Annotated in this window: 162 protein-coding genes, 6 tRNA genes, 1 other RNA gene, 1 riboswitch and 1 other annotated feature (1 of these 171 running past the window's edge); of the genes, 98 read left to right on the top strand and 71 right to left on the bottom strand. The window is 53.8% G+C overall.

Annotated elements, in window-relative coordinates; genetic code table 11:
- Positions 1-121: 121 nt before the first annotated feature.
- Together pgm and seqA are read right to left on the bottom strand one after the other, a co-directional pair.
- Positions 122-1,765 carry a phosphoglucomutase (alpha-D-glucose-1,6-bisphosphate-dependent) gene (pgm, locus tag FDP13_RS03480; protein ID WP_012770608.1) on the bottom strand — a complete coding sequence of 548 codons (1,644 nt, stop codon included), beginning with the start codon at positions 1,763-1,765 and terminating at the stop codon, positions 122-124.
- A 25-nt stretch (positions 1,766-1,790) separates the two neighbouring features.
- Positions 1,791-2,330 carry a replication initiation negative regulator SeqA gene (gene seqA, locus FDP13_RS03475; protein ID WP_033575933.1) on the bottom strand — a complete coding sequence of 180 codons (540 nt, stop codon included), beginning with the start codon at positions 2,328-2,330 and terminating at the stop codon, positions 1,791-1,793.
- Positions 2,331-2,584: 254 nt separating this feature from the next.
- Between seqA and ybfF the strand changes: the two genes are divergently transcribed.
- Entirely contained in the window at positions 2,585-3,355 is a 771-nt protein-coding gene (ybfF, locus tag FDP13_RS03470) for an esterase (RefSeq protein ID WP_143838604.1), read from the top strand.
- 265 nt (positions 3,356-3,620) lie between these two features.
- Positions 3,621-3,902, top strand: a complete 282-nt coding sequence (ybfE, locus tag FDP13_RS03465; protein WP_012770611.1) for a LexA regulated protein — start codon at positions 3,621-3,623, stop codon at positions 3,900-3,902.
- Positions 3,903-3,944: 42 nt separating this feature from the next.
- Here ybfE and FDP13_RS03460 read toward each other — a convergent pair whose 3' ends face one another.
- The gene (locus FDP13_RS03460) at positions 3,945-5,639 is read right to left on the bottom strand and encodes a methyl-accepting chemotaxis protein (RefSeq protein ID WP_143838602.1); all 1,695 of its coding nucleotides are present in this window, start codon (positions 5,637-5,639) and stop codon (positions 3,945-3,947) included.
- Positions 5,640-6,059: 420 nt separating this feature from the next.
- Between FDP13_RS03460 and fldA the strand changes: the two genes are divergently transcribed.
- Together fldA and fur are read left to right on the top strand one after the other, a co-directional pair.
- Positions 6,060-6,587, top strand: a complete 528-nt coding sequence (gene fldA, locus FDP13_RS03455; protein ID WP_012770613.1) for a flavodoxin FldA — start codon at positions 6,060-6,062, stop codon at positions 6,585-6,587.
- 342 nt (positions 6,588-6,929) lie between these two features.
- Positions 6,930-7,376, top strand: a complete 447-nt coding sequence (fur, locus tag FDP13_RS03450) for a ferric iron uptake transcriptional regulator (RefSeq protein ID WP_012770614.1) — start codon at positions 6,930-6,932, stop codon at positions 7,374-7,376.
- 73 nt (positions 7,377-7,449) lie between these two features.
- Here fur and glnS read toward each other — a convergent pair whose 3' ends face one another.
- Together glnS and nagE are read right to left on the bottom strand one after the other, a co-directional pair.
- Positions 7,450-9,108: a glutamine--tRNA ligase gene (gene glnS / locus FDP13_RS03445; RefSeq protein ID WP_012770615.1), complete on the bottom strand. Its 1,659-nt coding sequence runs from the start codon at positions 9,106-9,108 to the stop codon at positions 7,450-7,452.
- A 164-nt stretch (positions 9,109-9,272) separates the two neighbouring features.
- Entirely contained in the window at positions 9,273-10,745 is a 1,473-nt protein-coding gene (nagE, locus tag FDP13_RS03440; RefSeq protein WP_143838600.1) for an N-acetylglucosamine-specific PTS transporter subunit IIBC, read from the bottom strand.
- A gap of 338 nt (positions 10,746-11,083) precedes the next feature.
- Between nagE and nagB the strand changes: the two genes are divergently transcribed.
- The 10 genes from nagB to FDP13_RS03390 all read left to right on the top strand — a co-directional run bounded on the left by nagB (position 11,084) and on the right by FDP13_RS03390 (position 17,119).
- Complete coding sequence (nagB, locus tag FDP13_RS03435; RefSeq protein ID WP_027712740.1) at positions 11,084-11,884, top strand: glucosamine-6-phosphate deaminase; 801 nt, start codon at positions 11,084-11,086, stop codon at positions 11,882-11,884.
- A 25-nt stretch (positions 11,885-11,909) separates the two neighbouring features.
- Positions 11,910-13,061 (top strand): N-acetylglucosamine-6-phosphate deacetylase, encoded by a 1,152-nt coding sequence (gene nagA, locus FDP13_RS03430; protein WP_143838598.1) that lies wholly within the window; start codon positions 11,910-11,912, stop codon positions 13,059-13,061.
- A 30-nt stretch (positions 13,062-13,091) separates the two neighbouring features.
- Positions 13,092-14,315: an ROK family protein gene (locus tag FDP13_RS03425; protein WP_012770619.1), complete on the top strand. Its 1,224-nt coding sequence runs from the start codon at positions 13,092-13,094 to the stop codon at positions 14,313-14,315.
- Positions 14,316-14,622: 307 nt separating this feature from the next.
- The gene (gene asnB, locus FDP13_RS03420; protein WP_012770620.1) at positions 14,623-16,287 is read left to right on the top strand and encodes an asparagine synthase B; all 1,665 of its coding nucleotides are present in this window, start codon (positions 14,623-14,625) and stop codon (positions 16,285-16,287) included.
- Between the two features lie 218 nt (positions 16,288-16,505).
- A tRNA-Met gene (locus tag FDP13_RS03415) sits at positions 16,506-16,582 on the top strand.
- Positions 16,583-16,592: 10 nt separating this feature from the next.
- Positions 16,593-16,677 (top strand) — tRNA-Leu (locus FDP13_RS03410).
- A gap of 54 nt (positions 16,678-16,731) precedes the next feature.
- Positions 16,732-16,806: transfer RNA gene (locus tag FDP13_RS03405), tRNA-Gln, on the top strand.
- A 36-nt stretch (positions 16,807-16,842) separates the two neighbouring features.
- A tRNA-Gln gene (locus FDP13_RS03400) sits at positions 16,843-16,917 on the top strand.
- Between the two features lie 42 nt (positions 16,918-16,959).
- Positions 16,960-17,036, top strand: a tRNA-Met gene (locus FDP13_RS03395).
- An 8-nt stretch (positions 17,037-17,044) separates the two neighbouring features.
- Positions 17,045-17,119: transfer RNA gene (locus FDP13_RS03390), tRNA-Gln, on the top strand.
- A gap of 123 nt (positions 17,120-17,242) precedes the next feature.
- On the opposite strand, the gene FDP13_RS03385 is transcribed toward FDP13_RS03390, so the two are convergent.
- Both FDP13_RS03385 and ubiF read right to left on the bottom strand, forming a co-directional pair.
- Positions 17,243-17,572, bottom strand: a complete 330-nt coding sequence (locus FDP13_RS03385; RefSeq protein WP_027712744.1) for a multidrug efflux SMR transporter — start codon at positions 17,570-17,572, stop codon at positions 17,243-17,245.
- A 178-nt stretch (positions 17,573-17,750) separates the two neighbouring features.
- Entirely contained in the window at positions 17,751-18,917 is a 1,167-nt protein-coding gene (ubiF, locus tag FDP13_RS03380) for a 3-demethoxyubiquinol 3-hydroxylase (RefSeq protein WP_143838596.1), read from the bottom strand.
- Between the two features lie 244 nt (positions 18,918-19,161).
- Here ubiF and miaB point away from each other — a divergent pair, with 244 nt between their 5' ends.
- The 9 genes from miaB (at position 19,162) to FDP13_RS03335 (ending at position 28,431) form a co-directional block, all read left to right on the top strand.
- Positions 19,162-20,586: a tRNA (N6-isopentenyl adenosine(37)-C2)-methylthiotransferase MiaB gene (miaB, locus tag FDP13_RS03375; RefSeq protein WP_027712746.1), complete on the top strand. Its 1,425-nt coding sequence runs from the start codon at positions 19,162-19,164 to the stop codon at positions 20,584-20,586.
- A 235-nt stretch (positions 20,587-20,821) separates the two neighbouring features.
- Positions 20,822-21,874: a PhoH family protein gene (locus FDP13_RS03370; RefSeq protein WP_033575938.1), complete on the top strand. Its 1,053-nt coding sequence runs from the start codon at positions 20,822-20,824 to the stop codon at positions 21,872-21,874.
- Positions 21,871-22,356 carry an rRNA maturation RNase YbeY gene (gene ybeY, locus FDP13_RS03365; protein WP_012770625.1) on the top strand — a complete coding sequence of 162 codons (486 nt, stop codon included), beginning with the start codon at positions 21,871-21,873 and terminating at the stop codon, positions 22,354-22,356. Before FDP13_RS03370 ends, ybeY begins: the two co-directional genes overlap by 4 nt.
- Positions 22,357-22,450: 94 nt before the next feature.
- Positions 22,451-23,320, top strand: a complete 870-nt coding sequence (gene corC, locus FDP13_RS03360; RefSeq protein WP_012770626.1) for a CNNM family magnesium/cobalt transport protein CorC — start codon at positions 22,451-22,453, stop codon at positions 23,318-23,320.
- Between the two features lie 7 nt (positions 23,321-23,327).
- Positions 23,328-24,857, top strand: a complete 1,530-nt coding sequence (gene lnt / locus FDP13_RS03355) for an apolipoprotein N-acyltransferase (RefSeq protein WP_143838594.1) — start codon at positions 23,328-23,330, stop codon at positions 24,855-24,857.
- A 376-nt stretch (positions 24,858-25,233) separates the two neighbouring features.
- The gene (locus FDP13_RS03350; protein ID WP_027712750.1) at positions 25,234-26,127 is read left to right on the top strand and encodes a glutamate/aspartate ABC transporter substrate-binding protein; all 894 of its coding nucleotides are present in this window, start codon (positions 25,234-25,236) and stop codon (positions 26,125-26,127) included.
- 163 nt (positions 26,128-26,290) lie between these two features.
- Entirely contained in the window at positions 26,291-27,031 is a 741-nt protein-coding gene (locus tag FDP13_RS03345) for an amino acid ABC transporter permease (protein ID WP_012770629.1), read from the top strand.
- Positions 27,032-27,706 carry a glutamate/aspartate ABC transporter permease GltK gene (gltK, locus tag FDP13_RS03340; RefSeq protein WP_012770630.1) on the top strand — a complete coding sequence of 225 codons (675 nt, stop codon included), beginning with the start codon at positions 27,032-27,034 and terminating at the stop codon, positions 27,704-27,706.
- Positions 27,706-28,431 carry an amino acid ABC transporter ATP-binding protein gene (locus FDP13_RS03335; RefSeq protein ID WP_012770631.1) on the top strand — a complete coding sequence of 242 codons (726 nt, stop codon included), beginning with the start codon at positions 27,706-27,708 and terminating at the stop codon, positions 28,429-28,431. The genes gltK and FDP13_RS03335 overlap by 1 nt, the downstream gene beginning before the upstream one ends.
- Before the next feature lie 62 nt (positions 28,432-28,493).
- Here the strand turns inward: FDP13_RS03335 and FDP13_RS03330 are convergent, their stop codons facing one another.
- Positions 28,494-28,973 (bottom strand): zinc ribbon-containing protein, encoded by a 480-nt coding sequence (locus FDP13_RS03330; protein WP_012770632.1) that lies wholly within the window; start codon positions 28,971-28,973, stop codon positions 28,494-28,496.
- Between the two features lie 270 nt (positions 28,974-29,243).
- On the opposite strand from FDP13_RS03330, the gene leuS reads away from it, so the two are divergent.
- The 13 genes from leuS (at position 29,244) to lipA (ending at position 43,046) form a co-directional block, all read left to right on the top strand.
- Positions 29,244-31,826, top strand: a complete 2,583-nt coding sequence (gene leuS / locus FDP13_RS03325; protein ID WP_143838592.1) for a leucine--tRNA ligase — start codon at positions 29,244-29,246, stop codon at positions 31,824-31,826.
- A gap of 14 nt (positions 31,827-31,840) precedes the next feature.
- The gene (gene lptE / locus FDP13_RS03320) at positions 31,841-32,395 is read left to right on the top strand and encodes an LPS assembly lipoprotein LptE (protein ID WP_143838590.1); all 555 of its coding nucleotides are present in this window, start codon (positions 31,841-31,843) and stop codon (positions 32,393-32,395) included.
- The gene (holA, locus tag FDP13_RS03315; RefSeq protein ID WP_143838588.1) at positions 32,392-33,423 is read left to right on the top strand and encodes a DNA polymerase III subunit delta; all 1,032 of its coding nucleotides are present in this window, start codon (positions 32,392-32,394) and stop codon (positions 33,421-33,423) included. Before lptE ends, holA begins: the two co-directional genes overlap by 4 nt.
- Positions 33,404-34,087, top strand: coding sequence for a nicotinate-nucleotide adenylyltransferase (nadD, locus tag FDP13_RS03310; RefSeq protein ID WP_143838586.1), 684 nt, complete (start codon positions 33,404-33,406; stop codon positions 34,085-34,087). Before holA ends, nadD begins: the two co-directional genes overlap by 20 nt.
- Before the next feature lie 177 nt (positions 34,088-34,264).
- Complete coding sequence (gene rsfS, locus FDP13_RS03305; protein WP_012770637.1) at positions 34,265-34,582, top strand: ribosome silencing factor; 318 nt, start codon at positions 34,265-34,267, stop codon at positions 34,580-34,582.
- Position 34,583: 1 nt separating this feature from the next.
- Positions 34,584-35,054 carry a 23S rRNA (pseudouridine(1915)-N(3))-methyltransferase RlmH gene (rlmH, locus tag FDP13_RS03300; RefSeq protein ID WP_012770638.1) on the top strand — a complete coding sequence of 157 codons (471 nt, stop codon included), beginning with the start codon at positions 34,584-34,586 and terminating at the stop codon, positions 35,052-35,054.
- Between the two features lie 36 nt (positions 35,055-35,090).
- On the top strand, positions 35,091-37,001 hold the full coding sequence (gene mrdA / locus FDP13_RS03295; RefSeq protein ID WP_012770639.1) for a peptidoglycan DD-transpeptidase MrdA: 1,911 nt from the start codon (positions 35,091-35,093) through the stop codon (positions 36,999-37,001).
- A gap of 7 nt (positions 37,002-37,008) precedes the next feature.
- Entirely contained in the window at positions 37,009-38,121 is a 1,113-nt protein-coding gene (gene mrdB / locus FDP13_RS03290; protein WP_012770640.1) for a peptidoglycan glycosyltransferase MrdB, read from the top strand.
- Between the two features lie 9 nt (positions 38,122-38,130).
- Entirely contained in the window at positions 38,131-39,276 is a 1,146-nt protein-coding gene (rlpA, locus tag FDP13_RS03285) for an endolytic peptidoglycan transglycosylase RlpA (RefSeq protein ID WP_143838584.1), read from the top strand.
- Between the two features lie 182 nt (positions 39,277-39,458).
- Entirely contained in the window at positions 39,459-40,670 is a 1,212-nt protein-coding gene (dacA, locus tag FDP13_RS03280) for a D-alanyl-D-alanine carboxypeptidase DacA (protein ID WP_012770642.1), read from the top strand.
- A gap of 135 nt (positions 40,671-40,805) precedes the next feature.
- Complete coding sequence (gene ybeD, locus FDP13_RS03275) at positions 40,806-41,069, top strand: DUF493 family protein YbeD (protein WP_012770643.1); 264 nt, start codon at positions 40,806-40,808, stop codon at positions 41,067-41,069.
- A gap of 108 nt (positions 41,070-41,177) precedes the next feature.
- Entirely contained in the window at positions 41,178-41,909 is a 732-nt protein-coding gene (lipB, locus tag FDP13_RS03270) for a lipoyl(octanoyl) transferase LipB (protein WP_193745583.1), read from the top strand.
- 171 nt (positions 41,910-42,080) lie between these two features.
- Positions 42,081-43,046, top strand: coding sequence for a lipoyl synthase (gene lipA / locus FDP13_RS03265; protein ID WP_012770645.1), 966 nt, complete (start codon positions 42,081-42,083; stop codon positions 43,044-43,046).
- A gap of 104 nt (positions 43,047-43,150) precedes the next feature.
- Here the strand turns inward: lipA and tatE are convergent, their stop codons facing one another.
- Positions 43,151-43,360, bottom strand: a complete 210-nt coding sequence (gene tatE / locus FDP13_RS03260) for a twin-arginine translocase subunit TatE (RefSeq protein WP_012770646.1) — start codon at positions 43,358-43,360, stop codon at positions 43,151-43,153.
- Between the two features lie 152 nt (positions 43,361-43,512).
- Positions 43,513-44,301: a deaminated glutathione amidase gene (locus FDP13_RS03255; RefSeq protein WP_012770647.1), complete on the bottom strand. Its 789-nt coding sequence runs from the start codon at positions 44,299-44,301 to the stop codon at positions 43,513-43,515.
- Between the two features lie 84 nt (positions 44,302-44,385).
- A riboswitch (Fluoride riboswitch) is annotated at positions 44,386-44,447 on the top strand.
- Positions 44,448-44,512: 65 nt separating this feature from the next.
- Here FDP13_RS03255 and crcB point away from each other — a divergent pair.
- Complete coding sequence (gene crcB, locus FDP13_RS03250; protein WP_012770648.1) at positions 44,513-44,896, top strand: fluoride efflux transporter CrcB; 384 nt, start codon at positions 44,513-44,515, stop codon at positions 44,894-44,896.
- A gap of 65 nt (positions 44,897-44,961) precedes the next feature.
- On the opposite strand, the gene cspE is transcribed toward crcB, so the two are convergent.
- The gene (cspE, locus tag FDP13_RS03245; protein ID WP_009113827.1) at positions 44,962-45,171 is read right to left on the bottom strand and encodes a transcription antiterminator/RNA stability regulator CspE; all 210 of its coding nucleotides are present in this window, start codon (positions 45,169-45,171) and stop codon (positions 44,962-44,964) included.
- Between the two features lie 705 nt (positions 45,172-45,876).
- A complete protein-coding gene (gene ypfM, locus FDP13_RS21955) occupies positions 45,877-45,936 on the bottom strand; it encodes a protein YpfM (protein ID WP_101377563.1) in 60 nt (19 codons plus the stop codon).
- Between the two features lie 230 nt (positions 45,937-46,166).
- Between ypfM and FDP13_RS03235 the strand changes: the two genes are divergently transcribed.
- Genes FDP13_RS03235 through FDP13_RS03220 form a run of 4 tightly spaced genes read left to right on the top strand, consistent with a single transcriptional unit; the run spans position 46,167 to position 48,556 of the window.
- Positions 46,167-46,550: an ArsC family reductase gene (locus FDP13_RS03235; RefSeq protein ID WP_012770649.1), complete on the top strand. Its 384-nt coding sequence runs from the start codon at positions 46,167-46,169 to the stop codon at positions 46,548-46,550.
- A complete protein-coding gene (gene dapE, locus FDP13_RS03230; protein ID WP_012770650.1) occupies positions 46,531-47,658 on the top strand; it encodes a succinyl-diaminopimelate desuccinylase in 1,128 nt (375 codons plus the stop codon). Before FDP13_RS03235 ends, dapE begins: the two co-directional genes overlap by 20 nt.
- On the top strand, positions 47,655-48,329 hold the full coding sequence (locus FDP13_RS03225; RefSeq protein WP_143838582.1) for a M15 family metallopeptidase: 675 nt from the start codon (positions 47,655-47,657) through the stop codon (positions 48,327-48,329). Before dapE ends, FDP13_RS03225 begins: the two co-directional genes overlap by 4 nt.
- A 38-nt stretch (positions 48,330-48,367) precedes the next feature.
- Entirely contained in the window at positions 48,368-48,556 is a 189-nt protein-coding gene (locus FDP13_RS03220; protein ID WP_012770652.1) for a YpfN family protein, read from the top strand.
- Between the two features lie 115 nt (positions 48,557-48,671).
- Here FDP13_RS03220 and ypfH read toward each other — a convergent pair whose 3' ends face one another.
- From ypfH to dapA, 6 genes are all read right to left on the bottom strand, one after another.
- Entirely contained in the window at positions 48,672-49,358 is a 687-nt protein-coding gene (ypfH, locus tag FDP13_RS03215) for an esterase (RefSeq protein WP_033575949.1), read from the bottom strand.
- Positions 49,359-49,590: 232 nt separating this feature from the next.
- Complete coding sequence (locus tag FDP13_RS03210) at positions 49,591-51,621, bottom strand: tRNA(Met) cytidine acetyltransferase TmcA (RefSeq protein ID WP_143838580.1); 2,031 nt, start codon at positions 51,619-51,621, stop codon at positions 49,591-49,593.
- 19 nt (positions 51,622-51,640) lie between these two features.
- The gene (locus FDP13_RS03205; RefSeq protein WP_012770655.1) at positions 51,641-52,093 is read right to left on the bottom strand and encodes a DUF441 domain-containing protein; all 453 of its coding nucleotides are present in this window, start codon (positions 52,091-52,093) and stop codon (positions 51,641-51,643) included.
- 212 nt (positions 52,094-52,305) lie between these two features.
- A complete protein-coding gene (gene purC / locus FDP13_RS03200; protein WP_012770656.1) occupies positions 52,306-53,019 on the bottom strand; it encodes a phosphoribosylaminoimidazolesuccinocarboxamide synthase in 714 nt (237 codons plus the stop codon).
- A 346-nt stretch (positions 53,020-53,365) separates the two neighbouring features.
- A complete protein-coding gene (bamC, locus tag FDP13_RS03195; protein WP_143838578.1) occupies positions 53,366-54,406 on the bottom strand; it encodes an outer membrane protein assembly factor BamC in 1,041 nt (346 codons plus the stop codon).
- Positions 54,407-54,422: 16 nt separating this feature from the next.
- A complete protein-coding gene (gene dapA / locus FDP13_RS03190) occupies positions 54,423-55,301 on the bottom strand; it encodes a 4-hydroxy-tetrahydrodipicolinate synthase (RefSeq protein WP_012770658.1) in 879 nt (292 codons plus the stop codon).
- A 147-nt stretch (positions 55,302-55,448) separates the two neighbouring features.
- Between dapA and FDP13_RS03185 the strand changes: the two genes are divergently transcribed.
- The 4 genes from FDP13_RS03185 (at position 55,449) to arsC (ending at position 58,499) form a co-directional block, all read left to right on the top strand.
- Positions 55,449-56,018, top strand: coding sequence for a glycine cleavage system transcriptional repressor (locus tag FDP13_RS03185; RefSeq protein WP_033575952.1), 570 nt, complete (start codon positions 55,449-55,451; stop codon positions 56,016-56,018).
- A gap of 2 nt (positions 56,019-56,020) precedes the next feature.
- Positions 56,021-56,488, top strand: coding sequence for a thioredoxin-dependent thiol peroxidase (bcp, locus tag FDP13_RS03180; RefSeq protein ID WP_012770660.1), 468 nt, complete (start codon positions 56,021-56,023; stop codon positions 56,486-56,488).
- A gap of 176 nt (positions 56,489-56,664) precedes the next feature.
- The gene (locus FDP13_RS03175; protein WP_143838576.1) at positions 56,665-58,128 is read left to right on the top strand and encodes a M48 family metallopeptidase; all 1,464 of its coding nucleotides are present in this window, start codon (positions 56,665-56,667) and stop codon (positions 58,126-58,128) included.
- 14 nt (positions 58,129-58,142) lie between these two features.
- Positions 58,143-58,499, top strand: a complete 357-nt coding sequence (gene arsC, locus FDP13_RS03170) for an arsenate reductase (glutaredoxin) (RefSeq protein WP_012770662.1) — start codon at positions 58,143-58,145, stop codon at positions 58,497-58,499.
- A gap of 9 nt (positions 58,500-58,508) precedes the next feature.
- Here arsC and hda read toward each other — a convergent pair whose 3' ends face one another.
- From hda to upp, 3 genes are all read right to left on the bottom strand, one after another.
- Complete coding sequence (gene hda, locus FDP13_RS03165) at positions 58,509-59,216, bottom strand: DnaA inactivator Hda (RefSeq protein WP_012770663.1); 708 nt, start codon at positions 59,214-59,216, stop codon at positions 58,509-58,511.
- A 115-nt stretch (positions 59,217-59,331) separates the two neighbouring features.
- Positions 59,332-60,621 carry a uracil permease gene (gene uraA, locus FDP13_RS03160; RefSeq protein ID WP_012770664.1) on the bottom strand — a complete coding sequence of 430 codons (1,290 nt, stop codon included), beginning with the start codon at positions 60,619-60,621 and terminating at the stop codon, positions 59,332-59,334.
- A 180-nt stretch (positions 60,622-60,801) separates the two neighbouring features.
- Positions 60,802-61,428, bottom strand: a complete 627-nt coding sequence (gene upp, locus FDP13_RS03155; RefSeq protein ID WP_012770665.1) for a uracil phosphoribosyltransferase — start codon at positions 61,426-61,428, stop codon at positions 60,802-60,804.
- A gap of 274 nt (positions 61,429-61,702) precedes the next feature.
- Between upp and purM the strand changes: the two genes are divergently transcribed.
- The 11 genes from purM to speG all read left to right on the top strand — a co-directional run bounded on the left by purM (position 61,703) and on the right by speG (position 74,770).
- Positions 61,703-62,740 carry a phosphoribosylformylglycinamidine cyclo-ligase gene (gene purM / locus FDP13_RS03150; protein WP_143838574.1) on the top strand — a complete coding sequence of 346 codons (1,038 nt, stop codon included), beginning with the start codon at positions 61,703-61,705 and terminating at the stop codon, positions 62,738-62,740.
- Positions 62,740-63,378 (top strand): phosphoribosylglycinamide formyltransferase, encoded by a 639-nt coding sequence (gene purN, locus FDP13_RS03145; protein WP_143838572.1) that lies wholly within the window; start codon positions 62,740-62,742, stop codon positions 63,376-63,378. The genes purM and purN overlap by 1 nt, the downstream gene beginning before the upstream one ends.
- A gap of 251 nt (positions 63,379-63,629) precedes the next feature.
- On the top strand, positions 63,630-64,628 hold the full coding sequence (gene galS, locus FDP13_RS03140; RefSeq protein WP_012770668.1) for an HTH-type transcriptional regulator GalS: 999 nt from the start codon (positions 63,630-63,632) through the stop codon (positions 64,626-64,628).
- A 417-nt stretch (positions 64,629-65,045) separates the two neighbouring features.
- On the top strand, positions 65,046-66,041 hold the full coding sequence (gene mglB, locus FDP13_RS03130; protein WP_012770669.1) for a galactose/glucose ABC transporter substrate-binding protein MglB: 996 nt from the start codon (positions 65,046-65,048) through the stop codon (positions 66,039-66,041).
- A 121-nt stretch (positions 66,042-66,162) separates the two neighbouring features.
- The gene (gene mglA / locus FDP13_RS03125; RefSeq protein ID WP_012770670.1) at positions 66,163-67,683 is read left to right on the top strand and encodes a galactose/methyl galactoside ABC transporter ATP-binding protein MglA; all 1,521 of its coding nucleotides are present in this window, start codon (positions 66,163-66,165) and stop codon (positions 67,681-67,683) included.
- Positions 67,684-67,702: 19 nt separating this feature from the next.
- The gene (gene mglC, locus FDP13_RS03120) at positions 67,703-68,713 is read left to right on the top strand and encodes a galactose/methyl galactoside ABC transporter permease MglC (RefSeq protein WP_012770671.1); all 1,011 of its coding nucleotides are present in this window, start codon (positions 67,703-67,705) and stop codon (positions 68,711-68,713) included.
- 248 nt (positions 68,714-68,961) lie between these two features.
- Complete coding sequence (locus tag FDP13_RS03115; RefSeq protein ID WP_027712775.1) at positions 68,962-69,783, top strand: ABC transporter substrate-binding protein; 822 nt, start codon at positions 68,962-68,964, stop codon at positions 69,781-69,783.
- Positions 69,783-70,628 (top strand): amino acid ABC transporter permease, encoded by an 846-nt coding sequence (locus FDP13_RS03110; RefSeq protein ID WP_081979766.1) that lies wholly within the window; start codon positions 69,783-69,785, stop codon positions 70,626-70,628. The genes FDP13_RS03115 and FDP13_RS03110 overlap by 1 nt, the downstream gene beginning before the upstream one ends.
- A gap of 181 nt (positions 70,629-70,809) precedes the next feature.
- A complete protein-coding gene (locus FDP13_RS03105; protein WP_143838570.1) occupies positions 70,810-71,919 on the top strand; it encodes an ABC transporter substrate-binding protein in 1,110 nt (369 codons plus the stop codon).
- Positions 71,912-74,077, top strand: a complete 2,166-nt coding sequence (locus FDP13_RS03100; protein ID WP_143838568.1) for a TonB-dependent siderophore receptor — start codon at positions 71,912-71,914, stop codon at positions 74,075-74,077. The genes FDP13_RS03105 and FDP13_RS03100 overlap by 8 nt, the downstream gene beginning before the upstream one ends.
- 132 nt (positions 74,078-74,209) lie before the next feature.
- A complete protein-coding gene (speG, locus tag FDP13_RS03095; protein ID WP_012770676.1) occupies positions 74,210-74,770 on the top strand; it encodes a spermidine N1-acetyltransferase in 561 nt (186 codons plus the stop codon).
- 40 nt (positions 74,771-74,810) lie between these two features.
- Here speG and ybbP read toward each other — a convergent pair whose 3' ends face one another.
- Both ybbP and ybbA read right to left on the bottom strand, forming a co-directional pair.
- Positions 74,811-77,243, bottom strand: a complete 2,433-nt coding sequence (ybbP, locus tag FDP13_RS03090; protein WP_143838566.1) for a putative ABC transporter permease subunit YbbP — start codon at positions 77,241-77,243, stop codon at positions 74,811-74,813.
- The gene (gene ybbA, locus FDP13_RS03085; protein WP_012770678.1) at positions 77,240-77,926 is read right to left on the bottom strand and encodes a putative ABC transporter ATP-binding protein YbbA; all 687 of its coding nucleotides are present in this window, start codon (positions 77,924-77,926) and stop codon (positions 77,240-77,242) included. Before ybbA ends, ybbP begins: the two co-directional genes overlap by 4 nt.
- On the opposite strand from ybbA, the gene tesA reads away from it, so the two are divergent.
- The 3 genes from tesA to FDP13_RS03070 all read left to right on the top strand — a co-directional run bounded on the left by tesA (position 77,897) and on the right by FDP13_RS03070 (position 80,297).
- Positions 77,897-78,535 (top strand): multifunctional acyl-CoA thioesterase I/protease I/lysophospholipase L1, encoded by a 639-nt coding sequence (tesA, locus tag FDP13_RS03080; protein ID WP_199886293.1) that lies wholly within the window; start codon positions 77,897-77,899, stop codon positions 78,533-78,535. The two genes, ybbA and tesA, sit on opposite strands and share 30 nt — an antisense overlap.
- A gap of 63 nt (positions 78,536-78,598) precedes the next feature.
- Positions 78,599-79,375: an SDR family oxidoreductase gene (locus tag FDP13_RS03075; RefSeq protein ID WP_143838561.1), complete on the top strand. Its 777-nt coding sequence runs from the start codon at positions 78,599-78,601 to the stop codon at positions 79,373-79,375.
- Positions 79,376-79,436: 61 nt separating this feature from the next.
- Positions 79,437-80,297 (top strand): co-chaperone YbbN, encoded by an 861-nt coding sequence (locus tag FDP13_RS03070; protein ID WP_143838559.1) that lies wholly within the window; start codon positions 79,437-79,439, stop codon positions 80,295-80,297.
- 56 nt (positions 80,298-80,353) lie between these two features.
- Here the strand turns inward: FDP13_RS03070 and FDP13_RS03065 are convergent, their stop codons facing one another.
- From FDP13_RS03065 to FDP13_RS03025, 9 genes are all read right to left on the bottom strand, one after another.
- On the bottom strand, positions 80,354-81,547 hold the full coding sequence (locus FDP13_RS03065) for a nicotinamide mononucleotide deamidase-related protein YfaY (RefSeq protein ID WP_143838557.1): 1,194 nt from the start codon (positions 81,545-81,547) through the stop codon (positions 80,354-80,356).
- Between the two features lie 132 nt (positions 81,548-81,679).
- The gene (locus FDP13_RS03060; protein WP_012770683.1) at positions 81,680-82,225 is read right to left on the bottom strand and encodes a YfaZ family outer membrane protein; all 546 of its coding nucleotides are present in this window, start codon (positions 82,223-82,225) and stop codon (positions 81,680-81,682) included.
- Positions 82,226-82,410: 185 nt separating this feature from the next.
- A complete protein-coding gene (gene menE / locus FDP13_RS03055; RefSeq protein WP_012770684.1) occupies positions 82,411-83,799 on the bottom strand; it encodes an o-succinylbenzoate--CoA ligase in 1,389 nt (462 codons plus the stop codon).
- Positions 83,787-84,755 carry an o-succinylbenzoate synthase gene (gene menC, locus FDP13_RS03050; protein WP_143838555.1) on the bottom strand — a complete coding sequence of 323 codons (969 nt, stop codon included), beginning with the start codon at positions 84,753-84,755 and terminating at the stop codon, positions 83,787-83,789. Before menC ends, menE begins: the two co-directional genes overlap by 13 nt.
- A complete protein-coding gene (gene menB / locus FDP13_RS03045; protein ID WP_012770686.1) occupies positions 84,755-85,612 on the bottom strand; it encodes a 1,4-dihydroxy-2-naphthoyl-CoA synthase in 858 nt (285 codons plus the stop codon). Before menB ends, menC begins: the two co-directional genes overlap by 1 nt.
- Complete coding sequence (gene menH / locus FDP13_RS03040; RefSeq protein WP_143838613.1) at positions 85,596-86,387, bottom strand: 2-succinyl-6-hydroxy-2,4-cyclohexadiene-1-carboxylate synthase; 792 nt, start codon at positions 86,385-86,387, stop codon at positions 85,596-85,598. Before menH ends, menB begins: the two co-directional genes overlap by 17 nt.
- On the bottom strand, positions 86,387-88,063 hold the full coding sequence (menD, locus tag FDP13_RS03035; RefSeq protein WP_143838553.1) for a 2-succinyl-5-enolpyruvyl-6-hydroxy-3-cyclohexene-1-carboxylic-acid synthase: 1,677 nt from the start codon (positions 88,061-88,063) through the stop codon (positions 86,387-86,389). Before menD ends, menH begins: the two co-directional genes overlap by 1 nt.
- 98 nt (positions 88,064-88,161) lie before the next feature.
- Entirely contained in the window at positions 88,162-89,487 is a 1,326-nt protein-coding gene (menF, locus tag FDP13_RS03030) for an isochorismate synthase MenF (RefSeq protein WP_143838551.1), read from the bottom strand.
- Positions 89,488-89,800: 313 nt separating this feature from the next.
- On the bottom strand, positions 89,801-90,016 hold the full coding sequence (locus tag FDP13_RS03025) for a hypothetical protein (protein ID WP_143838550.1): 216 nt from the start codon (positions 90,014-90,016) through the stop codon (positions 89,801-89,803).
- 454 nt (positions 90,017-90,470) lie between these two features.
- Between FDP13_RS03025 and FDP13_RS03020 the strand changes: the two genes are divergently transcribed.
- The 3 genes from FDP13_RS03020 to rcsB are packed head-to-tail and all read left to right on the top strand — an operon-like array spanning position 90,471 to position 93,995.
- Positions 90,471-90,665 (top strand): hypothetical protein, encoded by a 195-nt coding sequence (locus tag FDP13_RS03020; RefSeq protein ID WP_143838548.1) that lies wholly within the window; start codon positions 90,471-90,473, stop codon positions 90,663-90,665.
- Positions 90,666-90,669: 4 nt separating this feature from the next.
- Positions 90,670-93,339 carry a phosphotransferase RcsD gene (rcsD, locus tag FDP13_RS03015; protein ID WP_143838546.1) on the top strand — a complete coding sequence of 890 codons (2,670 nt, stop codon included), beginning with the start codon at positions 90,670-90,672 and terminating at the stop codon, positions 93,337-93,339.
- 5 nt (positions 93,340-93,344) lie between these two features.
- Positions 93,345-93,995, top strand: a complete 651-nt coding sequence (rcsB, locus tag FDP13_RS03010) for a response regulator transcription factor RcsB (protein WP_143838544.1) — start codon at positions 93,345-93,347, stop codon at positions 93,993-93,995.
- Positions 93,996-94,055: 60 nt separating this feature from the next.
- On the opposite strand, the gene rcsC is transcribed toward rcsB, so the two are convergent.
- Positions 94,056-96,923: a two-component system sensor histidine kinase RcsC gene (rcsC, locus tag FDP13_RS03005; RefSeq protein WP_143838611.1), complete on the bottom strand. Its 2,868-nt coding sequence runs from the start codon at positions 96,921-96,923 to the stop codon at positions 94,056-94,058.
- A gap of 122 nt (positions 96,924-97,045) precedes the next feature.
- A complete protein-coding gene (gene gyrA, locus FDP13_RS03000; RefSeq protein WP_012770693.1) occupies positions 97,046-99,679 on the bottom strand; it encodes a DNA topoisomerase (ATP-hydrolyzing) subunit A in 2,634 nt (877 codons plus the stop codon).
- Positions 99,680-99,933: 254 nt separating this feature from the next.
- Here gyrA and ubiG point away from each other — a divergent pair, with 254 nt between their 5' ends.
- From ubiG to FDP13_RS02970, 6 genes are all read left to right on the top strand, one after another.
- Positions 99,934-100,683 (top strand): bifunctional 2-polyprenyl-6-hydroxyphenol methylase/3-demethylubiquinol 3-O-methyltransferase UbiG, encoded by a 750-nt coding sequence (gene ubiG, locus FDP13_RS02995; protein WP_143838543.1) that lies wholly within the window; start codon positions 99,934-99,936, stop codon positions 100,681-100,683.
- 508 nt (positions 100,684-101,191) lie between these two features.
- Positions 101,192-103,480 (top strand): class 1a ribonucleoside-diphosphate reductase subunit alpha, encoded by a 2,289-nt coding sequence (gene nrdA / locus FDP13_RS02990; RefSeq protein ID WP_143838541.1) that lies wholly within the window; start codon positions 101,192-101,194, stop codon positions 103,478-103,480.
- A 166-nt stretch (positions 103,481-103,646) separates the two neighbouring features.
- Positions 103,647-104,777, top strand: coding sequence for a class Ia ribonucleoside-diphosphate reductase subunit beta (nrdB, locus tag FDP13_RS02985; RefSeq protein WP_012770696.1), 1,131 nt, complete (start codon positions 103,647-103,649; stop codon positions 104,775-104,777).
- Positions 104,778-104,782: 5 nt separating this feature from the next.
- Positions 104,783-105,043 carry a class I ribonucleotide reductase maintenance protein YfaE gene (gene yfaE / locus FDP13_RS02980; RefSeq protein ID WP_012770697.1) on the top strand — a complete coding sequence of 87 codons (261 nt, stop codon included), beginning with the start codon at positions 104,783-104,785 and terminating at the stop codon, positions 105,041-105,043.
- Positions 105,044-105,177: 134 nt separating this feature from the next.
- Complete coding sequence (locus FDP13_RS02975) at positions 105,178-106,092, top strand: SPFH domain-containing protein (RefSeq protein ID WP_012770698.1); 915 nt, start codon at positions 105,178-105,180, stop codon at positions 106,090-106,092.
- Positions 106,093-106,094: 2 nt separating this feature from the next.
- Positions 106,095-106,550: an NfeD family protein gene (locus FDP13_RS02970; protein ID WP_012770699.1), complete on the top strand. Its 456-nt coding sequence runs from the start codon at positions 106,095-106,097 to the stop codon at positions 106,548-106,550.
- Positions 106,551-106,673: 123 nt separating this feature from the next.
- Here the strand turns inward: FDP13_RS02970 and cueR are convergent, their stop codons facing one another.
- On the bottom strand, positions 106,674-107,087 hold the full coding sequence (cueR, locus tag FDP13_RS02965) for a Cu(I)-responsive transcriptional regulator (RefSeq protein ID WP_143838539.1): 414 nt from the start codon (positions 107,085-107,087) through the stop codon (positions 106,674-106,676).
- Positions 107,088-107,210: 123 nt separating this feature from the next.
- Here cueR and copA point away from each other — a divergent pair, with 123 nt between their 5' ends.
- From copA to ybaK, 3 genes are all read left to right on the top strand, one after another.
- Positions 107,211-110,069 (top strand): copper-exporting P-type ATPase CopA, encoded by a 2,859-nt coding sequence (gene copA / locus FDP13_RS02960; protein ID WP_143838538.1) that lies wholly within the window; start codon positions 107,211-107,213, stop codon positions 110,067-110,069.
- Positions 110,070-110,247: 178 nt separating this feature from the next.
- Positions 110,248-111,060: a TraB/GumN family protein gene (locus FDP13_RS02955; RefSeq protein ID WP_027712799.1), complete on the top strand. Its 813-nt coding sequence runs from the start codon at positions 110,248-110,250 to the stop codon at positions 111,058-111,060.
- A gap of 17 nt (positions 111,061-111,077) precedes the next feature.
- Positions 111,078-111,557, top strand: coding sequence for a Cys-tRNA(Pro)/Cys-tRNA(Cys) deacylase YbaK (gene ybaK / locus FDP13_RS02950; RefSeq protein WP_033575975.1), 480 nt, complete (start codon positions 111,078-111,080; stop codon positions 111,555-111,557).
- 99 nt (positions 111,558-111,656) lie between these two features.
- Here the strand turns inward: ybaK and FDP13_RS02945 are convergent, their stop codons facing one another.
- The 3 genes from FDP13_RS02945 to ushA form a co-directional block, all read right to left on the bottom strand.
- On the bottom strand, positions 111,657-113,030 hold the full coding sequence (locus FDP13_RS02945; protein ID WP_033575976.1) for a glycoside hydrolase family 28 protein: 1,374 nt from the start codon (positions 113,028-113,030) through the stop codon (positions 111,657-111,659).
- Between the two features lie 309 nt (positions 113,031-113,339).
- A complete protein-coding gene (locus FDP13_RS02940; RefSeq protein ID WP_033575977.1) occupies positions 113,340-114,929 on the bottom strand; it encodes a methyl-accepting chemotaxis protein in 1,590 nt (529 codons plus the stop codon).
- Positions 114,930-115,737: 808 nt separating this feature from the next.
- Positions 115,738-117,390: a bifunctional UDP-sugar hydrolase/5'-nucleotidase UshA gene (gene ushA, locus FDP13_RS02935; RefSeq protein WP_143838536.1), complete on the bottom strand. Its 1,653-nt coding sequence runs from the start codon at positions 117,388-117,390 to the stop codon at positions 115,738-115,740.
- A 492-nt stretch (positions 117,391-117,882) separates the two neighbouring features.
- Here ushA and ybaL point away from each other — a divergent pair, with 492 nt between their 5' ends.
- The gene (gene ybaL, locus FDP13_RS02930) at positions 117,883-119,568 is read left to right on the top strand and encodes a YbaL family putative K(+) efflux transporter (protein ID WP_012770707.1); all 1,686 of its coding nucleotides are present in this window, start codon (positions 117,883-117,885) and stop codon (positions 119,566-119,568) included.
- Positions 119,569-119,622: 54 nt separating this feature from the next.
- On the opposite strand, the gene hemH is transcribed toward ybaL, so the two are convergent.
- From hemH to FDP13_RS02890, 8 genes are all read right to left on the bottom strand, one after another.
- Positions 119,623-120,585, bottom strand: a complete 963-nt coding sequence (gene hemH, locus FDP13_RS02925) for a ferrochelatase (RefSeq protein ID WP_143838534.1) — start codon at positions 120,583-120,585, stop codon at positions 119,623-119,625.
- Positions 120,586-120,792: 207 nt separating this feature from the next.
- A complete protein-coding gene (gene adk / locus FDP13_RS02920; RefSeq protein ID WP_027712805.1) occupies positions 120,793-121,437 on the bottom strand; it encodes an adenylate kinase in 645 nt (214 codons plus the stop codon).
- 283 nt (positions 121,438-121,720) lie between these two features.
- Complete coding sequence (htpG, locus tag FDP13_RS02915) at positions 121,721-123,604, bottom strand: molecular chaperone HtpG (RefSeq protein ID WP_199886292.1); 1,884 nt, start codon at positions 123,602-123,604, stop codon at positions 121,721-121,723.
- Between the two features lie 188 nt (positions 123,605-123,792).
- Positions 123,793-124,398: a recombination mediator RecR gene (recR, locus tag FDP13_RS02910; RefSeq protein WP_027712807.1), complete on the bottom strand. Its 606-nt coding sequence runs from the start codon at positions 124,396-124,398 to the stop codon at positions 123,793-123,795.
- A complete protein-coding gene (locus tag FDP13_RS02905) occupies positions 124,398-124,727 on the bottom strand; it encodes a YbaB/EbfC family nucleoid-associated protein (protein WP_012770712.1) in 330 nt (109 codons plus the stop codon). The genes recR and FDP13_RS02905 overlap by 1 nt, the downstream gene beginning before the upstream one ends.
- Before the next feature lie 43 nt (positions 124,728-124,770).
- Positions 124,771-126,789, bottom strand: a complete 2,019-nt coding sequence (gene dnaX, locus FDP13_RS02900) for a DNA polymerase III subunit gamma/tau (protein WP_143838530.1) — start codon at positions 126,787-126,789, stop codon at positions 124,771-124,773.
- Positions 125,380-125,444, bottom strand: a sequence feature (DnaX frameshifting element). Its footprint overlaps the gene before it by 65 nt.
- 74 nt (positions 126,790-126,863) lie before the next feature.
- Positions 126,864-127,412, bottom strand: a complete 549-nt coding sequence (apt, locus tag FDP13_RS02895) for an adenine phosphoribosyltransferase (RefSeq protein WP_012770714.1) — start codon at positions 127,410-127,412, stop codon at positions 126,864-126,866.
- A 178-nt stretch (positions 127,413-127,590) separates the two neighbouring features.
- Positions 127,591-127,959, bottom strand: coding sequence for a DUF454 family protein (locus FDP13_RS02890; protein ID WP_027712810.1), 369 nt, complete (start codon positions 127,957-127,959; stop codon positions 127,591-127,593).
- A 127-nt stretch (positions 127,960-128,086) separates the two neighbouring features.
- Between FDP13_RS02890 and miaE the strand changes: the two genes are divergently transcribed.
- From miaE to rsmS, 3 genes are all read left to right on the top strand, one after another.
- Positions 128,087-128,857 (top strand): tRNA isopentenyl-2-thiomethyl-A-37 hydroxylase MiaE, encoded by a 771-nt coding sequence (miaE, locus tag FDP13_RS02885; RefSeq protein ID WP_033575983.1) that lies wholly within the window; start codon positions 128,087-128,089, stop codon positions 128,855-128,857.
- A 64-nt stretch (positions 128,858-128,921) separates the two neighbouring features.
- Complete coding sequence (priC, locus tag FDP13_RS02880; protein ID WP_033575984.1) at positions 128,922-129,455, top strand: primosomal replication protein PriC; 534 nt, start codon at positions 128,922-128,924, stop codon at positions 129,453-129,455.
- Positions 129,456-129,533: 78 nt separating this feature from the next.
- On the top strand, positions 129,534-129,701 hold the full coding sequence (gene rsmS / locus FDP13_RS02875) for a pleiotropic regulatory protein RsmS (RefSeq protein WP_072033788.1): 168 nt from the start codon (positions 129,534-129,536) through the stop codon (positions 129,699-129,701).
- 69 nt (positions 129,702-129,770) lie between these two features.
- Here the strand turns inward: rsmS and mscK are convergent, their stop codons facing one another.
- Positions 129,771-133,172: a mechanosensitive channel MscK gene (mscK, locus tag FDP13_RS02870; RefSeq protein ID WP_143838529.1), complete on the bottom strand. Its 3,402-nt coding sequence runs from the start codon at positions 133,170-133,172 to the stop codon at positions 129,771-129,773.
- Positions 133,173-133,326: 154 nt separating this feature from the next.
- Positions 133,327-133,977: a multidrug efflux transporter transcriptional repressor AcrR gene (gene acrR / locus FDP13_RS02865; protein ID WP_033575986.1), complete on the bottom strand. Its 651-nt coding sequence runs from the start codon at positions 133,975-133,977 to the stop codon at positions 133,327-133,329.
- 142 nt (positions 133,978-134,119) lie between these two features.
- On the opposite strand from acrR, the gene FDP13_RS02860 reads away from it, so the two are divergent.
- The 6 genes from FDP13_RS02860 to FDP13_RS02835 all read left to right on the top strand — a co-directional run bounded on the left by FDP13_RS02860 (position 134,120) and on the right by FDP13_RS02835 (position 140,181).
- Positions 134,120-135,310: an efflux RND transporter periplasmic adaptor subunit gene (locus FDP13_RS02860; protein WP_012770721.1), complete on the top strand. Its 1,191-nt coding sequence runs from the start codon at positions 134,120-134,122 to the stop codon at positions 135,308-135,310.
- Between the two features lie 16 nt (positions 135,311-135,326).
- Entirely contained in the window at positions 135,327-138,470 is a 3,144-nt protein-coding gene (locus FDP13_RS02855) for an efflux RND transporter permease subunit (RefSeq protein ID WP_033575987.1), read from the top strand.
- A 166-nt stretch (positions 138,471-138,636) separates the two neighbouring features.
- Entirely contained in the window at positions 138,637-138,888 is a 252-nt protein-coding gene (locus FDP13_RS02850; RefSeq protein ID WP_012770723.1) for a type B 50S ribosomal protein L31, read from the top strand.
- Between the two features lie 15 nt (positions 138,889-138,903).
- The gene (gene ykgO / locus FDP13_RS02845; RefSeq protein WP_012770724.1) at positions 138,904-139,047 is read left to right on the top strand and encodes a type B 50S ribosomal protein L36; all 144 of its coding nucleotides are present in this window, start codon (positions 138,904-138,906) and stop codon (positions 139,045-139,047) included.
- 508 nt (positions 139,048-139,555) lie between these two features.
- Positions 139,556-139,924, top strand: coding sequence for an Hha toxicity modulator TomB (gene tomB, locus FDP13_RS02840; protein WP_012770725.1), 369 nt, complete (start codon positions 139,556-139,558; stop codon positions 139,922-139,924).
- Between the two features lie 53 nt (positions 139,925-139,977).
- A complete protein-coding gene (locus FDP13_RS02835; protein ID WP_009114000.1) occupies positions 139,978-140,181 on the top strand; it encodes an HHA domain-containing protein in 204 nt (67 codons plus the stop codon).
- 296 nt (positions 140,182-140,477) lie between these two features.
- Here the strand turns inward: FDP13_RS02835 and ffs are convergent.
- Positions 140,478-140,574, bottom strand: an RNA gene (gene ffs / locus FDP13_RS02830) — signal recognition particle sRNA small type.
- Between the two features lie 185 nt (positions 140,575-140,759).
- Between ffs and FDP13_RS02825 the strand changes: the two genes are divergently transcribed.
- Positions 140,760-141,086: an MGMT family protein gene (locus FDP13_RS02825; RefSeq protein WP_012770726.1), complete on the top strand. Its 327-nt coding sequence runs from the start codon at positions 140,760-140,762 to the stop codon at positions 141,084-141,086.
- A 29-nt stretch (positions 141,087-141,115) separates the two neighbouring features.
- On the opposite strand, the gene FDP13_RS02820 is transcribed toward FDP13_RS02825, so the two are convergent.
- Complete coding sequence (locus FDP13_RS02820; protein WP_012770727.1) at positions 141,116-141,673, bottom strand: YbaY family lipoprotein; 558 nt, start codon at positions 141,671-141,673, stop codon at positions 141,116-141,118.
- 218 nt (positions 141,674-141,891) lie between these two features.
- On the opposite strand from FDP13_RS02820, the gene tesB reads away from it, so the two are divergent.
- Positions 141,892-142,755: an acyl-CoA thioesterase II gene (tesB, locus tag FDP13_RS02815; protein ID WP_143838527.1), complete on the top strand. Its 864-nt coding sequence runs from the start codon at positions 141,892-141,894 to the stop codon at positions 142,753-142,755.
- Between the two features lie 113 nt (positions 142,756-142,868).
- Here tesB and amtB read toward each other — a convergent pair whose 3' ends face one another.
- The 5 genes from amtB to FDP13_RS02790 all read right to left on the bottom strand — a co-directional run bounded on the left by amtB (position 142,869) and on the right by FDP13_RS02790 (position 148,932).
- On the bottom strand, positions 142,869-144,161 hold the full coding sequence (amtB, locus tag FDP13_RS02810) for an ammonium transporter AmtB (RefSeq protein ID WP_012770729.1): 1,293 nt from the start codon (positions 144,159-144,161) through the stop codon (positions 142,869-142,871).
- Between the two features lie 43 nt (positions 144,162-144,204).
- Positions 144,205-144,543: a P-II family nitrogen regulator gene (gene glnK, locus FDP13_RS02805; RefSeq protein WP_002208627.1), complete on the bottom strand. Its 339-nt coding sequence runs from the start codon at positions 144,541-144,543 to the stop codon at positions 144,205-144,207.
- Between the two features lie 293 nt (positions 144,544-144,836).
- Positions 144,837-146,630, bottom strand: coding sequence for a SmdB family multidrug efflux ABC transporter permease/ATP-binding protein (locus FDP13_RS02800; protein ID WP_143838525.1), 1,794 nt, complete (start codon positions 146,628-146,630; stop codon positions 144,837-144,839).
- Positions 146,623-148,389 carry a SmdA family multidrug ABC transporter permease/ATP-binding protein gene (locus FDP13_RS02795; protein WP_143838523.1) on the bottom strand — a complete coding sequence of 589 codons (1,767 nt, stop codon included), beginning with the start codon at positions 148,387-148,389 and terminating at the stop codon, positions 146,623-146,625. Before FDP13_RS02795 ends, FDP13_RS02800 begins: the two co-directional genes overlap by 8 nt.
- 81 nt (positions 148,390-148,470) lie before the next feature.
- Positions 148,471-148,932 carry an Lrp/AsnC family transcriptional regulator gene (locus FDP13_RS02790; RefSeq protein WP_012770732.1) on the bottom strand — a complete coding sequence of 154 codons (462 nt, stop codon included), beginning with the start codon at positions 148,930-148,932 and terminating at the stop codon, positions 148,471-148,473.
- A 178-nt stretch (positions 148,933-149,110) separates the two neighbouring features.
- Between FDP13_RS02790 and FDP13_RS02785 the strand changes: the two genes are divergently transcribed.
- Positions 149,111-150,160 carry a PLP-dependent cysteine synthase family protein gene (locus FDP13_RS02785; protein WP_143838521.1) on the top strand — a complete coding sequence of 350 codons (1,050 nt, stop codon included), beginning with the start codon at positions 149,111-149,113 and terminating at the stop codon, positions 150,158-150,160.
- A gap of 114 nt (positions 150,161-150,274) precedes the next feature.
- Positions 150,275-150,970: a 7-cyano-7-deazaguanine synthase QueC gene (gene queC / locus FDP13_RS02780; protein WP_012770734.1), complete on the top strand. Its 696-nt coding sequence runs from the start codon at positions 150,275-150,277 to the stop codon at positions 150,968-150,970.
- Positions 150,971-151,070: 100 nt separating this feature from the next.
- On the opposite strand, the gene FDP13_RS02775 is transcribed toward queC, so the two are convergent.
- From FDP13_RS02775 to bolA, 8 genes are all read right to left on the bottom strand, one after another.
- On the bottom strand, positions 151,071-151,451 hold the full coding sequence (locus FDP13_RS02775) for a helix-hairpin-helix domain-containing protein (protein WP_143838519.1): 381 nt from the start codon (positions 151,449-151,451) through the stop codon (positions 151,071-151,073).
- 138 nt (positions 151,452-151,589) lie between these two features.
- The gene (ppiD, locus tag FDP13_RS02770) at positions 151,590-153,470 is read right to left on the bottom strand and encodes a peptidylprolyl isomerase (RefSeq protein WP_143838517.1); all 1,881 of its coding nucleotides are present in this window, start codon (positions 153,468-153,470) and stop codon (positions 151,590-151,592) included.
- A gap of 254 nt (positions 153,471-153,724) precedes the next feature.
- The gene (gene hupB, locus FDP13_RS02765) at positions 153,725-153,997 is read right to left on the bottom strand and encodes a nucleoid-associated protein HU-beta (protein ID WP_012770737.1); all 273 of its coding nucleotides are present in this window, start codon (positions 153,995-153,997) and stop codon (positions 153,725-153,727) included.
- A gap of 194 nt (positions 153,998-154,191) precedes the next feature.
- Positions 154,192-156,555 (bottom strand): endopeptidase La, encoded by a 2,364-nt coding sequence (gene lon / locus FDP13_RS02760; protein WP_143838516.1) that lies wholly within the window; start codon positions 156,553-156,555, stop codon positions 154,192-154,194.
- 189 nt (positions 156,556-156,744) lie between these two features.
- Positions 156,745-158,019, bottom strand: coding sequence for an ATP-dependent protease ATP-binding subunit ClpX (clpX, locus tag FDP13_RS02755; RefSeq protein ID WP_012770739.1), 1,275 nt, complete (start codon positions 158,017-158,019; stop codon positions 156,745-156,747).
- A 127-nt stretch (positions 158,020-158,146) separates the two neighbouring features.
- Entirely contained in the window at positions 158,147-158,770 is a 624-nt protein-coding gene (clpP, locus tag FDP13_RS02750; RefSeq protein WP_012770740.1) for an ATP-dependent Clp endopeptidase proteolytic subunit ClpP, read from the bottom strand.
- Between the two features lie 388 nt (positions 158,771-159,158).
- On the bottom strand, positions 159,159-160,463 hold the full coding sequence (gene tig / locus FDP13_RS02745; RefSeq protein ID WP_143838514.1) for a trigger factor: 1,305 nt from the start codon (positions 160,461-160,463) through the stop codon (positions 159,159-159,161).
- Between the two features lie 310 nt (positions 160,464-160,773).
- On the bottom strand, positions 160,774-161,088 hold the full coding sequence (bolA, locus tag FDP13_RS02740) for a transcriptional regulator BolA (RefSeq protein WP_012770742.1): 315 nt from the start codon (positions 161,086-161,088) through the stop codon (positions 160,774-160,776).
- A 317-nt stretch (positions 161,089-161,405) separates the two neighbouring features.
- On the opposite strand from bolA, the gene FDP13_RS02735 reads away from it, so the two are divergent.
- From FDP13_RS02735 to FDP13_RS02700, 8 genes are all read left to right on the top strand, one after another.
- Positions 161,406-161,984, top strand: coding sequence for a lipoprotein (locus tag FDP13_RS02735; protein WP_012770743.1), 579 nt, complete (start codon positions 161,406-161,408; stop codon positions 161,982-161,984).
- A gap of 58 nt (positions 161,985-162,042) precedes the next feature.
- Positions 162,043-163,512: a muropeptide MFS transporter AmpG gene (ampG, locus tag FDP13_RS02730; protein WP_143838512.1), complete on the top strand. Its 1,470-nt coding sequence runs from the start codon at positions 162,043-162,045 to the stop codon at positions 163,510-163,512.
- A 535-nt stretch (positions 163,513-164,047) separates the two neighbouring features.
- Positions 164,048-165,001, top strand: coding sequence for a cytochrome o ubiquinol oxidase subunit II (gene cyoA, locus FDP13_RS02725; protein ID WP_027712833.1), 954 nt, complete (start codon positions 164,048-164,050; stop codon positions 164,999-165,001).
- A gap of 20 nt (positions 165,002-165,021) precedes the next feature.
- Positions 165,022-167,013: a cytochrome o ubiquinol oxidase subunit I gene (gene cyoB, locus FDP13_RS02720; protein ID WP_012770746.1), complete on the top strand. Its 1,992-nt coding sequence runs from the start codon at positions 165,022-165,024 to the stop codon at positions 167,011-167,013.
- Positions 167,003-167,617 carry a cytochrome o ubiquinol oxidase subunit III gene (locus FDP13_RS02715; protein WP_012770747.1) on the top strand — a complete coding sequence of 205 codons (615 nt, stop codon included), beginning with the start codon at positions 167,003-167,005 and terminating at the stop codon, positions 167,615-167,617. The genes cyoB and FDP13_RS02715 overlap by 11 nt, the downstream gene beginning before the upstream one ends.
- A complete protein-coding gene (locus tag FDP13_RS02710) occupies positions 167,617-167,949 on the top strand; it encodes a cytochrome o ubiquinol oxidase subunit IV (protein ID WP_012770748.1) in 333 nt (110 codons plus the stop codon). The genes FDP13_RS02715 and FDP13_RS02710 overlap by 1 nt, the downstream gene beginning before the upstream one ends.
- 16 nt (positions 167,950-167,965) lie before the next feature.
- The gene (cyoE, locus tag FDP13_RS02705; protein ID WP_027712834.1) at positions 167,966-168,856 is read left to right on the top strand and encodes a heme o synthase; all 891 of its coding nucleotides are present in this window, start codon (positions 167,966-167,968) and stop codon (positions 168,854-168,856) included.
- Between the two features lie 149 nt (positions 168,857-169,005).
- Positions 169,006-170,379, top strand: coding sequence for an MFS transporter (locus FDP13_RS02700; RefSeq protein WP_143838511.1), 1,374 nt, complete (start codon positions 169,006-169,008; stop codon positions 170,377-170,379).
- A 154-nt stretch (positions 170,380-170,533) separates the two neighbouring features.
- On the opposite strand, the gene FDP13_RS02695 is transcribed toward FDP13_RS02700, so the two are convergent.
- The gene (locus FDP13_RS02695) at positions 170,534-171,025 is read right to left on the bottom strand and encodes a YajQ family cyclic di-GMP-binding protein (RefSeq protein WP_012770751.1); all 492 of its coding nucleotides are present in this window, start codon (positions 171,023-171,025) and stop codon (positions 170,534-170,536) included.
- Positions 171,026-171,192: 167 nt separating this feature from the next.
- On the opposite strand from FDP13_RS02695, the gene panE reads away from it, so the two are divergent.
- Entirely contained in the window at positions 171,193-172,113 is a 921-nt protein-coding gene (panE, locus tag FDP13_RS02690) for a 2-dehydropantoate 2-reductase (protein ID WP_143838509.1), read from the top strand.
- Positions 172,076-172,672: a protein deglycase YajL gene (yajL, locus tag FDP13_RS02685; RefSeq protein ID WP_143838507.1), complete on the top strand. Its 597-nt coding sequence runs from the start codon at positions 172,076-172,078 to the stop codon at positions 172,670-172,672. Before panE ends, yajL begins: the two co-directional genes overlap by 38 nt.
- A 69-nt stretch (positions 172,673-172,741) precedes the next feature.
- Here the strand turns inward: yajL and thiI are convergent, their stop codons facing one another.
- Positions 172,742-174,190, bottom strand: coding sequence for a tRNA uracil 4-sulfurtransferase ThiI (thiI, locus tag FDP13_RS02680; protein ID WP_012770754.1), 1,449 nt, complete (start codon positions 174,188-174,190; stop codon positions 172,742-172,744).
- Between the two features lie 264 nt (positions 174,191-174,454).
- Between thiI and xseB the strand changes: the two genes are divergently transcribed.
- The 3 genes from xseB to dxs are packed head-to-tail and all read left to right on the top strand — an operon-like array spanning position 174,455 to position 177,500.
- Entirely contained in the window at positions 174,455-174,703 is a 249-nt protein-coding gene (xseB, locus tag FDP13_RS02675) for an exodeoxyribonuclease VII small subunit (RefSeq protein WP_012770755.1), read from the top strand.
- Positions 174,700-175,611, top strand: a complete 912-nt coding sequence (gene ispA / locus FDP13_RS02670) for a (2E,6E)-farnesyl diphosphate synthase (protein WP_143838505.1) — start codon at positions 174,700-174,702, stop codon at positions 175,609-175,611. Before xseB ends, ispA begins: the two co-directional genes overlap by 4 nt.
- Before the next feature lie 26 nt (positions 175,612-175,637).
- Positions 175,638-177,500, top strand: coding sequence for a 1-deoxy-D-xylulose-5-phosphate synthase (gene dxs, locus FDP13_RS02665; protein WP_143838503.1), 1,863 nt, complete (start codon positions 175,638-175,640; stop codon positions 177,498-177,500).
- 100 nt (positions 177,501-177,600) lie between these two features.
- Here dxs and pgpA read toward each other — a convergent pair whose 3' ends face one another.
- From pgpA to nrdR, 6 genes are all read right to left on the bottom strand, one after another.
- Positions 177,601-178,113 (bottom strand): phosphatidylglycerophosphatase A, encoded by a 513-nt coding sequence (pgpA, locus tag FDP13_RS02660; protein WP_012770758.1) that lies wholly within the window; start codon positions 178,111-178,113, stop codon positions 177,601-177,603.
- Positions 178,094-179,068 carry a thiamine-phosphate kinase gene (gene thiL / locus FDP13_RS02655; RefSeq protein ID WP_143838500.1) on the bottom strand — a complete coding sequence of 325 codons (975 nt, stop codon included), beginning with the start codon at positions 179,066-179,068 and terminating at the stop codon, positions 178,094-178,096. Before thiL ends, pgpA begins: the two co-directional genes overlap by 20 nt.
- 61 nt (positions 179,069-179,129) lie before the next feature.
- A complete protein-coding gene (nusB, locus tag FDP13_RS02650; protein WP_012770760.1) occupies positions 179,130-179,549 on the bottom strand; it encodes a transcription antitermination factor NusB in 420 nt (139 codons plus the stop codon).
- 22 nt (positions 179,550-179,571) lie between these two features.
- Positions 179,572-180,045: a 6,7-dimethyl-8-ribityllumazine synthase gene (gene ribE, locus FDP13_RS02645; protein ID WP_012770761.1), complete on the bottom strand. Its 474-nt coding sequence runs from the start codon at positions 180,043-180,045 to the stop codon at positions 179,572-179,574.
- A 121-nt stretch (positions 180,046-180,166) separates the two neighbouring features.
- The gene (gene ribD, locus FDP13_RS02640) at positions 180,167-181,279 is read right to left on the bottom strand and encodes a bifunctional diaminohydroxyphosphoribosylaminopyrimidine deaminase/5-amino-6-(5-phosphoribosylamino)uracil reductase RibD (protein WP_143838498.1); all 1,113 of its coding nucleotides are present in this window, start codon (positions 181,277-181,279) and stop codon (positions 180,167-180,169) included.
- Between the two features lie 65 nt (positions 181,280-181,344).
- Positions 181,345-181,428: the final stretch of a transcriptional regulator NrdR gene (gene nrdR, locus FDP13_RS02635; protein ID WP_012770763.1), read on the bottom strand. Its footprint extends 366 nt past the window's final position; only the last 84 of its 450 coding nucleotides appear in the window; the start codon falls outside the window, past its right edge; its stop codon occupies positions 181,345-181,347.

Below are 181,428 nucleotides of genomic sequence, written 5' to 3'. Positions count from 1 at the left end.
AGCCGCTGGCCTCAGCACAGTTTTTGACGCCGGAAAGATGCTTCATCCTGTAGTTAATGCGTTTGTCAGCAGTCTGAGGCGCTGTCTGCACAGCGCCCTGATTGTCAGCCGGGTTGACTCGTTATTTCGCGTTGCTCAGCACTGCGCTGACGATTTCCACCGCTTCTTTCTCGATTTTTTCACGGTGTTCAGCGCCGAGGAAACTTTCACAATAAATCTTGTAGGCTTCTTCGGTGCCGGATGGCCGCGCGGCAAACCAGCCGTTGTCGGTCATCACTTTCAGGCCGCCAATCGATGCGCCATTACCGGGCGCGGCGGTCAGGCGAGCGGTGATCGGGTCACCCGCCAGCGTGTTGGCCGACACCATTTCCGGCGACAGCTTGGACAACGCGGCTTTCTGCGCATGGGTCGCCGACGCTTGCAAACGGTTGTAACTCGGCGCGCCAAAACGGGCCGCCAATTCATCATAATGTTGCTGTGGGTTCTTACCGGTTACCGCGGTGATTTCGGCGGCCAGCAGGCACAGAATGATGCCGTCTTTATCCGTCGACCAGGGTGTGCCGTCAAACCGCAGGAACGACGCGCCGGCGCTCTCTTCGCCGCCGAAGCCCAACGTCCCGTCGAACAGGCCGTCGACAAACCATTTGAACCCCACCGGCACTTCCACCAGCTTGCGGCCAAGATCCGCCACTACGCGATCGATCATCGCGCTGGAGACCAGCGTTTTACCCACCGCAACCGACTCGCTCCACTGCGGGCGGTGGCGGAACAGGTAGTTGATGGCGACCGCCAGATAGTGGTTCGGATTCATCAACCCAGCCGGCGTCACGATGCCGTGACGGTCATAATCCGGGTCATTGGCGAAGGCCAGATCGAACTTGTCACGCAGCGACAACAGGCCCGCCATCGCCGAAACAGACGAGCAGTCCATACGAATGACGCCATCGTGATCCAGCGTCATAAACCGGAACGTCTGATCGACCGCGTCGTTGACCAGCGTCAGGTCCAGTTGGTAGCGCTCGGCAATACGCTGCCAGTAAGCAATGCCGGAACCACCGAGCGGATCTACGCCAAGCTTCAGACCGGCACGCTGGATAGCCGCCATGTCCACCACCTCGCCCAGCGCCTCGACATACGCCTCGACCAGATCACGCTCGTGCAGGTGACCGCTCTGACGCGCTTTATCCAGCGACTGACGCTTCACCTCACGCAGGTTATCCGCCAACAGCGCGTTGGCGCGTTTTTCAATCACGCTGGTAAGGTTAGTGTCTGCCGGGCCGCCGTTGGGCGGATTGTATTTAATACCGCCGTCTTCCGGTGGGTTATGGGATGGCGTAATCACGATACCGTCCGCCAGCGCACCGCCCTGACGGTTGTGAACCAGAATCGCGTTCGATACCGCCGGCGTGGGGGTAAAACCGTTATCCTGCTGGATAATCACATCAACGCCGTTTGCCGTCAGCACTTCCAGCACGGAAATAAACGCCGGCTCGGACAACGCGTGCGTATCTTTCCCTACGTAGCATGGGCCGGTGATACCCTGGCGGCTACGCTCTTCGGCAATGGCCTGGGCAATCGCCAAAATATGGGCTTCGTTGAAGCTGTGGCGGGCGGCGCTGCCGCGATGGCCGGAAGTACCGAATTTAACCGACTGGGCCGGATTGGCGACATCCGGGCTCAACACATAATACTGGGACGTCAACTGTGCGACATTAATCAGGTCGCTTTGCCGGGTAGGTTGTCCGGCTCTCGGGTGATTAGCCATTGGCGTTTCTTCCTGACGCAGTGATTTAAATGGTGCCGCAAACTTTCTCAGTCAGTTCCGGCGGGAACTGCATCGCCAGCATGATGTACTCGATCATGCTGCGTTTGCGACCGGTATTGGTATTGGTGATAACCCAGTAAGGCGTGCCTTCAATGTGCCGGGGTTTGGTCTGCGCGCCGTGCAACAGCAGCGTCTGCTCGTCGGCGGCAAAATAGATGCGGGTACGGCCATGCAACGATTCGGTAGCGGCGGCAAACTCTTGCGGCGATAAACGATGCAGGGTAGACAGTACCATCAGAAAACGATTGACCGCTCTGTTCTGCTCGGCATATTCATCCGACAGCAGTAACTCACGCACGGTTCTTACCCGGTCGCGCGGCGGTTGCACAGCAACAGGCTGGGCACTTGTCGACGCCGCCGCCGATGGGGCCGTCGCTACCGACGCGGGCTGCGCGCTGCTGAATTTCAACATGCGCCGTAAAATATCCGATGCACTCTCGCCGATATGCTGAGTGTGGCTGGCGATATAACGGTAAAGCTCGTCGTCGACCTCAATAGTTTTCATCTTTATCCAGTACTGTTTTATGTCTTTAATCAATCATCAGGAATTATACAGGCTACACTCAACCCGCGAACAGCGGCAGACGGCCCGTGACGGCACATTCAGGATTATGCTGAACTTGCCGTACAAATCCCATACATGAGCGCGGTTGACTTCCCTGCCCTCGTTGACGCCGCCCGACAGAGTTTAGCCTGTGGCGGAGCACCATGGTAAAGTCATGATACCCTAAGCCACTGTCTCTCTGAATGAACTTCACCATGAAATTGAATTATCGCTGGCAAAACGCACAACACCCGCAAAACCGATTACCCGTCATTCTTATTCACGGCCTGTTCGGCAATCTGGACAACCTTGGCGTACTGGCGCGCGATCTGCAAAAGCATCACGATACCTTGCAGATTGATCTACGCAATCATGGATTATCGCCTCGTTCGCCGGAGATGAATTACGCGGCGATGGCGCAGGATGTACGTGAACTGATCGATGAACTGGCGCTGGAGCGGGTGATCTTGATCGGCCATTCCATGGGGGGAAAGGTGTCGATGGCGCTGACCGAGCAGATTGCCGCACGCATCGACCGTATTGTCGCGATTGATATCGCGCCGGTGGATTATCAGGTTCGTCGTCACGACAAGGTATTCGCTGCCGTTCGCGCCGTGAGCGAAGCCGGTGTGGAACAACGTGCGAAAGCGGCGGAAATCATGCGTGACGACCTGCCGGGCGAAGAAGGCGTGGTACAGTTTTTACTGAAATCATTTCAACAGGGCGAGTGGCGTTTTAACGTGCCGGTGCTGTGGGACCAGTACGAGCATATTGTCGGCTGGAGCGAGGTGCCCGCCTGGCCCGGGCCCATCCTGTTTATCCGCGGCGGCGAGTCGCCTTATCTCGACGACCGCTATCGCGATACGCTGCTACGCCAGTTTCCCGCCGCCAAAGCACATGTGGTAAGCGGCGCCGGGCACTGGGTCCATGCGGAAAAACCGGAAGCGGTGCTGCGCGCCATTCATCGTTTTCTGAATGCTAACTAGGTATTGCCGACCTCTCCACGGCCAGGTTCGTCATCTCAAGCTACGGTTTAATTGAGTATTGTCCCTCAGTAAACGTTGTCGCCACCGTAACGGCTGGGGTATTATGGCGCGCTCTGTATGAGGGACGGCTGTCTGGCCACTTGCATCGTTAACCACATTTCATCCAAACGCGGCCTGAACGGCTGAACGCAACGGTTACCCACGGTGTTCGCATTCCGGTAATCAAAGCGGCGATTTGGCCGAATTTCTTGCAGTACCATGAGTTATGGCAAAAGAACAAACGGATCGCACCACGCTGGATCTGTTCGCGAACGAGCGTCGCCCGGGTCGCCCGAAAACCAGCCCGCTCTCTCGTGACGAACAATTACGGATCAACAAGCGCAATCAGTTGCGGCGTGACAAGGTGCGGGGGCTGCGTCGTGTCGAGCTGAAAATCAATAGTGAAGCGGTAGACATTCTGAATGCATTGGCTGAACAGAAAAACATCAGCCGCAGTGAGCTGATCGAACAAATACTGCTGGCGCAGTTGGCTGAACAAAAAAACTAAACGTGACTGGCGTCGTCCATGACGCCGGTTGTCCTCAATAGCTTAGAACGTTTCCCAGTTATCGTTGCTCTTCTTACCGCTGCTTGCCGGAGCAGCCGGCAAGGCTTTGGCTGCCGGGGCTGATACGGCTTTGACCGCAGCCTGACGTTCACGTCTTGGCGACAGACCGGCCATTTGTTCCTCCGTCAGTCGGAATACCGATACCGCCTCGGTCAACACCATCGCCTGCTCTTCCAGCGAGCGGGTAGCCGCAGACGCTTCCTGCACCAGCGCGGCGTTTTGCTGAGTGACGCCGTCCATTTCCGTAATCGCCTGTCCTGCCTGAGCGATGCCTTTACTTTGCTCATCCGATGCCGTCGCAATTTCCGACATGATATCAGTGACGTTCGTCACGGCCTTAACGATCTCGCTCATGGTGCTGCCGGCATCGGCCACCAGCGCAGAGCCGTTATCCACGCAACGCACCGACTCGGCAATCAGGTTTTCGATCTCTTTAGCCGCTTGCGCACTACGCTGCGCCAGGCTTCTTACTTCACCGGCTACGACGGCGAACCCGCGCCCTTGCTCACCGGCCCGAGCGGCTTCAACCGCTGCGTTCAGCGCCAGAATATTGGTCTGGAAAGCAATGCCATTAATCACACTGGTAATCTCGGCAATTTTCTTCGAACTGCCGGAGATTTCGGCCATGGTTTTCACCACATTGTCCACCAGTTCGCCACCTTTACTGGCGGTGGTAGAAGCCTGACGAGCCAATTGACTGGCATGGCTGGCGTTTTCTGCGTTCTGTTTCACCGTCGAGGTCAGTTGTTCCATACTGGCTGCGCTTTCTTCCAGCGCAGCGGCCTGCGACTCCGTACGGGCTGCAAGGTCGTTGTTGCCGGAGGCGATTTCCGATACCCCCTGATAGATAGAATCGGCACTACTGCGGATCGTACTGACGGTATTCGCAAGACTGGTTTGCATATCACGCAGCAACGGGAACAGCTTGCCCACGCAGTTGTTGCCGAAGTCCAGAATCGGTTTTCCCAGGCGGCCAGCGGCAATCGCCTGGAAATGTTCACGCAGATCGTTAAGCGGGCGGGTCAAACAGGCGACCAAATAGCGATCAGTCAGGAACAACATCAACAAACCGGCGATAAGCCCCGCCAGCAAAATGTTTTGCCCAACGCCGGTAATGGTTTCCAGTCGTTCGCCGGCATCAACGAACATCGTTGATCCCGCCTTGTTGAAGTTAGTGAACGAGACGTTGAACTGCCGGCTAAAGACAGGCACGACGTCTTTGGCATATTTGTCATACTCATCGAATTTTTTATCCACCGCACGCTGGAACATGGGTTCAACCCCTTGAGTAATCAGGTTGCTCCAGTCACGCGTCACCGCTTCGACCAATTCCGGCGACATGCCGGCATGATCGATCTTCTTGAAGGCTTCCAGGTTGGATTTCAGTAAATCCAGCGCGGCTTGTGATGATTTTTGCTGTTCGTCCGCTTTCTGGTTATCACCGCTCTGCCGATAGTCAATCGCACGAGCCAGTCGGGTCACCATGCGGAAATACTGGTCGTTGCCGGTATTGACTAAATTCATATTGTTAACCAGCAACGCACTGGTTTTAGATGTCTCATTCATGGTTTTGAACGAGTACATGGTGTAAACCGAAACCGCAATCCATAACGCACAGAAAATGCCAAGTACCCACAGCATCGCTGTGCGAATGGCAATATTTTTTAGGAATTGCATAATTGACTCCATAAATGGGCTATTGATCGAGGAGGAGGTAAGGTTTGTTTTGATTTATGCGATGAGAAAATCTCTCGTTTTGTAAGAAACATTGCTGCACATTTACATTCAATAAAGCACCATGTTCTGTCATCGTCAAAACCACAGGAATATTTAGTTTTTTCTGTTGTTTAAAAGCTAATAAAAATTAGGTAATTAACGGATTATCCATATTTTCAGTTATCTGTGCGAAGATCGTATTTTAAAAAAATTAAAAAATCATTAAGACGATGTTCGAAAAATAACCAGTTAATCGTTTCGATACCATTTCCACCCCCGGCGACAGATACACGTTTATCCATCAGACAGTGTCTGCTATCATTAGCGGATCGTGGGTGACGCAAGCACCATACCCTTAAGAATCAAGAGGTTATTTTATCTATGGCTCTCATAGGCATTTTTTTTGGCAGTGACACCGGCAATACCGAAAACATTGCCAAGACTATCCAGCAGCAACTGGGCAGCGACGTCGCCGAACTGCACGACATTGCCAAAAGCAGCAAAGAGGATCTTGAGCGTTTTGACATCCTGTTGCTGGGTATTCCGACCTGGTATTACGGTGAAGCGCAATGTGACTGGGATGATTTCTTCCCGACACTGGAAGAGATCGACTTTGCCGGTAAGCTGGTTGCGCTCTTCGGTTGCGGCGATCAGGAAGATTATGCCGAGTACTTCTGCGACGCCATGGGTACGATCCGCGATATCATCGAACCCCGCGGGGCGACCATTGTGGGTCACTGGCCGATTGAAGGTTACTACTTCGAAGCTTCAAAAGGTCTGGCGGACGACACCCACTTTATCGGCCTGGCCATTGATGAAGATCGCCAGCCTGAACTCACCGGCGAGCGAGTATCCAACTGGGTCAAACAGATCAGCGAAGAGCTGAATCTGAAAGCATTACTGGCCTGATTCACCTGTGGCTCTGAGGCAAATGCACTCAGAGCCTATCTATACAGATAGGTAAAACCTATCACAATCAGTGATACATTTTTTTAACTTTTCACGCCGACAAGGTACAATGTCCATCCGGCTAGCCAGATTATGTTTAATGATAAATCCTGGCATACAATTTGTTTCTCATAGATAACCAGCCTGAATACAGCAAGTTAACGAGAATCATATTGTAAAAGTTCCGTGGTTTTCATTTCGATGGCGCGGTTCTATAATTGAGACACGTGACCTTTTTTACGCCGCCCGATGATACTAGGCTAGTAACTTCCCAGATAAAGCAAGTAACAGGACTAAATCCGCATGACTGACAACAACACCGCATTAAAGAAGGCAGGCCTGAAAGTCACACTTCCTCGACTGAAAATTCTGGAAGTCCTTCAGGATCCTCAATGCCACCACGTCAGCGCGGAAGACTTATACAAAAAGCTGATTGATATGGGCGAAGAGATTGGCCTGGCCACCGTTTACCGCGTGCTCAACCAGTTTGACGATGCAGGTATCGTCACCCGTCACAATTTTGAAGGCGGTAAATCTGTTTTCGAACTGACACAGCAACACCATCATGATCATTTGATCTGTCTGGATTGCGGTCGGGTGATTGAATTCAGCGATGAGTCTATCGAAGCGCGCCAGCGTGAGATTTCAGAAAAACACGGCATCAAGCTGACTAACCACAGCCTGTATCTGTACGGCCATTGCAGTAGCGGCGACTGCCGTGAAGACGACAACGCCCACGACGAACGCTAAACACGTCGATTGAGCAAAAAATAAAACCGCCGCGGCGGTTTTATTTTTATCTCACATTCTGACCGGGCGGCGATTAGCCTGCCCAGCTGTCGCGTAATCCCACCGTCCGGTTAAATACCAGATTGTCGGCGCTGGAATAAACGCGATCGGCGCAAAAATAACCTTCACGCTCAAACTGATACGCTTTCTCGACCTCGGCATTGGCCAGACTGGCTTCCACAACCCCTTGCACAACCTGCAATGAGTCAGGATTAATGGTAGCGAGAAAATCATCGGCCGCACCTGGGTTAGCGACGCTAAACAGGCGGTCATACAAACGGAACTGAGCCGGCAACGCATGAGCAGCCGATACCCAGTGAATCACCCCTTTAACTTTACGGCCGTCAGCCGGATCCTTACTCAGGGTATCCGTGTCACAGCTACAGTAAATCGTGGTAATCACGCCTTGCTCATCTTTATCAATGCGTTCAGCTTTAATGACATAAGCATTGCGCAAGCGCACTTCTTTACCCAGTACCAAACGTTTGTACTGCTTGTTGGCTTCTTCGCGGAAATCTGCGCGATCGATATAAACCTCACGGCTGAATGCTACCTGCCGCGTTCCCATTTCCGGATTATTGGGATGATTAGGCATACTGAGCCATTCTTCATGACTTTCCGGCAGGTTTTCAATCACGACTTTCACCGGGTTCAACACGGCCATAGCTCGCGGGGCATTGTCGTTCAGGTCATCACGAATACATGACTCTAGCGCCGCCATTTCTACCGTGTTGTCCTGCTTGGTGACGCCAATACGGCGACAGAATTCACGGATAGAGGCCGCCGTGTAGCCACGACGACGTAAACCGGAGATGGTCGGCATACGCGGGTCATTCCACCCTTCGACGATCTTCTCATTCACCAATTGGTTCAGTTTACGCTTGGACATCACCGCATATTCCAGATTCAGGCGAGAGAACTCATACTGACGCGGATGAGCGGGGATAGTAATGTTGTCCAGCACCCAGTCATATAACCGGCGGTTATCCTGAAACTCCAGCGTACACAGCGAGTGCGTAATGCCTTCCAGCGCATCGGAAATACAGTGGGTGAAGTCATACATCGGGTAGATGCACCATTTGTTGCCGGTCTGATGATGCTCGGCAAATTTGATGCGATACAACACCGGGTCGCGCATGACGATAAACGGCGATGCCATATCGATTTTAGCACGCAAACACGCGGCACCCTCGGCAAAACCGCCATTGCGCATTTTCTCAAACAGCGACAGATTCTCTTCAACGCTGCGATCGCGGTGCGGGCTATTTTTGCCCGGAGAGGTCAGCGTGCCGCGATATTCGCGGATCTGATCCGGCGTCAGCTCATCGACATAGGCCAGCCCTTTATTGATCAGTTCAACGGCATACATATGCAACTGATCAAAATAATCCGACGAATAGCGAACATTCCCGCTCCAGGAAAAACCCAGCCACTGAACGTCATGTTTGATGGATTCAACGTACTCGATGTCTTCTTTTACCGGGTTGGTATCATCAAAGCGCAGGTTGCACTTACCGTTGTAATCCTCAGCGATACCGAAGTTCAGGCAGATAGATTTAGCGTGACCGATATGAAGATAACCATTCGGTTCCGGTGGAAAACGCGTCTGGATATTGTCGTGTTTACCGGTAGCCAGATCTTCATCAATGATCTGACGAATAAAGTTGGTTGGGCGGGCTTCAGCCTCACTCATGCTTGGTTCCTCAAATGCGAAAAAACAACCCATAACCGCTAATGATCCAACAAGCCACGCCGGGAAACAACCGTTTGTTTCATGAAAGTTCAAGATAAAAAAACGGAGCGTACGTCTTGCGCACGCTCCGTTTGTCGATATTGACGGCAATCACGCCGGCCGACTTATTCCTGCGAAACGTCTCGCAACGCCGCTGCGATATTTTCCGCCTGAGTGCCGACGACAATCTGCACGCTTTGTTTGTTGAGACGAATCACCCCTGCCGCCCCCAACTGACGTGCAGCCGGTTCATCTACCAGCGCGGAATCCTTCACGCTCAGGCGCAAACGGGTAATACAGGCATCAATCCCGGTCAGATTATCCTTGCCGCCGATAGCCTGCAGATAGCCTCTCGCCACCGACTGACTATTACCTTGAGACGCAGCCGCGTTTTCTGATGAGGTTTGCGCTACAGCAGCTTCGCGTCCCGGCGTCATCAGGTTAAAACGGGTGATGGTAAAGCGGAACACCACATAATAGATGATGAAGAAGGCTACGCCCTGAAGCAGCAACATATACCAATTCGTCGCCAGCGGGTTACGTGTAGACAACACCAGGTCCACCAAACCGGCGCTGAAACCAAAACCGGCAATCCAGTGCAGGCTGGCGGCGATGAATACCGAAATGCCGGTCAACACGGCATGTAGCACATACAGCACCGGCGCCACAAACATGAAGGAGAATTCCAGCGGTTCGGTGATGCCGGTGAAAAAGGCTGCAAACGCCGCCGCCACCATAATCCCCGCCACCCGACTGCGATTTTCAGGACGCGCACAGTGATAAATCGCCAGCGCCGCGCCCGGCAAGCCAAACATCATGATCGGGAAGAAACCGGCCTGATAACGCCCGGTAATACCCGGAATGGCTTTACCGGCATCAATCGCCTGCTGTCCGCTCAGGAAATTAGGAATATCGTTAATGCCGGCCACATCAAACCAGAACACCGAGTTCAGCGCATGATGTAATCCAACAGGAATCAGCAGGCGGTTGAAGAATGCATAGATACCGGCACCGACCGACCCCAGTTGCTGAATATGTTCGCCAAAGGAAACCAGCACGTTATAAATCACCGGCCAGACGTACATCAGCACAAACGCCACCGCAATCATCAGCACAGATACCAGAATCGGCACCAGACGGCGACCATTGAAAAAAGAGAGCGCTTTAGGTAACTCAACCTGACTATAGCGGTTATACAGCTCGGCGGAAATCACGCCGACCAGAATACCGATGAACTGGTTTTCAATTTTACCGAATGCCTTCGGCACCTCCGCCAGCGGGATGTGCTGAATCATGGAAACCGCTGCGGGCGAACACAGCGTAGTCAGCACCAGATAACCGACAAAGCCGGACAATGCCGCCGCGCCGTCTTTATCTTTCGACATACCGTAGGCGACGCCGACCGCAAATAACACCGCCATATGCTCGATAATCGCCGCGCCTGACTTGATCAGCAATGCCGCCAGCGCACTTTCACTACCCCAACCGACGGGATCTATCCAATACCCGACGCCCATCAGGATGGCGGCTGCGGGTAACGTCGCGACCGGCACCATCAGCGCACGGCCTACTTTTTGTAAATAACCGAGTATACTCACCTTCCCCTCTCTTTCCCTTACGGGCAATAAAATTGTCTGTCAGCCTTATTACCAAATCACCCGCCAGCCATGTGGGCCTGAGCAGAGTGCCAAAAAAATAATTCGTCACGCAAATTAATAACGGTAATTATGTGATAATTATCACCACAAAAGCACATACAAAAAGTTTATGGCGTAGCGTTAACACAACTTATTTCAAGACTAAAAAAAACGAGCTACACTAACGCCAAATGAATACCAAAGCGTCGTACAGGCATATTAACTGACGCCGAGTCTATCTGATTGCGCTTATACGATGAATAATTGCCTTCGCTAACCGATTTTCTGAGGAGAGCCCCATGAGACTGATCCCATTAACGACCCCGGCCGACGTTGGCAAATGGGCCGCCCGTTATATTGCCGAGCGCATCAATGCGTTTAACCCGACGGCGGAGCGCCCGTTCGTGCTCGGTCTGCCGACCGGCAGCTCGCCGCTGGAGGCCTATAAATCCCTGATTGCGCTATACAACGCCGGCCAGGTCAGTTTCAAATATGTCGTTACTTTCAATATGGACGAATACGTCGGCCTGCCGGCGGACCATCCGGAAAGTTACCGGACCTTCATGTACCAGAATTTTTTCAACCACGTTGATATTCCGGAAGGAAACATTAACCTGTTGAACGGCAACGCAGAAGATATCACTGCCGAATGTCAGCGTTATGAAGAAAAAATCAAATCTTACGGTAAGATTCACCTCTTTATGGGCGGCGTCGGCAATGACGGTCACATCGCTTTTAATGAACCTGCATCCTCTTTGGTATCCCGCACGCGTATCAAAACGTTGACGGAAGAAACACGTATCGCCAATTCCCGTTTCTTTGGCGGCGATGTCGGTCAGGTGCCTAAATATGCGCTGACCGTGGGCGTGGGTACGCTGCTGGATGCAGAAGAAGTGATGATTCTGGTCAGCGGCCGCCATAAAGCACTGGCGCTTCAGGCCGCAGTGGAAGGCAACGTGAATCACATGTGGACGATCAGTTGCCTACAGTTGCACGCCAAGGCGCTGATGGTGTGCGACGAGCCTTCCACAATGGAATTAAAAGTGAAGACCGTGAAGTATTTCCGCGAGCTGGAAGCTGAAAATCTCAAAAATCTGTAATCGGTGAGCCAGGAGCTTTATAAAAATGTACGCTTTAACCAACGGTCGTATTTTTACCGGCCACCAGACTCTTGACGGCTATGCCGTCGTCATCGCCGACGGACTGATCGATGCCGTGTGCCCGGTACACGAACTGCCTGATACGCTACCCCGGCGCGATCTTGCCGGCGCATTATTAACTCCTGGCTTTATCGACCTGCAACTGAACGGCTGTGGCGGCGTTCAGTTTAACGACGCGCTGAGCAGCCTTTGCGTCAAAACGCTGGAAACCATGCAGAAAGCCAACGAAAAATCCGGCTGTACCAGCTTTTTGCCGACGCTCATCACCTCCTCCGATGAATTCATGCGCCGCAGCATCGACGTCATGCGTGCCTGGCTTGCCCAACATCGCCACCAGGCGCTGGGGTTACATCTGGAAGGCCCCTGGCTCAACCCAGCGAAAAAAGGCACCCACGACGCCGCTTTTATCCGCCAGCCGGACGAGCAACTGGTCGCCTATCTGTGTGACAATGCCGATGTGATCAGCAAAATCACGCTGGCGCCGGAAAGGGTGCCCGATAAAGTGATCAAACAATTGAGCGATGCCGGCATTGTGGTCTCCGCCGGCCACTCCCACGCCACCTGGGAGCAGGCCAAACAGGGTTTTGCCGCCGGGATCCGCTTTGCCACCCATCTGTTCAATGCCATGCCTCCGATTGCCGGCCGCGAACCGGGTTTGGTCGGTGCCGTCTATGATGCGCCGGAAATCTACTGCGGCATCATTGCCGACGGCCACCATGTCAGTTGGGCCAACATCCGCAATAGCAAACGTATCAAAGGCGATAAGCTGGTGCTGGTTACCGACGCCACGGCACCGGCCGGCTCTGATATCGACCAGTTCACATTTGCCGGTAAAACCATATACTACCGCGACGGCATCTGTGTGGATGAGAACGGCACCTTGAGCGGCTCGGCACTCACCATGATCGATGCGGTGCGCAATTGCGTAGAACACGCGGGTATCGCTCTGGATGAAGCACTGAGAATGGCGACGCTCTACCCGGCAATGGCCATCGGCGAAGCACACCGACTGGGAAGCATTGAAACAGGAAAAGTAGCGAACCTGACGGTATTTACCCGCGATTTTGACATCCTCAATACGTTTGTGAACGGTGAAGAAGTCTTTCATAAACACTAAATCGTATTGCCTCGACACGAGTAACGCGTCATGACCACAGGCGGACAAACCCAGATAGGGAACATTGATCTGGTCAAACAACTCAACAGTGCGGTCGTGTACCGCCTGATTGACCAGCAAGGCCCTATCTCCCGGATTCAGATTTCAGAACAGAGCCAGTTAGCTCCCGCCAGCGTCACCAAAATTACCCGCCAGTTGTTGGAACGCGGTTTGATCAAAGAAGTGGACCAGCAGGCATCAACCGGCGGGCGTCGCGCTATCTCCATCATTTCAGAAACACGGCCATTTCATACCGTAGCGGTGCGGCTTGGCCGCCACGACGCGACCCTCGCCTTATACGACCTGCAGGGAAAACGGCTGGAAGAAGAGCACTGTAACCTGCCGGAAAACACGCAGGACTCACTGGAAAACGCATTGTTCAGCGTTATTGAGCAATTCATCGCCCGCCATCAGCGCCGAATCCGTGAATTAATCGCCATTTCAGTGGTATTGCCGGGACTGGTCGACCCCACGGCCGGCGTGGTGCGTTATATGCCGCACATCAGCGTGGATAACTGGCCGCTGGTGGAGAATCTCGAACGACGCTTCAACATCCATAGTTTCGTCGGTCATGATATCCGCAGCCTGGCGCTGGCCGAACATTACTTCGGCGCCACCCGGGATTGCCAGGACTCACTGCTGGTGCGAGTCCATCGCGGCGTGGGCGCCGGCATCCTGGTCAACGGCAAAATTTTCCTCGGCAGCAACAGCAATGTCGGGGAGATAGGTCATATCCAGATTGACCCGCTGGGCGACCGCTGCCACTGCGGCAATTTTGGTTGTCTGGAGACGGTAGTATCTAACGGCGCACTGGAGCAGCGGGCACGTCATCTGCTGCAACAGGGATTTCCCAGCAAGCTCACGCCGGATGCCTGCCAGATAGACGCTATCTGCAAAGCCGCGGGAAAAGGCGATCTCCTCGCAAGAGAACTGATCGAAGCGGCTGGGCTGCAACTGGGTAAAGCAATCTCCATTGCCGTCAACCTGTTCAACCCGCAACGAGTGGTGATTGCCGGTGAAATTACCGCGGCAGACAAACTCCTGTTGCCCGCAATTCAGCGCTGCATCAACACGCAGGTGCTCAAAGATTTCCGGCAAAATCTGCCGGTTGTGGTTTCCGGGTTACAGCATTTATCCGCCATCGGGGCTTTCGCCCTGGTAAAACGAGCGATGCTCAACGGCGTATTGCTGCAACGTCTGCTTGAAAATCAGTAGTTTTCCACTTTCTGCTATAAGGCCGGATTATGAAATCGCTAAAAATCCGGCATATTCTCGTCATCATTGTGAATAAAACACAATAAAACACACTGTGAATTACATATTCACCAGCACAATGGCTTTTTTCATTAAAGGATATTGAATTGACATCCCCTTTTGATGCTAAATCAGTGTTACCGATACGGCGGCGAGTCACCCTCAGTGGTAAAAACACGGCAAGGAAAACCGCTGATTACCGCCATACACTTTGACTGTTTTCACGCTGCAATGCGTGAATAATGCGTGAATAAAGGGAGCCTTCTGTATGTGTTCTATTTTTGGTGTGCTTGATCTGAAAACCGACCCGGTTGAACTGCGCAAGAAAGCGCTGGAGTTATCCCGTCTGATGCGCCACCGCGGCCCGGACTGGTCCGGCGTTTATGCCAGCGACAAAGCCATTCTAGCACACGAGCGTTTGTCCATCGTCGACGTCAACACCGGTGCTCAGCCTCTCTATAACCAGGCACATACCCACGTTCTGGCCGTGAACGGTGAAATTTATAACCATCAGGCTCTGCGTCAACAGTACGGCGACCGCTATCAATTCCAGACCGGCTCGGATTGTGAAGTCATTCTGGCGCTGTATCAGGAAAAAGGCCCGGAATTCCTGGACGATCTGCGCGGTATGTTCGCCTTCGCATTGTATGACAGCGAAAAAGACGCTTATTTGATCGGCCGTGATCACCTGGGCATCATCCCGCTGTATATGGGTTACGACGAACACGGTAACTTCTATGTTGCCTCTGAAATGAAAGCGCTGGTGCCGGTATGCCGCACCATCAAAGAATTCCCGGCCGGTAGTTATCTGTGGAGTAAAGACGGCGAAATTCGCGAGTACTATCGCCGCGACTGGTTCGATTACGACAACGTGAAAGATAACGTCACCGATGCCGAAGAACTGCGTGAAGCATTGGAAGAGTCGGTGAAAAGCCACCTGATGTCCGATGTACCTTATGGCGTATTGCTGTCCGGCGGGCTGGACTCCTCCGTCATTTCCGCCATCACCAAAAAATTCGCCGCCCGCCGAGTGGAAGATGACGAGCGCAGCGAAGCCTGGTGGCCACAGCTTCACTCGTTCGCCGTTGGCCTGGAAGGCGCGCCTGACCTGAAAGCCGCACGCGATGTTGCAGACCACCTCGGCACCGTGCACCACGAAATCCATTTCACGGTACAAGAAGGTCTGGACGCTATTCGCGACGTGATTTATCACATCGAAACTTACGATGTCACCACCATCCGCGCCTCAACGCCAATGTACCTGATGTCGCGTAAAATCAAGGCGATGGGTATCAAAATGGTGCTGTCGGGCGAAGGTTCCGATGAAGTATTCGGCGGCTATCTCTACTTCCACAAAGCGCCGAACGCGAAAGAACTCCATGAAGAGACCGTGCGTAAATTGCTGGCGCTGCACCAGTACGATTGCGCCCGCGCCAACAAAGCGATGTCGGCCTGGGGCGTTGAAGCGCGCGTACCGTTCCTGGACAAAAAATTCCTGGATGTGGCAATGCGCATCAACCCGAAAGACAAAATGTGCGGCAACGGCAAAATGGAAAAACACATTCTGCGTGAATGCTTCGAATCCTATTTGCCGCACAGCGTGGCCTGGCGCCAGAAAGAGCAGTTCTCCGACGGTGTGGGTTACAGTTGGATCGATACGTTGAAAGAAGTAGCCGCCAAACAGATTTCCGATCAGCAACTGGAAACGGCGCACTTCCGCTTTCCGTACAACACGCCGACCACCAAAGAAGGCTATCTGTACCGCGAAATTTTTGAAGAACTGTTCCCGGTTCCCAGTGCGGCTGAATGCGTCCCTGGCGGCCCGTCCGTCGCGTGTTCGTCCGCTAAAGCGATTGAGTGGGATGAATCCTTCAAAAAGATGGATGACCCATCAGGTCGCGCCGTCGGCGTACATCAGTCCGCCTATCAATAAGCCACTTTATTTTACTGTTTCAAACGGGCCAATCGCGGCCCGTTTTTCTTATGGAATACAGTTAAAAGCCTGCTTTCTGACGTTTTTCTCACCATACTGTTCATAACCCAAACAAACAGCACGAATACGTCGTTTTTAGGGAAAAAATGTGTTGACGCCAAAAAGCCAACTTAGCATAATGCGCCCCGCAACGCCGATGAAGGTGACGCGGAAAAGATGGCTACGTAGCTCAGCTGGTTAGAGCACAGCACTCATAATGCTGGGGTCACAGGTTCGATTCCCGTCGTAGCCACCATTTTTTCCCTGCGGGAGTGGCGAAATTGGTAGACGCACCAGATTTAGGTTCTGGCGCCGCAAGGTGTGCGAGTTCAAGTCTCGCCTCCCGCACCATTATCTTCATCAGTGTGAAGACCGGAAGCGTCACGTCGGTTTGAAAGGTTTTATTGGGGTATCGCCAAGCGGTAAGGCAGCGGGTTTTGATCCCGCCACTCCCAGGTTCGAATCCTGGTACCCCAGCCATATATTGTGAGACACATCATTCGATGTGCACCCTGTTGGGGTATCGCCAAGCGGTAAGGCAGCGGATTCTGATTCCGCCATCCCGAGGTTCGAATCCTCGTACCCCAGCCATTTTCAGTCGTAAAACTTACAGTTTTCGGCAGACAGTAATTTGGCTACGTAGCTCAGCTGGTTAGAGCACAGCACTCATAATGCTGGGGTCACAGGTTCGATTCCCGTCGTAGCCACCACTTTAAATTGGGGTATCGCCAAGCGGTAAGGCAGCGGATTCTGATTCCGCCATCCCGAGGTTCGAATCCTCGTACCCCAGCCATATAGAAAAGCCCGTTTTGCGGGCTTTTCTTTTTTCACTACTCGCCAATTCATCAGTTGTTTATCTAATCACCTTTCCGAATCAATAACCGGTGCTAACTTGGTGCCAACACCGGATTGGTAATCAATGTGCCACAGAATTGGAAAACAGGTTAATGACAGCAACCCCGGCGATGATTAACGCCATTCCCAGCACGGCCGGCCAGTCCAACCGCTGACCGTAAAAAATCCAGCTTATCGCTGCGATCAACACAATTCCCGCACCCGACCAGATAGCGTAAATCACGCCGGTCGGCAGCACCCGCATGGAAAGGGTCAGGCAGTAAAATGCGATGATATAAAAAACCACCGTCACCACGCTCGGCAATGGCCGGGTAAAGCTCTCCGATAATTTCAGCGCCGTAGTCGCCACCACTTCCGACACAATCGCCAGACAAAGAAATAAATAAGTCATCAGTTTCACTGCTCAGAAATAAGGAATTCACCACATGCCGCCAGGATAATGCGTGATGTCGATTGTCTCCTGGCAGATGCAGAGATAGCGGTATCAGTGTAACAACATCGCATGAAAGCGGCATGACGGCGAACAAACGATGAAAAAACAGCATAACAGCTATAGGCTGCCACGCTGTTTATAACCCCAACGCATAACGCAATGCTTGCTGTTTTAGTTTTCCGGCGCGTTGTGCCGCCATCAATGCCAGATTTCGCACCAGCTCAAGCGGCGGTAAACGGTTACTGAAAGCGCCGTAGAACAGATCCATACCACTTTGCATCAGCAGGTTATCTGGTTTGCGCTGCTGCTGATAACGCTGCAGCACGGCATCGCTATACCAGACATTGCCCTCATCACGCGCCCGAATTATCACGTCAAGCAGCGCGGATACATCACGATACCCTAGATTCACGCCCTGCCCCGCCAGTGGATTAATGGTATGCGCGGCATCGCCAATCAACGCCAGCCCCGGCAACACATATTGCTGCGCATGACGGCGCACCAACGGAAATGCCCCCGCTGCGACGGCATTGACTGCCCCCAGCCGTTCAGGGAAGGTTTCAGCGATAGCTTTATTCAGTTGAGGCAGCGACATCGCCTGTAACTGGCGGATGCGCGACGGGCTGTCATACCACACCAACGAGCACCAGCCTTCAAACAACGGCAAAAACGCTCGCGGCCCGGACGGCGTAAAGCGCTGCCAGGTCGCATCCTGTTGCGGGCCGGGCATTTCGGCGCTAATCAACATGCAAGACTGGCGATATTGCCAACCAGTGACGCCAATTCCCGCCCACTGACGAATTCTCGAATTAGCGCCATCCGCACCAATCACCAACGACGTCGACAGGTTATCGCCCTGCTCGCTGGTCAGCAGCCATTGGTCGTTCTCGCGCTGCAACCTTTGTAATTGCCACGGGCACAACAGCGTTACGTCTGGCGTCTTCTCCAGTATCTGCCACAGCGCCAACTGCAACACCCGGTTTTCCACCATGAATCCCAGTTCAGATAACCCGAGATCTGCGGCGTCAAAGACCACATGCGCCTTGTCCCATTCCCAGGTTTCGAGACGTCGATAAGGCGCACTACGCATCTGCTCAACCCCTTGCCACGCGCCCAGCCGTTCCAGCAATCTGACCGATGCCTGACCGATCGCCGACACGCGCACATCCGGCGCACTGCCTGCAACAAACGGCGGCGGCGTTTCCTGCTCTAGCACCGCTACCCGAAAACCGTTTTGCGCCAAGCCTAATGCGGCGGCGGCACCGACCATGCCTCCGCCCACAATCACTGCATCATAGTGCATACCTGTCCCACCGTTTCCACGGCGCAAAGTTCAACAAACATCTGCGCCAGAAAGACAAAAGATGCCGATAGTTTACTGGATTTCACCATGCGTTTTCAGAAAAGCGATGCACATCATCACTCAATGCCGCCTCACGCTTGATCTGGTCACAACGGCGGCAAAAGATTACAATACGCGCCCGCATGTACGCGCCCCACGAAGGACAGCGTGTTTACCCGCACTGAGTAATGGCTAGTCGATGACGATGACAAAGAAACTGCATATCAAAACCTGGGGCTGTCAGATGAATGAGTATGATTCATCGAAGATAGCCGATCTCCTGGAAAGTACGCACGGTTACCAGCTGACCGACGTCGCTGAAGAAGCCGACCTTCTGCTGCTGAATACCTGTTCGATCCGTGAAAAGGCGCAGGAAAAAGTGTTTCATCAGCTCGGCCGCTGGAAAACGCTCAAAGACGTCAATCCGAATCTGATTATCGGTGTGGGCGGTTGTGTGGCGTCGCAGGAAGGCGAACATATTCGTGATCGCGCCCATTATGTCGACGTGATCTTCGGGCCGCAAACGCTGCATCGTTTACCGGAAATGATTAATCATGTACAGGGCACCCGTAGCCCTATCGTGGACATCAGCTTCCCGGAAGTAGAGAAATTCGATCGCTTGCCGGAACCGCGCGCCGAAGGTCCGACGGCCTTTGTTTCCATCATGGAAGGTTGCAACAAATACTGTACATTCTGCGTCGTGCCTTATACCCGCGGCGAAGAAGTCAGCCGCCCGGCGGACGACGTCTTGTTTGAAATCGCCCAACTGGCGGCGCAGGGCGTACGCGAAGTCAACCTGCTGGGCCAGAACGTGAACGCTTACCGCGGCGCCACGCATGATGGCGATATTTGCAGCTTTGCCGAATTACTGCGTCTGGTGGCGGCGATCGACGGTATTGACCGTATTCGTTTTATTACCAGCCATCCGATTGAATTCACCGACGACATCATCAGCGTATACGAAGATACGCCGGAGCTGGTGAGCTTCCTGCATCTGCCGGTTCAAAGCGGTTCAGACCGCATTCTGACGATGATGAAACGCCGCCATACCGCACTGGAATACAAAGCGATCATCCGCAAACTGCGCAAGGCACGCCCGTCTATCCAGATCAGCTCCGATTTTATCATCGGCTTCCCGGGCGAAACCCAGGAAGATTTCGAACAAACCATGCAATTAATCGCCGATGTCGATTTCGACATCAGCTTTAGCTTTATCTACTCCCCTCGCCCCGGTACTCCGGCCGCCGACATGGTGGACGATGTGACCGAAGAGGAGAAAAAGCAACGCCTGTACATTCTGCAAGAGCGCATTAATCAACAAGCCATGCAGTACAGCCGCCGGATGATGGGCACCGTGCAGCGTATTCTGGTTGAAGGCACCTCGCGCAAGAACGTGATGGAGCTGTCCGGCCGCACCGAAAATAACCGCGTGGTGAACTTCGAAGGCACTCCCGACATGATCGGCAAGTTTGTCGACGTAGAAATCGTCGATGTTTACCCGAACTCATTGCGTGGCGTGGTGGTGCTTACCGAAGACCAGATGGATTTACGCGTCAGCGAATCACCGACATCGGTCATCGCCCGGACCCGTAAAGAAGACGAGCTCGGCGTCGGTATCTATCAGCCGTAATACGCTGATGATGATTCTCAAGCGGGCCGTTAAACGGCCCGCTTTTCTTTTCCGCCCTCTATTATGTGCGACACGAATCCACCGCCCCGGTTGCTTTTATGCCGAATCTGACTTGCGCCCTGCCGGCTTCACGATAAATAATCAGGGTAATCTCTGCGCCACATCCGGGCAGAAGCCCTTGTCTGTGGCACAGCGTCAGTGATTACTCATTCTGCTTAAACCCAAGAGGAATAGTTTGAACGTAACGATAAAAGAAATTGCCCTCGAACCCGCGGACAACAAACGCCTGCTCAGTCTGTGCGGCCCGTTTGACGACAACATCAAACAGTTGGAACGCCGTCTCGGCATAGAGATCAATCATCGCGACAATCATTTCAAGCTGGTAGGGAAAGACCTCTGCATCGACGCCGCCGCCGATATTCTGCGCCATCTTTATGTCGATACCGCACCGGTTCGCGGCGAGATTCCAGACATTGATCCGGAGCAGATTCATCTGGCCATCAAGGAATCCCGGGTGTTGGAACAAACCGCCGACAGCGTGCCGGAATACGGCAAAGCGGTGAACATCCGTACCAAACGCGGCGTCATTAAGCCCCGTACGCCCAATCAGGCGCAGTACATCGCCCATATCCTTGATCACGACATCACTTTTGGTATCGGGCCGGCCGGTACCGGGAAAACCTATCTGGCGGTAGCCGCTGCCGTGGATGCACTGGAACGGCAGGATATTCGCCGCATTCTGCTGACCCGCCCGGCCGTAGAGGCCGGTGAAAAGTTAGGCTTTCTGCCGGGCGACTTGAGTCAAAAAGTGGATCCGTATCTGCGCCCGCTCTACGACGCACTGTTTGAAATGTTGGGCTTCGAGCGGGTGGAGAAACTTATCGAGCGCAATGTGATTGAAGTCGCCCCCTTGGCTTATATGCGCGGCCGCACGCTGAACGACGCCTTCATCATTCTGGATGAAAGCCAGAACACCACTATCGAACAGATGAAGATGTTCCTGACCCGTATCGGCTTTAACTCGAAAGCGGTCATCACCGGCGACGTCACCCAGATAGACCTGCCGCGCAATCAAAAATCCGGGTTGCGTCATGCTATTGAAGTGCTGTCTGGCGTTGAGGAGATCAGTTTCAACTTTTTCCACAGTGAAGACGTTGTGCGCCACCCGGTGGTCGCTCGTATTGTTAATGCCTATGAGGCCTGGGAAAACGCCGATCAAAAACGCCGGGACGAACTGGCGGAACAGCGTAAACGTGACGCGCAAGCCGCCCCGCAGGAGCAAAAATGAGCCAGGTCATCCTTGATTTGCAAATCGCCAGTGAACAGAGCCTTGGGCTGCCGTCTGAAGCCGACTTCCAGCGCTGGCTGGAAGCGGTGCTGCCGCAATTTCAGGAGGTGGCGGAAGTCACCATCAGAGTGGTGGATGAAGAGGAAAGCCACCACCTGAACCTGACTTACCGGGGTAAAGACAAACCGACCAATGTGCTGTCGTTTCCGTTCGAAGCGCCGCCGGAAGTGGAACTGCCGTTACTCGGCGATCTCATCATCTGCCGGCAGGTCGTCGAGCAGGAAGCGGTCGAACAGGGGAAAAGTACCGAGGAACATTGGGCGCACATGGTTGTCCATGGCAGTCTGCATCTGTTAGGTTATGATCATATCGAAGACAGTGAAGCCGAAGAAATGGAAGCACTGGAAACGGAAATCATGCAGAGTATGGGTTATGCCGACCCGTATCTGGCAGAAAAAGAAGATATTACGGATAAGCCTTAAATTCGATATTTTAAGGACTAAACGCCAGCGGCGATGTTTAACCTGATTCACCGCTGGTCATCATTTCTTAACAAGAGTGATATTAACTGACGCCATGAGCGACGACCATTCTCCCAACAGCGATACCCCCAGTCCCAAAAAGGGATTCTTTTCTCTTTTTCTTAATCAGATTTTTCACGGTGAATCCAAAGATCATGACGATCTGCTGGCGTTGATCCGCGATTCGGAACAAATTGATCCGGAAATTCGCGACATGCTGGAAGGCGTGATGGACATCGCCGAACAGCGCGTGCGCGACATCATGATCCCGCGTTCGCAAATGATTACTCTCAAGCATAACCAGACGCTGGAAGAGTGTCTGGATGTGATCATCGAATCGGCTCATTCCCGCTTTCCCGTCATCAGTGAAGATAAAGACCACATTGAAGGTATCCTGATGGCCAAGGATCTGCTGCCGTTCATGCGCAGCAACTCCGAACCATTCAGCATGGATAAAGTGCTGCGGCCCGCCGTGGTGGTGCCGGAAAGCAAGCGGGTGGATCGTATGCTTAATGAATTCCGCTCTCTGCGCTACCACATGGCCATCGTCATTGATGAATTCGGCGGCGTCTCCGGGCTGGTGACGATTGAAGATATTCTGGAGCTGATCGTCGGCGAAATCGAGGACGAGTACGATGACGAAGAAGATCGCGATATTCGTCAACTCAACCGCCAGACCTACACGGTACGCGCACTCACGCCTATCGAGGACTTCAACAAGATTTTCGCCACCCGGTTCAGTGACGAAGAAGTGGATACTATCGGCGGTCTGGTGATGCAATCATTCGGTCACCTGCCGGCACGCGGGGAAACCATCGACATAGACGGTTACCTGTTCAAAGTTGCCATGGCAGACAGCCGCCGTATTATTCAGGTTCATGTCAGAATCCCTGACGACGTTCCGCAACCGCAACTGGAAGACTAATTCATTCATGGCAGTCGCCTCATTATTGCAACGCCAGCAGGTTCGCCTCCTGCTGGCGCTTTTATTCGGTGCCTGCGGCACACTGGCGTTTTCTCCTTACGATTTCTGGCCTGCCGCTATTATTTCCCTGATGGGCCTGCTGAGCATGACGCTAAATCGTCCGGCGCGTCAGGCCGCCGCCATTGGTTTTAGCTGGGGGTTCGGCCTGTTTGGCACCGGCATTCACTGGGTTTACTACAGCATCGCCGACTTTGGCGGTATGCCCGGTCCGGTCAATATCGGCCTGGTGGTGTTGCTGGCGCTCTACCTGTCGCTCTATCCCATGCTGTTTGCCGGATTGCTTGCGCGTCTGTGGCCGCAAGCTACCGTCTGGCGGCTAGTGCTGGCGCCGCCGGTGCTGTGGCAGTTGACCGAATTACTACGCGGTTGGGTGTTGACCGGGTTTCCCTGGTTGCAATTCGGCTATAGCCAGCTTGAGGGGCCGCTGAAAGGTATCGCGCCGATCGCAGGGGTCGATACCCTGACCTTCTTGCTGATGATAATCAGCGGCTTGCTGGTGCTGGCTCTGACGCAACGCCGTTGGCAACCGGCGTTGGTTGCCGCTCTGGTGTTAATGCTGCCATGGCCGTTACGTTTGATCGAATGGTATAAGCTACAACCAGAGCGAGCGGTTAACGTTGCCATGGTGCAAGGTAATATCCCACAGGCGCTAAAATGGGACCCGAACGAGCTGCTCAACACCTTAAAAATCTATTTCGACAACACTCAATCGGTGATGGAAAAAGCACCGCTGGTGATTTGGCCTGAATCGGCCATTCCGGATGTCGAAATCCGCCAGCAGGACTACCTGACGCAACTGGACGCCATCCTGCGCGAACATCACAGCAGCCTGATTACCGGCATCGTCGATGCCCGCCGGGAAAACAATCGCACTGATTTTTATAACAGCATTATTGTTCTGGGCGATCAGCAGCCGTATCGCTACCCCACCGCCAACCGTTACAACAAGCATCACCTGGTGCCGTTTGGCGAATTTGTGCCGCTGGAAACCCTGTTGCGTCCGCTGGCGCCGTTTTTTGATCTGCCGATGTCCGCTTTCAGCCGCGGCGGCTATCGCCAGCCGCAGCTGATCGTCAACGGTTACCGCCTCACCGCCACTATCTGCTACGAAGTGATCCTGGGGCAGCAAGTACGCGACAATTTCCGTGCGGATACCGACATGCTGCTGACTATTTCCAACGATGCCTGGTTCGGCAATTCGATCGGTCCCTGGCAACATTTCCAGATGGCGCGGATGCGTGCGCTGGAGCTGGGCCGACCGCTACTGCGCGCCACCAACAACGGCGTAACCGCCGCTATTGCGCCTGACGGCAGTATTAGCGCCAGTCTTCCACAGTTCACTCGTACCGTATTGGAAACCCGCGTCACGCCGACGACCGGTCTTACGCCTTATGCCCGCTTCGGCTCCTGGCCGCTATGGTTGCTGGAAACCGTGCTCGGCTTCGCAGCGCTGGCGTCTCGTTTCCGTTCGCGCTGATAACTCTCTTCACCTTCTTATCGCCAGAAACAAGACATGTTCAGACATGTCTTGTTTCATTTTTGGCACACTCCTTGCTACTACTGATACGAAACGTCTTGCTTTGCACGTTTGCAGCCATCGCCACTCTGATACGGCACAACATCAGGGCATGGCTTGCACCAAATTAGTGCCATAAGTTTTTTATTGCAGCAGTTTGGTGCGGGGCACCTCGCAAAAAACAAACATTCTCGTTTCAATATGTTTACAATCCGCTATTTTTAAACATGACAGCGTTTTATTCGCTCTTTAGCGGTGCACAACGTGACATGGCCTGAATCCAAAGGTCACATCACCCATGAATAGGCATCGATCACAACAGCAAAGGAGTTAGAACATGCAATTGCGCAAACTGGCACTGTCATTACTGTTGATTTCGGCAACCGGCAGTCTGGCCCATGCAGAAGAACTCACTGGCACCCTTAAAAAAGTGAAAGACAATGGTGTTATCGTTATCGGTCATCGTGAATCGTCAGTGCCATTCTCCTACTACGACAACCAGCAGAAAGTAGTAGGTTACTCTCAGGCATACTCCGACAAGATTGTTGAGGCTGTCAGAAAAAAACTTGATGCGCCGAACCTGCAGGTAAAATTAATTCCCATTACCTCACAAAACCGTATCCCGTTGCTGCAAAACGGCACCTATGACCTGGAGTGCGGCTCAACCACCAACAATCTGGAACGCCAGCAGCAGGTCGCTTTCTCCGATACTATTTTTATCATCGGCACTCGTCTGCTGACCAAAAAAGACTCTGGCCTTAAAGATTTCAGCGAACTGGCAGGCAAAGCCGTCGTCGTGACCTCCGGTACGACGTCTGAAGTGTTGCTGAACAAGATGAATGAAGAGAAAAAACTCAACCTGCGCATCATCAGCGCCAAAGACCACGGTGATTCGTTCCGTACGTTGGAAAGCGGCCGCGCAGTCGCCTTCATGATGGATGACGCCTTGCTGGCCGGCGAACGCGCCAAAGCCAAAACGCCGGATGAGTGGGTTATCACCGGCACCCCGCAATCCCGCGAGGCCTATGGCTGTATGTTGCGTAAAGACGATCCGCAATTCAAACAACTGGTTGATGCGACCATAAGCCAGCTTCAAACCTCCGGCGAAGCCGAAAAATGGTTCGATACCTGGTTCAAACAACCGATTCCGCCGAAAAACCTGAATATGAACTTTGAGCTGTCTGACGACATGAAAGCCTTATTCAAAGCTCCGAACGATAAGGCGCTTTAACCGAATTAATAATGACAATAAAGGGCAGTAATTCTGCCTTCCGATTGCTGATTCGTGGCAAGACAGACAGGTGCAGGGTGGCCGTTCCCCATCCTGCAAATCCATGAGCCACTCATCAATCTTCGGGGTAGCGTTCGCTACCCCTTTTTTACCGGAGTTCGTTATGTCAATAGATTGGAACTGGGGTATATTCCTGCAACCGGCCCCGTTCGGAAATACGACCTATCTGGGGTGGATTATTTCCGGCCTGCAGGTCACCGTGTCACTTTCCTTGTGTGCCTGGATCATCGCTTTCCTGCTGGGCTCACTGCTGGGTATTCTACGTACCGTTCCCCATCGCCTGTTGTCTGGTATCGGCACCTGCTATGTGGAAATGTTCCGTAATGTACCGTTAATTGTTCAGTTCTTTAGCTGGTATTTGGTGATACCGGAACTTCTGCCGGCCAAACTAGGTATGTGGTTTAAAGCGGAACTGGACCCGAATATTCAATTTTTCCTGTCGTCCATGTTTTGTCTGGGTATGTTCACCGCCGCACGCGTCTGCGAACAGGTTCGGGCTGGTATTCAGTCGCTGCCGCGCGGCCAGAAAGCGGCGGGTCTGGCGATTGGTCTGACGCTTCCTCAAACTTACCGTTATGTTCTGCTGCCCAACGCCTATCGAGTCATTGTGCCGCCGTTGACCTCTGAAATGCTCAATCTGGTGAAAAACTCCGCGATCGCCTCCACCATCGGCCTGATGGACATGGCGGCGCAAGCCGGCAAACTGCTGGATTACTCTGCCCATGCCTACGAGTCTTTCAGCGCGATAACGCTGGCTTATGTGGGTATCAACGCCATCATCATGCTGTTGATGCAGATAGTAGAGCGAAAAACTCGCCTGCCGGGCAACCTGGGGAGCAAATAAATGTATAACTTTGACTGGAGTTCGATTCCGCCCAGCCTGCCTTATCTGATTAAAGGCATGGGAGTGACGCTGGAGATCACCCTGACGGCCGTGGTGGTGGGTATTGTCTGGGGAACCGTACTGGCCGTCATGCGCCTGTCGCCCATCAAGCCCATCAGTTGGTTTGCCAAACTGTACGTCAACCTGTTCCGCTCCGTGCCGCTGGTCATGGTGCTGCTGTGGTTCTACCTGATCGTCCCAAGCTTATTACAAAATGTGCTTGGCCTTTCTCCGAAAAGCGATATTCGGTTGGTATCCGCTATGGTAGCCTTTTCGCTGTTTGAAGCGGCCTATTATTCCGAGATTATTCGCGCAGGCATTCAGAGTATTTCCCGTGGGCAAGCCTCTGCCGCACTGGCGCTGGGTATGACCCACTGGCAATCCATGCAACTGGTGATTCTGCCTCAAGCATTCCGCGCTATGGTCCCCCTGCTGCTGACTCAGGGGATTGTACTGTTTCAGGATACCTCGCTGGTGTACGTGCTCAGTCTGGCGGACTTTTTCCGTACCGCATCCACCATTGGCGAACGCGACGGTACTCAGGTAGAAATGATCCTGTTCGCCGGATTTGTGTATTTTGTTATCAGCCTCTCGGCATCGATGCTGGTCAATTATTTGAAGAGAAGGACGGTTTGATGATTTTCCTGAAAAATGTTTCTAAATGGTATGGTCAATTTCAGGTGCTGACCGACTGCTCCACTGAAGTGAAAAAAGGTGAAGTCGTTGTGGTATGCGGACCTTCCGGCTCCGGAAAATCGACCTTAATCAAAACCGTTAACGGCCTGGAACCTATCCAGCAAGGCCAGATCGAAGTTAACGGCATCCTTGTTAATGATAAGCGTACCAATTTGGCGCAACTGCGTTCCAAAGTGGGTATGGTGTTCCAGCATTTTGAACTCTTCCCTCACCTGTCGATTGTCGACAACCTGACGCTGGCGCAGGTCAAGGTGCTCAAGCGCGACAAAGAAGCCGCACGTGAAAAGGGATTGAAACTGCTAAAGCGCGTTGGTTTGTCCGCTCATGCCAACAAATTCCCTGGCCAGTTATCCGGCGGCCAGCAACAGCGTGTGGCGATCGCCCGCGCGTTGTGCATGGACCCGGTGGCAATGCTGTTTGACGAGCCGACCTCGGCGCTCGACCCGGAAATGATCAACGAAGTCTTGGACGTGATGGTGGAGCTGGCGCAGGAAGGCATGACCATGATGGTGGTGACCCACGAGATGGGATTCGCCCGCAAAGTGGCGCATCGCGTCATCTTCATGGATGAAGGCAAAATCATTGAAGACACCCGCAAAGAGGATTTCTTCGGTAATCCACGTTCCGATCGCGCCAAAGATTTTCTGGCAAAAATTCTGCATTAATCGACACGATCCTACCTTATCGCAAGGGTGCCCCGGCACCCTTGTTTTGTCTACCCGTCAGATCAGGGCGAGAACGGCTGCCGATGGAACTGGTCATGGCTGCATTTCGGACATAACGGCAGCACTTCCGGCGTATAGAAGGCAATGTGATGGTGGCACTGTTCGCACACCAGATTGCCGAGTCCGACCACCTCACCGCTGTGATACACGCCATGGTGGCTAACGTCCTTAAAGACTTCGCGCCACTCCAGTTGCGTTTTATCGGTAATATCCGCCAGGTTCTGCCATAGGCTTTCGCGGATCACACGCATGAATACGCTATCGGAAAAAGCATCCTGCCCCTCATAGCTGAGGGAGAATGCCTGCAGATCGCGCTGAAGCGCCAGTATTACCTGTTCAATCTCCTTTTGTGTCAGCTCATTGGTTTCCTGCAACTGACGTCGGGCATCCGACATCAACTTATCTATGTCTCGCTCACCACGGCTTAACCACTCAGTGACGGCGGACATCAGTTCCCGATAATACTGGACCACTTTGCTCATCGTGACTCCTTAGCGTGAAAGTGCTTATCGACGGGCCTGCATAGCCTAGTGTAGATGATTTTCGCAGCACAACCGGGAGGCGCTTCCCAATACCTCACCTTACATCACCGTCCTGCTCTGTTCTTCGCTACCGATACCGCATAAATCAGCCGCCGAGCGCCTCAAGCGGTTGTTGAGCCAGTCGCTTATCAGCTATGCTATGCGGATCTTTTGAAATGAAACAGAACATGCTACCGAAGTAGCAATTTTCACTAAGGACCACTGGCAGCCATGCAAGAGCAATACCGCCCAGAAGATATCGAAGCGCACGTCCAGCTTCACTGGCAAGAAAAACAGACTTTCAAAGTGACCGAAGAACCCGGCAAGGAAAAATACTACTGCCTTTCCATGCTGCCTTATCCTTCTGGCCGTCTACACATGGGTCATGTCCGCAACTACACCATCGGTGACGTGATCTCCCGCTACCAACGCATGTTGGGCAAGAACGTGCTGCAGCCGATCGGCTGGGACGCCTTCGGCCTGCCGGCGGAAGGCGCGGCGGTGAAAAACAATACCGCACCGGCGCCCTGGACTTACGCCAATATCGAATACATGAAAAACCAGCTGAAATTGCTGGGTTTCGGCTACGATTGGGATCGCGAAGTCGCGACTTGCAAACCGGATTACTATCGCTGGGAACAGTGGTTTTTCACCAAGCTGTACGAAAAAGGTCTGGTTTACAAAAAAACCTCGGCGGTTAACTGGTGCCCGAACGATCAGACCGTGCTGGCTAACGAACAGGTGATCGACGGTTGCTGCTGGCGCTGCGACACCAAAGTAGAACGCAAGGAAATTCCGCAGTGGTTCATAAAAATCACCGCCTATGCCGATGAACTGCTCAATGATCTTGATACGCTGGAAAGCTGGCCGGAACAAGTCAAAACCATGCAGCGTAACTGGATCGGCCGTTCCGAAGGGGTGGAAATCACCTTCCGTATCGCCGACGCCGACGATACGCTGACCGTTTACACGACCCGCCCGGATACCTTCATGGGCGTGACTTACGTCGCGGTGGCAGCCGGTCACCCGCTGGCGCAGAAAGCGGCGGAAAACAACCCAGCGTTGCAAGACTTTATCGTCGAATGCCGCAACACCAAAGTGGCGGAAGCCGACATGGCGACCATGGAGAAAAAAGGCGTCGCCACCGGCCTGTTCGCCATCCACCCGCTGACCGGCGAAAACGTGCCGGTATGGGCGGCCAACTTTGTGCTGATGGAATACGGCACCGGTGCGGTGATGGCTGTCCCGGGCCACGACCAGCGCGACTGGGAGTTTGCCCACAAATATAACCTGCCGGTAAAACCGGTTATTCTGTTGGCAGACGGTAGCGAACCGGATCTGTCCGCTCAGGCGCAAACGGAAAAAGGCTGCCTGTTTAACTCCGGCGAATTCGACGGGTTGAATTTCGATGCCGCGTTCAACGCCATTGCCGACAAACTGGTGTCACAAGGCGTCGGTCAACGCAAAGTAAACTACCGCCTGCGCGACTGGGGTGTCTCCCGCCAGCGTTACTGGGGTGCACCAATCCCGATGGCAACGTTGGAAGACGGCACCGTTGTTCCGATGCCGGAAGATCAGTTGCCGGTGGTCTTGCCGGAAGACGTAGTGATGGATGGCATCACCAGCCCGATCAAAGCCGATCCCGAGTGGGCTAAAACCACAATCAACGGCCAGCCGGCGCTGCGTGAGACCGATACCTTCGATACCTTTATGGAGTCGTCCTGGTACTACGCGCGTTATACCTGTCCGCAGTACGATCAGAGGATGCTCGATCCAGCGGCCGCCAACTACTGGCTGCCGGTCGATCAGTATATCGGCGGCATCGAACATGCCATTCTGCACCTGATGTACTTCCGCTTCTTTCACAAACTGATGCGTGACGCCGGTTTGGTGAACTCTAACGAACCGGCCAAACGCCTGTTGTGTCAGGGAATGGTGCTGGCCGATGCCTTCTATCATCTCGGCAATAACGGCGAGCGTATCTGGGTATCGCCAAGCGACGTAACGCTGGAACGCGATGATAAAGGTCGTATTACCAAAGCGTTTGACAACGAAGGTCGCGAGCTGGTGTATGCCGGCATGAGCAAGATGTCGAAATCGAAAAACAACGGTATCGACCCACAAGTGATGGTAGAACGCTATGGTGCCGATACCGTCCGTCTGTTCATGATGTTTGCATCTCCGGCGGAAATGACGCTGGAATGGCAGGAATCCGGCGTGGAAGGTGCTAACCGCTTCCTGAAACGTGTGTGGAAACAGGTTTATGACCACACCGGAAAAGGCGCTACCCAGCCACTGGACACCGCAGCCCTGACGGAAGACCAGAAAGCGCTGCGTCGCGATCTACATAAAACCATCGCCAAAGTCACTGACGATATCGGTCGTCGCCAGACCTTCAATACCGCTATCGCGGCTATCATGGAGTTGATGAATAAACTGGCGAAAGCACCGCAAGACGCTGAGCAGGATCGTGCGTTGACGCAAGAAACGTTGCTGGCCGTGGTACGGATGCTCTACCCATTCACTCCACATGCCTGCTTTGTGTTGTGGAATGAGCTCAAAGGCGAAGGCGATATCGATCAGGCGCCGTGGCCGGTAGCTGATGAGCAGGCGATGGTGGAAGACTCGCGTCTGGTGGTGGTGCAAGTCAACGGTAAAGTCCGCGGCAAGATTACCGTAGCGGCTGATGCCACCGAGCAGCAGGTTCGTGAACGTGCGGCGCAGGAACCGCTGGTAGCAAAATATCTGGATGGCGTGACCGTCCGCAAGGTGATTTTCGTTCCGGGCAAACTGCTTAACCTGGTTGTGGGTTAAGGCAAGGAGGTACTGTGCGACACCCGTTTTTAACGCTGGTGCTGGGGCTGGTGGTCTTAATGACCGCCGGCTGCGGCTTTCATCTGCGCGGCACCACCCAAATACCGGCGCAATTGCATAATCTGATTCTGGATAGCGGCGATCCCTATGGTCCTATGACCAGAGCTATCCGCGAGCAGTTGCGGCTCAACAACGTTAACATTGTGGAGAACAGCACCCGCAAGGATTTGCCATCGCTGCGCTTTATGGGAGACCACCTCACCCGCAATACCGTCTCTATTTTCCAGGACGGTAAAGCGGCGGAATATCAGCTGGTATTGGAAGTGAAAACCCAGGTTCTGATCCCAGGGGATGACATTTATCCACTGAACGTGACGATTTTCCGTTCGTTCTTTGATAACCCGCTTACAGCGTTGGCTAAAGAGGCCGAACAGGACATTATCCTGCAGGAAATGCGTCAACAGGCAGCCCAGCAGTTGGTACGTAAGCTGTTAACCATCAAAGCCAGCCAGAACACGAAGAGTGATCAGAAAGCGACCGCTGCCACTGTGACACCGGCAACCCCATGATTCGGCTCTATCCTGAACAACTGACCGCGCAGCTCCACGAGGGGCTGCGCGGCTGTTATCTGTTGTTTGGCAATGAACCGTTATTGCTGCAGGAAAGTCAGGATCACATCCGCACTATCGCCCGTCAGCAGGATTTTCTGGAGCATTTTAGTTTCACGCTGGATAACAACACCGACTGGGAAGCGATTTTTTCTACTTGCCAGGCACTCAGTCTGTTCGCCTCTCGCCAGACGTTGTTGCTGATTCTGCCGGACGCCGGCCCCGGCGCTCCCGCCGCTGAGCAGTTGATTAAACTCGCCACGTTACTGCACTCTGACATTTTATTGATAGTCAGAGGTAACAAACTGACCAAAGCGCAGGAAAACAGCGCTTGGTTCAAGGCGCTGTCGCAACATGGCGTGTACGTTCCCTGTATGACGCCAGAACAGGAACAACTTCCTCGTTGGGTGGCACAGCGCGCTAAAAGCATGAAGCTGGAACTGGATGAAGCGTCCAGCCAGTTAGTTTGCTATTGCTATGAAGGCAATATGCTGGCATTAGTGCAGGCGCTGGAGCGACTATCCTTACTATATCCGGACGGCAAACTGACGCTGCCGCGAGTCGAACAGGCCGTCAACGATGCCGCTCACTTTACGCCGTACCATTGGCTTGATGCGTTGCTCGGCGGCAAAAGTAAGCGAGCCTGGCACATCCTGCAGCAATTACGTCTGGAAGACTGCGAACCCGTCATTCTGCTGCGCACCGTACAGCGTGAATTGCTGTTGTTGCTACAGTTAAAACGGCGCATGGCAACCACGCCGCTGCGTACGCTGCTGGATCAGCATAAGATTTGGCAAAATCGTCGGCCATTACTGACGCAAGCATTACAGCGCCTGTCTGCGGTGCAATTACAACAGGCGATTACTCTGCTGAGCCGACTGGAAATCACCCTGAAACAGAATTATGGGCAGCCTGTCTGGGCCGAACTGGAAACGTTGTCGATGATTCTGTGCGGCAAAGCATTGCCCGATGGCCTGCTCGAGGTATAGCGACTTGTCGACATCCCCACTTACTTCCCCTCTTATCGCCTATTTTGGCGGTACGTTCGACCCAATTCATTACGGGCATCTCCGTCCTGCCGCCGCCCTGGCGCAGGAAATCGGCCTTCAGCATGTCATATTGTTGCCCAATAACGTACCGCCGCATCGTGAGCAACCGGAAGCCAGCGCTGACCAGCGCAAGGCCATGGCTGAATTGGCGGTACAGGATAACCCGCTGTTTCAGGTGGACGGTCGCGAATTGCAACGTGCCACACCGTCTTACACCATTGACACGCTGGAAGCGTTACGCGCAGAAAAAGGCGCCGACACACCACTGGCCTTTATTATCGGCCAAGACTCGCTGCTGACATTGCATCGCTGGCATCGCTGGCAGGAAATACTGGATTATTGTCATCTGCTGGTCTGCGCTCGTCCCGGCTATCGCCGGCAATTAGATGCTGCCGAGCTGGAGAGTTGGCTGGCTGCGCATCACACCCATGAGGCGGCGCGATTGCACAGCCAAAGTCACGGGTTGATTTATCTCGCTCATACGCCGCTGCTATCTATTTCAGCCACCGAAATTCGCCATCGTCGGCAGCAGGGGATCGACTGCCATGACCTGCTCCCCGACAGCGTGCTGAAGTATATTGACACACACGGGCTCTATCGATAGCCACGCGTCGATACCACTCATTATAAGGCCGTGATATACTCCGCCGCTGGTTTCAGCCGCGGGAAAATATCCTGCCGCCGTCCCTTATTATCTATTATCGCGGCGGCCCGGCTACTATCACCGACGCCATTGTGCCAGCTCAGCTGGCTGACTAACCACGCATCAAAGGGGGAACCTTTGCAAGGCCAAGCACTCCAAGATTTCGTTATTGATAAACTCGACGATTTGAAAGGTCAGGATATCGTGACGCTCGATGTAAAAGGGAAATCCAGTATCACTGACTGCATGATTATTTGTACCGGCACCTCCAGCCGCCATGTTATTTCCATCGCTGATCACGTTGTGCAGGAATCCCGTGCCGCCGGCATGTTGCCATTGGGCGTTGAAGGTGAAAACGACGCCGACTGGGTCGTGGTTGACCTTGGTGATGTTATCGTCCATGTGATGCAGCAAGAGAGCCGTCATCTGTACGAACTGGAAAAGCTCTGGGGCTGATATGAGGCTGCAACTGGTCGCCGTCGGCACCAAAATGCCCGACTGGGTGCAGACAGGTTTTACCGATTACCTTCGCCGATTTCCCAAAGATATGCCGTTTGAACTGGTAGAAATTCCGGCTGGCAAACGCGGTAAGAATGCGGATATCAAACGGATTCTGGAACGGGAAGGTGAACTGATGCTGGCTGCCGTAGGTAAAGGCAACCGCATCGTGACGCTGGATATCCCCGGTTCACGCTGGGAAACGCCGCAACTGGCGCAACAACTGGAACGCTGGAAACAAGACGGGCGCGATGTCAGCCTGCTGATCGGCGGTCCTGAAGGATTAGCGCCGCAATGCAAAGCAGCGGCGGAACAAAGCTGGTCGTTGTCACCGCTGACGTTGCCGCATCCGCTAGTGCGGGTACTGGTCGCAGAAAGTCTGTACCGGGCATGGAGCATTACCACCAATCATCCTTACCATCGGGAGTAAGGCGAACGATGAACCCTGTGAAGTAGCAATCGCCGGATGAATATAGAACGTAAACCCTTTCGTGACTATACGGCTGAGGCAGCCCTGTTCGTGCGCCGGGCGCTGGTCGCATTTCTGGGCATTTTGCTGCTGAGCGGTATTCTGGTCGCCAATCTATACCATCTGCAGGTTTTACGTTTTGACGATTATCGTACCCGCTCGAATGAAAACCGTATCAAACTGGTTCCGATAGCACCCAGCCGCGGCATCATCTATGACCGTAACGGCACCCCGCTGGCGCTCAATCGTACTATTTACCAGTTGGAGCTGATCCCCGAAAAAGTCAACAACCTGGAAGAGACGTTACAGGCGCTAAAGTCGATCATTGATCTGACTGATGAAGACATCGAGAACTTCAGAAAAGAGCGGAAGCGCTCGCGTCGCTTTACGTCGATTCCCGTTAAAACCGGGTTGAGCGAAGTACAGGTAGCGAGTTTCGCCGTCAATCAGTACCGTTTTCCCGGCATAGAAGTCAAAGGCTACCAACGCCGCTATTACCCGTATGGTTCGGCACTGACTCATGCCATCGGCTACGTTTCCAAAATCAACGATAAAGATTTGGAACGATTAGATCAGGAAGACAAACTGGCCGACTACGCAGCAACCCACGATATCGGCAAGCTCGGTATTGAGCGTTACTACGAAGATGTGCTGCACGGCAAACCGGGCTACGAGGAAGTGGAAGTGAATAACCGCGGCCGCGTTATCCGTCAGTTGCACGAACAACCGCCGCAGGCCGGTAAGGATATCTACCTGACGCTGGATCTCAATCTCCAGCTTTATATTGGAAAGTTGCTGGAAGGCAGCCGCGCCGCCGTGGTAGTCACCGACCCGAAAGATGCCTCTATTCTGGCAATGGTCTCGACCCCCAGCTATGACCCGAATCTGTTTGTAGACGGCATACCCAGTAAAACGTATGACGCGTTGTTGAAAGACCCGAACCGCCCCTTGATCAACCGCGCCACACAAGGGGTTTACCCCCCGGCGTCTACCGTCAAACCTTATATTGCGGTTTCTGCGCTGAGTGCGAATGTCATTACCCCGTATACGTCACTGTTTGACCCCGGCTGGTGGCAACTGCCCGGCTCGGAAAAACGGTTTCGTGACTGGAAAAAATGGGGGCATGGCCGCCTGAATTTGACCAAATCCCTTGAAGAGTCGGCAGATACCTTCTTCTATCAGGTTGCTTATGACATGGGGATTGACCGCCTGTCGGAGTGGATGACCAAATTTGGTTACGGGCAACGCACAGGGATCGACTTGTCCGATAAAGAAGAAAGCCCGGGCATCATGCCGACGCGCGAATGGAAAATGAAGCGCTATAAAAAGCCGTGGTATCAAGGGGATACGATTCCGGTTGGTATCGGCCAGGGTTACTGGACCGCCACGCCGGTTCAAATGTTGAAGGCGCTGACGACGCTGATCAATGACGGTCAGGTGAAAACACCGCATTTGCTCAGCAGTACGCAGGAAAATAATACTCAGATACCGTACCGACAGCAGCAGCACCAGCAAATCGGTGATATTCGCTCCGGTTATTGGGAGATCGTTAAAGACGGCATGTACGGTGTAGCTAACCGCCAGAACGGCACCGCACATAAATTCTTTGCCGATGCGCCGTATAAAATTGCAGCGAAATCAGGGACGGCACAGGTATTCGGCCTGAAGGAGAACGAAACCTATAACGCCAACCGAATTGCCGAGCGGCTGCGTGACCATAAACTAATGGTTGCCTTCGCGCCTTACAGCAATCCGAAAGTCGCTATGTCCATCATTCTGGAAAACGGCGGCGCCGGGCCAGCCGTCGGGACCATTGTGCGTCAGATCCTCGACCACATCATGCTGGGCGACAACAATACCAACCTGCCGGATGCGCCGCCGTCGCCGCCGGGCAGTGAAACCGAGTAAAGACACCATGACAGACAGTCAACAAAAAGGCTCAATCTGGACCAAAATGCACATTGACCTGCCTTTCCTTCTGTGTGTAATGGCGCTACTGGGCTATAGCCTGTTCGTCATGTGGAGCGCCAGTGGTCAGGACATGGGTATGATGGAACGAAAAGCCGCCCAATGCGTACTGGGATTAATAGTGATGATCGGCATGGCGCAGATTCCACCACGCGTTTATGAAGGCTGGGCGCCGTATCTGTACATTTTCTGCTTTATTTTACTGGTCATGGTGGATGTATTCGGCCAAATCAGTAAAGGCGCACAGCGCTGGCTCGATCTCGGTATCGTGCGTTTCCAGCCATCGGAAATCGCCAAAATCGCCGTACCGTTGATGGTGGCTCGCTATATCAATCGCGATATGTGCCCGCCGTCGTTAAAAAATACCGGTATTGCGCTGGTGTTAACTTTCGCACCGACCTTGCTGGTCGCCGCCCAGCCTGACCTGGGTACCGCCATCCTGATTTGCGCATCCGGGTTGTTCGTGCTGTTTCTCGCCGGTATGAGCTGGCGGTTGATTGCCGTCGCCGCTGTTTTGTTGGCCGCGTTCATTCCCGTACTATGGTTTTTCCTGATGCATGATTATCAACGCGACAGGGTCATGATGCTGCTCGATCCGGAAACCGATCCCCTCGGTGCCGGTTACCATATTATTCAGTCGAAAATCGCGATTGGCTCCGGTGGATTGACCGGCAAAGGCTGGTTACAGGGTACTCAGTCTCAGTTGGAATTCCTGCCGGAACGTCATACCGACTTCATCTTCGCGGTACTGGCGGAAGAGCTGGGGTTAATCGGCGTGCTCACCCTCCTGGCGTTGTACCTGTTTCTCATCATGCGTGGTTTGGTGATTGCCGCCAATGCGCAGACCTCGTTCGGCCGGGTGATGGTCGGCGGGCTGATGCTAATCTTTTTCGTATATGTGTTTGTAAACATCGGCATGGTGAGTGGTATTCTGCCGGTGGTCGGGGTGCCGCTGCCGTTAGTCAGCTATGGCGGTTCGGCACTGGTCGTCTTGATGGCGGGATTCGGTATCGTGATGTCGATACACACTCATCGCAAAATGTTGTCCAAGAATCTATAGGGGTGAGCAATGCGTAAGGATTGGGTTTGGATTGGTGCGTTCAGCCTGGCTCTGGCTGGTTGTGCTGTCACGGAACAGCCGCAGTCTTCCTCACCGCAGGCTTCGACATACAATGGCCCGGTAGAAGAAATCGGCGGTGCAGAACCGCGCTATGAACCGTACAACCCTGCCAACATGCAAGATTACAGCATGAACGGCAAGTCGTACCGTATCGTCAAAAACCCGGAAAACTTCAGTGAGAGCGGGTTTGCCGCCTGGCATGATCGCAAGTCGGTTGGCAACCGCACCGCAACCGGCGAAGAGTTCGACGCCAATGCGATGGACGCAGCCCACCCTACCCTGCCGATCCCGAGCTATGTGCGTGTCACCAACCTCAGCAACGGCCGACGTGTCGTCGTACGTATCAATGATCGCGGCCCTTATACGCCGGGCAGAATTATTGATCTGACCAAAGGCGCAGCCGACCGCCTCAATCTTTCCAACAATACCAAGGTGAAGGTGGACTTCATCAATGTAGCGCCGGACGGCACGCTATCCGGCCCGGGGACTATCGGCACTCGCGTCGCCAAACAGAGTTTTGCCTTGCCGTCACGCCCTACTCTGGGCTCCAGCGGCATGGGGACACCGATAATGGAAAGCGCGCCGCCGAGCGCCGCCGCCGTGCGGCCCATCAGTAATGCCACGCTGGCGCCGGCTATGGGCAATAGTACCAGTATGACTGGCGGCAATATATCGACCGGTACTGCCGGAATAACCACCGGAGGTGGGTTCCTTGGCGCCCCTAAACCGCTGCCCAGCGGCGTGTTGGAAGGTTCCGAACCAGCGGCTTCCGCCATCGCGCCCACCCACTCGGCGCCGGTTGCCGTGGCGTCTGTGACTGCGCCACCACGCGCCGCGGCTCAATCGGCTATGCCCGCCGGCTCCGGCAACATCGTAGTGCAGGTCGGTGCGCTGAGCGATCAACAACGGGCGCAAACCTGGCTGAAGAGTCTGAGCGAGCGTTTCCGCGTGCCGGGCAAAGTCAGCCTAAATAACGGCTTGTATCGTATTCAGTTAGGCCCGTTCCAGAGCCGCCAGCAGGCCATCGACCTGCAACAGCGCCTGTCCAGCGAAGCGCAACAGCCATCATTCGTCACCACCGTATCCGGTATGTAGTCACGTATTGATGACGGAAAGAGGGGGAAATCCCCTCTTTTCTTACCCACACTAGCGATAACGAGACCACCTCTGGCGATCGGCAAAATCGCGTAACGTATTGTCTGGTGCCGCCCCGATTTTCATCTGCTATAGTGTGGCTCGTTTTTTAACTTATACCCACGGATGTTGTTGTTCCAATCATGAAAACAGTAATCACGTCTTGTTTTACCAAACGTATTGCGCTCGGCACGTTGCTCGCCATCAGTGCATCCACTTTCGCCTACGCAGACGACATTAATCTGAAAACCATGATTCCTGCCGTCCCGGATATTGATGCCGAAGCGTACATCCTGATTGATTACAACTCGGGTAAGGTACTGGCGGAAAAGAACGCCGACACTCGTCGCAACCCAGCCAGCCTGACCAAGATGATGACCAGCTATGTTATCGGCCAGGCGATTAAAGCCGGAAAAATTACCCCGAACGATGTTGTGACCATCGGCAAAGATGCCTGGGCTACCGGCAACCCTGATTTTCAGGGCTCCTCGCTGATGTTCCTCAAACCAGGCGATCGCGTGCCGGTTTATTTGCTGAACAAAGGGATTATTCTGCAGTCCGGCAACGATGCCTGTGTGGCGATGGCGGACTACGTGGCAGGCAGTCAGGATGCGTTCGTTAACCTGATGAACGGCTACGTCAAGGCTCTGGGATTACAGAATACCAACTTCAAAACCGTTCACGGCCTGGATGCTGAAGGGCAGTTCAGTTCAGCCCGCGATATGGCGCTGATCGGTCAGGCGTTGATCCGTGACGTGCCGGATGAATACGCGACCTATAAAGAAAAAGAATTTACCTTCAACAATATCCGCCAAATGAACCGCAACGGCCTGTTGTGGGATAGCAGCCTGGCGGTGGACGGTATCAAAACCGGCCATACTGCATCCGCCGGCTATAACCTGGTCGCCTCTGCGACCGAAGGCCAGGTGCGCCTGATCTCCGCCGTTATGGGCGGACGCACGTTCAAAGGGCGCGAAGCGGAAAGTAAGAAACTGCTGACCTGGGGTTTCCGCTTCTTTGAAACCGTGGCTCCGCTGAAAACCGGTAAAGAGTTCGCATCCGAGCCGGTATGGTTTGGCGATAGCGACCGGGTATCATTGGGTGTCGATAAAGATGCTTACATCACCATCCCACGTGGGCGCATGAAAGATCTGAAGGCTAGCTATGTGCTCACCAATACAGAGTTACATGCTCCGCTGGCTAAAAATCAGGTGGTGGGCACCATCAACTTCCAGTTGGACGGCAAAGTCGTTGAACAACGCCCGCTGGTGGTGATGAACGAAGTCAAAGAAGGCGGTATTTTCGGGCGTCTGTTCGATTACATCAAACTGATGTTCCACCGCTGGTTTAGTTGATCCCCCTTGAATCCTGAGCAACTGCCCTTATGTTGCTTGTTAAAGGATCGATCGGCCGTATTTCAGCCATACTTAAACACTCCCGCTTCGGCGGGAGTGATGATTTTTGCACTAATGAATAACTCTGGAGTCGCCATGAAAACCAAACTCAACGAATTGCTTGAATTTCCATGCTCATTTACCTACAAGGTCATGGGGCTGGCAAAACCGGAGCTGGTGGATCTGGTCGTGGAAGTTGTTCAACGCCATGCTCCCGGCGACTACAATCCGCAAGTGAAACCCAGCACCAAAGGTAATTACCATTCGGTATCGATTACCATCACGGCAACCCACATTGAACAGGTTGAAACGCTGTACGAAGAACTGGGCAACATCGATATCGTACGCGTCGTGCTGTAATAGGTATGACTCTGAACTTGTCTCCTTCATCCGGAGACAAGCGAGGAAACCGCTATTCGCTCCAGTCTCCCCTCGTTATAATTGCGGTCATTCCTTCTTCACCTGATGATGACTATCTTGCAACAGGATACGATCATAGTGCGTAACACGATCATCGTACGCCAACTGGGCGTACAGCCTTATGAACCGGTGTCGCAAGCGATGCACGCCTTTACCGAACAACGCGATGACAGCAGTCTTGACGAGCTATGGCTGGTGCAGCACGAACCTGTGTTTACTCAGGGTCAGGCGGGCAAAGCCGAACATGTCCTGATGCCCGGTGATATCCCGGTCATTCAGAGTGATCGCGGGGGACAGGTCACTTATCACGGCCCTGGTCAGCAAGTGATGTATGTGCTGGTCGATATCAAACGCCGTAAAGTGGGGGTACGCCAGTTAGTGACGGCGATCGAGAATACCGTCATCAACACGCTAGCGCATTATGCGGTTGATGCCCACGCTCGTGCCGATGCTCCCGGCGTCTATGTCGGCGAGAGCAAAATCTGCTCGCTGGGCCTGCGTATCCGCCATGGCTGCTCGTTTCACGGCCTGGCGTTGAATGTTGCCATGGATCTGTCTCCGTTCTTGCGAATCAACCCTTGCGGTTATGCAGGCATGGCGATGACACAGCTGAGTGAATTCGCCCCTGATGCAACCGTCACGACTACCGCACCGATCATGGTAAAAGCATTCATGGAACTGCTGGATTATCCACAACATGAATGGTTAGAGTGGAACTGGCGGCAACAAGGGGAGCCGCGTCCGTTGAGCGCTATGCATCACGCCGCCCAGGAAACCTAAATTACATTCTATTTACAATATTTCTGCGTTTTGTTGTTCTATGGCTGCTCGTCAGCGTACAAAGATGATATAATTTTGTGAGTTTTTTAAAAAAAATTTTAATAACTTACGTAATCCCATGAATTTTAGATAAATTCATAACAGCGATTCAGAACTGGAAATTACGCAATTATGAGTAAACCGATTCAGATCGAACGTGGCGTCAAATACCGCGATGCAGACAAAATGGCCCTGATCCCGGTGCGCACCGTTGCTACCGAGCGTCAGGAAATGCTCCGCAAACCAGAATGGATGAAGATAAAATTACCTGCGGACTCCAGCCGGATTCAGGGCATCAAGGACGCCATGCGCCGTAATGGTCTGCACTCGGTTTGCGAAGAAGCATCCTGCCCTAATCTGGCGGAGTGTTTTAACCACGGTACCGCTACGTTCATGATCCTTGGCGCCATCTGTACTCGTCGTTGTCCGTTCTGCGATGTCGCCCATGGCCGCCCGCTGACGCCAGATGCCAATGAACCGGAAAAACTGGCTCAGACTATCCATGATATGGGGCTGCGCTATGTCGTGATTACCTCTGTTGACCGTGACGACTTGCGGGATGGCGGCGCGCAGCATTTTGCCGACTGTATCAGTGCCATACGCCGCAAAAGCCCAAACATCCGAATTGAAACGCTGGTGCCGGATTTTCGTGGCCGTATGGATCGGGCGTTGGATATTCTGACCGTCACGCCGCCGGACGTGTTCAACCATAATCTGGAAAACGTGCCGCGTCTATATCGCCAAGTCCGTCCTGGCGCCGATTATGAATGGTCATTAAAGTTATTGGAAAAATTCAAATCAGTTCATCCGAACATACCGACTAAATCCGGTTTGATGGTGGGACTGGGCGAAACCAATGACGAAATACTGGACGTTATGCGTGATCTGCGTCGCCACGGCGTCACCATGTTGACCTTGGGGCAATATTTGCAGCCAAGCCGTCACCACCTGCCGGTTCAGCGTTATGTCCCGCCGGAAGAGTTCGAAGAAATGAAGGCAGAAGCATTGGCAATGGGCTTTACCCATGCGGCCTGCGGTCCGTTCGTTCGCTCTTCCTATCATGCAGACCTACAAGCCAAAGGGATTGAAGTGAAATAGCAGGTTATTACCTGCAATACTTCCTTACCAAAAACACAAGTAACACAAAAAGCGGACGGGTCACCCCCTCCGCTTTTTAGTTTGAGTACCGCCAGCCGTTACGCTTATTCTTTCGGACGCGTCTCGCTGATAGCAGCAGGATGTTCATCCTGGGCAGAAGATTTCGCCGCTGGCTGATCGTCATTCATCGCTTTCTTGAAGCCTTTGATCGCCGCCCCCAGATCGCCGCCCAGACTACGCAGTTTATTGGTGCCGAACAGCAGTACAATCAAGGCGCCAATGACTAAAAGTTTGGCAATACTGATACCTTCCATACATAACCTACCTGATGATGTGAGCTGGAAAAGCCAGCGTGCTTTACTATCGCTCTTTTTAAATCGATATATTGAATAAGGCAATGCTCATCTGTAACAAAGTAAGACGCCTTCGCCAGACGCTGTTTTACCCGAGAGTGATAGCCTTGTCATTATCGTAATACAGGCGGCTTAAAGCGATTGTGATGTAGAACAGGTAACTGGCGACGAACGGTTTGAATTCGCTCCAGCTTAAGTTCCGCCAGCAGCAACTCAGGCTGTTCAGCGGCCTGGGCGATAACCACGCCCATCGGGTCCACGACCATACTATTACCGATATTCCTGTCGCTGCATTCTCCTGTTGCAACCAAATAACAGGTGTTCTCCAGAGCACGGGTTCGTGCCAGTAATTCCCAGTGCGCCTCTTTCTGCGGGCCTTTCACCCAGGCAGCCGGCACGACCAGTACATCGGCGCCATTCATCGCAAGCTGTCTCGCCATCTCGGCAAAACGGATGTCATAACACACCATCAGCCCGATACGCATACCGGCAATCTCCACCAGCGGCGGCAACGCTGTGCCCGGGGTTACGCGACGGGATTCCTGCACGGCAAAAGCATCGTATAGGTGCAGCTTATGGTAGTGCGCCAGTACTTCTCCTCGCCGGATAACCAACAACGTATTATGTACCCGGCCATCTGCTGCCGGCGTGTGCAAGGTAAATACTACGCTCAGCTCCAGCGACTGGCTGGCCGTCAATAACTGGCTGACAAAAGGACCGGTGATCGGCTGGGCACAGCCGACACCCCATTCTGGATCCGCATTATCACGGGCCAGCACGGCTTCCGGCAGCACCAGCAAGTCAGCGCCGGCAGATGCGGCCTGACCCATTAATGCTATGCAGATCTGAGCATTGTCCTGCCATAGCCGCTGCACAGCAAACTGACCCAGCGCCACTTTCATATCAGGCTCCTTCATAGCACGCGGATACATTTGGTAAAACTACCATAGCTATAAAAAATATCGGCATGTAGGTAAACTTTATCAGACAGTAACGGAGATGACATTCCTCCATAACCGCCCTTTCGGCTGATGATGTCTGCAAGAGCCTCTATCGGCATCATGTATACCCTTTCGAGAGTAGCCTAACTTACCCCTGAATGAAAAGGTGACTATGTACAGTACGTTACTTGCTGTTTTTCTTGGCGGCGGGATTGGCAGCGTTGCACGCTGGCAACTGAGTGTTCGTTTCAATAGCCTGTTCCCTCAGATCCCGGCGGGGACACTGCTGGCAAACCTGCTCGGCGCTTTTATTATTGGCGCGGGCATGAGCTATTTCATGCGCCAGCCCGACTTGCCGCCACACTGGAAGCTATTGATCACAACCGGCTTTTGCGGCGGCCTGACGACATTTTCAACGTTTTCTTACGAAATGGTCGCCTTATTGCAAAGTGGCGAATGGGCCGCAGCGTTATTCAATCTACTGCTTAATTTACTTGGTTCGCTGCTGATGACAGCGCTGGCATTTGCGCTGGTGGGGTGGCTAAGCACCCACTAGAAGAGAAACTGACGATACAAAATAAAAACCCGCCATTAGGCGGGTTTTTCAGGAAATCGGTATAATTAAATAGCGATAACGTTAGCAGCAGAAGGTCCTTTAGCGCCGCTGGTGATTTCAAACTCTACGCGCTGACCTTCAGCCAGGGTTTTGAAACCGTTGCTCTGGATAGCAGAGAAGTGAACGAATACGTCCTTGCTGCCATCTTCCGGAGTAATGAAACCGAATCCTTTGGACTCATTAAACCACTTAACGCTACCTTTAATCTTAGACATCAAACTTACCTTTACATGAATGAACGACACAAAATCTGTGTCAAATACAGTACAGCAAGTAGCGGCGCATTTGTCCAGCCGAACATCACCAAAAAGTGATAAAACATGATAAAAAAGCGAACTGGCTCCATTCACTTCACAGATTTACCCGTCGCAACGGCAGCATTTGGCATCTTATGCGTGGGTGGCTAATCTCTTTTTATTAGCACCTCTTATTAGCACATCGGTTATCCCAGACTCCGGGTCGATACACTGAGATGCCGATAGCCCGAACCGGGAATCCCATTTACTGCTCTATCGTCACGCATCCTATTTGTCTTTGCCAATGTATGTCTTTGCCAGCTTATCCTCGCTCGACGTGGCGCACCGACACGGGTAACGACAAATGCAAATAATAGCCTCTTTTATTTACTCAGGTTTCCTCATTTATCTCGTAGCCTTTCGGGCGTGACCTAAAAACCATGAGTAAAAAATAGAGATCTTCATCACAAAAATGAAAAGAGAAAAATGACGTAAAAGGAGGGAATTTATGGATAGCACAACCACCTTAAGCGAAAATTAATTTTTATAAATCAGATGATTAAAATTCGGCTTGCGGCATAAAAAAAGCGGCAATCCGTAGATTGCCGCTTTGGTGATACTCAATAAGGGACCTGGTAACTAATGACAGTAAATAAAATTGTACTAGTCTAAATACAGCAGCAATTACTTACGCAGCATTGCTTCGATGAAGCTTTTCCAGTTGTTGAGTTCGATTTCGATCATGATGGTAGCTCCTTAGGGCTTTGTGGTCTTACGGGGTTATTATACGCTTCTTTTTTGACCAAGATAAAGACTTTGGGGCGCAGAAATGTGCTCTCCTTCGCGTTTCCGCAACATTTACCCAAAACCCAACCCTATGATTTCTTAAGATAATTTTAATATTCTGCCGTCTTTCGTCGTTATACGGTATGCTTTTTTCCCTTATAACATGAAAAATAACGGGTTTTAAACATATGGCTATCACCCTGTACGGTATTAAGAATTGCGACACCATAAAAAAGGCCCGTCGCTGGCTGGAAGACCATCACATCGACTATCGCTTTCATGATTACCGCGTAGACGGATTAACCGCCGAACGCCTGCAATCTTTTATCGATAACATCGGCTGGCAACCTTTACTCAATACCCGAGGCACCACCTGGCGGAAGCTGGAAGACGCGTATCGTAACACCATCAACAGCGAAGCAGCGGCAAAAGCTGTTATGCTGGAACACCCCGCGTTGATCAAACGCCCGTTGCTGGTCAGCGATGATGGAAAAACCCTGCTCGCTTTCAGCGACGATAGCTATAGGCACTTTTTTACGGAGAACACCTCACATGTCTTGCCCGGTAATTGAACTGGCTCAGCAACTTATTAAATGCCCGTCTCTCAGCCCGGATGACGCCGGCTGTCAGGCGCTGATGATCGAACGTCTGCAAGCCATCGGTTTTGTCATCGAAACGATGGATTTCGGCGATACCCAGAATTTCTGGGCCTGGCGCGGTCAAGGCAAAACACTGGCGTTTGCCGGGCATACCGATGTCGTCCCTGCAGGTAACCCAAGCCAGTGGCAAACGCCGCCGTTCGAACCGACTATCCGTGACGGCGTGTTGTACGGCCGTGGCGCTGCCGATATGAAAGGCTCGCTGGCGGCAATGGTCGTGGCGGCAGAACGTTTCGTCGCGGCGCATCCCAATCACCAGGGGCGCCTGGCATTTCTCATCACCTCTGACGAAGAAGCCAGTGCCGTCAACGGTACCGTCAAGGTTGTAGAAGCACTGATGGCGCGTCAGGAAAGGCTGGACTATTGCCTGGTCGGCGAGCCTTCCAGTACCGAACGGGTCGGCGATGTGGTGAAAAACGGCCGACGCGGCTCTATTACCGCTAATTTGCGGATTCATGGCGTGCAGGGCCATGTGGCTTATCCACATCTGGCGGATAACCCTGTACACCGGGTAATCCCCGCCTTGCATCAACTGGTGGATACCGTCTGGGATCAGGGCAACGAGTTCTTTCCCCCAACCAGTATGCAAATAGCCAATATCAATGCCGGCACCGGCAGTAATAACGTGATCCCCGGCGAACTTAGCGTTCAGTTCAATTTCCGTTTTAGTACTGAACTGACTGATGAGCTGATTAAACAACAAGTCAAGGCGTTGCTTGATAGTCACCAGTTAAATTACACGCTGGAGTGGCAGTTATCCGGTCACCCGTTCCTGACCGGTCGCGGCGAGCTGGTGGATGCCGTCGTCAACGCCGTTGAACACTACAGTGAAATCACGCCGCAGCTCCTGACGACCGGCGGCACCTCGGACGGACGCTTCATTGCCCGCATGGGCGCACAGGTCGTCGAATTGGGGCCTGTCAACGCCACTATTCATAAAGTAGACGAGTGTGTGAGTGCAGCCGACCTGCAACTGCTTAGCCGTATGTACCAACGTATTATGGAGCAATTGATCGCATGATCTCCCCCGCCTGCCTGACCGGCAAAAGCGATAGCCATCTGGTTACGCTAAGCGGCGCTCACCGCCTGCAACCGGAAGCGGTCGCTGCGTTTACCGCCATGCAGCAGGCAGCGCGGCAAGAGGGTTTCAATCTGCAGCCCGCCAGTACGTTTCGGGATTTTGCTCGTCAGCGCCATATCTGGAACGGCAAATTTACCGGTCTTCGTCCATTGTTGGATCAGCACAGCCGGCTGATAGATGCTCTCTCGCTGGCCGAGGGCGCACGGTGTGAGGCAATTTTACGCTGGTCGGCATTGCCGGGCGGCAGCCGCCATCACTGGGGTTGCGATCTGGATATTTACGACCCGGATCAACTGCCTGCCGGCCGTAAACTGCAGTTGGAACCCTGGGAATACCAACCCGGCGGCTATTTCGCCGATCTTAGCGACTGGCTGACCGAACACATGGCCGGCTTTGGCTTTTACCGGCCGTTTACCCATGATGCCGGTGGCGTGGCTATTGAACCCTGGCACCTCAGCTACGCGCCGCTGGCCCGACTCGCTATGGCTCAGCTAACGCCAGAACACATTCTGCAAGCCTGGAAGGGCGAAGACATCGCCGGCCGGAGCTGGCTGGAGCCAAATATGTCGATGTTGTTCCAACGCTTTATACTGTCTGTTGAGGCACAATAACCCCGTTGACACGGGACATTTATATATGAGGAATAACCATGGGATGGCTGGCTGATTACTGGTGGGTAATACTGCTGGTGTTGCTGGGAATGTTGATCAACGGCATCAAGGAACTGAGCCGCCTTGACCATAAACGTTTTCTGCATGACAAACCGCCGTTGCCGCCGCACCGCGATAATAATGCGCAATGGGACGAAGAAGACGACTGGCCGCAGAAAAAACCCTGACCCGGTTGGTAAAAGCATAAGGCCGGGCACGTTATAGTGACCCGGCCTGCTTGTTTATGGCGATGGTTTTGTTTAGCACGGTCAGCGCGCTATCAGTCAGTTAACGGACAGTCCGTTAACGGAATGCCACCAGTTCACCGCGTGCGCCCATCACGGCCTCATCCCAGAAGCGTTTCGGGATGTAATAATGTAGCCGGTCCAACGCATTTTCCATCATACGATCGTCAATGGAATGCCCCAGTTGCGGTATCAGGTCTAATGTGAAATCTGATCCCTGGGTACGCAGACTCTGTGCCGCCTGCCGTGCATGATCGACGGTAATTACCGGGTCTTCCTCGCCATGAACCAGATGAACCACCACATCGTACATCGGCTGTTCAGGCAGCGTGGCAAAACGGCCACTGAATGCCACAACCCGCCCAGCCAGATTTTTCTCTGCTTTCAGTGCTTCCAGGATCATGATTGAGCCCTGAGAAAAACCAATCAACGCCGTGTGGGAATAATCGATTCCCGTGGTTTCCTGCCAGTGTCGTACGGTATCGATAAAACGCGGCATAACGGCATTCACGCGGCGGGCACGGTTATCTTCCGTTACGCCCTGAACCGAAAACCACTGGCGTCCTTCGCCCAATCCGATCGCTTCCGGACCGCCAACACTAATAATCTGCGCCGAGGGAAATGCATTAGCAAAATAGCGGCCAATCTTCCCCATCGAAACCGGATTATCGCCTACGCCATGAAAGAGTAAAAACAACTGCTTAGGTGAATGTGGCTGTTGCACCACAAAATAGTCATGCTTCATATCGCCTCTCCTGCGGTCGCCTCTATTGGGGAACCGACTGGTCAAACATGTTCGGTTGTCACTATACGCCCCTCGGTAGCGGGTCAATATTGAGGTTTATTGAACAGGTCATTCCATTATCCTGTATCAGGATCAGTGTATATGAAGGTGGAAAATGGGTAGGTCAAATCACAGTCAGAGTTACAAAATTGTGATCGCTACCACTTGAAATAAATTTTGGAAAGAAAACCACTTATTTCGCTATAGCGATAATGTCATACCAGTGTTGCCATTGTGCGGCATCCAACTGCTGCAACGCCTGAGCCGTTTCGGTGCGCCAGCGCTGAACCAACGCCTTTTTGCCCGCCAGTTGCAGTTGTTGAACACACTCCGCCGCGCTTTTACCTTGTTCAAGCCACAACCTTAAGGCTGCTAATGGCATTGGCGAGTGGAATACCAAACGTGACAACACCCCCTGACAAGCTTCCGGTGGACGGTGAGCCAGAGCAAACCCAGCCAGATTGCGCCAGTCATCAGCCGTGAGCATCTGCTCCTCCATCAGCGGCAAATCCAACGTCAACGGAATATCACGCTGCAACCAGTACCCGTCGCGCAGCAATTCATGGTGTGCTGAAGCGGTCAGCGCGCGGCCTTCCTCACTAAGGGGGAATAACGCCATCGCACTGTAGCAGCCACTACTGGCTTCGATGTGGCTGCCGATACGCACCAACTGAAACCCGCAACGCTGCCAGAACCGCCACAGATCCGGTTGAAAGCCGAAGCTCACCGACAGAAAATCCAGTTGTTGCCGGCGTGCGTGTTGTTGTTGTTCCCGCACCAGCGCCAGCCCAATTCCCTCACCTCGATGCGCCGCCAACACCGCAATGCGGCTGATACGACGCGATCGCAATACCGGCGCCTGCCATTGATTGCCGTGTGCCGCCAATGACTGTGCCACCAAACTCCCCCTTGGTCGACGCCGCCCAGCCCAGACATCCTGCGCCAGCGACACGGGTAGCCCGCCTTCATCCACCAGCCAGATAACGCCGCCAATCTTTGTTCCGACACCAGCGCTGGCGACATGTATGCCGGGAGCATCCATCAAACGGCGTAAATCCAGCGGCGAGGTTCGGTAGTGAGCACTGCAAAGCAATCCATAGCAGCCTTCAAGGCGCGCAGGAAGGCCGGACCAGTCGTCTCGTCGCTCCGGTTGTATCGTCAGTGAACCATGAAGTTGCTCCGGCACCTGTTTTTCGGCGTCAAATAACATCAGCCGATCAACGATGTTCTCCAGCGGATCTTGTTGCGCCCAGCGCAGCGGCTCCGTGAGCTCAATGACATGCCAGTCAGGCAGAGCCGCACAAAACTTTAGCAGAAAGCCACGCCCGGTCCCTTCATATCCTTGTACCGTGGTCGTCATCACTACCCGACGGAAAAACGGCAACAATGCCTGCAATATCGGCGCAGGAATCGATGCGGCTTCATCTATTAGCAACCAGTCCACTGGCGGTTTACCGTATTGCCGGCAAAAGGCCAGCAGCGCATCCGGTGCCCAAAATGTTGCCGAATCACCGGCTTGTCGCAGCAGAATCTCGCCGGCGGCACGCGACGGCGCGCTGACCCAGCAACCGCCCTGACATTGGCGCGCCAGCATACCGGCCAGCGTCGATTTGCCGCGCCCACGCGGCGCGGTAATCACCGATACGGCATGGGTAGTATGCAGTAGTTGCTGTACAACGGAGTATTGACAGGCGGTAGGGTTGCCGTCGGCAGGCAACCAATCGGCACGCCCATTCGGACGTGTGATGACCGGTTCGGTATCCTGCCGGCGCCACAGTACAACGCGGCTATCCGCCAGCAGTTGGCGCTGTACATGCCGAATAAAACGGGGCGTAGCGATCGGCTCCGGCTGTTCACTCCAGCGCAGGCTGTCATTATCAGGATAATTCGGCCAGCTCTCCCAGTCAGGCGCCAACAGGAGCAGCCAACTGCCGGCCCTGAGCGCACCGGCCAACATGGCCAACGCTTCTGCATCCAGCCCCTCGTGAGCATCGAATACCGCATGTAGGAATTCCCGCCCCAACACACTACGCACACGCGAAGAGGGTAGCGCGTTAATATTTTCAGGTGCAGATGTGCTGACCCACAGCCAGTCCCCCGGCAGCAAACCGCTCAGCCGCAAAGCCTGAGCGCGGCACCAGTCAGGCTGGCCGCTAAGCACCAGCAGACGACGAATACCATAACGCTGCTGATATTGCTGGCTGACAACGAACGACGAGTCCACCGCTATCCTCAAAGCAAACTTAGCCTTTACCGATCAGCAGCGACAGCAATCCCGCCGCTATCAACGGCCCTACCGGCACACCACGGAATAACGCGACCCCCATGACCGTACCAACCAACAAACCGGCCACCACCGATGGCTGATTGCTCATCAGCACGACGCCGCGCCCGCCCAACCAGGAAACGGCGACGCCGATCGCCACCGCCATTAACGATTTCCAGTGCAGAAAAGAGGATAGCACGTCGCCGGCGGAGATCTTGCCGCTGGCAATCGGCGCCATGACGCCGATCGTCAGCACCAACACTCCAAAAGACAGACCGTATTTTTCCACCCACGGAAAATAGTGATTCAACGGCGTAATACGCACCGCAACCAGAAACAGGATAGCCAGGGTCACGGTCATGTTCTGGCTGATGATACCGAGGGCGGCCAGCGCCAGTAAGATAAGCAACGTCGGGTCAAAAACGCCCATAAAACATATCCTTGCCGAAATCAGTCGATGCACAGGCGGGGAATAATAGCACTCATTGGACAGAGAACAGCAGCAAGACTGCTACGCAGACGGGAACCGACCGGTGATAAACATCAGGTGAAACCCACTATTCGATTTCATCAGACGAATGAAAACATCGTTCTGGCAACCGGAAACCGTCGCCGCCTGCCAGAACGTAAACGATTGCGCCGTTAGTCCAGCTTAACGCCCAGACGGTGTGCGACTTCTTCGTAGGCTTCAATCAGGCCGCCCAGGCTCTGACGGAAACGGTCTTTATCCATCTTGTTCAGGGTTTCTTTATCCCACAGACGGCTGCCGTCCGGCGAGAACTCGTCGCCCAGCACCACTTCGCCCTTGAACAAACCGAACTCCAGCTTAAAGTCCACCAGAATCAGGCCGGCATCGCCAAACAGCTTGCTCAGCACCTCATTGGCTTTGTAGCTCAGTTCCTTCATCCGCGCCAGATTCTCTTCGCTTACCCAGCCGAAGGTCTTGCAGTAGGACTCGTTCACCATCGGGTCGTGCATTGCGTCGTTTTTCAGGAACAGGTCGAACAACGGCGGATTAAGCACTTCCCCTTCCGTAATGCCCAGACGTTTGACCAACGATCCCGCCGCGCGGTTACGCACCACGCACTCAACCGGCACCATCTCCAGCTTCTTCACCAGCACTTCCGTATCCGACAGCAGGCTCACCATCTGGGTTGGGATCCCGGCTTCTTCCAGCTTGGTCATGATGAAGTGGTTGAACTTGTTGTTCACCATCCCTTTACGATCAAACTGCTCAATGCGAGCACCATCCCCTGCTGACGTATCATTGCGGAACTCCAGCACCAGCAGATCCGGATCTTCCGTGGTGTAGACCGTTTTCGCTTTTCCGCGATACAACTCAGCTAGCTTTTGCATCTTTCATTACTCCACACAAGTAAGGGCCACCCGCACCGGGCCCGTTAATTGAACGTGTTGATAAATCCATCACGTTATAAATCCATCACGTTAATGACTAAATGAAGAAGGGCCGGAGAACCCGACCCTTATACCCGTCATACTTCAAGTTGCATGTGCGTTGGCTTTCCTCGCTCACCCCAGTCACTTACTTAAGTAAGCTCCTGGGGATTCGCTGCGTCGCCGCGTTACAAGACTCATAATGAGTCTTGCCCTGAAGGGCCAACGCTTTGCGTTGTTCAAAACGCAACGCGTTTTGTCCTGCAACTCGAATTATTTAGGGTATATATTCTTGCGTTTTACGCTTTTACGACTCGCTGAACGCAGCCTGCAATACGGCGACCAGCGCGTCATTTTGCGACTGACTTAGCGTATGTCCTTTTGAGTCGATGAATTGCAGCGTACTGCGGTTACCCAAATCACCGACCTGCAGTTTGTAATCGCCGTTCGGCAATTGTGGATCGCGCGCGCCCAGCTCATTCCAGGTGCTGCTGCCCGGTGCCTTATAGTTGACAGACACCGACCCTTGCGGGCGACTGCGATCGCTAATAGTCATGCCAACCTTCTCCAGCGCCTTCGGCAGACGGTCCCATACCTGATTGTAGGAACCGCGAACCACCAACAACGGCAGGCCGGAGTCATCAGCGCCGCTCTGAACATTCAGTTGCTGACTGTTGCGGTTAGCTTGCGCGCTGTCATTATCGTTCAGGCGTTTATCCAGCTCGTCCGACAAGGTATTGAGCATCAACGCGGTATAACGCTGAATCTCGCCGCGCTCCGTAACCACAGACGTATTCTGCTGGAGATCCAGCAGCTTCACGCTCAGCGCCAATTGATACCCTTGCGTCTGCAAAGTCACCTGATAACGTGCCTGATGCGCCACATCCTCATCTTCACGCTTCCAGTTGATCCAATCGGTCGTCAGCGTCCGGCTGGCATCCTGACGGCTGGCAATCGTATAGCCTTTCGACTGCATAACCTGCGTCAACACTGCCCACAAACTGCTGTTGCGTGCATTATTTTCCAGTAACAGCGTAGCGGTATTACCCGATACCTGACCGCGGGAACCATTCAACAAAGCCAATGGCTGCATCGGCGGACGAATATCCAACGCTTTGCCTACCGGCCCATTCTGGTTGACCGGAGGAATATCGAAATCCCCATTCTGCAACGGCAGAATCAAACCGGGCGGTACATCCAGCGCCCGGTGATCAGGAGTTTTCAGATAGGATTCATCGCCGTTGACCTGACGCTTGTAGCGTTGATCGCTGGTACAGGCGGCCAGCAACATGATCAGCGAAACACCGACAACCTTTGCCACCATCGACTTTTGCAATGAAGAACTCATCAAATCTCCCTAACGGTTACAGCAGACCCGCCTGCTTCATAGCCTGCTCCATCACGTCGCGACCGGCATCGGTCAGCGGCGTCATCGGCAGACGAAGCGTATCGGTCGCCATCAATCCCAATGCCTTACAGGCCCATTTCACCGGAATCGGATTGGGTTCAACAAACAGCTTCTGATGCAACGGCATCAAGCGCTGATTCAGACGGCGGGCTTCGACGAAATTCCCTTGTGCCGCCAGCTCGCACAGCGAGGCCATTTCACGGGCCGCGATGTTGGCCGTCACGGAAATCACGCCGTTGCCGCCCAGTTGCATAAAGTCCAGCGAGCTGGCGTCATCGCCGCTCAGCAAAATGAAATCTTCATGAACCAGCTCTTGGATCTGGCTAACCCGGCTTAAGTTCCCGGTTGCTTCCTTGATGGCGACAATATTTTTGATTTCCGACAGACGGGCGACGGTTTCCGGCAACATGTCGCAACCGGTACGAGACGGCACGTTGTAGAGGATCTGCGGCAGGTCGGTATGTTCGGCAATCGCCTTAAAGTGCAGGAACAAACCGTGCTGAGTCGGTTTGTTGTAATACGGCGTCACGGTCAGACAGCCGGCTACGCCGGTATCGTTGAAACGCTGGGTAAGGGAAATCGCTTCAGCAGTCGAATTAGCGCCGGTACCGGCGATCACCGGAATACGGCCATCGCTTAATTCCAGCGTCAGCATCACCACATCGCCATGCTCATCGTGGCTCAAGGTGGCGGATTCGCCGGTGGTGCCCACCGACACAATTGCGGACGTGCCGCTAGCGACATGATAATCAATCAGTTTTTTCAGGCTTGCACGATCAACGGCACCTTTATCGTCCATCGGCGTAACCAGAGCAACAATACTACCCGTAAACATTGGCCATCCCCTCCACAAACAAGTGCTTCATGGTACTTTTGACTTCTATGCAAAAGCAAGCTTACAACCGCGGTTGTCAGCGCTTGGCAGGTGGTTTTTTTTATGTTTACCATGTTACTCCCAACATTTTGTACAGGAAGCACTATTTTGCCTCGCCCACAAGAACACTATCTGGTCATTACCGCGTTGGGGACCGATCGTCCCGGTATCGTCAATACGATCACCCGCCACGTCAGTAGCTGTGGTTGCAACATCGAAGATAGCCGACTTGCAATGCTGGGCACGGAGTTCACCTTTATCATGCTGCTCTCCGGCAGTTGGAACGCGATTACGCTCATCGAGTCTACTCTGCCGCAGAAAGGCGCCGAACTGGATTTGCTGATTGTGATGAAACGTACCGAATCGCAGTCCCGTCCGCCGATGCCGGCTACCGTGTGGGTCAAAGTGGATGTTGCCGACTCACCACACATCATCGAACGCTTTACTGATCTGTTCGATTCCCATCAAATGAACATCGCTGAGCTGGTCTCCAAAACCCGCCCCGCCGATGGCGATATGCCGCCGCAACTGTACATCCAGATTACGGCGCACAGCCCGGCGGCGTTGGCGGGTTCAATTATTGAGCCGGCCTTTCATCAGCTATGTACAGAACTGCACGCACAAGGCAGTATTAGCGTTGTGAACTATCCACAGCACGAAGAGAAAGATGGAGAGTAGTGATGACCACACTGAAAGCCGGTGATATTGCACCGAAATTTAGCTTGCCCGACCAGGACGGCGAACAAGTTAATTTGGCCGACTTCCAGGGACAACGGGTGTTGGTGTATTTCTATCCCAAGGCCATGACGCCAGGTTGCACCGTGCAAGCCTGTGGGCTTCGCGATAACATGGACGAGCTGAAGAAATTCGGCGTTGAGGTTCTGGGGATCAGCACCGATAAGCCGGAAAAACTGTCCCGTTTTGCGGAAAAAGAACTGCTGAACTTTACCCTGCTGGCCGACGAAGATCACCAGGTAGCGGAACAGTTCGGCGTTTGGGGTGAAAAAACCTTTATGGGAAAAACCTATGACGGCATTCACCGCATTAGTTTTCTGATCAATGCTGAAGGTCACATCGAAAAAGTCTTCGATGATTTCAAAACCAGTAATCACCACGATATCGTGCTGAATTACCTGAAGGACGCCTGACGTTTTCCCACACCTGATTAATTGCCGACGCGTTATTCGATGCGTCGGCAAACCGTTTTTCATACCGCATTTTCCGTTGTTAAGTCGCCTTTTTCCCCTGTTCGTGTTTCATTGTGTGCCGCCGCTGGCTAAGATGATGACCATTCTTTCAGGCTGTTCGAAAGGTTGTATTCGTTATGTCCTCTCGGTTCAAACAGACGGTCATCGCCATGCTGGCAGGCGTGCTGCTAAGCACAAGTCCTCAGGGATTCCCGGCCACGACCCAGGACACGCTGCCGGATATCGGCACCACCGCCGGCGGCACGCTCAGTATTAATCAGGAATTGGTGATGGGAGATTTTTACCTGCGCCAGTTGCGCGCAGGCGCGCCGTTGATTAATGACCCGCTGCTGTTGCAATACATCAATCAGTTGGGGGGACGGTTGGTCAAATCCGCCGACTCCGTGCGTACGCCGTTCCATTTCTTCCTGGTTAATAACGACGAAATCAACGCCTTTGCCTTCTTCGGCGGCAATGTGGTGCTACATTCCGGGCTATTCCGTTATGTAGAAAATGAAAGCGAGCTGTCCTCAATACTGGCGCACGAAATATCTCACGTCACTCAGCGCCATCTGGCTCGTGCGATGGAAGCGCAGAAAGCCAGCGCGCCTCTGGCCTGGGCCGGCGCATTCGGCTCATTGCTACTGGCGATGGCCAACCCACAGGCGGGTTTTGCCGCACTCAGCGGGACGCTGGCAGGGGCGCAGCAAAGCATCATCAGTTTTACCCAATCCAATGAACAGGAAGCGGATCGCATCGGGATTCAGGTACTGCAACGCGCCGGGTTCGACCCGCAGGCAATGCCTAATTTCCTGCAACGGCTGGCAGACACTTCGCGTTACGCCACCAAACCACCGGAAATGCTGCTGACGCACCCGTTGCCGGAAAGCCGGCTGTCGGACGCCCGCAATCGCGCCAACCAGATGAAATCGACGCCGGTACACTCTTCACAAGATTTTTTGTTCGCCAAGGCGCGCGTATTGGGGATGTATGGTTCACAAGACAACCCGTACGGCGCCGCGCTGCTGGATAATTGGGCTAAAGGCAACGCGCGCGAGCAACAGGCGGCGCAATATGGGCGCGCCATTCGCGCTTATCAGGCCAAGAAATACGATGACGCACGCGCCACGCTCCAGCCGTTACTGGATAAGTCGCCGTCAAACCCCTGGTTTCTTGATTTGATGACCGATATCGATATCGGTCAACAGCGCGCCGACCAGGCCGTCGCCCGCTTGCAGAAAGTGCCGGATGTGCAAGACAACCCGGTGTTGCAGCTCAATCTGGCGAATGCGATGGTGGAAAGCCGCAAGTCGGCCGATGCTATCCGCATTCTGCGTAAATACACATACGCCCATCCCGACGATTCAAACGGTTGGGATTTACTGGCGCAGGCTTGTGCCGCACAGAATATGCGCAGCGAAGAACTGGCGTCACGGGCGGAAAGCCTGGCGCTGACCGGGAAGCTGGATCAAGCCATTCGCTTGCTGAGCAACGCCAGCTCGCAAAGTAAGCTCGGCAGTCTTGATCAGGCCCGCTACGATGCCCGCATCGATCAGCTTCGTGCGCTACAGCAACGTTTCCATCCTTATGAAAAATCTTGAAAAAGGTGAAAGGAATGAGTCAATCGGTAACCATTTATCATAATCCGCGCTGTTCCAAGAGCCGTGAAACGCTGGCCTTGCTGCAGCAACAAGGCATAGAACCGCAAGTGGTGTTGTATCTGGACACGCCGCCGGATGCCGCTACGCTCAGCCAGTTGATAACACAGTTGGGGTTTGCCGGCGCGCGCGAACTGATGCGCCGCAAAGATGATCTGTACCGGGAATTGAATCTGGACGACGACAGTCTGAGCGAGGCTCAATTGATCGACGCGATGGTCACCCACCCGAAACTGATTGAGCGCCCGATTGTGATTGCCAACGGCCGCGCGAAACTCGGTCGCCCGCCGGAGCAAGTGCTGGATATTCTGTGACGGGCCGGATTACAGCCCGAGGATCTCTTTGACGAAAGGAATCGTCAGTTTACGCTGTGCGGTAATCGAGGCGTGGTCCAGTTGGTCCAGCGTCATAAACAGGGTGCGCATTTCCCGATCCAGCCGTTTCAGCAGAAAACGGCTAACGTCTTCCGGCAATTCAAAACCGCGCAACCGGGCGCGTAGCTGTAGCGCTTCGCCTTTTTCTTGATCCGACAGCGGCTGCAGCCGGTAGATCTGCCCCCAATCAAGACGCGAGGCCAAATCAGCCAGTTGCAGATTGATCTGACGCGGCGGACGATCGCCGGTGATCAGCAGCCGGGTGCGCCCGCCTTCCTGAATACGGTTGTAGAGATTAAACAGCGCCATTTCCCACACCTCATCGCCAGCTATCGACTCAATATTATCGATGCACACCAACGCCAGCTGTTCCATGCCTTCCAACACATCCGGAACGAAATAGGCGCGTTTATCCAGCGGAACATAACCGACCGCACGGCCGAGACGCGATAACTCTGCACAGGCGGCATGTAACAAGTGGCTACGCCCCCCGCCTTCGCGTGACCAAAAATAGATGTAGCTGCCGTGTTCCTGATCCAGCGTCGTGTGAATGGCAGCCAGCAGAGACGTGTTTTCTCCCGGATAGAAACTGGCGAAAGTTTCGTCATCGGGTAAGTAGAGTGGCAATGATAACTGTGCCGGTGTGTTCAGAAGCACCTCAAACCAAACAGGCAGGAAAACGAGACAAGTTTAGCATAGAAACCTTTCGCGATTGAACCGGCAGACCGCCGGTTCGCCGCATTGCCCGCCAACATGCCGACGGGCCGGTAAATTATTGTGCGGAAGTTCGCTCATCCGCCGCATCAATCACCTCTTCTTCCTTGTTGAACAGGCTGATAACACGGAACACCACACTCAGAATGACCCCAACCACGGTGGCCAGCGCCATCCCTTTCAGCTCGACTGCGCCCAGGTGGATCTTCGCGCCGCTGACGCCGATGATCAGGATCACCGATGTCAGGATCAGATTCTGCGCCTTGTTGTAATCCACTTTGGATTCAATCAACACCCGAATACCGGATGCGGCGATAACGCCGTACAGCAGCAGCGACACGCCGCCCATCACCGGAACCGGCACAGCCTGGATTGCCGCCGCCAGCTTACCGACGCAGGACAGCAGAATCGCAATGATCGCCGCCCCGCCAATAACCCAGGTACTGTAAACCTTGGTGATCGCCAGCACGCCGATATTCTCGCCATATGTCGTGTTCGGGGTGGAACCAAAGAAACCGGACAGCATGGTAGAGACGCCGTTAGCGAACAACGAACGGTGCAGACCTGGTTCGCGCATCAAATCCTTTTTCACGATATTAGCGGTCACCACTAGGTGACCAATGTGCTCGGCCACCACCACCAGTGCGGCCGGCAACACCGTCAACATCGCCACCCACTCAAAGCGCGGCGTATAAAAGGTCGGCAAGGCGAACCAGTGCGCCTGAACGATCGGCGTCAAATCCACCATGCCCATCGCGAAAGAGAGCGCATACCCCACCAGAACCCCGATCAGGATCGGAATAATCGCCAGAAAACCACGGAACAAGACGGAACCCAGCACCGTGACCACCAACGTCACCAGCGAGACGGTGACGGTTTTACCGTCCATCTCCGTCCCCGTAGCCGGCAGCAGCCCCGCCATGTTGGCCGCCACGCCCGCCAGTTCCAGCCCGATCACCGCCACAATCGCGCCCATCGCCGCCGGCGGGAAAATCACGTTCAGCCAGCCGGTTCCGACTTTTTTCACCAGCAACGCCACCAGGCAAAACAGCGCGCCACACAGAATAAAACCGCCCAGCGCCACTTCATATCCCTGCGGCAACAGCAAAAATACCGGCGAAAGAAACGCAAAACTGGACCCCAGATACGCCGGGATTTTTCCTTTACAGATAAACAGATAAAGCAGCGTACCAATACCGTTGAACAGCAGTACCGTCGCCGGATTGATCTTAAATAGGATCGGCACCAGTACGGTGGCGCCGAACATCGCGAACAGATGCTGGAAACTCAGCGGTATCGTTTGCAAAAGCGGGGGGCGTTCACTGACGCCGATGGCGCGACGAGTCATCGTGTTTTCCTCTGTGTCTCAGACTGAAAAATACCGGGAACCCCGGCAGAAAGTTCAGCGTCGGCACGCCGCCGGCGCTGAAAAAATCTCGCCATCCGTGGAATGCGCAGGAACAATCCGTTAAGTCAGAAACGGGCGGTTCATACGCAAAAAAAAGCCGACTCTACAGTCGGCTGGATATCATTTCGTACCAAACAGCTTGTCGCCCGCATCGCCCAGGCCCGGCATAATGTAACCGTGTTCGTTGAGGCCCTTGTCGATCGACGCGGTATACAGCTCCACATCCGGGTGCACCTTTTCCAGCGCGGCGATACCTTCCGGCGCCGCCACCAGTACCAGCACCTTGATGCTGCGGCAACCCGCTTTCTTCAGCAGATCGATAGTGGCAATCATCGACCCGCCGGTCGCCAGCATCGGGTCAACGACCAGCGCCATACGCTCATCAATATTGGAAGCCAGCTTCTGGAAATAGGGCACCGGCTCCAGCGTTTGTTCGTCGCGGTACATCCCCACGACGCTGATGCGCGCACTCGGTACGTTTTCCAGCACCCCTTCCATCATGCCGAGGCCGGCACGCAGAATCGGTACGACGGTAATTTTTTTACCTTTGATTTGGTCGACTTCAACCGCACCGCACCAGCCTTCGATGGTCACTTTTTCCGTCGCCAGATCGGCGGTGGCTTCGTATGTCAGCAGACTGCCGACTTCAGACGCCAGTTCACGGAAACGCTTGGTACTGATATCGTGCTCGCGCATCAGACCCAGTTTATGTTTGACGAGCGGGTGTTTTACCTCGACGATTTTCATTACTTTTTTACTCCCCATCGGCAGTGGACGGCCAAAAAAATCGCGGGATTATACCGCTTTTTCAAATGTACGCCATAGATTCCAGTCTGATCCAAATCAAGCAAAAACGGAAATTATCGCCGTCAATCCGCCAACCCGCCGACGACGGCCGCCGCCCTGTGCCGACGAAACCGCCACACGGCGAAAGACACCGCTCGCAAACGTTTGCTTACGCTGCTAGAATTAGCGCGCTCCATTTTTTAAACCAATCGTAACCTCCGTGGGGACTTCCGCAGTGACCGATAAAACCTCTCTCAGCTATAAAGACGCAGGCGTGGATATTGATGCTGGCAATGCATTGGTAGACCGTATCAAAGGTGTAGTGAAACAGACCCGTCGCCCGGAAGTTATGGGTGGATTGGGCGGTTTCGGTGCCCTGTGCGCCTTACCGCAAAAATACCGCGAACCGGTACTGGTTTCCGGTACCGATGGGGTGGGTACTAAACTGCGTCTGGCGATGGACCTGCAACGTCACGATACGATTGGTATCGACCTGGTGGCGATGTGCGTCAACGACCTGGTGGTACAAGGCGCCGAGCCGTTGTTCTTCCTGGATTATTACGCCACCGGCAAGCTGGACGTAGACACCGCCGCCCGCGTTATCACCGGTATCGCCGAAGGCTGCAAACAATCCGGCTGTGCGCTGGTCGGCGGCGAAACCGCTGAAATGCCCGGCATGTACCACGGCGACGATTACGACGTAGCCGGTTTCTGCGTCGGCGTGGTTGAAAAAGCCGAGATCATCGACGGCAGCAAAGTACGCGAAGGCGACGCGTTGATCGCACTGGCCTCCAGCGGACCGCACTCCAACGGTTACTCGCTGATTCGCAAAATCCTTGAAGTGAGTGGTGCTAATCCGGAACAGACTCAACTGGATGGCAAACCGCTGGCTGACCATCTGCTGGCCCCGACTAAAATCTACGTTAAATCCGTGCTGTCGCTGATCGAAACTGTAGACGTACACGCCATTTCCCACCTGACCGGCGGCGGCTTCTGGGAAAACATTCCGCGCGTACTGCCGGAAGGTATGCAGGCGACTATTGATGAATCCAGTTGGCAGTGGCCACCGGTATTCCAATGGTTGCAGCAAAACGGCAACGTCAGCCGCCACGAAATGTACCGCACGTTTAACTGCGGCGTAGGCATGATCATTGCCCTGCCGGCCGACCAGGCGGATAAAGCCATCGAACACCTCAACGGCAACGGTGAAACCGCCTGGAAAATCGGTGTCATTACCCGCACCGACGGCGGAGAAACCGTGGTTATTCAGTGATGAAAAGCATCGTCGTCCTGATTTCTGGTCAGGGGAGTAATCTGCAGGCGTTGATTGACGCCTGCCAGCATGGACGTCTTGCCGGGCGAATCACTGCGGTGCTGAGTAACAATCCCGATGCATTCGGGTTGGAACGCGCCCGTGACGCCGGCATCGCTACCCATGCGTTGCTACCCGGCGATTACGCCAGCCGTGCCGATTTTGATGAGGCGCTGGCAATCGAAATCGAGAAATATCAACCCGATGTGGTGGTACTGGCCGGATACATGCGTATCCTCAGCGCCGGATTCGTCGCTCGTTTTCTCGGCAAAATGCTGAATATCCACCCGTCGCTGCTGCCGAAATATCCCGGTCTGCACACCCATCGCAAGGCGCTGGAAAACGGCGACGGCGAGCACGGCACGTCGGTACACTTCGTGACCGAAGAGCTGGACGGCGGCCCGGTTATCTTGCAAGCCAGAGTGCCGATTTTCCCCGGTGATACCGAGCAGGATATTCAGGAACGGGTGCAAACGCAGGAGCACAGCATCTATCCGCTGGTCGTCGGTTGGTTTCTGGCCGGACGTTTGGCGTTGCGCGACCATCAAGCCTGGATCGACGGCGAGGTTGTTCCTCCCGGCGGTTACGCCGCCGAATAAAGGCCGCCCTCTCGCCCCGACGCATTGCCGGGGCGTTATTCCGCTCATCTGTTCATAACGCGTCCATCCCGGGCCGATCTCTTTTTTTCTGGATAATGACCTTCGTCACAAAGGTTACGGAATTGTATGTAACCGCTTTCATCACTGTGACCTGACTCACGCAGTCTCTCCATAACGCCTGACAGAATAGGCCCGAACAGCTTGAGTGTCAGAGGGCGCCCCGTGAACTTTTTCTTCTGTGGTGAGTATGCATGATTACCATCCGTGATGTCGCGCGTCAGGCGGGCGTTTCCATTGCCACGGTTTCCCGTGTGCTCAATAACAACAGTGCGGTCACCCAGCAAACGCGCGAGCTGGTGTTGCAAACGGTCGAGCAATTGGGTTATCGCCCGAATGCCAATGCACAAGCGCTGGCATCGCAGGTCAGCGACACTATCGGCGTAGTGGTGATGGACGTGTCGGACCCGTTCTTCGGCGCGATGGTCAAAGCGGTGGATACGGTGGCGCAGCGGCTGCAAAAGCATGTACTGATTAACAATTCCTATCACCAGGAAGAAAAGGAACGTCATGCTATTGAAGTGCTGATACGCCAGCGCTGCAACGCGCTGATCGTACATGCCAAAGCCTTATCCGACGAGGAACTGGCGGCGTTTATGGATCAAGTCCCCGGCATGGTGCTGATCAACCGGCTGCTGCCGGATTACCCGCACCGCTGCGTCTGTCTGGACAACGTCAGCGGCGCCATGATGGCGACCCGCATGTTGTTGCAGCAAGGGCATCAGCGCATTGGTTATCTCCGCTCCAGCCACCCGATAGAAGACGTAACGGAACGACTCACCGGCTGGCGACAGGCATTGCAGGAACACGGTATCGAAGCCCCCGATGAGTGGATAGCCGGCGGCGAGCCCGACTTGCAAGGCGGTGAAGCGGCGATGGTGGAACTGCTGGGGCGTAACCAGCAGTTGACCGCCGTGTTCGCCTACAACGACGGCATGGCGGCCGGCGCGCTGATGGCGCTAAAAGATAATGGCATTCCGGTGCCGGAGCGGTTTTCGGTGATCGGTTTCGACGATATCCCTATTTCCCGTTACACCGATCCACGCCTGACCACCATCCGCTACCCTATTATTTCCATGGCGAAAATCGCTACGGAGCTGGCGTTGAAAGGGGCGGCCGGCCTGCTGGACCCAACGGCAAGGCACTGTTTCATGCCGACGCTGGTACGGCGGCATTCGGTGGCCACGCGCTAAAATGTGGAAGCGGTCACTAATTCTTTCAAATCATCCATGTAACCGCTTTCAATTTGTGAGTAAATTCACAGTTAATTAACATTGCGCTCTCTATGATGAGGGCGTACTGCGTAGGCCGGACGCCTTGTAATACGGCAACTAACCAGCCAATTAACTGGGCGGCCGCCGCGGCGAAAACGTTCACAATATCGGTTTCAGGATGTTGTTTGTTTCAGGATGTATTACCAGGCAACGCCGCCGAACCGGCGAACATTGTCTGAACACAGGGAAGTCAGGCTTTAAGCGGGCCATGCCTGCAAACTCCGTCCACACAGCGTTATCACGCCATGCGGACGATGACTAACCGACTGCCGTACAACGTCTACCTTGCGTCGTGCGGCCGGACTGAGAACTACCCTGCATAAACCCGGAGATATCATGAATAAGAAGGTTTTCACTCTCACCGCCCTGGTTGCCAGCATGATGTTCGGAGCTACCGCCCATGCCGCGGATATCCGTATCGGCGTCACTATCTACAAATACGACGACAACTTCATGTCGATGGTGCGCAAGGATATTGAAAAAGAAGCCAAGGCCCTGGGTGGCGTTGAACTGCTGATGAACGACTCGCAGAACGACCAATCCAAACAGAACGATCAGGTAGACGTGCTGCTGGCTAAAGGTGTGAAAGCGCTGGCCATCAACCTGGTTGACCCGGCCGCCGCCGCCATCGTGGTGCAGAAAGCGAAAGCCGCCGACGTGCCGGTGGTGTTCTTCAACAAAGAACCGAATGCGAAAGTTCTGGCCAGCTACGATAAAGCTTACTACGTCGGTACCGATTCCAAAGAGTCCGGCATCATTCAGGGCCAGTTGATCGCCAAACACTGGAAAGCGAACGCCTCCTGGGATCTGAATAAAGACGGCACTATTCAGTACGCGCTGTTGAAAGGCGAGCCGGGTCATCCGGATGCCGAAGCCCGTACCAAATATGTGGTAGACACCCTGACTAAAGAAGGGGCGAAAGTCCAGCAGTTGCAGATGGACACCGCCATGTGGGATACCGCAATGGCCAAAGACAAGGTTGACGCCTGGATGTCCGGCCCTAACGCCAACAAGATTGAAGTGCTGATCGCCAACAATGACGCAATGGCGATGGGTGCAGTCGAAGCGCTGAAAGCCCACAACAAGAGCAGTATTCCGGTATTCGGCGTTGACGCCCTGCCGGAAGCGCTGTCGCTGGTTAAATCCGGCGCACTGGCCGGTACTGTGCTGAATGACGCCGACAACCAAGCCAAGGCCACGATTGACCTGGCGAAGAACCTGGCGCTGGGCAAACCGGCGGGTGAAGGCACCAACTTCAAAATTGAAAACAAGGTGGTTCGCGTGCCTTACGTGCCGGTTGATAAAGACAACCTGGCGCAATTCACGAAGTAATCTCATCGGGGCGCAGCAACCGCTGCGCCCTCTACTGTTTGAGCGAATGATTTTCTCAGCCAGACAGCCATGTTCGGCTCGGCAACGTTTCAGCCAGGTACTTATTTCGGCCAGGTAAAATATGACCAGTGACACTCTAACCACTCAGCGCGAATTCCTGCTGGAGATGACCAATATCAGTAAGTCGTTTCCCGGTGTAAAGGCATTGGATAATGTCAACCTGAAGGTGCGCCCTCACTCCATCCATGCCCTGATGGGAGAAAACGGTGCAGGGAAATCGACTCTACTGAAATGTCTGTTCGGCATTTATCAGAAAGATTCAGGCAGCATTCAATTCCAGGGACAGGAAGTCGATTTCAAAAGCGCGAAAGAAGCGCTGGAGAATGGTGTATCCATGGTGCATCAGGAATTGAACCTGGTCTTGCAACGTTCGGTTATGGATAACATGTGGCTCGGCCGCTATCCGAAAAAAGGATTGTTCGTCGACCAGGAAAAAATGTATCGCGATACCAAGGCGATTTTTGATGAACTGGATATCGATATCGACCCGCGCGATAAAGTCGCGGCGTTGTCGGTATCGCAAATGCAGATGATCGAAATTGCCAAAGCATTCTCCTACAATGCCAAAATCGTCATCATGGACGAGCCCACCTCGTCTCTGACGGAAAAAGAAGTCAACCACCTGTTTACCATCATCCGTAAACTGAAAGACCGTGGTTGCGGCATTGTTTACATCTCCCACAAAATGGAAGAGATCTTCCAACTGTGTGATGAAATCACCGTATTGCGTGATGGTCAGTGGGTTGCCACCCAACCGTTGGATGGCCTGAATATGGACCAGATCATCGCCATGATGGTCGGCCGCTCCCTCAATCAACGCTTTCCGGACAAAACCAACACCCCCGGCGACGTCATGCTGGAAGTACGCGGTTTGACCTCAATGCGCCAGCCCTCGATCCGCGACGTGTCGTTTGACCTGCGCGAGGGGGAAATTCTGGGTATTGCCGGTCTGGTCGGCGCCAAACGCACCGATATCGTCGAAACCTTGTTCGGTATCCGTGAAAAACTCAGCGGCACCATCAAACTGCATGGCAAAGACATTAACAACCATACCGCCAACGAGGCTATTAACAACGGTTTTGCGCTGGTCACCGAAGAACGTCGCTCCACCGGTATCTATGCCTATCTGGATGTCGGCTTCAACTCGCTGATTTCCAATATCCACAAATACAAGAACAGTCTCGGCCTGCTGGATAACAAGCGCATGAAAAGCGATGTGCAGTGGGTCATTGATTCCATGCGGGTAAAAACCCCAGGGCATCACACCGCCATCGGCTCGTTATCCGGCGGTAACCAGCAGAAAGTCATCATCGGACGCTGGCTGCTGACCCAGCCGGAAATTCTGATGTTGGATGAGCCGACCCGCGGCATCGACGTGGGCGCCAAATTCGAGATTTATCAGCTGATTTCAGAACTGGCGAAAAAAGGCAAAGGAATCATCATCATTTCATCTGAAATGCCGGAATTGCTGGGCATCACCGACCGCATTCTGGTGATGAGTAATGGCCTCGTCGCAGGCATTGTCGAAACCAAGAACACCACGCAGAACGAAATTCTCCGTTTAGCGTCGTTACACCTTTAATGATGTAAGGGCTGTTACCATGAAAGCTACAACAACAAAAAGTGCGCTCACCTGGCTGAAAGACAGCGGCATTTACGCCGTACTGCTGGTATTGCTGGTGATTATTATTATCCAGGACCCCACCTTCCTCAGCCTCACTAACCTGAGTAACATTCTTACCCAGTCTTCCGTGCGCGTCATTATCGCTCTCGGCGTGGCCGGGCTTATCGTCACCCAGGGGACGGACCTGTCGGCGGGGCGTCAGGTCGGCCTCGCCGCCGTGGTCGCGGCCACACTGCTGCAGGCGATGGACAACAGCAACAAAGTGTTCCCGCATCTGGAAACCATGCCGATTCCGCTGGTCATCCTGATCGTCTGCGCTATCGGCGCGCTGATCGGTCTGGTCAACGGTATTATCATCGCCTACCTGAAAGTGACGCCGTTCATCACCACATTGGGTACGATGATCATCGTTTACGGTATCAACTCCCTGTATTACGACATCGTCGGCGCATCGCCGATCGCCGGCTTTGACGACCGTTTCTCTACCTTCACGCAGGGCTTTGTGCGCCTCGGCGATTTCAAACTGTCCTACATCACGTTCTATGCCGCGATTGCGTCACTGTTCGTGTGGATTTTGTGGAATAAAACCCGTTTTGGTAAAAACATTTTCGCTATCGGCGGCAACCCGGAAGCGGCCAAAGTGTCCGGCGTCAACGTATCGCTGAACCTGATTCTGGTGTACATGTTGTCCGGTGTGTTCTATGCCTTCGGCGGTATGCTGGAAGCCGGCCGTATCGGCAGTGCTACCAACAACCTGGGCTTTATGTACGAACTCGACGCCATCGCCGCGTGCGTGGTCGGCGGCGTGTCCTTTGCCGGCGGCGTGGGTACGGTGGCCGGCGTCGTGACCGGGGTTATCATCTTCACCCTCATCAACTACGGCCTGACCTACATCGGCGTCAGCCCTTACTGGCAGTACATCATCAAAGGCGGCATCATTATTTTCGCCGTTGCGCTGGACTCCCTGAAATACGCCCGCAAAAAATAACGCGTGCGTGCATCACCTTCTCTACCTGCCACCCCGGTGGCAGGTTTTTCTTTTTTACCGCACAGTAATAGGTGGCGAAACCCGGCTTATCGACGGGCTTATACTCCGCCGCCGGATAACCCGACGAAGACCTTATTTTGCACACGCGCCCGGCTGCTATAAAATAGCGCTTTTGTAGATTTCCACACGGTACGCGGCTGCCTTTTCCCCGCGTTGTCCGTTATGACGCTAGCTTGTAGGGAAAATAAATGAAAAAACTTCTCGCACTGACGGCGCTCGCCCTGAGCGCCTGTTTTATGCTCAGCGCCGCGCAGGCCGGCAGCACGCTGGACCGGGTTAAGCAAACCGGTGTCGTTCGCAACGTTCTGTTCAATGACTACCCGCCATTCAGTTATCTGGACGATAAAAATCAGTTGGTCGGTTTCGATGTCGACGTCGCCAACGCCGTTGCAAAGAAACTGGGAACCAGGCTGGAACTGGCAACCCCCGGCTGGGAAACCATTGTCGGCGGGAAATGGCAAGGCCGTTGGGACATGTGCATCTGCTCGATGACCCCCAATGCGGAGCGCGCCAAAGTACTCGATTTCAGCACGCCCTATTACAGCACCTTTGCCGTCCTGATCGTCCATAAGGATGAGAAGAACATCCAATCCGCCGCCGACCTGAGCAACAAGAAAGTCGGGTTGGGGCTGGGGTCCAGCTATGAGAATTACCTCAATAAAAGTCTGGCGATCCCCGGCGGTAAGCCGATCGACTTCCCGTTTAACCACGTGCAAGCGGTGCCCACCGACGAAGACATGGCGTTCCGTAATCTGGCGCTCGGCCCGGGTAAACGGCTGGATGCGGTAATTTCCGATCGCATCACCGCCAAACCGCGTATCGAGAAACTGCCGCAGTTGCGTATTTTGCAGCAACTGTATGCCGAACCGAACTGGATTGCCGTCGACAAAGGCGACCCGGAATGGAGCAAAACGCTGGCCGACGCCATCTCCGCGCTGCGCGCCGACGGCACGCTGAAAGCTATCTCGATGAAATGGTTTGGTGAAGACATCACCGGGGTCACCCCGTAATGTCGCGATCGTCTGCTGAAAACTCGTCACACATGCCGCCGGCGCCTGAGCGCGCCGGATTGGGTTTTCGTCTGCGCGCCGGCCTGACCTGGCTGGTGCTGCTCAGCCTGCTGCTGTGGCTGTTTTCGTTTATGGATCTGGATACCGGTCTGATCCGGCAAAAATTGCCGTCCATGTTGGGGATGCATCTCTCGCCGGATGGTTTCATTCAGGGAGCGGTACTGAGCGTCGTCATCACGGTGATTTCCATGCTGTTTTGCATCCTGCTGGCGGTCATCACCGCGGCAGGCCGGCTCTCGTCCAGTGCCATTGCATTCGGCTGCGCGACGTTTTACGTCTCATTGTTTCGCGGCACACCGCTGCTGGTACAGGTGTTGATCATCTACCTTGCGCTGCCGCAGGTCGGTATCGTCATGAGCGCCTTTACGTCCGGTATCATCGCGTTGTCGTTAAATTACGGCGCCTACCTGGCGGAAACTATCCGCAGCGGCGTGCTCGCGGTGCCTCGTGGTCAGAAAGAGGCGGCGATGGCGCTGGGACTGTCACGCTGGGTCATTACCACCCACGTGGTGGCGCCGCAGGCGCTGCGTATCATTATTCCGCCCGCCGGTTCGCAGTTCATTTCGATGATCAAAGATTCGTCGCTGGTGTCGCTGATGGGGTTATGGGAACTGAACTTTCTGGCGCAGTCTTACGGCCGCAGTACCTATCACTACATGGAAATGCTCACCACCGCCGCGGTAATTTATTGGTTGCTGTCCATCGGGTTGGAATTGCTGCAAGGCCGGCTGGAACGCCGTTTTGGCCGCGGCTACGAGCACCACGAGAGTAAAATCTCGTCCTGAACATCCCTTAGTACCACGCTCACTATGCCGTAACGGCGACTTTAATTATTTACATAATCCGCGTCAGCCCTGTGAAATATCAGGGCTTTTTCTTTTTCGCCTCCCTTTTTCACCGCTTTTTCGTTGCAAACAAAAATAATTATTATTATTTTTTCTGCCTTAATTTTACGAGAAAAGAATAATGCGCATCGTTTTTCTCCTCTTCGCCATGCTGTGCCTTACCCCACTGGCGCAGGCCAAAACCGTTACCGACATTACCGGCCGCCAGGTCGTCATTCCGGATAATCCGCAACGTATTGTGCTGGGCGAAAGCCGTATGCTGTATACGCTGGCTTTGCTGGAACCGGACAACCCGGCACAGCGCGTGGTGGGATGGCCGGGCGACCTGGCACGCTACGATGCACAAAGCTGGGGTCGTTATACCGCCAAATTCCCCGATATTGCCCGTATTCCGCAGTTAGGTAACGGCAATCTCAATAGCGTCAACGCGGAAACGCTGCTGCCGCTAAAACCGGATTTGGTCATTCTGCCTCGCCTGGCCAAAGGCGCCGACAACGAGCAGAGTATCCAGCAAGCATTAACGCAGGCGGGTATTCCTTATCTCTATGTCGATCTGCGCATCGAACTGCTGAAAAATACCCTGCCCAGCCTGCGCCTGCTCGGCGATGTGCTCAACCGACAGTCACGCGCCGATGCCTTCATCGCGTTTTACCAACGCCATATGGACGTTGTCAAAACGCGGATAGCCCAGTATCAGGGCCACAAAACCACGGTGATGCTGCATCTGCACCTTGGGCGTCGGGATACCTGCTGTACCACCGCCGTCAACGGTAATCTCGGCGAATTGCTGGCCTTCGCCGGCGGTGAGAACATCGCCGCCGGCAAAGTGAAAGGCGTCTATGGCGAGTTAAGCCCGGAACAGGCTCTGGCGGCCAGACCGGATGTCTACATCGCCACCGGGATGGCCGGGCCAGACGGCAAACGCCTGTCCGATCTGATGCTCGGCCCGGACGTAACGCCTCGTCAGGCCGGCGACAGCTTACGTACCTTGCTAACGCAAGAACCGCTACTCTCCCACCTGAGCGCCGTCGGCAGCGGCCGTGCCTGGAGTATGTGGCACAACTTTTATCTCAGCCCTTATCACGTGGTGATGGTGGAAATGTTCGCCAAAGCCCTTTATCCAACGCTGTTTAGCGATATCGACCCGCAGCAAACCTTACAACAACTCTATCAACAGTTTTTACCGATTGATTTTTCAGGGACCTATTGGAGTCAGTTAACACATGAATAACCGTCACCGGCAAAAAGGCTGGCCGCTACTGGCTTTGCTGCCGTTCAGCCTTCAGGCTGCCGCCGCATCCACCGAGAGCAACGCCACCCCAAATACCAACAAGCAGGAAGATACCCTGGTGGTGAACGCCAGCACGTCCGCCGGCAGCACCAGAGAAACCGGCTACCAACCGCACAGCGCCGTAACCGGCACCCGAACCGATAGCCGCCTGCTGGATATCCCGCAAGCCGTCAATGTGGTGCCGCAGCAGGTACTGGAAGATCAAGCGGTAAGAAGTCTTGACGACGCGTTATACAACGTCAGCGGCATCACCCAGGCCAACACGTTGGGGGGAACGCAGGATGCGGTGATGAAGCGCGGTTTCGGCGATAACCGCGACGGGTCGATCCTGCGTGACGGCGTGCGCTCGATTCAGGCGCGCAACGTTACGCCGACCACCGAACGGGTAGAAGTATTGAAAGGCCCGGCGTCCATGCTGTATGGCTGGGGCGAACCCGGCGGTATGATCAACATCATCAGCAAAAAGCCGGAACTGGTGCAGAAAACTCATATCGAAGGCTGGAACAGCAGCTTTAACGGCGGCGGCGGCCAGTTAGATATCACCGGCCCGCTCAGCACCTCCGGTCTGGCTTATCGCATGATCGTCGATCACGATGAAACCGACTACTGGCGCAACTTCGGCCGTAATCGCCAGACGACGATTGCGCCGTCGCTGATGTGGTATGGCGACAGCACCACGGTGCGCGTTGCTTACGAGCATATGGAATACCTGACGCCGTTCGATCGCGGCACGGTAATCGATAGCCGCACCGGCAAGCCGGTCGCCACACCGCGTGAACGCCGGTTTGACGAAGCCTACAACGCCACCCGCGGCGATCAGGACACGCTGACGTTCCAGATGGAAAACGCCATCAACGATCGCTGGAAAACCAAACTGAATTACGCCTACAGCCGCAATACCTATAACGACAATCAGGCTCGCGCCATGTCGCTCAACCCCAATACCGGATTCCTGACGCGCCGGGCCGATGCGACCCAGGACGCGCACAGTCAATCGCAGAACGTGCAACTGACGCTGAATGGCGATACCGACTGGGGCGGCGTCAACCACCAGTTGCTGTTCGGTTTCGACCACGAGGCTGACCGTACCCATCGCGGTAATATGATCCGCGGCAGAACCAACAGCAGTTTCAACATTTATAATCCGGTATATGGCCTTTTCCCGGCTTCCAACTCTGTTCTTGCCACCGAGAGCGACCAGAAAGAAGACGTCGATAGCACCGGCATTTTCATGCAAGACGCCATACGGCTGGATGAACATTGGATGCTGTTGGGCGGCGTACGCTATGACCGCTTTGATGTGATGTCGGGCAAAGGGCGCCCCTTCGTGACCAATACCGACAGGTCCGACAGCCGGGTGGTGCCGCGCGCAGGCGTCGTGTACAACCTCACCTCTTACGCCTCGTTGTACACCAGCTACAGTGAATCCTTCAAGCCTAACTCCGCCATCAATAAACCGATAGGGGAAGCGATGGAGCCGGAAGTCGGACGCTCCTACGAGGTCGGCGCCAAACTGGATCTCCCCAATCGCATTACCGCCAATCTGGCGTTGTTCGATATTCAAAAACGTAACGTGATGGTGGATGAACTTCAGACCATCAACGGCGTGAGCGAAACCATCACCCGCACTGCCGGCAAGGTACGTTCGCAAGGGGTGGAAGTGGATGTGGCCGGTAAGCTAACCGACAGCCTGAGCCTGATCGGTTCCTATGCCTTTACCGATGCTCGCGTTACCAAAGACCCGACGAACCAGGGCAACGAAATGGCCAATGTGGCGCGCCATACCGCCTCATTGTTCCTGACCAATGACTTCGGCACGATGGGCCTGCACGCCGGCGATGACCTGCGCGCAGGTATCGGCGCTCGTTATGTCGGCCGTCGCCCCGGCGATGCCGCCAACAGTTTCTTCCTTGACGACTACACCGTAGCGGATGCCTTTATCGCCTATAACGTGCCGATCAACGGTTACAAAGTGAAGTGGCAACTGAACATCAAAAACCTGTTCGACAAGACCTACTACCCTTCCAGCGGCAGTAGCCAATATGTTTCGATTGGCGACCCGCGTGAAGTGGTGTTGCGCGCCAGCGTCGACTTTTAGTCATCACGTCTCATATCAAAAGCGCGCCGCCATCTTACGGCGGTGCGCTTTGCTACATTTTCGCCGCCAGCCGATTGACCCGACCAGCCCTGCTGGTTAAGGTCACGTCATCACCCACTACCAGGATGCTTTATGCCGGAGATCCATGAAGTCGTACGATTGCGCCCACTGGAGCGCGACGATCTCACTTTCGTTCATCAACTGGATAACAACGCCAGCGTCATGCGTTACTGGTTTGAAGAACCTTACGAAGCGTTTGTCGAACTGAGCGACCTGTACGACAAACACATCCACGACCAGAGCGAACGCCGCTTTATCATTGAACACGACACCACCAAGGTCGGTCTGGTGGAACTGGTGGATATCAACCACATCCATCGCCGCGCCGAATTTCAGATAATCATCGATCCGGCGCATCAAGGACACGGCTATGCCAGCGCCGCCGCCCGGCTGGCAATGGATTACGGCTTTTCGACTCTCAACCTCTACAAGCTGTACCTGATCGTAGACAAAGAGAACCAGAAAGCCATCCACATCTACACCAAGCTGGGGTTTGAAGTGGAAGGCGAATTAATCCACGAGTTTTTCATCAATGGCGAATACCGCAACACCATTCGGATGTGTATCTTCCAGCATCAGTATCTGGCGAAATACAAAAACCCCGGCGGCAAAAACGGCGAAAACACGCTATAACGTGCCGACTCGCCGGCAGTAAACAGCGCCTGAGGTTAACTCAGGCGTGATAACGCCGAAACAACGCATTGCCGCGCAACAGACGCAAGCCCAGCCAACTGCCGTACAGCGACAACAGCAACGCCGCCATGACCGGCAACCCGCCCCACAGCCACAAGTTCGGCTGCCACGGGAAATCAAACACCTTGCGTTGCAACAGCCACAGCGCCGCCTCCGCGCCCAGCGCCGCCGCTATGCCGGCCGATAACCCCAGTACCGCGAATTCCCACCATAACGTGGCGCGCAACAACCGGCGGCTTGCCCCCAATGTGCGATACACCATCAGTTCCTGGCGGCGTTGACGCATACCGACCTGAATCTGCGCCAGCAACAACAGCGCGCCGCAGAACAACACCAGCACCACCATCACCTCCAGCGCTAACCCCACCTGCTGCAACACCGTGCCGATCTGCTTCAAAATGGCGCCGACATCCAGCACCGTCAACGTTGGGAATTGTCGGTTTAATTGGGTTACCAACGTATCGCCGCCGTCATAGCGGAAACTGGTTAGCCACGATTGCGGCTGGCTATCCAGCGAACCCGGTGGAAAAATAAAAAAGAAATTCGGCCGCAAGCTTTCCCAATCCACCTGTCGCAAGCTGCTGACCGTCGCCTGAAACGGTTGGGTATCGCCGGTAAACGTCAACGTATCGCCGATTTTCACCCCGAGGCGCTGCGCCACCCCTTGCTCTATCGACACTTCGCCCGCTTTCGGCGGCCATTGCCCCGCCACCAACGGATTATGCTCCGGCCGCTGAGCCAGCCAGGTCAGATTCAGTTCCCGGTTGACGGTTTCGCCGCCGGGATCATCTTCACGAATCAGATCGGTGGCACGCAGCCCATTAATTTCCGTCAGACGGGCACGAATAATCGGGTAAAAAGTTTCCGGTTTGACCTGATGTTGCGCCAGAAAGTCCGTGACCTGCGGCACCTGGTCGGCATTGATATTCAGTACAAAGTAATTAGGGCTACCCGGCGGTAACTGCTGCTGCCAGCGATCCAGCAAATCGCCGCGCAACAACAGCAATAACGCCAGCAACATGAAAGACAGCGAAAATGCCGCCAGTTGGCCCAAGGTGACCCACGGCTGGCGTAACAAGCGGTTAATCGCAAGACGCAATGCCAATGTTTTCAGCGTCAGACGGCGCAGTAATAACAAGCCGCCCCAACCAATGCCGCCCAACAGCAACGACAACGCCAACATCCCCCCCAACAGCGACCATAACAACGCGCCGCCGCCGGACATCACCACCAGTAAACCGATCACCACCGTCGCCACCACCGGCAGGTAGTAACGCAACGGCCAGACATTCGCCACCACATCCTGACGCAACACCCGCAACGGCTGAGTCGCCAGCAGTTGCCGGTAAGGACGTATCCCGACCAGCAGCGAAATCAACACCAGCGTTCCCAGCGCCCATGCCCACGGCCATAATCCGGCAACAGGTAATTCACCGGGCAGCACCGGAGCAAGAGCCCGTATCAGCAACGCCTCAAAGCCAGTCCCCAGCAGGCTGCCGCACAATGCCGACAACGCCAGCACCGATACCCACTGCCCGATAATCAACCGGCGCAGCGCCTGACGCCCGGCCCCCAGCGTTTTGAGCACCGCCACCAGATCGTAGCGACTGCGGCAGTAATGCCCCATCGCTACCGCTACCGCCGCCACCGACAGCAACAGCGTCAGCAACGCCGACAGCAATAAAAATTGTTGCGAGCGCTGCAATGATTTACCCAACGCGCTTTGCGAATCCGCCATGCCGTACCAGCGTTGATCCGGCTTTAACTGCGGGGTGATCACCTCGCTAAAGCGGTCGATTTGCGACGGCGTGCCGGCAAACATATAGCGCCAGGTAATACGCCCGCCGGGTTGAATCGCGCCGGTTTTCTCCACATCCGCCAGGTTCATCAGCACCCGCGGCGCCGTCTCGAACGGGTTAAATCCGGCATCCGGCTCCTGCACCAGTTCCCCGGCGATGGTCAACGTGGTATCACCGACATCCAGCCGATCGCCGACCTTCAACCCCAGCAAAGCCAGCAGCCGCGGCGCTGCCAGTACGGAACCCGGCGCAACCCGTAATCCTGCTGGCTGGGTTTTCAACTCGCCATACAGCGGATAACGCTCGTCGGTGGCTTTGACCTGCGCCAGTTGCGCGTTGTCGCCCGCGTAGGTCATGGTCATGAATGACACCTGCCGGCTCTGCGTCAGCCCTAATTGCTGCGCCTGCTGCAACCACTGATCATCTATCGGGCGGGAAGCCCGCAGCACACGATCGCCGGCCAGAAAATCGCGACTCTGCTGGCTTAGCCCTTTGTCCATGCGATCGCTGATAGAGCCGAGCGCCAGTACGCAGGCGACCGACAACGTTAACGCCAGCCAGACAATCAGCAGCGACGGCGAGCGCCATTCCCGCCAAAACCAACGCCAGATCATGCATCCTCCCACAATTTACCGTCGCGCAGCCGCAGACAACGCTCACAACGCGCCGCCAGTTGCTCATCATGCGTCACCAGAATCAGGGTAGTGGCAAAATCGCGATTAAGGGAAAACAGCAGGTTAGCAATGCGCTCACCGGTCTGCCGGTCGAGATTACCGGTCGGCTCATCGGCAAACAGCACCCGTGGACGCCCGCTGAATGCGCGCGCCAGCGCCACACGTTGCTGCTCGCCGCCGGAAAGTTGGGCGGGTAAATGGTGTAACCGCGCCCCCAGACCGAGTTGCTGCAACAGTTGCTCCGCGTGCTGACGGCTCTGACGATCGCTTTCACCGCGCAGCAACGCCGGCAGTTGCACGTTCTCCAACGCGGTCAGCGTCGGCACCAGCATAAAAGACTGGAACACAAACCCCACGTCCTGCGCCCGCAACGCGGCCCGGCCCTCTTCATCCAGCCGGTCCAGCCGCTGGCCAAGCAACGACACCTGCCCGCTGCTGCCGTCATCCAGCCCGGCCAAAATCCCCAGCAGGGTGGATTTCCCCGAGCCGGACTCGCCGACCAGCGCAATGGTCTGAGCAGGTTTGACAACCAGCTCAACTCCGGTGAGGATGGAGAGCTGATTTTCCCCCTGACCAACGTGCTTACTAAGATGATGAACTTCAAGAATGTTTTCCGCAGGCATGTCGTTATCCTTCTATTTTGGGGCCTGTTCAGTCTGCGCGCCTTCGCGGCAGACACCCTGTTGGTGCTGGGCGACAGTCTAAGCGCAGGCTATCGCATGGCGGCAAATCAGGCCTGGCCGGCGTTGTTGGATGCCGCCTGGCAGTCTCGCCCGCCCGCCGTTCCGGTGCGGGTGGTGAACGCCAGCATCAGCGGCGACACCGCAACGCAAGGTCTGTCTCGCCTGCCCGCTTTACTCAAACAACACCAACCGCGCTGGGTGTTGGTCGAGCTCGGCGGCAATGACGGCTTGCGTGGCTTCCCGCCACAAAACGTAGAACGGGATCTCGCCGGCGTCATTAGCCAGATAAAAACAGCCGGAGCCCAGCCGTTACTGATGCAAATTCGCTTACCAGCCAACTACGGGCGGCGCTATACCGAGTCGTTCAGCGCGGTTTATCCACGCCTCGCCGGTACGTTTAGTATTCCGCTGTTGCCGTTTTTCATGGAACAGGTTTATCTCAAACCGGAATGGATGCAGGATGACGGTATCCATCCCACCCGTGACGCCCAGCCGTTTATCGCCGAATGGATGGCAAAACAGCTCGACCCCGTTATTAACCAGCACTGAGTCGATAAAGACTGACAGTTAACCACGACTCTTGATATTTAAGCGTTTTCGTTAGGTAAAGTTATGCAAAAAGCGGTTTTGATTACCGGTTGCTCCAGCGGCATTGGCCTGATTGCCGCACAATGTTTGCAACAACGCGGCTATCGCGTACTGGCGGCTTGCCGCCGTCATCAGGATGTGGCGCGCATGAATTCGCTCGGCTTTGAGGGAATCGACCTGGATCTCGATAGCAGCGCCAGCGTCAGACAGGCCGCCGATATTGTCATCGCACTCACCGGAAACCAGCTCTATGGCCTGTTCAACAACGCGGGTTATGGTCTGTACGGTCCGCTTAACACCATTTCCCGTCAGCAACTGGAACAGCAGTTCTCCAGTAACCTGTTCGGTACTCATCAGTTAACCCAGTTGCTGCTGCCTGCGATGTTGCCGCATGGCGAAGGGCGAATTATCCAGACCAGCTCGGTCATGGGACTGATTTCCACCCCGGGGCGAGGCGCTTACGCCGCCAGTAAATACGCGCTGGAAGCCTGGTCCGACGCATTGCGCATGGAACTGCACGGCAGCGGTTTACACGTATCGCTGATCGAACCCGGCCCCATCAGTACCCGATTTACCGACAATGTCGCTCAGACACAGCAGGAACGGCCGGTTACCAACCCCGGTATCGCCAGCCGCTTTACGCTACCGCCGGAAGCGGTGCTGCCGAAGCTGATTCATGCGCTGGAAAGCCCACGCCCGAAACTGCGCTACCCGGTCACGCTGCTTGCCCACGGCATCACCGTGCTGCGCCGGTTGCTGCCGGGGCGCGTACTGGATCACTTGCTGCGGACAAAATCCTGATTCGGGGTTGAAGTAACAGACATCACCCCCATAATGGCTAAAAAGGCTGAGAGAGAACGACATGCTTGAACAACACGCCAACGTGATTGATATCAACGAGACCAATTTGCATCAGGTGCTGGAACACTCTATGAGCGCGCCGGTGCTGTTCTATTTTTGGTCTAATCGCAGCGCCCATTGCCAGCAACTGGAGCCGGTGCTGGACAAACTGGCGGCCGAATACGCCGGTCAGTTTATTCTGGCCAAGGTGGATTGTGACGCGGAGCAGCGCGTGGCGGCACAATTCGGGCTGCGCGCCATCCCAACGGTTTATCTGTTCAAGGATGGTCAGCCGGTGGACGGTTTTCAAGGGCCGCAGCCGGAAGAGGTCATCCGCGATCTGCTGCAGCGCGTGCTGCCCAAAGCTGAAGATCTGAAACTGGCTCAGGCTCAGCAGTTGATTCAGGAAAACCAGTTGAAAGAAGCGGCGGTGCTGTTGAAAGACGCCTGGCAACTGGATGCCAAACGTAGCGATATCGCGCTGCTGCTGGCGGAAGTTCAGATTCAGCTCAACCGTACCGATGATGCGCAAGCGGTGTTGGACACCATTCCGTTGCAGGATCAGGACACCCGCTATCACGGGCTGGTAGCGCAAATCGAACTGATGAAACAGGCGGCGGACACGCCGGAAATCCAGCAATTACAACAGCAACTGGCCGCCTCGCCGGACAATCAGGAGCTGGCGGTGCAGCTCAGCCTGCAACTGCATCAGGTAGGGCGCAACGAAGAAGCGCTGGAATTGCTGATGGGGATACTGAAAAAAGATCTGGCCGCGGCCAACGGCAACGCCCGTAAAACACTGATGGATATCATGGCCGCGCTCGGCACAGGCGATGCGCTGGCGGCGCGTTACCGCCGCCAGTTGTATTCACTGCTGTACTGATCCGGCGACCTAACGCGGGGGCTCCCCCCGCGATTTCCCTGCCGGTACGACGACTGTTACAACGTGTCCAACACGCTTATCCAACCGTGACCGCCGTACGCTGACCAGCCATTAAGCCAACGGCGCAGCATGTTCATCGCCAGCATCGCCACCATATCCTGATGCGTCTTCCGGCTATAACGTCTCACATTTACCTGAATCGTCTGAGCGAATGTTCCGTCAGGCGTATGCAACGCCAGCGTCAAAACCCCCTCATCCGAATGGCCAACAAACAATGCCAGCTCTGCCTGATAACGCTCCGCCAACGCGCGTGTAGACTCCGCAATGGCCGCCAGCGTCAACGCCGATTCGTTCGCCCGCCATTCGCCGCCGGATAGCGGTACATCCGCCTCGCGCAACTGCCAGTTAAGCAAACCGGCGGTAAAATCTTCAGCAACGGCCAGATGCAGCCCTCGCTCGCTCAGGCGGCGCGCCAACTGCGCAGGTAATCCTTCCGTCCCCTCGAAAATCGCATTTTCACCGGCGACATCGCGCACGGTTTGCCACACGGCGTCCATCTCTTCACGCCGTATCGCCGGGCCGGTCAGCTTCAACTCAATAATCGGCATGGAAGAGCGGTATCCCAGCACCACATCCGCTGGTAACGGCAAACTATCGAGTTGGCTGGCAAGATCGCTTTCGGAACGGCCAAAGGTCGTCAGGCGCAAACACAGCGGCGGCTCAGCCACGGAAAAACGCTGGCGCAAACGTGGCAAAATCTGCTGCTCCACCATCACCTTAAATTCAGACGGCACGCCCGGGGTGAAAAACATCAGACACTTATTCAACTGCATCGCAAAACCGCACGCAGTACCTACCGGGTTATCCACCAACTCCGCGCCGGCAGGGAGTTGCGCCTGTTTACGGTTGCTGTCGGCCATGACGCGGCCACGCTCGGAGAAGAAGGCTTCCATGCGGGCGATCCACTCAGGATGTTCAACCAGTGTTTCGCCAGCCGCGGTAGCTGCCGCCAGCGAACTCAGATCATCGCTGGTAGGCCCCAGACCGCCATTCACGATCAACACGTCGGCGATCCGGCTGCGCTCGGTCAATGCGGCCACCAGCTCCTCCAGCTTATCGCCCACCGTCATGCGGCTGGTCATCGGCACGCCTTGTGAAAACAGGTAATCCGCCAGCCAGGCGGCGTTGGTATCCACAATCTGCCCGTGTAGCACTTCATCACCGGTACATAACATCTCAACCCTAAGCATCCGCAGTACTCCTTATGATGGTTTCACTCCACTTTAGAAACTCGACGTCATAAACACAATGGCGCTTTCCTACTGCAAAAACACAAAAGGCGTGATAAACACGCCTTTTGTTTCGTCAACGATGCGGAGGAATCAGAAATTCAGACCCACGCCGACATACGCCGTATCCGCTACGCGGTTGTCATTGCTCGATTCGCCGGAGGCCATATTGATGTAGCGGTAGCCAACATCCAGCGACAGCGGACGGAACGGCTGCCAACGCACGCCGCCACGGGCTTCCACATAATGATCGACATGGCTTGAGAACGCGTCCGGCGAGTAATAACCTTCGCCATACAGGGACACGGAACTGGTCACCGGCACCTGTAATCCGCCGCCGAGCGCAACGCCATAACCATCTTTAAAGCGGTTCTGGTTCAAATAAAGCCCTTTGGCTCCGACTTTGAGCGACGCGTTGCTCAGCGCAAAGGTATAATCCGCACCGACGCTGTAGACGTCATTGCTGTGTTTGTCATCATGGCTCCAGCCAGCATTACCGGACAAACCGGGCACACCCAGGCCGAAACCAGCGCTGGCTCCCGTGTAATCACGTCCTGCTTCCCCAGAAATACTGATGGCATGAGCGGAAACCGTCGCCAGCAGCAGACTTCCCGCACAAGCAATAACCCACTTTTTCATTTCCATAATCCTTAATACGATAAGTTAAACGCGCATAACACCGTGATGTTAACACGCATTTTACCCAAATATTTAACGGCCAAAAGCGTAAATAACCGCAAGCCGGATAAGATTCGGCCGGAAAATAGAGACATTATTCTCCGGCGACGCCTCACCGTCATACCTTCTTCGCCGCAATCAGCGGTTCAACGCGTTTGCAGATCCACCCAGGCTTTCACCTGCCGGCGAGATATTTTTATCCCGCCGTTTTTCAACTCGGCCGGCAACAGGTAACACGCGACCGGGCGCTGAAATCCCGCCAGGCGGGATTGCCACCATGCCGCCAACTGGGGCAACGGCAACGCGTTTTCCACCTCAACCACCGCCACCGGGCGCTGGCCGAATTCCGGGTCGTCAACGGGAACGACGCACGCGTAAGCGACTTGCGGGTGCTGCAACAAAACGGCTTCCACATCTTCAGGTTGGATCCCCTCGCCGCCGCTGAAAAACTGGTTATCCAGCCGCCCCAGAACTCTCCATTCGCGCCCATCCCACTCGCCTCGATCCCGGGTATGAAACCAGCCTTTTGCGTCAGTCAGCGGGGCCAATCGGCCATCACGCCAATAACCCACCGCCAGACAACGTCCACGCAACAGAATTTCTTCCCCCTCCAGCGTTATCTCGCGCCCGGCCAACGGCAACCCAACGCCGCCGTGAGTGTCGGCACGTTTGGCGCACACTGTCGACGCCAGTTCTGTCAGGCCATAACCGCACCAGCACCGAATCCCGCGATCCTCAGCCTGTTTCGTCAATTCCGCCGGGATCATCGCCCCACCCAGCAATACGGCGCGCAGGCTAATCGGCGCACGATTCTGCGACAGAAGACGCCAGAGTTGGGTTGGAACCAGCGAGGCATGGGTACAAACCCGCAGAGCGACCTCCAAAGGCTGGTTTGGTTTCACCACCAGCGATGCCCCGGCAGCCAGCCATCGCCAGACGATGCCCTGCCCGGACACATGAAACAACGGTAATGACAACAACCAGCGATCACCTGCACTAAACGCCATCAACGCCAACACGCCTTCGGCGCTGATCAAATGGGCCTCGCAGGTATGTACCGCCGCTTTCGGCATACCGCTGGAACCGGAGGTTAACGTCATGGTCGCCAGCCGTTTTATCGCCCACGGCAACGGCGGCGGGGTATCTGATCCTGATGACGGTGACAAGGCGGGCAGATTCAATGGAAGAACCCCCGGCGGCCAGTCATGCCCGCCAAGGCACAAGCCGTAGTCGATATTCAGCGATGGCAGCAACGTATCCAGCAATGTGCCCGGCAATTGCGGATTCAGCGGTAGTAAACGTGCGCCGCATTGCAGCAGCGCCAGGTAGCAAAACAGCATCTCGGTGCTGTTTTTACCCCGCAGCGCTACTCCCATCCCAGGCTCGACGCCCTGGCAGACAAACGCTGATGCCAGTTGGTTTAGCCGGGCGGACAATTGCTGCCAGGTCCAAATCCCGCTGTCGTCTATCAGCGCCGGCGCCATCGGCTGGGATACCGCCCAGCTTCGCCAGGGCCAATCGGTCAGGCTCGCCATACCTGCTCCAGCCCGTCGGCCGCGATTAACGGCAAGGCGCAGTCAGGCCAGGCACGCGCCACTTGCGCCTGCATCAGGTCCAACGTATCCAGCCCCGGCAATACGCCCGGCGTCAGCCAATGCGCCAGCCGCGCCAGTTGCGTCAGACCCAGGCTGGACTCAATACTGGAGCTGATTACCGCGGTTAAACCAGCCTGGCGTGCCTGCGCCACCAGTTGGCGACAACGGTGCAGGCTGCCCGTGAGCGAAGGCTTGATGATAATCGCCGCGACCCCCGGTTCAGCGACAACCTGGAACCCCGGCTCGCGCACACTCTCATCCCAGGCAATGGCGATACCGGTAGCCTGGGCGAAATCACGCGACTCGTCCCGGGTTTTGCAGGGCTCTTCCAGAAAAGCGATGCGGGAACGGTAAGCAGGTGCGACATAGCGGGCAAAACCGTCGGCTTTCTGCCGCGTCCAGCTACGGTTCGCATCCAGACGCAGCCGTAAATCAGGCAGCGCTTCCAACAATAGATTCACGATCATGCCGTCGCGCACCGCTTCATACAACCCGACTTTCACCTTCGCCAACGGTTCAGGCAGGCCTTGCAACATGGCAAACAGTTCATCCGGGTCGCCGTTGCACAGCGGCGCTTTACGGTAATCCGCCGCTTCAGGCAGTTCACCGTGCAGTTCTGCCAGCGCACAGCTGACACCGAAATCGACGGACGGCAAACCGCTCTCATCCGGTGCCTGCCCCATCAGCCAGCGTTGCAACTGCGCCTGTGCGGCACCGAGCGCCTCTTCAAGCGTTTCTACGCTGAACTGCGGCAACGGTGCTATCTCCCCCCACCCTTCACGCTCGCCGTCACGCAGGCGAAGCAGCAACCCGTCACGGGTTTTCAGGCGCTGGTTACGTAGCACCACCCCAGCGTCCATCGGCACGCCGTAACGATAGAGGATTGCCTCGCGCATTAGGGGTTCCGCTTGAATTTGCTGAAGTCGGGCTGGCGTTTTTCATTAAAGGCATTACGGCCTTCCTGCCCTTCTTCCGTCATGTAAAACAGCATCGTGGCGTTGCCGGCCAGTTCCTGCAACCCAGACTGACCATCGCAATCGGCATTCAGCGCCGCCTTCAGGCAGCGCAACGCCATCGGGCTGTTCTGCAACATTTCACGGCACCAACGTACGGTTTCGCGTTCCAGTTCCGCCAGCGGTACCACCGTATTGACCAGCCCCATATCCAGCGCTTGTTGAGCATCGTACTGACGACACAGGAACCAGATCTCACGGGCTTTTTTCTGACCAACGATACGCGCCATGTATGAAGCGCCCCAACCGCCGTCAAAGGAGCCGACGCGCGGCCCGGTCTGGCCAAAAATGGCATTTTCCGCGGCAATGGTCAGATCACACATCATATGCAGCACATGACCGCCGCCGATGGAGTATCCCGCCACCATCGCCACCACCGGTTTCGGGCATGTACGGATCTGACGTTGAAAATCCAGCACGTTCAGGTGATGAACGCCGCTGTCGTCCTGGTAACCGCCGTAATCGCCACGGACTTTCTGGTCACCACCGGAACAGAACGCTTTCTCGCCTGCTCCAGTCAGGATGATGACGCCAATACCGTCATCATGGCGTGCATTATCCAACGCCTGAATCATCTCTTTTACCGTTTGCGGACGGAACGCATTGCGTACCTGAGGACGATTGATGGTGATTTTGGCAATGCCGTCGGCCGACTTGTGATAAAGAATATCGACAAAATCCCCACTGCAATCGTGCCATGTTACCGGTGCGTAAAGCAGTTCTTCACTGGGATAAAGCATATTGAATCTTCCTTTCCGGATACGAAATAAACTGGCGAACCCGTTCAGCATAGCCTGACGGGTTCGCCTGATGAGCATTGTGCCCGGCGCCATCCACGCTCAGCAGCGGCAAGCGATGCTGCGTGGCCAGCGCCTGGAATTTAGTGTCCTGACTGCCGCAGAGATAGCCGAATGGAACCTGTAGCCGCTGTAATGCCTCAGCCAGATAAGGCTGGCGAGACAGCGAAGTCGCTTCCAACATATCGGCGACGGCAAGCCCGTGGTTGCCGCTGCGCAGTGCTATCAAGGACAAGCGTTGCGCAGGCGACAACGACGCAAAAACAGGCTGTCGATACCAATCCGGCAGCACGCGATTAAGCGGCTCATGGCGAAAGCGCCGTGCCCAATCGGCATCATGCCGGCGCCGTGCCTCGCGTTCTTCCGCCGATGCCAACCCCGGATGCCCGCCTTCCACCAGCAGCCCCCGCAAACCGGCAGCCTCGCTCTGACAGGCATAATGCATGGCAATACGCCCTCCCAACGAGTACCCCAGCAACCAGAAATCAGCCACGGCGTATTGCGCCAATAACCGGGTCAATTGTCGGCTTATATCATCGAAATCGGCGGCCTTTAACGACGCGGATGCGCCATGTCCCGGTAAATCCACCAACAGCACCGGCCAGTCGGTCAAATACGGCAATATCGGTTGCCAGTCCTCGCCGCTGCCGAGCAGGCCATGCAGCATCACCAGCCAGGGTTTACCTGATTGCAGCACCCCCAACCGGCGGCAATACATCACCACGACGGCACCTCGGCCAGTAGCTGTTGCAGCGTTTCAGCCCCTGCTTTAGGTTCTACCACCACTTCAAGTAGCGTCGTTCCCCCCAACCGCCATCCGGTGCTTACCGCGTCCTGAAGGTCCGACCATTGCTGAGCCCGGGCGTAACGTAGCCCGAACAGAGCCGCCGCGTGGCGAAAATCCACCTGCTGCGGCATACAATAAAACGTTTCCCGTTGCGCTTCGGGCGTCGGCAGTAACGAAAAAATCTGCCCGCCGTCGTTATTTACCACCACCAGCACCAGCGGTGCGGGTGGTTGGCGCAGCAACGCTAATCCATTGAGGTCATACAGCGCCGATAAATCGCCGACAATCGCCAGCATCGGCCGGGCATTGGCGCGCTGTACGCCCGCCAGCGTCGATAACAGCCCATCAATACCACTGGCGCCACGGTTGGAATATACCGGATACCCAGCAGGCAGACGGGCAAAAGCATCCACCAGCCTCACCGTCAGGCTGTTGCCGACAAAAAACTGCCCCTCAGGCGGCAGCAATTCGCTGACGCGATGCGCCAGTTGCGCTTCACCGAAACCCACGGATAAACGGGCCGCCACCTGCCGGGCAACCCGCTCCGCGCAGGATGCCACCTCCGGCGCCCAGGGTGCCTGGGCTATCGCAGGATGCGCCGCCAGCCAGTCGGCAATATCGGCGACTAATCGGCGCCCCCGATGCTGGGCAGGGTCAAGCCGCCCCGGCAGGCTATCAATCAACCAATATTGCCCGGGCGTGACTGTTGCCTGCCACTGCAGCAGGCGTTTTCCCGTCAGGCTGGCGCCAAACTGCACCACAATGTCAGCCTGACGCAATGCATCCGCCTGCGGGTGCTGAAGCCATAAATCCGCGCACGCCAACGGTTGGCCGGTTTGCGACAGCGCATCACCAATCAACGGCCAGCCGAGCTGATGCGCCCAGTCGGCTATTTTCTCACCGACGTGCGTCGGCACTCGCCCGGCAATCACTACGCCACGCCGCTTACGCCATTGCGGCCAGTCAGGCTGCCCCAACGCAGCCGATACGCCATGTTCACACTGCAACCAAGGCTGCGGCTGGTTCCACCAGTCGCCCAACGCCTGCCGCCAGTCCTGAAAAGCGTTGGGGTCGTCCTCGCCATATAACGGTTCGGCGAACGGGCAATTGATATGCAATGCGCCATAGCGCAATTCGCCCAACGCATTATCAAGCGCAGACACCAGCCAACGAGCCGGAATATCAGGGGTGGGACGCGGCAAATCCAGCGTCATCGTCGGGTGTGAGGCAAACATACCGGGTTGCCGAATCGCCTGATTAGCGCCGCAGTCGATCAGTTCCGGCGGGCGATCCGCCGTCAGTATTATCAGCCTTTCGCCGGTCAGCCCGGCTTCAATAATCGCGGGATAAAGATTGGCCGCCGCCGTACCGGACGTCACGACCACCGCCACCGCTTCGCCGGAAGCTTTGGCTAGCCCCAGCGCCAGATGCCCGAGACCGCGCTCGTCAAAATGGGTATGGCATACCAGCGCCGGGTGCGAGGCGGCAGCCAGCGTCAAAGGCGTAGAACGAGATCCCGGCGCGATGCAGACATGCCGCACGCTATGATGGCTGAGCGCTTCAAAAATGACCGTTGCCCAGCGACGGTTAAAAATATGTGTGGACATGTTCGACTCAACAACTCCGGTTGCGGGTTGTGGTAATAATTATATTTTTTTTCATCCGGCCAACTTTGATATAAACCAGTAACAGGCAATAAATCGCGCTATGAAATATCATCTTCCAGCAATGATTTGAGTCCGGCCGCTTTGTTTTCCAGTTCCAGCCATTCTTGCTCTGGATCAGAACCCGCCACAATCCCGGCACCGGCATACAGCGTCAATTGCTTCCCATCCACGCTGGCTGAACGTAATGCCACGCTGAATTCAGATTGTTGCCGGGACACATACCCTGCCGACCCGGCATACCAGCCACGACGAAACGGCTCATGCCGAGACAGAAATGCCCGTGCAGCCGCACGCGGCAACCCGGCCACCGCCGCCGTCGGCTGCAACAGATGCAGACACTCGCTATCCGTACTACCGCGTAACGTTGCCTGAATGGTTCGCCGCAGATGCTGCACCTTACGCAGGCGGATAATCTCCGGCGGCATCACATCCAGCGTCAACGCCACCTGATGCAGACGCTGGCAAATATCATCCACTACCAGCATGTTTTCACACTGATTCTTCACATCGTTCATCAGCCAGCTTGCCAGTTCGGCAGCTTTTTCGTCGTTATGATCACTGGCTACCGTGCCGGCCAGCGCTTCCGTTTCCAGACGCGTATGTCGACGTCGATAGAGGCGTTCAGGGCTGGAACCGAGAAACGCCTGATGCGGCGCAAACGCCAGCATAAAATGGTAACAGCGGTAATTGACCGCACGACTGGCCGCCATCAACGTGGTCGCACGCAATGGTTGGTCCAGTGATAAAACCGTGGCCCGCGCCGGTACTACCTTTTCCATCTGCCCGGCGGCGATATCCGCCAGCGCCTGATGCAATAGCGCAATCCATTGGCGGCGATCCGGGCAATGACGGGTGTCTTCAATGCGAGAGTGCAATGTCGGCAACGGTTGCAACGGCAACAACTGGCGCAAAAAATCCTGTGCATCGCGCGCATCGTCACGCAATGAGTCATCGCTAAACAAATTTACCCGTAAGCGGAGGCGCTGGCCTTGGCGCAACAATGCGATACGCGGCAGAAACAGAAACGCCGCACGATTGTCTTCCGCCGGACGCTGTTCAAACGCGTTCAATCCCCACAAACGCACGCTGTCATCCACATCATGACGCTGTAAGAATGCCTCTGCGTACGTAATGTCCTCAAAAACACGCACCTGACCACACACCGCAGCTTCTTCATCGTCCTGACGGTGCTGCCAGTAAAATTGCGGATAGAGTGGTTGCGCGGCAAGCCACGCCAGCAACTGTGAGCTGTCCTGCAATGGCAGGGTCAGCGTAATCGCATGGAAACCAGCTTGCTCCGGCAAGGGTTCGTCGAGCGCCTGATGCATCCGGCGCAGCAGGTCAGAAAATGGCTGCACATTCACCCCATAGCCTAACTGAAAGTAGGGAATTATACGGGGCTATCCCCACAAAAAAAAAGTCATTAGCCTGATACCTACCCCGTAATAACTTGCTTATCTGCCCAGCCGGTTTGCGGGCCACCTAACTTCCCGGTCTGACGTCGCCGCGTGACAACGCTCGAATGCGCCTGACCCTGACAGACCCACGTGTTTCGTTGTTCAATACGCAAGCGGGTTCGACTACTTGAAGTATGACGGGTATATATCTGTTTCCGATTAGCCCGACACCATTCAGTGACAAAATATCCTAAAATGATTTCGCTATAATTTCGCCCCTCTACCGCAAATAGTTACAAAAGGAAACACCCCTTTTATCCACATAAAAAACATGGATGATATTATTTCCACCCAGTTTTTTCGGCGTTTTACTCGCTATCTGATATTCCGCCGGCAAAAAGTATTCTCCCAATAAACCGTCATCATTTTTACTCTCTGGTTTAATGGAATTGCATTGCGGAGCGACATTTCCAAATAACGGAAACACACCTGCCATGTTCAACACCGGACCCATCGCGGCAGGTAGCAAGCGCCTTAGAGATTGTCCTGCAACTCGAATTATTTAGGGTATATGCCGCCATCGCACAAAATGAAAAAACGTTCGAGGTCAGGTAGCATTAAGTGATAAATATCCTGTCACTGACAACCTTAGAGTTGATTCCGCTATCATCAAATCTTCATTCCGCTTTATCATAAATTACCTTCTGACTGCCGGGCTTGTCCCGGCATTTTTTTATCTGCCGACTTATTATGGAATCCTTCCCGCATTTTCTGCTGATGAAACACATCCCTTTCGATAAAAGGTCGCGGTTGTGGTAAAAATATCTGCCAGGTTCAGCAACGATAGTTATTCAGCAATGAGTTCAACCTTAAGCCTCTCTCCTACGCTCACCCAGCTACAGCGATTAGATGGCCAAACGAGACAATTCGCCGTTCAGCCGGCGTTTTCCATGACAGGTCGATCCGCGTTGATCGTTGCTTCTGCCCGCACACTCGGTTATATCGGTGTATTGGTCGACATATCGTCGCTGCCGGAAACCGCCGCCAAACGGCGCAATTCGCCCCTGTTGCCGTGCCTTAGTGCGCTGTTACTACCGGCGGTCGGCTTCAGTATCCGTCTCATTACCCGTTCATCAGGAGCCTGATTTCATGCCTGCGGCTATCATGCGTTTCTTCCTGCTATTTATCCTGCTACTGCTGATGATGACCGGCACCTATAGCTATAACTATGTCAACAACTGGATGACGGAGAAAAAATCCACGCTGGCGGACATTGCGGAAGGGATGCAAAAGCGTATTGATGCCTACCGTTTCTTTACCGATCAGATTTACAAAAATCTAATCAGCGATACAACATCGTCTGATACCCCGAACGTCAGCCTGATCACGCTGATGCCGAATGTGTTTTATGTCGAGAAAAGCGGCCACAAAACCGATGCATTGATTTTCGGGCCGTATGAAAAAACCACCCTCGGCGCCATGCACCGGATATCACAATATTTGGATGTGTTGTGGGGAGCAAAAACCGATATCTATTCGATGTATTATCTGAACGGGTTGGACAATAGCCTGACGATGATTTCCACCCAACCGCTAAAGGATATCTCGTCACAATTTCGTGGCAGTTATCTTTCATCAATGGTGGAATCGCGCAAAACCGAGATGCTACAGCAGGCAAATACACTGGATGAACGGGAAAGCTTTTCACCTTTGCGCAAGCTACGTTTTTACAACGACTATTACTTTACCCTACGCACGACGTTCAATCAGCCGGGTCATCTGGCCACCGTTATTGCTTTCGATTTATCAATCAACGACTTAATCCCGCGGACCTTGTCGAGAGACAGCTTCATACTGCGCCAGCAGACGCCACCGGTCAACGCCGATGCCAGCGCAGATACCGACATCCCCACCGACATTCACCGTGAGGGGGCCTTGCTGGAAATCTCGGCTCAGTTGATGAATTCGCCGATCAAACTGGTTTATGCCATCCCACTGGGTAGGCTGGTGACGGATATGCTGCGCAATAATCTCTGGTTCATGGCGCTAAATCTGGCATTGCTGTTGATCTCGGCGGCAGGTTTCTACGCGTTACGCCGCTACTATGCCCGTCCAAAAGATGATTTGTCACATCATCTGAAAGAGCAGCAACAGATGTACGACGAGATAGTCAGCCGTATCCCGATAGGGGTACTGGTTTACGATTTCAGCAACAATAAAGTGATGGTGGCGAACACGCTGGCGGAGCGGCTCTACCCTCACCTCAGCCTGAAAAAAATCTCTACGCTGGCGGAGGAACACCAGGGGGTCATTCAGGCTACGGTGGACAACGAGATGTACGAAGTCCGCGTTTTTCACAGCCAGCATACACCGTCATTGTGCTTATTCCTGCTGCGTGAACAGGATCAGGAAATACTGATTACCAAAAAACTGCAGCTGGCGCAGCGCGAGTTCGACAAGAACGTCTCGGTTCGCAAGCGTTTGTTTCGCAACCTGAGTCAGGAGTTTAAACAACCGCTTTCAGCGGTACATCAGTTAGCGTTGGCGCTACGCAAAACCGACCATCCGGCTGAGCAACAAAAAATGATTCAGACGCTGATTGCCGAAACCAGCAGCGCTATCCGCCTGATGGAAAACATTGCGCTGCAGGCACGGCTGGAAACCGTAGAATGGAATCTGGTCCACGGCTCGTTTTCACCACTGACATTGTTCGACGACCTAATGCTGGAACTGCTGCCGCGTATCCAGCAGAAAGGACTTAAGCTGTTTAACCATTACAAACTCAACCCGCGACAGACTTATCTGGGCGACAGTGAATTGCTGAAGAAAACCCTGTCGCTGCTGCTGGATTACTCCATCACCAACACCGATTACGGCAAAATCACGTTATCCTGCGAGCAATCGGCACACTCTGCCGAGCAGTTGCTGATCCGCATTAGCGATACCGGAACGGATATTTCCGGTATGGAAAGAGATAATCTGGTGCATCCGTTTGCTACCCCTCCGCTATCCGATCGTTTCCGGCACAATTCCGGATTAACCCTATTTTTATGTAATCAGCTTTGCAACAAACTGGGCGGTCAACTGCAAATCAATAGTCGCCCAGGACTGGGAACCCAGTACGTACTGACGTTGAAACTGCAGCCGGAACCACTGCCTGCGGAAGAAGATGAGAAATTATTGGACGATATCACGCTACTTCTGAATATTACCTCGGACGAGGTTCGTACCATTGTCAGCCGAATGGTAAGCAGTTGGGGGGCGGAAGTCGTGGTGTACGATGAGCGGCTGGCGAACCAGAATGCGGACATCATTATTACTGATGATGCCAACAAGGTCACCAGCGATACATTGCTGGTCACCAGTGACGATACCCAGTTGATCCCGCTGGGGCAACGACGCTTGCGTACCAATTACAACATCAGCCAACTGCTGCAGGATGGTTTGCTGAAATTGATTGAACAACAGTTGGCGACCGACCAGGACGATAGCGCATCGGAAGAACAGGACGACATCGGCTTCTATGCTCGTCAGTTACACAGCAGTGACTACTATTCCTTGTTTGTCGATACAGTACCGGAGGATATCAAGAGACTATATACTGAGGCCCAATACGGCGATTTTTTGTCACTCGCGCAAACCGCACACCGCCTGAAGGGTGTCTTTGCCATGCTGAATCTCCATCCCGGCAAGCAGTTATGTGAAACGCTGGAAAAGCTTATTACCACCCAGGATCGTGCGCAAATAGAAATCTACCTTCAGCAGATCGAAGGTTTTGTCACAGCATTGCTGCAGCCAGGTGGCCAACAATACGAGTAAAAACAATGAGCAATCTAAACGTAATTATTGCAGACGACCATCCTATTGTTTTGTTCGGCATTAAAAAATCGCTGGAACAAATCGAATGGGTTAACGTCGTGGGTGAATTCGAAGACTCGACAGCCCTGGTTAATAATCTTCCCAAGCTGGATGCAAACGTCTTGATCACCGACTTATCCATGCCAGGAGATAAATACGGTGACGGCATCACTCTCATTAAATATATCAAGCGCCATTTCCCTCATTTGTCGATCATTGTCCTGACGATGAACAATAATCCGGCCATTCTCAGCGCCGTGCTGGAGCTTGATATCGAAGGGATTGTGCTGAAACAGGGCGCACCGACCGACCTGCCTAAAGCGCTGGCAGCGTTACAGAAAGGCAAGAAATTCACACCGGAAAGCGTTAGCAAAGTACTGGAGAAAATCAGCGCCAGCGGTTATGGCGACAAACGCCTGTCTCCCAAGGAAAGTGAAGTATTGCGTCTGTTTGCCGAAGGGTTCCTGGTGACTGAAATCGCCAGAAAGCTCAATCGCAGCATTAAGACCATTAGCAGCCAGAAGAAATCGGCCATGACCAAACTTGGGGTGGACAACGATATCGCGCTGTTAAACTACCTTTCTTCGGTCGGCGTATCATCGTCTGACAAAGAGTAACCTTCTTGTCGGCAAACAGGGAAGCCTGTTTGCCGACACATTCTTTATTGCATGACAGTATTACGACTGAGCCGTTTTCCCCTGTCTGACGAGATGGCTGTAATACGACAGTGATTGTTGCAATGTATCCAGCGTTACCGGCTTGGACAAACAATTATCCATACCGGCTTGCAGGCAACGTTGCCGCTCTTCCGCCAGTGCATTGGCCGTAACGCCAATCACCGGCAAGGTCTGTCCCATCTCCCGCAGTTGCTGGGTAAAACGATACCCGTCCATATTCGGCATGTTGACGTCGGTAAGCACAATGTCTACCGGATTTTTCGCCAGTACACCCAGAGCATCAAGCCCATCATTAGCGGTGATCACCTGATATCCTAGCGACCCAAGCTGGTCAGCCAGCAAACGGCGGTTAATCGGGTGGTCATCCACCACCAGCAGATGAATATCGCCATTCTCGGTGCGGCTATAACTCACCGCAGGCTGAGACGCCGCCACGGCCGGCAACGCATCTTCACCGCGATAAATACGTTGCAGCAGCGTCGGCAACTCATGCAGCACGGCAGTACTGTAAAGCCAATATCCTGCTCGTTGTTCCTGAGGCGCACCACCATGCGTTGCGCAAATCTCCACGCTGACGCGTGCCTTTGGCTCAACATCAGGCGTATGATCAAAAATCATAACGTCGTCGTTTCCTATCGCTTGCCCTTCATCGTATCGCCGTGCATCCAGACCACAGGCACTGAGCAGGCCCAGCAGATAACGTTCCATCAAGGCATTACGGATGTGCAGCCAGCACGTTTTTCCCTGTAAATCAGACAACTGCAATGTCTGGGGATAGTGAGCGCGATAAAGCGGAATACGAATACCGAATTCACTGCCAAGCCCAGGCTCAGATTCAATCGTAATGTCGCCATCCATCAGGCTGACCAGCTTTTCACAAATCGCCAGCCCCAGACCGGTGCCTTGAAAATGGCGCTGAACCCCGGTTCCAGCCTGAAAGAACGGGTCAAACAGTTTCATCACCGAGCGGGTATCAATCCCGACGCCGGTATCCCGCACTTTAAATACCAGGTAGCCCTCGTCGCTACACGCCACCTGAAACACGATACAGCCGGTATCGGTAAACTTGATGGCATTACTGAGCAGATTACTCAATACCTGCTGTAATCGCACCGCATCCCCCATTAACCGTGAGGGCACGTTAGGGTCGATATAGCAGTACAACTCGAGACGTTTTTTCACCACCAACGGTAAATAATTGTTTAAAATATGGTTTATCACTTCACGCGGTGCAAACTCACTGGGCTCGATCTTCAACTGTTCCGATTCGATCTTGGAGAAATCCAAAATGTCGCTGATGATCTTCAGCAACAGCGCCGAAGAATTTTGCATCGCGGTCACCAGCCGATTAGCATCTGACGGCAGCGATTTCGTCTGCAGCAAGTCCAGATTGCCGATAATCCCATACAGCGGTGTACGCAACTCATGACTGACGGTTGCCAGAAACATCGACTTAGACTGGCTGGCCTGCTCAGCGGCGTTAGCCATCTCCTGCAGCGACTCCTCCATGCGAACGCGGGCACTGACGTCAAGCAGTACGCAAATAGCGACGTTTTCATTGCGATAGCGCGAATGCACGAAACTGATTTGCAGGTGGTGATTACGCCCGGTCACCACATCCAGCGATTTGGACTGCTGTTCGCAAATAATCCGCACAATGCGCACCCGGTCTTCATACGTCAGCAGGCTAAGGTAGTTATGCGCCAGCTCGTTACTGAGAATATTGGTACCGTCGCTGATCCTTAAAATACAAATCCCTACCGGTGCCGAGGCGACGATCTTGCGGTTAAATTGCTCGTTCTCCTCCAGTTGGAAGGCGTTGCGTTCCGCGGGCAGAAAGATCTTGCGCTCAAATAATCTTGCCAATAAAAACAAACAGATAGCTGACGCCAGGTTCAACAATGCAATATTGATGATCAGCGTATTGAGCGACATCAGGATCACTTCCAGCGGCAACGAATAGACCACGGTCATTGATGTAGGCGGTAACGCCTTTTTCATCAACAGGGTTCCATAACCGTCGCTATAACCGAAGTAATTGTTCGAATCGGGATAATGGGTGGGGCTGTTGCCGCCAGACTGATTATCGGTGAGCTGCAGCAATACGTGATCATTTTGATCCAACAACCTGACGCTGAACGGCAGGTCGCCATTCAACATAAAATCATCCAGCCTGATGGTCTGTTCAATGCCCATCATGGTCACCAGATGGTTATCCACATACACCGGCGTCAACGCATACAAATACCCTACTTCCTGCGTCGGACCGGGCACCACCCAGAACAGGCTCTCTTCGCGGCGATTTCCCACCCGATTGGAATTCTGATTCTGTAACCGCTCTTGCACGCTTTTCAGCAGGCTGTCGCTATCCAGTGATTGATTACGGATACTAAAATCGACGATGCATTGCTGACTGCTATCGACGAAAAAGAGCCGATTCAGATCATAAACCGATGAGAAATCATCATGCCATTGTTCAAAAAATCCGCTCAGTGACTGTAACAAAGCCGGGGTTTTCGCGTATTGTTCGCCACAATTAAACGTGGGCGATAGCGGATAAATGGAAAACGGCGTTTTTGGCGTGGAAGACTTACGTTCGCGGGATAGGGATGAAACGCTAAATCGGTTGGCGGCAATGTATCTCAGTTCACGTGCGACATCCGTAGTATGACGAATATACCCCAGCGACTGTTCGAAATTGAGCGAGAAAATTTGGCGTAAATGCGATTCCCGTTGATTCAGTTCCTTGTTGACATAGAAAACTGAAATCAGTGCGCCCAGAATCCACAACGTAGTCGCCAGCACCCGGAACATATACCGGGAGATTTTGAGGGTAGACTGAAAAGAAGCAATAACTTTCAATGGCATACCGTAGAGGTTATCAGCACGGGAAAACACGGTCGGAATCAGTCGATACAGTACCGATCCCGCATAAAAAAAGCCAGCGCGTCAGGCGCTGGCTTTTGTCACTTTACCGACAGGAAAAAAGATTATTCATCATCTTCCGGCGTGTCATCGTCACTTTCCGGCTCGTCGATATCTTCTTCCGGCAGTTCGCCGTCAACCGGCACCACGCTGTCGAGTTCATCGTCTTCCACCGGCTCGGCCACTCGCTGCAGGCCGACCACGCGTTCATCCTCGGCGGTACGGATCAAGGTGACGCCCTGAGTATTACGGCCCACAATGCTGACCTCGGATACCCGGGTACGTACCAACGTACCGGCATCGGTGATCATCATGATCTGATCGGCGGAATCCACCTGCACGGCCCCCACCACGTTACCGTTGCGCTCACTGACCTTGATGGAGATAACGCCCTTGGTGGCGCGCGATTTCACCGGATACTCGGTAACGGCAGTACGCTTACCGAAGCCATTCTGCGTCACGGTCAGAATATCGCCTTCGCCACGCGGAACAATCAGCGACACGACACGATCGTCATCCTGCAGATTAATGCCGCGCACCCCGGTAGCGGTACGTCCCATGGTACGCACAGCGGATTCCGAGAAACGCACCACCTTGCCTTCGGCGGAGAACAACATCACTTCGTTGCTGCCGTCGGTCAGATCGACGCCAATCAGCTCATCGCCGTCATTCAGGTTGACCGCGATAATACCGGCGCTACGCGGACGACTGAACTCGGTCAGCGCCGTTTTCTTCACAGTACCGCTGGCCGTGGCCATGAACACGTTCATCCCTTCTTCGTACTCGCGTACCGGCAGAATAGCGGTAATACGTTCATCCTGTTCCAGCGGCAACAGGTTGATGATCGGACGACCGCGGGCGCCGCGGCTTGCCTCCGGCAATTGGTAGACCTTCAGCCAGTAAAGTCGGCCACGGCTGGAGAAACACAGGATGGTATCGTGGGTATTCGCCACCAGCAGACGGTCAATAAAGTCTTCTTCTTTGATGCGGGCGGCAGATTTACCTTTCCCGCCGCGGCGCTGGGCTTCATAGTCGGTCAACGGCTGATACTTCACATAGCCCTGATGCGACAGAGTCACCACCACGTTTTCTTCAGAGATCAGATCTTCAATATTGATGTCGGCGCTGTTGTGGGTGATCTCGGTGCGACGCGCGTCGTTATACAGCTCGCGGATCGCCACCAGTTCCTCGCGGATCACCTCCATCAGGCGCTCAGGACTACGCAGAATGAACAGCAATTCGGCAATCTGCGTCAGCAGTTCTTTGTACTCATCCAGCAGTTTTTCATGTTCCAGACCGGTCAGTTTCTGCAAACGCAGATCCAGAATCGCCTGCGCCTGCTGATCAGTCAGGTGATATTTGCCGTCATGAATGCCGAACTCAGGCTCCAGCCATTCCGGGCGTGCCGCGTCATCACCGGCGCGTTCCAGCATCGCCGCCACGCTACCCAGCTCCCACGCCTGCGCCACCAGCGCGATTTTCGCCTCGGCCGGCGTCGATGCATGGCGAATCAGCTCAATGATCGGGTCGATATTCACCAGCGCAATCGCCAACCCTTCCAGGATATGGGCGCGTTCGCGCGCTTTGCGAAGCTCGAAAATAGTGCGACGCGTCACCACTTCGCGGCGATGACGAACGAATGCCGCCAGAATTTCCTTCAGGGTCATCAACTTCGGCTGTCCCTGATGTAACGCCACCATGTTGATGCCGAACGATACCTGCATCTGGGTCTGGGAGTACAGATGGTTGAGTACCACCTCACCCACCGCATCACGCTTGATCTCAATGACGATACGCATACCGTCCTTGTCGGACTCATCACGCAACGCGCTGATGCCTTCGATACGCTTCTCTTTTACCAGCTCGGCGATCTTTTCAATCAGTCGCGCCTTGTTCACCTGATACGGGATTTCATGCACGATGATGGTTTCACGGCCGGATTTGGCATCCGCTTCCACTTCGGCGCGCGCACGGATATACACCTTGCCGCGACCGGTACGGTAAGCTTCTTCAATACCGCGTTTGCCGTTGATGATGGCGGCGGTCGGGAAATCCGGCCCCGGAATATGCTCCATCAGCCCTTCGACGCTGATGTTTTCATCGTCGATGTAGGCCAGACAACCGTTAATCACTTCAGACAGGTTATGGGGTGGAATGTTGGTCGCCATCCCGACTGCGATCCCGGAAGAACCGTTGACCAGCAGGTTGGGGATACGGGTGGGCATCACGTCCGGAATCTGCTCTGTGCCGTCATAGTTGGGCACAAAATCTACCGTTTCTTTATCCAGATCGGAAAGCAGTTCGTGGGCTATCTTCGACATGCGCACTTCGGTATAACGCATCGCCGCGGCGGAGTCGCCGTCGATGGAACCGAAGTTGCCCTGCCCGTCTACCAGCATGTAGCGTAACGAGAACGGCTGGGCCATACGTACGATAGTATCGTAAACCGCGCTATCACCGTGCGGGTGATATTTACCGATAACGTCCCCGACCACACGGGCCGATTTTTTATAAGGCTTGTTCCAGTCGTTACCCAATACATTCATCGCGTACAGTACGCGGCGGTGTACCGGCTTAAGACCATCGCGAACGTCCGGCAACGCACGCCCGACGATGACGGACATGGCGTAATCCAGATATGAACTTTTCAGCTCTTCCTCGATGTTGACCGGTGTAATTTCTCTGGCAAGGTCGCTCATGGAGCCGCTATCCCTCTATTCACATCTACCCGACTTTAAAAGGTGGAAAATCATATCATAAACCGGGGTTTCAGGGGAAACTTCACGCCGGTTTGCCGGCGCTTCTTTACCAGAGGCATCACGTTTCGTTACGACGAATGTTACCGCCGTCACAAGACATCGCCGCCATGAAGCCGCCGCATACGACTACAACAACCGCCTTGCGCTCGCTATACTCGGCCTCAATCAATATTAACGAGAGGGGATCACCCGCCATGAATACAGACACCACGAACCCCGCCGGCCTGAAGAACGCCGCCCCCACACCGAATGTCGACCTTGATGAAATCGCCAAATTCGAGGCCGTCGCCTCGCGCTGGTGGGATCTGGAAGGCGAGTTTAAGCCGCTGCACCGCATCAATCCGCTGCGCCTGAGCTACATCATCGAGCGTGCCGACGGTATTTTCGGCAAACGCGTACTGGATGTCGGCTGCGGCGGCGGTATTCTGGCCGAAAGCATGGCACGCGAAGGCGCTCAGGTTACCGGTCTGGATATGGGCGCAGAACCGTTGCAGGTTGCCCGACTGCACGCACTGGAAAGCGGTGTGACCGTCGGTTACGTGCAGGAAACGGTGGAAGCCCACGCCGATGCTCACGCCGGCGCCTACGACGTCGTGACCTGTATGGAAATGCTGGAGCACGTGCCGGACCCTCGCTCAGTAGTACAGGCCTGCGCCCGGCTGGTGAAACCCGGCGGCCATGTCTTTTTCTCCACCATCAATCGCAATGCCAAAGCCTGGTTGATGCTGATTGTCGGCGCCGAATACCTGACCAACATGGTGCCGCGTGGTACGCACGACATCAAAAAATTCATTCGTCCGGCGGAATTGTTGACCTGGGTGGACCAGACGCCGCTGCGCGAACGCCACATGACCGGGCTGCACTACAACCCGCTGCTGGACCGTTTCCGGCTCGGTGCGAACGTCGATGTCAATTATATGCTCCATACCAAGCATCCCGGCTGACGCCGCCGGGCGTCGACGGTTCGATTAACGCCTCTGGCCGATGGTTATTCCATCGGCTTTTTTTATCGATGATGAATACGTTTTCAGGCATAAACTGCGCCTCATCAACATTTGAGCAACATATCAAACTCAGATTATTCCCAATAACTTGTCTGAAACGCGGTTTTAATCCGCACGCGGCGGTTGTCAGCGGATAAGAAACCGGCGGTTGATCAATTTTTTTATTTTTTCTCCCCTGTAGTTGACAAAATAATGAGGCCGCACAGTGGCTGGGATTTAGCGCGCTTGTAACATTTATTCCCTATGTTATCCACAAGAGTAGGCCGTTTTGCTCACTTGCAATACGTCATTTTTCACATTATCTTGTTGTCAAAAGCTGGCCCACCCCCTATATATAGTGTTTACTTCTGACAGAAAACACTATTTTTTTGTTTGCGTTTTTTGTGAATGAAGACATGGGGAGGCCGATAAAAACAAAACTCGTGTCAAAAAACAGGTGCTACGCCACATGAACCAGAGTCTGCTTGTTACCAAACGCGATGGCAGTAAAGAACGCATCAATCTGGACAAAATCCACCGGGTAATCACCTGGGCAGCAGAAGGGTTACATAACGTCTCTGTTTCTCAGGTAGAACTGCGTTCCCACATCCAATTCTACGACGGCATCAAGACTGCCGATATCCACGAAACGATCATCAAGGCCGCCGCTGATCTGATCTCACGTGAAAGCCCGGATTATCAGTATCTGGCTGCGCGTCTGGCTATTTTTCATCTGCGCAAAAAAGCCTACGGTCAATTCGAACCGCCGAAACTGTACGACCATGTGGTGAAAATGGTCGAAATGGCAAAGTACGACCGCCATTTGCTGGAAGATTACACGGAAGAAGAATTCGCCCAAATGGACGCTTTCATCGATCACTGGCGTGACATGAATTTCTCCTACGCAGCCGTTAAACAGCTGGAAGGGAAATATCTGGTACAAAATCGCGTGACCGGTGACATCTACGAAAGCGCCCAGTTCCTGTATATTCTGGTCGCCGCCTGCTTGTTCTCCGGCTACCCGCGCGAAACCCGGCTGGATTACGTCAAGCGTTTCTACGATGCGGTATCGACGTTCAAAATCTCGCTGCCGACGCCAATCATGTCCGGCGTACGTACGCCAACCCGTCAGTTCAGCTCCTGCGTGTTGATCGAGTGCGGCGACAGCCTTGACTCCATCAACGCGACCTCCAGCGCGATTGTAAAATACGTTTCCCAGCGTGCCGGCATCGGCATCAACGCCGGCCGTATTCGTGCGCTGGGCAGCCCGATTCGCGGCGGCGAAGCGTTCCATACCGGTTGTATTCCGTTCTACAAACATTTCCAGACCGCGGTGAAATCCTGTTCTCAGGGCGGTGTGCGCGGCGGTGCGGCGACACTGTTCTATCCGTTGTGGCATCTGGAAGTAGAAAGCCTGCTGGTGTTGAAAAATAACCGCGGTGTGGAAGGCAACCGCGTGCGTCATCTGGATTACGGCGTACAACTCAACAAACTGATGTACCAGCGCCTGGTGAAAGGCGGCGACATCACGCTGTTCAGCCCATCCGACGTGCCGGGCCTGTACGATGCGTTCTTCAACAATCAGGATGAATTCGAACGCCTGTACGTCAAATATGAGCAGGACGACAGTATCCGCAAGCAGCAGATCAAAGCCGCAGAGCTGTTCTCGCTGATGATGCAGGAACGCGCCTCCACCGGCCGTATCTATATTCAGAACGTTGACCACTGCAACACGCACAGCCCGTTTGACCCACAGGTTGCGCCGGTACGCCAGTCCAACCTGTGTCTGGAAATCGCCCTGCCGACCAAGCCGCTGGAAGACGTCAACGACGAAAGCGGCGAAATCGCGCTCTGCACCCTGTCGGCTTTTAACCTGGGCGCCATCAGCTCGCTGCACGAATTGGAAGAATTGGCGACGCTGGCGGTACGCGCGCTGGATGCCCTGCTCGATTATCAGGACTATCCGATCCCGGCGGCCAAACGCGGCGCGATGGGCCGACGCACCTTGGGTATTGGTGTTATCAACTTCGCCTACTATCTGGCGAAACACGGTGTGCGCTACTCTAACGGCAGCGCCAATAATCTGACGCATCGCACCTTCGAAGCGATTCAGTATTATCTGCTGAAAGCCTCGAACCAGTTGGCTCGCGAACAGGGCGCCTGCCCGTGGTTCAATGAAACCACCTATTCGCAGGGTATTTTGCCTATCGACAGCTACAAGCGTGATCTGGACAATATTTGCAGTGAACCGCTGCACCATGACTGGGAAACGCTGCGTAAGGACATCCAGACCTATGGTCTGCGTAACTCCACGCTGTCTGCACTGATGCCGTCTGAAACCTCGTCGCAGATTTCCAATGCCACCAACGGCATTGAGCCGCCGCGCGGTCACATCAGCGTGAAAGCGTCAAAAGACGGTATCCTGCGTCAGGTAGTGCCGGAGTATGAAACGCTGAAAGACGCTTATGAGCTGCTGTGGGATATGCCCTCTAACGATGGTTACCTGCAGTTGGTCGGTCTGATGCAGAAATTCATCGATCAGGCGATTTCCGCCAACACCAACTACGACCCGGCGCGTTTCCCGTCCGGAAAAGTACCGATGACGCAGTTGCTGAAAGATTTGCTCACGGCGTATAAATTCGGGTTGAAGACCCTCTACTATCAAAATACCCGCGACGGTGCCGAAGACGCGCAAGACGACCTGCTGGACACCGCTGCGCAGGATGACGGCTGCGAAAGCGGCGCGTGTAAAATCTAAGCACGGCGCCGGGGTAGTCTGGTGAATTCAGATACCCCGGAATGACGATATTCCTCATCTCGTCGCGTCTGTTCCAGTCTGGTATAGACGCGACGCCGCCCGCTCGGGTTGCAGAGGTTTAACAGCGCCGCCTTCGGGTCGCGCTGTTGGTTTGTTTGGAGAGACCATGGCCTATACCACTTTTTCACAGAACAAAAACGATCAGTTGCTGGAACCGATGTTTTTCGGTCAGCCGGTAAACGTAGCGCGCTACGATCAGCAAAAATATGAAATTTTCGAGAAGTTGATCGAAAAGCAGCTTTCGTTCTTCTGGCGCCCGGAAGAGGTGGATGTCTCCCGCGACCGTATCGACTATCAGGGATTGCCGGAGCATGAAAAACACATTTTCATCAGCAATCTGAAATACCAGACGCTGCTGGACTCCATTCAGGGCCGCAGCCCTAACGTTGCACTGCTGCCGCTCATTTCCATCCCGGAACTGGAAACCTGGGTGGAAACCTGGGCTTTCTCGGAAACCATCCATTCCCGCTCCTATACCCACATTATCCGTAATATCGTCAATGATCCGTCGGTCGTGTTTGACGATATCGTCACGAACGAGGAAATTCTCAAACGGGCTAAAGACATCTCCGGCTTCTACGATGAGCTGATTGAACTGACCAGCTACTATCATCTGCTGGGAGAAGGTACGCATCAGGTCAACGGTAAGACGGTGACCATCAATCTCTATGAGTTGAAGAAAAAACTCTACCTGTGCCTGATGAGCGTGAACGCGCTGGAAGCCATTCGTTTTTACGTCAGCTTCGCCTGCTCCTTCGCCTTCGCCGAACGTGAACTGATGGAAGGCAACGCCAAGATCATCAAGCTGATCGCCCGCGATGAAGCGTTGCATCTCACCGGTACTCAGCACATGCTCAACCTGATGCGCGCCGGTCAGGATGATCCGGAAATGGCTCAGGTGGCGGAGGAGTGCCAACAGCAGTGCTACGATCTGTTCGTGCTGGCGGCTCAGCAGGAAAAAGAGTGGGCGGAATACCTGTTCCGTGACGGCTCGATGATCGGCCTGAACAAAGACATCCTGTGCCAGTACGTTGAGTACATCACCAACATCCGTATGCAGGCGGTGGGATTGCCGTTGCCGTTTGAAACCCGCACCAACCCGATTCCGTGGATCAACGCCTGGCTGGTATCGGACAATGTGCAAGTGGCGCCGCAGGAGGTTGAAGTCAGCTCCTATCTGGTCGGCCAGATTGATTCGGAAATCAACACCGACGACCTGAGTGACTTCCAGCTATAACCACGATGACGACGCCCACCATCACACTGCGCCTCTCAGGGGCGCAGTTGCTTTGCTCTGACGAACACACCTCCCTGCTGGAAGCGCTGGAATCCCAGCGGGTGCCGGTCGAGTATCAGTGTCGCTCCGGTTATTGCGGCGCTTGCCGTTTACGGCTCACCAAAGGCAAGGTCGCCTACCGGGAAACGCCGCTGGCCTGCCTGCAACGGGGCGAAATCCTGCCCTGCTGTTGTATGCCGCTGGATGACATCGAACTCGATATGTAACCGACGCCCGTATTATTGCAGCTGGCTTTCCGTGCCGGCTCGCATAATCCCTTGTCCGTCCGTAACTTTACTACGCCAGTAACGCTATCCTGCGTTACACTTTCCGCAGGAAAAAATCATGGAGAGCAGAGCACATGCTGACATTTATCCCGGTTCTGATCGTCGTTGCGCTGGTGATTGTCTGGTCCGGCATCAAAATCGTGCCGCAGGGCTACCAGTGGACAGTCGAGCGTTTCGGCCGCTACACCCGTACCCTGATGCCCGGCCTGAATCTGGTCGTGCCGTTTATGGACCGTATTGGCCGCAAGATCAATATGATGGAGCAAGTGCTGGAAATTCCCTCACAGGAAATTATCTCCAAGGATAACGCCAACGTCACTATCGACGCCGTCTGCTTTATCCAGGTGGTGGATGCTCCACGCGCCGCCTATGAAGTCAGCAATCTGGAACTGGCTATCATCAACCTGACCATGACCAACATCCGTACCGTACTCGGCTCGATGGAACTGGATGAAATGCTGTCCCAACGCGACAGCATCAATACCCGGCTGCTGCATATCGTGGATGAAGCCACCAACCCCTGGGGCATCAAAGTCACCCGTATCGAAATCCGCGACGTGCGCCCGCCCGCCGAACTGATCGCCTCAATGAACGCCCAGATGAAGGCGGAACGTACCAAACGTGCGGATATTCTCGAAGCGGAAGGGATCAGGCAGGCAGCGATCCTGAAAGCCGAAGGGGAAAAGCAGGCGCAAATTCTTAAAGCCGAGGGAGAACGTCAATCGGCCTTCCTCGAAGCGGAAGCCCGCGAACGCGCAGCCGAAGCGGAAGCCCGCGCCACCCAAATGGTGTCGGAAGCGATTGCCGCCGGCAATATTCAGGCGATCAACTACTTCGTCGCCCAGAAATATACCGATGCGCTGCAAACCATCGGAGCGGCCAATAACAGCAAAGTCATCATGATGCCACTGGACGCCAGCAACCTGATGGGCACCATTGGCGGCATCAGTGAGCTTATCAAAGAGAGCCAAACAGACCGGAGAAAATAGTCATGATGGCGCTGGTATGGGAAAACGCCCACTGGTTTTGGCTATCGCTCGGCGGCCTGCTGTTAGCAGCAGAAATGTTGGGTGCCGGCGGCTATCTGTTGTGGAGCGGTATCGCCGCGCTGTTCACCGGCATACTCGCCTGGTTGTTGCCGTTGGACTGGGCCTGGCAATGCATCGCCTTTGCCGTGCTGACGGTAGTCTCTGCATTATTGTGGTGGCAGTGGCTGCGCCGTCGCCTCGACAAGCAGCCGACACCGATACTCAATCAACGCGGGCAACAATTGATTGGCCTGCATACGACATTAACCGAGCCGCTGATAAACGGTCTTGGCCGTGTCAACATCGGCGACAGCAGTTGGCGCGTGCAGGCGGAACAGGATCTCCCTGCCGGAACCGTAGTTGAGGTCACCGCAGTAGAAGGCATCACGCTGCGGGTAAGACCGCGCGTTGATGCTTGACGGCGTTCAAAATCTGCCCCGTTGATCCCCGTTGATATGGCGGCGATGGCGATATGGCGGCATCACCGCCGTTATCCGCGTTACAGCCAGAGCAGTGACAGCCTGGGGAATTGGTGCTTGTTGCTACGCCCGCCGGATGCCCGTATGGCAACAGCCGGCTAATTGAGTAATGATCGGACATTCGGCGCTGTTGTCGCCGGGGCAAGACTCCGCCAGTGCCAGCAAGCGCTGACGCATTGCTTTGAGCTCTTCTATCTGCCGTTCAATATCATCCACCTTCTGTAGCGTACGCGCCTTCACATCGGCGCTGTGCCGCATCGGGTCATTGAACAGCGCCACGAGTTCTCGGCATTCTTCCAGCGTGAACCCCACCTGACGCGCCTGGCGCAGCAGCGTCAGTTCTTCGATATGGTGGAGATCGTAACTGCGGTAACCATTTTCACATCGCAGTGGCGCCGTCATCAGCCCTTTTTCTTCATAGAAACGGATGGTCTTGCTGGTCAGCCCGGTTTTTTTCGCCACATCGCTGATATTCATGATTCCCCCTTGACCCTTCCCTTGCTGGAAGGTTTACGCTTCAGGTAGTGCTTAGAACTAATCAAAATCACGCTTGCGGTCAATGTCTTTGATATTCGGCTGTGATCACTGAGGAATATTATTATGTCGCAAACCATACTGCTTTCATTGCAGGGATTATCCTGCCAACACTGCGTCGGCAGGGTAAAAAAAGCCCTGGAATCCCGAGCGGATGTAGAACAGGTCGAAGTCTCGCTGAAATACGCGAAAATTACCGGTGAAGCGGACAGCCAAACATGGGTAGCGACAATTGAAGCTGCCGGTTACGAAGCCAGCCCCGCAACCGAACCCAATATCACGCTGCAACTCTCCGGCCTCAATTGCCAGCATTGCGTTGCATCAACCCGTAAAGCACTGGAAACAATACCGGGCGTAGTAGGGGTTGATGTTACTTTGCAACAGGCGTCTATCTATGGCGATGCCGATCCACAGGCGTTAGTGGCTGCCGTCGAGCAGGCCGGTTTTCACGCCACGCAAACGCAGGAGCTGTCCTCCCCAAAATCTGAGCCGCTGACACCCCACGCCTCCTCGCCGGACAGGCTGTCAGCGGCTTTCAACCAGGTTCCGGCACATACCTTGCCCGTTAACGCCGTGTTTGCCGACGCGGCGCCAAATCACAATTACGCCGATAATGACACCGCGGTCGATAATGACACCGTGGTCGATACTAGCCACATCGTCGCTGGTATCGAGGGCACTGATAGCGTTCAGTTGTTGCTCGACGGAATGAGCTGCGCCAGTTGCGTCAGCCGGGTACAGCAGGCGCTGCAACGCGTTCCCGGCGTGACGCAGGCACACGTCAATCTGGCCGAACGCAGTGCGCTGGTCAGCGGTAGCATGTCGCATCAGGCGCTGATCGAGGCGGTACGGAACGCAGGCTACGGGGCGGAAATCATTATCGATGAAGCGGAACGACGCGCCCGGCAAGAACAGACATCGCGTCAGGCTATCCGGCGTTTTCGCTGGCAGGCGACATTAGGGCTGGCGCTCGGTATCCCGCTGATGGTCTGGGGTATGATCGGCGATAACATGATGCTTACCGATCACAATCGTACCGGCTGGCTACTGGTTGGCGTGCTGACGCTGGCGGTGATGATTGCCGCCGGCGGGCATTTTTATCGCAATGCCTGGCGCAGCCTGATGAACGGCAGCGCAACCATGGATACGTTGGTGGCGCTCGGTACTGGTGCAGCCTGGATTTACTCCATTACGGTCAACCTATGGCCGAGTGGGTTTCCAATGGAAGCGCGTCATCTTTATTACGAAGCCAGCGCCATGATTATCGGTTTGATCAATCTCGGCCATGCGTTGGAACAACGCGCCCGTCAGCGATCTTCGCAGGCGCTGGAGCGCTTGCTGGATTTGACGCCGCCGACGGCACGGCAGGTCACGCTGCAGGGCGACCGTGTTATCCCGCTGGCCGAGGTACACACCGGTATGACGTTGCGCCTGACCACCGGCGACCGTATTCCGGTGGACGGTACGCTTGAACAAGGTGAATTGTGGATTGATGAGGCCATGCTCACCGGCGAGCCGATTCCACAACAAAAGGCGACGGGTGATAAGGTGCACGCCGGAACGCAGGTGCAAGACGGCAGCGCAATATTCCGGGCTGACGCTATCGGCAACCAGACGACGCTGGCGCGCATTATTCATCTGGTACGTCAGGCGCAAAGCAGCAAACCGGCGATCGGCCAATTGGCTGACCGCATTTCCGCCGTCTTCGTACCGGTTGTCGTCGCCATCGCGTTATTGAGCGGCGCCATCTGGTACATGTTTGGGCCCGCGCCTCATATCGTCTACACACTGGTTATTGTTACCACGGTATTGATTATCGCCTGCCCTTGCGCACTGGGGCTGGCGACGCCGATGTCGATTATCTCCGGCGTCGGTCGTGCCGCCGAACTGGGCGTATTAGTGCGTGATGCCGATGCCTTGCAGCAGGCCAGCCAGCTTGACGTGCTGGTGTTCGATAAAACCGGCACGCTGACGGAAGGCAAACCGCGCGTGGTAGCGATCCACACCTTTGGCAATGTCAGCGAATCACAAGCGCTGAATTGGGCGGCATCTCTGGAGCAAGGGGCCAACCACCCGCTGGCGCAGGCCATTGTGCAGCGAGCCGACGGAATCACACTGAGCACCGTGGCGCAGTTTCGTACCTTGCCCGGCCTCGGCATTAGCGGCCAGGTGGAAGGGACTTCGCTACTGCTTGGCAACCCGGCCTTGCTGGACCAATATCAGATCCCACTGGCTGATGGTGAAAACTCACCGCATTATTGGCTGGAAAAGCAATCGGCACAAGGCATCACCCCGGTGTTGCTGGCGGCAAACGGCCAGGTCGCGGCACTGTTTTCCATACAGGACACCTTGCGTCAGGACAGCGTTAGCGCACTGCAACGGTTACATCGTCAGGGCTACCAATTGGTGATGCTGACCGGCGATAATGCCGGGACAGCACAGGCCATCGCCCGTGAAGCCGGCATCGATCAAGTCATCGCCGGTGTACTGCCGGACGGCAAAGCAGAGGCGATTCGCCATCTGCAATCTCAGGGAAAACGGGTCGCCATGATCGGCGACGGTATCAACGATGCTCCGGCACTGGCGCAAGCCGATGTCGGGATCGCCATGGGTAGCGGCAGCGATATCGCGGTGGAAACCGCGGCCATGACGTTGATGCGCCATAGCCTGCACGGCGTCGCCGACGCGTTGGCGCTGTCCCGCGCTACGTTAGGCAACATGAAGCAGAATCTTCTGGGCGCTTTTATCTATAACTCGCTCGGTATTCCTCTTGCAGCAGGAATACTCTATCCATTAACGGGCACCCTGCTGAGCCCGGTCGTGGCGGGAGCGGCCATGGCGCTGTCATCCATCACCGTGGTGAGTAACGCCAATCGACTGTTACGTTTCACACCGTCCGACGCCCCCGCCAGACAGGGTTGGTAGCAGCAACAAGCAACGGTGCGATAGTTTTGGCTGACCTATCGCACCGCTTTACCTTCCCAGACATCATCCCGCCACACATGCGAATTAGCGATACAACTTGCCGACCGAACCGTTTAGCATAGACAACCTGGCGGTACAGAAATCTACGCGTGGATACATCATTACCGGAGATGTCGATATGAAACGGCTGATACGCCAAATTGCGACGTTCCTCGGCTTTCTCTCGCCTGCGAGTTACCGTTACCCGGCGCTGGATGTCGAGCTTATCAACCAACGCCAGTTCCATTTGGTGGGGAGTATTCATATGGGCACGGTGGACATGTTTCCCCTGCCTCCTGAATTACTGGCACGGCTTGAGAAAGCAACAGCACTGATCGTAGAAGCGGATATTTCCGGCAACGATTCGCCGTTCGACCTGATAGGCGCTGAACCGCCGTTGGCAGAGCGTCTGGATGCCGACACGTTGCTACGCCTGCAGCAGATATGCCGTGAATTATCTTTTAGCTACGACAGCATCGACCGGGTGCCGGCCTGGCAGGCAGCGCTGATGTTGCAGGCACGTCAGGCGGTGATGCTGGGCCTGCGACCGGATTATGGCATTGATTACCAGTTGATTAACGCGGCCCGGAACAAAGGGGTGGAGATCATCGAACTGGAGGGGCAACAAACACAGGTCGATCTATTGCTGCAACTACCGCAGGGAGGCCTACCGTTGCTGGAGGACACGCTATACCACTGGCACACCAACGCCCGCTTATTGCAAACCATGGTCAGTTGGTGGATAAACCACAAACCGACCTGGGCAGACAATGTCCCCCCCACATTCAGCAACGAGATAACGGAAATGCTGATGAATCATCGGAATCAGCGCTGGCAGCAGCAATTAGCCGCACTGCCGCAGGGAAATTACGTCGTATCGGTCGGCGCACTGCACTTATACGGTGAAAATAACCTGCCTGACTTGTTACAAGCCCACGCGGCGACTTTTTAAAGCAAGGACAGTACATCATGACGCCCGCAGTAAAACTGCTTGAGAAGCAAAAAATCACCTTCACGCTTCACAGCTACCACCACGATGCCGATGAAACCCATTTCGGCGAAGAAGCCGCCCGCAAGTTGGGGCTGGATAAACAACAGGTCTACAAAACCCTGTTGGTATCGCTCAACGGCGATGCCAAACAGTTGGCGGTAGCGGTGACTCCCGTCGCCAGCCAGTTGGACCTAAAAAAAGTCGCCAAGGCGCTGGCCGCCAAAAAAGCGGATATGGCGGATCCGCAGATCGCCCAACGGGTAACCGGCTATCTGGTGGGCGGTATTAGTCCGCTGGGGCAGAAAAAACTGCTGCCCACCGTGATCGACGACGGAGCACAACAATTCAGTACGATCTTTGTTTCCGGCGGCAAACGGGGATTAGACATCGAGCTGGCAGCAACCGACTTGGCTCAGGTGTTAAAAGCGCAGTTTGCCGATATCGCCAAACATGATTGACGCTAAAAACGAAGACGGCGACAGAGGGTTCCACGGCCAGTGTTGCCCTCTGCCACCGCTTCATAAACGTCGTTCCGCGGGGAATGCACTCGCGGCGAATTAGCGGGTGACGTTCGCTCCTTTATCCAGCAACAGCGCCTCCCCTTGTTTCGCATTGAGGGTCAGTCCCTGGGTTACCAGCTCGGCATTGCGTACCCGCAGCCCTTTTTCCGCCTCGATCCGTACCTGCTCAAAATGGAAACCGCTCAACGGCGCTTCCGGTACGCCAATAATGTACCCGGCCGCTTTGCTGCGCCCCGTTGACTCCAAATCGACGATAGTGATGTTACTGAAATGCGGTGTTTTCACCTTGTCGAACGGCTGAGCCGGCTCGGTATCCGGCGGGTAAATCTGCTCGCCCAGCGTAAAGCCGCCCGCCTGCAGTAATTTGTCGACTTCGGCTTGTACAATCGGCGCGGCCTGGTAGTAGCCGGAGAACACCAGCGGTACTTCCACATTCACCATCCGGGTATGGCGATAGGTCACGTTCTTCACCTCACCGCCCTTGCCGCGCAACGATTTAATGCGAATACCATACATGGAACCTTCAAAGCGGTTGTTTTCCACCAGTACATTATTGACGCCGCCGGACGTCTCACTGCCGATAGAAATACCACGCCCCTGTTTTAATACATTGTTGGCAATATAGACATTGTCTACCACGCCATCCGGGAAACGGCTGTCCGGTTTTTCCGCTTTGATGGCAATATGGTCATCATTGCAATCAATCACGTTGTTGGTAATCCGGATGTTCTGGCTGTCGATAGGATCGATAGCATCGGTGTTTGGCGCATGCCATGGGGCAATAATACTCGTACCGTTTACCGTCACATCACGGGCATAGCGCATCACCACATGGAAGCTGGGAGAGTTAGTCAAGGTGACGCCGTCAACCAGTACCTGGCTGGAACGAGTAATATAAATTAGCCGCGGGCGGTCTGTTCCCCCTTTCTTGCCGGTAGCGCGGATAGCCTCGCGCCAGCGCTCCCACCATACCGCACCTTGTCCATCAATGGTGCCTTCGCCGGTAATCGCAACGTTCTGCGCATCAGCGATGCTGATAAACGGCAGCCAGCCGTTTTCCGCTTGCGCATAGCGAGTACTGTCAGTTGCACGGTAGGCGCTTTCTCCGGTCGAGGCTACCAGCGTGGCATGTTTTTCCAGATGCAGGCGGACGTTGCTTTTCAGAAATAACGGCTCTACCAGATAGTTTCCCGCCGGCACCAGCACGGTACCGCCACCGGCAGCCGCACATTCATCAATCGCCTTTTGAAAGGAAGAGGTATTCAGTGCAATTTGCAGGCGATGCCCCTCTGCACCATAACGGGTTACGTCGCAAACGCGATCGGGAAACGCCACTTTTTCAGCCGATTGTGCGCTCATGCCAGCCAGTGCGCAGGACGCCAACAGCGAGAACGCTATTCCTTTATGCATAATTACCCCATAAGTAAAACAATGTTTCATTTATCGACAATGTATCACTACCTTTACCCTAAAACGGCTGTAGCGATCACGATTTAGCTTGCGAAACAAGGTTTTGGAGATATGCCATTTTTTAGCGAGAGATAATTGGAAAATTGCACAACGGCGTAAAATGCGGCTCAGTGAGGTTGCAACAACAAAACAGCGGCCAATGACGTATTTGCCCTCAGGCCGCTGCTGGCAGCGGCCTGTAGAGTGAGGCCCGGGGGTGGGCCGAGTAAGAAAGCTAACGCACCTGCAACCTGAAGTATGGCGGGTATATCACGATATAGCGCGACCAATCGCTAATACATCATGACGATAGCCTGCGCCGTCGGTATTAAAATACGCCACCGATGCTTTCAATCGTTGGGCCTGTAATTCCAGCTCATTTACTGCGGCGACGGCCCGTTTCGCCAGAGCCGTATTCTGCTGGGTGATCGAATCAATTTGAACAATTGACTCATTGATATAACTGATGCCTTTACCCTGTTCACTGGTTGCCGTGGCAATCTCGGACACAATATCGGCAACATGTTGTACCGCATCAAGCACATCCTTGATGCTGCTGTCGGCCATTTTTATCTTCTCTGATCCACTATTAACGCGAGTAACCGACTCTTCTATCAGGCTCTTTATTTCTCCCGCCGCTTGTGAGCTGCGCAACGCCAGGCTCCGAACCTCTCCCGCGACGACCGCAAAGCCACGGCCTTGCTCACCGGCTCGCGCCGCTTCGACCGCTGCGTTCAGGGCAAGGATATTGGTTTGAAATGCAATGTTATTCACCACTTCAGTGATATTGGCTATCTTGTCGGAGCTTTCAGAAATCCCCCCCATGGTATCGTTCACTTCCCGCATCACTGCCCCGCCGCGGGAAGCGATCTCCAGCGCAGAACGGGCTAACTGGCGAGCTTGTTCCGTATTATCAGCATTTAATTTAACCGTAGAGGTAATTTCCTCCATACTGGCGGAGGTTTTTTCCAACGCAGCGGCTTGGCTCTCGGTATAAGATGACAAGTCGTTATTCCCGGCGCTCACTTCACCACTACTGGCATCAATCACTTCCGCGCCAGCACGGATATCCTCAATGACGGTAATCAACTGCTTCCGCATCATCTCCATTTCATGCAGTAAGCTGACATTATCACTGGGTAATGTCCTGACGGGATAAGATAAATCGCCTGCGGCAATACGTGCGGCGACCTCCGCTGCATAAGAGGGTTCTCCCCCTAAAATACGCAAGATACTGCGATTAATCCAATAGACCAATAATGAAAGCAGTACACTAATTAATATGAATACGATGCCATTTTGATAGAGTGAATGAATAAATGCCTCATTAATATCATCGATATAAAGCCCGGTGGTAATTATCCAATCCCAGGGTGCATAGAGTAAATTATAGGCCGTTTTAGGTAGAGCAACGGTAGAACCAGGTCGAGGAAACGCGTAAGAGGTATAACCGGACTGATTCTTTTTTGTAACCTCTACCATATCTTGATAAATAAAAACGCCATTAGCATCTTTAAGATCACCCCCCCTACCAATAAGCGCTTCATTAATCGGATGCATTAAAACCCGAGGCTGGGAATTAATGATGGTGAAGTACCCTGAATCACCATAACGTAAATCCTTTATTCCTTTCATGGCGCGTTGTTGCGCCTCTGCTAAAGAAATCGCACCGCTACTGGCTAACTCAGCATTGGTTTTGACAATCCCCAATGCTAACTGAGTCACATGCATTAACTCCATTTCTCTTAGTGATATTTGATCTTGTTTAATTTTTACCGATCCATAAATCAGGGTTCCGGCCAAACATAGCAAACTAATAATAAGTGGAAGCCAAAGCTTCCTGGCAAGAGATATTTTCATTCACTCAACACCTTTAATGAGATTATTTTATCAATTCTTATGCCATACTCACCAATTACGACACCATTGCTAATAAATTATTACGCACTCTTTTTAATAGCAGAGAAAATAGTTTTACTCATATATTTCCCATGAATAAATCCGGTTTACAAGCCATAGGGTATGGCACCACAAACATCAACAAGCAAACCACAATCACAATGTATCAAAGAGCAACATACTCTCCTTACACACCGTGCTTTAACAGTAGCATATCGTTAAGCTCGCATTCTCCCGGGGCGTGGTAAAACTGATGCCAACGTCACTGATTTACCAAAGATAAGCGCCTGCCACGGTTGAGCGAAAGCAGGTGTAAGCAACCACCTCGTGTAAAAATAGAGTACAGCATGGTAATCCGCCACGAGAGACAAGAGTCATAACGCGCATGAAGTAAACAGAATGCTATCAACAAGAAACCCCATGCAGTTGTCTATTCAGGCCGACAGACTCAACATACAGATTGATGAGGTATTGATTATACGAAAAAAGAAACTGAACGAATTATATAGCGTCAAGAATATGGCACTACACCCAAAATCACCGACAGGCGCCATACCTATCATACTTCACGTTGCAGGTGCATTGGCCTTATTGCATTACTCGGCCCATTCCTGTGCCGTGCCCTGACGAGCCAACGCGTTGCGTTGTTCAACACGCAACTGCAACTCGAATTATTTTGGGTATACAAGCTATATCGCAGACGCTTTTTAACTGGAAAAACGGCGGTTTCCATTCTTAACAACAGAATAGAAACCGCCATACACATCAATTATTTATAAACAATCTCACCTTTCGGTTCATAGTCTGCCGCCTGCAGTGGAGAATGTTTCTCGACATACTGGCGCAGCACTTCCGCATCCACAAAACCGGTATTGACGTAACTCGGCAGGTCACTCAGTTTCGGATAGCCGTCGCCGCCGGTGGCGTTAAAACTCAGCGTGGACATCCGGTAGACTTTATCCGCCTGCAACGGCTCGCCGTTGATCTTCACGTTCTTCACGCCAGTGCCGTCTGCTTCCAGACTCACGTTCAGGAACTGAGCATAACCGCCGGAATCGACCTTCTTGTTGGCGACGACCGCCAGATATTTCTCTACTTCACTGCCTTTCAGATCGGCATATACCAGCGTATTGCCGAACGGTTGCACCTTGAGTAACGTCTTATAGGTAATATCACCGGGCTCGATCGAATCCCGCACGCCGCCACCGCTCATGACCGCAAAATCCGCTTTAGCACGCTCCAGTTGAGCAGACAGCAATACCCGCGACAGGTTGGTTTGCACGAAACGAACCTTATTACGGTCGCCCTCCAGCCGCCCGTTGACGCTGCCCACTTTGACATCCAGCTGTGCCTTGCCTTTTTCCTGGAATGGCGTCAGCAGCTTCATCATGTCCGAATTCTGGCTGATTTCCTGGGTGTAGTACACGCGCTCGCTGGTGCCGTCGGCTTTCTCGACCTTCTTCTTCAGGTTGACGGGAATCAGTTGGTAATGCGTCAGCTTCAGCTCGCCATTGCGGAAAGTAAAATCGGCGCGGCCGACATATTTACCCCACTCATGCGCCTGCACAATCCAGGTGCCGTTCTGGCGATCCGGCGCGCAAGGGGTGCCGGGAACATAATTCACCTGTTTTTTATTCTCGCCGGCCATGCATACCGGGTCCTGAGAATGACCGCCAACAATCATATCGAGATATCCCGCAGGCAGGCTGCGCGCCATTTCTACATCACCTGGCGCGTTGGAGCCGTGATCGCCGTTATCGTAATGCCCCATATGGGTGGCTGCGATAATCACATCCGGCTTCTCTTTTTTACGTAGTTGCTCCACCACCTTTTTCGCCTCGTCGGCCGGCTTGCGGAACTCGATATCGTGGAAATACTCCGGATTGCCGATTTTAGCCGTGTCGTCGGTGGTTAAACCGACAACGGCAATCTTGATTCCCTGACGGTCAAACAGCGCGTAAGGCTTGAACAGCCGTTTTTTGGTGCTTTTCTGATAAATGTTGGCGGAAAGCAGCGGGAAGTGCGCCCACTTTTCCTGCTGACGCAATACCGTAAGCGGGTTATCGAATTCATGATTGCCGACGGACATCGCGTCATACCCCACCAGATTCATACCGCGGAAGTCCGGTTCTGCATCCTGCAAGTCTGATTCCGGCACCCCGGTATTGATATCCCCGCCCGACAACAGCAGCACACTGCCGCCCTTACCGACAACATCCTGACGAATTTGATCTACCAGCGTCTTTTGTGCTGCCAGACCATATTCGCCGTAATCGTTATGCCAGAAATGGCCGTGATGATCATTCGTGTGCAGAATCGTGATGTTGTAAGTCTTGTCTTTTTCCCATGCCAGCGCAGCGGGTGACGATAACGCCAGTGTTACTGCTATCAGACATGCCAGATTTTTGACAGAAAAATGCATAACCACTCCCCGTAATAAAAATCTCTTATAGAATTGTTACATTAAGCTAGCGAACAGGCGCACAAATTAACACAAATCGGAACAGGATAGTTGACGTCATACCGAACCTGAGACATTTCTCGCCATGACGTCGCAGCGCCGCTATCGTGCTGATTCCCCATCATCTAATAAGCCGTTGTAGTCATACCGTGGCGGGCGAATTGGAAGATATCTCTAAAAACAGAAATTGAATTAACCCTATAGATCAACGATAAAAGCAATAATTCAACTGAAAATATGTGTTACACTATTTAAATAGATGAAAAACATCATTTGTATCTCACTCTGCCCATCTTCCTGACGGTTTTCTGCGATTATTCGTTGAATCACGCCACCGATATACGGCCAGGGAACGGTTTGGGTCGGCAGAACACATAAGCATTCAGGGGCCATAACCTACTGACGGCTCAGGAATATCCGCTCATTCTCGTTACGCATGGCAAAGGAGTCGGAATGCATGATAATACCACCCCCTTAATCTCCACGATGGCCGTCGGTCTGGTATTGGCTTTTTTGCTGGGCATTCTGGCAAACCGGCTGCGTATTTCGCCATTGGTCGGATACCTGGTAGCCGGCGTGATGGTCGGGCCTTTTACGCCCGGTTTTGTCGCCGATACCCGACTAGCACCTGAAATTGCCGAGCTGGGCGTCATTTTGTTGATGTTTGGCGTTGGGTTGCATTTCTCACTACGGGATTTGATGGCGGTAAAATCCATCGCCATTCCCGGTGCGGTGGCGCAAATCATCATGGCAACGCTGCTGGGAACGGGATTGTCATCATTGCTGGGTTGGAGCCTGTCTGAGGGATTGGTATTTGGTTTGTGTCTGTCCACCGCCAGTACGGTCGTGTTGCTGCGCGCGCTGGAAGAACGTCAATTGATTGATAGCCAGCGCGGGCAAATCGCCATTGGCTGGCTGATTGTTGAAGACCTGGCGATGGTGCTGACGCTGGTACTGCTGCCGGCTTTCGCCGACATGTTGAAAACCGACACCGCCGATACCGGTAAATTGTTACAAGACCTGGCGATTACGCTGGGTAAAGTGGTGGCGTTCATCACCCTGATGGTGGTAGTCGGCCGTCGCGTGGTGCCGTGGGTATTGGCGAAAAGCGCCAGTACCGGCTCAAGAGAGTTATTTACGCTGGCGGTATTGGCGATGGCGCTCGGCATCGCCTTTGGGGCGGTTAAACTGTTTGATGTTTCGTTTGCGCTAGGCGCATTTTTCGCCGGTATGGTTTTGAACGAATCAGAGCTCAGCCAGCGCGCCGCACACGATACGCTACCGCTGCGCGATGCATTCGCCGTGTTGTTCTTCGTTTCCGTCGGGATGCTGTTCGACCCAATGATTTTGATGCGAGAACCGCTGGCCGTACTGGCGACCTTGCTGATTATCGTGGTGGGCAAATCGATGGCCGCCTTTTTGCTGGTACATCTGTTTGGCCATTCCCGACGTACAGCGCTGACTATTTCCGCCAGTCTGGCGCAGATTGGCGAGTTCGCCTTTATTTTGGCGGGCCTGGGCATTTCACTCGGTATGCTGTCGGAAAATGGCCGCAATCTGGTGTTGGCCGGCGCAATTTTGTCGATAATGCTCAACCCGCTGTTGTTTACGTTGCTGGAACGCTATCTCGCCAGGCATGAAACCATTGAAGAGCAAATCGTTGAAGAAGCGATCGAAGAAGAAAAGCAGATCCCTATCGACCTGTGCAACCATGTGTTGTTGGTCGGCTACGGGCGCGTAGGCAGTCTGATCGGTGCCCAACTGCATCAGGCCGGCGTCCCGATGGTAGTGATTGAAACTTCACGCGCACGTGTCGATACGCTACGGGAACAAGGAATTAAAACCGTACTGGGCAACGCGACCCGGCCCGATATCATGGATATAGCCCGCCTCGATTGCGCCAGTTGGCTGCTGCTGACCATACCCAACGGCTACGAAGCCGGGGAAATCGTCGCGGCGGCAAGAGCCCGGCGACCGGATTTGAAAATCATCGCCCGGGCGCACTATGACGATGAAGTGAGCTATATCACCGAGCATGGCGCCGACCACGTCGTCATGGGTGAGCGGGAAATCGCCGAAACCATGATAACCATGCTGGACGTGGATGAGATCGTCGCCGCCAAAGCCTGCCCAATCTAAAAAGCGCCTTGTCAGGCACCCCTCGGTGCCTGACGTTCCCTCACCGATATCGGTTTATTCCTGCTCATCGACCAGTTGCGCCAGCAGTGCAATATGCAACGGCGCGTCGTTCAGCGCGGGGATATACTCAAAAGACTCACCGCCGGCGTGCAGGAAGATCTCCCGATTCTGCTCTTTGATCTCTTCGAGCGTTTCCAGGCAATCGGCCGCGAAACCTGGGCAAATCACCTGAATTCGCTTAACGCCTTGTTTCGGCAATGCCTGCATCGTTTCATCGGTATAGGGCGTCAGCCAGGCCTCACGACCAAAACGGGACTGGAAGGTCATCATCACCTGTTCCGGCGGCAAGCCAAGCGCGGCAGTCAACGCCTTTGCCGTCGCGGCGCAGCGCTCGGGATAATCATCACCTTCATCGGCGTAGCGCTGCGGAATACCGTGGAATGAAATCACCAGCTTATCCGGCACGCCATGCTGCGCAAACGACTGTTCGACGCTGTGCTTCAACGCGGCGATATACGCTGGATGCTCGGCATAATCACGGATAAAACGAATACCCGGCACCTGACGCCGATGACTCAGCAATTTCGCCAGGCCATCCCACACCGCCGCGGAGGTGGAACAGGAATACTGCGGGTACATCGGCAATACCGTCACTGTGGTAACGCCCTGTGCCAACAGCGCATCCAGTGCGGACTGCAAACTCGGCGAACCGTAACTCATACCCAGTTCAACCGGGATATCCGGCAGGCTCGCGGCCAGTGCCTGTTGCTGTCGGCGGCTGTAAACCAGCAACGGTGAACCTTCCGCCATCCACACCGACTGATAAAGTTTCGCTACCCGCGGCGAACGGGTCGGCAAAATAATGCCATGCAGCAATGGGCACCAGAGTAACCGGGTCAAATCAACCACACGCCGGTCATGCAGGAATTCGGCCAGATAACGTTTCACGGCTTGCGGCGTCGGTGCATCCGGCGTCCCCAGATTCACCATCAACACACCGCGTTTTTCTTTTTTCATCAACGTTTTCCTTTACTGCCGCTTCGGCATCATCGTTTAGACAGGAACGGAATAGCATTGTAGCGGAAACATCGCGATGAAAAACCGCCAGGCAGCGTGGTTAAAGACGATATCAGCAATTGTCGGGAACGATATAACGGAGGGAAAACAGCGGGAGGATACGGTAAGAAGCGCCGCCAGTCATGGCAGCGCCTGCGAAAAACGGGATTAGCCGAGAATACGCGCCAGCTCGCTGCTGACCTCATTGACCGGGCGAGTACCGTCAATCTTGTGGTAACGGGTATGGTTAGCCGCCGCTTCCTGCTGATAGTAATTGACCAGCGGCGCAGTCTGCTGATGGTATTCCACCAGACGTTTGCGTACGGTGTCTTCCTGATCATCTTTACGGATAGTCAGATCATCACCGGTCACGTCGTCTTTCCCTTCCACTTTGGGCGGATTGAACGTTACGTGGTATACACGGCCGGAAGCCGCATGTACGCGACGGCCGATGATACGTTCAACGATCAGCTCATCGGGAACGTCAAACTCAATGACGTGATCGACAGTAATACCGGCGTCTTTCATCGCGTCAGCCTGAGGAATGGTACGCGGGAAACCATCCAGCAAGAAACCGTTGCGGCAGTCATCCTGTGCGATGCGCTCTTTAACCAGGGCAATCACCAGTTCGTCTGTCACCAGTTTACCCGCATCCATGATTTCTTTTGCCTGCTTGCCCAGTTCGCTACCGGCTTTTACCGCCGCACGCAGCATATCGCCGGTGGAAATCTGCGGAATGCCATACTTCTCCATGATGAACTGAGCCTGAGTACCTTTGCCTGCGCCTGGAGCGCCCAGCAGAATAATACGCATTGCGTAATTCCCCTTGCTATGTAGTTTTTTTAAAAAAAATTTGAAAAACGCTAAACCATACCATTCCGGAGGCGCTTCCTCAAGGAACGGGCTCGCTTCAGCGGGCGCGGCAAAACTGAAATTCGTGATGGCGCATGACTTTTCAGCCAGTTCTGAGAGTGTAGACGACGAAACATCAGACGGGAAATCGTCTCAACATTCAGAATTACGAGAGAGAAAACAGAGTTACGAGAGAGAAAAACGCCCCGAAAAACCGGGGCGTTTGTCATTACCGCAAAATACGTCAGGCGGTCAGCAGTTGGTTCATCCGACGGATAAACTGGTTAGGGTCCTCTAGCGTACCGCGTTCGGCAAACAACGCTTGCTCCAGCAGCAACTCCACCCATTCGCCGAATTGCGTTTCATCCTGCGTATCGGCGGCACGCTTCACCAGCGCATGTTCCGGATTCAGCTCAAAGATGTACTTCACTTCCGGCGCCTGTTGGCCGGCAGCGGCGAACAGCTTCGCCATCTGAGTGCTCATGTCGTTGGCATCAGTGGTCACAATTGCCGGAGTATCAGTCAAGCGGTGAGTCAAGCGAACCTCTTTGACGCGCTCGCCCAACAGCGTCTTAACACGCTCGACAAACGGCTCCAGCGCCTTCTCCGCTTCTTTCTGCGACTCGTTGGCGTCATCCGCCAGTTTATCCAGCGACTCATCCGCCTTGCTGACCGACTGTAGGGACTTACCGTCAAACTCGGTCAGGTAGCTCATCATCCACTCGTCGATACGATCGGAGAGCAGCAAGACTTCAATGCCTTTCTTGCGGAACAGTTCCAGATGCGGGCTGTTCTTGGCGGCGGCGTAGCTGTCGGCGGTGATGTAGTAGATCTTGTCCTGGCCTTCCACCATACGGCTGATGTAGTCATCCAGCGACACGGTTTGTGCATCGCTGTCGGTGTGCGTGGAGGCAAAGCGCAACAGTTTGGCGACGGTTTCGCGATTGCTGCTGTCTTCCGCCGGGCCTTCTTTCAGCGCCAGACCGAACTGACTCCAGAATGTCTGGTATTTTTCGCTGTCGTCTTTGGCCAGTTTTTCCAGCATTTGCAGTACGCGCTTGGTCAACGCGGTGCGCAGGCTCTGCGTCACGCGGTTATCCTGCAAAATTTCGCGGGATACGTTGAGCGGCAGGTCGTTTGAATCGATCAAGCCACGCACAAAACGCAGATAAGTCGGCATGAACTGCTCAGCGTCGTCCATAATGAACACGCGCTGTACATACAGTTTCAGGCCGTGTTTATGGTCACGGTTCCACATATCCCAGGGCGCGGCGGCGGGAATATATAACAGGCTGGTGTATTCCTGTTTCCCTTCCACCCGGTTGTGGCTCCAGCTTAACGGCTCGGTAAAGTCATGGGCGATGTGCTTATAGAACTCGTTGTACTCATCATCGCTGATTTCGGATTTGTTGCGGGTCCACAGTGCCTGAGCCTTGTTGATTTTCTCCCAGGTGACCGTTTCTTCACCGCCCTCTTCCTCACTTTCCGTGCGGGATTCAATTTCTACCGGCAGAGCGATATGGTCGGAATATTTGCTGATGACTGAGCGTACGCGCCAGTTGTCGAGAAACTCATCTTCACCTTCACGCAGGTGCAAGGTGATTTCCGTACCACGCCCTGGTTTAGCGATATCGGCGATGGTGTATTCGCCTTCGCCGGCAGACTCCCAGAACACGCCCAGCTCAGCGTCAGCCCCCGCCACACGGGTTTTCACCGTCACCTTATCAGCAACGATAAACGCGGAGTAGAAACCCACCCCGAACTGGCCGATCAACTGGCTGTCTTTCGCCTGATCGGAACCGAGAGATTCCAGAAACGCCTTGGTGCCGGATTTGGCGATCGTCCCCAAATTGTCGACAACGTCATCGCGGCTCATACCGATACCGTTATCGCTAATAGTGAGCGTGCGCTTTTCCTTATCGATCGATACGCGAACGCGTAATTCGCCATCGCCTTCATACAGTTCCGGCGCCGACAACGCGCGGAAACGCAGTTTATCCGCAGCATCGGACGCGTTGGAGATCAATTCACGCAGGAACACTTCTTTATTGGAATACAGCGAATGAATCATCAGGTGCAGCAGTTGCTTCACTTCTGACTGGAAGCCGCGGGTCTCTTGGCCTTTCATACTCATTATTACTTCCCTCAATACGTATTTATTCAGTCTGATTCAACGGAGGATGAGCAACAGATGGGGATTAACCGTCAAGGTTTCAAGGGGGAATTTGCAATTGGCGATACTGAAAGCGTTCGAAATATCAGTAATAAGAATACGGGCCGCCGATTGACGGCCGTAGAGATTGACGACGGTAAAAATCAGAACCGGATAGGATGACGCCCGGCCAGCGAGTGGGACAACGTCGTGCCGTCCACCATTTCCAGCTCACCGCCTACCGGCACACCGTGAGCGATACGGCTGGCCATGACGCCGTGTTCGGCGCACAGCTCGGCGATGTAGTTCGCCGTTGCATCGCCTTCCACCGTCGGGTTGGTGGCCAGAATCACTTCACTGATGGTTTCCGTCGCCAGACGTTCTTCCAGCCGATCCAACCCGATGTCGCCGGGGCCGATGCCATCCAGCGGCGACAGATGCCCCATCAACACAAAATAGCGGCCGGCAAACTGCCCGGTCTGCTCGATGGCGTGGATATCCGCCGGGCTTTCCACCACGCAGATCTGACCGTTTTGCTGACGGCGCGGGTTCGCACAAATGCTACAAACGTCCTGCTCGGTAAACGTCCGGCAGTCGGCACAATGACCGATCTCGGACATGGCACGCGTCAGCGCCTGCGCCAGACGCATACCGCCGCTGCGATCGCGCTGCAGCAGATGAAATGCCATACGTTGCGCCGATTTCGGCCCCACGCCGGGCAAACAGCGCAGCGCCTCCATCAGCGATTCAAGAAGCGGGCTGGTTTGCATCAGAACGGCATCTTAAAGCCGGGCGGCAGCGGAATACCACTGGAAACCGACGCCATTTTTTCCTGCTGGACTTCAGCGATACGACGAGCGGCATCATTGAAGGCGGCTGCAATCAAGTCTTCCAGCATCTCTTTGTCGTCTTCCATCAGACTGGGGTCAATTTCAACACGACGACAGTTGTGAGCGCCATTGATGGTCACCTTCACCAGCCCGGCGCCAGATTCCCCGGTCACTTCCAGAGTGGCCATCTCTTCCTGCGCTTTCTGCATTTTTTCCTGCATCTGCTGCGCTTGCTTCATCAGATTGCCTAAACCGCCTTTACCAAACATATCGTTCTCTCTACCACTTTCGGGCTGCCAATCGGCAGCGGGGTTAAACGGGGCGGATACTCTCTTCGTCCAGTTCCGCGTCAAAGAAACGCCGCAGCGTTTGAATATTACTATCCGCCATGATGGACTGACGCGCCTGCGCCAGCTTCTCTTCATAAATGGCCTGACGCCACTCCAACGGCGTACGCACTGCTGAAGCGTCGTCTTCAATAATCGTCAGGCTAACCGTACGGCCATAATGCGCCGACAACGCCTCCGACAACGTTTTTTGCGCTGCCGTCGAATTCAGATGACGCTGGGAAGAACGCAGATGCAAATGAATCACGCCCTCCTCCGGCATCTCTTTAAATGCATTAAGCGCCAATTGCTGTACCAGTTTCGGCAACGTCAGGCGATTGATTTCCGCCGCCCAGGCATCGCGATCCATGGCTTCAACCGCCAGTCGCGCCGCCAGCTCCGGCGTTTTTTCATATTCCAGCGCCGAACGCAGCGCTTTAGGCGTGGTCACCGGCGCCGTTTCCACCGGCTCGGCTTTCTTCTGCGCCCGCCAGCGATACGCTTCCTGCTTTTTCTGCTCTTCCTGCGCCACGGCTTTCGCCGCCATTTGCTGCTGACCACGCTCGCTCACCGAAGCCAACCGCTCCAGCGCCGAGTTTACCGGCCGCGTTTTTCCTGACGCTGCCGGTTCAGCCTTTTTTGTGGGGGTATTCCCCTGCCGATTCAACAACTGGCTACGCGCCTGCAACAACTGCGCGGTTGCATCCGGCAAATTGTTTTCCGGGGCTGGCGGCGCAGGTGGCTCACTGCCTGTTGCCGGCGCACGGTTGACCACGGGTTCGCCGCCGGATAATACGGCAGGCGTCGCACTGGCGGTCCGGGCAGATGACGGCGCACGCGCCGATTCAGCGGCTAACGGCGTACCCGTCGCAGGCGCAGTCAATGGCGCGCTAGCCGGGACCGGCTCGGCAATCGTCTGGCTGGGATGAAACGCCAGCGCCCGTAACAGCGCCATTTCCACACCCATACGGCGATCCGGCGCGTAAGGCAGTTCCTTACGTCCTACCAACAACGTTTGATAATAGAGTTGTACCTCGGCAGGCGGGATCACCCGCGCCAGCTCGCGCAGCCGTGGAGCAACCTGCTGGTATTCGTCTCCCAAAGCGGAAGGCAACAACTGTAACATGGCAATTCGGTGCAACAGCGTCAGGGTTTCCACCAACAACGCTTCCCAATCAACACCACGCGCCGCGGCCTGCCCCAGCAGCGCCATTACGCCGGCACCGTCGCCTTTTACCAGCGCTTCGATCAACGCCAGCGGCTGTTCATCGTCCAGTGTGCCCAGCATCTGGCTGACGGCGGCGGCAGTGACCTGCCCTTGCCCCATGGCAATCGCCTGATCGGTCAGGCTCAGCGCATCACGCAGGCTTCCATCGGCGGCGCGAGCCAGCAATTGCAACGCACGCGGTTCCGCAGCCAGTTGTTCCTGCTCCAGCACTTGTTGCAGATGCTGACGAATCTGCTCGGCATCAAGCGCTTTGAGATGAAACTGCAAACAGCGGGACAGAATCGTCACCGGCAGCTTTTGCGGATCCGTAGTCGCCAGCAGAAATTTTACGTGCGGCGGCGGCTCTTCCAGCGTTTTCAGCAACGCGTTGAAGCTGTGACGGGAGAGCATGTGCACTTCGTCGATCAGGTAAACCTTGAAGCGGCCGCGGGCCGGCGCGTATTGCACGTTATCCAGCAGATCGCGGGTATCTTCCACTTTAGTACGGGATGCGGCGTCAATCTCGATCAGATCGACAAAGCGCCCTTGCTCGATTTCCCGGCAAGTGTCGCACTGGCCGCAAGGCGTCGCCGTCACTCCCGTTTCGCAATTCAGCCCTTTTGCCAGCAAACGGGCGATCGTCGTCTTACCTACGCCCCGAGTACCGGAAAACAGATAGGCATGATGGATGCGGCCTAACGAAAGACCATTGGCTAACGCCGTCAGGACATGTTCCTGACCGACCACATCAGCAAAGGTTTGGGGACGCCACTTACGGGCAAGAACCTGATAGCTCATCAATACCGCAGCAGTTGAGTTATTGAGGAGGTGATGCTAACACAGTCTCGCCGCCATCGGCGAGACTGCCGTCATCAATGGCCGGGGAAATCGACCAGGCTGTAGCAGGTGATGCCCATGTTTTCAAGGCGCTGCTGTCCACCCAGGTCGAAGAGATTGATGATGAAAGCGGCGTCGGAGACCTGACCGCCGAGGCGGCGAATCAGCTTAACGGTGGCTTCAATCGTGCCGCCCGTCGCCAACAGATCGTCTACCACCAGTACATGGTCGGCGGCGGAAATGGAATCGGCATGAATTTCCAGCGTATCACTGCCGTATTCCAGTTCGTAGCTTTCGCTCAACGTCGCGCGCGGCAGTTTACCCGGCTTACGCACCGGAACAAATCCGACGCCCAGCGCCAGCGCCACCGGTGCGCCAAACAGGAAACCACGCGCTTCGGTACCGACGACTTTGGTAATGCCGGTGCCCTGATAGCGTTTAACCAGCATGTCGATGCTCGCCGAATAGGCCTGCGGATCCTCCAGCAGGCTGGTCACATCACGAAACAGTATGCCCGGTTTCGGATAATCCGGAATACTCTTGATACTGTTTTTAATCAATTCTGGCTGCTGAGTTGCGGTCATAATGTTGTGCCTGATAAAACCTTATATTCACTGAACACCGCCACGCTTTTTCACCCTGTCGCCCAGGGGCATTAACGATAAAATACGGCGGCGGCTCGCGCACGAAAACGCTCAAATCTAGTCAAACTGATTGGCAAATGCAACCGGCCTACGTCGATCTGCGCATTTTTATCGCAGGCTATTGTTTGGGATCAATAACCGGTAAACGCAGCATAAACGTCAGCAACGCCGCCAAAATCACCAGCAGCAATCCCCTGACCCAATTGATCTCCACCAGCCATAGCGACACCGCAAAAGTTGCGATAATCACCAGCACCGCTTTGGTTTTGACGCCCGGCGGCAGGGCCCGGTGTTGTTGCCAATGGCGCAAATACCCGCCGAACCAGGAACGATACAATAACCAGTAGTGAAAACGCGGCGATGATCGGGCAAAGCACCAGGCTGCCAGCAACAAAAACGGCGTAGTCGGCAGTAACGGCAAGACTACGCCTAGCGCCGCCAGCACCACCGCCAGCCACCCTATGATTATCAGCACGACTCGATACATCTCACCTCCGATTCTTCCCACACTGATCTATTCCCGGAGGTTCTCCAGCCGGGCTGCGGTTGTGCCAATCGCAATCCACAGGAATCGTTGTATCATAACGTCACGTTAACTCAACACATCGCCGTACATGTTTGAACATTCCATCCTCGACCCGATTCACGCTTTTCTTCACGCCACAACGCCGGACGAGTGGATCGCCGAAGCACGTAAACCGGAAAACCTGCCTACGTTATTGCGCGATCACCTACTGTGCGAACTGAAAGCCGCCCAGAGCGCCTTGTTTTTGCTCCGGCGTTATGCGGTGGATCAGGATATTCGGCATCAGTTGCAGGATTGGATTGCACCGTATGAAAATTTTGCTTATCGGGACATCGGGGATAGGCAAACGCTGACGGCAAACGGATTGATTTCCCGGCAGATCACCGCACGTTCCGGCTGCCGTTACAGTCAGGATATGATCGATAAGATGGTGCTGCTGATCCGTGAAGAACTGCACCATTTCTATCAGGTGCTGGAGATGATGGAGCACAAAGGCATTGCTTATCAGAATATCCCGGCCAGCCGTTACGCCCGGGGTATGACGCAGCACATGAAAACGCATGAGCCGGATGCGCTGGTGGACAAACTCATCATCGGCGCTTTTATCGAAGCACGTTCCTGCGAGCGTTTCGCCAGGCTGGCTCCCCACCTGGAAGAGGATCTGTGCAAGTTCTATATATCACTGTTACGCTCTGAAGCACGCCACTATCAGGATTATCTGGCGCTGGCGGAACAGATTGCCGGTAAAGACATCACCGCACGCATTGCATTTTTTGCGCACACGGAAGCACAACTGATTACCAGTCCGGACCACGATTTCAAATTCCACAGCGGCAAACCGGCGCTCAATACGCACTGACCCGGCCCGATATTCCACCAGCCGCGATTTACGGATACCGCGGTCGACCGACGGAGGACACGCCATGGACACACAGGCACTGTTGACGGCGCTGGCGCGTCAGATTGATACGCTGGCACGAGAGATCGAGCCGGTCGCCGCACGGCAGGCACCCCGATCACGTTTTGATCGCCAGTTGTTTAGCTGTTATGGCACCCGGCTGGGCGATTATCTCGACGAGATTCGTCATAACCACCAGTACCTGCAACAATATGTACAGGAACAACGTCTGGATCGGGTGGCGTTCATGGCGGAGAGATTGCTGACGCAAATGACGGCGCTACAGCGGGAACTGGCGACTCAACCGTTGCGGGCACAGGAGCCTGCAACGCCGGCACCTCAGGATCGATACCAGAAACTGGCGGAATATCAGGGCTATGAGCGTCGGCTGTTAGCCATGATTCAGGACAGGGAAAGCCTGCTGGCAACGCAAAACCAGCTCAGCGAACAGCAACGTCTTCAACGCGAGCTGGCGGCGCTGGAAGGCCGCCTGGCGCGTTGCCGTCAGGCACTGACGAAACTGGAGCGGCAAATTGAACGTCAGGAACAGGGATATTGACCTTGATGTCCCTCGTTCACTATTTTTTCTGCTATGTTTTAGAAAAAACAGCACAGGATTGGAGCGAGATAGAAAATCATGCCGCTGGAAAATGAAACGCCGGACGTCAAACTGGCGGTCGATCTCATCATGCTGCTGGAAGAGAACCAGATAGCACCGGAAGTTGTACTGGCGGCGCTGGAAATCGTACGTCGGGACTACCAGTTAAAGGCCGATACACACGCCCAACACACCACGTCGGCCTGACGCCGGAGCTGTTTTCCCTCCGGCGACACGCTTATGACCGACATTTCTCCTGCGACACCACGACGTTAATTATCGGGCCTCCCCCTCATTGAGCGGCGGGGTCAGCACACGGGAGATTTCCTGCACTTCTTTGCCCTGCGTGTTATGCAGGTAAACTTCCAACTGATTGAAAGCAATATTGATATTATTTTCGCGACACAGCCTGTCGATAGTCCGGTTCAATTCATCCACGGTATAACTACGGTCACGCAGTTCGCGCACATACAAACGCAGCTCATGTTCCAGCGCACTCGCACCAAACGACAGGAAAAAGACCTGCGGTTCCGGATCCGTCATCACTCGCGGGTTGTCACGCGCCGCCTGCAGCAAAATCTCTTTCACTTTATCCAGATCGGAACCGTAAGCGACACCGATACGGATCAGCACGCGCGTGATGGTATCCGACAACGACCAGTTGATCAGTCGTTCAGTCACAAACGCCTTGTTGGGAATGATCACTTCCTTGCGGTCAAAATCGGTAATCGTGGTGGCGCGAATACGGATCTTGCTGACTGAACCAGAAAACGTACCGATGGTAATGGTATCGCCGATGCGCACCGGTCGTTCGAACAGGATAATCAGGCCCGACACAAAGTTGGCGAAAATCTCCTGTAAACCAAACCCCAGACCTACGGATAGCGCCGCCACCAGCCATTGCAGCTTGTCCCAGGATACCCCCAGCGAACCGAGTGACGTCACCGCACCGACGGCGGTAATCAAATAGGTCAGCACCGTTGTGATGGCATAAGACGTTCCCTGCCGCAGTTGCAAACGCGAGAGCACCAGCACTTCCAGCAAGCCCGGCAGGTTACGGGTCATCACATACGCCACGCCGCCAATCACCAGCGCGACCAGCAAGTTACCGAGCGTGACCGGTTGCAATACCGTGCCGCCGGCATTCGCCGTGCTGTAATGCCATAGGGTTATACTGTCCAGATAAGAGAAGACGGTCACCAGATCGGCCCAAATCCAGTAAAACGCACCGGAAAATGCCAGAAACAACACCATCGTGGTCAGGCGTAGAGATTGCTGGCTGATCTGCTCCAATGCCAGCGGCGCTTCCGGAACGGGTTCGCTCCCTTCAGCGCCTTCCTTGACCAGATTCTGACGGCGCGCCACCGCGCGACGATATGCCAGGCGACGAGCGGCAACGCTTAACCCACGAATCGTGGCGAAATAAACGATATTCCAGACGATCAACAGGTAAAGACTGTCAATCCAACGACTGGCCAGCCTAAGCGTGGTATAGAAAAAACCGTTCAGCATCAGTCCGATGAGAAACAGCGGCATGGCCGCCATCATCGTCACCACAATCAGTTGCACGGTATGGCGCTCTTTTTCCCGCCAGCAATCACGGCATACCGGAAAGACCAAAATGGTCAGCAGCAGCAGGTTACAGACGACGATCATCTGCCCAATGACGTCATCCACCAGGTATAGCGGCGCTTTCTCTCCTACCACCGACCAGAACATCAACGGCAGCAACGCGCCGCCGAGTCGCACCGTCTGACGCCGGTAATGCGCACAACGGGAAGCCGGAATATTGAAGTGGCGCTCGCTCAAGCTACCCGGCTTAAGGCTGAACCAGGCTGTGGCGAAGACCATCCAGAACAGTGCCAGATGCTCGCTCAGCAGCCAGGCGAAGCCACTCATCTGGCTATCGGTTCGTTTCAGCCATACCCCCAGCGAGAGGATGACCAGCACCCCCGGCAAGGTGCGCAGAATCAACAACAAAATGGCTTTTGGCGTATGTAACTGGCTGTCGCGTTTCAGTTGCCCCACATCACCCGCCAGTTTCCCCATATAGGCATCAATACTTTTGCGTCGCCACCAAAGCAGACCGACCAACACCAATGCCGGGATAACCAACAGCAGTGAATCCATCAACCCCTGACGTAACTGTACCCCTTTAAGATTGAAACGCAGGTTTTTTACCTGCTGTTTCAGCGCCGACGGCAGATCTTTAATCCAGCTCCAATCCATGGGTTTATTACTGCTGACCCAGAAAATTTGCTGAGTCAGGGTACGTTGCAGCGAATTATTAACGCTCACCAACTGCTGGCGGCTGATTTGCAGATTAATCGCCAGCATCAGTTGATTGCCGAGTTGCTTATTGAGCTGATCGAGCAATTCGCGGCGCATGTCCAGAATCTGTCCCAACGCATCCGTCACCTCGGCATCGACGGTGGCGTTGCTATGCTGAACCAATTGCTGGATATATTCATCGCCACGGAACAGCACATCGCGTTGCTGGTTTATATCAAACTGCTCCAGACGCAGATCGGCTATCTGGGTACTGATATCGCTCATCGCATCGGCTGACGGCAGATTTTGCTGTTGCTGATACAGAATGCGCGACAATAACAAACTGCCTTTTAGTACCGTAACCTGTTCTTTCAGGTTACGTTCCGACTGTGTGGCCCGATCCAACCAGTTTTTAACCTGAATGCTCTCCTGAACCAGCGTATTGCCCGCTTCGGTCGCTTTGATCAACCGCTGGCTGAGTTGACGATTCGTCTCCATTTCCGCCTTCACCAGCGGGTTTTCCTGAATACGTTGTAACTCATCCGAATTCTGCGCTTCCTTGGCGGTTTTTTCCGACAAATTAAGGCGTTTATTGTTAATAACCCCTTGCAGCGTCTGCACCATATGTTCCAGTTGACCGATCTGCGCGGCGGTGTAATCCCGCTGTTTTTGCAGCAAATCCTGCATGGTGGTATTCACTTCCAAACTTTTACGCTGCTGCTCCATCTGCAAACCGACCAGCGCCTGCTCCGCCTGCAGCAAAACCTGCTGGCTCGGCCGCAGCGGCTCCTGTGACGGGTCAAGCCCACTGAGCTGAGTACGTAACTGCTGGCTGCGCTGCGACGCTGCGTATAATGCGCTCTGCACCCGCTCCGGCTGGGTTTGCAGCGAGATCAACTGGCTATTGTAGGTGGATAAATTTTCCTGTGCAGACTGCAAGTCATCCAGTGTTTGATTCAGGCGCGCTTCCAACTGCTTGAGCGACAACGATTCCAGCGATTGCTGAGATACCGGCACCGCGCCGCCCAGCGATATCAGGTCTTCATTTACCTGTTTGAGTTTGGCGGGGGCTTGTGCCGCCTGCTGCTTCAATTGACTGGTTTCCTGCCGTACGCGATCAACGGAATCCAGAACATCCAGCGTCTGGGTTAAGTCCTGCTGGGTGAGTTTATCCACCGAGGTCAGGCTCTTTTGCTTATTGAGCGTATCAAGGCGATTCTGGATCTCAGTACGGGTCGGCGCATCATTGCCCGCGGCAAATGCGGGCCACAACGGCGTCATGACGAGCGCCACTATCCAGACACACGGCAAGCTGCGGCGAATGCCGTGTTCCATCAAGAAACGGGTATAAAGAAATAAACGGAAAAGAACGGCAAATAAATCAGAAAGGGCAAAACGGCGGTTCATGATGCATCATCGGTTTTATAGAGATGGCGCAGTCTACCACGTCTACCGGGATGCAAGGTATGTCAGGCTGGATTTCTGGTCGTCATTTCCGTCGCGCGGATAAGCCTGCCGGCATCGGTATAGCCATGACAACGCGGATAGCGGTGGCAAGCGCTCAGGCCGCTGAATTCCCCGTCAGGCGTAAAGCCGGGCTGGTGCGCAACATATCGATCAGCCCGTCGATCAGATACGGCGCTTCACTTTTCAGATCAAAGCTTTCCGGCAAAAACAGCCAGTTTTCCATAATACCCGAAAGGTAAGCGCGCATTGCCACCGCAGCACGTCGGGGATTAATGTTTGACGGCAGCATCCCCTGCCGGATGCAGTTCATCAAAGAGATCTCTATTTTAACGTAGCAGTCGAAATACAGGTCTTTGCGGGCATTGAATGTCGGCAGCAACTCGCCGACAAACTCACATTTATGGAAGATTATCTCCATCATTGAGCGCCACTCGGCATCGGACTCGGTCAATCTCAGCATATAAATCAGCAACTCTCTGAGCACATGCAGTGGATCATCAGGAAATTTTGCCTGATACTCAGTTTCGAAATCAGAAATCTTAGCTTCTGATCGCGCCCATATCTCATCAAACAGTTCAGCTTTGTTTTTAAAGTGCCAGTAAATAGCACCACGAGTCACGCCAGCGGCAGTCGCAATATCGGACAATGAAGTCGAAGAAACGCCATGTTCAGAAAACAAACGCATCGCTGCGTCCATAATCTGAAGTTTGGTCTCATGTGCCTGTTGTTTGGTTTTTCGTGCCATAGCGCTGACTTTCAGGAGAAGCGAGATTTACATACATTCACGTATGTATGTAACATAGCACGAACCTAAATTTATCGCAGCAATGGGTTTAAAAGCTTGTGATCCATTGGTCAATTAAAAATCGGATACTTGGGGTTTATCTATGAATAAAAACAGAAGGCTTACGCCTCTGGCGACAATGCTGATGCTTTCTGGCGGCCTCGTACTCGCGGGATGTGACAACCAGTCATCTCAGGGTGCAGCCCATCAGGGAGGCGCACCCGAAGTCGGCATCGTTACCATAAAATCACAAACTCTGAATATCATCACTGAACTACCGGGACGCACAAGCGCCTATCGCATCGCCGAAGTTCGCCCTCAGGTGAATGGTATTATTCTCAAACGTAACTTTGTAGAAGGCAGCGACGTTAAAGTCGGCACCTCGTTGTACCAGATAGACCCGGCCACTTACCAGGCTCAGTACAACAATGCCAAGGCTGCGCTGGCGCAGGCTCAGGCCAATGCTGAAATCGCACAACTGACCGTGAACCGCTATAAGCCACTGTTAGGCACTAACTATGTCAGCAAGCAGGACTACGATCAGGCCGTAGCCACGGCGCGCCAGACTGAAGCAGCGGTTGCCGCCGCCAAAGCCAGTCTGGACAGCGCCCAAATCAACCTGAATTACACTCGCGTCACGGCTCCGATTACCGGTCGGGTAGGAAAATCGACCGTAACGGAAGGCGCTCTGGTATCGAATGCGCAGGCGACGGCGCTGACGACAATCCAGCAGTTAGACCCAATCTATGTCGATGTCACGCAGTCCACCAACGATTTCCTGCGTCTGAAAAAGGAACTGGAAAGCGGCACCCTGCAACAGACCAACGGCAAAGCCAATGTTCAGTTAACGTTGGACAACGGCACGCGCTACAACCAAACCGGCTCGTTGGAATTCTCTGACGTTACGGTTGACGAGACCACCGGGTCCATTACGTTGCGCGCCATATTCCCCAATCCGGATCACAACCTGTTGCCGGGGATGTTCGTTCGCGCGCAAATGGATTCCGGCGTAAATCCGAATGCGATCCTGGTACCTCAACAGGGCGTAATTCGCACACCGCGTGGCGATGCCACCGTCATGGTGGTTGGCGAGGGTGACAAAGTGGAAGTCCATCCGGTGACCACCAGCCAGGCACTCGGCGACAAATGGCTGGTAACCTCAGGCGTCAAGCCTGGTGATCGCATCATCGTGACAGGCCTGCAGAAAATCAGACCGGGTATGCAGGTAAAAGCGCAGGAAGTGACCGCAGGTAATGCGCAGCAGCAACCGCAGTCTCAACCCGCTAAGTCTTAACAGGAGCCGGTAATCCATGGCCAAGTTTTTCATAGATCGCCCGATTTTTGCCTGGGTCATCGCCATTATGGTGATGCTCACCGGGACACTGGCAATCCTGAAGTTGCCTATTGCACAGTACCCGACAATTGCTCCGCCGGCGGTGCAGATCACTGCAAACTACCCGGGTGCGGATGCGAAAACCCTGCAAGATACCGTCACGCAGGTGATTGAGCAGAACATGAACGGGATCGACAAATTACTGTATATGTCTTCTAACAGTGACTCGTCCGGTACCGTTCAGATCACGCTGACATTTGATGCCGACGCCAACCCGGACATCGCTCAGGTACAGGTGCAGAACAAACTGCAACTGGCGATGCCGTTACTGCCGCAAGAAGTGCAGCAGCAAGGCGTTAGCGTGCAAAAATCCAGCAGTAGCTTCCTGATGGTGTTAGGTTTTGTCAGTGATGACGACAACATGACCCAGCAGGATATCTCCGATTTTGTCGGCGCCAGCATCAAAGACCCAATCAGCCGTGTACGCGGTGTGGGCGACACCCAGTTGTTTGGTGCCCAGTACGCCATGCGTATCTGGTTGGATCCGGACAAACTGAACAATTACCAACTTACGACCAGCGATGTAGTTTCCGCGATTCAGGTGCAGAATAACCAGATCGCCGCCGGCCAGTTAGGCGGTACGCCGCCGGTTCCAGGCCAGAAACTGAATGCATCGATTATCGCGCAAACCCGACTGAATTCACCGGAGCAGTTCGGCAAAATTCTGCTGAAAGTCAATCAGGATGGTTCGCAGGTCCGCCTGAATAACGTTGCCCGCATTGAGCTTGGCGGCGAAAGCTACAGCGTTGTGGCTCGTTTTAATGGCCGTCCTGCCGCGGGGCTGGGGATTAAGCTTGCCACTGGCGCCAACGCGCTGGATACCGCGTCGGCGGTAAAAGCGGAAATCGTTAAGTTGCAGTCGACTTTCCCTGCTGGTCTGAAAGTGGTTTATCCGTATGACACCACACCGTTCGTAAAAATCTCTATTTACGAAGTGGTGAAAACCCTGCTTGAAGCCATCGTGCTGGTGTTCGTGGTGATGTATCTGTTCTTGCAGAACTTCCGCGCGACACTGATTCCCACCATCGCCGTACCGGTAGTGTTATTGGGAACATTCGCGATTCTCTCCGCCTTCGGCTATTCGATTAACACCTTGACGATGTTCGCCATGGTGCTCGCGATCGGCCTATTGGTGGATGACGCCATCGTCGTCGTGGAAAACGTAGAACGTGTCATGGCGGAAGAGGGGCTCTCGCCCAAAGAAGCCACGCGCAAATCGATGGGGCAAATTCAGGGTGCGCTGGTTGGTATTGCACTGGTGTTGTCTGCCGTATTCATACCTATGGCGTTTTCAGGGGGCTCAACCGGGGCTATCTATCGCCAGTTCTCGATTACCATCGTTTCCGCCATGGTGTTGTCGGTACTGGTTGCAATGATCCTGACACCAGCACTGTGTGCAACCATCCTGAAACCCCTCGCCAACCACGGCGAGAAAAAAGGCTTCTTCGGTTGGTTCAACCGCCTTTTTGACAAGAGTACCCATCACTACACCAACAGTGTCGCCAATATCCTGCGTAGCACTGGCCGCTATGTCTTTTTGTACCTGGTTATTGTGGCTGGTTTAGGTCTGCTGTTTACCCGCATCCCCAGTTCTTTCCTGCCGCAGGAAGATCAGGGCGTATTACTGACGATGGTACAGTTGCCGGTAGGCGCCACTCAGGAAAGTACGCAGAAAGTGCTGGATCAGGTGAATGACTACTATCTGAACAGCGAAAAAGACAACGTAAAATCCGTCTTTACCGTTAACGGCTTCGGTTTTGCCGGCCGCGGTCAGAACATGGGTATCGCTTTCGCCAGTCTGAAAGATTGGGATGAACGTTCCGGAGCAGCCAACAAAGTTGATGCAATCATCGGTCGTGCTTTTGGCGCCTTCTCACAAATCAAAGAAGCGATGGTTATCCCGTTTAACCTACCGGCTATCATTGAACTGGGCACCGCCAGCGGTTTTGACTTTGAACTGATCGATCAGAACAACCTCGGCCACGATAAACTGATCGCTGCCCGTAACCAATTGCTGGGCATGATCGCTCAACATCCAGATACGCTGGTGCGTGTTCGTCCCAACGGGATGGAAGATATGCCGCAATACCGGCTGGAGATCGATCATGAAAAAGCCGAATCGCTTGGTGTATCCATTGCCACCATCAACTCTACCTTGTCCACCGCTCTCGGGGGCACCTACGTTAATGACTTTATTGACCGCGGTAGGGTGAAAAAGGTGTACGTTCAGGCAGAAGCCAAATTCCGCATGTTGCCTAACGACATCCAAAAGTGGTATGTCCGCGGCACTTCCGGTCAAATGGTTCCTTTCTCCGCCTTTGCCTCCGCGCACTGGGAGTACGGCTCGCCACGTCTGGAACGTTACAACGGCCTGCCGGCAGTTGAGTTGGTGGGTGAAGCGGCCCCTGGTAAGAGTACCGGGGAAGCGATGGCACTGATGGAAGAACTGGCGGCGCAATTACCTCCGGGGATCGGATTCGACTGGACCGGCATGTCCTATCAGGAACGACTGGCAGGTAACCAGGCGCCGGCGCTGATCATCATCTCCGCTGTCGTCGTGTTCTTATGTCTGGCTGCACTGTATGAAAGCTGGTCAATTCCCTTCTCCGTAATGCTGGTTGTACCGCTCGGTGTGTTTGGTGCGGTGGTAGCGGCAGGCTTACGTGGGCTGGAAAATGATGTCTACTTTAAGGTCGGCCTGCTGACAACCATTGGCTTGTCCGCCAAGAACGCCATTCTGATCGTCGAGTTCGCCAAGGATCTTATGGAGAAAGAAGGAAAAGGCCTGATAGAAGCGACGCTGGATGCTGTACGTATGCGTCTGCGCCCCATTCTGATGACATCACTGGCGTTCATTCTGGGCGTGGTTCCGCTGGTGTTCAGCACCGGCGCAGGCTCAGGCGCACAGAACGCAGTGGGTACCGGCGTAATGGGAGGGATGATCACCGCAACAGTATTGGCCATCTATTTCGTACCGGTATTCTTTGTGGTGGTACGCCGTCGCTTCGGTAAGAAAAAAGAAGCGAACGAGCCCCACGAGCACACCCAGACCAGTCACTAACGTGTGATATCCCTTATCAAAAGGCCGCTTTGCGGCCTTTTGTTTTTTCGAGCGACAAACCCGATACGATTTCCGCTTCTCAATCTCCCTGCAGACCATGGCGTTGATCATCACGCTAAAAAAGTGCAGAATATGGTTATGTTATAACATAACAAATGGAGTTATCATGAAAGCAGGAATCCATCCTCATTACCGCACGGTGCTGTTCCACGATACCAGTGAGGATGTGTTTTATAAAATCGGCTCTACCATCAAAACCGATCGTACTTATGAATATGAAGGCGAAGTTTACCCTTACGTCACTATCGACGTTTCTTCCGCCTCACACCCTTATTACACCGGCAAACAAAAAGAATACGCCAAAGAGGGTAGCGCAGCACGCTTCCAGCAGCGTTTCGGCCGTTTTCTGAAATCATAATGTGGGAAATCATCCATGCAGGTATTAAGTTCTCTTCGCAGCGCTAAAACGCGTCACAAAGACTGCATCGTCGTAAAACGACGCGGGCGCGTCTATGTGATCTGTAAAACCAACCCACGTTTCAACGCGGTACAGGGCAGGAAAAAGAAAAAACGCTAATTATTATTAGCTCAAAATTGATCGGAAGGTGCGATTGTTGTGCCTTCCATCACATCAGACCACTTATCCATTTTCTTTTAAAAACAAAAAGATAAAATAAATTTTTTTTCACGCCGTCAAAATCTTTACAAATAAAGACAAGCCAGAAAAATTAATTAACACAGTGATTCTTGCTAACGTCGAAAAAAATTAAATATACTCATACACGTGGCCGATAAATATATCAGAGCTCACCGGAAGAAGTTCATACCGATGACAGCCATAGCCATAAAAATGGTTCGACCACACCGTAAACGTTAGCTTTTTTGCTATAATGAATTCAGAATGATTGTTGACAGTGACGTTGCATCATTCTTTGGCATTCACCGTGTTACCCCTGTTCGTCTTAAGATTAAGGGACATTGAGGCATACTGAGGGGCATTCTATCTTCTGCACTTCATCACACCACCTGTCTGGCAACGTGGTGGCCCTAAGTGACACTGAATCGTAGCTTACGGAGGGATAGAAATGGATGAGTACACACCCCAACATTATGATATTGCCCAACTCAGATTCTTGTGTGAAAATCTGCACGACGAAAGTATCGCGACATTAGGTGACAGTAGTCATGGTTGGGTGAATGATCCGACCTCTGCGGTCAATCTTCAACTAAACGAACTTATCGAACACATTGCGGCATTTGTTGTTACCTACAAAATAAAATACCCGCATGAAGCGGCGCTATGTGAACGGGTTGAAAAATATCTGGACGATACTTATATTCTTTTCAGCAACTACGGTATAAACGATGCTGAGTTGCAGAAATGGAAAAAATCCAAATCACAATTATTCAGAATGTTCTCAGAAAAGAGCATCTGTACGGTAGTTAAAACTTAAGCAATAATTTGTCTAAAACTTAATTTAAATCCAGGAAAATTAACAAGGTCACTATGAAAAAAATCGACTATTTAATGCGTTTGCGTAAATGTACGACCATCGATACGCTTGAGCGTGTTATAGAAAAAAACAAGTACGAGCTTTCTAACGACGAACTTGAAATGTTCTATTCAGCGGCAGACCATCGTCTGGCTGAATTGACAATGAATAAGCTCTACGACAAAGTGCCGACTGCTGTGTGGAAATACGTTCGGTAACCCGCTGAAACTGCAAGTTCGTACGTACCTAAATACACTGTGCCGATATGTTTGTCGGCCTTTGTTTTTTAGCTAAATGAAAGCCTCACCACTTTGTAACAAAAGATGTACGTCATGATTTAATGTTCTTTTTATTCAGACCAACCCTCCCGTTTCAATTAAATTTAACCGCCTTATTATAAATTTTTCGTTAGTTTCACTGTGAAGATGAGCCGTTCTATTTTTTATTAATCAATGTTCGGGGTGAAATATTGAAAAGGGATTATAGCAGATCGAGAGGGACAAAATGGTGGAGGCCCCGCCAGCTACATCCCGGCACACACGTCGCCTGCTGCGGCTGCTTCCTTCCGGACCTGACCGGGTCCACAGGTTAGTGTTGCGGGAGAACCAACGGGGCCTCCATTGACAGCCCCACTATTGTAGGGCGGTGGGCATTATCGGCGATGGACTAAACAATTGCAAGTTAACACCGCCTGACCGCTGTTTTCTTACCCAGCATCCGCTTTTATACTAAATACTGCATTTATACGTCTGCCGGTTAGCCCCCATTAAAACTCCATGCATAGCCATTGAACCCTATGAATACTGAAACCGATAATTTTCGCCAACGCGTTATCCATGTGATCGCCGCCATTCCTTACGGCTGTGTCGTTACCTATGGTGATGTCGCCTACCTTGCCGGCTCCACGCGTGCGGCACGACAGGTAGGCGGTATATTACGAAGATTACCTACCGGCAGCCAGTTGCCCTGGCATCGGGTCATCAATCGTAAAGGCGAGATTTCATTGACTGGCCCAGATTTTCAGCGGCAAAAAGCAGCCCTTCAATCCGAAGGCGTCATCCTGAATTCAGAGGGTAAGATCAATCTGGAGAAATTCCGCTGGCGATACATGCAAGGTGTTTAGCAAGGCATATACCGCCAGCAAGAATGGCGTTAATACAATTGCACCGACGAACCTGAAGCCTCATCAGATGCAGCAGATGCGCCCGGTGTCAAAAAACCGGCAGGTTTTGTGGGCACCGGGACGGCGGGAACCGGTACCAGAGTCAGGTCGGCGCTATTGACCCCATTGCTGACGACCGGCATCACACGTTCAGTGATCAATGTCACACGGTTATTAATGGCGATGGCGGCACTGAGCAGAATGCGCGCATCAGGCCGAATATCCGCTGGATTGTAAGGCAGTAAAAACTGAAATGGCGCCTGTTGGCCTTCGGTACGGATAACTCGCTGTGAAATCACTTTTGATGGCGCATCCGGGATAGACGCATCAGACACTGTCACCGTCAGTACAGAATCTGGTGGTAGTGCGATTTTTTGGCGAATATTGACTGTGCCAGTCACGGCAGGCATTCCGCTAACGGGTTGAGAAAGAGCCTGAGCCTGCCCCATTGCCGGCGCAGTTAACTCAGAAGAAACACTATGGCTATTCACGCAACCAGAGAGCGCGATCGATACCGTAATACCGCTAAAGATATGCCATAATCTCATAGGCTAAGCCTCCTTAATTATTCTATTCAGGATGCGATCAGTTAAACCGCATCTGTTAAGAAGTATGAACCAACCGGCATCATAATTATGGTGGAAAATTCTGATAGTTATAGTATCCCCAGTCATACCCAGGATCCGCCAGGACGATTTAAGGAAAACCGGTTCCTTTATACGATGAATTTATTTGCGTAATCACATTACTCTCCCAAGGCAGAACTATGAGTCAGGCATTACAACATCTTCTCGACCTACTACATCTGGAAAAACTGGAGGAGGGTCTGTTTCGCGGCCAAAGTCAGGATCTGGGGTTACGTCAGGTATTTGGTGGACAGGTGGTGGGTCAGGCCTTATCTGCCGCCAAGCAGACCGTACCGCCGGAACGCGCTATCCACTCGTTTCACAGCTATTTCTTACTTCCTGGCGATAGCCAGAAACCGATTATTTACGATGTTGAAACGCTACGAGACGGTAACAGTTTTAGTGCCAGACGCGTCAGCGCTATTCAAAATGGCCGTTCGATTTTTTACATGACCGCCTCATTTCAGACTCGGGAAAGCGGCTTCGAACACCAAAATGAGATGCCTTCAGTCACGCCGCCTGACGATTTACTGTCGGAACAGGAAATTGCCCGTAGCATGGAACATCTGATTCCACCCGCCATGCGACAAGTTTTTACTAACGATCGGCCAATTGAGATTCGGCCGGTAAAATTTCACAATCCATTGAAAGGTGAAACATCGCCTCCCGTCAGGCAAGTATGGTGCCGTGCCAACGGCACTATGCCGGATGATGAGCGTACTCACCAATATCTTCTCGGTTATACCTCCGATTGTCACTTCCTGCTCACGGCTCTGCAACCTCATGGCGTAGGGTTTCTTGAACGCGGTATGCAGGTTGCAACCATTGATCACTCCATGTGGTTCCACCGGCCGTTCCGGCTGGATGACTGGTTGCTTTACTCCGTCGAAAGCCCCTCAGCTTCCGGTGCCCGCGGATTTGTTCGCGGTCAGTTTTACACCCGAGAAGGTGTACTGGTCGCTTCCAGTGTGCAGGAAGGTGTAATCCGGCGTCACGGCCAATAGCCTCTCCCTTACACATAAAAAATGCCAGTCAGTGGCTTAACTGACTGGCATTACCTTTCTCAAGATGGTGTTTACTTATTACAGTGACGAAATTGCCGGTCACCAAGAAACGATTACTGGTTGTATGCGTTCTCGCCGTGGCTGTTGACGTCCAAACCTTCGCGTTCCTGCTCTTCCGGTACACGCAGGCCGACAGCGATATCCGCAACTTTAAAGGAGATGAATGCAGCGACACCGGACCAAATGATAGCGACGATCACGCTAAACAACTGCACCCATACCTGATGAGCCATCGTCACACCTTGCGCATAACCAGTACCACCCAGTGATGAAGCGGTAAACACGCCTGTCAGCAGGCAGCCTACGATACCGCAAACACCGTGTACGCCAAACACATCGCAGGGATCGTCGACACGCAGCCATTTTTTCAGGACGGTCACGCCCCACAAACCGGCGAACCCACCAGCGAAACCGATGACCATTGCACCACCGACACCCACGGTACCGGCAGCCGGCGTAATAGCAACCAGACCTGCGATACAACCAGAACAAGCACCCAACAGTGATGGCTTACCACGAGTAATCCACTCACCCACGACCCACGCCAGAATCGCAGCGGCGGTAGCCACTACCGTAGTCAGGAATGCCAGACCGGCGATATTGTTGGCGGCAGCGGCAGAACCGGCGTTAAAACCGAACCAACCGATATACAGAATAGCGGTACCGATGAACACCATCGGCAGGCTGTGCGGCTTGAAAGCCTCCTTACCAAAACCAACGCGTTTGCCCAGCAACAGCGCTCCCACCAAACCGGCTACCGCTGCGTTAATATGCACCACAGTACCGCCGGCGAAGTCCAACGCACCATCGGCTGCCAGATAACCGCCGCCCCATACCATGTGGGTCATCGGCAGATAAGATAAGGTGAACCACAGTGCAGAGAAAATCAGCACAGCGGAAAAACGGATACGTTCACCCAATGCACCCAGTACCAAGCCTACGGTAATACAGGCAAAAGATGCCTGATAAGCAACATGAATAAACTGGTAGAACGTGCCGCTGACCGAGTTGATATCAATGCCATTCAACATGAAGTTGGTCAGGCCGCCGAAAAATGGGCTACCGGCGCTAAACGCCACGCTGTAGCCATAAATAACCCACAGAATACAAACCAGCGCAAACGCCACCGTTATCTGCGTCAACATAGACAGCACGTTTTTGCTGCGAATCAGACCACCGTAAAACAATGCCAAGCCGGGAATGGTCATGAACAGCACCAGAGCGGTACAAATCATCATGAACGCATTATCCGCTTTATCCACTGCAGGTGCCGGCGTATCCGCCATAACCCATGCCGGAAGCATGGTTGCCGCCCCTAAACCTAACGACAAGGAAAATTTCTTCATTTTTTCATTCATCCCTATTTAATAAGGCTAAATCAGGTAGTTGTTATAGTGCGGCTTCGTCAGTTTCGCCGGTGCGAATACGGATGACACGTTGCAGCTCCGCGACAAAAATTTTGCCGTCGCCAATCTTACCGGTGTAAGCAGCTTTGCTGATGACGTCGATCACCTCATCCAATTGGTCATCCGCGATCGCGATATCAATCTTCACCTTCGGTAAAAAGTTAACGCTGTATTCTGCACCGCGATACAGTTCTGCATGTCCTTTCTGACGCCCAAACCCTTTCACCTCAGTGACGGTGAGCCCCTGGATGCCCACAGAAGACAGTGCTTCACGTACGTCTTCCAGCTTGAACGGTTTAATTACCACAGTAACCAGTTTCATCATCATCCCCCTAACCATGTAAGTTCAGGCCTGTGCCCGTCACTCTCAATATGTCCACGCATCACTTAAAGCAAATCATGTGCCACAAATCACATACCGATATAAAAGTGATGAAACGTGACGCTTTAACGACGGAAAGGAAGATGACTGAATGAAGTATGGTCAATGAATGGGAAAAACAGGAGCACGTGACGCACAAAAATGGTGCGCCACGCCTAATTTCAGTGCATGGCACTGCACGCTGAGGAATACTCTGCCAAATTATGGTGCGAAACGCTGCACCGTGCTAACCATCATGGTGTCTGAGAGATCAATTCACCGGAATCATGCGACGATGAAAAGGTCAATTCGCTGCTCGCCTGCTGCAATTGATACATTTGGTAGTATCGCCCTTCCTTCGCCAGCAACTGTTCATGCGTTCCCTGCTCTACTGTTCTGCCATGATGCAGCACCAAAATGTGGTCAGCCTCAACAATGGTGGACAATCGATGGGCAATCACGACCAGAGTGGTATGAGCGCGTACCAACCGCAACGCACGCTGAATGGCCTGTTCGGTGCCGGAATCGATATTGGCGGTTGCCTCATCAAGAATCAGAATTCTGGGCGTCGCCACCAGTACCCTGGCCAACGCCAGCAATTGCTTTTGCCCGACAGACAGGTTATTACCCTGTTCGCCAATACGGCTATGAATCCCGTCGGGCATTTCTCGCACCAGCGGCGCCAGTTGTACAGCCTCCAACGCCTGCCAGACCTTTTCCTCACTGATGTCGCGCCCCAAGGCGACATTCGCAAACATAGAATCAGCCAGAACGACCGGATCCTGCTGTACCATCGCCACATGCTGGCGCAACACCTGATGCGACAGGGTTTGCAAGGGTCGGCCATCCAGGCGGATCTCCCCGCTGTCCGGTACGTAATACCCCATCAGCAGGTTTGCCAGCGTACTTTTACCGCTCCCGGTGTGCCCAACCAGCGCGACGAATCCCCGGTCCGGTACATTCAACTCAATATGATGCAATACCGGCTTGTCTTTACGGTAAGAAAACGTCACCTGCCTGATATCGATACGACCGCTTTCCAACGCACGAACATCGTCGCCGTAACGCTGACGAGTACCATCCATCAGTTCAAAAATACGCTCCCCGGCAACAACCGCTTGCTGCAGCATCGATTGCTGGGTAGTGAGTTCGATCAGCGGTTCGTTCAAACGCCCCAAATAGTTGATAAAGGCATACAACACACCAACCCCAACCGAGCCGACAGAACTGAATCCAAATTGCAGCAACAAGCCGCACATCACCAATGCCGAAAACAGGCTCAGTAACGGACGCAACAAAAACCCATCCAACCTCAGCGTCTGCATCCTTGTCTCATAGTGCGACCAACTGGCATCACTCAGCTTCTTACCAAACCTCATCTGCTGGCGAAACTGCTGGATGACGCTCATGCCGCTAATCGACTCGTTGAAGCCGTCATTGATATCCGCGAGGTAGCTACGCATCCGGCGAACAATCGGCGTGCTGTAACGTTGATAAATCACCATAACCATCGCCACAGCCGGGAAAATCGCCGTAGCCACCAGCGCCATACGCCAGTCCAGGCTAAACATGGCTATCAGCATCGCGCCAATCAGCGCGGCGCTACGTAACACACTCCCTACCACCATCACGTACAGATCCCGCACGACCTCCGTATCATTGGTTACGCGGGAAATTAATTGCCCGACGGGTTGCGTGTCGAACACTGCCAACGGTTGACGCAAAGCCGCATCCATCACATCCGTGCGTAACTGCTGCACGACGCCCACGGCAACGCGATTGAACATCAGCGCCTGAATATAATGTAATAGCGCCGCCATCCCCTGCAGCAGTATATATCCCACCGCCAGCACGGTTGCCATCATGAGCGGAAACTCACCTTTACTGACCAGGTGGTCGATGAAATAGCTCACCAGTACCGGCCCTGCGACTTCCGCGCCAGCCGCTATCCATAACAGCAACACACCGGTTCCCACCGTTTTTTTCCACGGCAATCCGTAAGCCAACAGCCGCTTCAGCGTCGGCCATAACGCCTGGGAATTATTCATTCGGTTGTTCCTCTCGGGGGGAATCATCCAGAGCGGCTTCCAGTTGTTGATAGCGATACATATCGCGATACCATCCAGGCTGCTGCGATAATTGCTCATGACAGCCACGTTGCGCCACATGACCTTGCTGCAGTACCAGAGTTTCATCGGCATCCACCAGCGCAGACAGACGATGCGCGCTGATAATCAGAGTCCGTTGCCGTCCCCACTGCCGCAGGTTGCTCAAAATCTGGTGTTCCGTGCGTCCATCAACCGCGGACAGCGCATCATCCAGCACCAGTATCTCGGCCTCCAGCAGCAAGGCACGGGCAATAGCGATGCGCTGTTTTTGCCCTCCAGACAGCATCACCCCCCGCTCCCCCACCTCAGTTTGGTATCCCTGAGGCAGACGCAAAATATCATCATGGACATTTGCCAATCGAGCCGCTTCTTCGATCTGTTGCCGGGAAGCATCAGGCCGACCTAATGCAATATTATTGGCGACGGAGTCCGAAAACAGGAATGGCGTCTGACCAACCACGGCAAACCGCCCACGCAGCGCATCCAACTGGATGTCATGCAACGGTTGCCCATGATAGGCAATTTGCCCCTGCTCAACGTCAAAATAGCGCAACAACAATGCCAGCAACGTGCTCTTACCCGAACCGGTTGGGCCGCACAGTCCTAACGTTTTACCCGGGAGCAGCGTAAAACGGACATCATTAATGACTGATGTCGAGTGCCCAGGGTAATGGAAAGCGGCGATCTGAACCGCCAGCGTTCCGGGGTCTGCAGGTAATGGCAGAGAACCATCCACAACCACCGGCGCTTCAGACAATAATTGGCGGATACGCGCATAAGCCGCGCTACCCCGCTCAACAATATTAAACATCCAGGCCAGCGCCAGCATCGGCCAAATCATCAACCCGAGATACATCACAAAACTGGTCAACGACCCCAACGTCAGCGACCCATTAATAACCATCCAACTCCCGCCGCCAACCGCCAGCAGGTTGGCAAAAGCGACAGCGATATAAATAGTCGGATCAAAACGCGCGTCTACCCGCGCGACTCGCATATTTTTCCGACCGGCATCGGCCGCAACCTGCGCAAAACTGCCGGACTGATGATCCTCCAGGCCGAATGCTTTAATCATACGAATACTGGTAAGACTCTCCTGCGCATGATCATTGAGCGAGGAAAACGCGGCCTGAGCGTCTTTAAAACGCTGATGCAACTGCGTACCATAGCGCTTGATGACTATTGCCATCACGGGCATCGGCGCCAGCGCCATCAGCGTCAGTTGCCAACTGAGTTGAGTGCTCATGACTATCAGCACCGCGCACCCCATCACCAATGAATCCACCAGCGTCAGCACGCCTTCACCGGCCGCGAACACCACGCGATCCACGTCATTGGTCGCACGGGCAATCAGGTCTCCGGTACGGTGGCGGAGATAAAAAGCGGGATGTTGTCGACTGAGTTGACGATAGAAGTCTTCACGTAATTCGACGGCCAACTGGTAAGCTGCGCCGAATAACCAGATTCGCCAGAAATAACGCAACAGATAAGTTAATAAAGCGATCAGCAGAATTCCGCTAATCCACCACAGTACAGACGCGGTGGTCATACGATGCTGTGTGACGCCATCCACGATAACGCCAACCATTCTGGGCGGCAGCAATTGCAGGATAGCTATCACAATCAACAGGATGACAGCACCCAGATAGCGCTTCCATTCACGGCGGAAATACCATCCCAGTTGAACAAAAAGTCTCACGCGATTTCAATCCATTAGCGACATAGCAAATTAGAACGCAGTAAACGAATCATTATACATAAAGTGCATAGCGAATAAATTTTATACCTGCAGCGGCAAGGCGGTTGTCTGTTTCATGCACTCCATGGCGAAACTGGAAGTTACATCCACCAGCCCCGGAATACCATTGACCAGACGCTTGTAAAAAGCATCGTAGCTTTTCATATCCGCAACCTGAACCTGCATCAAATAGTCGTACTCCCCTGCCATACGATAAAATGCCAATACCTCCGGCATCTCGGAGACAAAACGGGAAAACTCAAGATACCAGGCGCTGTTATGCTGCTGAGTTTTCAGCAGTACAAATGCAGTCAACCCTAACCCTAATTTTTCATTATCCAGTAATGCCACGCGGGACTTGATATATCCCTCATCCTCCAGTCGCTTTAGCCGTTTCCAGCACGGGGTCGACGTGAGATTCACCGCTTCAGCCAACGCCTGCAATGAGAGCGTGCAATCCTGTTGCAATAAGGCCAGCAGCATACGGTCAGTTTTATCCAGCATAAGGGTATAAAAGAGAAAAATTTTCTCTCATTAGTCCTTTTTACAGACAAAAAGGCAATCTTTTTTTCTGCGAAAATCGATACGCTAGTCATATCCCGCCAATGGCGCTCACGCCTTGCGCCAACAGGCAGGCCATACCTTAAAAAAAACATAACGCTTATTAGCAGGACAACATCACATGACCAGCACCTGGGTACGCGACGCCGTCAGCGCGATTGAGGCAGACTTTCAACGCTCAGCGGACACTCATCTGATTCGCCTGACACTGCCGGACTATCCCGGTATTTACTTTTACCTTAAAGACGAAAGCACACACCCGAGCGGTAGCCTCAAACATCGCCTTGCTCGTTCGCTGTTTCTGTACGGCCTGTGCAATGGCTGGATTAACGAAGGTACGCCGATTATTGAAGCCTCATCAGGCAGCACCGCGGTGTCGGAAGCCTATTTCGCTCGCCTGCTGGGACTGCCGTTTATTGCCGTGATGCCTTCCTGCACCGCCAAACGAAAAATCGAACAAATCACCTTCTACGGCGGCACGTGCCATTTTGTCGAACAATCCGGCCAGATTTACGCCGCCTCCGAAGAATTGGCCAGAGAGTTGCACGGCCACTACATGGATCAGTTCACTTATGCCGAACGCGCCACCGACTGGCGTGGAAATAACAACATCGCCGACAGCATCTATCGGCAAATGGTAAGAGAGCCATTCCCTATACCGGATTATCTGGTAATGAGTGCCGGCACAGGCGGTACCTCTGCTACGTTGGGCCGCCACATCCGCTACAAAGGTCTGGATACACAGTTGATCGTTGTAGATCCGGAGAATTCGGTGTTTTACGACTGCTATCGCCGGCAAGAGAGTACCATCACCGGAAAATGCAGCAGCCGGATAGAGGGTATTGGTCGTCCGCGAGCCGAACCCTCGTTTATTCCGGGCGTAATAGACGACATGATAAAAGTCCCCGATGCCGCCAGCATTGCGACATTGTACTGGCTGGAGAAAATTCTGGGGCGCAAGGTCGGCCCGTCTACCGGAACCAATGTCTGGGGTATGCTGCAACTGGCCGGAAAAATGGTGACGGAAGGGCGCAGCGGCGCGATCGTTACTTTGCTGTGCGACAGCGGCGAGCGTTATCTCGACACCTATTACAATCAGGAGTGGGTCAAAAACCACATCGGCGATATCACGCCTTACCTCCAGCAATTGCAAGGGCATCGACATTCCTGAAAGCCTTCTACGCCTTGCACTGAACTGCATTGAGATTTCAAGTACTATAACCGCCGGAATATATTTGACGGATAGCAGCTGTCTGGCTGCACCTACGTATGAAGGAAAACAAAAATGACGAGCGCAGTTGTGGTGTTCAGCGGCGGTCAGGACTCGACTACTTGCCTGATACAAGCATTGCAGCAGTACGATGACGTTCATTGCGTCACCTTTGACTACGGACAGCGACACCGCGCTGAAATCGATGTCGCCGCCGCACTGGCGCAAACGCTTGGAGCCAGAGCGCATAAGGTGCTGAATGTCGGTTTGCTCAACGAACTGGCAGTGAGTAGCCTGACTCGCGACAATATACCGGTCCCCGAGTTTGACGCGACTGCCGATGGATTGCCGAGCACCTTTGTTCCCGGTCGAAACATTCTTTTTCTGACATTGGCCTCGATTTACGCCTATCAGGTTGGAGCAGATACCGTGATTACCGGCGTCTGCGAAACCGACTTTTCCGGTTATCCTGATTGCCGGGACGAATTCGTCAAGGCATTGAATCAGGCGGTAGCATTGGGCCTGGCCAAAGACATCCGCTTTGTCACGCCGTTGATGTGGCTCAACAAAGCGGAAACCTGGGCGCTGGCGGATTATTATCAACAGCTTGAGACCGTGAAAAACCATACGCTCACCTGTTACAACGGCATTAAAGGAACGGGATGCGGACAATGCGCCGCGTGTCACCTGCGGGCTAAAGGGCTAGCGGAGTATCAGCGGAATCCGGCAGCGATAATGGCAGCACTGAAACATAAAACCGGGTTGAAATAAGCGGTATCAATAACCAGACAAGACCATACTTATCTGGTATCGAACTTTCGCTCTCGTCGGGGAATAGCAAGCGAACTCGTTTCCCCGACGATAAGCCGACTTACAGACGCAGACGGGACTGATTGCGTTCGATCAATGCACTGCCAATTCCCGGTACTTCCTGCAGTTGTTCGATTTGGGTAAACGGCCCGTTTTGCTCACGATAAGAAACTATTGCCTGCGCCTTCTTCAGGCCCACACCATTCATTACCGTAGCCAGTTGTTCCGCCGTTGCCGTGTTAATACTCACTTCTTCCTCATCTGCCGCTACCAAAGGCTTAGCCGCTTTTTCCACTTTCGAATCCGCAGAAGGGGATTTTGCCGCCGTGACGCTGGTTTTATCCGGCGCAGGCGTGGTGGGTGAGGCGTGAAGCCACGTCGAGACACCGGTCAGGCTCATGCCTACAATAAAACATAACGCTTTGATTCCTGAGTTTTTCATGCTGTTTCCTCCTTGTGTTTGACAGCATGGCTACAATGCCCGAGTACTCGACACACGGCAAACAGCAAACTCAAAATGTGGAAAAGGCCGCGAAAGCGGCCTTTAAGCATTGCAGTGATTTGCAGAATTCTGCGAGGCTTACTGCACTTCTTGTGCAGCATTACCGTACTTGATCTTCGCCTGACTGCGCAGGCTGGTCATCAGTGTATCAAACAGCGCACCAACGTTACTCTGTTCAATCTGAGCGCCGAACTGTTTCTTCTGAGCGTCAGGTAACACATGAGGTTTCACGGCATCCAACACTATCAGTACGATATTCCCAGATTGATCCTGAGCTACGGCGTAAGACGGCTTATCTTTCTTCGGTTGCGCCATCGCAAACACGGTTTCTGCCAGTGCATCGGTCTGCCCCATAGAGGACATCTCTTTTACTGCACTGAAACTCAAGCCAGCAGCAGCCATGCTATCGGTTTTACCCTGGTAGAGATCAGCCAGAATCTTTTCGGCTTCCACTTTGGCTTGCTGTTCGGCTTTCTGGCGTTTCAGCGACTGTACGACCTGCTCACGCACCTGGTCCAACGGTTGGGTCGTTTCCGGTTTATGCTCGGTTACACGCAAGACAAATGCACGATCGCCTTCCACGCTAATCACATCCGAGTTATTACCCGGCGTGCCGTTCTCACCCACCAGAGAGCCGCCCAAAATAGCCTGAGTAACCGGCTGGAAGTTCAGTGCGGCGGGAACATTATCACGCGTAAACCAATCAGTCTGAACGGATTTGATATTGGCGACTTTCTCAACTGAAGCCAGCGACTCATTATCGTTGCTGGCAGCTTCACTGAGCTTCTGCTGCAAGGAATAAAATGCATCCAGCGCCTTCTCGCGTTTTACCTTTTCAGACAAATCGGCACGAACCTCATCCAACGCCTTAACGTGCTGCGCCTGGACATCATCCAAACGAATGATCAGGTAACCGACTGAAGATTTAACGACATCCGACACTTGGCCTTTCTGCTTCAGCCCAGCCTGCTTGATTTCATCGACGGTAGAGCCATCGTCCATCCATCCAAGATCACCGCCATTACGACGGGAAACAATGTCGGTGGATTTGTCTTTGGCCAACGCAGCGAAATCCGCGCCTTTCTTCAACTGTTCCAGAACAGCCTTGGCATCTGCCTCGGTTTTCAACTGAATAACACTGTATTTCTTACGTTCCGGCTGAGTGAATTCACTTTTATGCTGTTCATAGTAGGCAGCGATATCATTACCATCTACCTTGGTTTTATCCATGATAGACGCCGCATCCAGCATGATATAACTGACTTTGAACTGCTCCGGCGCCAGATAACGCGCTTTGTTCTGATCATAGAAATTTTTTACTTCTTCATCAGAAACAGCCTGGCTCTTGATTCGTGCACCGAGATCAATAGTTGCCGTACGAACGGTACGATCTTGCGCCGCTATCGCCACCAGGTTATCAAGCTCCTGCTGCAATACGAAGTCGGTATTGCCCAACCCGCGAATCAACTGCTGAGTCAATAACTGTTTACGCAGGAACTGTGCATACGCATCTGGGGTTAGGCCCAGTTGACGCACCTGCGACAGATATTTTTCATTATCAAACCGGTTATTGGTCTGAAATTCGGGTACGGAGAAAATCGCCTGTTTGACCTGCTCGTCGCTAATATTTAGCCCCAGATTATGGGCATACTGCACAACCAGCGTTTCATCGACCAGTTGCGACAACACCTGCCCGCGCAACTGCTGCATATACCCTTCGTTCGCGGCCAGTGCAGAGAAATTATCTCCCAGCATTTCCTGCTGGCGACTGCGCTCATTCTGTACCCCTTGCTCAAGCTGAGACCGGGTAATCTCCTGCCCATTCACTTTGGCCGCGTAATCACCTGAACCTCGAATCAGGTAATCCCCCACACCGGTCAACACGAACGAACCAATAATCAAGGCAAGAATAATTTTCAGCACGACGTTGTTAGCGGCCGCGCGTAAATTGTCCATCATAATGTGACAACACTCCGCTGTAGAATGGATAACACTTCCCCTGCGCAAGCCGTAGCCATACATCCCTGCTATTGCTATAGCTGCATCCGGCTAGGGCGCATTCAAGTATTTGCCTGATAACAGTAATCTTAATTACCTGTAAAAAAAGGCACATCATACCATGATGCGCCTTATATCTTACCTTACCCATCGCGCCGAGTCAGGTAGTGTTTGGACTGGAAAACCGTCCTCACTCAGATTTTGCTACTTAATCATTAATTCACTGAATCTTTCAGCGCCTTACCAGCGCGGAAACCCGGCACTTTAGCGGCCGGAATACTGATTTCTTTCCCGGTTTGAGGGTTACGGCCGGTACGCGCCGCACGCTCACGCACGGAAAACGTACCAAAACCGACTAAAGCAACGTCATCCCCGGCTTTCAGAGATTCGGTAACAGACCCAATAATTGCATCCAACACACGCCCTGCTGCCGCTTTGGAAATATCAGCATCTGCGGCAATTTTGTCGATCAATTGTGACTTGTTCACACTCTCATCCCCTCTGAAATACTGTCATTACGCCAGAGCGCCCAGCGCAACACGTAGCTTTATCTATTCAGTCAAACCACAGGCTACCAACCAACAGGCTCAACAGTGCTCTAACTTAGCGACACGAAAAAAGGCTGGCAAGCACCATTTCACTTACCAGCCCTTATTTTCTCAGTGGTTTTTGCGATAGCTCACTATTTTTTAGCCGTCGACTTTACCACGTCCATACCGTAAGGCGCGTTCTGCAAAGCAAGAGTCAGCACTTCTTCAATGCGTTTTACCGGATGGATATCCAGATCGGCAATCACATTCTGCGGAATCTCTTCCAGATCGCGCTTGTTCTCTTCCGGAATCAGCACAGTCTTAATGCCGCCGCGATGTGCAGCCAGCAATTTCTCTTTGAGTCCGCCAATCGGCAATACTTGGCCACGCAGGGTGATTTCTCCGGTCATCGCCACATCCGCGCGCACCGGATTCCCCGTCAGGCAGGACACCAACGCTGTGCACATTGCGATACCGGCGCTCGGCCCGTCTTTCGGCGTAGCACCTTCCGGCACATGCACGTGGATATCACGTTTTTCATAAAAGTCGGAATTGATGCCCAGCTTTTCTGCTCTGGCGCGAACCACGGTTAATGCAGCCTGAATGGATTCCTGCATCACCTCACCCAACGAACCGGTATACGTCAGCTTGCCTTTACCCGGCACGCTGGCGGTTTCAATGGTCAGCAGATCGCCGCCCACTTCCGTCCAGGCAAGGCCGGTCACCTGACCGACACGATTTTCTTCATCGGCACGGCCATAATCGTAACGTTGAACGCCGAGATACTCTTTCAGATTATCGCCGGTAATCAGGATATGCTTGATAGCTTTATCCATCATTAACGATTTTACTGCTTTACGGCACAGCTTGGAGATTTCGCGCTCCAGACTACGTACCCCAGCCTCACGGGTGTAATAACGAATGATGCCGATGATGGCGCTATCTTCAACAGTCAGCTCGCCTTTCTTCAGGGCGTTACGCTCAATTTGCTTCGGCAGCAAGTGCTGACGCGCGATATTGAGTTTTTCATCCTCGGTATAGCCGGACAGTCTGATCACTTCCATACGATCCAGCAACGGCGCCGGAATATTCATGGAGTTCGACGTCGCGACGAACATCACGTCAGACAGGTCGTAATCCACTTCCAGATAGTGATCGTTAAACGCGACGTTCTGTTCCGGATCAAGAACTTCCAGCAATGCAGAAGCCGGATCGCCGCGCATATCGGAAGACATTTTATCGATCTCATCCAACAGGAATAATGGGTTTTTCACCCCCACTTTCGCCATCTTCTGGATCAGCTTACCCGGCATGGACCCGATATAGGTACGGCGATGACCGCGAATTTCCGCTTCATCACGTACGCCGCCCAACGCCATACGAATATACTTACGACCGGTCGCTTTAGCTATCGACTGCCCTAAAGAGGTTTTACCCACCCCCGGCGGCCCAACCAGACACAAGATTGGCCCTCTTATCTTGCTGACACGGCTCTGCACCGCCAGATACTCGAGGATACGCTCCTTGACGCGCTCCAGACCGTAATGGTCGCTGTCCAGCATCTCCTGAGCCTTGGTCAGATCTTTCTTCACTTTGCTGCGCGCTTGCCACGGCACCTGCACCATCCAGTCGATGTAGCTGCGCACCACCGTCGCTTCCGCCGACATCGGCGACATCATGCGCAGTTTCTGCAGTTCCGCTTCCGCTTTTTCGCGAGCCTCTTTCGGCATATTGGCAGAATCGATTTTGCGTTTCAGCGCTTCCTGTTCATCAGGCGCATCATCCATTTCACCCAGTTCTTTCTGAATAGCCTTCATCTGCTCATTCAGGTAATACTCGCGCTGACTTTTTTCCATCTGTTTTTTGACGCGACCACGGATCCGTTTTTCTACCTGCAGCAGGTCAATCTCGGATTCCATCATCGCCATCAGGTATTCCAGACGCTCGGTGATGTCGGACATTTCCAGTACGGACTGCTTATCCGCCAGCTTCAACGGCATGTGCGCGGCAATGGTGTCGGCAAGGCGCGCTGCATCATCAATACTATTAAGAGACGTTAATACTTCAGGGGGAATTTTCTTGTTCAGTTTGATGTAGCCTTCAAACTGATTGACGGCCGTGCGCATGAGCACTTCCTGCTCACGCTCTTCAATTGCCGGCGACTCCAGGTATTCCGCCTGAGCCGCAAAATGCTCTCCGCTATCAGAGAGTGTCGTGATACGCGCGCGCTGCAAGCCTTCCACCAGCACCTTAACAGTACCGTCAGGCAGTTTCAGCATTTGAAGAATAGAGGCGACCGTCCCTACCGAGAAAAGATCGTTAACACCAGGCTCATCCGTTGAGGCTTCTTTCTGTGCCACCAGCATGATCTTTTTATCGTGATCCATAGCCGCTTCAAGGCACCGAATTGATTTCTCCCGACCAACAAACAACGGAATGACCATGTGCGGATAAACCACCACATCGCGCAACGGCAATACGGGGATTTCTATGCGTTCGGAACGCTCAGGGTTCATAGAGCTCTCTCTTAGTTTCGTTTCCGCCAGGTTAAGGGAATTCCGTGAAACGCGTGCATCACGGGCTTCGCCTATAGGTAATCGAGTATATGGGGATAAATATCTCACATTCAACGACTGAACGTGTGTAAAAAAAAATGGGGGACTAAATTCCCCCATTTTATCGTTTACCGTTGTTTTTTAGGCTAATTATTCACCAGACGCCTGTTGTGCTTCAGGCTTACCGTAAATCAGCAGCGGCTCGCTCTGCCCTGAAATGACAGACTCGTCGATCACCACTTTATCTACGTTTTCCAGTGAAGGCAGATCGTACATCGTCTCCAGCAATGCCGCTTCCACGATGGAACGCAACCCACGTGCGCCGGTTTTACGTGCCATCGCTTTCTTGGCAATGGCCGTCAGCGCTTCGTCCCGGAACTCCAGTTCTGCGCCTTCCAGCTTAAAGAGCGCCTGATACTGTTTGGTCAGCGCATTCTTCGGTTCACGCAGGATCTGGATCAACGCTTCTTCATCCAATTCCTTAAGCGTTGCTACTACCGGCAAACGGCCGATAAATTCGGGAATAAGACCAAACTTAATCAAGTCTCCCGGTTCAACCTGGCTCAGCAGTTCACCTTCCGTCGCTTTCTGAGACACGCCTTTCACTGTCGCGTTGAAACCGATACCACGACCGGTATCCGTGCGCTGTTCAATGACTTTGTCCAGCCCGGCGAATGCACCACCACAAATAAACAGAATTTTGGAGGTATCAACCTGCAAAAACTCCTGCTGTGGATGCTTACGGCCACCTTGCGGCGGAACAGCGGCGATGGTGCCTTCAATCAACTTCAGTAACGCCTGCTGCACCCCTTCCCCCGACACATCGCGAGTAATGGAAGGATTGTCCGATTTACGAGAAATCTTGTCGATTTCATCGATATAGACGATGCCGCGTTGCGCTTTTTGCACATCGTAATCACACTTCTGCAACAGCTTCTGGATGATATTCTCAACGTCTTCGCCCACATAACCGGCTTCGGTTAATGTCGTGGCATCAGCCATAGTGAACGGCACATCCAGAAAACGGGCCAGCGTTTCCGCCAGCAGCGTTTTCCCGCTACCCGTCGGGCCGATCAGCAAAATATTGCTTTTGCCGAGTTCGACGCCATTATTGCCGTCACTGGTGCGCAAACGTTTGTAGTGGTTGTAGACAGCAACCGCCAGTACCTTTTTCGCCTGCTCCTGACCAATGACATAATCATCCAGATGATGACGGATTTCGTGTGGCGTCGGTAACGCGCTGCGCTCACGGTGTGGCGCTACTTCTTTAATTTCTTCGCGAATAATGTCGTTACACAAGTCAACACATTCATCGCAGATATACACTGACGGCCCGGCAATCAGCTTACGAACCTCGTGTTGGCTTTTGCCGCAGAAAGAACAGTACAGCAGCTTCCCTGAACCGTCTTTGCGCTTATCTGTCATGAGTCAAACCTCTTCTTTAGTCTCTTGCCCGCAGGCCAACCACATAGCCATCACGCCACAACAAACGCCAGCCGACTATCACTCAAGCCGGCAACCCGCGACCTCGGGCTATTTCGCATCCATGGCGTTATTCACGATGGGTCAGAACGGAATCCACTAACCCATAGTCTACTGCCTCGGCGGCAGAGAGGAAACGATCACGCTCAGTGTCCCTTTCTATCATTTCAAGAGGCTGGCCGGTATGTTTGGCCATCAACTCATTCATCCGGGCTTTAACCTTGAGAATCTCTTTGGCATGAATCTCAATATCCGTCGCTTGTCCCTGGAATCCCCCCAACGGCTGGTGGATCATCACACGGGAATTCGGCAGACAGAAACGCTTGCCTTTTGTCCCCGCCGTCAGCAGGAAAGCGCCCATCGATGCAGCCTGCCCCATACAGATGGTGCTGACATCCGGCTTAATAAATTGCATGGTGTCGTAAATCGACATTCCAGCAGTAATGACTCCCCCCGGAGAGTTAATGTACAGGTAGATATCTTTCTCAGGGTTTTCGGCTTCCAAAAACAGCATCTGCGCCACAATCAGATTAGCCATATGATCTTCAACCTGACCGGTCAGGAAGATCACCCGCTCCTTAAGTAGCCGGGAATAGATATCGTAAGAACGCTCCCCACGCGAAGTCTGTTCAACCACCATCGGCACTAAAGCCATGTGCGGGGCCAGTTTTTCTTGTTCGCCACTGTATGACATTAACGTCTCCTAGATAAAATGCATTTGGCGCATATAACCTGATTCTACTTGAGATAGAAAGTGATGACCATGCTAAGACACGCAGTTAGCCATCTCTCCGTGACCGGGATCAGGTGAATTTCCCTGACGATGCAATCTACGCGGCTACCTAACCAGTTGGGGACCGATGCATCCTTTTTCAAGCTTACACCAGTGATTGATTTCGGTTAAAGCGATATCCTGCGCCGAAAACCGGTGGTGGATTGCGCCTTGATGAACCGTTATTAATCATAGTGCAGATTTGGCAGCAGTTGGCGAACGCCGGGTCGCTTGCCGTCTCAGGGAAGAAAAAAGCCCGCAGCGCAAGCTGTGGGCTTTTGAAGAAACGATGCCAGATGAAAAAGCGTAATTAAGCAGCAGTGGTCTGATTCATCAGCTCATTGAAGCCAACGGCTTTCTCTACCACTTTCGCCTTGGACAACAGCGCTTCAATCGCTTGCTCTTCCAGAGCGACGTTGCGCATGTTGTTCATCATTTCTTTGCTTTTCTTGTAGTACTCTACCACTTCACGCGGATCTTCATACGCAGATGCGATTTCATCGATCAGTACGTTGACGCGATCTTCATCCGCTTTCAGTTCGTTGGATTCGATCACTTCACCCAGCAGCAGGCCAACAACGACACGACGTTTCGCCTGTTCTTCGAACAGTTCACGCGGCAGTTCCAGCGCTTGTTTCTCGTTACCGCCGAAACGCTGAGCCGCCTGACGACGCAGTACGTCGACTTCGTTGTCGATCAGTGCAGCCGGCACGTCAATCTCGTTAGCTTTCACCAGGCCGTCAATAACCTGAGATTTCACACGATTACGGATCGCACCTTTCAGTTCACGCTCCATGTTCTTACGCACTTCCGCGCGCAGACCATCCAGAGAACCGTCTTCAACGCCGAAACGTTTGATGAAATCAGCAGTCAGTTCCGGCAGCTCGCGCTCTTCGACTTTCTTCAGAACGATAGCGAATTTGGCATCCTGACCTTTCAGGTTCTCAGCGTGATAATCTTCCGGGAATTTCACATCAATAGTGAACTCATCGCCCGCTTTGTGACCCACAACGCCATCTTCAAAACCAGGAATCATACGGCCCTGGCCCATAGCCAGTACGAAATCGGAGGCTTTGCCGCCTTCGAATTCTTCACCGCCGACAGAACCGGTGAAATCGATGGTTACACGGTCTTCAGCCGCCGCAGCGCAGTCGGTTTCTTTCCAGGTTGCCTGCTGCTTACGCAGGGTATCCAGCATACCATCGACATCAGCGTCAGACACCTCTACCAACGGTTTTTCAACTTCGATGGTGTCCAGACCTTTCAGTTCGACTTCCGGGTAAACTTCGAACTCTACGGAGTAGGTGAAGTCGCCGCCGACCTGATATTCGCCCGGAACATAGTTCGGCGCACCAGCCGGATTGATTTTCTCTTTGATGATGGCATCAACGAAGTGACGCTGCATCAAATCGCCCAGTACGTCCTGACGGACGGAAGCGCCATAACGCTGTTCAACAATTTTCGCCGGCACTTTGCCTTTGCGGAAACCATCGATACGAACTTTTTTAGCCACACTGACCAGTTCGCTCTTAACGGCATTCTCAATGCTGTCAGCAGCAACAGTAATCGTTACGCGGCGCCCAAGGCCTTGAGTGGTTTCAACTGAAACTTGCATCTTGTTACCTCAAAAAATCACAGTGCTCGGTCAACCTCAGAGGCCGTTTTCATAAAGCGCCCTGGGGCGACCTTGCTGATCACAGTCTCACAGAACCAGGACGGCCATTTTACCGGACCAGTTCCCTATAGTCAGAAGCGTCCCGAATACATTCCGGAAAATAAGACGCAACATTATAGCGGCATCGATAGACCGAGTCGAGGAGAGTAACCAGACTATTGGCAGAGGGCTTTCACACTTTTTACTACGAATCAGCGCAAGTCATCTGCAAATCACCGTAAGCGCCTCACCAAACAGATGATCTTATTCTTCAACGCGCTAATCCCGCACCACCACAGGGCGGAGACGAAGGCACCGCCATCTGCAAGTCCAGCCATTCTTTCGGCGTATAAGTATGCAACGCCAGCGCATGTACCGTACCGGCCAGCTCATCAGCCAGCACGCGATAAACCGCGCGATGACGGCCGATAACCCGTTCGCCGGAGAAGTGTTCGCTGACAAGCACTACCTTGAAATGACTTTCAGCGCCGGCCGGCACATTATGACGATAACTTTCATCAATAACTTCAATATGTTGTGGTTCAAACTCAGAACGCAGCTTAGCTTCTATCGTTTCGCGAATCATGGGGTTACCTTTTTCAGGCATCAGTGAAGTTGATCTCGATAAAACGGCTTTATCTTACTGATTGCGCGCTTATCCACTTCAATTTTAGTCATTTTTTGATTATGAATGAGAGTAACTGATTGTTCGGATGAGCAGCGACGCCACTTCGGCATGGCATTATCCGATTACAGACGGCATTCACGTCAGACACCATGGAAAAAACGAATGAGGCTCAGCAGGATACCGGCCAATTTCTGCTCTTTCCCTTGTCCAAGACGATGATATGATACCGAACTATATTTATCCGCCAACCACCGTTTTATGACGAGAAGACACGCATGTTAAAAAAATTCATTTTACCGTTGTTCGCCGCACTCGTGCTGGCGGGATGCGCCAGTAAGAGCAACACGCTGGATGTCACCCCGAAAATCGCCCTGCCGTCGCAAGACCCGACCCTGATGGGCGTAACCATCAGCATCAATGGCGCCGACCAACGTGCCGATCAGTCGCTGGCGCGCGTCAACCGTGACGGCCAACTGGTAACGCTGACGCCATCGCGCGATCTGCGCTTCTTGCTGCAGGAAGTACTGGAGAAACAGATGTCGGCCCGAGGTTATATGATTGGCACCGGCGGCCCAGTGGCGTTGCAGGTGGTGGTGAATACCCTGTATGCCGATGTCTCCGAAGGCAACCTGCGTTACAACATTACGACTCGCGCGGATATCTCCATCATCGCGCAGGCAGCCAACGGCAATAAGCAGATCAAGAATTACCGCGCCAGCTATAATGTACAAGGCGCTCTAACGGCGACCAACAGCAAGATTACCGAGTCGGTCAATCAGGTGTTGAGTGATGTCATCAGCGATATGGCTCAGGACACCAGCATCAGCACCTTCATTAAAACCAACTCCCGGTAATAGTTTATTCTGCCTCACCTTCCCTTGCCCTCTTCAGGGCAAGGGAAAAGGACCTCACATGTTTAGTCGCCTTTTTTCGCTTTTCCGTGAACGTAACAATACCGCACTGCTGATTTTAGGGTTTGCTTCAGGTCTTCCCCTGGCACTCACTTCCGGCACGTTACAGGCATGGATGACGGTGGAAAACGTCGATCTGAAAACCATCGGGTTCTTCTCTCTGGTGGGTCAGGCTTATGTATTCAAGTTTCTGTGGTCACCGTTGATGGATCGCTACACGCCACCGTTTATGGGGCGCCGCCGCGGTTGGTTGCTGGTGACGCAGTTATCGCTGGCGGCGGCGATCCTCTTTATTGGTACGCTGAACCCGTCTCAACATTTATGGTGGCTGGCGCTATTGGCGGTCATCATCGCGTTCTGTTCCGCCTCGCAGGACATCGTATTTGATGCGTACAAGACCGACTTATTACTACCAGAGGAACGCGGCAGCGGCGCGGCTATTTCCGTGCTGGGCTATCGCCTGGCCATGTTAGTCTCCGGCGGTCTGGCACTATGGGTTGCCGATCGTTTTCTCGGCTGGCACGCCACCTACTGGTTGATGGCGGCCCTCTTGTTGCTGTGCACGCTGGCGACCTGGTTATCTCCGGAACCGGTCGTTAGCGAACCCGCGCCACGTTCTCTTGAACAGGCGATCTTCGCGCCGCTGAAAGATTTTTTCAGCCGCAATGATGCCTGGCTGATTTTGATGTTGATTGTGCTGTACAAACTGGGGGATGCCTTCGCCGCCAGCCTCAGCACCACTTTTTTGATTCGAGGAGTGGGCTTCAATCCAGGCGAAGTCGGATTAGTCAACAAGACTCTCGGCCTGTTCGCCACCATCATCGGCGCGTTGTACGGCGGGGTGTTGATGCAGCGCTGGACGCTGTTTCGCTCATTGATGTTATTTGGTCTGCTACAAGCCGTATCAAATGCCGGTTACTGGTTGCTGGCTATCACCGACAAACAATTATTCACCATGGCGTCGGCGGTATTTCTGGAAAACCTCTGCGGCGGCATGGGAACTGCTGCGTTCGTAGCGCTGCTGATGGCGCTTTGTAATAAATCGTTTTCTGCAACCCAGTTTGCCTTGCTATCGGCCCTTTCGGCAGTAGGGCGGGTATACGTTGGCCCAGTTGCCGGCTGGTTTGTAGAGCTGTACGGATGGGCATGGTTCTATCTATTTTCGATTATCATCGCTATTCCAGGGTTGGCCCTGCTGAATATTTGCCGCTCATCACTGGAGCAAGCACAATCAGACGGCGTATTTTTGCAGCGCAGCGCCTATCCGGGCCTGTATAAGCTGGCATCACGACTGTTTTTTATCGGCTGTGCGCTGTTCGTCGGCGGCCTGGTCAGTTGGGGGTTACAAGGATTAGGCTGGCTGGAGAGTACATACATCAAAAACATACTGATGACGGCAGGCGCAACGCTGGCGGCTCTTGCTATCCTGCTTGGCGGCCTGCTTGACTATCTGTCTTCACAGCACAACTAAATTCGCTGGCTATCAATAGCTGCCAGCCCTAATCAGTTTGTGGTGAACGCAGCTGGCTGCGTCCATGAAAGAGCGAAGCCTAGGGAGGGGCCGAGTAATAAAACCAACGCACCTGCAACCTGAAGTATGACGGGTATATCGTTAAAAAACATACCGTCATTACCTATTAGCACTTAATTAAGTTATTTTTCTTCCCGAACGCCTGCCTCTCAAAAACATTTATTTCATTATCCTTAATAATTCCTTCAGCCCATTAATTTGTGCAACGTTACAGAAACGAAATATTAACACCAGACTAAAATAATGTTCAGAAAGAGTTGTAATTCCTGAAAAGCGATACATACTTTTTCATAGGCGGTTTACCCACTGTTTTTAAAAGTAATTTTGAAAAGTGTATCTCATATGTGACATGTCAGGCAAAAGCCGTAAACAACAGACTGACATCTCTTTAATGATGTTTACAGTGCGATAACCTTCCCGTAAAATGCCCGCTCGCGTGAAATGACAATAGAGCCCTTGTAATTGAGGTCGCTAGATGAGACTCAGGAAATACAATAAAATTTTTGGGATGTTGTCTTTAATCGCCGCCACACTGCTTCTCAGTGGTTGCGATATGGCATTGATGAACCCCAAAGGACAAGTCGGGTTAGAGCAACGTTCGTTGATACTGACAGCACTCGGTTTGATGCTGATCGTTGTTATCCCGGTGATCATTATGACGATTGCCTTCGCCTGGAAGTTCAGAGCCTCCAATGAAAAAGCGAAGTACACGCCAAACTGGTCGCATTCAAACAAAATCGAAGCCGTTGTCTGGACGGTCCCTATCATCATTATCCTCATCCTTGGGACGATCACCTGGAAAACCACCCATTCGCTTGATCCTTACAAGCCTCTGGATTCCAATGTCAAACCCATCAATGTTGAAGTGGTGTCTCTTGACTGGAAATGGCTGTTCATCTACCCGGATCTTGGCATCGCCACGGTCAATGAACTGGCATTCCCGACCAACGTTCCGGTCAACTTCAAGATTACGTCCGACACGGTGATGAACTCCTTCTTTATTCCGCGTCTTGGCGGCCAGATCTACGCCATGGCAGGAATGCAGACCAAATTGCACCTTATCGCCAATGAACCGGGCAAGTACGACGGTATCTCCGGCGGTTATAGCGGCAAAGGGTTCTCAGGCATGAAGTTCACCGCCATTGCGACTCCGGATCAGCAAGCATTTGACCAATGGGTTGAGAATGTACGCAAGTCATCCAAGACGCTGAGCACGATGAATGACTTTAACAAACTGGCGAAGCCTACCGAATATCACCCGGTAGAGTACTACTCTCAGGTTCAACCAGAGCTTTTCAGCCAGATCATTAACAAATTCATTGGCAATAATAACATGCACATGCAGCACGGTGCCGAAAGCGAGCCGAAGAAAGAAGAAGGCGCGCAGAACCACCAGGGCATGAACATGAGCGAGCACTCCTCTCATTAAAAGGAGTCGAGGGATAAACGATGTTCGGAAAATTAACTCTTGATGCGATCCCCTACCATGAGCCGATTATCATGGTCACGGTGGCGGCAATCATTTTAGGCGGATTGGCGCTGCTGGCTGCCGTTACCTATTTTGGTAAATGGAAATGGCTGTGGTCCGAATGGTTCACCTCCGTGGACCATAAGAAAATCGGCATTATGTACATCCTCGTCGGTCTGGTGATGATGTTGCGTGGTTTTGCCGACGCCGTCATGATGCGTGGTCAGCAGGTGCTGGCCTCCGCCGGTGAAGCGGGTTTCCTCAATCCTCATCACTATGACCAGATCTTCACCGCTCACGGCGTAATCATGATCTTCTTCGTGGCCACGCCGTTCATCGTCGGTTTGATGAACCTGGCGGTTCCTTTGCAGATCGGCGCTCGCGATGTTGCCTTCCCGTTCCTGAACTCACTCAGCTTCTGGCTGTTTGTCGTCGGTGTGGTTCTGATCAACATCTCCCTTGGGATCGGTGAATTCGCCCAGACCGGCTGGGTAGCCTACCCGCCGCTGTCGGGTAAGGAATATAGCCCCGGCGTTGGGGTCGACTACTGGATCTGGAGTCTCCAGATTTCCGGTGTCGGTACCACGCTGACCGGCGTTAACTTCTTCGCCACCATCATGAAAATGCGTGCGCCCGGCATGACGCTGATGAAAATGCCGGTGTTCACCTGGACGGCGTTGTGCACCAACATCCTGATTATTGCAGCGTTTCCAATTCTGACGGTCACCATCGCGCTGTTGACGCTGGACCGCTATCTCGGCACCCATTTCTTCACCAATGATATGGGTGGCAACATGATGATGTACATCAACCTGATTTGGGCCTGGGGCCATCCGGAAGTGTACATTCTTGTGCTGCCCGTCTTCGGGATTTATTCCGAAGTCGTCGCGACCTTCTGTAAAAAACGCCTGTTTGGTTATACCTCGCTGGTATGGGCAACTATCGCCATTACCGTATTGTCGTTCATCGTTTGGCTGCACCACTTCTTTACTATGGGGTCAGGGGCCAACGTCAACGCCTTCTTCGGTATAGCCACGATGATTATTTCAATCCCGACCGGGGTGAAAATCTTCAACTGGTTGTTCACCATGTATCAAGGGCGCATTCAGCCGCACTCCGCCATGCTATGGACCACCGGCTTCATCATCACCTTCTCTATCGGTGGTATGACCGGGGTACTGCTGGCCGTGCCGGGCGCCAACTTCGTGCTGCATAACAGCCTGTTCCTGATTGCCCATTTCCATAACGTGATTATCGGCGGCGTCGTATTCGGTTGCTTCGCCGGGATTACCTACTGGTTCCCGAAAGCATTTGGCTTCACGCTGAATGAAACCTGGGGTAAACGCGCTTTCTGGTTCTGGATCATCGGCTTCTTTGTGGCCTTCATGCCGCTGTATGTACTGGGCTTCATGGGGATGACCCGTCGTCTGAGTCAGCAGATCAACCCGGAATTCCACCCACTGCTGGTGGTGGCCTCTATCGGTGCCGGTCTGATCGCCTTGGGCGTCCTGTGTCAAATCATCCAGTTTGCCGTCAGTATCCGTGACCGCGACCAAAATCGCGATCTGACGGGTGACCCATGGGGTGGCCGTACTCTGGAATGGGCAACGTCATCACCGCCGCCGTTCTACAACTTTGCTATCGTACCGCATGTGCAAGATCGCGATGCCTTCTGGGAAAGCAAGGAAAAAGGCGAAGCCTATCGCAAACCGGCGCAGTATGAAGAAATTCATATGCCGAAAAATACCGGTGCAGGCGTAATCATCTCCGCATTCAGCCTGGTGTTTGGTTTCGCGATGATCTGGTACATCTGGTGGCTGGCGATTATCGGTTTCGTGGGCATGGTTGCGACCTGGATAGTCCACAGCTTTAATCAGGACGTGGATTACTACGTACCGGTTAAAGAGGTCGAACAAATCGAAAATCAAAACTTCGATAAACTCAGCAAGGCAGGCGTGAAAAATGGCCACTGATACATTAACTCATCACAATGCAGCCCATGCCGAGCATGGGCACCACGATACCGGCGCCACCAAGGTCTTCGGTTTCTGGATCTATCTGATGAGCGACTGCATCCTGTTCGGGATGTTGTTCGCCACCTACGCCGTACTGGTTAACGGCACAGCTGGCGGCCCGACCGGCAAAGAACTTTTCGATCTGAAGTTCGTGTTGGTAGAAACCTTCGCCCTGCTGTTCAGTAGTATTACTTACGGCATGGCGATGATCGCCATGAACAAAGGCAACAAAAGCCAGGTTAACGCCTGGCTGGGCCTGACCTTCCTGTTTGGGTTGGTGTTCATCGGCATGGAAATCTACGAATTCCATCACCTGATTGCAGAAGGCGCCGGCCCTGATCGCAGTGCGTTCTTGTCCGCGTTCTTTGCTCTGGTCGGCACTCACGGTATCCACGTGACCTCCGGTCTTATCTGGATTGCCGTCATGATGATTCAGGTGTCGAAGTTCGGCCTGACCAGCACCAACAAAACCCGTCTGATGTGCCTGAGTCTGTTCTGGCACTTCCTTGATGTGGTATGGATTTGTGTCTTCACTGTTGTTTATCTGATGGGGGCGATGTAATGAGTCATTCCACACACGATCATGCAGGCGCCAGCCACGGTAGCGTGAAGTCCTATCTGGTCGGTTTCGTCCTGTCCATTATCCTGACCGTTATTCCGTTTGGTCTGGTAATGAACGGTTCGGCTTCCCATAACGTCATTCTGCTTGCTGTGTTGGGCTGTGCGATTATCCAGATCCTGGTTCATCTGGTGTACTTCCTGCACCTCAACACATCGTCAGAAGAGCGCTGGAACGTGGTGGCTATTGTGTTTACCGCCCTTATTATCGCAATTGTGGTGGTGGGATCCCTGTGGATCATGATGAACGCGCACCACAATATGATGATTCAGTAACCGAGCCTTTTACATGATGATTAAGCAATACCTGCAGGTCACCAAACCCGGCATCATTTTTGGCAACCTGATTTCCGTTATCGGTGGATTCTTGTTGGCGGCCAAAGGCACCATCAATTATCCGCTATTTGTCGCGACCCTGATCGGGGTATCGTTGGTTGTTGCATCGGGTTGCGTCTTTAACAACGTTATCGATCGCGACATCGACAAAAAAATGGAGAGGACCAAGAATCGGGTTCTGGTCAAGGGGCTGATTCCGCTGAAAAATACGCTGATTTATGCTTCGCTGTTGGGTATTGCTGGCTTTGCATTACTGTATCTTGCGGCAAACCCGCTGGCCATGTGGCTGGCGGTGATGGGGTTTGTGGTCTATGTCGGTGTGTATAGCCTGTACATGAAACGCCATTCGGTCTATGGCACGTTGATTGGCAGCCTGTCCGGCGCGGCGCCGCCGGTCATCGGTTACTGCGCCGTCAGTAATCAGTTTGATGCCGGCGCGCTGATCCTGCTGCTGATTTTCAGCCTGTGGCAAATGCCGCATTCGTATGCCATCGCGATTTTCCGCTTTAAGGATTATCAGGCAGCGAATATTCCGGTATTGCCGGTCGTTAAAGGCATTTCGGTGGCGAAGCACCATATTACGCTGTATATCCTGGCGTTTATGATCGCAACCCTGATGTTGTCGCTGGGCGGTTACGCCGGGTATAAATATCTGGTGGTTGCGGCGGCAGTCAGCGTCTGGTGGCTGGGCATGGCGCTATCTGGCTACAAGCGCCCGAATGACGACCGCGCATGGGCAAAAAAACTGTTCTTGTTTTCCATCGTCGCCATCACTTCATTGAGTGTAATGATGTCGGTCGATTCGATGGCGCCCATGCAGGAAACCTTGCTGACTTACCTGCACTGATATCATCCGTGTACACATCCAGACAGACGGGCCTGCCCGTCTGTTTTTTTATCCCCGCCCCCTATTTTGCCAAATACAGAAACAAAGCCGTCGTTTACGCTTTTTCACCTGAGCACTAAAATAGCGCCGACAAAATATCAGAGGTAGCAATGAACGATAATCACATGACCCCTGTTGAACAGCGGGCGACATGGGGACTGGGACTGGTTTTTTCACTTCGTATGCTGGGCATGTTTATGGTGCTCCCGGTATTAACCACCTACGGAATGGCCCTGCAGGGCGCCAGCGAATCACTGATAGGGATTGCCATCGGCATTTATGGCCTGATGCAGGCTGTTTTTCAAATCCCGTTTGGGTTGATGTCTGACCGCATTGGCCGTAAACCGCTGATTGTTGGCGGGTTGCTGATATTCGTGCTGGGTAGCGTCCTCGCCGCACTCAGTGACTCCATCTGGGGAATTATTCTCGGTCGGGCGTTGCAAGGGTCTGGTGCTATTTCTGCGGCAGTCATGGCACTGCTGTCCGACTTAACGCGTGAGCAGAACCGAACCAAAGCGATGGCGTTCATCGGCGTCAGCTTCGGCATTACGTTTGCTATTGCCATGGTGGTCGGCCCGATAGTCACCCATGCACTAGGTCTGAATGCGCTGTTTTGGGGAATTGCGTTGCTGGCGCTACTGGCTATCGTCATCACTCTAACCGTCATTCCATCAGCCCCTTCCCATGTGCTCAATCGAGAATCGGCGATTGTTCGCGGCGGCGTCGGCAAGGTATTGGCTAACCCCCGACTGCTCAAACTCAACTTCGGCATCATGTGTCTGCATATTCTGTTGATGTCGAGCTTTGTCGCATTACCGCGAGTGATGGAACAAGCCGGCTTGCCACCGCAGCAACATTGGAAAGTTTATCTGATCACCATGTTGATATCATTCGCCGCTGTCGTGCCGTTTGTCATTTATGCCGAGGTCAAACGCCGGATGAGGCAGGTATTTATCGTCTGCGTAATGATATTACTTGCCGCGGAGCTGGTTTTGCTGCAGGCAGGGGGTCATGCATTGTGGCCGTTATTTATCGGCATTCAGCTGTTCTTTCTGGGATTCAATATCATGGAGGCGCTGCTACCCTCCCTTATCAGCAAAGAAGCGCCTGCCGGCTACAAAGGCACCGCGATGGGGGTTTACTCCACCACGCAATTTATCGGGGTGGCGATTGGCGGCAGCCTCGGCGGCGCGCTGTATGACCTGCATGGCGCCTCACTGGTCTTCAGTGCGGGGGCGTTATTGGGGCTGGTCTGGTTACTGGTTAGCTTTACTATGCAAGAGCCGCCGTATTTGAGCAGCCTGCGTATTACCCTGCCGAATGAAGCGCTACGAGATAGCCGGTTATCAGATAAACTGCAACATCACCCAGGTGTGGCGGATGTGGTCATCGTTCCGGATGAATTCAGTGCTTACGTCAAAATTGATCGCAGTAAAACCAATCGGCAGCAACTGGAACAATTGGTCAGTCGGGTCGCCGGTTAGCTAGCCGCAACAGAGCAAGATAGCTGCTATCAGCATCGCTAATCAGGCCACGCTACGTTGTCCGTCGTCTGAAAAATCTGTCGTCAGAAAAATATGAGGCACCTTCCGGTGCCTCATGACGTTAGGACTTGCCATTACCGGCTAAGCCGTTGGCTTAATCGCGGAAGTTATTGAACTGAAAGGGCTGCCCCAGGTCAGCACCGCGCACCAGCGAAATCACGCCTTGCAGGTCATCGCGGGATTTCCCGGTAACGCGTACCTGTTCCCCCTGAATCTGAGCCTGAACCTTGAGCTTGCTGTCTTTAATCAGTTTAACGATTTTCTTCGCCAGCGTGGTTTCAATGCCTTGTTTCAGCTTCGCTTCCACACTGTAGGTTTTACCGCTGTGCTCCATTTCTTCAGGGATTTCCAGCGAGCCGCCTTCAATGCCACGTTTCGCCAGTTTTTCCCTAATAATTTCAATTAATTGCTTAACCTGAAAATCTGATTCGCTGGTCGCCTTGATGGTTTGTGCTTTTTCATTCAGCTCAAAGCTGGCAGGCACATTACGAAAATCCCAACGGGTATCCAGTTCACGGGTCGCGTTTTCCACCGCATTGCGGACTTCCTGCATGTCGATTTCCGAAACGATATCGAAAGATGGCATAATTTTTTCTCCTGACAATAGCTGCCGAGCATGATAACCGCTCACGTCAAATAAGCAAATTCACTCGACTTCGGCGCTCTCATCCCATAAGCAACGGGCAGACGGCAGCGGAATACTTTATGATAAGCCGGACAAACATAAGCTGGCCCCGACAAAGGAAATCGTGGATGAAAATTACCGTTCTTGGCTGTGGCGCCATCGGTCAACTCTGGCTTAATGCGTTGCATCGGCAAGGGCATGATGTGCAAGGGTGGTTACGTATCCCGCAAGTTTCTTGCCAGATTAACGTTACGATGCTTTCCGGCGAGCGTTGTAACCTTAATCTGCCGGCCAACAACACGGAACATCTGGCGCAAAGTGAGTTGCTGCTGGTCACACTGAAAGCCTGGCAGGTATCCGATGCGATTTCCGCCTTACTGCCCCGATTACGTCCTGACTGCACCATTCTCTTGTTACACAACGGCATGGGGACTTGGGAGGAACTGCCGGCAATTAGCCAGCCATTGTTATTGGGCGTTACCACGCACGCGGCACGGCGGGATGTCTCATCGGTGGTACACGTCGCGGCGGGGGTCACCCACATCGGTACGCTCGACCGATCGATATACCGGGAAGAAGATCAAAGCCAACTCGCCGAAACACTGCACCAGGCGCTGCCAGACGTCGCCTGGCATAATCACATCGCCGCCACCTGTTGGTTGAAACTGGCCGCCAATTGCGTGATCAACCCGCTAACCGTGCTGCACCAGTGCACCAATGGCGAATTGCAGGCTTATCCTGAAAAAATAACGGCGCTCAGTCAGGAAGTGGCACTGGTTATGGAGCGAGAAGGTTTCCACACATCGACGGAAAGTTTGCTGCTCTATGTAAATCAAATCATCCAGAACACGGCGGCGAATACGTCGTCAATGCGTCAGGACGTGCTGGCGCAACGTCATACGGAAATCGACTATATCACCGGTTACCTGTTACGCCGCGCCCGCGCTCATGGGCTATCTCTGCCGGAAAACAGCCGCCTGTTCGACTATATCAAACGAAAGGAGAATGAATATGACCGCCTCGGTTCTGGTCTGTCTGGCGCCTGGTAGCGAAGAAATCGAAGCCGTGACAACGATCGACCTGCTGGTCAGAGCGGGGATCCGCGTCACCACGGCCAGTGTCGCGAGCGATGGCGACACCGAGATCACCTGCTCTCGCGGCGTGAAACTGATTGCCGATGCCCCGCTGGTCGCCGTCGCCGACCATGACTTTGATGCCGTCGTGTTGCCCGGCGGCCTGCAAGGTGCAGAGTGTTTCCGCAACAGCCCATTGCTGATTGAACGCCTGCGGCAAACCCATCAGGAGGGTAAAATCGTAGCGGCGATTTGCGCCTCGCCGGCAGTGGTGCTGGAGCATCATCAGTTGTTCCCCGTCGGCAACATGACCGGCTACCCCACCCTAAAAGACCGGATTTCACCGGAAAAGTGGCTGGAAAAACGGGTGGTATTCGATCCACGCGTTAACCTGCTGACCAGTCAGGGGCCGGGGACCAGTATCGACTTCGCGCTGAAGTTGATCGATCTGCTGCTGGGTAAGAGCAAAGCAGCGGAAATCGCCGCACAACTGGTCCTGCCGCCGGGGATCTACAATTATCAGGACCCGGCCTGATTTGCCGTACAAAAACAAAAAGCGCCGGATTACGGCGCTTTTTGTTAGTAGCGAATTCAGGAAATCGCCTCAGGGGCGATACACCTTAACGTTGTTGAACCCTTGCTCACGCAGATACAGCGCCTGCAAGCGGCTCATCACGCCGCGCTCGCAATACAACAGGTAGGTTTTGCTCTGATCCAAATCGCCAAACTGTGTCGCCAGTTTATAGAACGGCAGCGATTTTACCTCAACGTGCTCCACTGCCAACGGGTGTTCATCCTGCTCGTCCGGTGAACGAATATCCAGCAGAATATCGCTTGCGGCAAAGGCATCGACGGTTTCCACTTCAGTTACCGTCTGCTGGGTTTGTTCAGCAATCTCGCGGATATCGATGTTACGCGCTTGTGCCACCACGCGGTCGAGAATCGAGAAATCAAACAGGCTTTCTTCGTGCTCGATTTTGGCCTTCACCGCCTTCACCGTCGGGCTTTTGGAGATCACGCCGCAATACTCAGGCATTGTCTTGGCAAAATCCTCAGTCCCCAGCTCCCGCGCCAGACGAATGATGTGTTCTTTGTCGTGAGAAATCAGCGGGCGCAGGATAAGCGTATCTGAAGCGTTATCGATCAAGCGCAGGTTGGTCAGCGTCTGGCTGGATACCTGACCCAAGGCTTCACCGGTCACCAGCGCTTCCACACCATAACGTTCGGCAATCCGCGATGCGGCCCGCACCATCATACGCTTGAGCACCACGCCCATTTGGCCGTCGTCCACCTTCTCCAGAATCTCACCGACCACCGGCTCGAAATCAATGGCGACAAAACGCACCCGGTGTGAACTGCCAAATCGGTTCCAGAGATAATGTGCCACCTGACGAACACCGATTTCGTGCGCGGCGCCGCCAAGATTAAAGAAGCAGTAATGCACCCGGCAACCGCGGCGCATCAGCATGTAGCTGGAAACGCCGGAATCGAACCCGCCGGAAATCAGCGACAGCACATCTTCCTGCGTGCCGATCGGGAAACCGCCGATGCCTTCATAACGGCCTTTAATCAACAGCAGGCGATCCTGATCGATTTCCAGGTGCACCGTGACTTGCGGAATAGTCAGGTTAACGCGTGCGCTCTCAATGTGCTGATTCAGCCCGCCGCCGACGTAGCGTTCCACATCCTGGGAGCTGAAATCGTGCTTGCCGCGCCGCTTCACCCGCACACAGAATGTTTTCCCTTCCAGTTGCTCGCGGTAAGTAGCCAGCGTTTGTTCAAAAATATGGTGGATATCGGTATAAGCGCAATCTTCCACCTCAAGGATATGATGAATACCCGGAATGCGCGTCAACGCATCGCGTATCACTTCACGTTGACTTTCGTCTTTGGCGCGAACCTCGATATGATCCCAGTGACGGACAACCGCCAGCGTTTCATCATACTGTTTTAAAACGTTACGAATGTTACCGGTAAGAATTTTTATAAAGCGCAATCGCACAGATTGGCTTTTGATGGTGATTTCCGGGAACAATTTAATGATAAACTTCATGGCGGTTATCGTTAGTTAATTCTGAAGGCGTAAAACACGGGTACGCGACAAACGCAGATACCCTGAGCGCTAAAATTACGTTATTGGTAAAACCATCCTGTTCAGGGTGGCGTTACCAATAGCATCCAGGGCGCGGAGTATACCACCATATTGCGGTAAGCTGCGCGAATTAAGCGCATAATTGCGCACCATAAAGGCGCTTACCGCGACAATCCGGTGGCGTCGGCGCCGTCAGGCGCGTATAAACAGAATCCGGAAACGAATATGCCGAAAAAAACTGAACAACCCGTCAGCTTTGAAAGCTCTCTCGCCGAACTGGAACAGATTGTATCGCGTCTGGAGTCGGGCGAACTTCCGTTGGAAGAGGCGTTGAACGCCTTTGAGCAGGGTGTCCAGCTTGCACGTCAGGGACAAATAAAGCTGCAACAGGCTGAGCAACGCGTGCAGATTTTGCTGAATGACGATGCCGATACCGCCCTGACACCTTTTACGCCGGATAACGAGTCGTTATGACAGATTTTCTCAAACAGCTTGCAGCACATCATCAGCGCATCGATGCCGCACTCAGCCATTTTATTTCCGCTCTGCCTTTTCAGAGTAGTCCGCTGGTGGCGGCGATGGCGCATGGCGCACTGTTGGGAGGTAAGCGGCTACGCCCATTTCTGGTCTATTCTACCGGCCGGTTGTTTGCTATTGCACAGGATAGCCTCGACGCACCGGCTGCCGCCGTTGAATGCATTCATGCCTACTCCCTGATTCATGATGATTTACCGGCTATGGACGATGACGATCTGCGGCGCGGCCAACCCACCTGTCATGTGCGGTTTGGCGAGGATAAAGCGATTCTGGCAGGCGATGCGTTGCAAACGCTGGCGTTCTCCATTCTGGCCGATGCCCCGATGCCTGGCGTGAGCGACCGCGATCGGCTGGCGATGATTTCCGAGCTGGCGCGCGCCAGCGGCGTGGCCGGTATGTGCGGCGGTCAGGCGCTGGATCTGGAGGCGGAAGGTCTCCAGGTCGACCTAGAGACGCTGGAACGCATCCATCGCCACAAAACCGGCGCACTGATTCGCGCTTCAGTGCGCTTGGGTGCGTTAGCTGCGGGCGAACGTGGCCGTCTTGCCCTGCCCTGCCTTGATCGTTATGCCGATGCAATTGGCCTGGCCTTTCAGGTGCAGGACGACATTCTCGATGTGATTGGCGACAGCGCTACCACCGGTAAACGTCAGGGTGCCGATCAGCAACTCGGTAAAAGTACCTACCCGGCCTTGCTGGGACTTGAACAAGCCCAGAGAAAAGCCCGGGAATTATGCCAGGAATCTCTCTCGGCGTTGAATGAACTGGAAGAAACGCTGGACACGCCCGCAGAAATTGCCCCACTGCGCGCGCTGGCGAACTATGTCGTTGAACGCGATAAATAATTTTAATACCGCTTGATGAGTATCCGATGACCTTTGATATAGCGAAATACCCCACGCTGGCGCTGGCGGAAAACCCTGAAGAACTGCGCCTGCTGCCAAGGGAAAGCCTGCCTAAATTGTGCGATGAACTGCGACAATATCTGTTGGACAGCGTCAGCCGCTCAAGCGGGCATTTTGCCTCGGGTCTGGGTACGGTCGAGCTGACCGTAGCGTTGCATTACGTTTACAACACGCCTTTCGACCACTTGGTATGGGACGTCGGTCACCAGGCTTATCCACATAAGATCCTGACCGGGCGACGTGATCGCATCGCTACCATCCGTCAAAAAGGCGGGCTGCACCCGTTTCCATGGCGTGGCGAAAGCGAATATGACGTCCTGAGCGTCGGCCATTCGTCGACGTCCATCAGCGCCGGTATCGGCATGGCCGTCGCCGCTGAACATGAAGGTCAGGGGCGGCGAACCGTCTGCGTGATTGGTGACGGCGCCATCACTGCCGGTATGGCGTTTGAGGCCATGAACCACGCCGGCGATATCAAACCGGATATGCTGGTCGTGCTGAACGACAACGAAATGTCGATTTCCGAGAATGTCGGCGCGCTGAACAACCACCTGGCACAGTTGCTTTCCGGCAAGCTCTATTCCACGTTGCGCGAGGGCGGTAAAAAGGTGTTATCCGGCCTGCCGCCTATCAAGGAACTGGTCAAACGTACTGAAGAACACCTGAAAGGCATGGTGGTGCCCGGTACGCTATTCGAAGAATTGGGCTTCAACTATATCGGCCCGGTGGATGGTCACGACGTGCAGTCGCTGGTGCAAACCCTGAAAAACATGCGCAGCCTGAAAGGCCCGCAGTTGCTGCATATCATGACCAAAAAAGGTAAAGGCTATGCGCCGGCCGAACAGGACCCGATAAGCTGGCACGCCGTGCCGAAATTCGACCCGGCCAGCGGGACATTACCGAAAAGCAAAGAAGCGCTGCCGACTTACTCCGCCATTTTCGGCGAGTGGCTGAGAGAAACCGCGGCGACAGACCATCGGCTGATGGCCATTACCCCAGCGATGCGCGAAGGTTCCGGCATGGTGGCGTTTTCGCGTGAATATCCGCAGCAATACTTTGATGTCGCGATCGCCGAGCAACATGCGGTGACCTTTGCCGCCGGGCTGGCGATTGGCGGTTATCGCCCGGTGGTGGCGATTTACTCCACTTTCCTGCAACGTGCCTACGATCAGGTAATTCATGACGTCGCCATTCAAAACCTGCCGGTCTTGTTTGCTATTGACCGCGGCGGCATCGTCGGGGCCGACGGTCAAACACATCAGGGCGCGTTTGACCTGTCGTTCCTGCGCTGTATCCCTCACATGGTGATCATGACGCCCAGCGACGAAAACGAGTGCCGGCTGATGCTGCATACCGGTTATCACTATCAACAAGGCCCCTGTGCGGTGCGCTACCCGCGCGGTAATGCGCTGGGCGTGGCGCTGACCTCGCTGGAAACGTTGCCTATCGGCAAAGGCGTCGTAAAACGTCAGGGTGAGAAGATTGCTATTCTGAATTTCGGTACTCTGCTGCCGGAAGCTCAGCAGGCGGCCGATGCACTCAACGCCACACTGGCGGATATGCGATTCGTCAAACCGCTGGATGAAGCGCTTATTGCCTCACTGGCCGCCAGCCACGATGTGCTGGTGACGCTGGAAGAAAATGCCGTTATGGGTGGAGCCGGCAGCGGCGTGAACGAATACCTGATGGCGAAGCGCCTGGCCGTTCCGGTGCTCAATATCGGCTTGCCGGACGCGTTTATTCCCCAAGGGTCCCAGGCGGAAATCCGCGCCGACCTGGCGCTGAACGGCGCGGGTATTGAACGCCGCATCCGCGACTGGCTGGCCTGATTGGCATTAACCTTACAGACAAAAACCGTACAAACAAAAAAACCGGGAATCCCGGTTTTTTTACGTTTCGGCCGTTGCGAAATAGCGGTTCCGGCAGCCGCTACACCACATAATGCCCGGCAACATACAACACCGCAGCCGACATCACCCCGGCGACGATATCGTCAACCATAATGCCCATACCGCCATGAACGTTACGATCAAACCAGCGGATCGGCCAGGGTTTGAAGATATCCAACACCCGGAAAATCACAAATCCGGCAATCACCCAGCTCCAATGCGTCGATGGCGCTGCCATCAGGGTGATCCACATTCCGACGAATTCATCCCAGACGATGCTGCCGTGGTCATGTACTCCCATATCTTTAGCCGTACGGTGACAAAGGTAAACGCCAATGCAGATACTGAGCATCACCAACAGCGAATAAAGCTGTAACGGTAACAGCATCAACAGATACCACACCGGGATTGCCGCCAGCGAACCGGCAGTGCCGGGCATCCACGGCGACAAGCCGCTGCCGAATCCGGTCGCCAGAAAATGCCACGGATTACGCATCCGCAAACGACGTTTGGCAACCAGCGACCCTTTGTTTTCATGCGCCAAAATGGTCATACCCTTTCAGATTGACTGCCACCGGCTGGCCTGACTGGAAGAAACTTAACCCTTCCGAAGCAGGAGCGATCTGGCCGATACAGGTATAGTTTGCCCCCAAATGACCAATCGCCACCTCCAGCGCGCCCCGGTTGACCTCCGGCACGGTAAAGCACAGTTCATAGTCTTCACCGCCGCCCAGCGCCCAGCGCATCGCCTGATCAGGGTCGCTATGCCGCAACAATGCCTTGGAATAAGGCAACGATTCCAGATTGATGCGTGCGCCGCAATCACTGGCTTTGAGAATATGCCCTAAATCAGAGGCCAGCCCATCGGACAGATCGATAGCGGCACTGGCCAGATCGCGTAGCGCCTGGCCATACAGGATTCGAGGCTGGGGTCGTAAATGACGCTGCAACAACCAATGACGATCGTCAGCGTCAGCCACCTGTCGTTGTTGCTGCAAAATAGCCAGGCCGGCGGCGCTATCACCCAGCGTTCCGGTTACATAGATCCAATCGCCGATACGCGCTCCACTGCGCTTCAGCGCTCGCCCTGCCGGCACCAGCCCTTGGATGGTCAGCGTCATGCTAAGCGGTCCGCGCGTGGTATCGCCGCCGATCAGTTGCATATCGTAGTAAGAAAGCTGTTCAAACAGACTGTCGCTATAAGCGGCCAGCCAGTCGGTATCAATGCCAGGCAACGTGAGCGCCAGTGAGACAAAGGCCGGGTCGGCCCCCATCGCCGCCAAATCGCTCAAATTGACCGCCAAAGATTTGTATGCCAGATCGGCCGGGTCGATATCAGGCAGAAAATGAATGCCGGATACCAGCGTATCCGTGCTGACCGCCAGCAGTTGTTTGTCCGGAATGCTCAGCAGGGCGCAGTCATCGCCGATCCCCAATTCAACACCCCGTCGTGAATAGCCCACCCGATTGAAATAGCGGGCAATCACATCAAACTCACCTTGAGCCATACTCTTTCCAGACAGTGCTAACCTAAAAAAAACCAAGGCCGGAAAACCGGCCCTGACTGACTTATTTTTTACCCGGCCGCAAATGTGGCCCGGCTTTGTCCAGTACACCGTTGACGAATTTGTGGCTGTCTTCGGCACCAAACACTTTAGCCAACTCAATCGCTTCGTTGATGGCAACCTTGTACGGCACATCCTCGCGTTTGCTAAGCTCATACACCGCCAAGCGCAAAATAGCGCGTTCGACTTGCCCGAGCTCTTCCAACTGACGGGAAAGATACGGCGCCATCTGGGCATCCAGCTTTTCCGCCTGGGTGGCGACGCCCGCCAGCAACTCGCGGAAATAGGCGATGTCCACGCCTTTGACATCCTGCTCGCTCAGGAACTGGAGTTCAACATCGGCAATATCATTTTTGGACAACTGCCAGGAATAAAGCGCTTGAACCGCACATTCACGAGCGCGGCGACGAGCAGCAGGTTTCACGGAATACCCCTTACAAAATAAATCAGGCTGACTTGATTGAGTGTAATACATTGATCATTTCAAGCGCGGTCAGAGCGGCTTCCGCCCCTTTGTTCCCCGCTTTCGTGCCGGCACGCTCGATAGCCTGCTCAATACTTTCCGTAGTCAGCACACCGAAGGCGACCGGAATGTCGCTGTTCATTGCGACGTGAGACAGGCCGGAACTGCATTCGCCGGCAACAAATTCAAAATGCGCAGTACCGCCGCGGATCACCGTACCCAGCGCCACCACGGCGTCATACTTCTGGCTGTTGGCCAGCGCACGCACGGTCAGCGGCAGTTCATAGGCGCCCGGCACCCACACCACGGTGACGTTTTCTGCTTTCACCTGGCCGATACGTTTGAGCGCGTCCAGCGCGCCTTCCAGCAGGCTGTCATTGATAAAGTGGTTGAAACGGGCAATAGCAATCGCCACGCGGGCATTCGGAGCGGCAACAACACCTTCAATAATGTTCATAGCTTTCCTTTGATTGTTTTACGACCCCGCAGGGGGGCGGATTCTATCATATTCTTCCGGGCACGTATCCGCTTTTGACCCGGTAACGGATATCTGCCGCCTCAACGCGGGCAGAAACGTGCTAACGCGGCTTCAGCGTCAGGCGAACATCCGGCCCTATCTGGCAGACATCCGTCATATCGAACATCGGTGCCTGCGACAACTGTTCCAGCCCCGGCAGGACGCACAGCGATCGCGCTGCGTCCCCCAATAATTTCGGCGCCAGATAGACGATCAGTTCATCCACCACGCCGGCTTGCAATAATGCACCGGCCAGACGAGGGCCCGCCTCCACCCATACCGTATTAATCTGGCGTTTACCCAGCGTCATCATCAGGCCAACCAGATCGATACCACCGCCATGCAGCGGCATTTCCAGTTGCTCTACGCCATCCGGCCATGACTGATCATCCTGACGTGCACGCACCAGCCAGGTCTGCCCCGGTTGGTTCACCAGGCGATGCTGCGGCGTCACGCGCGACTGACTATCGACAATCACGCGTACCGGCTGACGCATCGCACTTTCAGGGTAGAGGCGCTGGGTATCTTCATCCAGCTCGGACCAACGCACGGTCAACGACGGATCATCCGCCAGCACGGTGGCGCTGCTGCTGAGAATAGCCGAACTCTGTGCGCGAAAACGCTGCACATCCTGACGAGACTGCGGCGAGGTGATCCACTGGCTTTCACCGGACGCCATCGCCGTCCGGCCATCCAGCGACGCCCCGAGTTTGAGTTGTACATAAGGGAAGCCGGTGCGCATCCGCTTCAGAAAGCCGCGGTTAATCTTTTCCGCCTGATCCATCAGGACACCGTGATGCACGGCGATACCGGCTTGTTGTAAACGATGCAAACCGCGCCCGGCCACCTGCGGGTTAGGGTCTTGCATCGCGGCGACCACCCGCGCCACACCGGCTGCAACCAGCGCATCGGCGCAAGGCGGGGTACGCCCGTGATGACTACAGGGCTCAAGCGTCACATACGCCGTAGCGCCGTGCGCCTTGTCGCCTGCCATACGCAGCGCATGTACCTCGGCATGGGGCTCGCCGGCTTTCTGGTGATATCCCTCACCGACTATCTCGCCGTCTCTGACGATCACACAGCCGACGTTCGGATTCGGCGCCGTAGTAAAACGCCCGCGGCGAGCAAGCTCCAGTGCGCGAGCCATATAGAATTCATCAGAGTATGTAGCCATCCGGTGCTTATCCTGGATTAAGAATTATGTTGGAAGCGCGCGATACGCAAGAAAACTACGCGCCGTTAATCCTGCAGACGGGCGATCTCTTCGCCAAACTCGCGGATATCCGCAAAACTACGGTACACCGACGCAAAACGAATGTAGGC

The sequence above is a fragment of the Dickeya sp. ws52 genome, assembly GCF_007210685.1.
Taxonomy (GTDB): Bacteria; Pseudomonadota; Gammaproteobacteria; order Enterobacterales; family Enterobacteriaceae; genus Dickeya; species Dickeya chrysanthemi.
This window is presented reverse-complemented; position numbering and strand designations above follow the sequence as displayed.

Bases quoted from the DNA above. Each gene is read 5' to 3' on its own strand.
- pgm (WP_012770608.1), bottom strand. From the start codon at position 1,765: ATGGCTAATCACCCGAGAGCCGGACAACCTACCCGGCAAAGCGACCTG.
- seqA (WP_033575933.1), bottom strand. From the start codon at position 2,330: ATGAAAACTATTGAGGTCGACGACGAGCTTTACCGTTATATCGCCAGC.
- ybfF (WP_143838604.1), top strand. From the start codon at position 2,585: ATGAAATTGAATTATCGCTGGCAAAACGCACAACACCCGCAAAACCGA.
- ybfE (WP_012770611.1), top strand. From the start codon at position 3,621: ATGGCAAAAGAACAAACGGATCGCACCACGCTGGATCTGTTCGCGAAC.
- FDP13_RS03460 (WP_143838602.1), bottom strand. From the start codon at position 5,639: ATGCAATTCCTAAAAAATATTGCCATTCGCACAGCGATGCTGTGGGTA.
- fldA (WP_012770613.1), top strand. From the start codon at position 6,060: ATGGCTCTCATAGGCATTTTTTTTGGCAGTGACACCGGCAATACCGAA.
- fur (WP_012770614.1), top strand. From the start codon at position 6,930: ATGACTGACAACAACACCGCATTAAAGAAGGCAGGCCTGAAAGTCACA.
- glnS (WP_012770615.1), bottom strand. From the start codon at position 9,108: ATGAGTGAGGCTGAAGCCCGCCCAACCAACTTTATTCGTCAGATCATT.
- nagB (WP_027712740.1), top strand. From the start codon at position 11,084: ATGAGACTGATCCCATTAACGACCCCGGCCGACGTTGGCAAATGGGCC.
- nagA (WP_143838598.1), top strand. From the start codon at position 11,910: ATGTACGCTTTAACCAACGGTCGTATTTTTACCGGCCACCAGACTCTT.
- FDP13_RS03425 (WP_012770619.1), top strand. From the start codon at position 13,092: ATGACCACAGGCGGACAAACCCAGATAGGGAACATTGATCTGGTCAAA.
- asnB (WP_012770620.1), top strand. From the start codon at position 14,623: ATGTGTTCTATTTTTGGTGTGCTTGATCTGAAAACCGACCCGGTTGAA.
- FDP13_RS03385 (WP_027712744.1), bottom strand. From the start codon at position 17,572: ATGACTTATTTATTTCTTTGTCTGGCGATTGTGTCGGAAGTGGTGGCG.
- ubiF (WP_143838596.1), bottom strand. From the start codon at position 18,917: ATGCACTATGATGCAGTGATTGTGGGCGGAGGCATGGTCGGTGCCGCC.
- miaB (WP_027712746.1), top strand. From the start codon at position 19,162: ATGACAAAGAAACTGCATATCAAAACCTGGGGCTGTCAGATGAATGAG.
- ybeY (WP_012770625.1), top strand. From the start codon at position 21,871: ATGAGCCAGGTCATCCTTGATTTGCAAATCGCCAGTGAACAGAGCCTT.
- corC (WP_012770626.1), top strand. From the start codon at position 22,451: ATGAGCGACGACCATTCTCCCAACAGCGATACCCCCAGTCCCAAAAAG.
- lnt (WP_143838594.1), top strand. From the start codon at position 23,328: ATGGCAGTCGCCTCATTATTGCAACGCCAGCAGGTTCGCCTCCTGCTG.
- FDP13_RS03350 (WP_027712750.1), top strand. From the start codon at position 25,234: ATGCAATTGCGCAAACTGGCACTGTCATTACTGTTGATTTCGGCAACC.
- FDP13_RS03345 (WP_012770629.1), top strand. From the start codon at position 26,291: ATGTCAATAGATTGGAACTGGGGTATATTCCTGCAACCGGCCCCGTTC.
- gltK (WP_012770630.1), top strand. From the start codon at position 27,032: ATGTATAACTTTGACTGGAGTTCGATTCCGCCCAGCCTGCCTTATCTG.
- FDP13_RS03335 (WP_012770631.1), top strand. From the start codon at position 27,706: ATGATTTTCCTGAAAAATGTTTCTAAATGGTATGGTCAATTTCAGGTG.
- FDP13_RS03330 (WP_012770632.1), bottom strand. From the start codon at position 28,973: ATGAGCAAAGTGGTCCAGTATTATCGGGAACTGATGTCCGCCGTCACT.
- leuS (WP_143838592.1), top strand. From the start codon at position 29,244: ATGCAAGAGCAATACCGCCCAGAAGATATCGAAGCGCACGTCCAGCTT.
- holA (WP_143838588.1), top strand. From the start codon at position 32,392: ATGATTCGGCTCTATCCTGAACAACTGACCGCGCAGCTCCACGAGGGG.
- nadD (WP_143838586.1), top strand. From the start codon at position 33,404: ATGGCCTGCTCGAGGTATAGCGACTTGTCGACATCCCCACTTACTTCC.
- rlmH (WP_012770638.1), top strand. From the start codon at position 34,584: ATGAGGCTGCAACTGGTCGCCGTCGGCACCAAAATGCCCGACTGGGTG.
- mrdA (WP_012770639.1), top strand. From the start codon at position 35,091: ATGAATATAGAACGTAAACCCTTTCGTGACTATACGGCTGAGGCAGCC.
- mrdB (WP_012770640.1), top strand. From the start codon at position 37,009: ATGACAGACAGTCAACAAAAAGGCTCAATCTGGACCAAAATGCACATT.
- rlpA (WP_143838584.1), top strand. From the start codon at position 38,131: ATGCGTAAGGATTGGGTTTGGATTGGTGCGTTCAGCCTGGCTCTGGCT.
- dacA (WP_012770642.1), top strand. From the start codon at position 39,459: ATGAAAACAGTAATCACGTCTTGTTTTACCAAACGTATTGCGCTCGGC.
- ybeD (WP_012770643.1), top strand. From the start codon at position 40,806: ATGAAAACCAAACTCAACGAATTGCTTGAATTTCCATGCTCATTTACC.
- lipB (WP_193745583.1), top strand. From the start codon at position 41,178: ATGACTATCTTGCAACAGGATACGATCATAGTGCGTAACACGATCATC.
- lipA (WP_012770645.1), top strand. From the start codon at position 42,081: ATGAGTAAACCGATTCAGATCGAACGTGGCGTCAAATACCGCGATGCA.
- tatE (WP_012770646.1), bottom strand. From the start codon at position 43,360: ATGGAAGGTATCAGTATTGCCAAACTTTTAGTCATTGGCGCCTTGATT.
- FDP13_RS03255 (WP_012770647.1), bottom strand. From the start codon at position 44,301: ATGAAAGTGGCGCTGGGTCAGTTTGCTGTGCAGCGGCTATGGCAGGAC.
- crcB (WP_012770648.1), top strand. From the start codon at position 44,513: ATGTACAGTACGTTACTTGCTGTTTTTCTTGGCGGCGGGATTGGCAGC.
- cspE (WP_009113827.1), bottom strand. From the start codon at position 45,171: ATGTCTAAGATTAAAGGTAGCGTTAAGTGGTTTAATGAGTCCAAAGGA.
- FDP13_RS03235 (WP_012770649.1), top strand. From the start codon at position 46,167: ATGGCTATCACCCTGTACGGTATTAAGAATTGCGACACCATAAAAAAG.
- dapE (WP_012770650.1), top strand. From the start codon at position 46,531: ATGTCTTGCCCGGTAATTGAACTGGCTCAGCAACTTATTAAATGCCCG.
- FDP13_RS03225 (WP_143838582.1), top strand. From the start codon at position 47,655: ATGATCTCCCCCGCCTGCCTGACCGGCAAAAGCGATAGCCATCTGGTT.
- FDP13_RS03220 (WP_012770652.1), top strand. From the start codon at position 48,368: ATGGGATGGCTGGCTGATTACTGGTGGGTAATACTGCTGGTGTTGCTG.
- ypfH (WP_033575949.1), bottom strand. From the start codon at position 49,358: ATGAAGCATGACTATTTTGTGGTGCAACAGCCACATTCACCTAAGCAG.
- FDP13_RS03205 (WP_012770655.1), bottom strand. From the start codon at position 52,093: ATGGGCGTTTTTGACCCGACGTTGCTTATCTTACTGGCGCTGGCCGCC.
- purC (WP_012770656.1), bottom strand. From the start codon at position 53,019: ATGCAAAAGCTAGCTGAGTTGTATCGCGGAAAAGCGAAAACGGTCTAC.
- bamC (WP_143838578.1), bottom strand. From the start codon at position 54,406: ATGAGTTCTTCATTGCAAAAGTCGATGGTGGCAAAGGTTGTCGGTGTT.
- dapA (WP_012770658.1), bottom strand. From the start codon at position 55,301: ATGTTTACGGGTAGTATTGTTGCTCTGGTTACGCCGATGGACGATAAA.
- bcp (WP_012770660.1), top strand. From the start codon at position 56,021: ATGACCACACTGAAAGCCGGTGATATTGCACCGAAATTTAGCTTGCCC.
- FDP13_RS03175 (WP_143838576.1), top strand. From the start codon at position 56,665: ATGTCCTCTCGGTTCAAACAGACGGTCATCGCCATGCTGGCAGGCGTG.
- arsC (WP_012770662.1), top strand. From the start codon at position 58,143: ATGAGTCAATCGGTAACCATTTATCATAATCCGCGCTGTTCCAAGAGC.
- uraA (WP_012770664.1), bottom strand. From the start codon at position 60,621: ATGACTCGTCGCGCCATCGGCGTCAGTGAACGCCCCCCGCTTTTGCAA.
- upp (WP_012770665.1), bottom strand. From the start codon at position 61,428: ATGAAAATCGTCGAGGTAAAACACCCGCTCGTCAAACATAAACTGGGT.
- purN (WP_143838572.1), top strand. From the start codon at position 62,740: ATGAAAAGCATCGTCGTCCTGATTTCTGGTCAGGGGAGTAATCTGCAG.
- galS (WP_012770668.1), top strand. From the start codon at position 63,630: ATGATTACCATCCGTGATGTCGCGCGTCAGGCGGGCGTTTCCATTGCC.
- mglB (WP_012770669.1), top strand. From the start codon at position 65,046: ATGAATAAGAAGGTTTTCACTCTCACCGCCCTGGTTGCCAGCATGATG.
- mglA (WP_012770670.1), top strand. From the start codon at position 66,163: ATGACCAGTGACACTCTAACCACTCAGCGCGAATTCCTGCTGGAGATG.
- mglC (WP_012770671.1), top strand. From the start codon at position 67,703: ATGAAAGCTACAACAACAAAAAGTGCGCTCACCTGGCTGAAAGACAGC.
- FDP13_RS03115 (WP_027712775.1), top strand. From the start codon at position 68,962: ATGAAAAAACTTCTCGCACTGACGGCGCTCGCCCTGAGCGCCTGTTTT.
- FDP13_RS03110 (WP_081979766.1), top strand. From the start codon at position 69,783: ATGTCGCGATCGTCTGCTGAAAACTCGTCACACATGCCGCCGGCGCCT.
- FDP13_RS03105 (WP_143838570.1), top strand. From the start codon at position 70,810: ATGCGCATCGTTTTTCTCCTCTTCGCCATGCTGTGCCTTACCCCACTG.
- FDP13_RS03100 (WP_143838568.1), top strand. From the start codon at position 71,912: ATGAATAACCGTCACCGGCAAAAAGGCTGGCCGCTACTGGCTTTGCTG.
- speG (WP_012770676.1), top strand. From the start codon at position 74,210: ATGCCGGAGATCCATGAAGTCGTACGATTGCGCCCACTGGAGCGCGAC.
- ybbP (WP_143838566.1), bottom strand. From the start codon at position 77,243: ATGATCTGGCGTTGGTTTTGGCGGGAATGGCGCTCGCCGTCGCTGCTG.
- tesA (WP_199886293.1), top strand. From the start codon at position 77,897: ATGAACTTCAAGAATGTTTTCCGCAGGCATGTCGTTATCCTTCTATTT.
- ybbA (WP_012770678.1), bottom strand. From the start codon at position 77,926: ATGCCTGCGGAAAACATTCTTGAAGTTCATCATCTTAGTAAGCACGTT.
- FDP13_RS03075 (WP_143838561.1), top strand. From the start codon at position 78,599: ATGCAAAAAGCGGTTTTGATTACCGGTTGCTCCAGCGGCATTGGCCTG.
- FDP13_RS03070 (WP_143838559.1), top strand. From the start codon at position 79,437: ATGCTTGAACAACACGCCAACGTGATTGATATCAACGAGACCAATTTG.
- FDP13_RS03065 (WP_143838557.1), bottom strand. From the start codon at position 81,547: ATGCTTAGGGTTGAGATGTTATGTACCGGTGATGAAGTGCTACACGGG.
- FDP13_RS03060 (WP_012770683.1), bottom strand. From the start codon at position 82,225: ATGAAAAAGTGGGTTATTGCTTGTGCGGGAAGTCTGCTGCTGGCGACG.
- menE (WP_012770684.1), bottom strand. From the start codon at position 83,799: ATGGCGAGCCTGACCGATTGGCCCTGGCGAAGCTGGGCGGTATCCCAG.
- menC (WP_143838555.1), bottom strand. From the start codon at position 84,755: ATGCGCGAGGCAATCCTCTATCGTTACGGCGTGCCGATGGACGCTGGG.
- menB (WP_012770686.1), bottom strand. From the start codon at position 85,612: ATGCTTTATCCCAGTGAAGAACTGCTTTACGCACCGGTAACATGGCAC.
- menH (WP_143838613.1), bottom strand. From the start codon at position 86,387: ATGTATTGCCGCCGGTTGGGGGTGCTGCAATCAGGTAAACCCTGGCTG.
- menD (WP_143838553.1), bottom strand. From the start codon at position 88,063: ATGTCCACACATATTTTTAACCGTCGCTGGGCAACGGTCATTTTTGAA.
- FDP13_RS03025 (WP_143838550.1), bottom strand. From the start codon at position 90,016: ATGGCAGGTGTGTTTCCGTTATTTGGAAATGTCGCTCCGCAATGCAAT.
- FDP13_RS03020 (WP_143838548.1), top strand. From the start codon at position 90,471: ATGACAGGTCGATCCGCGTTGATCGTTGCTTCTGCCCGCACACTCGGT.
- rcsD (WP_143838546.1), top strand. From the start codon at position 90,670: ATGCCTGCGGCTATCATGCGTTTCTTCCTGCTATTTATCCTGCTACTG.
- rcsB (WP_143838544.1), top strand. From the start codon at position 93,345: ATGAGCAATCTAAACGTAATTATTGCAGACGACCATCCTATTGTTTTG.
- rcsC (WP_143838611.1), bottom strand. From the start codon at position 96,923: ATGCCATTGAAAGTTATTGCTTCTTTTCAGTCTACCCTCAAAATCTCC.
- gyrA (WP_012770693.1), bottom strand. From the start codon at position 99,679: ATGAGCGACCTTGCCAGAGAAATTACACCGGTCAACATCGAGGAAGAG.
- ubiG (WP_143838543.1), top strand. From the start codon at position 99,934: ATGAATACAGACACCACGAACCCCGCCGGCCTGAAGAACGCCGCCCCC.
- nrdA (WP_143838541.1), top strand. From the start codon at position 101,192: ATGAACCAGAGTCTGCTTGTTACCAAACGCGATGGCAGTAAAGAACGC.
- nrdB (WP_012770696.1), top strand. From the start codon at position 103,647: ATGGCCTATACCACTTTTTCACAGAACAAAAACGATCAGTTGCTGGAA.
- yfaE (WP_012770697.1), top strand. From the start codon at position 104,783: ATGACGACGCCCACCATCACACTGCGCCTCTCAGGGGCGCAGTTGCTT.
- FDP13_RS02975 (WP_012770698.1), top strand. From the start codon at position 105,178: ATGCTGACATTTATCCCGGTTCTGATCGTCGTTGCGCTGGTGATTGTC.
- FDP13_RS02970 (WP_012770699.1), top strand. From the start codon at position 106,095: ATGATGGCGCTGGTATGGGAAAACGCCCACTGGTTTTGGCTATCGCTC.
- cueR (WP_143838539.1), bottom strand. From the start codon at position 107,087: ATGAATATCAGCGATGTGGCGAAAAAAACCGGGCTGACCAGCAAGACC.
- copA (WP_143838538.1), top strand. From the start codon at position 107,211: ATGTCGCAAACCATACTGCTTTCATTGCAGGGATTATCCTGCCAACAC.
- FDP13_RS02955 (WP_027712799.1), top strand. From the start codon at position 110,248: ATGAAACGGCTGATACGCCAAATTGCGACGTTCCTCGGCTTTCTCTCG.
- ybaK (WP_033575975.1), top strand. From the start codon at position 111,078: ATGACGCCCGCAGTAAAACTGCTTGAGAAGCAAAAAATCACCTTCACG.
- FDP13_RS02945 (WP_033575976.1), bottom strand. From the start codon at position 113,030: ATGCATAAAGGAATAGCGTTCTCGCTGTTGGCGTCCTGCGCACTGGCT.
- FDP13_RS02940 (WP_033575977.1), bottom strand. From the start codon at position 114,929: ATGAAAATATCTCTTGCCAGGAAGCTTTGGCTTCCACTTATTATTAGT.
- ushA (WP_143838536.1), bottom strand. From the start codon at position 117,390: ATGCATTTTTCTGTCAAAAATCTGGCATGTCTGATAGCAGTAACACTG.
- ybaL (WP_012770707.1), top strand. From the start codon at position 117,883: ATGCATGATAATACCACCCCCTTAATCTCCACGATGGCCGTCGGTCTG.
- hemH (WP_143838534.1), bottom strand. From the start codon at position 120,585: ATGAAAAAAGAAAAACGCGGTGTGTTGATGGTGAATCTGGGGACGCCG.
- adk (WP_027712805.1), bottom strand. From the start codon at position 121,437: ATGCGTATTATTCTGCTGGGCGCTCCAGGCGCAGGCAAAGGTACTCAG.
- htpG (WP_199886292.1), bottom strand. From the start codon at position 123,604: ATGAAAGGCCAAGAGACCCGCGGCTTCCAGTCAGAAGTGAAGCAACTG.
- recR (WP_027712807.1), bottom strand. From the start codon at position 124,398: ATGCAAACCAGCCCGCTTCTTGAATCGCTGATGGAGGCGCTGCGCTGT.
- FDP13_RS02905 (WP_012770712.1), bottom strand. From the start codon at position 124,727: ATGTTTGGTAAAGGCGGTTTAGGCAATCTGATGAAGCAAGCGCAGCAG.
- dnaX (WP_143838530.1), bottom strand. From the start codon at position 126,789: ATGAGCTATCAGGTTCTTGCCCGTAAGTGGCGTCCCCAAACCTTTGCT.
- apt (WP_012770714.1), bottom strand. From the start codon at position 127,412: ATGACCGCAACTCAGCAGCCAGAATTGATTAAAAACAGTATCAAGAGT.
- FDP13_RS02890 (WP_027712810.1), bottom strand. From the start codon at position 127,959: ATGTATCGAGTCGTGCTGATAATCATAGGGTGGCTGGCGGTGGTGCTG.
- miaE (WP_033575983.1), top strand. From the start codon at position 128,087: ATGTTTGAACATTCCATCCTCGACCCGATTCACGCTTTTCTTCACGCC.
- priC (WP_033575984.1), top strand. From the start codon at position 128,922: ATGGACACACAGGCACTGTTGACGGCGCTGGCGCGTCAGATTGATACG.
- rsmS (WP_072033788.1), top strand. From the start codon at position 129,534: ATGCCGCTGGAAAATGAAACGCCGGACGTCAAACTGGCGGTCGATCTC.
- mscK (WP_143838529.1), bottom strand. From the start codon at position 133,172: ATGAACCGCCGTTTTGCCCTTTCTGATTTATTTGCCGTTCTTTTCCGT.
- acrR (WP_033575986.1), bottom strand. From the start codon at position 133,977: ATGGCACGAAAAACCAAACAACAGGCACATGAGACCAAACTTCAGATT.
- FDP13_RS02860 (WP_012770721.1), top strand. From the start codon at position 134,120: ATGAATAAAAACAGAAGGCTTACGCCTCTGGCGACAATGCTGATGCTT.
- FDP13_RS02855 (WP_033575987.1), top strand. From the start codon at position 135,327: ATGGCCAAGTTTTTCATAGATCGCCCGATTTTTGCCTGGGTCATCGCC.
- FDP13_RS02850 (WP_012770723.1), top strand. From the start codon at position 138,637: ATGAAAGCAGGAATCCATCCTCATTACCGCACGGTGCTGTTCCACGAT.
- ykgO (WP_012770724.1), top strand. From the start codon at position 138,904: ATGCAGGTATTAAGTTCTCTTCGCAGCGCTAAAACGCGTCACAAAGAC.
- tomB (WP_012770725.1), top strand. From the start codon at position 139,556: ATGGATGAGTACACACCCCAACATTATGATATTGCCCAACTCAGATTC.
- FDP13_RS02835 (WP_009114000.1), top strand. From the start codon at position 139,978: ATGAAAAAAATCGACTATTTAATGCGTTTGCGTAAATGTACGACCATC.
- FDP13_RS02825 (WP_012770726.1), top strand. From the start codon at position 140,760: ATGAATACTGAAACCGATAATTTTCGCCAACGCGTTATCCATGTGATC.
- FDP13_RS02820 (WP_012770727.1), bottom strand. From the start codon at position 141,673: ATGAGATTATGGCATATCTTTAGCGGTATTACGGTATCGATCGCGCTC.
- tesB (WP_143838527.1), top strand. From the start codon at position 141,892: ATGAGTCAGGCATTACAACATCTTCTCGACCTACTACATCTGGAAAAA.
- amtB (WP_012770729.1), bottom strand. From the start codon at position 144,161: ATGAAGAAATTTTCCTTGTCGTTAGGTTTAGGGGCGGCAACCATGCTT.
- glnK (WP_002208627.1), bottom strand. From the start codon at position 144,543: ATGAAACTGGTTACTGTGGTAATTAAACCGTTCAAGCTGGAAGACGTA.
- FDP13_RS02800 (WP_143838525.1), bottom strand. From the start codon at position 146,630: ATGAATAATTCCCAGGCGTTATGGCCGACGCTGAAGCGGCTGTTGGCT.
- FDP13_RS02790 (WP_012770732.1), bottom strand. From the start codon at position 148,932: ATGCTGGATAAAACTGACCGTATGCTGCTGGCCTTATTGCAACAGGAT.
- FDP13_RS02785 (WP_143838521.1), top strand. From the start codon at position 149,111: ATGACCAGCACCTGGGTACGCGACGCCGTCAGCGCGATTGAGGCAGAC.
- queC (WP_012770734.1), top strand. From the start codon at position 150,275: ATGACGAGCGCAGTTGTGGTGTTCAGCGGCGGTCAGGACTCGACTACT.
- FDP13_RS02775 (WP_143838519.1), bottom strand. From the start codon at position 151,451: ATGAAAAACTCAGGAATCAAAGCGTTATGTTTTATTGTAGGCATGAGC.
- ppiD (WP_143838517.1), bottom strand. From the start codon at position 153,470: ATGATGGACAATTTACGCGCGGCCGCTAACAACGTCGTGCTGAAAATT.
- lon (WP_143838516.1), bottom strand. From the start codon at position 156,555: ATGAACCCTGAGCGTTCCGAACGCATAGAAATCCCCGTATTGCCGTTG.
- clpX (WP_012770739.1), bottom strand. From the start codon at position 158,019: ATGACAGATAAGCGCAAAGACGGTTCAGGGAAGCTGCTGTACTGTTCT.
- clpP (WP_012770740.1), bottom strand. From the start codon at position 158,770: ATGTCATACAGTGGCGAACAAGAAAAACTGGCCCCGCACATGGCTTTA.
- tig (WP_143838514.1), bottom strand. From the start codon at position 160,463: ATGCAAGTTTCAGTTGAAACCACTCAAGGCCTTGGGCGCCGCGTAACG.
- bolA (WP_012770742.1), bottom strand. From the start codon at position 161,088: ATGATTCGCGAAACGATAGAAGCTAAGCTGCGTTCTGAGTTTGAACCA.
- FDP13_RS02735 (WP_012770743.1), top strand. From the start codon at position 161,406: ATGTTAAAAAAATTCATTTTACCGTTGTTCGCCGCACTCGTGCTGGCG.
- ampG (WP_143838512.1), top strand. From the start codon at position 162,043: ATGTTTAGTCGCCTTTTTTCGCTTTTCCGTGAACGTAACAATACCGCA.
- cyoA (WP_027712833.1), top strand. From the start codon at position 164,048: ATGAGACTCAGGAAATACAATAAAATTTTTGGGATGTTGTCTTTAATC.
- cyoB (WP_012770746.1), top strand. From the start codon at position 165,022: ATGTTCGGAAAATTAACTCTTGATGCGATCCCCTACCATGAGCCGATT.
- FDP13_RS02715 (WP_012770747.1), top strand. From the start codon at position 167,003: ATGGCCACTGATACATTAACTCATCACAATGCAGCCCATGCCGAGCAT.
- FDP13_RS02710 (WP_012770748.1), top strand. From the start codon at position 167,617: ATGAGTCATTCCACACACGATCATGCAGGCGCCAGCCACGGTAGCGTG.
- cyoE (WP_027712834.1), top strand. From the start codon at position 167,966: ATGATTAAGCAATACCTGCAGGTCACCAAACCCGGCATCATTTTTGGC.
- FDP13_RS02700 (WP_143838511.1), top strand. From the start codon at position 169,006: ATGAACGATAATCACATGACCCCTGTTGAACAGCGGGCGACATGGGGA.
- FDP13_RS02695 (WP_012770751.1), bottom strand. From the start codon at position 171,025: ATGCCATCTTTCGATATCGTTTCGGAAATCGACATGCAGGAAGTCCGC.
- panE (WP_143838509.1), top strand. From the start codon at position 171,193: ATGAAAATTACCGTTCTTGGCTGTGGCGCCATCGGTCAACTCTGGCTT.
- yajL (WP_143838507.1), top strand. From the start codon at position 172,076: ATGACCGCCTCGGTTCTGGTCTGTCTGGCGCCTGGTAGCGAAGAAATC.
- thiI (WP_012770754.1), bottom strand. From the start codon at position 174,190: ATGAAGTTTATCATTAAATTGTTCCCGGAAATCACCATCAAAAGCCAA.
- xseB (WP_012770755.1), top strand. From the start codon at position 174,455: ATGCCGAAAAAAACTGAACAACCCGTCAGCTTTGAAAGCTCTCTCGCC.
- ispA (WP_143838505.1), top strand. From the start codon at position 174,700: ATGACAGATTTTCTCAAACAGCTTGCAGCACATCATCAGCGCATCGAT.
- dxs (WP_143838503.1), top strand. From the start codon at position 175,638: ATGACCTTTGATATAGCGAAATACCCCACGCTGGCGCTGGCGGAAAAC.
- pgpA (WP_012770758.1), bottom strand. From the start codon at position 178,113: ATGACCATTTTGGCGCATGAAAACAAAGGGTCGCTGGTTGCCAAACGT.
- thiL (WP_143838500.1), bottom strand. From the start codon at position 179,068: ATGGCTCAAGGTGAGTTTGATGTGATTGCCCGCTATTTCAATCGGGTG.
- ribE (WP_012770761.1), bottom strand. From the start codon at position 180,045: ATGAACATTATTGAAGGTGTTGTTGCCGCTCCGAATGCCCGCGTGGCG.
- ribD (WP_143838498.1), bottom strand. From the start codon at position 181,279: ATGGCTACATACTCTGATGAATTCTATATGGCTCGCGCACTGGAGCTT.